The organism is Mycolicibacterium stellerae (genome assembly GCF_003719305.1).
In the GTDB taxonomy this organism is placed as follows: domain Bacteria; phylum Actinomycetota; class Actinomycetes; order Mycobacteriales; family Mycobacteriaceae; genus Mycobacterium; species Mycobacterium stellerae.
On record NZ_RARC01000002.1, the window covers coordinates 340913 to 521690 of the forward strand.

The 180778-nt window shown below is 65.7% G+C and carries 173 protein-coding genes and 1 pseudogene (1 of these 174 only partly in view); 80 read left to right on the forward strand and 94 right to left on the reverse strand.

Translation table 11 applies throughout. From position 1 onward, the window contains the following. The 4 genes from nrdI to D6M19_RS04480 form a co-directional block, all read right to left on the reverse strand. Positions 1-272, reverse strand: partial view of a class Ib ribonucleoside-diphosphate reductase assembly flavoprotein NrdI gene (gene nrdI, locus D6M19_RS04465; RefSeq protein ID WP_123023946.1) — the 5' portion only. The gene continues 178 nt to the left of window position 1, outside the view; the window shows 272 of its 450 coding nt (coding positions 1-272); its start codon is at positions 270-272; the stop codon falls past the left edge of the window. Positions 273-311: 39 nt separating this feature from the next. Continuing rightward, positions 312-554 (reverse strand): redoxin NrdH, encoded by a 243-nt coding sequence (locus D6M19_RS04470; RefSeq protein WP_123023947.1) that lies wholly within the window; start codon positions 552-554, stop codon positions 312-314. Between the two features lie 419 nt (positions 555-973). Next, the gene (locus D6M19_RS04475) at positions 974-2698 is read right to left on the reverse strand and encodes a GMC oxidoreductase (protein ID WP_123023948.1); all 1725 of its coding nucleotides are present in this window, start codon (positions 2696-2698) and stop codon (positions 974-976) included. Positions 2699-2713: 15 nt separating this feature from the next. Beyond that, complete coding sequence (locus D6M19_RS04480) at positions 2714-2905, reverse strand: rubredoxin (protein ID WP_123023949.1); 192 nt, start codon at positions 2903-2905, stop codon at positions 2714-2716. Between the two features lie 129 nt (positions 2906-3034). On the opposite strand from D6M19_RS04480, the gene D6M19_RS04485 reads away from it, so the two are divergent. Beyond that, on the forward strand, positions 3035-4231 hold the full coding sequence (locus tag D6M19_RS04485) for an alkane 1-monooxygenase (protein ID WP_123023950.1): 1197 nt from the start codon (positions 3035-3037) through the stop codon (positions 4229-4231). A gap of 2 nt (positions 4232-4233) precedes the next feature. Here D6M19_RS04485 and D6M19_RS04490 read toward each other — a convergent pair whose 3' ends face one another. Further along, entirely contained in the window at positions 4234-4776 is a 543-nt protein-coding gene (locus tag D6M19_RS04490; RefSeq protein WP_123023951.1) for an NADPH-dependent FMN reductase, read from the reverse strand. A 122-nt stretch (positions 4777-4898) separates the two neighbouring features. On the opposite strand from D6M19_RS04490, the gene D6M19_RS04495 reads away from it, so the two are divergent. The 3 genes from D6M19_RS04495 to D6M19_RS04505 are packed head-to-tail and all read left to right on the forward strand — an operon-like array spanning position 4899 to position 7786. Further along, on the forward strand, positions 4899-5498 hold the full coding sequence (locus tag D6M19_RS04495; protein ID WP_123023952.1) for a TetR/AcrR family transcriptional regulator: 600 nt from the start codon (positions 4899-4901) through the stop codon (positions 5496-5498). Then, positions 5495-6571 carry a DNA polymerase IV gene (locus D6M19_RS04500; protein WP_234834692.1) on the forward strand — a complete coding sequence of 359 codons (1077 nt, stop codon included), beginning with the start codon at positions 5495-5497 and terminating at the stop codon, positions 6569-6571. The genes D6M19_RS04495 and D6M19_RS04500 overlap by 4 nt, the downstream gene beginning before the upstream one ends. Positions 6572-6598: 27 nt before the next feature. Next, the gene (locus D6M19_RS04505) at positions 6599-7786 is read left to right on the forward strand and encodes an AAA family ATPase (RefSeq protein ID WP_123023954.1); all 1188 of its coding nucleotides are present in this window, start codon (positions 6599-6601) and stop codon (positions 7784-7786) included. Between the two features lie 33 nt (positions 7787-7819). Here D6M19_RS04505 and D6M19_RS04510 read toward each other — a convergent pair whose 3' ends face one another. Next, positions 7820-8674 (reverse strand): SDR family oxidoreductase, encoded by an 855-nt coding sequence (locus tag D6M19_RS04510; RefSeq protein ID WP_123023955.1) that lies wholly within the window; start codon positions 8672-8674, stop codon positions 7820-7822. 18 nt (positions 8675-8692) lie between these two features. Continuing rightward, complete coding sequence (locus tag D6M19_RS04515; protein WP_164478321.1) at positions 8693-9328, reverse strand: TetR/AcrR family transcriptional regulator; 636 nt, start codon at positions 9326-9328, stop codon at positions 8693-8695. Between the two features lie 121 nt (positions 9329-9449). Between D6M19_RS04515 and D6M19_RS04520 the strand changes: the two genes are divergently transcribed. Further along, a complete protein-coding gene (locus tag D6M19_RS04520) occupies positions 9450-10934 on the forward strand; it encodes a cytochrome P450 (protein ID WP_123023957.1) in 1485 nt (494 codons plus the stop codon). Here D6M19_RS04520 and D6M19_RS04525 read toward each other — a convergent pair. Together D6M19_RS04525 and D6M19_RS04530 are read right to left on the reverse strand one after the other, a co-directional pair. Then, positions 10931-11428 carry a 2-isopropylmalate synthase gene (locus D6M19_RS04525; RefSeq protein WP_123023958.1) on the reverse strand — a complete coding sequence of 166 codons (498 nt, stop codon included), beginning with the start codon at positions 11426-11428 and terminating at the stop codon, positions 10931-10933. The genes D6M19_RS04520 and D6M19_RS04525 overlap by 4 nt on opposite strands. Positions 11429-11599: 171 nt before the next feature. Continuing rightward, positions 11600-12412 carry a Fic/DOC family protein gene (locus D6M19_RS04530; RefSeq protein ID WP_123023959.1) on the reverse strand — a complete coding sequence of 271 codons (813 nt, stop codon included), beginning with the start codon at positions 12410-12412 and terminating at the stop codon, positions 11600-11602. A gap of 73 nt (positions 12413-12485) precedes the next feature. Between D6M19_RS04530 and D6M19_RS04535 the strand changes: the two genes are divergently transcribed. Beyond that, on the forward strand, positions 12486-13232 hold the full coding sequence (locus D6M19_RS04535) for a FadR/GntR family transcriptional regulator (RefSeq protein ID WP_123023960.1): 747 nt from the start codon (positions 12486-12488) through the stop codon (positions 13230-13232). On the opposite strand, the gene D6M19_RS04540 is transcribed toward D6M19_RS04535, so the two are convergent. From D6M19_RS04540 to D6M19_RS04555, 4 genes are read right to left on the reverse strand one after another with little or no spacing between them, the layout of a single operon-like run. Then, on the reverse strand, positions 13218-14081 hold the full coding sequence (locus D6M19_RS04540; RefSeq protein ID WP_123023961.1) for an alpha/beta hydrolase: 864 nt from the start codon (positions 14079-14081) through the stop codon (positions 13218-13220). The two genes, D6M19_RS04535 and D6M19_RS04540, sit on opposite strands and share 15 nt — an antisense overlap. Continuing rightward, a complete protein-coding gene (locus D6M19_RS04545) occupies positions 14078-14899 on the reverse strand; it encodes a 3-methyl-2-oxobutanoate hydroxymethyltransferase (protein WP_123023962.1) in 822 nt (273 codons plus the stop codon). The genes D6M19_RS04540 and D6M19_RS04545 overlap by 4 nt, the downstream gene beginning before the upstream one ends. A gap of 11 nt (positions 14900-14910) precedes the next feature. After that, the gene (locus D6M19_RS04550; RefSeq protein WP_234834693.1) at positions 14911-15429 is read right to left on the reverse strand and encodes a 3-methyl-2-oxobutanoate hydroxymethyltransferase; all 519 of its coding nucleotides are present in this window, start codon (positions 15427-15429) and stop codon (positions 14911-14913) included. Next, positions 15426-16712: an aromatic ring-hydroxylating dioxygenase subunit alpha gene (locus tag D6M19_RS04555; protein WP_123023963.1), complete on the reverse strand. Its 1287-nt coding sequence runs from the start codon at positions 16710-16712 to the stop codon at positions 15426-15428. The genes D6M19_RS04550 and D6M19_RS04555 overlap by 4 nt, the downstream gene beginning before the upstream one ends. Positions 16713-16826: 114 nt before the next feature. Here D6M19_RS04555 and D6M19_RS04560 point away from each other — a divergent pair, with 114 nt between their 5' ends. Beyond that, on the forward strand, positions 16827-17681 hold the full coding sequence (locus tag D6M19_RS04560) for an NAD(P)-dependent oxidoreductase (RefSeq protein WP_123023964.1): 855 nt from the start codon (positions 16827-16829) through the stop codon (positions 17679-17681). Here the strand turns inward: D6M19_RS04560 and D6M19_RS04565 are convergent. The 16 genes from D6M19_RS04565 to D6M19_RS04640 form a co-directional block, all read right to left on the reverse strand. Continuing rightward, a complete protein-coding gene (locus tag D6M19_RS04565; protein ID WP_123023965.1) occupies positions 17676-18392 on the reverse strand; it encodes a 3,4-dihydroxyphthalate decarboxylase in 717 nt (238 codons plus the stop codon). The genes D6M19_RS04560 and D6M19_RS04565 overlap by 6 nt on opposite strands. Further along, a complete protein-coding gene (locus D6M19_RS04570) occupies positions 18389-19939 on the reverse strand; it encodes an ethanolamine ammonia-lyase reactivating factor EutA (protein ID WP_123023966.1) in 1551 nt (516 codons plus the stop codon). Before D6M19_RS04570 ends, D6M19_RS04565 begins: the two co-directional genes overlap by 4 nt. Continuing rightward, positions 19936-21081, reverse strand: coding sequence for a cupin domain-containing protein (locus D6M19_RS04575; protein ID WP_206428443.1), 1146 nt, complete (start codon positions 21079-21081; stop codon positions 19936-19938). Before D6M19_RS04575 ends, D6M19_RS04570 begins: the two co-directional genes overlap by 4 nt. A 60-nt stretch (positions 21082-21141) precedes the next feature. Continuing rightward, the gene (locus tag D6M19_RS04580) at positions 21142-22383 is read right to left on the reverse strand and encodes an MFS transporter (RefSeq protein WP_123023968.1); all 1242 of its coding nucleotides are present in this window, start codon (positions 22381-22383) and stop codon (positions 21142-21144) included. An 8-nt stretch (positions 22384-22391) separates the two neighbouring features. Then, on the reverse strand, positions 22392-23552 hold the full coding sequence (locus D6M19_RS04585; RefSeq protein ID WP_123023969.1) for an ABC transporter ATP-binding protein: 1161 nt from the start codon (positions 23550-23552) through the stop codon (positions 22392-22394). A gap of 24 nt (positions 23553-23576) precedes the next feature. After that, on the reverse strand, positions 23577-25328 hold the full coding sequence (locus tag D6M19_RS04590; RefSeq protein ID WP_123023970.1) for an ABC transporter permease: 1752 nt from the start codon (positions 25326-25328) through the stop codon (positions 23577-23579). 46 nt (positions 25329-25374) lie between these two features. Further along, positions 25375-26481: an ABC transporter substrate-binding protein gene (locus D6M19_RS04595; RefSeq protein ID WP_123023971.1), complete on the reverse strand. Its 1107-nt coding sequence runs from the start codon at positions 26479-26481 to the stop codon at positions 25375-25377. 274 nt (positions 26482-26755) lie between these two features. Further along, positions 26756-27787, reverse strand: coding sequence for a cupin domain-containing protein (locus D6M19_RS04600; RefSeq protein ID WP_123023972.1), 1032 nt, complete (start codon positions 27785-27787; stop codon positions 26756-26758). Positions 27788-27877: 90 nt separating this feature from the next. Next, on the reverse strand, positions 27878-28525 hold the full coding sequence (locus tag D6M19_RS04605) for a cysteine hydrolase family protein (protein WP_123023973.1): 648 nt from the start codon (positions 28523-28525) through the stop codon (positions 27878-27880). Further along, positions 28518-29420, reverse strand: coding sequence for an AAA family ATPase (locus tag D6M19_RS04610; protein ID WP_123023974.1), 903 nt, complete (start codon positions 29418-29420; stop codon positions 28518-28520). Before D6M19_RS04610 ends, D6M19_RS04605 begins: the two co-directional genes overlap by 8 nt. Beyond that, positions 29411-30478, reverse strand: coding sequence for a cupin domain-containing protein (locus tag D6M19_RS04615; RefSeq protein WP_123023975.1), 1068 nt, complete (start codon positions 30476-30478; stop codon positions 29411-29413). The genes D6M19_RS04610 and D6M19_RS04615 overlap by 10 nt, the downstream gene beginning before the upstream one ends. Positions 30479-30530: 52 nt before the next feature. Then, positions 30531-31634: an extracellular solute-binding protein gene (locus tag D6M19_RS04620; RefSeq protein WP_164478322.1), complete on the reverse strand. Its 1104-nt coding sequence runs from the start codon at positions 31632-31634 to the stop codon at positions 30531-30533. 105 nt (positions 31635-31739) lie between these two features. Then, positions 31740-32726, reverse strand: a complete 987-nt coding sequence (locus D6M19_RS04625) for a substrate-binding domain-containing protein (RefSeq protein WP_123023977.1) — start codon at positions 32724-32726, stop codon at positions 31740-31742. Continuing rightward, positions 32692-33750: an amidohydrolase family protein gene (locus D6M19_RS04630; RefSeq protein ID WP_123023978.1), complete on the reverse strand. Its 1059-nt coding sequence runs from the start codon at positions 33748-33750 to the stop codon at positions 32692-32694. The genes D6M19_RS04625 and D6M19_RS04630 overlap by 35 nt, the downstream gene beginning before the upstream one ends. Continuing rightward, positions 33747-34439 (reverse strand): 4-carboxy-4-hydroxy-2-oxoadipate aldolase/oxaloacetate decarboxylase, encoded by a 693-nt coding sequence (locus D6M19_RS04635; RefSeq protein ID WP_123023979.1) that lies wholly within the window; start codon positions 34437-34439, stop codon positions 33747-33749. The genes D6M19_RS04630 and D6M19_RS04635 overlap by 4 nt, the downstream gene beginning before the upstream one ends. Before the next feature lie 2 nt (positions 34440-34441). Then, positions 34442-35566 (reverse strand): zinc-dependent alcohol dehydrogenase, encoded by a 1125-nt coding sequence (locus D6M19_RS04640; protein ID WP_123023980.1) that lies wholly within the window; start codon positions 35564-35566, stop codon positions 34442-34444. Between the two features lie 105 nt (positions 35567-35671). On the opposite strand from D6M19_RS04640, the gene D6M19_RS04645 reads away from it, so the two are divergent. Beyond that, positions 35672-36565, forward strand: a complete 894-nt coding sequence (locus tag D6M19_RS04645) for a substrate-binding domain-containing protein (RefSeq protein WP_234834694.1) — start codon at positions 35672-35674, stop codon at positions 36563-36565. Positions 36566-36685: 120 nt separating this feature from the next. On the opposite strand, the gene D6M19_RS04650 is transcribed toward D6M19_RS04645, so the two are convergent. Both D6M19_RS04650 and D6M19_RS04655 read right to left on the reverse strand, forming a co-directional pair. Then, positions 36686-37945 (reverse strand): NAD(P)/FAD-dependent oxidoreductase, encoded by a 1260-nt coding sequence (locus tag D6M19_RS04650; RefSeq protein WP_407665296.1) that lies wholly within the window; start codon positions 37943-37945, stop codon positions 36686-36688. Continuing rightward, a complete protein-coding gene (locus D6M19_RS04655; RefSeq protein WP_123023983.1) occupies positions 37942-38262 on the reverse strand; it encodes a 2Fe-2S iron-sulfur cluster-binding protein in 321 nt (106 codons plus the stop codon). The genes D6M19_RS04650 and D6M19_RS04655 overlap by 4 nt, the downstream gene beginning before the upstream one ends. Before the next feature lie 138 nt (positions 38263-38400). Between D6M19_RS04655 and D6M19_RS04660 the strand changes: the two genes are divergently transcribed. Further along, positions 38401-38856: an RpiB/LacA/LacB family sugar-phosphate isomerase gene (locus D6M19_RS04660; protein ID WP_123023984.1), complete on the forward strand. Its 456-nt coding sequence runs from the start codon at positions 38401-38403 to the stop codon at positions 38854-38856. Continuing rightward, positions 38844-39602, forward strand: a complete 759-nt coding sequence (locus tag D6M19_RS04665) for a 2,3-bisphosphoglycerate-dependent phosphoglycerate mutase (RefSeq protein WP_206428457.1) — start codon at positions 38844-38846, stop codon at positions 39600-39602. The genes D6M19_RS04660 and D6M19_RS04665 overlap by 13 nt, the downstream gene beginning before the upstream one ends. Here D6M19_RS04665 and D6M19_RS04670 read toward each other — a convergent pair. The 7 genes from D6M19_RS04670 to pcaH are packed head-to-tail and all read right to left on the reverse strand — an operon-like array spanning position 39513 to position 46007. Further along, on the reverse strand, positions 39513-41012 hold the full coding sequence (locus tag D6M19_RS04670) for an MFS transporter (protein WP_268812298.1): 1500 nt from the start codon (positions 41010-41012) through the stop codon (positions 39513-39515). The two genes, D6M19_RS04665 and D6M19_RS04670, sit on opposite strands and share 90 nt — an antisense overlap. 41 nt (positions 41013-41053) lie before the next feature. Next, entirely contained in the window at positions 41054-41698 is a 645-nt protein-coding gene (locus tag D6M19_RS04675; RefSeq protein WP_123023987.1) for a 3-oxoacid CoA-transferase subunit B, read from the reverse strand. Beyond that, the gene (locus D6M19_RS04680) at positions 41695-42363 is read right to left on the reverse strand and encodes a 3-oxoacid CoA-transferase subunit A (protein WP_123023988.1); all 669 of its coding nucleotides are present in this window, start codon (positions 42361-42363) and stop codon (positions 41695-41697) included. Before D6M19_RS04680 ends, D6M19_RS04675 begins: the two co-directional genes overlap by 4 nt. After that, positions 42360-43508, reverse strand: coding sequence for a bifunctional 3-oxoadipate enol-lactonase/4-carboxymuconolactone decarboxylase PcaDC (pcaDC, locus tag D6M19_RS04685; protein WP_123023989.1), 1149 nt, complete (start codon positions 43506-43508; stop codon positions 42360-42362). The genes D6M19_RS04680 and pcaDC overlap by 4 nt, the downstream gene beginning before the upstream one ends. Beyond that, positions 43505-44707, reverse strand: a complete 1203-nt coding sequence (locus D6M19_RS04690) for a lyase family protein (RefSeq protein WP_123023990.1) — start codon at positions 44705-44707, stop codon at positions 43505-43507. The genes pcaDC and D6M19_RS04690 overlap by 4 nt, the downstream gene beginning before the upstream one ends. After that, the gene (gene pcaG / locus D6M19_RS04695) at positions 44704-45261 is read right to left on the reverse strand and encodes a protocatechuate 3,4-dioxygenase subunit alpha (protein ID WP_123023991.1); all 558 of its coding nucleotides are present in this window, start codon (positions 45259-45261) and stop codon (positions 44704-44706) included. The genes D6M19_RS04690 and pcaG overlap by 4 nt, the downstream gene beginning before the upstream one ends. Next, positions 45261-46007, reverse strand: a complete 747-nt coding sequence (pcaH, locus tag D6M19_RS04700) for a protocatechuate 3,4-dioxygenase subunit beta (RefSeq protein WP_123023992.1) — start codon at positions 46005-46007, stop codon at positions 45261-45263. The genes pcaG and pcaH overlap by 1 nt, the downstream gene beginning before the upstream one ends. A gap of 70 nt (positions 46008-46077) precedes the next feature. On the opposite strand from pcaH, the gene D6M19_RS04705 reads away from it, so the two are divergent. Together D6M19_RS04705 and D6M19_RS04710 are read left to right on the forward strand one after the other, a co-directional pair. Further along, the gene (locus tag D6M19_RS04705) at positions 46078-46827 is read left to right on the forward strand and encodes an IclR family transcriptional regulator (RefSeq protein WP_123023993.1); all 750 of its coding nucleotides are present in this window, start codon (positions 46078-46080) and stop codon (positions 46825-46827) included. A gap of 78 nt (positions 46828-46905) precedes the next feature. Further along, positions 46906-47157: a hypothetical protein gene (locus D6M19_RS04710; protein ID WP_123023994.1), complete on the forward strand. Its 252-nt coding sequence runs from the start codon at positions 46906-46908 to the stop codon at positions 47155-47157. Between the two features lie 30 nt (positions 47158-47187). On the opposite strand, the gene D6M19_RS04715 is transcribed toward D6M19_RS04710, so the two are convergent. The 3 genes from D6M19_RS04715 to D6M19_RS04725 are packed head-to-tail and all read right to left on the reverse strand — an operon-like array spanning position 47188 to position 49269. Beyond that, a complete protein-coding gene (locus D6M19_RS04715) occupies positions 47188-48009 on the reverse strand; it encodes an ABC transporter permease (protein WP_123023995.1) in 822 nt (273 codons plus the stop codon). After that, positions 47999-48817: an ATP-binding cassette domain-containing protein gene (locus D6M19_RS04720; RefSeq protein ID WP_123023996.1), complete on the reverse strand. Its 819-nt coding sequence runs from the start codon at positions 48815-48817 to the stop codon at positions 47999-48001. Before D6M19_RS04720 ends, D6M19_RS04715 begins: the two co-directional genes overlap by 11 nt. Beyond that, positions 48814-49269, reverse strand: a complete 456-nt coding sequence (locus D6M19_RS04725) for a MarR family winged helix-turn-helix transcriptional regulator (protein WP_123023997.1) — start codon at positions 49267-49269, stop codon at positions 48814-48816. The genes D6M19_RS04720 and D6M19_RS04725 overlap by 4 nt, the downstream gene beginning before the upstream one ends. Positions 49270-49363: 94 nt before the next feature. Between D6M19_RS04725 and D6M19_RS04730 the strand changes: the two genes are divergently transcribed. Then, complete coding sequence (locus D6M19_RS04730) at positions 49364-50128, forward strand: sulfite exporter TauE/SafE family protein (RefSeq protein ID WP_123023998.1); 765 nt, start codon at positions 49364-49366, stop codon at positions 50126-50128. On the opposite strand, the gene D6M19_RS04735 is transcribed toward D6M19_RS04730, so the two are convergent. Together D6M19_RS04735 and D6M19_RS04740 are read right to left on the reverse strand one after the other, a co-directional pair. Beyond that, the gene (locus D6M19_RS04735) at positions 50125-51192 is read right to left on the reverse strand and encodes a phosphotransferase family protein (RefSeq protein WP_123023999.1); all 1068 of its coding nucleotides are present in this window, start codon (positions 51190-51192) and stop codon (positions 50125-50127) included. The two genes, D6M19_RS04730 and D6M19_RS04735, sit on opposite strands and share 4 nt — an antisense overlap. Before the next feature lie 12 nt (positions 51193-51204). Then, positions 51205-52029 (reverse strand): class I SAM-dependent methyltransferase, encoded by an 825-nt coding sequence (locus D6M19_RS04740; protein ID WP_123024000.1) that lies wholly within the window; start codon positions 52027-52029, stop codon positions 51205-51207. 358 nt (positions 52030-52387) lie between these two features. On the opposite strand from D6M19_RS04740, the gene D6M19_RS04745 reads away from it, so the two are divergent. Further along, positions 52388-53062 (forward strand): winged helix-turn-helix transcriptional regulator, encoded by a 675-nt coding sequence (locus D6M19_RS04745; protein WP_123024001.1) that lies wholly within the window; start codon positions 52388-52390, stop codon positions 53060-53062. A 1-nt stretch (position 53063) separates the two neighbouring features. Here D6M19_RS04745 and D6M19_RS04750 read toward each other — a convergent pair whose 3' ends face one another. Genes D6M19_RS04750 through D6M19_RS04760 form a run of 3 tightly spaced genes read right to left on the reverse strand, consistent with a single transcriptional unit; the run spans position 53064 to position 56999 of the window. Then, a complete protein-coding gene (locus tag D6M19_RS04750; RefSeq protein ID WP_123024002.1) occupies positions 53064-54416 on the reverse strand; it encodes a neutral zinc metallopeptidase in 1353 nt (450 codons plus the stop codon). 58 nt (positions 54417-54474) lie between these two features. Continuing rightward, positions 54475-56211: a ubiquinone-dependent pyruvate dehydrogenase gene (gene poxB / locus D6M19_RS04755; protein WP_123024003.1), complete on the reverse strand. Its 1737-nt coding sequence runs from the start codon at positions 56209-56211 to the stop codon at positions 54475-54477. A gap of 20 nt (positions 56212-56231) precedes the next feature. Beyond that, a complete protein-coding gene (locus D6M19_RS04760; RefSeq protein WP_123024004.1) occupies positions 56232-56999 on the reverse strand; it encodes an SDR family NAD(P)-dependent oxidoreductase in 768 nt (255 codons plus the stop codon). 98 nt (positions 57000-57097) lie between these two features. Here D6M19_RS04760 and D6M19_RS04765 point away from each other — a divergent pair, with 98 nt between their 5' ends. The 6 genes from D6M19_RS04765 (at position 57098) to D6M19_RS34130 (ending at position 64045) form a co-directional block, all read left to right on the forward strand. Beyond that, a complete protein-coding gene (locus tag D6M19_RS04765; protein WP_123024005.1) occupies positions 57098-58642 on the forward strand; it encodes a molybdopterin-dependent oxidoreductase in 1545 nt (514 codons plus the stop codon). 109 nt (positions 58643-58751) lie between these two features. Next, positions 58752-59126 (forward strand): GatB/YqeY domain-containing protein, encoded by a 375-nt coding sequence (locus D6M19_RS04770; RefSeq protein ID WP_234834695.1) that lies wholly within the window; start codon positions 58752-58754, stop codon positions 59124-59126. A 21-nt stretch (positions 59127-59147) separates the two neighbouring features. Further along, the gene (locus D6M19_RS04775) at positions 59148-60719 is read left to right on the forward strand and encodes an ATP-dependent DNA ligase (RefSeq protein ID WP_123024006.1); all 1572 of its coding nucleotides are present in this window, start codon (positions 59148-59150) and stop codon (positions 60717-60719) included. Between the two features lie 100 nt (positions 60720-60819). Beyond that, a complete protein-coding gene (locus tag D6M19_RS04780; RefSeq protein WP_123024007.1) occupies positions 60820-63111 on the forward strand; it encodes a carbon starvation CstA family protein in 2292 nt (763 codons plus the stop codon). After that, positions 63057-63248 (forward strand): YbdD/YjiX family protein, encoded by a 192-nt coding sequence (locus tag D6M19_RS04785; RefSeq protein WP_123024008.1) that lies wholly within the window; start codon positions 63057-63059, stop codon positions 63246-63248. Before D6M19_RS04780 ends, D6M19_RS04785 begins: the two co-directional genes overlap by 55 nt. Before the next feature lie 161 nt (positions 63249-63409). After that, positions 63410-64045: a chitin-binding protein gene (locus D6M19_RS34130; RefSeq protein ID WP_164478323.1), complete on the forward strand. Its 636-nt coding sequence runs from the start codon at positions 63410-63412 to the stop codon at positions 64043-64045. Between the two features lie 56 nt (positions 64046-64101). On the opposite strand, the gene D6M19_RS04795 is transcribed toward D6M19_RS34130, so the two are convergent. Continuing rightward, positions 64102-65322, reverse strand: a complete 1221-nt coding sequence (locus D6M19_RS04795) for a cytochrome P450 (protein ID WP_123024009.1) — start codon at positions 65320-65322, stop codon at positions 64102-64104. Positions 65323-65333: 11 nt separating this feature from the next. Further along, positions 65334-66365 carry an LLM class F420-dependent oxidoreductase gene (locus D6M19_RS04800; RefSeq protein WP_123024010.1) on the reverse strand — a complete coding sequence of 344 codons (1032 nt, stop codon included), beginning with the start codon at positions 66363-66365 and terminating at the stop codon, positions 65334-65336. An 85-nt stretch (positions 66366-66450) separates the two neighbouring features. On the opposite strand from D6M19_RS04800, the gene D6M19_RS04805 reads away from it, so the two are divergent. Next, entirely contained in the window at positions 66451-67947 is a 1497-nt protein-coding gene (locus D6M19_RS04805) for an acyl-CoA carboxylase subunit beta (RefSeq protein WP_123024011.1), read from the forward strand. A gap of 54 nt (positions 67948-68001) precedes the next feature. Here D6M19_RS04805 and D6M19_RS04810 read toward each other — a convergent pair whose 3' ends face one another. Genes D6M19_RS04810 through D6M19_RS04820 form a run of 3 tightly spaced genes read right to left on the reverse strand, consistent with a single transcriptional unit; the run spans position 68002 to position 70474 of the window. Then, a complete protein-coding gene (locus D6M19_RS04810) occupies positions 68002-69048 on the reverse strand; it encodes a TIGR03857 family LLM class F420-dependent oxidoreductase (RefSeq protein ID WP_123024012.1) in 1047 nt (348 codons plus the stop codon). Further along, positions 69045-69419, reverse strand: a complete 375-nt coding sequence (locus D6M19_RS04815) for a nuclear transport factor 2 family protein (protein ID WP_123024013.1) — start codon at positions 69417-69419, stop codon at positions 69045-69047. The genes D6M19_RS04810 and D6M19_RS04815 overlap by 4 nt, the downstream gene beginning before the upstream one ends. Next, positions 69416-70474, reverse strand: a complete 1059-nt coding sequence (locus D6M19_RS04820; protein WP_123024014.1) for a phosphotransferase — start codon at positions 70472-70474, stop codon at positions 69416-69418. The genes D6M19_RS04815 and D6M19_RS04820 overlap by 4 nt, the downstream gene beginning before the upstream one ends. Before the next feature lie 67 nt (positions 70475-70541). Here D6M19_RS04820 and D6M19_RS04825 point away from each other — a divergent pair, with 67 nt between their 5' ends. The 6 genes from D6M19_RS04825 to D6M19_RS04850 all read left to right on the forward strand — a co-directional run bounded on the left by D6M19_RS04825 (position 70542) and on the right by D6M19_RS04850 (position 76709). After that, positions 70542-71165, forward strand: coding sequence for a TetR/AcrR family transcriptional regulator (locus D6M19_RS04825; RefSeq protein WP_123024015.1), 624 nt, complete (start codon positions 70542-70544; stop codon positions 71163-71165). A 167-nt stretch (positions 71166-71332) separates the two neighbouring features. After that, positions 71333-72748 (forward strand): GntP family permease, encoded by a 1416-nt coding sequence (locus tag D6M19_RS04830; RefSeq protein WP_123024016.1) that lies wholly within the window; start codon positions 71333-71335, stop codon positions 72746-72748. Positions 72749-72774: 26 nt separating this feature from the next. Next, positions 72775-73983: a CaiB/BaiF CoA transferase family protein gene (locus tag D6M19_RS04835; protein WP_407665298.1), complete on the forward strand. Its 1209-nt coding sequence runs from the start codon at positions 72775-72777 to the stop codon at positions 73981-73983. After that, on the forward strand, positions 73980-74936 hold the full coding sequence (locus tag D6M19_RS04840; protein ID WP_123024018.1) for a hydroxymethylglutaryl-CoA lyase-like TIM-barrel protein: 957 nt from the start codon (positions 73980-73982) through the stop codon (positions 74934-74936). The genes D6M19_RS04835 and D6M19_RS04840 overlap by 4 nt, the downstream gene beginning before the upstream one ends. After that, entirely contained in the window at positions 74926-75924 is a 999-nt protein-coding gene (locus D6M19_RS04845; RefSeq protein ID WP_268812299.1) for a 2-hydroxyacid dehydrogenase, read from the forward strand. Before D6M19_RS04840 ends, D6M19_RS04845 begins: the two co-directional genes overlap by 11 nt. Beyond that, a complete protein-coding gene (locus tag D6M19_RS04850; protein ID WP_123024020.1) occupies positions 75921-76709 on the forward strand; it encodes an IclR family transcriptional regulator in 789 nt (262 codons plus the stop codon). Before D6M19_RS04845 ends, D6M19_RS04850 begins: the two co-directional genes overlap by 4 nt. On the opposite strand, the gene D6M19_RS04855 is transcribed toward D6M19_RS04850, so the two are convergent. Both D6M19_RS04855 and D6M19_RS04860 read right to left on the reverse strand, forming a co-directional pair. After that, entirely contained in the window at positions 76675-77802 is a 1128-nt protein-coding gene (locus D6M19_RS04855) for an alpha/beta hydrolase (RefSeq protein ID WP_123024021.1), read from the reverse strand. The genes D6M19_RS04850 and D6M19_RS04855 overlap by 35 nt on opposite strands. Beyond that, the gene (locus tag D6M19_RS04860; RefSeq protein ID WP_123024141.1) at positions 77802-79421 is read right to left on the reverse strand and encodes a flavin-containing monooxygenase; all 1620 of its coding nucleotides are present in this window, start codon (positions 79419-79421) and stop codon (positions 77802-77804) included. Before D6M19_RS04860 ends, D6M19_RS04855 begins: the two co-directional genes overlap by 1 nt. A gap of 93 nt (positions 79422-79514) precedes the next feature. Between D6M19_RS04860 and D6M19_RS04865 the strand changes: the two genes are divergently transcribed. The 6 genes from D6M19_RS04865 to D6M19_RS04890 all read left to right on the forward strand — a co-directional run bounded on the left by D6M19_RS04865 (position 79515) and on the right by D6M19_RS04890 (position 85963). Continuing rightward, complete coding sequence (locus D6M19_RS04865) at positions 79515-80513, forward strand: aromatic ring-hydroxylating oxygenase subunit alpha (RefSeq protein WP_123024022.1); 999 nt, start codon at positions 79515-79517, stop codon at positions 80511-80513. Next, positions 80510-81124, forward strand: a complete 615-nt coding sequence (locus D6M19_RS04870) for a cysteine hydrolase family protein (protein WP_123024023.1) — start codon at positions 80510-80512, stop codon at positions 81122-81124. Before D6M19_RS04865 ends, D6M19_RS04870 begins: the two co-directional genes overlap by 4 nt. Continuing rightward, the gene (locus tag D6M19_RS04875) at positions 81121-81735 is read left to right on the forward strand and encodes a PaaI family thioesterase (protein ID WP_123024143.1); all 615 of its coding nucleotides are present in this window, start codon (positions 81121-81123) and stop codon (positions 81733-81735) included. Before D6M19_RS04870 ends, D6M19_RS04875 begins: the two co-directional genes overlap by 4 nt. A gap of 7 nt (positions 81736-81742) precedes the next feature. Further along, positions 81743-83401 carry a medium-chain acyl-CoA ligase Mig gene (locus D6M19_RS04880; protein WP_123024024.1) on the forward strand — a complete coding sequence of 553 codons (1659 nt, stop codon included), beginning with the start codon at positions 81743-81745 and terminating at the stop codon, positions 83399-83401. A gap of 111 nt (positions 83402-83512) precedes the next feature. Beyond that, positions 83513-84724, forward strand: a complete 1212-nt coding sequence (locus D6M19_RS04885; protein WP_123024025.1) for a cytochrome P450 — start codon at positions 83513-83515, stop codon at positions 84722-84724. Positions 84725-84748: 24 nt separating this feature from the next. Further along, positions 84749-85963, forward strand: a complete 1215-nt coding sequence (locus tag D6M19_RS04890) for a CaiB/BaiF CoA transferase family protein (protein WP_164478334.1) — start codon at positions 84749-84751, stop codon at positions 85961-85963. Positions 85964-85985: 22 nt separating this feature from the next. Here D6M19_RS04890 and D6M19_RS04895 read toward each other — a convergent pair whose 3' ends face one another. Beyond that, positions 85986-88166: a molybdopterin-containing oxidoreductase family protein gene (locus D6M19_RS04895; protein WP_123024145.1), complete on the reverse strand. Its 2181-nt coding sequence runs from the start codon at positions 88164-88166 to the stop codon at positions 85986-85988. Between the two features lie 46 nt (positions 88167-88212). On the opposite strand from D6M19_RS04895, the gene D6M19_RS04900 reads away from it, so the two are divergent. Next, positions 88213-89358 (forward strand): thiolase family protein, encoded by a 1146-nt coding sequence (locus tag D6M19_RS04900; RefSeq protein ID WP_123024027.1) that lies wholly within the window; start codon positions 88213-88215, stop codon positions 89356-89358. Between the two features lie 9 nt (positions 89359-89367). Here D6M19_RS04900 and D6M19_RS04905 read toward each other — a convergent pair whose 3' ends face one another. From D6M19_RS04905 to D6M19_RS04950, 10 genes and pseudogenes are all read right to left on the reverse strand, one after another. Next, positions 89368-90333 carry an NAD-dependent epimerase/dehydratase family protein gene (locus D6M19_RS04905; protein ID WP_123024028.1) on the reverse strand — a complete coding sequence of 322 codons (966 nt, stop codon included), beginning with the start codon at positions 90331-90333 and terminating at the stop codon, positions 89368-89370. A 32-nt stretch (positions 90334-90365) separates the two neighbouring features. Continuing rightward, positions 90366-91562, reverse strand: coding sequence for an acyl-CoA dehydrogenase family protein (locus D6M19_RS04910; protein ID WP_123024029.1), 1197 nt, complete (start codon positions 91560-91562; stop codon positions 90366-90368). Next, complete coding sequence (locus D6M19_RS04915; protein WP_123024030.1) at positions 91563-92621, reverse strand: acyl-CoA dehydrogenase family protein; 1059 nt, start codon at positions 92619-92621, stop codon at positions 91563-91565. A gap of 2 nt (positions 92622-92623) precedes the next feature. After that, complete coding sequence (locus tag D6M19_RS04920) at positions 92624-93466, reverse strand: amidohydrolase family protein (protein WP_123024031.1); 843 nt, start codon at positions 93464-93466, stop codon at positions 92624-92626. Continuing rightward, the gene (locus D6M19_RS04925) at positions 93463-95082 is read right to left on the reverse strand and encodes an acyl-CoA synthetase (RefSeq protein WP_123024032.1); all 1620 of its coding nucleotides are present in this window, start codon (positions 95080-95082) and stop codon (positions 93463-93465) included. The genes D6M19_RS04920 and D6M19_RS04925 overlap by 4 nt, the downstream gene beginning before the upstream one ends. Before the next feature lie 26 nt (positions 95083-95108). Next, positions 95109-96311 (reverse strand): amidohydrolase family protein, encoded by a 1203-nt coding sequence (locus tag D6M19_RS04930; RefSeq protein ID WP_123024033.1) that lies wholly within the window; start codon positions 96309-96311, stop codon positions 95109-95111. Continuing rightward, positions 96308-97123: an enoyl-CoA hydratase gene (locus tag D6M19_RS04935; protein ID WP_123024034.1), complete on the reverse strand. Its 816-nt coding sequence runs from the start codon at positions 97121-97123 to the stop codon at positions 96308-96310. Before D6M19_RS04935 ends, D6M19_RS04930 begins: the two co-directional genes overlap by 4 nt. 50 nt (positions 97124-97173) lie before the next feature. Continuing rightward, positions 97174-98181 (reverse strand): dihydrodipicolinate synthase family protein, encoded by a 1008-nt coding sequence (locus tag D6M19_RS04940; RefSeq protein ID WP_123024035.1) that lies wholly within the window; start codon positions 98179-98181, stop codon positions 97174-97176. A gap of 12 nt (positions 98182-98193) precedes the next feature. Next, positions 98194-98992: pseudogene (locus tag D6M19_RS04945) on the reverse strand (SDR family NAD(P)-dependent oxidoreductase). A gap of 9 nt (positions 98993-99001) precedes the next feature. Next, positions 99002-99763 carry a crotonase/enoyl-CoA hydratase family protein gene (locus D6M19_RS04950; protein WP_123024037.1) on the reverse strand — a complete coding sequence of 254 codons (762 nt, stop codon included), beginning with the start codon at positions 99761-99763 and terminating at the stop codon, positions 99002-99004. A gap of 89 nt (positions 99764-99852) precedes the next feature. Between D6M19_RS04950 and D6M19_RS04955 the strand changes: the two genes are divergently transcribed. Next, positions 99853-100575: a TetR/AcrR family transcriptional regulator gene (locus D6M19_RS04955; RefSeq protein ID WP_123024146.1), complete on the forward strand. Its 723-nt coding sequence runs from the start codon at positions 99853-99855 to the stop codon at positions 100573-100575. Positions 100576-100627: 52 nt separating this feature from the next. Here the strand turns inward: D6M19_RS04955 and D6M19_RS04960 are convergent, their stop codons facing one another. The 4 genes from D6M19_RS04960 to D6M19_RS04975 form a co-directional block, all read right to left on the reverse strand. Continuing rightward, positions 100628-101803, reverse strand: a complete 1176-nt coding sequence (locus D6M19_RS04960) for a thiolase family protein (protein WP_123024038.1) — start codon at positions 101801-101803, stop codon at positions 100628-100630. 80 nt (positions 101804-101883) lie between these two features. Then, the gene (locus D6M19_RS04965; RefSeq protein ID WP_123024039.1) at positions 101884-102765 is read right to left on the reverse strand and encodes an enoyl-CoA hydratase/isomerase family protein; all 882 of its coding nucleotides are present in this window, start codon (positions 102763-102765) and stop codon (positions 101884-101886) included. After that, entirely contained in the window at positions 102762-103511 is a 750-nt protein-coding gene (locus D6M19_RS04970; protein WP_407665309.1) for a FadR/GntR family transcriptional regulator, read from the reverse strand. The genes D6M19_RS04965 and D6M19_RS04970 overlap by 4 nt, the downstream gene beginning before the upstream one ends. An 11-nt stretch (positions 103512-103522) precedes the next feature. Beyond that, entirely contained in the window at positions 103523-104170 is a 648-nt protein-coding gene (locus D6M19_RS04975) for a PaaI family thioesterase (RefSeq protein WP_123024041.1), read from the reverse strand. 89 nt (positions 104171-104259) lie between these two features. On the opposite strand from D6M19_RS04975, the gene D6M19_RS04980 reads away from it, so the two are divergent. The 6 genes from D6M19_RS04980 to D6M19_RS05005 are packed head-to-tail and all read left to right on the forward strand — an operon-like array spanning position 104260 to position 111132. Beyond that, a complete protein-coding gene (locus tag D6M19_RS04980; RefSeq protein WP_123024042.1) occupies positions 104260-105072 on the forward strand; it encodes an enoyl-CoA hydratase/isomerase family protein in 813 nt (270 codons plus the stop codon). Positions 105073-105102: 30 nt separating this feature from the next. Beyond that, positions 105103-105915 (forward strand): enoyl-CoA hydratase/isomerase family protein, encoded by an 813-nt coding sequence (locus D6M19_RS04985; RefSeq protein ID WP_123024043.1) that lies wholly within the window; start codon positions 105103-105105, stop codon positions 105913-105915. Beyond that, positions 105912-106700, forward strand: a complete 789-nt coding sequence (locus D6M19_RS04990; RefSeq protein WP_123024147.1) for an enoyl-CoA hydratase/isomerase family protein — start codon at positions 105912-105914, stop codon at positions 106698-106700. The genes D6M19_RS04985 and D6M19_RS04990 overlap by 4 nt, the downstream gene beginning before the upstream one ends. After that, a complete protein-coding gene (locus D6M19_RS04995; protein WP_123024044.1) occupies positions 106700-108142 on the forward strand; it encodes a class I adenylate-forming enzyme family protein in 1443 nt (480 codons plus the stop codon). The genes D6M19_RS04990 and D6M19_RS04995 overlap by 1 nt, the downstream gene beginning before the upstream one ends. After that, positions 108132-109613 (forward strand): class I adenylate-forming enzyme family protein, encoded by a 1482-nt coding sequence (locus tag D6M19_RS05000; RefSeq protein ID WP_123024045.1) that lies wholly within the window; start codon positions 108132-108134, stop codon positions 109611-109613. Before D6M19_RS04995 ends, D6M19_RS05000 begins: the two co-directional genes overlap by 11 nt. Further along, positions 109606-111132 carry a class I adenylate-forming enzyme family protein gene (locus D6M19_RS05005; RefSeq protein WP_123024046.1) on the forward strand — a complete coding sequence of 509 codons (1527 nt, stop codon included), beginning with the start codon at positions 109606-109608 and terminating at the stop codon, positions 111130-111132. The genes D6M19_RS05000 and D6M19_RS05005 overlap by 8 nt, the downstream gene beginning before the upstream one ends. Before the next feature lie 50 nt (positions 111133-111182). Here D6M19_RS05005 and D6M19_RS05010 read toward each other — a convergent pair whose 3' ends face one another. From D6M19_RS05010 to fabG, 4 genes are read right to left on the reverse strand one after another with little or no spacing between them, the layout of a single operon-like run. Further along, complete coding sequence (locus D6M19_RS05010) at positions 111183-111851, reverse strand: GntR family transcriptional regulator (RefSeq protein ID WP_123024047.1); 669 nt, start codon at positions 111849-111851, stop codon at positions 111183-111185. 1 nt (position 111852) lies between these two features. After that, positions 111853-113046 (reverse strand): acyl-CoA dehydrogenase family protein, encoded by a 1194-nt coding sequence (locus D6M19_RS05015; protein ID WP_123024048.1) that lies wholly within the window; start codon positions 113044-113046, stop codon positions 111853-111855. Further along, on the reverse strand, positions 113043-114263 hold the full coding sequence (locus D6M19_RS05020) for an acetyl-CoA C-acetyltransferase (protein WP_123024049.1): 1221 nt from the start codon (positions 114261-114263) through the stop codon (positions 113043-113045). The genes D6M19_RS05015 and D6M19_RS05020 overlap by 4 nt, the downstream gene beginning before the upstream one ends. After that, the gene (fabG, locus tag D6M19_RS05025) at positions 114260-114997 is read right to left on the reverse strand and encodes a 3-oxoacyl-ACP reductase FabG (protein ID WP_164478324.1); all 738 of its coding nucleotides are present in this window, start codon (positions 114995-114997) and stop codon (positions 114260-114262) included. The genes D6M19_RS05020 and fabG overlap by 4 nt, the downstream gene beginning before the upstream one ends. Before the next feature lie 121 nt (positions 114998-115118). Here fabG and D6M19_RS05030 point away from each other — a divergent pair, with 121 nt between their 5' ends. Both D6M19_RS05030 and D6M19_RS05035 read left to right on the forward strand, forming a co-directional pair. Further along, positions 115119-116291, forward strand: a complete 1173-nt coding sequence (locus D6M19_RS05030; RefSeq protein ID WP_123024050.1) for an acyl-CoA dehydrogenase family protein — start codon at positions 115119-115121, stop codon at positions 116289-116291. Continuing rightward, on the forward strand, positions 116288-117112 hold the full coding sequence (locus tag D6M19_RS05035; protein ID WP_123024051.1) for a mycofactocin-coupled SDR family oxidoreductase: 825 nt from the start codon (positions 116288-116290) through the stop codon (positions 117110-117112). The genes D6M19_RS05030 and D6M19_RS05035 overlap by 4 nt, the downstream gene beginning before the upstream one ends. 9 nt (positions 117113-117121) lie before the next feature. On the opposite strand, the gene purU is transcribed toward D6M19_RS05035, so the two are convergent. Further along, a complete protein-coding gene (gene purU, locus D6M19_RS05040; RefSeq protein ID WP_123024052.1) occupies positions 117122-117985 on the reverse strand; it encodes a formyltetrahydrofolate deformylase in 864 nt (287 codons plus the stop codon). 474 nt (positions 117986-118459) lie between these two features. On the opposite strand from purU, the gene D6M19_RS05045 reads away from it, so the two are divergent. From D6M19_RS05045 to D6M19_RS05110, 14 genes are all read left to right on the forward strand, one after another. Next, on the forward strand, positions 118460-119206 hold the full coding sequence (locus D6M19_RS05045) for a hypothetical protein (RefSeq protein ID WP_234834696.1): 747 nt from the start codon (positions 118460-118462) through the stop codon (positions 119204-119206). Continuing rightward, entirely contained in the window at positions 119203-121332 is a 2130-nt protein-coding gene (locus tag D6M19_RS05050; RefSeq protein ID WP_123024053.1) for an Rv1355c family protein, read from the forward strand. Before D6M19_RS05045 ends, D6M19_RS05050 begins: the two co-directional genes overlap by 4 nt. 68 nt (positions 121333-121400) lie before the next feature. Next, positions 121401-123200 carry a bifunctional diguanylate cyclase/phosphodiesterase gene (locus D6M19_RS05055; protein ID WP_327389779.1) on the forward strand — a complete coding sequence of 600 codons (1800 nt, stop codon included), beginning with the start codon at positions 121401-121403 and terminating at the stop codon, positions 123198-123200. Positions 123201-123611: 411 nt separating this feature from the next. After that, positions 123612-124844, forward strand: coding sequence for an acyl-CoA dehydrogenase family protein (locus tag D6M19_RS05060; protein ID WP_123024055.1), 1233 nt, complete (start codon positions 123612-123614; stop codon positions 124842-124844). After that, a complete protein-coding gene (locus D6M19_RS05065; protein WP_123024056.1) occupies positions 124845-125975 on the forward strand; it encodes an acyl-CoA dehydrogenase family protein in 1131 nt (376 codons plus the stop codon). Between the two features lie 92 nt (positions 125976-126067). After that, the gene (locus D6M19_RS05070) at positions 126068-126964 is read left to right on the forward strand and encodes a DMT family transporter (protein WP_164478325.1); all 897 of its coding nucleotides are present in this window, start codon (positions 126068-126070) and stop codon (positions 126962-126964) included. Positions 126965-127020: 56 nt separating this feature from the next. Further along, a complete protein-coding gene (locus tag D6M19_RS05075) occupies positions 127021-127956 on the forward strand; it encodes a thiamine pyrophosphate-dependent dehydrogenase E1 component subunit alpha (RefSeq protein ID WP_206428444.1) in 936 nt (311 codons plus the stop codon). Beyond that, positions 127953-128933, forward strand: a complete 981-nt coding sequence (locus D6M19_RS05080; RefSeq protein ID WP_268812300.1) for an alpha-ketoacid dehydrogenase subunit beta — start codon at positions 127953-127955, stop codon at positions 128931-128933. The genes D6M19_RS05075 and D6M19_RS05080 overlap by 4 nt, the downstream gene beginning before the upstream one ends. Then, the gene (locus D6M19_RS05085) at positions 128930-129178 is read left to right on the forward strand and encodes a lipoyl domain-containing protein (protein WP_206428445.1); all 249 of its coding nucleotides are present in this window, start codon (positions 128930-128932) and stop codon (positions 129176-129178) included. The genes D6M19_RS05080 and D6M19_RS05085 overlap by 4 nt, the downstream gene beginning before the upstream one ends. Positions 129179-129190: 12 nt before the next feature. Then, entirely contained in the window at positions 129191-129439 is a 249-nt protein-coding gene (locus tag D6M19_RS05090; protein ID WP_123024058.1) for an acyl carrier protein, read from the forward strand. Continuing rightward, positions 129436-130377, forward strand: a complete 942-nt coding sequence (locus D6M19_RS05095; protein ID WP_123024059.1) for a 3-oxoacyl-[acyl-carrier-protein] synthase III C-terminal domain-containing protein — start codon at positions 129436-129438, stop codon at positions 130375-130377. The genes D6M19_RS05090 and D6M19_RS05095 overlap by 4 nt, the downstream gene beginning before the upstream one ends. After that, a complete protein-coding gene (locus tag D6M19_RS05100) occupies positions 130374-131102 on the forward strand; it encodes an SDR family oxidoreductase (protein WP_234834698.1) in 729 nt (242 codons plus the stop codon). The genes D6M19_RS05095 and D6M19_RS05100 overlap by 4 nt, the downstream gene beginning before the upstream one ends. Before the next feature lie 149 nt (positions 131103-131251). Then, the gene (locus tag D6M19_RS05105) at positions 131252-132295 is read left to right on the forward strand and encodes a cupin domain-containing protein (RefSeq protein WP_123024060.1); all 1044 of its coding nucleotides are present in this window, start codon (positions 131252-131254) and stop codon (positions 132293-132295) included. A gap of 97 nt (positions 132296-132392) precedes the next feature. Further along, entirely contained in the window at positions 132393-133046 is a 654-nt protein-coding gene (locus tag D6M19_RS05110; protein WP_123024061.1) for a response regulator transcription factor, read from the forward strand. Here D6M19_RS05110 and D6M19_RS05115 read toward each other — a convergent pair. Next, complete coding sequence (locus D6M19_RS05115) at positions 133024-133395, reverse strand: response regulator transcription factor (RefSeq protein ID WP_123024062.1); 372 nt, start codon at positions 133393-133395, stop codon at positions 133024-133026. The genes D6M19_RS05110 and D6M19_RS05115 overlap by 23 nt on opposite strands. 89 nt (positions 133396-133484) lie before the next feature. Between D6M19_RS05115 and D6M19_RS05120 the strand changes: the two genes are divergently transcribed. The 10 genes from D6M19_RS05120 to D6M19_RS05165 all read left to right on the forward strand — a co-directional run bounded on the left by D6M19_RS05120 (position 133485) and on the right by D6M19_RS05165 (position 144899). After that, a complete protein-coding gene (locus D6M19_RS05120; protein ID WP_123024063.1) occupies positions 133485-134990 on the forward strand; it encodes a GAF domain-containing sensor histidine kinase in 1506 nt (501 codons plus the stop codon). A 152-nt stretch (positions 134991-135142) separates the two neighbouring features. Beyond that, positions 135143-136759 carry a benzoylformate decarboxylase gene (gene mdlC / locus D6M19_RS05125; protein ID WP_123024064.1) on the forward strand — a complete coding sequence of 539 codons (1617 nt, stop codon included), beginning with the start codon at positions 135143-135145 and terminating at the stop codon, positions 136757-136759. Between the two features lie 78 nt (positions 136760-136837). Continuing rightward, positions 136838-137239 carry a tautomerase family protein gene (locus D6M19_RS05130; RefSeq protein WP_123024065.1) on the forward strand — a complete coding sequence of 134 codons (402 nt, stop codon included), beginning with the start codon at positions 136838-136840 and terminating at the stop codon, positions 137237-137239. Between the two features lie 8 nt (positions 137240-137247). Then, positions 137248-138222, forward strand: a complete 975-nt coding sequence (locus D6M19_RS05135; protein WP_123024066.1) for a quinone oxidoreductase family protein — start codon at positions 137248-137250, stop codon at positions 138220-138222. Between the two features lie 47 nt (positions 138223-138269). Further along, positions 138270-139487 carry an NAD(P)/FAD-dependent oxidoreductase gene (locus tag D6M19_RS05140; RefSeq protein ID WP_123024157.1) on the forward strand — a complete coding sequence of 406 codons (1218 nt, stop codon included), beginning with the start codon at positions 138270-138272 and terminating at the stop codon, positions 139485-139487. Positions 139488-139642: 155 nt separating this feature from the next. Further along, positions 139643-140308, forward strand: a complete 666-nt coding sequence (locus D6M19_RS05145; RefSeq protein WP_164478326.1) for a hypothetical protein — start codon at positions 139643-139645, stop codon at positions 140306-140308. Further along, the gene (locus D6M19_RS05150; RefSeq protein WP_123024068.1) at positions 140305-141696 is read left to right on the forward strand and encodes an MFS transporter; all 1392 of its coding nucleotides are present in this window, start codon (positions 140305-140307) and stop codon (positions 141694-141696) included. Before D6M19_RS05145 ends, D6M19_RS05150 begins: the two co-directional genes overlap by 4 nt. A 76-nt stretch (positions 141697-141772) precedes the next feature. Beyond that, positions 141773-143461, forward strand: a complete 1689-nt coding sequence (locus D6M19_RS05155; RefSeq protein ID WP_206428446.1) for an ATP-binding protein — start codon at positions 141773-141775, stop codon at positions 143459-143461. After that, positions 143443-144129, forward strand: coding sequence for a response regulator (locus D6M19_RS05160; RefSeq protein WP_123024069.1), 687 nt, complete (start codon positions 143443-143445; stop codon positions 144127-144129). Before D6M19_RS05155 ends, D6M19_RS05160 begins: the two co-directional genes overlap by 19 nt. Before the next feature lie 155 nt (positions 144130-144284). Further along, positions 144285-144899, forward strand: a complete 615-nt coding sequence (locus D6M19_RS05165) for a dihydrofolate reductase family protein (RefSeq protein ID WP_123024070.1) — start codon at positions 144285-144287, stop codon at positions 144897-144899. On the opposite strand, the gene D6M19_RS05170 is transcribed toward D6M19_RS05165, so the two are convergent. The 7 genes from D6M19_RS05170 to D6M19_RS05200 form a co-directional block, all read right to left on the reverse strand. Then, complete coding sequence (locus D6M19_RS05170) at positions 144881-145984, reverse strand: AbrB family protein (RefSeq protein ID WP_164478327.1); 1104 nt, start codon at positions 145982-145984, stop codon at positions 144881-144883. The genes D6M19_RS05165 and D6M19_RS05170 overlap by 19 nt on opposite strands. Positions 145985-145989: 5 nt before the next feature. Further along, on the reverse strand, positions 145990-147060 hold the full coding sequence (locus tag D6M19_RS05175) for a PrpF domain-containing protein (RefSeq protein WP_123024072.1): 1071 nt from the start codon (positions 147058-147060) through the stop codon (positions 145990-145992). Positions 147061-147180: 120 nt separating this feature from the next. Next, positions 147181-148842 (reverse strand): serine/threonine-protein kinase, encoded by a 1662-nt coding sequence (locus tag D6M19_RS05180; protein ID WP_123024073.1) that lies wholly within the window; start codon positions 148840-148842, stop codon positions 147181-147183. A gap of 72 nt (positions 148843-148914) precedes the next feature. Next, entirely contained in the window at positions 148915-149922 is a 1008-nt protein-coding gene (locus tag D6M19_RS05185) for a DUF4331 family protein (protein ID WP_123024074.1), read from the reverse strand. A gap of 126 nt (positions 149923-150048) precedes the next feature. After that, positions 150049-151563, reverse strand: a complete 1515-nt coding sequence (locus D6M19_RS05190; protein ID WP_123024159.1) for an MFS transporter — start codon at positions 151561-151563, stop codon at positions 150049-150051. A 49-nt stretch (positions 151564-151612) separates the two neighbouring features. Further along, positions 151613-153757 (reverse strand): oxidoreductase, encoded by a 2145-nt coding sequence (locus tag D6M19_RS05195; RefSeq protein ID WP_234834699.1) that lies wholly within the window; start codon positions 153755-153757, stop codon positions 151613-151615. A gap of 66 nt (positions 153758-153823) precedes the next feature. Next, a complete protein-coding gene (locus D6M19_RS05200) occupies positions 153824-154348 on the reverse strand; it encodes a hemerythrin domain-containing protein (protein WP_123024075.1) in 525 nt (174 codons plus the stop codon). A 166-nt stretch (positions 154349-154514) separates the two neighbouring features. Here D6M19_RS05200 and D6M19_RS05205 point away from each other — a divergent pair, with 166 nt between their 5' ends. Further along, positions 154515-157373, forward strand: coding sequence for an MMPL/RND family transporter (locus D6M19_RS05205; protein ID WP_123024076.1), 2859 nt, complete (start codon positions 154515-154517; stop codon positions 157371-157373). A 17-nt stretch (positions 157374-157390) separates the two neighbouring features. On the opposite strand, the gene D6M19_RS05210 is transcribed toward D6M19_RS05205, so the two are convergent. Genes D6M19_RS05210 through D6M19_RS05230 form a run of 5 tightly spaced genes read right to left on the reverse strand, consistent with a single transcriptional unit; the run spans position 157391 to position 161655 of the window. Beyond that, positions 157391-157786 carry a DUF732 domain-containing protein gene (locus D6M19_RS05210; protein ID WP_123024077.1) on the reverse strand — a complete coding sequence of 132 codons (396 nt, stop codon included), beginning with the start codon at positions 157784-157786 and terminating at the stop codon, positions 157391-157393. Then, the gene (locus D6M19_RS05215) at positions 157783-158451 is read right to left on the reverse strand and encodes a GntR family transcriptional regulator (RefSeq protein WP_123024078.1); all 669 of its coding nucleotides are present in this window, start codon (positions 158449-158451) and stop codon (positions 157783-157785) included. The genes D6M19_RS05210 and D6M19_RS05215 overlap by 4 nt, the downstream gene beginning before the upstream one ends. 44 nt (positions 158452-158495) lie before the next feature. Continuing rightward, entirely contained in the window at positions 158496-159479 is a 984-nt protein-coding gene (locus tag D6M19_RS05220) for a transketolase family protein (RefSeq protein ID WP_123024079.1), read from the reverse strand. Next, complete coding sequence (locus D6M19_RS05225; RefSeq protein WP_123024080.1) at positions 159476-160312, reverse strand: transketolase; 837 nt, start codon at positions 160310-160312, stop codon at positions 159476-159478. Before D6M19_RS05225 ends, D6M19_RS05220 begins: the two co-directional genes overlap by 4 nt. Then, positions 160312-161655: an MFS transporter gene (locus D6M19_RS05230; RefSeq protein WP_123024161.1), complete on the reverse strand. Its 1344-nt coding sequence runs from the start codon at positions 161653-161655 to the stop codon at positions 160312-160314. Before D6M19_RS05230 ends, D6M19_RS05225 begins: the two co-directional genes overlap by 1 nt. 193 nt (positions 161656-161848) lie before the next feature. On the opposite strand from D6M19_RS05230, the gene D6M19_RS05235 reads away from it, so the two are divergent. The 4 genes from D6M19_RS05235 to D6M19_RS05250 all read left to right on the forward strand — a co-directional run bounded on the left by D6M19_RS05235 (position 161849) and on the right by D6M19_RS05250 (position 164271). Continuing rightward, positions 161849-162676 (forward strand): sugar phosphate isomerase/epimerase family protein, encoded by an 828-nt coding sequence (locus tag D6M19_RS05235; RefSeq protein ID WP_123024081.1) that lies wholly within the window; start codon positions 161849-161851, stop codon positions 162674-162676. 8 nt (positions 162677-162684) lie between these two features. Beyond that, on the forward strand, positions 162685-163455 hold the full coding sequence (locus D6M19_RS05240) for an SDR family NAD(P)-dependent oxidoreductase (protein ID WP_123024082.1): 771 nt from the start codon (positions 162685-162687) through the stop codon (positions 163453-163455). 130 nt (positions 163456-163585) lie between these two features. After that, entirely contained in the window at positions 163586-163885 is a 300-nt protein-coding gene (locus D6M19_RS05245) for a hypothetical protein (protein ID WP_123024083.1), read from the forward strand. A 68-nt stretch (positions 163886-163953) separates the two neighbouring features. Beyond that, complete coding sequence (locus D6M19_RS05250; protein ID WP_123024084.1) at positions 163954-164271, forward strand: muconolactone Delta-isomerase family protein; 318 nt, start codon at positions 163954-163956, stop codon at positions 164269-164271. A 32-nt stretch (positions 164272-164303) separates the two neighbouring features. Here the strand turns inward: D6M19_RS05250 and D6M19_RS05255 are convergent, their stop codons facing one another. From D6M19_RS05255 to D6M19_RS05265, 3 genes are all read right to left on the reverse strand, one after another. Further along, positions 164304-165998, reverse strand: a complete 1695-nt coding sequence (locus D6M19_RS05255; RefSeq protein ID WP_123024085.1) for a SulP family inorganic anion transporter — start codon at positions 165996-165998, stop codon at positions 164304-164306. A gap of 113 nt (positions 165999-166111) precedes the next feature. After that, on the reverse strand, positions 166112-167788 hold the full coding sequence (locus tag D6M19_RS05260; RefSeq protein WP_123024162.1) for a GAF domain-containing sensor histidine kinase: 1677 nt from the start codon (positions 167786-167788) through the stop codon (positions 166112-166114). A gap of 56 nt (positions 167789-167844) precedes the next feature. Further along, positions 167845-168582 carry a hypothetical protein gene (locus D6M19_RS05265; protein ID WP_234834700.1) on the reverse strand — a complete coding sequence of 246 codons (738 nt, stop codon included), beginning with the start codon at positions 168580-168582 and terminating at the stop codon, positions 167845-167847. Positions 168583-168689: 107 nt separating this feature from the next. Here D6M19_RS05265 and D6M19_RS05270 point away from each other — a divergent pair, with 107 nt between their 5' ends. Together D6M19_RS05270 and D6M19_RS05275 are read left to right on the forward strand one after the other, a co-directional pair. Beyond that, entirely contained in the window at positions 168690-169796 is a 1107-nt protein-coding gene (locus tag D6M19_RS05270) for a 3-oxoacyl-ACP synthase III family protein (protein ID WP_123024163.1), read from the forward strand. Next, positions 169780-170649: a 3-oxoacyl-[acyl-carrier-protein] synthase III C-terminal domain-containing protein gene (locus D6M19_RS05275; protein ID WP_123024086.1), complete on the forward strand. Its 870-nt coding sequence runs from the start codon at positions 169780-169782 to the stop codon at positions 170647-170649. Before D6M19_RS05270 ends, D6M19_RS05275 begins: the two co-directional genes overlap by 17 nt. Positions 170650-170651: 2 nt before the next feature. Here the strand turns inward: D6M19_RS05275 and D6M19_RS05280 are convergent, their stop codons facing one another. The 3 genes from D6M19_RS05280 to D6M19_RS05290 are packed head-to-tail and all read right to left on the reverse strand — an operon-like array spanning position 170652 to position 173940. After that, positions 170652-171632 carry a 1-phosphofructokinase family hexose kinase gene (locus tag D6M19_RS05280; protein WP_123024087.1) on the reverse strand — a complete coding sequence of 327 codons (981 nt, stop codon included), beginning with the start codon at positions 171630-171632 and terminating at the stop codon, positions 170652-170654. A 20-nt stretch (positions 171633-171652) separates the two neighbouring features. After that, positions 171653-173695, reverse strand: a complete 2043-nt coding sequence (locus tag D6M19_RS05285; protein WP_123024088.1) for an erythromycin esterase family protein — start codon at positions 173693-173695, stop codon at positions 171653-171655. Between the two features lie 17 nt (positions 173696-173712). Then, a complete protein-coding gene (locus D6M19_RS05290) occupies positions 173713-173940 on the reverse strand; it encodes a dsRBD fold-containing protein (protein WP_123024089.1) in 228 nt (75 codons plus the stop codon). Between the two features lie 160 nt (positions 173941-174100). Between D6M19_RS05290 and D6M19_RS05295 the strand changes: the two genes are divergently transcribed. After that, the gene (locus tag D6M19_RS05295) at positions 174101-174811 is read left to right on the forward strand and encodes an SRPBCC family protein (RefSeq protein ID WP_123024090.1); all 711 of its coding nucleotides are present in this window, start codon (positions 174101-174103) and stop codon (positions 174809-174811) included. On the opposite strand, the gene D6M19_RS05300 is transcribed toward D6M19_RS05295, so the two are convergent. Then, positions 174727-175161: a pyridoxamine 5'-phosphate oxidase family protein gene (locus D6M19_RS05300; protein ID WP_123024091.1), complete on the reverse strand. Its 435-nt coding sequence runs from the start codon at positions 175159-175161 to the stop codon at positions 174727-174729. The two genes, D6M19_RS05295 and D6M19_RS05300, sit on opposite strands and share 85 nt — an antisense overlap. A gap of 111 nt (positions 175162-175272) precedes the next feature. Between D6M19_RS05300 and D6M19_RS05305 the strand changes: the two genes are divergently transcribed. The 5 genes from D6M19_RS05305 to D6M19_RS05325 are packed head-to-tail and all read left to right on the forward strand — an operon-like array spanning position 175273 to position 179711. Further along, the gene (locus D6M19_RS05305; RefSeq protein WP_123024092.1) at positions 175273-176370 is read left to right on the forward strand and encodes a 4Fe-4S dicluster domain-containing protein; all 1098 of its coding nucleotides are present in this window, start codon (positions 175273-175275) and stop codon (positions 176368-176370) included. Next, on the forward strand, positions 176363-177217 hold the full coding sequence (locus D6M19_RS05310; RefSeq protein WP_123024093.1) for an FAD/NAD(P)-binding protein: 855 nt from the start codon (positions 176363-176365) through the stop codon (positions 177215-177217). Before D6M19_RS05305 ends, D6M19_RS05310 begins: the two co-directional genes overlap by 8 nt. Continuing rightward, entirely contained in the window at positions 177218-177976 is a 759-nt protein-coding gene (locus tag D6M19_RS05315) for an NADH-quinone oxidoreductase subunit B family protein (RefSeq protein ID WP_123024094.1), read from the forward strand. It abuts the gene before it with no gap. Next, positions 177973-179265 (forward strand): Ni/Fe hydrogenase subunit alpha, encoded by a 1293-nt coding sequence (locus D6M19_RS05320; protein ID WP_123024095.1) that lies wholly within the window; start codon positions 177973-177975, stop codon positions 179263-179265. The genes D6M19_RS05315 and D6M19_RS05320 overlap by 4 nt, the downstream gene beginning before the upstream one ends. Then, positions 179262-179711, forward strand: a complete 450-nt coding sequence (locus D6M19_RS05325; RefSeq protein ID WP_123024096.1) for a hydrogenase maturation protease — start codon at positions 179262-179264, stop codon at positions 179709-179711. Before D6M19_RS05320 ends, D6M19_RS05325 begins: the two co-directional genes overlap by 4 nt. A gap of 72 nt (positions 179712-179783) precedes the next feature. Here D6M19_RS05325 and D6M19_RS05330 read toward each other — a convergent pair. Next, positions 179784-180778 (reverse strand): HNH endonuclease signature motif containing protein (locus D6M19_RS05330; RefSeq protein WP_164478329.1); only part of this gene is annotated, 995 nt, incomplete at its 5' end.

Consider the following 180778-nt stretch of genomic DNA (forward strand, 5'->3'; position numbering starts at 1 on the left):
TTGTTGTTGCCTGCCGCGATGACGCCGCGGATCAGCGAGCGGTTGTGCTCGTTGTTGAGGAAGGCGATGACCTGCTTAGGGACATAGCCTCCGTCGTTGATGTTCGGTGTGGCGCGTCCACCGCCGTAGGTGGGCAGCACCAGCACGTACGGCTCGTCGACCTCGATGCGCCCGTGCAGCGGGATCCGGATGGCGGGCACACCGAGCTTTTCGACGAATCGGTGGGTGTTTTCCGACACGCTGGAGAAGTAGACGACGTTGCACCCTGTCATCTCGGCGGCCCTCCTTCCCCTCGACTGTCGGACGGGCGATTATGCGGTGAGTACCCCGGCGCCGTTCAAAGCCTTGATGCGATCGGGACGGAAGCCCGACCAGTGCTCGTTGCCCGCCACCACGACGGGTGCCTGCAGGTAGCCCAGCGCCATGACGTAGTCACGGGCCTCGGAGTCGATGGAGATGTCCACCTTGTCGAAGGCGATGCCCTGCTTCTCCAGCGCCTTGTAGGTGGCGTTGCACTGCACGCATGCCGGCTTGGTGTACACGGTGATGTTCATCTGCGGTACGGCTCCTCTGCGAACGGAACTAGACACTGACTGGCAACTGACCGGGTAAAGCTTCTCGCTCAGGTTCAGCGAGCCGTGGGCCCTCAAAATTCCGGTCGCCCGAGCTGCTTGGCCGACTGGTCGGGACACCGATTCCGCCGGGTTCTGCACTCCGGCCGGCCTCCGAACCGTGGGGGTCTGTCGGTTCGCCAAACACTACACCTAGTGTCGGACAATCCGAAGAGATACCACATCTTCTAAACAACATTTATGGAATTCCCTGGTCGTAAGCCCATCCGCGGCGACACCCCCGGCGTGTCACACATCACATCGAGGACGTGTCGCCCGTCGTTCACCGGTTTACCACCGGGCACCGACAACCAGCCAGGGCCGGATCGTCACGGTGACGTAACAGCAAAGCCGCCAGAAGGTTATGGACGCGACCCGTCGGCGGCGTCGCGACGGCCCTGCAGGATCCCCTCGATATTGCGCTCGGCGAGCGCGGTGATCGACATGAACGGGTTGCAGCCGAGGTAACCCGGGATCAGCGACGCATCATTGACGAAAAGGTTGTCGTATCCCTTGACCCGCCCGAAGCCGTCGGTGGCTCTACCCCGAACGGCGCCCCCAAGCGGGTGCACGGTGTGCGGTGCGAAGACCTTGCCGTCGAAGATGTCGTCGCGGTAGTCGACACCGTTGGCGGCGACCACCTTGTCGAATACGGCCTTCGCCCTGACGGTCAGATTCTCCGTATGGCCTTCCGGCCAGTTGATGCCGACGGCGTCGGCCGCCCTGTCATAGGTGATGTCCGCGCGGTCGCCGGTCCTCACCATCGCGTAGTAACCGAGCGCATGGGTTTCGACCGGAAGAGGGATCGAGAAGACGCTGGCATACACCGGGTTGTCAGGGTCACCGCGACCATCGAGGTTGATCATCCCCATCAGCGACTGTTGGGTCCCTGTCGGGTCGGCTTCGCTCGTCAGATGCGAAACCATGACGTCGCCGTTGTTGCCGTAACCGTGACCGATCTCCTCGCTGAGGTCCGGCAGCGCGCCGGTGTCACGGGCCCGCAGCAGGATCTGCGAGGTGCCGAGTACACCCGCGCTCAAATAAAGCTGATCGCATCCCAGCTCATCGCGCGCCACCTCTGTCCCCCATCGGTCGATTTCACGAATCGACACCACATACTCACCCGAGGGCTCGCGGCGGATCCCGGTTACTTCGGTCAACGGCCGCAGCTTGACGTTGCCGGTCGCCAACGCCGCCGCGATGTAGGTCTGGTCGACGCCGCCGAAGCGCCCGAAATTGTTGCCGTACTGCTGCTCGAAGTCGAGTGCAGAGCGCGGAACCCGGCCGGCCTCTTCCTGCTTCATGTAATCGAACGAATATGCGCTCGCGTTGTAGTCGACGCCGTATCCGGCGGCCTGCGCGTACTGACGCCCGACCCGGGCATATTGGAAGTACGGCGTCTCCTCGAACCAGTCCATGTCACGGTTATTGATCCGCAGCATGTCGGCCGCGCGACCGATGTAGGTGCCGAACTCTTCGGCAGCGATGTCGGGAAAGGCCGCACGAACCTGGTCGACAGTCGGCACCGCGGCGATCGCCGCGTTGATCATCGATCCGCCGCCGACGCCGATGCCGCGGAACACGGTGTGCGCACCGTGTTCCGACTTGTCACAGATACCAGCCTGGACCGGCTGGGGCGACGGGGCATTCTTGGCGACCTGCTCGACGGAGACGCCCATATACGACGGCACAAGGCTGGGCGGGACGTCTGAGAACCAGCCGGCACGGGTGTCGGCAGGCAGCATCCGGGTGAACCGCCTGCCGTCATCGTCGGGTGTATCCCAGTGCCTGCCCTTCTCCAGGATCAGGGTCTGCACGCTGGCCTGGCCAAGCCTCAACGCCGAAACGCCACCGCCGTAACCACTGCCCACCACGATCGCCGAATAGTGGCTTCGCGAGACCGGCGGGGACGGCCGACGACGCATTTCCACGAATCCGGCCCCGACGGCTGCGCCCACAGCAACGCCGAGGGAGGTGCACAGGAACCGTCTCCGGGACAGCGTCCTTTGGGTCAGCTGCTGAGGTGCACGGACCGGGTGTCCGATCGGCAACTTGTCGGTGATCTGCAAATCTGGCGAATATTGCATATTTAACCATAATCGCTAGGTATGGGCCCGGGGAGTCGAGGCACCGGTTCGAATGACGAAGTCGAGCTTGTCGCGTACACCACAGTCTGGACAGTTCCAGTCGTTCGGAACTTCGGACCACGGAGTCCCGGCCGGGAATCCGTCACGGGCGTTAGCTGTGGTTTCACGGTAGCGATATTCACATTCAGGGCATTGCGCCGATATCACAAGCGTCTCCCTTCGTCCGCGAGGCGAGTTTGTCCGCAGGCCACACCGCTACTTCTTTTGGCTACGGGTTGAATACATTAGCTTTCTTTTGTAGTTTGCGATAGTCATGTTGGCAACGAAACGGGAATCATGGCATCACCGTCGCGCACGCAGCAGCAGGAGCATCAGGAGCTCGGTGAGCCCTGCCGCAAAGCCGCAAAGGAAGCCGGGTGGCGGGACAGGAAACGATATTTCTGGCTACTGGCGCCGGTCGTGCCGTCGCTCGTCGCGGATTCGTGGTTCCTGGTGCAGGTGACAGGTCAGGACCTGTTCTGGTGGTTCGGGCCGATCTTGACGTTCCTCGTCATTCCGGTACTCGACCATCTGGTCGGAGCCGATGCCGAAAACCCTCCCGACAGCGCACTGGCATGGCTGGAGAACGACCGCTTCTATCGCTGGGTCAACTTTCTCTACCTGCCCGGCCAATATCTCTCGCTGATCTTCGCGTGCTGGATGTTGGCGGGCGGCGGTTGGGTCGCCATGTCGTTCGTGGACAAACTCGGGCTGATGTTCACCGTGGGGATCATCGGCGGAATCGCGATCAGTACCGCACATGAACTCGGACACCGGCGGGCGGGCCTGGAGCGCAGGTTGAGCAAGATCGCACTCGCACAGTCGGGTTACGGGCATTTCTTCGTCGAACACAACCGTGGACATCACGCCAGGGTCGCCACACCGGAGGACCCCGCGAGTTCACATCTCGGGGAAACCCTCTACGCGTTCATCGGCCGGTCGGTGACCGGCGGTGCGCTATCGGCCTGGCGAATCGAACGTGCCCGATTTGCCCGGATCGGGACGTCGCACTGGAGCCTTCGCAACGACGTGCTCAACGCCTGGATTCTGACGCTCGTGCTGTTCACGGTCCTCGTCGGTTGGTTCGGAGTCGTTGTGCTGCCATGGCTTATCGGCCAGGCGGTCATCGGCTTTTGCATGCTGGAGAGTGTCAACTACCTCGAGCACTACGGGCTGCGGCGGCAGAAGCGCGCCGACGGGCGCTACGAAAGGGTGAGCGCCTCACACAGTTGGAACAGCAACACCATCGTCGCCAACGTGTGCCTGTTCCATCTTCAACGCCACTCCGATCACCACGCCCATCCGCTGCGCCGCTACCAGACACTTCGTCACGCCGACGAGGCGCCGCAGCTGCCATCCGGTTACGCGACCATGATCCTGGTCGCCATGATCCCGCCGCTATGGCGCCACATCATGGACCGGCGCGTGATCGACCACTATGGCGGTCAGGTGCAGCTGGCCGCCCTGAGTCCGCGCTACGCGAAGTGCAGGTGAGGTCAGCCGACTTCGGCGGCGAGCTTGCCCACGATGCTGCGCAGCGTCTCAGCGACCTCAGCGTTCTCGCGCGGGTGCTTTCCGTCGAGCGACTTGAACCGCACCGAGAGCTTGAGGTCCTCGACGATCCGCGGGCCCGCGAACCCGAAGGACTTGCGGGTCTCGTCGTGCGCCCACACACCGCCGTATTGACCGAACGACCCGCCGATGACGGCTGCGGGCTTACCCTTCAGCGCGCCGTTGCCGAATGGGCGGGACAGCCAGTCGATGGCGTTCTTCAGCACGCCGGGAATGCTGCCGTTGTATTCAGGGGTGACGACGAGCGCGGCGTCGGCGTCGGCTGCGGCCTCGCGCAGCGCGACGACGGAGGCAGGCACGTTCTCGTTGTCGATGTCTTCGTTGTAGAACGGCAGGTCGCCCAGCCCCTCGACCACCGTCACTGTGACCCCGTCCGGTGCGGTCTCTGCGGCCAACTCGGCCAGCTGCCGATTGATCGACGCGGCACGCAGGCTTCCTACCAGCGCCAATATCTTGACGTCCGCCATTGCCAGTTCCCTTCGATGTGTTTGCGTTCGGCCAGCCGATCGCCGCGGACCCTCGTGGCCCATCCTCGCACGACCCAACCGGACCATGGTCCGTTTTATTCCGGCTGCGTTAAAGTGCACAAATGAGCATCACGCCGCTGGGCGGGCTGCCGGTGTCCACGCCGCAGGAGCGGGGCGACGCCGCGCGCAACCGGGTCCTGCTGCTCGACGCCGCCCGTCGGCTCATCGCCGAACGGGGCGCGGATGCGGTCTCGATGGACGACATCGCCGTGGCGGCAGGCGTCGGCAAGGGCACCGTGTTCCGCCGGTTCGGCAGCCGGGCCGGGCTGATGATGGTGCTGCTCGACGAGGACGAGCGGGCGATCCAGGAGGCGTTTCTGTTCGGCCCCCCGCCGCTGGGGCCGGACGCGCCGCCACTGGAACGCTTGCTGGCCTTCGGCCGCGCCCGGCTGTGCTTCGCCGACACCCATCACGAACTGCTCTCGGCGGCCAACCGGGATCCGCAGAGCCGCTATGGCGCCCCGGCCATGGTGCAGCACACGCACGTCCGGCTTCTTCTCGCCACCGCGGGCACCACCGGTGACCTCGACGCGCAGACCGACGCGCTGCTTGCGCTTCTCGACGCCGACTACGTCCATCACCAGCTCGCCGACCGCGGCGAAACGCTGGAATCCCTCGGTGACAAATGGGAGAGCTTGGCGCGCAAGCTCTGTGGCAATTGACTCAGTGGATCCTGCACGTCGACCTCGACCAGTTCCAGGCCGCGGTCGAAGTACGCCGCAACCCCGAACTCGATGGCCTGCCGATCATCGTCGGCGGCAACGGTGACCCTACCGAGCCGCGCAAGGTCGTAACCTGCGCGTCGTATCCGGCACGCGCGTTCGGTGTGCACGCAGGGATGCCGCTACGAACGGCGGCGCGCAGATGTCCCGACGCGGTATTCCTGCCGCTGGATACCGACGCCTACGATGCGGCCTCCGAGGAGGTGATGGGCCTGCTGCGCGATTTCGGCCACCCAGTCGAGGTCTGGGGCTGGGACGAGGCCTACGTCGGCGCCGAGCTGAACCGATCCGAGGACCCGATCAAGCTGGCGGAACAGATTCGCGAGGTCGTCGCGGCGGGAACCGGCCTAACGTGTTCGGTCGGCATCAGCGACAACAAGCAGCGCGCGAAGGTCGCCACCGGGTTCGGCAAGCCGGGGCGCACGTCAGGAGCAGATGAAGCACCGGGCATCTACCAGTTGACCGAGTCCAACTGGATGGCGGTGATGGGCGACCGCGAGGTCGACGCATTGTGGGGTGTGGGCCCCAAGACAGCCAAAAAGCTTGCCGGGCTGGGCATTACCACCGTCGCCGATCTCGCTGCCACCGATGCGACCCTGCTGACGTCGACATTCGGGCCGACCACCGGCCTCTGGATCCTGCTGCTGGCCAAGGGCGGCGGCGACGCGACGGTCAGCGCCCAACCGTGGGTGGCCCGGTCCCGAAGCCACGTCGTCACCTTCCCCGAGGACTTGACGCAGCGCGCCGAAATCGACGCGGCCGTGGTCGATCTCGCCAGGCAGACCCTCGCCGAGATCGTCGATCAGGGTCGCGTGGTCACCCGGGTCGGTGTGACGGTGCGCACCAAGACGTTTTTCACCAGGACGAAGATCCGCAAGCTCGCGACGGCAGGCACCGACGGTGACCTCATCACCCAGACGGCGCTGCAGCTGCTCGACCAGTTCGAGCTGGACCGTCCCGTCCGGCTGCTCGGTGTGCGGCTGGAGCTCGCGCCGCCGCCGGGCGGCTACTGAGTCAGACCCGGGCAATACCCTCGGCACATGTTGCACACGATCGCCATCCGGGGATACCGCTCGCTGCGCGAGGTCGTGCTGCCGCTTCGTCGCCTCACCGTGGTCACCGGCGCCAACGGTACCGGCAAGTCCTCCCTGTATCGAGCATTGCGACTGCTGGCCGACTGCGGTCGCGGCGAGGTGATCGGGTCGCTCGCACGCGAGGGCGGATTGGACTCGGTGCTGTGGGCCGGCCCCGAGCAGCTCGGCGGGGCGCGCAGAACCGGGCTCGTCGAGGGCACCACCCGCACGGGGCCCGTCGCACTCGAACTCGGTTTCGCCTCAGAGGATTTCGGCTATCTCGTCGACCTCGGGCTACCTCAGATGGCCGGTCATGGATCGTTGTTCACGCTCGACCCTGAGATCAAACGCGAGGTGGTGTTCGCGGGCGCGGTGATGCGCACCGCCTCGACTCTCGTGCGCCGCACCAGGGAGTACGTCGAGGTGAGCGCGGAGTCGGGACGAGGCTTCGACGAGGTGACCCGGTCGCTGCCGCCGTATCGCAGTGTGCTCGCCGAGTACGCACACCCCGGCGCCCATCCAGAACTGGCCGCGGTTCGCCACCGGCTACGCACCTGGCGCTTCTACGACGGCTTCCGCGTCGACGCGACCGCGCCGTCGCGGCTTCCCCAGGTCGGCACCCGCACACCGGTCCTTTCCGACGATGGGCACGACGTCGCGGGCGCGGTGCAGACGATCATCGAAGCCGGCTTCGACGACCTCTCGCGCGCGGTTGCCGAGGCGTTCGACGGTGCATCCGTCTCGGTGGCCGTGCACGACGGCCTGTTCGATCTCCAACTGCACCAGCGCGGCATGCTGCGTCCGCTGCGCGCCGCCGAACTGTCCGACGGCACGTTGCGATTCTTGCTGTGGGCCGCCGCGCTGTTGAGCCCGCAGCCTCCGTCTCTCATGGTGCTCAACGAGCCGGAGACCTCACTGCACCCAGATCTGCTGTCGCCGTTGGCTTCCCTGATCGCGACCGCGGCCAACTTGACACAGGTCGTCGTCGTCACCCACTCGAGGGCGATGCTGGATTTCCTCGCCACCACACCCGTCGCCGATGTGGACGACGACGCCGCCGCGGTGGAGATTCCGCTGTACAAGGAACTCGGAGAGACGCGTATCGACGGCCTTGGCATGCTCACCGTGCCGCCGTGGGACTGGGGTAAGCGCTAGACCAGAAGCGTCAAGCGCTGACGGCGGTCGCGATCACTTCATGCCAGGCCGCAGCGCGCGGCTGAACACCACGTTGGCCTGCCGCATCGCGACGCTGTAGGGCCACCACGCGACGCGCTTGAACATGTAGAGCGCGCGGATGTCGGGTGAGGTGTAGATGAGGAACCTGTTCCTGACGACGCCGCGCATGATTCGGTCGGCGACGTGTTCCGGCGAAACCGCATGGTTGGCGAACCGGTCCACCCACTGGCTCACGTTCGGATGGTCGCGGTCGACGCCGGCGATGTGAACCGTCTCCACCAGTGGGGTCTTCACCGCACCGGGCACCACCACCGAAACCCCGATGCGGTGGCGCGCCAGGTCGAATCGCAGCACCTCGGAGAGTCCGCGCAGGCCGTACTTGCTGGCGCTGTAGGCGGCGTGCCATGGCAACGCGACCACCCCGGCCGCCGAGGACACGTTGACCAGGTGGCCACCGCGGCGCGCCTCGATCATCGGCGGAACGAAGGCCTCGATGACGTGGATCGGCCCCATCAGGTTGATGTCGATCATCGACTTCCAGTGCTCGTGGCTGAGCCGATCGACCGTTCCCCACGCCGAGACGCCCGCGATGTTCATCACCACATCCATGGCCGGGTGGTTGGCGTGGATGTCGGCCGCGAACTGGGTGACGGCGTCGTAGTCGGAGATGTCGAGCGCGCGGTGCTCGGGCACCTTCGCGCCCAGCGCGAGGGCGTCTGCGACCGTCGTCGCCAAGCCCTCTTCGGCGCGGTCGGTGAGGTACAGCTCGGCGCCCTGTGCGGCCAGCTTCAGCGCAGTCGCACGGCCGATGCCGCTGGCGGCACCCGTCAAGAAGCAGCGTCTGCCGTCAAAGCCGTTGTGCGCCATTGCGACGACCTTACCGACCTAGGTCTTGCGAAGGTCGGTGCGACCCCAGATCGCAGCCACCCACAGCCGCTCGAGGGCATCGATTGCGCGGTTGGGATCTGCGTCACGGCCGACGAACGCGCTGTCCTCCGTCAGCGTCATCGTCGTCGTCGCCGCCAGCGTGCGGACCAGCGCGGGCAGGTCGTCGGAGATCGGTCTCGCCTCGGAATCCTGCTCAAGCAGGGCGATCAGCTTGTCGATGATGCCGTCGTAGAAGTCGTCCATCATCTCGCGGATCTGCGCGTCGGTGTTGCGGGCCACCGCGCAGGCCCTCAGAACAGGGTCGTCGTTGGCGTACACGGCCGCGGCGCTGCCGACCATCCGCTTGGCGAACGCCGCGGGCGTCTCCCCCTGTTCACGCGGGGCGAAATGGTGGGTGAGGCTGTCGAGCAATTCGTCGGCGTCAGCCAGAATCACCGCGAGCACTGCGTATTTCGAGTCGAAGTAAAAGTAGAAGCCGGATCTTGCGACGCCGGCCCGCTCGCTGATGGTGCTGACGGACAGGTCGGCGAAGGAACGCTCGTGGAGTAGTTCGCGGACGGCGGCGACGATGGCGTCGCGCTGACGATCGCCGCGGCTGCGACGAATCTCGTGCGGAGCAGATTCAGCGGACATCGCTGTAGACCTTTGCATTACTGTCCCCCACGTCAAAACTTGACATGCGTCAAGTCTGCCATCCAGTATGAACACAGGAGTGACAACGGCCACAGTCTTTTTGCCCCTCAGGAGCATTTGAATGCCGACGATCAGTACCACTGACTACCTACTCGACAAGGCCAAGCGACGGATCACCACGTCGCCGATGCTGACTGTGCCCGGCATGGGCCTGCTGGAGAAGCGGCTGCTGGCCCGCGACTGGCCCCAGCATGCGATGGCGGAACCGCCCGCAGGCAGCGACCTCAAGGCGGTGATGGGCGACTCCGGGCTGCCGATCATCGGCCACATGGTCGAGATGTTCCGCGGTGGCCCCGACTTCTGGCTGCACCACTACCGCAAGCGCGGCCCGGTCATGCTGCTCGATTCGCCGATCATTCCGACCGTCGCCGCGCTGGGCCCCGACGCGGCCCAGGTCATCTACTCCAACCGCAACAAGGACTACTCGCAACAGGGCTGGACCCCGATGATCGGCGCGTTCTTCAACCGCGGGCTGATGCTGCTCGATTTCGACGAGCACATGTACCACCGGCGGATCATGCAGGAGGCTTTCGTCCGCACCCGGCTGGCCGGCTACACCGAGCAGGTCGACAAGGTCGTCTCGCAGGTCATCTCCCACGACTGGGTTGCCAACGACGCGCGCTTCCTGCTGTATCCGGCGATGAAGGAGCTCACCCTCGACATCGCCTCGATGGTGTTCATGGGCCATGAACCCGGCACCGACAAGGAACTCGTCACGAAGGTGAACAGGGCCTTCACGGTCACGACGCGCGCAGGCAACGCGATCATCCGCACCGGCGTGCCGCCGTTCACGTGGTGGCGCGGACTGAAGGCGCGTGAGTATCTGGAGAACTACTTCGACCAGCGCGTCAAGGAGCGTCGCGGCAAGGACGGCAACGACCTGCTTACCGTGCTGTGCCACTCCGAGGACGAGGACGGCAACACCTTCTCCGACGAGGACATCGTCAACCACATGATCTTTTTGATGATGGCCGCGCACGACACGTCGACGTCCACGGCGACGACGATGTCGCACTACCTGGCCGCCAACCCCGAGTGGCAGGAGCGCTGCCGCGACGAATCCGACCGGCTCGGCGACGGCCCGCTCGACATCGAGGCGCTGGAGAAGCTCGAATCGCTCGACCTGGTGATGAACGAGTCGATTCGGCTGGTGTCACCGGTGCAGTGGGCGATGCGCCGCACCGTGCGCGACACCGAACTGCTCGGCCACTATCTGCCCGAGGGAACCAATGTCATCGCCTATCCGGGGATGACACACCGGCTCGAGGAGATCTACCCCGACCCGTACAAGTTCGACCCCGGCCGCTTCACCGAGCCCCGCAACGAGCACAAGAAGCACCGCTACGGCTTCACCCCGTTCGGCGGCGGTGCGCACAAGTGCATCGGCATGGTGTTCGGACAGCTCGAGATCAAGACGATCATGCACCGGCTGCTGCGCCGGTACCGCCTTGAACTCCCCCGGCCGGGCTACGAGCCGCGCTACGACTACGGCGGCATGCCGGTGCCGATGGACGGCATGCCGATCGTGTTGCGGCCTTTGCGCTAGCTCGCGGTCAGTAGACGGTTCGCACACGCGATGACGGCGCTCAGCGCGGACTGCGTCGCGTCTTCGTCCAGCCCCATCGCCCACTCGACGTGCGCGCCGTTGCTCCCCCGGATGAACGTCGCCGTTTCATCACCGCTCGCAAGCTGGTGAAACGCGGTCATCTCGACCGGGATGCCCTGCGCGTAGAGCATCTCGGTCAGCGCGCCGACCGGGCCCGACGCCGCCGCCGAGGCGACGCTGATCCGGTCTCCGATCGCCAGGGTGGCCTGGTAGTTGCGCGGCTGGGGACCCAGCCTGGTTGCCGGGCACTCGTCGTCAGTGCAGGCCCACTGCCCGAGCCTCAGCGGGCCAGAGGTGGGTGCATACGTGCTTCGGAACTGGTTCCAGTCCATCTGATCGGCCTCCTTGCGCAGGCCTTTGGGCACCCGTGCGGTAAATGATTCCGCCGCAGGGCGCGGCGCTGCGCTGGTTGCGGATTGTGGTGGAGATGTCATGTGCCGGTCTTCGCTCGCTAGAGGGATTGACCGACGATGTAGCAACGACCCACAGCGAGGGGTCGGTCAGGATCAGACCCCGCTGGGGATTGCTACTACGAGTCGCCTCGGCACGTCAGGGATGCTAGTCCTGTTGAAGGCCGGGGCGCAAAGCCTATTCACCAGTCGCCCCTAGACGAGGGCACGGACGAACAGCGGGATGAAGGGTCGGTGGTCGGTGCTGCCGCCCCGGCGAGGCGGCATGCTCTCGGATGAGGCCGCACACCACTCCTCGCGGGTGATCGTCGCCAGGTCGAGCAGGCGTCCGCGCAGCGTGGTCACGATGTGCAGCATCACCATGCCGGTTCGCCCGTTGCCTTCGCGGAACGGATGAGCGTAGTTGTAGTCGGCGTAGAGCCGGGCCAGTTGCGAGGCCAGCGCATCGTCGTGGTGTGAAGGGTCGGTCGCCACCAGCGCCCGCGCGGTCGCCTCGACCTGCCGCGTTCTCCTTTGCACCGACGATCGGCGGGCGAAGACATCGTCGCCGAGGCGCAGTTCGGTGACGCGAAAGTCGCCCGCCCACTCGTAGACGTCGGCGAACAACGCCCGGTGGATCGCCCGCACATCGAGATCGTCGACGCCGATGTCGCCGTCGGCGAGCCTGCGATGCCAACGCACCATCCTTCCCGCGGTGGACACAAACTCGAGGTCGGCGAGCTCTCGATGGGTAGCGGCTCCGAAGTTGTTGCGCAACAACGTTGTTCCCGGGATCAGGTAGGGGGTCCTGCGTCGGTATGGTCGCGGGGCGGTCTCCGGCGCCGACTGGACCAGGTGACGGGACCGGTACGCCGACAGATAGTCGCCGAAGGTGACATCGTCGTTGACCAGCGCCACCAGCGCGTCGAGATGGGCGGCGTCGGGCCGCCAGCCCTCCAACGCCTCGGCGGCGATGGTCTGGTCGACGCAGTGGCGCAGCCGCTGCGGCAGCCGGTCGTTGGCGGGCACGACGTTGATGTTTTCACACGCCCGGCAAACCGTAGGTTCCCTTTCGAAGGTCTGGTGGCATTATCATTGGTCCATGACAACAACCGACGGCCCGATAGCTGCGCCGAGGCCGACAGACGACATGTTCAGCCGCGTCGTTCCAGGTCGCGCCTCGGAGATGATCGTCGACCAGATCCGGCTCCTCATTCGAGACGGACAGTTGAAGCCGGGTGACCGGCTACCGGCAGAGCGTGAGCTCGGCGAACGGTTCGGAGTCAGCCGGGTCACCGTGCGCGAGGCATTGCGTGGGCTCGAGGCCAACGGGATGGTCACCATCAAGGTCGGAGCCCGTGGCGGGGCATTCGTCACCGCGCCGACGAGTGCCCGGATCGGCGAGGGCATCATCGACCTGCTGAGCCTGTCGGGGCTGACCGACAAGGAGGTCACCGAGGCGCGGCAGATCTTCGAGCTCGGCATCATCCCACTGGTGTGCGAGCGGGCCACCGAACAGGACATCGACGAGCTGTTGGCCATCTGCGACCGCGGCGACAAAGCCCTGGAGAACGGCTCATATCCCATGGAGCTCTCGGCTGAGTTCCACACCCGGGTCGCATGGGCAAGCCACAACACCGCGATCGCGTTGCTCGCCGAGTCCTTCCACGGTCCCACCCTGCGATCCATGATCCATGTGAAAGAAGCCCACCCCGAGATGGGCATCCGCGGCAACAAAGAGCATCGTCAGTTCGTGGCCGCGGTCAAAAAGGGCGATGTCGAGAAGGCCACCGCCGTGATGCGCGCCCACATCGGCCGCACCGCCAAGCACGTCTCAAAGGGCAAGTGACGTCAGGAAATCGATGACCCGCGGGGGCGCGGTGTCTGCGGTCTGCCCGGCGACGGGAACATCCCAGTACTGGCTCTTCGGTAGGCATTCGCGCAGATAGCGCGCGGCCGACGGCGCGTGAGAGGTGTCATCGCCCGGCACTATCAACGCCGGAATCTCGCATACCAATAGATCTTCGGGTTCCGGACCGGGCACTGTGTCGCGATCGAAAAGCCGCCTGCTCATGCCTGCGACGATGGTCTGATAGCGGTCGAGATCCAACCTGACGTAGCGGCTTCTGAACTCGGGATCGTGGCGCAGCACCGTCACCCACGGCCCGACTCTGCCGTCATCGGAAAAGCCGGCGTCGGAGGTGAAGGCCAGCTCGGCGACACCGGCGAGCCCATTGGCGCGTACAAAGGCCAGATGGTCGGCAAACCGGCCGTGCTGTTTCATTCGGTACTTCACGCCACCGGCCGGTGAGTAGAGCACCATGCCCGACACCCGCCCCGGGTGCGTCGTCGCCAAAAGCGCTGCGATCGAACAGCCTACGCACGCGCCCATGATGTGGGCCCGGTCGATGCCGAGGTGGTCGAGGAGTCCGATGCCCTGGTTGGCGTAGTCCGACCAGGTCACCTGCTCGACGCGACCGCCCGACTCGCCGGACTCCCGCTTGTCGAAGGTGATGGCGCTGAACTGTTCCTGCAGTTGCGCCAGCATGCGGGTGCGGTGATACAGCCCGTGCTTCTCCCAGGCGTCCATGCTCGCGCCGAATCCGCCTGGCGAGAACATCAACAACGGCGGGCCCGAACCTGCCACCTCATACCGGGTGGCAATGCCGTCGACAACTACCGTCCCCGAGACGCTCATCGCCGGAGTCCGCCCGCAATCTGGCGCGCCGACCGCACATCCTCGGCGTAGGCGGTGATGGCATCGAGGGCGATCTGCGCGACATTGGCGTAGGTATCCGGTGGCGAGTCGAGCGAATCTGCGCTGTATCCGATTGCCGCCGTTGCCATCCGCATCCGGCCATCGAGCCATGGTCCGCCACCGAATCCACCGACGACGGGGATGGACACCGCCTGCGCGACGGCGGGCCCGACGATCGGGCCGGAGTTGGTGAAGTTCAGCAGAGCGGCGCCCGCGTCTTCCAACCGCTTTGCCTCGCCGACCATTTCGTCGAGCAGCTCCTCGGGTATCGCGTCCCCCGCGGTGACCGTCGCACTATAGGTGACGCCGTACTTCAGCGAGGTCTGCGGGGTGATGCCGAACTGAGCGAACACCGGAATGCCTGCCCGGGTCACCGCGGACACCGCGTCCAGGTGATCTGAGGCGCCATCGAGCTTCACCATGTCGACGCCGGCCTCCTTGACGAACCGGATCGCCGCACGCACCGCAGCTTTCGAGCCCTCCTGCACGGGGCCGAAGGGGAAGTCGCAACTGAGCAGCGCCCGCCGCACGCCGCGTCGCACCGCTTGGCACACCACGATCATCTGGTCCATCGTCACCTCGAGGGGGTTCGGCTGGCCCCACAGGTTGATGCCGACGGTATCGCCGACCGACACCACGTCGACGCCGGCACGATCGACGATGCGCGCCATCTGGTAATCCCATGCGACGACGCCGACGATCTTGCGGCCGTCCCGCTTCATCGACTGCAGATCGGTCAATGTCACCTTGCCGCCCACGTCGGCTCCCTTCAGGCTCGCAGTGCGGTCAGCAGGTCGATGACATCGCGCTCGTCACCGGTGACCATCAGCACCCGCGCGTGCGGGCGAAGCGCGGCGACCGCGCCGTCGATTCGCGCCCGATCGCCGATGACCAGGCCCGCTGTCATGATGGCCCGGACCGTGCACGCCGCACCGATGATGGTGGCCGCCGCGGCGTCGGCGCCGGTGGTGGCGACCATCACCACCACGTCGGCGTCATCGAGTTCTGCAAGCAGGCTGGACATTCCGCCATCGGTGTCACGCAACGCCACCGAGTCAGACCCTCGGTCGCCGACATCGCCGACGGGTTCGGCGAGCGACAGAAAACGGGCGTGACCCCACGGGCGGCGCGATATCTGCTCGACGATCGCATCCCCGCCCGCGTCGAGCCCGATGATGCGCGCACCCCTTCGGCCGCGGATCGGGCGGTCGATGCGATAGCGCATCTCGGCGGCCGTTGTCGCTCGCGCGCAACTGCTTCCGAGGATCGGTCGCGACGGGGTGCTCATACCGACGTCTGCCGCACGCCCTCGCGCACCGACAGGTCCTCCCTGCAGGCCTCCACGAACGATGCGTCCCTTGGCAGCACGACGGCCGCGGAGCGGACCCGATGATGGGCGGGATCCACACCGGGAGGCGTTATGCCTTTGTCCCGCAGCGCCTCGACCGCCCTCTTCAGTTTCTGACGCGCCTTGATGATGCCGCTGTCGGCCGATACCAGCATCTCCTTGGTGCGATCGACGATCGGCCCCATACTTTCCTGCAGCGACGCGTCCTGCATGGCGATGCCCCTGACGCCGGAGTAGGTGTCGCCGCGCCGCTGCGCCTCCCGGTCGATCAGATAGTCGTTGTCCTTGTTGGCCTTCGGACGGAAGGTGCCGGGAATGTTCTCGCTGTGCACACCGTGGCCATCCTTCATCGCCTGTACCTCGGTTGCGGTCAGCGCGCGCACCGGATGGTAGTCGAACGAATATGCCCAGCAGTTCTCGTCGTCGATCGGGATCCAGAAGTGGCCGTGCACAGGATGATCGCCACGCGGCGGCACCATCGTGAAACACGGCATGACCCACGGGGTGATGCGCCAGTAGTAGGTGTCTTCTTCGGCGTTGCGACGGGCACCGACGAACAGCCCGCCCTCGGAGTCGGCGACTTCGAAGAAGGGCTTGAGGTCACCCATGTTGTAGTCGTTGCCCTTGGTGCCCTTGAAGAGCGGGTCGGACTTCAAGCCGCCGGCGTGCAGGAACGACACGTGGCTGGAGTCGATCCCGCCTTCGAAGGCCTGCAGCCAGTTGCACTCCTGCCACCGCTTGCTGGTGTAGGTCTGCTCGGGCGGCACGACCGCGAACTCGAATTCGGGCAGCGGCGGCTGCCTTTCGGGGTCCCCCATGTACGTCCAGAGCACATCGCCGATCTTGACCAGCGGGTAGGACGTCAGCTTCACATGCGCGCAGAACGTGCTGTTCTCGGGCTCCGACGGAACCTCGACAGCCTGGCCCGTCACGTCGTACTTCCAGCCGTGGTAGGGGCACCGCAGACCGGACCCCTCGTTGCGTCCGAACCACAGCGACGCCCCGCGATGCGCACAGAACTCGTCGATCAGCCCGTACCTGCCGTCGCTGTCCCGAAACGCGACCATCCGCTCGCTCAGCAGCTTGACCCGAACTGGAGGGCAGTCGTCCTCGGGAAGTTCCTCGGAAAGCAGCGCGGGCACCCAGTACTGCCGGAACAGTTCGCCCATCGGCGTGCCCGGCCCCGTCCTGGTCAACAGCTCATTGATCTCTGCCCGTAGCACTTTCCACCCTCTCAGCCGTCTCGCTCACCCGCGGTGAGACCTTGACCACAATCAAACTAATTGTAATACCATTAGCTCTTAGACACCAAGGGCTCCGGGCAAGAAAGGCAACAGATGATCGGGATCATCGGGGTCGGCGACATGGGGCTGCCCATGTCGGGACACATTGTCGCGGCCGGGTTCGACGTCACCGCGTTCGACGTGGACACCGACCGGCTGGCGGAAGCCGAGAGCGCGGGCGCGCGACCGGCATCGACGTTGTCCGACCTGGCGCGTGACGTCGACATCGCCGTCGCCTGCCTGCGCACCGACGATCAGATGGAAAGTGTCGCCGAAGAATTGGCGACGGTCGGTCGCGCTGGACAGCTGTTGGTCGTTGCGGGCACACACAGCCTGGATTTCATGGCGCGGCTGGCCGGAATCGTGAAGCGCGGCAACATGCGCCTCATCGACGCGCCAGTCGTCTTCGGTGCGCAGGGTGCGCGCGACGGAAACCTGCTGTCGCTGTGCGGCGGTGACACGGAAGACGTCGAACGGGCACGTCCGGTGATGATGAGTTACAGCCGCGGGGTCGAGCATGTCGGTCCGCTCGGTGCCGGTCAGGTCGCCAAGACGTGCAACAACCTCTTGCATTGGATTCACTGCGTCGCCAACTTCGAGGCCCTGGCCATCGCCAAGCGCTACGGCATAGACGCACAGCGAATGCGCGAGGTGCTGATGAAGTGCCCCGGGGACAACGGCACACTGCGGCGCTGGGACAACACGCGATTCACCTGGCAGGAAAAGGACATGGATTTCGTCATCGAGTTGGCCCAGAAGGGCGACCTGGTGCTGCCGCTGTCCGGACACGTCGACCAGCTCATCAAGACGTTGACGGCGGCCGACGTCGCAGCGCTGCTCTACGGGCCGGAATGCACCTACCTCGGGCGCCGGGTTGCACCGCTGGCCCAATCCGACGGCGGCCTATAACGCCAGCCCGGCGCCCTGCAAACGGCAGGTGTAGTGGCGCCAGCGCGACGAGTCGTTGAACGCGGAGCCCAGATCGGGCAGCTCCTGACGGTCGTCATCGGACACGGTGTGCGGTCGTGCACCAAGGCGCGTGAGCTGCGCCGAAATCCGGGACAGCTCAGCGAGATCGAGCGCCCGCATGGTGGCCTGCTCAACCGAATCCCCCACTGTCACAACGCCGTGTCCGCGCAGGATGCCGACACCCGCGTCGCCGATGGCGGCGGCGACCGCCCGGCCCAGCTGCGGCGTCCGGATGAGCACCGACCTGGGATACACCGGCACCCCTCGGTGCGCGAGCCGGGACGCCGGAATGTTGTAGGCCCCGAAGGTCTGTCGTAGCTCGACCCCGGCGAGGTCGGCGATGACCACGTCGCGCGGGTGCGCATGCACGACGGCCTTGATCTCCGGGTGCGCCCGAAACAGCTCCGTGTGGATATGGAATTCGTTGGGCACCGCATATCCGCCGTCGAGGTCGCCGCGACCGTCGAGGTCGATTTCGCGGATGTCGTCGGCGATGGTGAAAAGCAGTCCCCGGTCCTGAGGCCCGCGGCAGCGCAACAGGATCCGATCGGTGTCCAGCCGAACGCTGACATGTCCAAGGACGTCGGCGACGAGGTCCTGCTGGGCCAGGATCCGGCATGCGGTCGCGACGGTGGTGCGCAGGTCGCTCATGCCATTGCGACGGCCGGATTCTCGACCGACGAGAACACAAGGGACTTGATGGTCACCGGCACGGTGTTCGACGGATGGCGGATCCGGCCCAGGTCGACGAAGTCGAAGTCCCGCAGGTCGATTCCGTCGAGAATGACCAGATCATTGGCCACCGCGAGTTCGTCGCGCAGGATCGTGCCGAGTGTCATCGCGATATCGGAGTCGATCATCAGGTAGAGCGGCCTGCCGTCCGCCAGCCTCCGACGCATGCCCGCGACGACTCCTTCGGCGAAGCCGCGCAGCCGCCGATAGCTGGGTGCGCCTCTGAACTCCAACGCCACCGCGATGTCGCCTTGGCTGTCGTGCAGCCCGAACGCGGCCAGGTGGTTGTCGATCGCCGAGCCGATCGTCTCGGGATGTATGTCGTCGCCGATCACGTAGTGGGGCCGGACGACCTGCAGATTGCGTCGGGGCAGGGTCGTCAGCGGGGCGGGGATGAAGCTGGTGATCCCGCTGAGCTGGACGGTGTACTCGGATGCGCCGAGAACTGTCGCGCGGATCCGTTCCTGCGCGGGCAGCAGGGCGGCGGGTAGCAGGCCCGCGCCGATGCGGTCAGCCAACTGAGTCCCGAGCCGGCGGCCGAGGTCGCCGAAATCCCTTGTCTCATGGCCGTACACGAACTCCGCGACACCGCCGGAGAAGATCACGCCGCCCAACGTTCCAAACTCGGCGATGCGCTCGGTGAGAAAAGCATGGTGCGCCCCGGGCTCGCCGCGGATCGCCGCGATCACCAAATCCGCCATCCGCGAAGCGATGTTGTCCAGATCGACCGGCGACACCTGGCTGCCGATGGTGAGGTCGAGCCCCACCGCCGATGCGTGCATCCGGCCACCCGGCTCGATCCGCACCACGGTGTCGCCTTCGACGGCGATCAGCCGTCCACCCACGTGAAACGCGGCGGTCGCCAGCACTCGGCCGTTGTCGATGAGCGCGAGCTTCGTTGTACCACCGCCGATGTCGACGTTGAGTATCCGTGCTCCGGTTTCATGCGACCGCAGCGCCGCCCCGGAACCATACGCCGCCAGCATCGCCTCCATGTGGTGCCCGGCGGTCGCGCACACCAGATCCCCCGCGCGTTCGGCGACGACCGACGCGATCCGTTCGGCGTTCCTGCGGCGCAACGCCTCACCGGTGAGGATCACCACGCCGGTGTCCACGTCTTCCGGTCGCCGCCCAGCAGCGGCGTAGCACGCGTCGAGCATCTGACCAAGAGCGACCGCGTCGATTTGCAGATCGCCGGTGTAGGGGGTGAGCGCCACCTCGGACTCGAACAGCGTGTCCCTGGCCACCACGACGTAGCGACTGGTCAGATCCTCGCCCCGCCTGCGTAGGACGAGCCGGGAGAACGCCACCTGCGTCCCGGCACTGCCGATGTCAACCCCGACGCTGTGCAGCGTGACGTTGTCCTTCTGCCAGATCGGGTTGGCCTCGAGGGGAAGAACGTCCTCGGGGTGTTCGTGGTCGAGGTCGTAGGTCACGGCACCGATTCGCTCACTGGCTTCGCTCATGCCGGCGACGGCACGGGTGCCGCCTCGGCCGGTTTGGGCGGCAGGTCCGCCAGCTCGGCCTCGTATGCCTCGTCCATCTTGGGCACCAGCCCGTTCTCGGCGAGAGCTTTGGCGAAGGTGTCGCGGACTGTCGCCGATTCGTCGGCGTAGTCGATCTGATCACCGCCGATCCGCATGCTGATCCATGCCTTCGGCACGCCCTGCGCATTACGCACCGAGACCACCTCGTGCTTGAAGGCCAGATACCGCGCGGGATCGGCGCCGGTGTTGAAGTGCTGGTGAAACCACATGTTCGGGGGGACGATAAGCGTGCCCGGCTTCCAGTCGTAGCGTTTGGGCTCCTCGCCCTCCGGCCACATCAGCGAGAAGCCCTCGCCGGTCAGGATGATCACGTGGGCACCGGGGCCGTGCCGGTGACCCTTCTTGTAGGTCGCTGTCGCGAACTGCGAAATGTGGCTGTTCATCGAGCCTTTGGCCATCGAGAACCGGATGTGACCGCCGCCAGCGCCACGCTCCTTGGCCGAAATCAGCGGCAGGTCAACCGCATCGGCTACGAAGTTCGTCTTCAGCAGGAGCCCGTCCTGCTCATCCTTTGGCGCGAAGTAGTCGGGTTCGCCCGCGAACCGCCCGAGGAAGTCGTGGGCGGTACCGAACACGAAGTCGACGTCGTCGTAGAGGTTGATGACCGGCGGCATGTTGGTCGAGGACACGAACCGCGCGGCCTCGGTGCCGGAGCCGTTGAAGTGCTGGTGGGTCGCGTTGAGCGGGATGGCGAACAACGAATTCGGTCCCCACTCGAACGTAACCTTCTGCCCCGCGTCGTTCCACACCGACGTCGACCCGTGACCCGACAGCACCAGGATCATCTCCTCGAACAGCTGTCGCTGAGGGGCCAGCTCGCCACCAGCCGGGATCTCGCAGACGTAGCAGTCGTTGGACGTCCTTGATGCCTCGTGGTTGATGAAAACGCCGCGGCCACCGCGACGCGCCCACGGCTTCAACTCGACGGTGTTGAGATCGGGGACGTAGTGGGCGCTGATGATGTCGAGCCCTTCACCGCGCACCCACCGCACATATGGCGAGTCCTTCTCGGTGGCGAACTTCTTCGCCAGCTCATCGGAAACGATTGCGTCCTTGGCCACGAGCATCCTCCATCACATAATTTGAACTAATGGTATTACCAATAGGTGCGGTGTTCAAGCTCAGGTCGGCACGGCGGCTTCCTCCTCCTGCGACACCCCGAGATAGGACCGCACCGGATTCGGCCGGACCATGAACACCACGGCGTACAGCGCCGCAAGGCCACCGCCGATGGTCAGCGCGGTCACGGGCCCGACGGCACCCGCCACCGCCCCGACGAGCGTGTCGCCCAGCGCGGGTCCGCCGCGCGACGACATCTGGTAGATCGCCGACACCCTGCCCCGAAGCTCGTCTGGCGTCTCCAGTTGGACGGCGGCGTGCCGGATCGTCGTCGTCATCGCGTCGAACGCGCCGATGAGCAGTCCCGCACCGACGGCGATCACAAAGATGTGCGCCTGCGCCAGTCCGATATTCGCCAGCCCGTAAAGGACCGTCGACACCAAAAGCACCCGGCCGAGTCGGTGCGTCTGACCCACCGTCTTGAACACCGTGTACGTCGCAAGCAACGCGCCTGCCGAGGGAGCCGCCGACAACAGCCCGTAACCCTGCGGCCCGACGTGAAAGACCGTCGCGCACAGGGCGGGCAGCACAACGCGGTAGGCGCCGAAAAGCGTCGCCGAGAAATCCAGCGACATCAACATCCAGATGATGTTGCGGCCCTTGACGAACCGCGCGCCGTCGACAAGCTGACGCCAAACCGAGGTATGTGAACCGGCACCGTCGAGCTTGCCCAACCTCAGAACTTTCAAGATGACGACCAGGAGCGCATACGTGCAGGCGTCCACCGCATACATCAGGCCGGGTCCCGCGATGCCGATGAAGAGCCCGGCCAGCGCGGGCCCGAGCAGCACCGCGATCTCGCGCGAGGGGTTGAGCAATGCGAACGCCTGGGGCAGTTGCGCGCGTGGTACCAACGCAGGGATCAACGCCTGCCTGGCCGGCTGGTCGAAAGTGGCTGCCGCCGTGGTCAACACGACCGAGATCAGCACCTGCCAGGCCACGACGCGACCGGTCAGAGTCAGTGCCGCGAGCGCTGCGGCCACCACCATCGCCACCGCTTGCGACCACTGAAGCAGCCTGCGACGGTCCCAGCGGTCGGCGAGGACGCCGCCGAGCGGGCTCAATATCAGCAAGGCGACAGCCTGTGCCGCGCCGACCAGCCCGGTCTGGGTGATGGAGCCGGTCAGGTGGTAAACCTGATACAGGTTGGCCGCGACCGTCCCGCGAGTGCCGATCTGGGAGAAGACGACACCGGTCCAATAGAGATCGAAATCCCGGTTCTTCAGTACGGCCGCTACGCGCATCCCAGCGATCAGTCGACGGGTACGAGCGCAAGCTTGGCCGGGTCCATCTCCATATAGACCGTCGTGCCTGGCGCATGGGAGATGTGTGGCAGGCAGCGCGCCCTGATCTCGAGCTTGCCGACCGACACCACATGGTCGACGGCGTCACCCAAAAAGGCACGGTTGGTGACGTTGCCCTCCCACACATTCGCCGAGTCGCCGGGCCGTTCGGTCGTCAGCAGCACCGCCTCCGGGCGGATCGAGACGACGACCTCCGTTCCCGGCGGCACGTCGATTCCGGCATCGAGTGTCAGCCGGCCCTCATGGGTCTCGACGACGTAGCGGTCGCCGTTGCGCGCCTTCACCGTGCCGTCGATGAAGTTCGAGGTTCCGATGAATTCGGCGACGAACTTGTTTTGCGGGTTCTCGTAGATGTCGCGCGGCTTGCCCAGCTGCACTACCTCCCCCGCCCGCATCACCGCGATGGTCGACGACAGCGAAAGCGCCTCGATCTGATCATGCGTGACGTAGATCGACGTGATGCCTAATTCGCGCTGTAGACGTTTGAGCTCGAAGCGAAGTGATTCCCGGAGCTTGGCATCCAGATTGGAGAGCGGCTCGTCCAACAGCAGAAGAGGCGGCTCGATCACGATCGCCCGCGCCAGCGCGAGGCGTTGTTGTTGCCCGCCGGAGAGCTTGGTCGCGTGCCGGTCGGCGTACTGCAGCAGCTCCATCGTCTCCAGGACACGCTCCACCCGCTCGGTGATCTCGCGCTTGCCGGGCCGCTGACGACGCGATCGCACGCGAAGCGGGAAGGCGACGTTCTCGAACACGCTCATGTGTGGCCAGATCGCGTACGACTGAAAGACCATTCCGAGCCCGCGCTTGTTGGCGGGCACGTTCACCTTCCTCTGTGCATCACCGCCGGCGGCGAACAACACCTTGCCGCCCACCGAGACGACGCCCGCGTCGGGCTTCTCCAGGCCCGCGATGGACCGCAGCGTGGTCGACTTGCCGCAGCCCGATGGGCCCAACAGGGTGAACAGGTCCCCCGGCTTGACATCGAAGCTGACGTTGTTGACGGCGAAGACGCGCGCGTTGGCATCGCCGTTGGTCGACTGCTCCTTGCCAGCGCGCCGTTTCTTTCGCTCACCGTCGAAGGTCTTGACCAGGTTCTGGATTTCAAGCACGTCGGTAATTCCTTCCCTACCAGATCAATCCTGCTTGAGGCCGACCTTGGCCCCCAGCTTGTACGCGACGGTGACCAACACGACGAGCGTCAGCACCATGACCACACCGAGCGCCGCCAGCACGGTGAACTGTCCGTTCTCGAACTGTTCGAAAATCAAGATGGACAGCACCTCGTTGCCGGGGCTGTACAGCAGAATCGAACTCGACAACTCCCGGAACGAGACCACCAGGATGTAGATCCAGCCCGCGACCAGGCCGGGCATCAGCAGTGGCAGCAACACCCGGCGGAACGTCTGCCACCAGCTGGCGCCGTTCACCATTGCCGACTCCTCCAGCTCGTTGGAGATCTGCTGCATCGAAGTGACGGAGTAGCGCATCCCGTATGGCAGATAGCGGGTGCAATACGAGATGAGCAGGATGAACAACGTGCCGTAGATCGGTATCGGGCTGCGCAGATATACGAAGCTCAGCGCCAGGCCCATCACCAGGCCGGGCACGACCAGCGGCAGGAAAGCCAACCCGTCCAGTATCTTTCGGCCGCGGATATTGGATCGCACGACGATCCACGCGGCGACCGCCATGAACGCCATCACCAGCGTGGCCGAGGACAGGCCCAGGATCAGGGAGTTCTTCAATGCCGTGATGGCGTCCGAGGTGTGCGCCAGCGCCCGGTAGTTGTCCAGTGTCATGGACTTGAAGGTGTCTTTCGACGGCGGTGCATAGAACTTCACCAGCGAGGTGTACAGCAGCACCAGCAGCGGGGCGACGACTGTCAGCAGGAAGTACAGGATGATCAGCACGCCCGCCACGGGTCGCCACTTACCGAGTTCCATTGGGCGGGGGCGGAATCCCTTGCCGGTGACCGTCTGGTAGTTCTTGCTGGCACGCCCGGCGAAATTGGAGATCGCCACCCCGATTATCGCGATGACCAGCAGGCCGACCGCGAGCGCACCCGCCGCGGACAGGTCGGGGGGATACTGGCGGAGCACAAAATAGATGCGGCTGGTGAACACATAGATGCCGTTCTGCAGCCCCAAAAGCGCAGGGACCTCGAAGCTCTCGAGGCTGCGAACCACCATGATCAGGATCGCCGCCACGATCGCGGGCCGGACCAGCGGAATGGTGATCTTGCGGAACACCGTCCAGCGGCCCGCCCCCGACATCAGGGCCGACTCCTCCAACGACGGGTCCATCGAACGGAAGGCCGCGACCATCAGCAGGAAAACGATCGGCGACAGCTGCAGGCCCTCGACCCAGATCATCCCCCAGATGCTGAAGACATCGATGACCGCGCGCCCGAAGATCGGCTCCAGGTAGTGGTTGATCAGCCCGATGTCCGGGCTGCCCAACAGAATCCAGGCGATCGTGTAAAGGATCCCTGGAATCACCAGCGGGATGATCGACGCGGCGAAGAACAGCGCCTTGAACGGCACGTCGGTGCGCACGTTGAGGTACGCCAGAGCGGTACCGAGCACCAACGACACCGCCGCCGCGCCGACCGCGAACCACAGCGAGTTGCCGACCAGGCTGAAGACTTGATCGTTGCCGTATGCGCGGGTGAAGCCGGAGAAGGTCACCCCCTGCGCGTCGAAGAACGTGCCCCAGAGCAGGTAATACAGCGGCACGATCGCCAGATAGGCGATGACCAGGGCCACCACCCCGAGAGTGAGGAACTTCGGGGTCGGCAGGAACCGCCGCCATCGGCCGGGTTCCGGCGGTCCGGGTTCGGCTGACGGCGCGGGCTTAGCCGGCCGGGTCGGCGTGGCAGTTGTCATGCAATCACCTCATGGTCTTCGACTGGGTCGGGCCAGGACCTGCGGTTCAACCGCCGACCTTGTCACTGCGCGAGAGCAACGAGTCGTAGCGCTCGCTCCACTCCTTCTGCTTGTCCAGGAGCTGATTGACGTCGACCGGAATGACCTCGAGGCCTTCGAGCGGGTCCTTCAGGTTCGCCGGCTCGATCGACGGCGTCAGCCCCTCGTCGACGAACACCTGCTGACCCTCGGTCAGCAGCCAGTCCTGGAACAGCAGCGCGGCGGCGGGATGCGGCGCCGACTTCAGCGGCGCAGCGCCCTGAGCACGGGCGATCACCGGCTGCACGAACGGCTGGTAGTTCACCGGTGCCCCCTTGTTGATGGCCTTCTGGACGATGTAGCTGTAATTGGACGCGGCCACCGAATATTGTCCGGCCGAGAGCATTTCACCCATCACGGTGTGACCCTTGACGACTTTGGCGCCGTTGGCCATGTCGGCGAAGAGCTTGTCGATATCGGCCGTGCTCTTACCTTGCTTCTGCCAGTACTCGTACAGCGTCAGATACCAGTCGTAGTCGTTGAGTTCCATCGCCAGCGCACCGTCCCACTTGGGATCGGCCAGGCTTTCCCATGATGTGGGCGCGGCGCTGGCAGGCACCTTGGTGGTGTTCCAGCTCGGGGCGAACAGGTTGTAGCGATCCGCGGTCCAGTTCTCGAACTTGCCCTGCTCGCCGACCAGGTCCCGGCGCTCGCCGGTGTAGGGCGCGACAAGCTGCTCCTTGCCCAGCGACGCCATCTCCAGCGCATCGGTCTCGACGACGTCGGCGCCCGCGTGGTTGGCGCTGGCTTCCTGGAGGATGCGTTGCAGCACGGTTTCGGAGTCCGCGCGGTACAGGTTGACCTTGATGCCGGTCTGGTCGGTGAAGGCCTTCGTCACGGCGCCGGCGACGTCGCTTGTCATCGACGTGTACAGCGAGACTTCACCTTCGGCTTTGGCGTCCTTGAGAAGGGTGTCGCGGCGCTCCTGGCCCTTCAGCGACTCGTATTGCTGAAATTTCGCCGACGCGTCGCCGGGCCCCGATCCCGAGTTCGATGCGGTCGGCGAGCCTCCGCAGGATGCCAGTGCGAGGGATAGGCCGATAGCGGCGGCGAGTCGGCCGAGTCTGCGTGACATGTGCCTTCAGTCCCATCTGTTCGGGTTGTGACCGTCGGTCCGCGGTGGGCTGCACGTCCCTCTGGATCTCTGGACTATTTGTAAGACCATTGGTGTGATGTCTATCATGTTTTCCCGTTGATGTGAAGATCAGCGGCTGATTTTATTGTCTGTCTTGCGGAGAGATAATGCCAGCTTTTTCTGGACAGCAGAACCCCACACACGTCGCGAAACTGCAGACATCGCTGGTGGTCCGGTCCGGCGACCGCGTGGGCAGGCCGCCGGACCGGAAGTCTTATCGGGCTGACGCGTCGGCCAGCTCGCCCGCAGACTTGGCTGCGCCGGACGCCGGCTCGAAGTAGTGCACGGTGTCGTAGCCGAGGTGTTTGAACACCCGGTTCTGCGCGTTGAACAGCCGCAGCGGGGTGCCGTCGGCCGCGAAGATCTGGCAGACGTGGTTCTGCGGAACGTAGAGCGTGTCGCCTTGCTTGATCTCGAACCGCTTGGGCTCGAGGGCAATCCGCGCGTAGTACTTCTCGGCGATTTCGGCCTCGACCTCCCATTGCAGCGCGTAACCCTCGCCGGAAAGCACGTAGTAGACCTCGTCGGCCATCTTCCAGTACTTGCCCGAGTGGCCACCGGCCTCGATCTCGAGTTCGAACGCGTCGATGCTAAATATCCTGCCGTCGGTGCGCTCCGGCGACGCGATTACGCGCTGCCGCCCCAGCGGCGTCTGTTCCCACACGGTGTCCGACGGGCTGATGACCTTCTTGCGGTCCAGCACGCCCGGCGTCCAGATCTTCGACCAGTCTTCGCGCGGGCCGAACGCCTCCTCGTTCTCGACCGGTCCGCTGCGGCCCTGCTGAATCAGGCCCATGAACATCCACGTGCACTTGGCCTTGACGACCAAGGCAAGGGCCTTTTCGTCGTAAGGGTTGAAGTGGCGGTGCACCGAATCGGTGTGCACGTAGACCAGGTCGTCCTTCGACCAGTCGTAGCGCTGGTCGTCGTGGATCTCATAGCCGCGGCCCTCGAGGATGTAGAAGGCGGCCTCGTTCTGGTGCCCGTGGCCATGGTTCGACGACTGCCCGGGCAGCTCGACGAAATGGACCTGGACGGTCTGGGTGAGGAAGTCTTCGTCGCCGGGGCCGATGCGCCACCACGTGCGTGACTTCTCGCTGTCCCCGGAGTGGGCCACCTTGGCGTCGTCGACGACGAATTCGTCGTCGCGAACCCGCTCGACCTCGAGCTGTTGGCGCCGGAACTCACCGAGGCCGTACGTCTGTGAGGTGAGCCCGCGGACGAATACCCGGCCCTTCTTGCCCATGCTGTCTCCTTCGGACTGGTTTTAACTCCGTTATGTACAATGGTTTTACCATTAGACATGGTAAGCCGCGTCACATCCGATGTCCAGCCGCTACCGCGCCCTGGCCACTGCGACCTGCGGCGTCAGCCCCTCGATCACGTCGTCGAGCGTACGCACGTTGCACATCCGCGGGAAAACCTTCTCCATGAAGAACGCGCGCTGCTCGCGCAAGCCGTGGCAGCACTGCGGGACGATGGTGATCTGGAAATCCCTGTCCCTGGCGTCGTAGGCGGTCGCCGCGATGCCAACGTGCACCGAACCGCCGACGAGCAGGATGGTGTCGATGTCGCGGCTGCGCAACGACAACTCGAGATGCGTGCCGCGGAACGCCGACCAACGGTGCTTGGGCACGTCGTAGTCGCCCGGTTGCGGCGCGAGTTCGGCGAGCACCGACAGCTCCGGTGAGCCCGAGGCGTGATGCGGCATCGGGCGGTACGGGTTGCCCGGTCCCCACGGGCGGAAATGGCTGTCGGTATCGGCAATGGTTCGCGCGAAGTCTGCGCCGTCGCCTCGGTGGTCCGCGCGCGCATAGAAGATCGGAACGCCTGCTCTGCGACAGACCTCGATCAGCTCGCGGGTCGGGCCGATCGTGCCCGCGGCCTCCATCTGGTCGCGGTATGCCTCGAGCATGTCGAACACAACAAGGCCGGTGGCGCGGAAATCGTAGTTGAGAGTTGGCAATTGGGCTCGGTCAATCATTTTCTGCTCCCGGTGTCAGGTAGTCCACCGCGGCGACCAGATCGTCGGCGGTCAATGCGTTGGGGTCGCGGGTGACCTCCTGCCGCAACGCCAGCGCCGACAGCACGAGCTTGCGCACCCGTCGGCCGTCCATCCCCGCGCACGCGTCGGCGAGCTTGGCGTGCAGCCCGTCGTCGTGGGCCAGCGCCGCGGTGCCCGACCACAGCACGGCCAGCTCGAGCAGGCTGTGCCGGATGATCCTGGCGATCGTCGCCTTGTCGGGCAGCGGGAGCGTGAGCACCAGATCCGCACGGGACACGAACGCCTCGTCGACCGCGTCGGCGAAATTGGTCGTCGCCAGGAACAGCACGCGCGGCAGATCGGTGGCCACGGCGTCGATGCCCGCAAGGAGCGCATCCGTGGCCCGGTGGACGTCGACGGGATTGGCGCCGAACGAGGCGGCCGACCGGCTCACCGCGAAGCTTTCCACCTCGTCGACGAGCACGACGGTGTGTGGCCTGCGCGCGGCGAGTTCGGGAATCGTGTCGGTCATCAACCGGGTGATGTTGCGCTGACTTTCGCCGAGGAGCTCCGAAGGAAATGCATGCGGGTCGATCTCCACATACGTCGTCGCGCCGCGTTTTGCCACCGCGCGCGCCGCGGTCTGTGCCAGACCGCGGGCCAGTGAGGTCTTGCCGGTCCCCGGCGGCCCCGACAGGATGATCAGACCGTGCGGAAGGCCGGCCATCGTGGCCAACGCGGGCCCGTGCAGCAACGTGAGAAGGGCGTGGTTGAGCAGCCGCTCCTTCACTCCTGGCGGCGTGACGATGTGATCCCACGGCCCGTCGTGATGATCGGCGGGCAACGCGTGAACCGACAGCACGCCGGGCGGTAGCGCAACGGGCGTCACGGCCATGTCGGCCTGGTGACCTCCGGCCAGTCGACGGTCGCCGGGTCGCCGGCCTGAGCGTCACGGATGTGGTCGGGCGGCTCCTCGAACAGCACCAGCGGATCCAGCAACACGCGCATCGTGTCGAGCAGGCTGTCGAACATGTGGATCCGCACCACTTTCGCGGTCTTCTCCGGGTCATCGTTGAAATGCTGGTGCCACAGGAAGTGGTCGACGACGATGAGGTCGCCCTTCTTCCACGGATGGTCGGTGCCACCTTCGGGCTCGGTGCCAAGGTAGCTGTGCCCGGTGCCCTCGAGCACATAGAGCCATGCCTCGCCTGCATGGCGGTGCATCGACTGCCCCCTGCCGGGCCCGATCTCGAACATCGCCATCGAGATGCCCGACGCCTGGTACCCGATGGCCCGGTCCAGCAGGAAGGTGGTCCGGGTGCCGCGCGGTGTCGGCAGCAACTCGAGCTCGTCCCAGTTCGTATGCAGCCGACCGGATCTGCGGGCACGCTGATCGCGGGCCAGTCGGCGCAATCGCCGTGCGTATGGGTCGTCGCCGGTGACCTCGGGGGTGAACGCCGGCCGCGGGGACAATTCAGCGACGGGCCGGTGGCCCGCGTCCTCGATGACCGACATGCCCATCGTCTCCAACAGCGGCTCGCTGGAGAAGGTGACATATCGCGCCACCGCGTCGCAGTCGTTGCCCGACCTGTGCCACGCCCACGCGGGAAGATGCACCGAATCGCCTGGGCCCCAGTCGATTCGCTCTCCGTCGATCTCGGTCCAGCCGTGGCCCGCGACGACGAGCACCATCGCGTCCCATGAATGCCGATGGATGGTGGACACCACCCCAGGATCGATCTCGTGGACCAGGGCGTCCATCGAACGGGTGGGCCGATCGCCGTCGACACCCACATACACACCGACACGCGTGCCACGCGCGGTCGGCACAAGGGTCACGTCCTCGAGGGCGACCACGGTCTTCTGGTATCCGCGCCACTCATCGATGAACTCAGCACGGCGCCTCTTCTGCACGTGGTAGTGGGTGACCTTGGTCGTCGTACGCGAGGCCATATCCTCCCTCTCTCGGTTTGCCGTCCTTGACGAATTCGCAGGCCCGCAGGACCTAAGCCTTTCCGCCTGAGTCGGTCACGTTCTTGTAGGCGTCGTTCCACTTGTCGGGGTTGTTGAGCAGCTCCTCCTCCGGCACGGTCACCGTCGCAACGCCTGCAAGCGGGTCCTGCGCTGTCGGGATCGCGCCGATCCGGTTCGCGCCGGCAATCGCGTCCTGGCCCTCGGTCAACAGGAAGTCCAGGAACAGCATCGCCGCCGCCGGGTGCTTGGCCGACTTCATCAGGCCTGCGCCGTTGGGCCGCAGCACAACCGGCTCCACCGGCTTTCCGTCGGCCTTCCACGTCACCGGTGCGCCTTTTTCCGCCGCGTTGGAGACAGTGTGCGAATAGATCGACGGCGCGACGTCGAACTGGCCCGCCGCGAGCAGCTCACCCATCACCGTGTGACCCTTGGCGATCTTGGAGTTCGCGGCGAGCTTGTGAAAGAAGTCGTCGACCTCTTGGTCGGACATCCCCTGCGCCTTGTAGTACTCGACCATCGCGGCATACCAGTCGACGTCACCGATCTCCAGCCCGACGCGACCCTTCCACTGCGGCTCAACGAGATCCTTCAGGCTCTTCGGCGCAGTGCCTGCCGGGACCTTGTTGGTGTTCCAGCCGACCACGAATGCGTTGAAGCGATCGGCGGTCCAGCCGTCCTTCTGTCCCTCGGGGCGCACCTTGTCGCGCAGCGCGCCCTTATACGGGTAGAGCAGCTGTTGCTGCTGCATGGCGTTGAGCTCACCCGCGTTGGTCTCGATCAGGTCGGCGCCCTGATACCTTGCGCTGGACTCCTGCAGCACGCGTTGCAGGACCGTCTCGGAGTTGGCGCGGTAGGTGTTGACCTTGATCGGATACTTGGCCTCGAACGCCTTGACGACGTCGTCCATGTCGGTGTTGGAGGTGTAGAGCGACAGCTCACCCTCCTTCTTGGCGAGGTCGAGCACGGTGTTAGTGCGCTCCTCGCCCGACAGTCCGTTGATCTGGTCATAAACCTGCTGTGCGTCCGACGCGGCAGGCGCGGAGGAGCCCGGGCCCGCGGTAGGACTTCCGCCACAGGCAGCCGTGACGACCAACGCCACGCACGCCAACAGGTACCACGCCCAATGTTTTCTCACGGGTCACTCCTCACCGGTCGGGATGTGAATGGACTGACACTCAGACCATTAGTGTGATTTGTACCATGCCCGCCCCGCGTTGGGAAGTCCCTGTTGTCGCAGGCGTCAGATGACGAATGCTTCCGATGTCTCCGGCGCGAAAAGGTCGGCGGCCACGTACCGCGTTCGGGACAGCCCCTGCTCGTGGTGGTAGCGCAGGAACACATCGAGGGTCTTCTCGTTCGCGGCCAGGCCGTACGACCAGTAGTCATGCCCCAGTAGCCGTTTGGACTCCTCGAGGTGCTGGATCAGCCACGGCTCCATGAACCGCAGCGCAGACGAGTCGTAGATGCGGGTGTACGCGTCGTCCCGCGCGAGCCTGCATGCCTTGTACAGCGACTGCGCCACCCACCGGTGGCGCTCGTAGAGTTCTCGGCGCACCACCACGACATGCATGATCGGGAAGATGCCGGTCGCCGCAAAGTACTCCTTCTCGACAGCCACGACGTCGTCGAACAGGCGGCCGACCCTGGCGTCCCCGTCGCGAAACGGGCTCGGCACGCGCGGGGTGTAGAGCGCGTCGATCTCACCGTCGGCGAGCATCCGCGACAGCGTGGCACCGGCCGGTATCGGGCGGATGTCGAGTCCGGTGTCGACCTTGCCTTTCTCGATTCGCCCCGCTGTCTCCTGACCGCCGGTGTAGTACGTCACCGAATCGACTGGCACACCGTGGTGTTCGGCCATTATCCCTCTGATCCACACGCACGCGGTCAACTGGAACTCCGGGGAACCGACCCGCTTGCCGCACAGATCCGACGGCGCCTCGATGCCCGCCTGCGCGTTGAGGTAGATGCCGCCGTGGCGGAACATCCTCGAGGTGAACACCGGAAGAGCGACGAATGGCCGCGGCGACTGGTCCAGTGTCGCGACGTACGTCGACAGCGACATCTCGGCGACGTCGAATTCGCGATGCCGCAGCATCCGGAAGAACGTCTCCTCCACCGGTAGGCGCAGGTAGGTCAGGTCGATCCCGTCCGGGCGCACGCTTCCGTCCTCGAGCGCGCGCGTCCGGTCGTAGTCACCGCAGGCGAACGTGAGATGCAGGCGCGACACTGGTCACCCTTTCTCCGGCCGTCAACCGACGGTCCAGTCGCGGATACACCCGGCGGGCGTTGAGTTCCACCACCGCGCGTCTGTCTTCGTCACTCAGGTCGAGGTTGTCGACGTAGACGAGCGTGTCATCCCAGGCAACGCCGGTCTGCGGGTCGGCGCCGCGGACCGCGCCGAGCATCTCCGAGGCGAACAGCAGGTTATTCGCGCCGATCACCTTGCACAGCAGGTCGATTCCGGCCTGGTGATATACGCAGGTATCGAAGTAGACGTTGCGCAAAAGCTCGGCGGGGTCCGGCCTGCCCAGCCGGGCGGCGAGGCCGCGGAAGCGCCCCCAGTGGTAGGGCACCGCGCCTCCACCGTGCGGAATGACAAACGTCAACGACGGGAACCGCTCGAAGAGGTCGGCCTGCAGGAACTGCATGAACACGCTCGTGTCGGCGTTGAGGTAATGCGCGCCGAGCGTGTGGAAGTTCGGGTTACACGACGTCGAGACATGCACCATCGCGGGTACTTCGAGCTCGACCATGGCCTCGTACAGGGGGTACCAGTACTCGTCGGTCATCGGAAGGGCGGTCCAATAGCCTGCGGTGGGATCCGGATTGAGATTGCAGCCGACGAAACCGAGTTCGTCGACGCAGCGCCGCAATTCGCCGATCACCGGGCCCAGGTCTCCGCTTGGCGTCTGCGGCAGCTGGGCGACAGGCGCAAAGGCGTCGGGAAACAACTCCGTGACGCGGTGGACCAGATCGTTGGAGGCCCGCGCCCATGCCGTCGCCGTCGGCTGGTCGGCGATGTGGTGTTCCATCCCCGACGCCTTCGGCGAGAACAGCATCAGGTCAGCGCCCCGCTCGTGCAGCACTCGAAGCTGGTTGGGCTCCACGCTGTCCCGGATCTCGTCGTCGCTGATCGACGCCAGCGCGGGGTTGCGCCCCGTTCCGTGCTCGAGCGCCGATAGCTGCGCGCGGCGAAAGACCGCTAGTGCATCCGGTGCGGTTGTGTAGTGGCCGTGGATGTCAATGATCACCGGTCGGCGTCCTCGTAGTCGACGTAGCGCAGCCCGAGGCGCTCCAGTTCGCCCCTCATGTCGTACATGTCGAGGAAGAGCTCGCCTCGCCGATAGCGCTCGCGCGAGCGGGCCCCCTTCTCCTCTCTGGCCTCGGCGGCCGCCAGCACTGCCGCCGCATCGGCGCGGGCCACGATCACCACGCCGTCGTCGTCGCCGACCACCACGTCGCCTGGCTGCACTGCGGCGCCTGCGCATGTGACGGGCACGTTGACAGACCCGAGCCGTTTCTTCACCGTGCCTTGGGCCGAAACGCATTTCGACCACACAGGAAACTGCATCGCGGTCAGCTCGGCGATGTCGCGGCAGCCGGCGTCGATCACCAGCCCGCGCACCCCGCGAGCGACCAGTGACGTGGCGAGAAGCTCACCGAAATAGCCGTATTCCGAGGGAGATTCGGGGGCTACCACCAGCACGTCACCATCTCGGCACTGCTCGACGGCGACGTGGATCGTCCAGTTGTCGTCAGGTGGCAGGCTCACGGTCACCGCCGTTCCGCAGACCCTGGCGCCCCGGTAGATCGGCGTCATATACGGCGCAACGAGACCGGTGCGACCCTGCGCTTCGTGGATCGTGGCGACGCCGTAGGTACCGAGCCCATCGCGGACCTCCGCGTCGGCCCGGGGCGGATTGCGCACGACAACCGTCATCGTCAGGAGTCCTTTCCCAGCCATGGCATCAGGGAGATGTGAATGACATCGGCGTCCTCGGTGTCACCGGCAAGCGCACGGATCGCGCGGTCGACCTGGTCAAGACCGAACTTGTGCGTGGAGAGCCGCTCCAGTGGAAACCGGCCGGACGCAAGCTGCGCCAGCGCAAGCTCGCACGCGCGGTAGCTGTGCCCGCGGGCACTCTTGATCGTGATCGCCTTCTCGGTGAGCCGCTTGATCGGGAAGTCGGGGAACGCGGCCAGCTCGCCTTGAATCAGCAGCGTGCCCTCGCGGCGCTTGAGCACGTCGATGCCGAGCAGCACCGGCCCGACACCCGCCCGCGACGTGCAGTCGAGCACGAAGTCCACTCCCCTGCCGCCGGTGTGGTCCATGACCTGTTCATACGGGCTGACCTGGTCGATTTCGATCGCCTCGTCCGCACCGAGGTCGAGCGCAAGCTCGAGGCGCGCCTTGTCTTTGGCGGTGCCGCTGACGAGGATCTTCGACGCCCCCGCCTGCTTGCACGCCACGACCTGGGACAGGCCCTGCTGCCCGGGCCCCTGGATCAAAACGGTGTCGGCGTAGCCGACGCCCGCGGCGATCAGCGCCCACTCGATGCCGTTCGACAGCGGGGTGACCAGCCCCGCGAGCTCAGCGGTGACGCCGTCGGGCACCTTGTGCAACACCGCGTTCCACGGCAGGTACATGTACTCGGAGAAGCCACCCCACAGCGTGCCGAAGTTCTCCGCCGACGTGTATCCGTACCGCCGCGCGTCGGGGTTGGTGCGCCAGTCGGTGGCCTCGCAGTGCCGGTATTCGCCGATACGACACCATTCGCAGTTGTAGCAACCGACGTAGTGTTCGACGAAGACGCGGTCGCCCTCGGTGACGCCGTGCAGCTGCTTGAATCTCTCACCCGCGACGGCGACGGTGCCGACGTTCTCGTGCCCCATGATCACCGGGTCCCCGAACGGCGGCGTGGCATACATCTTGACGTCGGTCCCACAGATGCCGGCCACCTCGACCTTCAGCAGCGCTGCGTCATCTGACAGCTCCGGCATGTCGAGCTCGCGGAGCTCGGTGGTGCTTGGCGCCGTCCGGACAGCGGCGAGGACACGGTCGACCATCGATCACCTCAAATGTTATGGCATTATGGTCATGCCAATGTACCATCGCCGTGTCCGGGGCCACCAGAGGCGGGAGGCGAAATGTCCGATCACGCACTTACAACGATGACTCGAACGCAGGGTGCCAACCAAGCCCTCAAGGACGGCACTGTGACGCCCGCGGGTTACTCGCTGCAGTTCGCCGAAATTCCGGTGCTCGTCAAGGGGTTTCGCAGAATGGTGCGCGACCTGGAGTTCGACGTCAGCGAGATGGCGCTCACCACGTATCTGACCGCGCGCGAGCACGGTGTCGCGTTCACAGCCCTGCCGGTCTTTCTCGTGCGCGGATTTCACCACGGCGCGATCCGCTACAACGTGCGCTCGTCGATCCGCGAGCCGAAGGACCTGGAGGGCAGGCGGGTCGGCGTGAACCGCGGATACACCGTCACCACCGGGGTCTGGGCACGCGGGATCCTCGCGTCCGAGTACGGCGTCGACCTGGAGAAGGTGACGTGGGTGCTCTCGGGCGACGAACACGTCGCGTCGTACGTGCCGCCGGTAAACGTCGAGCCCGCAGGCCAGGGCGCCGATCTCGGCGAGATGCTGATCCGTGGTGAGATCGACGCGGTCGTCGGCGTCGACGTGGACCACCCCGACGTCGCCCCACTGATCCCCGACCCAGAACAGGCGGCGGTCGCCGCGCTGCGAGAACGTTCCTTCTATCCGATCAACCATCTGGTCGTGGTGAAAGACAGCGTCCTGCAGCAGTATCCAGACGCCGGCTCGGCGTTGTTCAATGCGTTCAACGATGCCAAACAACTTTATGTGTCGCGGCTGCGCGACGGTGACGCGTCCACCGACATCGATCGGATGTACGCGAGGGTGTTGCAGACGACCGGCACCGATCCCCTTCCCTACGGCGTCGAGCCGAACCGGCCGATGCTCGAGACGCTGATGGAGTTCGCGTTTGCGCAGCGGATCTTGACCAAGCCGGTCGCCATCGATGAGGTATTCGCCTAAGCCGCAGCTGTCACAGCGATCGACGTTTTGCGGACAAAGTTCGAGACAAACTGTGAACAACGTCGATTGATGTGTCGCGAGTGGTCGGTGTGAACTCCACACGCATGCACATCCAGCCGCCTAGGCCCCGACCGGCTGGGGCACGATCAGCCGCTTCAGTGCCACCGCGCTGTCGGCGGCAGCTTCGGCCGAGATCGTCGAGCCTTGCGTCAGCGCCTTGCGAACCGCCATGTAGTCGCCGGGCGCATTGACGGCGTCCACGGCCAGCAGTGCGCCGTCGCGGTAGTACAGCACGGAGAACGACTCGCCGCCGATGTCACCCCGCACCACGTAGTGGTCGTGTCCGGTTGAAAGGCCGGCAATCTGGAGCTTGAGGTTGTACTGGTCAGACCAGAACCACGGCACGGCGTCGTTGGGCTCGCTTCTTCCCGCCAGTGTCGCGGCGGCTGTCTTGGCCTGGCTGATGGCGTTCTGCACCGATTCCAACCGAACCAGCCCGTGGCCGGTGAGCGGATTGGGCTGCACGGTGCAGTCGCCCGCGGCCACCACGGACGGGTTGCTGGTCCGTGCGAAGCGGTCGACCACGATGCCGTTGTCGTAATCCAGGTGCAGCTGCCTGGCCAGCTTGCTTCGCGGCACCACCCCGATGCCAACGATCACCAGATCAGCGGAAACCCATGTGCCGTCGGACAGCTCGACGGCCTGCACCCGGTCGCCCTCTCCCGCCAACCGCGTCACCCGCGTACCCAGCCGGACGTCGACGCCGCGACGGGTGTGGGCGGCACGGTAGAAGTCCGATACCACCGGCGCCACCGCGCGGCCGATCAAGCGGTCGACGGCTTCGACGACCGTCACCGACTTACCCTGCGCGCGAGCGACTGCGGCGGCTTCGAGGCCGATGAACCCGCCGCCGATCACCACGACAGACTCCGCGTCGGACTGCAGTTCGCGCAGCACGGTCGCGTCGTCGGCCGTACGCAGGTACGTCACGCCTGCCAGCTCGGCACCTGGCGCGTCGAGGCGACGCGGGCGCGCGCCGACGGTCAGCGCCAGCCTGTCGAAATTCAGCACGTTGCCGCTGCGGGTGCGCGCCGAACCGGACGGCCCACCGTCGTCGAGCTCGATGGTCTCGATCCGTTCGGCCGTCACGAGCGAAATATCATTGCCTGCAAGAAATTCCGGAGCACGAAGCCATAGCTGCTCGAGTTCGGTGCTGCCCTGAAGGTAGGCCTTGGACAGCGGCGGCCGCTGGTATGGAGCGTGGGGCTCCTCGCCGATCAACGTGACCGGGCCGGTCTCACCCGCATCGCGCAGCGAGACCGCCAGCTGCAGGCCTGCCTGGCTGGCGCCGACGATCAACGTCCCGGCGTCCACCGTCACTGCTCCTCGGGGATGTGCACCGTGAGCCCATCGCGGTCGTCGGTCACCTGGATCTGACAGGACAGCCTGCTGGTCTCGCGACGGTCAGCGACCCCGAGGTCGAGAAGATCGTCCTCCATGTCCCCCGCCCCCCCGACCTCGGCGGCGTAGTCGTCGGCGACGTAGACATGGCAGGTGGCGCAGCTGCAGTTGCCGCCGCACTCGCCGATGATGCCGGGGATACCGTTGCGCACGGCGACCGCCATGACGGATTCGCCGACGTTGGCGTCGACGACGCGTTGGCCACCGTCGAGGGTGATGAAGACGACCTTCGGCATGTGGGACTCCCGGAAATTGATGGTCTTACCATTCTACCTTAACCGAGTCGGCCGCCCCGCTCAAGAGGTCCGTCCGCGGCTCTATGGTGTTACCATAAGGCCACTATTGCCCCGTTGGCGAGTCATAGGAACCTCCAAATGCGCATAGCGATCGCAGCCGACCACAACGCCGTTTCGATGAAGCGCCGCCTGTCGGCGTGGCTGGCCGAGCGGGGTCACCATATCGACGACCGCGGCGTTCACGATGCGGGTGAGGTCGCCGACTACCCGACGCTGTGTGCAGACATCGGCCACCGGGTGGTCGACCGCGAGGACGACTTCGGCGTCATCCTCGGCGGCAGCGGCTGCGGAGAGCAGATCGCGGCCAACAAAGTCAGGGGCGTGCGGGCGACGTTGTGCCACTGCGTGTTCACCGCTGAGATCGCACGCGCGCACAACGACGCCAACGTCCTGGTGATGGGGGCCAAGGTGGTCGCGCCCGACCTTGCCGAGCGGATTCTCACGGTATGGCTGGGTACCGGGTTCAAGGGCGGCCGCCATCAACTGCGGGTCGATCAGATCAGCGCCATCGAACGCGGCGAATCGCCGGCATGACCCGGGTCCTGCTCCTGCTCCGGCACGGCGAAAGCACGGCCAACGCCGACGATGTGTTCGGCGGCTGGCTCGACTACCCGCTGACCAACCGCGGTCGCGACCAGGCCGCTGCCGCGGGCAGGGTGATCCGCAATGCCGGCCTGACACCGGCCGCGCTGCACACATCGCTGCTCACGCGCGCCATCGACACGGCGAAGATCGCCGTGGCCGAGGCTCATTCGCACGGATTCACCGCACGGCGCAGCTGGCGGCTCAACGAGCGCCACTACGGCGCACTGCAGGGCCGCACCCGCTCGGCGGTGCGCAAGGAGTTCGGTGCCGAGTTGTTCGGCGAATGGCGTCGCTCCTATCACCTCGCCCCGCCTGCCGTCGGCCCAGGCGATCCCATGCATCCGCGCCACGATGCCCGTTATGCCGAGCTGCCCCCGAATGATCTGCCCGCATCCGAGTCGCTGGCGGCCGTGCGTAGACGTCTCATGCCGTACTGGCAGGATGCGATCGCCGCCGACCTTGTCCGGCGGCGAATCACCCTCGTTGTCGCGCACGGCAACTCGCTTCGGGCGTTGTGCATGATCCTCGACGGCCTGACCCCGGAGCGGGTACGCACGCTGGACATCCCCACCGGGGTGCCCCTGCGCTACGACCTCGACGACGCGCTAACGCCGGTTGTGCCCGGCGGTGTCTACCTCGATCCTGCCGGTGCGAACGCCGGTATCGCCGAGGTCGCCGCCAAGGGTGGTCGCTGACTCGTCCTCACCGAACAGATGCGCGACGCGAGCCGTCGACCGGCGTGCCCACCCGGTTGTCGTGACGGCTCCGACGCCCGCCACCGCCAATCCCAGTCCTGCGATCAGGAAGAGTGCCGGGCGGCTGGCGAGCACGAAGCCGTCGGCCAGCGAGCCCGAAATGTGCGAGTTCAGAATCGATCCCACGATCGCGACGCCGAGGCTGGTGCCGATTTGTCGACTGGCCGTGGCGACCGCGGCGGCCACCCCCGCATGGCTGCGCGGCATTCCCGACACCGTGGTGTTGGTGATCGGCGCATTGACCACGCCCTGCCCGATACCGAAGGCGATGTAGCACACCAGCACGTACACCAGCGCCGTGCCTGCGTCGATCCGCACCGCCATCAGTGCGGCGAGGCAGATCATGGCGCCCGCCAGCAGCAACGACGGCCGTGGGCCACGGGTACCGACGACACGACCGGAGATCGGGGACCACAGCAGCACCATCAGGCCGAGCGGAAGCGTGCACAAGCCGGCTGCCATCGGCGAAAGACCGCGAACCATCTGGAGATAAAGCGTGTTGAGAAACAGGAAACCGGCAAACGACGCGAACGAACAGATCGCGATCAGGACGGCACCGCAGAACGGCACGCTGCAGAAGAATCGGAGCTCGATCAGCGGATCGGTACGTCGCGGCTCGTAGATCAACAGCACGGCCAGCGCCGCGGCGGCGAGCGCGAACAACGAAAGCGTTTGCGCGGAAAGCCATCCCGCGTGCGGCGCCTCGATGACGGCGTAGACGCAGCTGGCCAGCAACGCCACCATGGCCAGCTGACCGACCGGGTCGATGCGACGGGGACGCGGCGAGCGCGACTCCGGCACGAACGCACCGGCGGCGACCACGGCGACGATGACGATCGGCACATTGACCCAGAAGATGGACCGCCACCCGACGAGTTCGACAAGAACACCACCGACCAACGGCCCCAGCCCGATGCCGAGGCCGGACACCCCGCCCCAGACACCGATCGCGCGCGCCCGGTCCCGCGGTTCGGTGAAGACGTTGGTGATGATCGACATCGCGACGGGGTTGAGCATGGAGCCGCCGAACGCCTGGATCATCCGGAACGCGATCAGCCATCCCACCGACGGCGCGACGCTGCACAGCAGCGACCCGCAGCCGAACAGCACGAGGCCGGTCTGGAAGGTGCGGCGCCGCCCGATCCGGTCGGCTGTTGACCCCGACAACAGCAGGAAGCTGGCCAGCACGACGATGTAGGCGTCAATCGTCCACTGCAGAGCGGAGATCGGCGCGCCGAAGGCCTGCCCGATCGACGGCAGGGCCACGTTGACGACCGTGGTGTCCATGCTCACGATGAACAGGCTCATGCAGCAGACACCGAGAACGAGAAAGCGCCTGCGAGTCGCCACGAAGGCGACGTTAGCCCGCTAGCGACCTAATTGCCATACCATCATGCCAATTCGATGGGCACCCGCGATCGCAGCTCGCTCATGGTGATGCCGAACGTGTCACGAACCGTTACGACGCCCTCGGCCGGATCGATGTCGAAGATCGCGTGGTGGGTGTAAACCCGGCTCACGCAGCGGAGGCCGGTCAGCGGGCACGTGCACTCCGGCACGAGTTTGGCGGTGCCGTCCTTGGTGAACAGGCTCATCATCACGTAGACGTTCTTGGCGCCGATGGCCAGATCCATCGCGCCGCCGACCGCGGGAATCGCGTCGGGAGCACCGGTGTGCCAGTTGGCCAGGTCCCCAGATCTGCTCACTTGGAACGCGCCGAGCACACAGACGTCCAGATGGCCGCCGCGCATCATGGCGAACGAATCCGCGTGGTGAAAGTAGGACGCTCCCGGCAATTCAGTGACCGGGATCTTGCCTGCGTTGATCAGGTCCTCGTCGACATCGGTGCCAGTCGCCGCCGCGCCCATTCCGAGCATGCCGTTCTCCGTGTGCAGCACCACCTCGGCTTCGGGCTTCAGGTGATCGGCGACCAGGGTCGGTTGGCCGATGCCGAGGTTGACGTACGAGCCTGCAGGGATGTCGCGCGCGATGACGGCGGCGAGCTCGTCACGGTCCAGCGGGGTGTCGATGGTCATCCGTTCACCTCCAGAATGCGGTCGACATAGATGCCGGGTGTCACGACTACTTCGGGATCGATGTCGCCGAGGTCGACGACGCGCGACACCTCGGCGACGGTGAGCGCGGCGGCGGTCGCCATCACCGGGCCGAAGTTGCGGGCGGTCTTGCGGTACACCAGGTTTCCCGCCCGATCCCCCAGGTAGGCTCCGATCAGCGCGACATCGCCGCGAATCGGGTACTCCAGCACGTAGTCACGGCCGTCGATGGTGCGCAGCTCCTTGCCCTCGGCGAGCGGCGTCCCGACACCGGTCGGGCAGAAGAACGCCCCGATGCCCGCACCCGCGGCGCGCATGCGTTCGGCGAGGTTGCCCTGCGGCACCACCTCAAGGTCGATCTCGCCGGCGCGGTAGAGCCCGTCGAACACGTGCGAATCCGATTGGCGCGGAAACGAACAGATAACCTTGCGCACCCGGCCTGCGCCCAGCAGCGCGGCCAGCCCGGTGTCGCCGTTGCCCGCGTTGTTGCTCACGATCGTCAAGTCGGTGGCGCCCTGCTCGATCAGCGCGTCGATCAGATGGATGGGCATGCCCGCCATGCCGAATCCGCCGACCAACACCGTGGCCCCGTCCCCGATCCCGGCGACGGCCGCAGCGGCCGATTCGCAGATGGCTGTGCGGCTCACTGGTCAGCCTCGTTCGCGTCGTAGTCGGCGAGCACCTCGTTGGCGATGCGGAAGGCCGTATTGGCATCGGGTACGCCGCAGTAAATCGCGGTCTGCAACAGCAGCTCCTTGATCTCCTCGTTGGACAACCCGTTGCGGCGGGCTGCCCGCAGATGCATCGCCAGCTCCTCATGATGGCCGCGCGCCACCAGCGCGGTCAGCGTGATCAGCGACCGGCTGCGGCGATCCAGCCCCGGCCGCGTCCAGATGGAGCCCCAGGCGTATTTCGTGATGAAGTCCTGGAAATCGGCGGTTAATTCGGTGGTGGCGGCGACGGCACGGTCCACATGGACGTCGCCGAGCACCTCGCGTCGCACCGCCATACCCGCGGAGTACGCGTCGGGTTGCACGTGTCCGCCGATCAGCTCGGCGACGCGGGGCGGCGCCTCGACGGGGGCCAGGTGCGCGACGCCGCCGAGCACCACCAGCCTGCCGTCCTTGACCTCGGAGGCAATCCTGGCCAGCCCCTCCTGCGGCGTCGCGATGTCCTCGGCGCCCGCGATCGCCAGCACCGGCGTGGTGATCTCGGTCAGCCGCTCGGTGACGTCGAACCCGGCAAGCGCGTCGCAGGCCTGCGCGTAGGACTCGTCGTCGACGTCACGCAACGCATCCAGAAGTGCGGAGGCCTCGTCGGGTCGGCGGTCGGTGAACCTTGTGCCGAACCACCGCTTCGCGGCGAGATCGACCACGGCGCCGGTGCCGGACTCCCGCACCGTCGCTGCCCGCGTCGCCCAGTCCTGTGCCGTGCCGATGACGGCGCCTGTGCACAGCAGCGTCGCCGACTTCACCCGGCCGGGCGCGTCGAGCAGCAGCTGCAGCCCGACCGCCCCGCCGATTGAATCGCCCGCGTAGTGAAACGCGACTCCTGGCGCGATCTCATCGGCCAGCGCCAGCACGGCCGCGGCCAACTCGGCCATTCCGAACGCTTCGGACGCGGGCGAGCGGCCGTGCCCTGGCAGGTCCCAGCCGACCACGTGGACGCGCCGTGCGAGGCGTTCCGCTGCGGCCGACCACAGCGCTTGCGCCGACGTGCCGACCGACGGGCCGACGAGCAGGAGTTCCCCGTCACCGCCGAAGTCGGTGCCGACGATCCGTGGAATGCTCACGTCGTCTCCTCGAGGTGGTGGCGCGCGCGTTGCAGGACGGCTCGCACGATCTCCTCCGTCGCGCCAAGGTACTCCGAACGCGGTGCAAGCCCGGTCAATTCGGTCATCGCTTTTTGCTCGCCCCGTAGGTCTCCCGCGGCGGCCATGTTGGCCGCGGCCCTCTCGACGTCGATTCGCAATCCGGTCAGCAGGTCGGTGGTCTGTGCTGCTGCCACGACCGTACGCCGCGCCAGGGTGCGCAGGGTGGCCCATTCGGCCTGCCACCCACCGTCGGAGCGCTCGTCGACGCTGGCCGCCGACGCCGTGTGCAGGGCCGCACCAAGCGCGGGGGCGGTCATCGCGGCCCGGCGGATCAGCACGGACAACACCGGGTTGCTCTTGTGTGGCATGGTCGACGATCCACCGCCGCGGCCTTCCGACAGCTCACCGATTTCGGGCCTGCTTGCAGTCGCGACGTCGGTCGCGATGTGCGCGAAGGCATCACAGCACCCGACGAGCGCGTCGCCCGCGCGGGTGATCACCGACCGGGTCGTGTGCCACGGCAGCGCGGGCGCGAGATCCAGTGCGCAGGCCAGCGCATCCGACACGGCCAGCGCGTCGACGGGCGATCCGGTCAATTCGGTTGTCGCGGCCAGGGTTCCAGCCGCACCGCCGGCCTGGGCAGGCAATGCCGGCAGGGCATCGAGCGTGTCGGCGGCGTCGAGAACACCGGAGAGCCAGTTCCCGATCTTCACCCCGATCGTGCTTGGCAGCGCGGGCTGCGTCAACGTGCGGGCCGTCATCGCGCTGCTGTGGTGTGTTTCTGCGAGGCCCGTCAGCGTGCGGACCTGCGCGGACAACTCACCGCGAAGCCGAGTCAGCGCGTCACGAAGACACAGGATCAGCGCGGTGTCGACTACGTCCTGGCTGGTGAGTCCGCGGTGCAACCACGTGGCCGCCTCGCCGCCCGCGCGGCCGCGCAACAGCGCGACCAATGCCTTCACGGGGCTGCCGTCAGCTTCGGCCGCTTCCGCGAGTTGCTCGACGTCGACGGACGACACCATCGCCGCGAAGTCCATCCGTGCGGACGGGGGCGCAACCCCGACATCGACCAGCGCACCGACCCAGGCGCTTTCGACGCCTGCCATCGCTGCGAGAAACGCAGCGTCGCTCAGCAGATCACCTGCGCGATGATCGCCGGGCCAGAACAGATCCGTCATGGACGGTGCCCCGGAAAGCGAAGGAACACGGTCTCGCGGTCGCCCTGCAGCCGGATGTCGAACCGCAGGCCCAGCTCGTCGGCCTCGGCGATCAGCGTGTCTCGCCGCTCGTCGTCCAGCGCGGCGAGCAGCGGGTCGGAGGCCGGCTGCACCCCCGGCAGGTACGCACGCGTGAACAGCCGGTTCAACAGGCCACGCGCGAACACCGTCACGGCAAAAAACGGTGCCGAACCAGCCTGCGACACACCAGGTTCGACTGTTGTGAAGCTGTATCGTCCTTCGCGGTCAGTGCTGGCGCGGCCCCATCCAGTGAAGGTCCAGCCGTCACGATGAAGCGAGCCGGTCGCGGTCGGAATGGCCCCTTCGGCGTCTGCCTGCCAGATCTCGAGCAAGGCATCGGGCACGGCGACACCCGCCCCGTCGGTCACAGTGCCGTGCAGTCGAACGGCGCCCGGCGAGCCGGGAGGCACGAGCTCGCTGTCGCGATCGAACGGCAGCGCGTAGCCGAAGAACGGGCCGATGGTCTGACCGGGGGTCGGTGTCAGCGTGCTCATCAAGACTCCATCGGGGTTTCGCGACCGCCGGTGAGCACGATGTCCCACCGATAACCGGTGGCCCACTCGTGGGTGGTCAGGTCGTGGTCGTAGGCGGCGACCAGCCGGTCGCGGGCCTTCTGGTCGGTGATCGACTGGTAGATCGGATCGAACGCGAACAGCGGATCACCCGGAAAGTACATCTGCGTGATCATCCGCTGCGTGAAATCCGTTCCGAACAGCGAGAAGTGAATGTGCGCGGGCCGCCAGGCGTTGTGATGGTTGCGCCACGGGTAGGGCCCTGGCTTGATCGTGGTGAAGCGGTAGGTGCCGTCGTCGTCGGTCAGGCAGCGCCCGGCCCCGGTGAAGTTCGGATCGAGCGGTGCTGGATGCTGATCGCGCTTGTGCGTGTACCGCCCACCGGCGTTGGCCTGCCAGATCTCGACGAGCTGGCGGCGCACGGGGCGGCCGTGCCCGTCAGTGATGCGACCGGTGACCACCATGCGCTCGCCGATCGGAGTCCCGCCGTGGGCGATCGTCAGATCCGACTCGAGTGGGTCGACGTCACGCTCACCGAAACACGGCGCGCCGAGTTCGACCGCCTCGGGGTCGGCGTGGTGCAGGACCTTGGTGGGATGGCGCAGCAGGCTGCTGCGGTAGGGCGGGTAGTCCAGCCGCGGCTGGGTCTCCTCGAGTCCCGCGCGGTGATAGTCGTCCTCGATGCGTTTGATCTCGGCACTGATGTCGTGCTGCGTCACCGTCGTCATGAGCGGACCGTACCTCTGCCCGCAGGCCGCAGTGGAGACACGTCTTCCACTGAGTGGAAGAATAGCGCGAATGGCAGGAAATACCTCGACGCCGGGGGCCACCGTCGCGTCCCGGCTACTGGCGGTGATCGGGGCCTTCGACGAACGGCATCGATGCCTCACGCTGTCGCAGCTCGCGCGCCGCGCGGACATCCCTTTGCCGACCGCGCACCGATTGGTCGGCGACCTCGTCGACGGCGGCGCCCTGCACCGACAGGAGGACGGCCGGTACGTCATCGGCAGGCTGGTATGGGAAGCGGGCCTGCTCGCGCCGGTACAGGGCAGGCTGCGCCAGGTCGCCGAGCCGTTCCTGCACGACGTGTACGCGGCGACGATGGCCACCGTGCACCTTGCGGTCCGCGACGGCGACGAGGTCCTCTACCTGCACCGGATGCAGGGCCGCATATCGGTCCCGATCGTCAGCACGGTCGGCTCGCGGCTGCCGATGCACTGCACCGGTGTCGGCAAAGTGCTTCTGGCACATGCGCCGTCGGATGTCATCGAGCGCGTGCTCACCCGGCTGACGCGGATCACCCCGTACACGATCACCCGGCCGGACATCTTGGGAACCCAGTTGAACCGCATCCGCCGCGACGGCGTGGCGACCACGAGCGAGGAGATGTCGCTGGGCGCATGCTCGTTGGCCGTGCCGGTGGTGCAGGCGTCGGACGGCAGTGTCGTTTCCGCGATCGGTGTGGTGGTCGCGACGCTCAAACGCGACCGTCAGCGGCTACTGGGCGCACTCCAGGTTGCCGCGCGGGGCATCGGCCGGCTGCTCTGACCCGAAGTCGCCACTCACGCCGGCGGGATGTGCTCTAATTTACGTTCAGGTAAACGCTTGGGGAGGAAGCGAACAGCAATGACGCAATCACGGGGTGAAGCCGAGGTCGGCAGCGCGGGTCGGAAGGTCGCGGTTGACACAGCGGTGCGGGTCTATCCGAGGACTCCCAACGAGACCCATGGAGTTGTCATCGAGGACTTCGGGTCCTTATCCGGCCACGCGGTGGACATCGGCAACCACCATATTGCCGATGCGGCTCGCAGGTGGGCTGTGCAACTCGCCGACGGCAACTTGGTATTCGTCGACGATGCAGACGTAGCTCCGTACTGACTCTTCGTGAGTCGATACCCGCTCTGACCTCTAGCGCACCAGCCGCCGCATCAGTGAGGACGCCATCGCGATGCCCGCGACGGCGGCGGCTACCAGCACCGCGACGTCGAGCACCGGATTCGTCGGGGTGCCGATGAGCAGCCCGCGCAACGCATTGACCTCGTAGCTGAGCGGGTTGACCGCCGACAGCCAGCGCAACCAAACCGGCATGACGTCGACCGGATACAGCGCATTGGAAGCGAAGAACAGCGGCATCGTGATGGCCTGCCCGATGCCCATCATGCGGTCGCGGTTGCGCACCAGACCCGCCAACGTCATCGACAGGCAGGCGAAGAACGCCGACCCCAGCACCACAATGCCCATCGCACCGAGGATTTTCAGGGGGTTGACGGTCAGGTGCACTCCGAGCAGATACGCCAGCGCGACCACGCCGATCACCTGCACCACCGAGCGCACACCAGCCGCGAATGCCTTCCCTGTGACCACCGCCGATGCAGGGGCAGGCGTCACCAGCAACTTCGCCAGGATCCCCGCGTCGCGGTCCCAGATGATCTGGATCCCGTAAAAGATCGAGATGAACAAGGCGGACTGCGCGATGATCCCCGGCGCCAGGAACGCGAGATACGGAACGCCCCCGGTGTCGATGACATGCAGCCGCGTGAACGTCTGCCCGAAGATCAACAGCCAGAGTGCGGGCTGCACCATGCGCGTGAACAGCTCGGTGCGGTCGTGACGCAACTTCTGCAGCTCGACGAGTGCGAAGGCGCCGACGCGGACGGCCGACCCGCGGAGCCGACGCCAGCCGCGCGGCGCACGAACGAGCCGTGACTCGGGGCGAGATTCAACTGACACGGCGCGCCGTCCTTCTGGTGGAGCGCATCGTCCGGAAGCTGGCTTGAGAGCTGTCCTCGGCCAAATCGGTTCCGGCGTAATGCCGGAACACGTCCTCCAGGCTCGCGTCGGGCGAGACTTTGCGCTTCAACTCCGCCGGCGACCCAACGGCCTGCAATCGGCCATGGTGCATGAGCGCGACGCGATCACACAGTGCATCGGCCTCCTGCATGTAGTGGGTCGTGAGCAGCACCGTCATGCCGAAGTCCTGCTGCATGCGCTGAACCTGAGCCCAGACGCTGTCGCGCGCAATGGGGTCCAGGCCAACGGTCGGCTCGTCGAGGATCAACAGAGACGGTCGGTTGACGAGCGCCTGAGCCAGCTCGAGCCGCCGTACCATCCCACCGGAGTACGTACCCGCGACCTCATCGGCGACATCGGCGAGCTGCATCGCATCGAGAGCCTCCCCGACCCGATGACCGCGTTCGGAGCGCGGTACGTCGTAGAGCCGCGCGAACAGCTCGACGTTCTGCCTGCCCGTCAACGCGGACTCAATCGAAAGCTGTTGGGGCACATAGCCGATGTTGCGGCGGATATCCATTGTCTGGCGCCGCGAGTCCAGACCGAAGATCTTCACCTCGCCGCGCTGGACGGGAGTCAGCGTGGTCAGCACGCGTACGACGGTCGTCTTGCCCGCACCGTTGGGCCCGAGCAACCCCACTGTCTCACCTGGCCGGACAGCCAGGCTGACGTCGTCGACGGCCGTGAAGTCGCCGTAGCGGTGGACAAGGTGGCGGCAGTCGATTGCGAGCACCTCAGAATCGGTCACGTTTGGGTCCCCTCTTGCAGCTTTCGCGTCATGTCAGCGAGTACCCGCAGGCCTTGCCTCAAGTGCTCGGCTTGCTCGGCGTCGAGTTCGTCGACGACTACGCCAAGCGCGGCCCTGCGCGCGGCCCGCGACTCGTCGGCAATGCGTTGAGCGGGCCTGGTCAGCCTCAGCCGGCCGACCCGCCTGTCGTCAGCGTCGACCGACCGAATCAGCAGGCCGTCGGCCGCGAGCTTGGAGACCAGCGTCGAGGCGGTGTTGGGCACGAGTCCGAGTTCGGCCGCCGCCTGGCGTACCGAGATTCCGGGCTGCCTGCCGACCAGCCGAAGCAGTTCGGCCTGCGACTGGGTGAGGCCGGTGGCGTCGAAGCCTCGCCGGGTCGAGCGGCGCAGCTGACGTCGGAACCGTCCGACCACGTCGAACAGCTCGCCGGTGAGGTCCGCACGCGTCTCCACAACAACCAGGATACCTCTGCTTCAGAGGTATTATCCTCCGCGCGCACGCCCCGCCTCGCGCCCACGAACGTCGGCCAGGCACCATTACCCCGCGATGACTTGGTCCGACGCCGCCTTCCTTCTTGCAGCCGGTGTCATCGGAGGGCTGACCGGCAGCATCGCCGGTTTGGCGTCGATCGCCACCTACCCGGCCCTTCTGCTGGTGGGTCTACCGCCGGTCACCGCGAACGTGACGAACACGGTGGCGATGGTGTTCAACGCGATCGGCTCTGTGTGGGGCTCCCGGCCCGAGCTGACGGGCCTGGGTCCCTGGCTCAAGCGGATCCTTCCGGTCGCCGCGGTCGCAGGCGCGATAGGTGCCGCGTTGCTGTTGTCCACACCGGCGGAGGGCTTCGAGAAGATCGTGCCGATCCTGCTCGGCGGCGCGTCGTTGGCGATCGCGATCCCCCGTAGAGGCAACGCCGCCGCCAGGGTCTCGAGCCACCGGAGGCACACCGCAACGATTCTGCTCGAGTCAGCGGCGATCTTCCTGATCTGTATCTACGGTGGGTACTTCGGCGCCGCAGCGGGCGTGTTGTTGATCGCGCTGCTGCTCCATGTCGGCCATGCCACGCTGGCGCACGCCAACGCCTCCAAGAACGTCATCTCCGGTGTCGCGAATACCGTTGCGGCCCTGATATTTTCGTTCTTCGCTCCGGTGCACTGGCCCGCCGTCTTCGCACTCGGGCTCGGCTGTCTGATCGGGTCGAGGTTGGGCCCCATCGTGGTGCGGCACGCGCCTGCCGGCCCACTGAAGGTCCTGATCAGCGCCGCGGGCCTGGCACTTGCGGTCAAGCTCGGGATCGACGCGTACAGCTAGCCCAGCGCAAAGGGGCTGTCGCCCTTGGCGACCCGGGTCCCCATGTCGATCAGGTTCTGGGCGTTGAAATGCAGCGCCTCGCCCGCGTCTCGGCTCGCCTTTCCCATCAGGTAGCGCGACCAGGTGCCTTCGATGACGACGCCGAGCTTGAAGCATGCCATCGCCGTGTACCAATCCAGTCGCGAAGTCTCGCGGCCGCCTGCGGCCCAGTACGCGTCGAGCAGTTCGCGCCGGGTCGCGAGCCCGCCGAGTGCGCCAAGCTGCGCACCCGCGGTGATGGCGTTGGTGTCCAGTGGCCAGCAGATCAGCATCCAGCCGAGATCGAGCAGCGGGTCGCCGATGGTGCACATCTCCCAATCGACGAACGCCGCCAGCTCCGGCCTGTCGCGCCGGAGCAGCACATTGCTCAGGTGCGGGTCGCCATGCAGGATTCCCGGCTCACCGTCGGGCGGACGGTTGGTTTGCAGCCACTCCGCGAGGTCGGCGACCGCAAGCGACTCAGGATCGTAGTGCTCGTGCCGATAGCTCTCGAGCAGCCGCTGAAACTGCGGAACCTGACGCTCGAGAAAGGATCCCGGCCGTTTTAGCTCTGCGAGCGGCTTGCCCTCCCATGCCACGTTGCCCAGCTGTGCCAGGCTCGCGGCATAGGACAGCCCCACGTCGTGCCGCATCCCGGCATCGCGGACGTACGCCTCGGACATGTCGCTGCCCGGGTTGAAGCCGTCGATCTCCTCCATCAGGTAGAAGACCACCCCGAGCACGTCGAGGTCCTCACAGCCGGCGATGAAGCCGGGGTGTGGAACGGTTGTGCCCGCCAGCGTGCGCAACGCCGCCATCTCACGCAGCATCGTCTTGTCACTGGTGGGCCGCGGATGAAGGGGCGGCCGCCGCAGCACCATCGGACGCCCGTCGACATGGACCCGCACCACGATGTTCTGGGTACCGCCGGTCAGCGGCTCGACGTCGGCGACGGTCGTGCCAAGGCCCTGCCGCCGCACCCAAACCTGCAGGGCGGCTTGGTCCGCCTCACTCAGTGTCGGCAGCAGATACGCGTCATCGGGCATGCAGACATCGTGTCAGGCCTTGCGCGCGGTCAGCAGCAGGTACTCCCACTTCATGGTGTCTTCGCCGTCGAAGAAACCGTCGCCGATCCGCGCGATGTCGGCGTCCAGCGCGGCGACCAGGTCCGCATCGCCCTCGATGTTGCGGTAGGCCGCAATCGTCGGCCCGTACACGTTCTTGAAGTAGTCCCGGAACTGCGCTCCGTCGGCAAAGCGGTCGACCGCCAGCGTGCGAGACACGGCTGTCACGTCGTTGACTCGATCCCCGAAGAGTGCGCGGACGTGGTCTTCGCGTCCCCACAGCGGCGGGGGCTGCGCACCCGGCGGCGGGGGTGGCATATAGGGCTTCATCGTTGCGAAGAGCTGACCGATGTGACCCTCCGGTGTCCAACTGAGCACACCGATCCGACCACCCGTCTTACAAACCCGGATCAACTCGTCGGCGGCGTGCTGATGGAAGGGCGCGAACATCACACCGATACACGACATGACGACGTCGAACTCGTTGTCGGCGAAGGGTAGTGCGTGAGCATCGGCTTCCCGCCACTGCAGTTCGACGCCTCGTTGCGCGGCACTGGCGGCTCCGGCCTGCAACAGCTCGGGGCACAGGTCGCTGGCGGTGACAGAGGCTCCGGCCTGTGCGGCACGGATGGCCGCGTTTCCGGTGCCGGCGGCAACGTCGAGCACCCGGTCCCCGGCACCGATGCCGAGGGCTTCGACCAGTACGGGACCAAGCGGGGCCACCAATTCGACGGCGAGTTTGGGGTAATCGCCCGTGGCCCACATGGCGCGATGCTTAGCGATCACCGCCTGATCGACTGTCGTTGTTTCGGCATTCATAGTGATCTCCTCGGGATCGACTTCTGTTCTGTGAATCGTGCGTCCAGTGGCGCGGGGTATCTAGTTACGGATCTGTACTTCGCCGGTCAGAAGGCAATGGCCAGGACGCAGCTCTCGATCTTGTGCTCGGTCCCGTTGCGGATGTCGGTACGGCGGATGTCGGTACGGCGGATGCCGACTCAATTTGATGTTCAAGGTGTCTCCTTTCGTTCGCGGTCCGTGCAATAAGCGTCGACCCGGCCTGCTTGGCTTGGTAGTCACAGATCTGAACTGGCCGTGATACTGAATCTGTACTAGTCAATTGCCGCGCCATACGATGTACCCATCACGTTTGCTACGCGCCGAAGGAGGTCGGGGCATGCCTGGTTATGGTCAGTTCTGTCCCGTCGCGAAGGCCATGGAATTGCTGGATGAGCGCTGGACGGTGCTCGTGGTCCGCGAGTTGCTTTCGGGCAGTACACACTTCAACGATCTGCGACGCGGAGTGCCGAAGATGTCGCCGGCGTTGCTGTCCAAGCGGTTGCAGACGCTTACTCGCGCCGGCGTCGTGAACCGCTCGGAAACCGATGGCCGCACATCGTATACGCTGACGCCCTGCGGCAAGGAACTCGTCGAGGTCGTCGAGGCGCTAGGCGCATGGAGTGTCCGCTGGATCGGCGAACTCGGCGATGGAGATCTCGATCCCCACCTGCTGATGTGGGACATCCGGCGGACCATTGCGATCGAGGCGTGGCCGCGGTCCCGCACCACCTTGGCGTTTCACCTCGACGGCGTTGCGCCCAAAGCTTCACGCTGGTGGCTGGTGGTGTCGGAAGGCCAGGCCGACGTCTGCGATTTTGATCCCGGTTTCGAAGTGGCGGGCTCGATTCAGACCAGCCTGCGCATTCTGACTCGCATTTGGCGTGGTGACCTCAGCTGGCAGCGCGCACTGGTCGACGAAGCCGTTACGGTGTCGGGTCCGTCAGAAGTGCGCCGCAGGATCCCGACGTGGCTCGGACAATCAACGTTGGCGACGGTGCCGCGCCCCGCGTGACCTAACCCTGGTATTGCAGGCAGGACTCGGCACCGTCCATCACGCCTTGGCGGAAGGCGCGCACCCGCGCGAAGCCGGCTCCCTGCCGCTCGGTGTCGCCGTCGCCGCGGAACACCAACAGCGCCTTGATTCCTTCGTCGAGGTCGCCCGGCGAGATGTGATAGGTGCTGGTGTCGGGGCGGTTGTAGATGATGACGCTCGCCGTGTACCCACCGGCGAGGCAGTCACCGCGCAGGGTCGACGTCTTCTCGTCGGACTCGTCACCAAGGCGCGTCAATGCCGCGAGCCCGTACTGCGTGGCCAGCAGCGTGGCGACGGCGTAATCGCCGCCCTGCCGGTACACCTCGGGCATCGCGGCGACGTTGTCCCATCCGACGTAATCATCTGGTACGCAATAGAACAGCGCAAAACCCTCCGCGGATTGATCGCCGCACATCGGCGGGTTGTCCGGGCTGTACGCCTCGATCCCGGCCACCGGTGGCCAGGCCTGGCCACCGGTCAGCTCCGGGTAGACATGGGTCCAGTAGTCCTCGAGGTCGTAGGGCACGCCGTTGACGATCGAGTCGTAGGGTGCGTCGCCACCTGCGGCCGCGTCCTCTTCGGAGCTGAACGGCAACTCGAGCACCATCGGTTCGTCGTCGCGGTAGTCCTTGCACCGGCTCAGCCCGTTGTCATAGCCGTCCTGGAAGGCGCCGACCCGGTCGAAGCCACTGCCGTGGGCGTTCGGGTCGATGTTGGACGTGCCGGGCGTATCGCGAAGATCGAGGATGCCTGCGAGTGCGGCGTCCAGATCGCCGCTCGTCACATCGAACACCCCACCGTCCTGTGCATGCTTAGACCAGGCGCCCGCGAAGCAGTCGGCCTGCAGTTCCTTGGTCACCGTGCGCGCCATGAAGTTGGAGCGCGCCTGTACCGCGTGCCCCCACTCGTGCGCCAACACGACCGGGATGACGAAATCGCCGTACTTGTCCTTCAATTCGGGAAGGAGGTTTTCGGCGTCCCATGCGACGACGTCCTCCGTCGAGCAGTAGAACGCGTTGCCTGCGACGTCGGCGGCATCGGTCGCGCAGGGCGGAAGCTCGCCCGAGGACGGAACTACAGCAAAGAAGCCGCCCGTGACCGGTTCGTAGTCGCCGTCGTAGACGTTGGAATATTGCTCCGACCAGTACTGCTGAAGGTCGGCGATCGCCTCGATGGCCAGCTTGTTCACCGGATCCGAGGCGTCCCCGACGATCTCGATGTCGCTGGTGTCGGACTTGGAGACGGCATTCTTTTCCGGCAGCTCCGGCTTCGGGCTGCTACAGGCCGCCAAGAGCAAAACCACGGCCATCGCCGACCACACTCGGATGCGCATGGGCAAACATTAGCGGCCAAGATCGGAATTGGCTCGAAAAGCGCACAGCGGGTTGCTGTCAGTCCAAGATCCGCCGGGCGACGTTCGTTGTGACGAGGTCGAGCAGTTCCTCACCCCGGCCGGCGAGGATCGTCCGGATGGCATATAGCGAGAATCCCTTGGCCTGCTCGACGGTGATCGCGGGCGGAATCGACAGCTCTTGGCGGGCGGTCACGACGTCGATCAGGGCGGGGCCGTCGTGAGCGAACGCATCGACGATCGCCTGCTCGAGCTCGGCGGGATGCTCGACGCGGCGGCCGAAGATGCCCATCGCGTTGGCGACGTCGGCGAAGTTGGGGTTGTGCAGATCGGTGCCGTAGTTGACGATCCCGGCCGCCTTCATCTCCAGCTCGACGAAGTTGAGCGATGAGTTGTTGAACACAATCACCTTGACCGGCAACCGATTCTGGGTCAACGTGATCAACTCGCCGAAGAGCATCGTCAGTCCGCCGTCGCCCGCCAGGGCGACCACCTGCCGGTCCCGATAGGCGGTCTGCGCCCCGATCGCATGCGGCAGCGCACAGGCCATGGTGCCGTGGTTGAACGAGCCGACGAGCCGACGACTGCCGTTCATGCCCACATAGCGGGCCGCCCACACCACGGGAGATCCGACGTCGACGGTGAACACCGCGTCGTCGGCGGCCAGCCGGTTCACAAGCCCGGCAACGTATTCGGGGCGGATCGGGGTGCGGTCGCGGTCGTTGACCGCCAGCTCGTCGAGCCGCTTGCGGGTCTTGCGGTAGTGGTTGAGCGACTTGTCGAGATGGTCGCGTTGCTGTTTCCGGCGCAGTAACGGCTGCAGGGCGGCCAATGTGTCGCGCACGCTGCCGACCAGGCCCAGTTCGACCGGCGTGCGGCGGCCCAGGTTTCGGCCGCGGATATCGACCTGAATGATCTTCGCGTTGTCGGGATAGAACTGCTGATATGGAAAGTCGGTGCCGAGCATGAGCAGGGCATCGGCTTCCTTGATGGCCTTGTAGCCGGAGGCGAAGCCGAGCAGACCGGTCATCCCGACGTCGTACGGGTTGTCGTATTCGATGAACTCCTTGCCGCGCAACGCATGCACGATGGGGGCGTTCAACGTCGCCGCCGCGGTGATCACCGCGTCATGGCTGCCCTCGACACCGGCACCCGCGAGGATCGTGACGGCCGAGGCGTCGTTGAGAATCGCCGCCGCCCGCTGCAGCGACTCGTCGTCGGGACGCACCACCGAACGAGCAGCGACGATCGGCCGACTCGTCCACGCGGAGTCGTCAGCGCGTTGCAGGAACACCTCACCGGGGATCACCACCACGGCGACGCCGCGCTCTTCGACGGCCGCGCGCATCGCCATCTCGAGGATCCGCGGCATCATCTCGGGCGTGCTGACGAGCTCGCAGTAGACGCTGCACTCCCGAAACAACTCCTGCGGATGGGTCTCCTGGAAATACTCGGAGCCGATCTCCGAGCGCGGGATGTGCGCTGCGATCGCCAGCACCGGCACACGGCTGCGTTGCGCGTCGAAGAGCCCGTTGATCAGGTGCAGGTTGCCGGGGCCGCAGCTGCCCGCGCAGACGGCGAGCTGTCCGCTCAGCGCGGCGTCGGCGGCCGCCGCGAAGGCGGCGGTCTCCTCGTGACGCACGTGCTCCCAGGAGATCTCGGAAGCCCGGCGGATCGCATCGGTGAAGCCATTGAGGCTGTCGCCGGGCAACCCGTAGACGCGGCGAACACCGCTGAGCGCGAGCGCGGAGATGACATGGTCGGCAACGGTCGCCACCCGGTCACCCTATGCGGCGATTACTTGGGTGCGAAGCGCTGGCCGGCGTCCAGTCGCAGGCACTGGCCGTTGAGCATCGCGTTCTCCACGATCGCGACCGCCAGCTTGGCGTACTCCTCTGGCTTGCCCAGCCGCTTGGGAAACGCGGCATCCTTGGTGAGAACCTCGGCGAACTCGTCGGGAATGCCTTCTGTCAAACCGGTGGCGAACAGGCTCGGCGCGATGGCCAGGACCCGGATCCCCATGCTGCCGAGATCGCGGGCCATGGTCAGGCACATGCCGGCGATGGCCGCCTTTGACGCCGTGTAGGCGACCTGTCCGATCTGCCCCTCGAACGCTGCGATCGATGCGGTGTTGATGATGACGCCACGCTCCTCGGCCTCATCGTCGACCGGATCGTTCTGGCTCATCTGCCAGGCCGCCAAGCGGCTGATGTTGAAGGTGCCGATGAGGTTGAGATCGACCGAGCGCCGGAATGAGTCGAGGCTGTGCGGACCCTTCTTGCTGATGGTGCGTTCACCGATGCCGCCGCCCGCAGTGGTGACCGCGATGTGCAATCCGCCAAGGGCCTCGACCGCCTGGCCAAGGACCTGCTCGGTGCCTTCGAAGTCGGTGACGTCCACCTCGTGGAATGTTCCGCCGAGGGCATCGGCGACTTCCTTGCCCTTCGACTGCGGCCGGTCCAGGATGGCCACACCGGCGCCACGCTGGGCCAACGCCTCGGCGGTTGCCTTGCCGAACCCCGACGCCCCGCCGACGATTACGGCCCTTTTCCCCGCGATCTCCATCTGGCTCCCTTTCCAAAAAGTGCTCAATTCGTAAAGCAACCTATCCGACGTCACTTATCGGTAAGCCTTTCGGGTAGCCGGATCGGTAGCTTGGCGGCATGGCGTCAAGCGGGTCACGGGCGATGGCAGGCATCGCGGCGGCCGCCATCGCGCTCGGCGTCACCCAGCTGGTGGCCGCGTTCGTGGGGCCACAATCCGATTCCCGCACGGCGATCGGGTCGTCGGTCATCGACCTCACCCCCGGTCCGGTGAAGGAATGGGCGATCACCACGTTCGGCACGGCCGACAAGCTGGTGCTGTCGGTGCTCGTGCTGGCCGTCATCGCCATCATCGCCGCGGTAGCCGGTTCGATGGAGAGGCCCCGCGTCCCGATCGGCAGCGCGGCGATCGTCGCCGCGGGGGTGGCCGGATGCGCGGCGGTGCTGTCCCGCGGCGGGCAGCTGCCCGTCGATATCGTGCCCACCGTCGTCGGCACCGTGTGCGGGGTCGTCGTGCTGCGCCTGCTGACGTCGGGACGATTCACCGACGGGCCTGCCGACCCCGACACATCCGATGAGCCCGACCACGGCAGGCGGCTGTCCCTGATAACGATGGGCCTGCTCACCGCAGGTGCGGTCAGCGGCGTTGTCGGCGTCGTGCTGTCGCGGGCGAGAACGTCGGTGGCCGGTGATCGCGACGCGTTCGCCCTGCCCGCGGTGGACGTCGCCGCACCGCCTATCCCGCCGACGGTGCAGCCCAAAGGCGTTGCGCTGCCGTCATTCGTCACAAGCAACGACGACTTCTACCGGATCGACACCGCGTTGACCGTGCCACAGCTGAGTCGCGCCGAGTGGCAACTGAAGATCCACGGCATGGTCGACCGTGAGATCACCTACCGGTTCGAGGATCTGGACCGGTTCGAGGTCGTCGAAAAGGTTGTGACGCTGACGTGTGTGTCCAATCCTGTTGGCGGAGATCTCATCTCGAATGCGAGCTGGACAGGCTATCGGGTCCGCGACCTGCTGGCCGACGCGGGTGTGCACGCCGACGCCGATATGGTTTTGTCCATGTCGAGCGACGGGTTCACGGCTGGGACTCCGGTCGAGGCCCTCACCGACGGCAGGGACGCGCTGCTGGCCGTCGGGATGAACGGCCAGCCGCTGCCCACCAACCACGGCTACCCCGCACGGCTCGTCGTCCCCGGCCTGTACGGGTATGTGTCGGCCACCAAATGGGTTGTCGACCTCGAACTCACGCGGTTCGACAAGGCCGAGGCGTACTGGACGCGGCTGGGCTGGTCCCCGCGCGGACCGATCAAGACCGAGTCCCGCATCGACGTGCCGAGCAGCGGCCAGGACGTCGCCCGTGGGCCGGTGACGTTCGGCGGGGTGGCGTGGGCGCAGAACCGTGGTGTGAAGGCAGTCGAGGTGCGCATCGACAGTCCGAATAAGCAGGGCACCTGGCAGCAGGCGCAGCTGGGTGCGGGCTACTCCAACGACGCATGGCGGTTGTGGAGCTTTCCCTGGCAGGCCGAAGAATCTGGCCTGCACACGATTTCGGTGCGAGCCACCGACAACACCGGCGCGACGCAGACCCAGCAGTGGGCCGACCCGGTGCCCGACGGGGCCTCCGGCTGGCACTCGGTCGACTTCGCCGTCAAGTAGCCGTCAAGTAGCCGTCTTGGTCCCCTTGCACCGCGAGCGTGCGCGTTTGCACACGACACGCCGGAAAACCAGGTGCAACTGTGCACGCTCGCGAGTACTTTGGCGGCCCGTGTCCCCCCTGCCCGCCGAGACCTGGCGCACACTTGTTCGCGCATCGCTGCTTGCTGCCCGCAAGAAGCGTGACTCGACGCGTGCCACCGCCCTGCGCTCTGTGCTGAGCGCCATCGACAACGCCGAGACCCCCGAAACCGTCGTCCCCCCGGGCCGGGCGAGCGGAGCGATCGCAGGCGCCGTCGCGGGCCTCGGCTCCACCGAGGTAACGCGTCGGGAACTGTCGGAAGAGCAGATCCGCGACCTCGTGCGGTCCGAGATCGCCGAGCGGCGCAGCGCCGCGGATCAGTTCACCGCGGGCGGCCACGCCGAACGGGCCGCCGCTCTTCGCGCCGAGATGGCTGTCCTCGCTGACCTGTTGGGAGATGTCTGACCCTCGTGCCAGGGTGAGAATGTGCAGCTGATCGACGTCGCCACCGCATCGGCAGAGGTCGGCGCCTCCTCGTCGCGGCTGGCCAAGATCGCCCGCATCGCCGATCTGCTCACCAGGGCAGGCGTAGACGGCGACGCGCGGCTGGTCGCCGTCGTCGTGTCGTGGTTGTCGGGTGACCTGCCACTGCGCCAGATCGGCGTCGGGTGGGCGGCGTTGCGGTCGCTGCCCGAGCCCGCCGAGGAACCGACGCTGGCGGTCGACGCCGTCGATGCCGCCTTCACTGAGATCGGTGCCGTCGCAGGCAAAGGGTCGCAGTCCATTAGGGCGGCACTCGTCGCGGATCTGTTCTCCGCGGCGACGGACGTCGAGCAGACGTTCCTTCGCCGGCTCCTCGGCGGCGAGCTGCGCCAGGGTGCGCTTGCCGGGGTGATGGCCGACGCCGTCGCAAAGGCCGCGGGCATGCCGGCCCCCACTGTCCGCAGGGCCGCGATGCTTGGCGGCGATCTGCCTGCCGTCGCAGCCGCCGCACTGACCGGCGGTGAGGCCGCCTTGTCGGAGTTCACGTTGCGGGTCGGTCAGCCCGTCGGCCCGATGCTTGCCCAGACCGCGACCGGTGTCGGCGAAGCACTCGATCGACTCGGCGGCGACGCCGTTTTCGAAGCCAAGCTTGACGGGGCCCGGGTCCAGATCCACCGGTCCGGCGACGACGTGTCGATCTACACCCGCAGCCTCGACGACGTCACGGCCCGGCTGCCCGAGGTCGTCGAGGCGACGCTCGCACTACCGGTGACGGATCTGATCGCCGACGGTGAGGCGATCGCCTTGCGAGCTGACGGACGGCCGCACCGGTTCCAGGTCACCGCGTCGCGATTCGGTCGCGGCGGAGGCCGGGGCGGCAAGGACCGAAGCGTCGACGTCGCCGCGGCCCGCGCCGCCCAGCCGTTGTCGGTGTTCTTCTTCGACGTCCTGCATCTCGACGGTGTCGACCTGCTCGACGAACCCACGAGGGACAGGCTGTCGGCCCTCGACGCGATCGTGCCGTCAGATCAGCGCGTTGACCGGTTGTCCACATCGGATACCCAAGCGGCCCAACGGTTCCTGGACGCCACGCTGGCCGCGGGCCATGAAGGTCTGATGGCGAAGTCGCCGTCCGCGCCGTATGAAGCAGGCCGACGCGGCACGGGCTGGCTGAAGGTGAAGCCGGTGCACACCCTCGACTTGGTGGTGCTGGCCGTCGAATGGGGTTCCGGCCGACGCACCGGCAAGCTTTCCAACATCCACCTCGGCGCCCGCGATCCGGCGACGGGCGAGTTCGTGATGCTGGGCAAGACGTTCAAGGGCATGACCGACGCGATGCTCGACTGGCAGACCGCCAGGTTCACCGAGCTGGCCGACGGACCCACCGACGGGTGGGTGGTCAAGCTCAGCCCCGAGCAGGTGGTGGAAATCGCCTTCGACGGGGTACAGACATCGTCGCGGTATCCAGGCGGCATGGCGCTGCGTTTCGCGCGGGTGCTGCGCTACCGGGACGATAAAAGCCCCGGCGAGGCCGACACCGTCGACACCGTCCGGGCATTCTACGAGCGCGAATAGCAGGAATTCGGCCATCTTCGGCAATCCTCTTCAGGCCCGGCGCCGCCTTTGACAGGATCATCTCAGGCGCGAGAACTCCACGCGATTGAGGGAGGAACCAGTGGCTTCACCCACCGCAGAGTCGACGGACCGCTTCGAAGAGCACGACGGCGACATTACCTACGTCCGTACCGAGAAGGATCTGCCGCCGGTCGCGATCATTGATCGATCGCCGATCACCACCCGCCACAAGATCATCTTTGGGATCATCGCGGTGTTGGGCGCCCTCGCGTGGGCGGTGATCGCCTTTTTCCGCGGCGAGACGGTGAACGCGGTGTGGTTCGTCATTGCCGCCGTTTGCACCTACGTGATCGGGTATCGGTTCTACGCCCGGCTGATCGAGATGAAGATCGTCCGCCCGCGTGACGATAATGCTACTCCGGCAGAGCTTTTCGAGAACGCCACTGACTACATGCCGACCGACCGGCGAGTGCTGTTCGGGCACCACTTCGCCGCGATCGCAGGTGCGGGCCCGCTCGTCGGCCCAGTGCTGGCCATGCAGATGGGTTATCTGCCCGGGACCATCTGGATCATCATCGGCGCGGTGTTCGCCGGTTGCGTTCAGGACTATCTGGTGTTGTCCATCTCCACTCGGCGTCGCGGGCGCTCGCTGGGGCAGATGGCTCGCGACGAACTCGGCGCGATCGGCGGGGTGGCGGCCATCGTCGGTGTGCTCGTCATCATGGTGATCCTGCTCGCGGTGCTGGCGCTGGTGGTGGTGGGCGCGCTGGCCGAGAGCCCGTGGGGCGTCTTCTCGATCGCCATGACCATCCCCATCGCTATCTTCATGGGTCTGTACCTGAGGTTCCTGCGCCCCGGCCGCGTGTCCGAAGTGTCGCTGATCGGTGTCGTCCTTTTGCTGCTCGCGGTGGTATCGGGCGGGTGGGTCGCCGAAACATCCTGGGGTGCTGACTGGTTCACCCTGTCGAAGGTGACGTTGTCGTGGTGCATCATCATCTACGGTTTCGCCGCGTCGGTGTTGCCGGTGTGGTTGTTGCTGGCCCCGCGCGATTACCTGTCGACGTTCATGAAGGTCGGCACCATCGCCTTGCTGGCACTGGGGATCCTGCTGGCCCGTCCCATCATGGAAGCCCCGGCGATCTCCTCGTTCGCCGGCAGCGGGACCGGCCCGGTGTTCGCGGGCTCGTTGTTCCCGTTCCTGTTCATCACGATCGCCTGCGGCGCCCTGTCGGGATTCCACGCGCTTATCTCCTCGGGCACCACACCCAAGCTGCTGGAAAAGGAAAGCCAGATGCGGCTGATCGGCTACGGCGGCATGCTCACCGAGTCGTTCGTCGGCATCATGGCGCTGATCACCGCGGCGATCCTCAACCAGCACCTCTACTTCGCCATCAATGCGCCCACCGCCCAGACGGGCACCACCGCGGCGACGGCGGCGGAGTACGTCAACGGCCTGGGGCTGTCCGGCGCGCCGATCACCCCCGAGCAGATCACCCAGGCCGCCACCGACGTCGGCGAGGATTCCATCGTGTCGCGCACCGGCGGTGCACCCACACTGGCGATCGGCATATCCGAGGTGTTGCACCAGGTGTTCGGCGGCACAGGCCTCAAGGCCTTCTGGTATCACTTCGCGATCATGTTCGAGGCGCTGTTCATCCTCACCACCGTCGATGCCGGAACCAGGGTGGCGCGCTTCATGCTGTCCGACGGCCTGAGCAATCTCGGCGGCCCGCTTCGCAAGCTGAAGGACCCCAGTTGGCGTGTCGGCGCGTGGATTTGCAGCGTCGTCGTGGTCGCGGCCTGGGGCGGCATCCTGCTGATGGGTGTGACGGATCCGCTCGGCGGTATCAACACATTGTTCCCGTTGTTCGGCATCGCCAACCAACTGCTGGCGGCCATCGCACTGACAGTCGTCACCGTCGTGGTGATCAAACGCGGATTGCTGAAATGGGCCTGGATTCCCGCGGTTCCGTTGTTGTGGGATCTCGTTGTGACGATGACGGCGTCATGGCAGAAGATCTTCTCCGCCGATCCCAAGCTCGGTTACTGGAAACAGCACAGCATCTGCCAGGCCGCCAAAGAGGCCGGCAAGACATGCCTGACTGCCAAGACGCCCGGCGATGTCGACAAAATCGTGCGCAACACCTTCATCCAGGGCTCGCTGTCGATCCTGTTCGCGGTGCTTGTCGTCGTCGTGGTCGTGGCAGGAGTCATCGTCGCGATACGGGCGATACGCGGCCAAGGGAGTCCACTGACCGAAGACGAGCCAGTGCCATCGCGCCTGTTCGCGCCCTCCGGGCTGATCCCGACCAAGGCGGAACGGGAGGTGCAAAAACAATGGGACGCGCTACCGAACTCGCCCGCCAAATCAGTTGGTACTGGGCCACATTGATGGGCGACAACCACTACCGGCGCTACGTCGAACATCGCCGCCGCTCGCACCCCGATGAACCGGTCGTTTCCGAACGCGAGTACTGGCGGATGCGACACATTGCGACGGAGAGCAATCCCGGCAGCCGCTGCTGCTGACGCCTAGGTAAACGCTGCTGATCGCCTTGCCGTTCACCGGCACCGCCGATCGGCCTTTGCGTCCTGCTAGCGCTTTCAAAGCGGCCACATAGCTCGCTCTTACGAAGCCTCCCTACCGTCGCAAATGGGTCGGGGCGTCTATCGACGTGGAAAGGCCTGTAATGAAAGTTAGTCAGCTATTAGCGGGGGCGGCGATCGGCTGCATGCTCGGCACCGCAGGCATCAGCCTGGGGTCCGGCGCTGCCAACGCCGCGCCGCAATGCCCTCCGGGTGTGCAGTGCCCCGGTGGCGGACCGGGCGGACCGGGCGGACCTCCTCCCGGTGGTCCTCCCGGCGAACGCGGACCCGGTGGTCCTCCTCCTGGTGGCCCTCCCGGCGGTCCCCCTGGCGACCGTGGACCCGGCGGCTTCCCTGGTGGGCCTCCCGGCGGTCCTGGCGGCCCTGGACCGGGCGGCTTCCCCGGCGGCCCTGGCGGCCCTGGACCGGGCGGCTTCCCCGGCGGCCCACCGCCGGGCGACTTCAACCGCCCCGGCGGCCACGATTGGCGGCCACCGTGGGGTCCTCAGGACAACGACTGGCGCGGCCGGTTCCGCGGCGCCCCGTGGGGCGACGGACTGCCGCCGTGGGGCTGGGGCGCACCCCCGCCGCCGCCCTGGATCGGACCGCTGCCGCCGGCATGGGGCCCGCCGCCGCCGCCGATCAACTACTTCGGCTTCAACGAGCAGCCGATCTGGGACCCCGGCTATAACCAGTGGGGCTTCTGGTTCTTCGGGATCTGGATTCCACTCCCGATCTGACAGGCAACCCGGCGAGACGGCCGCCTCGGATAATTTCCGGGGCGGTCGTCAACGCTTCAGCGCAGCGAATAACGGATCGGCAGATGCTTGAGCCCGCCGACGAATGTGGTCGCCACGTGCTGCGGGTCGCCTGCAAGCTCGACGGACTCGAGTCGCGGTAGCAGCTCGGAGAAGAAGCTGCTCACCTCCATTCGGGCCAGCGCGGCGCCGAGGCAGAAGTGCACACCGTAGCCGAAGGCGATGTGCTTGTTGGGATCTCGCGTGACGTCAAAGTGGAAGGGGTCGTCGAAGACGTCCTCATCGCGGTTACCGGAAACATAGGAAAGCAGAACCGATTCTCCTGCTGCGATCGGCACCCCGCGAACAGTGGCGTCCTGGGTGGCGGTCCGCATGAATGCCTTGACGGGGGTGACCCAGCGGATCATCTCCTCCGTCGCAAGTGGTATCAGGTTCAGGTCGGCGGCCAGCCGTCGATGCTGGTCGGGATTCTCGATCAGTGCCAGCATGCCGCCCGAGATGATCGCGCTGGTGGTGTCGTGGCCGGCGGCTGCGATGATCGCGTAGTAGGAGATGGTGTCGATATCGGACAACGGCTCGCCGTCGATGGTGGCGTTGGCGATCGCGGAAGCCAGGTCCTCCGTTGGGTTTTCCCGCCGCGACGCGATCAACGCGGTGAAGTACTCGAACATCTCCAGCAGCGCCGACATCTGATCTTCCCCCTCGACCCCGCGCTTGAACTCGTCGTCATCGCTGCCGAACAACTCCTGGGTGAGCTTCAGCATCAGCGGGAAGTCCGATTCGGGCACGCCGAGGAGCGACATGATCATGTACAGCGGGTAGTTCACGGCGATCTGCTGGGCGAAGTCGCATTCGGGTCCGATCGTGGCCATCTTGTCGACGTAGACCTTGGCGAGTTCGTCCGCACGGTTCCTCAACGCCCGCATGGCCTTCGGCCGGAACCAGTCTGCGCCGATCGCCCGCACGCCGCGATGCTGAGGATCGTCCATGTGGATCAAGGTGCGGACCCCGACGGCCGCCTGTCGCTCGTCGTTCTCGGCGGTGACGAGGACCGGCCGGGGGTAGTTGGTGAACACGTCGTTCGCCCGTTCGATGTCCATGATGTCGGCGTGCTTGGTGATCGCCCAAAAGGGTTTGTAGGACGGCACTTCGACCCATGACACCGGCGCGTTGGCTCGCAGATGGGTCAGCGCGGCATGCAGTCTCGCCTCATCGGCGTACGCCTTCGGCGTCGCGAACACCCTGCCTGCCTCATCCATGATCGGGGTACTCAAGCTCGACTCCTCATCTCGTGCAGCACGTCGGTGACGGTGGCGTCGTCGACCGAGGCCGGAAAGCCCACCATGACGCGGTCGATGACGCCGTCGCAGCGATCACGAACCGCCCGAGCGACGTCGCTCAACGGCGCCACCACCGCGAATTCGTTGAGGATCTCGTCGTCGATGAGCGAACCCATCGCATCCCACTGCCCCTCCTTCGACATCCGGTGTAGGTCGGTTTGCAGGTCTCCCCAGCCGTGCAGTTCGAGAACCTTGCGGTAGGCGGGCGTGGAGGCGTAGAACGCGATCTGCTTGCGCGTGCCGATGGCATTGGTCGCCAATTCGGCTTCGTCGTTGCCCGTCACGACGAACAGCGGGCAGGACAGCTGAAACTCGCTGCGCCTGCGGCCGGACCGCGCCATGCCGCGCATCAGGGCAGGCGTGGTCACCTCTTCGAAGTAGCGCTTGGTCGTGAACGCGTGCGCGAGAAGGCCGTCGGCGACCTCTCCGCACATCTCGGTCATTGCCTCGCCGACCGCGGCGACGAACACCTTCGGGAAGGCGTGCGCGAGCGGTTCGGGGGTGAACATCGGCGTCATCAGCTTGTGGGTGTAGAAGTCGCCCTCGAATGCGAGCCTGGATCCCGTCCGCCAGCACGACCAGATCTCGCGCATTGCCAGGACGAACTCGCGCATGCGTTGCACGGGCCTGCTCCACGGCATGGAAAACCGGTTCTCGATGTGCGGCTTGATCTGCGAGCCGAGACCAAGGATGAAGCGGCCGTCGGAGTACGCCTGCAGATCCCAGCCCACGTTGGCCACCGTCATCGGATTGCGGGCGAACGCCACCGCGATGCTGGTGCCCAACTCGATGGTCGTGGTGTGTTCGGCGGCGAGCACCAGCGGCAAGAACGGGTCGTGGTTGATCTCGGCGGTCCAGCAGCAGTCGTAGCCCCGCTTCTGCAGCCGATTCGCCGCGTCGGCGACGTTCCTAAGTTGGCTCGAGACGGCCCCGTCTACCTTGAGACCGTCGCGGTCAGCCATACACGTGGACGCTACAGTAAGCAATTCAGTATGGTCAACGTGAGCACGCCGGTGCGACGATCGCCTTCAACGACGGGAATTGCGCATGACGAACGAGCAGGGCTGGAAGGAAACGCTGGAAGATCTCGATCTTCGGCGTCAGCGCTCGCGGTCGATGGGCGGCGACGAGCGGGTGGCCAAACACCGCGGTAAGGGCAAGCTCGACGCCCGCGCTCGGCTGGAGCACCTTCTCGACAAGGGCACGTTCCGAGAGTTCGGCACGCTCGTCGGCGGCGACATCGCGGCCGACGGAATTGTTGCGGGCTCCGGAATGATTGACGGCTCACCGGTGATGGTCGGTGCGGAGGACTTCACCACGCTCGCGGGCAGTATCGGACCGGGCGGCAACGCGAAGCGCTACCGGCTGGCCGAGTTGGCGTTGCGCGACAAGGTTCCGCTGGTGATGCTGCTCGAGGGCGCCGGATTCCGGCCCAGCGGAGAGCATTACGGCCGCACCCCCACGGACCTGCTCGCACAGGCTCAGTGCTCCGGCAAGGTGCCGACCGTGGCGGGCCTGCTCGGCCCGTCGGCCGGGCACGGGGCGCTGGTCGCCCCGGTGTGCGACTTCACCATCATGAGCCGTCAGGGTGCGATCTTCACCGCGGGTCCGCCGGTCGTCAAAGAGTCCACCGGCGAGGAGATTTCGAAGGAGGACCTCGGCGGGCCTGGCGTCGCGCTGGCCAGCGGAGTGATCCACAACCTCGCCGAAGACGACGAGGCGGTGCTCGATGACATCCGCCGCTACCTGTCGTACTTCCCGTCCAGCGCATGGTCGTATCCACCCTCGCTGCCCGCCGACGAGGCGAGCGAGCCGCGGCCCACACCCGAGCTGCTCGACATCGTGCCTCGCACCAACCGACGGATCTACGACATGAAGACGGTGCTCGACGTCGTTTTCGACCGGCAGGACTGGTTCGAGGTGCAGCCGAAGTTCGGGCCCTCGATGATCTGCGCGCTCGCGCACCTCGGCGGTCACCCCGTCGCTGTCGTCGCGAACCAGCCGAAGGTCCTTGCGGGCTCTATCGATGCCGACGCCGCCGACAAGGCAGCACATTTCATCACGGTCGCCGACTCGTTCCACCTCCCGATCGTGTTCCTCGCGGACAACCCGGGCATGCTGCCGGGAAGCCGGTCAGAGAAGAGCGGTGTGCTGCGCAGCGGTGCACGGATGTTCGCCGCACAGACCGCCGCGACGACGATCAAGCTGCATGTGACGCTGCGCAAGGCCTACGGATTCGGCTCGATGGTGATGTCGCTGCTGGGATTCGACAGCCAGAGTGCGACGTTCGCGTATCCCGGAGCCACGATGGGAGCGATGAGCGCGGCCGCGCTCAGCCGTGCGTCGCACGCCGCGGAGGACGTCGAGGCAAAGCTTCGCAAGGCGGAGGTGGAGGCGTCCTTCCGGTCGGCGGGCACCCTCGGGTTCGACGATCTCATTCATCCGGAGGAGACCCGCGACGCGCTGTTGTCGGCGCTTCAGCGAGCGATCTACGGCAGGCAGGCCGCAGCAGAACCGGTGAGCCGCACCGTCATCACGCCGTAACTCCGGCGATTTCGGCGCGCTAGCGTGCGCTGACCGTCGGTCAGCGCGCCGAAATCACAACTTGGCCGCGCGGTACGCGTCCACGATCGGTTCGAGTTCGTCGGGCGTCGCACCGTGCATGATCAGCGCGTCGGCGCCGTAGTCGAATTCCTTGCGGATGCGCTCGACGCACTGCTGGGCCGAACCGGTGGCCGAGGGCTCCAGCCATTCGTCGGGGATCAGCGTCGCGATGTGTTCGATCTGCTCGGCGGTGGCCTTATGGTCGATACCGCCGGGTATCGAGGTGACGACGGAATCCTCCCGGAAGCGTTGCAGCACTGCCGGATCCCAATTGTTGGTGGTCACCATCAAATCGCCGTAGCCCTGCAGATAGGTGGCCAACCGGGCGACGGTCTTCTTCAGCCGCAGTTCTTCGGGCAGATGATCGCCGACGGTCGCAAAGCACGACCAGACGCGTACGCTGTCGGGGTCGCGGCCCGCCTTCTCGGCGGCGTCTTTCACCGTCTTCACGCTTCGCTGCAGGGTGTCCGGCGTGAAGTAGGTGTGCAGAACGACGTCGTCGAACACGCGCCCGCCCAGCGCGAGCGTCTTCGGGCCGAACGCCACCAACCCCAACCTGATGTCCTCCTTGAATTCCGGGTCGAGGAACAACACCTGGTACTTCCCGATCGGACCGTCGTGGTTGAAGATGACCTCGCCATTCCAGAGACGACGCATGACTTGTGCGAAGTCCTCCATTTGGGCGGTCGTCACCGATGGGATGCCGAATGCCGCGTACATCGCCGCCACTCCGCGACCAAGACCGAGAGTGAACCGACCGCCTGAGAGGCGATGCATGGTGGTCGCCCACGAGGCAGTTATCAATGGGTGACGGGTGTTGTGATTGGTTGCGGCCGTTGCGATCTGCATGCGGTCGGTAACCGCGCAGGCCGCGCCGACGAGCGAAGACGCTTCCTTGACGTTCCACCGTTCGGAGATGAATGCCGTCCCGAAGCCCATCGCCTCACCGCGCCGGGCCTCCGCCGTCAACGCCGACGGGCCTTCCCCGCCCGCGCCTGCAAGCAGGTAGTAGCCGAGTTCATCGAGAACGCGTTCTGTCACTCCCACACTCCCTGCTTGTAGCCGCAATTCCACACTTCGGTGATCCTGCCGTCGACGACACGGAAGATCTCCATGCTGCCGACGTCGGTCCTGGTGCCGTCCTTGAGCTCCATCGGCGACTGGTACACGATCGCGACGTGTTCACCGTCGTCGCCCGCGACGACGAGGTTCAGGTCGAACCGGATCGTGTTGAACATCTCCCAGTGGTCCACGATCCGCGCGACGGCCTGCTCGTGGGTCAACGTGGTGGCCTCACCCACTTCGTGCCGAATGACGTTATCGCCCATCAGTTCGTCCGCGAGTTCGAAGTTCCGCTGATTCCAGACCACAAGGTTGTAGAGCTCGACCACTTCGCGGGCGGTCCGGGTCACGCGAACACCTCCAGTGCGTCGATCTCGCCAATGGTCGCCACCGCTCTATCGGTCAGCGTCAAGCAGAGCGCCCGGGACCGTTCCGGCAGTGCGTCCCAACCATTCAGCGTGATGACGGGAAGAACCATCAGGTAGGCGACTGCGTAACGGTAATGCCGCCACGCCTCGTCGAAGGGGTATTCGCCGACACCGTACTCGGCCAGCCGCCCGAGGTAGTCGCGGACCAGTTGCTCGTCGTGGCCGCGACGGACGTCGGTTGGCAGCCCCTGGCTGACTAGGTAGGCGATGTCCGCCGCGCCCGCACCACGCGCAGCGAACTGAAAGTCGACCACCTTGACCCGGTCTCCGTCGAAGAACAGGTTGTCTGCCCTGATGTCGCCATGCAGGAGCATGGACCGCTCGGACAGTGCCGTCAGCGCGTCGCCGGCATGTTCTGCGAACTGCTCTGCGAACGCGGCTACCGCCGGAGGCACCTGCGCCGACGATTTCTCGACATAGACCCGCCACCCGGGCTCGAACGCGGGCACGAGCAGATCACGGGCTATCGGGGTGTCGATGCTCGGGAAGCCCTCCAGCGCACGCACATCGGCGTCACGGATCGACCAGGCATGCAATCCAGCCAGCGCATCGATGCAGACCCGAGCCTGATTGATCGACAATCCGGCGAGGTGATCCGCGTTGTCCCAATGCTGCAGATCCTCCAGCAGCAACACGAAATCAGCTGTGCCCGCCACCATCCTCGCGGTGTAGACCTGAGGCGTCTCCATGGGTGCGTGCCCGGCGACCTCTTGGTAGAACGCCAGCTCCCGCCGGTAACCGCCGAGCATCTCCATCGCTCCGCGCGCCTCGGACTGCGCGGGCAGTTTGGCGATCAACGTCGGCGGAACACCGTCGCCGGTCAGGTGGAGTCGGTACAGCAGAGACGAGAACCCGCTGTCCTGCGCGATCTGCTCGGCTTCCACTTCGATGACCGGCGCCCCAAGCGCCGCGGTCAGCCACTGCACGGTCAGGCCGTCGATGCCCGACGGGACCTCCGCCGCGGCTGAAGTCACCATCGACCTCCCGCGCAAGAAATTTGACAGTGCGCAACTAAGTTAGTTGTCGAGCGTCTACTATGCAAGAGTGCCAGCCCGTGCACGCGGCCTCACGCAACCGCAACGCGTTGAGATCTCCAACCGACGATTGATTGAGGCGGCGGCGGCGCTCATTGCCGAAAAGGGTTGGGAGGCAACGACCGCTGCAGAAATCGGCCGACGAGCCGGCTACAGCCGGGCGATGGTTCATGCCCGATACGGGAGTAAGGACGCGATACTCGACGCGTTTTTTCTCGACGATCAGATCAAGCGCCTCAGCCCCGAGCCAGACCCCACCGCATTCGGGCTGGCTGAGGCGATGGGCCACTTCGACCGGGTTCAAGAGCTGTACAACGAAGACCGCGATTTCTTGCGTGCCCTCTTCGTCGCCACCTTCGAAGCAGTCAAGACTACGTCGGCGCTTCGCGGACGCGTACAAGCTCTGCTCGAGCACGGGATCGACAGAGTCGCGGCCGGCCTCCGGCGGGGTGTCGACGACCGGTCGGTGCGCTCCGACATCGACATCGCCCGAGCGACCAACGACATCAGTTCGGCGATCTTCGGTGCCGCATATCTGTGGACGGTGCTCGGCGATGACTACGACCTCGGCCGGGAGCTGAGTTATATCCGGGGCCGGTTCATGGACGACTACGGCGTCCAGTCGTCGAGCTGATCGAGTTCCTCCTCACCACCAAAAGCACAGTTCGCAGCCATACATGCCAACAATCTTGCTTGTATCGTGAGTTTGTGCTCATAATATGAATGCGGTGCACGTCACATCCTCACAAATACTGTGCCGTGTATCACCGAATTCGAGGGGCCGTACGAAGGGGTTTGCCCATGTCAGATACCGCAGTCGTCATCAATACAGCGGTCGCGATCATCGCGGTGGTCGTGATGATCGTGCGGTTCAAGTTCAATCCCGTCGTGTCGTTGGTGGTCGGGTCCGCCTACCTCGGCCTCGCGGTCGGAATCGGCGTTCAAGAGACGGTCGACGCGATCATGACGGGGTTCGGCGACATCATGGCCGAGGTCGGCCTGCTGATCGCGTTCGGCGTCTTGATGGGCGCCATATTGCAGCAGACCGGGGCCATCCAACGTTTGGTGGAGACGCTGCTGAAAGTATTCGGGGCCAAGCGAATGCCCTATGCGATGTCGCTGACGATCGCCACCCTGCTCCAGTCGATCTTCCTCGATGTGCTGCTCGTCATCTCGGCACCTCTTGCCCGCAGCCTGGCGAAGAAGATCGGCAAGAACGGGACCGCCCGGATGGCGGCCGCGATGGCGATCGGTCTCGAGTGCGGGATCGTTCTGACCATTCCCGGTGTGGGCGCGCTGGCACTGGCAGGTCTGCTGGGTGTGCCCCTGGGCAAGATGCTGCTCTTCGGCGTGATCCTTGTGATTCCGACGGTAGCGATATCCGTCGCCGTCATGTCCTTCCTGTTCAACCACGGCTGGTGGAACCCCGACAGCGACGAGCAGGAGTTCCTCGGCGCCGATCCCGACCCCCTCGATGACGAGGACCGCGGAGTCACCGGCCCCACTGACGATTCCGATGACGACGCGTCTGGCGGCGGCGTTGCCACCAAGGCAGTCACCGTCACCCGGGCGCAAAAACCGCTGATCGCGTTGTTCGCACCGATGCTGGTTTCACTGATTTTGATCGCCACCGGAGCGATTCTGGATGCCGCCGATATCCAAAACCCCATCGTGAAATTCGTTTCCTCCCCCGTCATCGCCCTGCTGATCGGCCTGATCGGCACGAGCTTCGTTGGGCGATACACGATGGGCGCCGAGCCGATTCAGCGTGCGATCGCGACCGGCTTCAAGGAGAGCGGACAAATTCTCATTCTGACCGGAGTGGGTGGGTCGCTGGCCGCCACAATCAAGGCCGCGGGTCTCGGCGACATCCTCGGCGAATACTTCACCGCAAGCACCGCAGCACCGCTGCTCGTCGTCTGGGCCATCGCGGCCGCGCTGCACGTCGCGGTCGGGTCGGTGACCATCTCGGCCATCACCTCTGCGGGTATTCTCGCGCCGGTTGCACCCGTCATCGGCCTCGACCCAGTGCTCATCGCACTGGCTGCGGGCGCCGGATCGCTGTTCGCGGTACACGTCACGAGCAATACGTTCTGGCTGCTGCAATCGCTTCTGGGCCAGTCGACGCGAGGCACGTTGAAAACCGTCACGGTGGGCGTCTCCGTCGCGTCTGTCGTCGCAATTCTGCTCATCCTGCCGTTGAGCGCCTTGTTCTGATAGAGCTGATTGATTAAGGAACCATTGTGACCACCAACGACATTCGTCCACTCGCCGGTGTGCGCGTGCTGGAGCTTGGCAACTACATCGCCGCCCCGACGGCCGGTCGTATGTTGGCCGACTTCGGCGCAGAGGTCATCAAGGTCGAGCGCCCCGTCACCGGGGACGAGCTGCGCACCTGGCGGCTCTACTCCGGCGACACGTCGATGCTGTATCGGACGATCAACCGCAACAAGAAGTCGATCGTCGTGGACCTGAAGACCCAACGAGGCCGGCAGATCATCCTCGACCTCGTCGGGCATTGCGATGTGGTTCTGGAGAACTTCCGGCCCGGCACCCTGGAGAAGTGGGGACTCGGGCCCAACGACCTCGATCAGGTGAACCCCGACCTCGTCATCACCCGGATCTCCGCATTCGGCCAGACGGGCCCGATGTCAGCACGGCCCGGCTTCGCGGCAGTCGCCGAGGCGTTCGGCGGCCTGCGCGAACTGGTCGGCGATCCCGACCGGCCGCCGGTGCGCACCGGTGTATCCATCGGCGACTCCATAGCCGGGATCTACGCGGCATTCGGCACCGTGATGGCGCTGTTTCAGCGCGAGCGCGTGAAAGTGCCGCTGTCGCAGCGGGTCATCGACGTCGCGCTCAACGAATCGGTGTTGTCGGTGATGGAATCGCTGGTGCCGGACTACCAGGCCTACGGCGTGACGCGGGAACGCGTCGGCGGACGGATGGAGGGCATCGCGCCGAGCAACGCCTATCCGTGTGCCGACGGCTCCAGCATCATCGTCGCGGGCAACGGGAACGCGATCTTCCAGCGCTATATGCAGATGATCGGCAGACCGGACCTCGCGACGGATCCGGAGTTGCAGACCAATGCGGGCCGATGGCGACGACGTGAGGAACTCGACGCCGCGATCGGCGAATGGACGATCCAATACGGCCGCGACGACGCGCTCAAGCTCCTCGACGAGGCAGGCGTGCCGTCCGGCCCCATCTATACCGCCGCCGATATTTGTTCCGACCCACAGTATGCGGCGCGAAACATGGTTCAGGACTTCGAAGTTGATACCGGCGGGCTGGAGAAGCAGGTGGTCGGATTCCCCGGCATCGTTCCGGTGATCGGGCCCGCCTCCCTGCCGATCCGCAGCGTGGGACCCGACCTCGGTGCGCACACGAGCGAGATCTTCTCCTCGTTGCTGGGCCTCAGCGACGACGAGATCGGAGCACTGACATGACCCGGCCATTCACCCCACCGGCCGACATCCGCGACGTGACCTTGCGCGACGGACTTCAGCTCACCTCCAAGAGCCTGCCCACCGAGCGCAAGGTGCAGATCATCCGCGAGCTGCTGGCACTCGGCATGCCCGCGCTGGAGATCGGTTCGATGGCGCGCCCGGACCTCGTCCCCCCGCTCGCCGACACACTCGACGTCGTCGCCGCGCTGCAACCCGACGAACTGGCCCGGTGCTGGATATGGGTGGCCACCCCGATGCACATCGAAAAGGCCGCGGCCGCAGGCGCACGCAACTTCCAATACTGCTTCTCGGCTTCGGATTCGCACAACAAGGCCAACATCGGCCGATCGACCGAGGACAGCGTCGCGGCGATGCCCGACGCAGTGCGCATCAGCGAGGAAGTCGGCGGCGCGATCCAGCTGTGCATCGCCACCGCGTTCACCTGCCCCTTCGAGGGAGTGACCGATCCGGAGCGCGTCATCGCCATCGCGGCGGACCCACGCACCGAGGGCGCAGCGGACATAGTCGTCTGCGACACCATCGGCCAGGCGATACCAACGCAGGTCACCGACCTGGTCCACGGGATTCGGGAGCGAACTCCGCAGCGCCGCATCGTCTTCCACGGCCACGACACCTGGGGACTCGGAGTGGCGAACACCCTGGCCGCGATCGCGGCCGGCGCCAGGATGGTCGACGGGTCACTCGGCGGCCTCGGTGGCTGCCCCTTCGCCCCTGGCGCAAGCGGCAACACCTCGACCGAGGATCTTCTGTTCGCAACCCGTCCCGCGTGGTTCACGCCGTCTACGCTGGCGTCGATGATCGAGATCACCGACAAGCTGCTGGCGGAACTGGATGAGCCGAACCGCTCCCGATCCGCACAGGGCGCGCGGTCAAAATCGTCGGCATTCGAGTGGGTCATCGGTGACGGCCAGCAGGCATGCGGTGACGGATAGGCCCAACTTTTTCGTGACCTACCCCATCCCCGAACCGGGGATGGGGTCGCTGCGCGCCGCGGGTCTGGTGCATGTGCCCGAAGAGCAGCCGTCGGCCGAGGAACTGCGCGACGCCTGCGCGTCCGGCGACTTCGACGTCGTGGTCGCCCAACTGTCCGACCGTTTCGACGCCGATCTGCTCGGCGCGGCGAAGCTGGCCGGAATCTCCAACTACGCGGTCGGCTACGACAACATCGACGTGCCCGCCGCGACCGGGCACGGCATCCTCGTCGGCAACACACCTGGTGTGCTCACCGACGCGACGGCCGATCTGGCGATGCTGCTGATCCTTGCCACCGCACGGCGCGCAATCGAAGCCGACCAGTTCACCCGGTCGGGTCAGTTCACCGGGTGGAAGCCCGAACTGCTTCTCGGTCAAGATGTTTCGGGGGCGACGCTCGGCCTCGCCGGATTCGGGCGGATAGCGCGCGCCACCGCGCAACGCGCTGTCGCGTTCGGCATGGAGGTGACGTTCTGCTCGCATCCACCCGCGGGGCGAACAGTCACCGATGCGGAACTGGCGGACCTGCCCTACCCGGTCCGCCAGGTCGGCTGGGCCGAACTCGTCGAACGCAGCGACTTCCTGTCGGTCCACATTCCTCTTGCCCCGTCCACCAGGCATCTGATCGGCGCGAGAGCCCTTGCGGCGATGAAGCCGACCGCGATTCTCGTGAACACCGCACGCGGGCCGATCGTCGACGAGAACGCCCTCGTCGACACGCTGCGCAACGGCCACCTCGCAGGCGCCGGACTCGACGTGTACGAACACGAGCCTCTCCTCGCCCCCGGCCTCGCCGACCTGCCCAACGTCGTGCTCTTGCCGCACCTCGGAAGCGCGACGACGAAGGTGCGGGCGCGGATGGCAGAATTGTGCGCCGGCAACGCCGTTGCCATCGCACACGGCCAGGTTCCCCCGCACTGTGTGAACCCGGAGGCGGTAACAAAATGACCGAGGCTGAGGGGCCCGCGGCGTCGTCGAAACAGCAACCGCTGCTGGTGCTCGGCAAGATCACCGAGATTCTCGATGCGTTTACGCTGACGCGGCCCGACATGAGCCTTGGCGAGATACAGCAGGCGACCGGCCTGCCCACGTCAACCGTCCAGCGACTCGTGAGCAACATGGTCACCCAAGGTCTACTAGACCGCCAGGGGGACCGGATTCGCATCGGCGTGCGCATGTCGTACTGGGCAGCGACAGCGCTGAAGGATCTCGACGTGCTGGCCGTGGTGAACCCGGTCCTCAAGAAGATCCGCGACGAGACCGGAGAGACGGCGTGCTTCTTCAAGGTCGAGCAGACCTACCGGGTCTGCGTCGCGGTTGCCGAAACCCACCATGCGCTGCGCCGAGACATGTACGTGGGCAAGGTCATCCCCCTGCACGTCGGCTCGGCATCCCGGGTGCTTCTGGCGTGGAACCCCGAACTCGCCGAGCAGGTGCTTGCCGCGCCTCTGCAACCGATGACCGACTTCACGGTCACCAGCCCCGAAGAACTGCGCGCGCTCATCGCGCAGGCGAAGGCCGACGGTTATGCCATCACTACCGGCGAACGGGAGGATTCGGCGTCGGGGCTGTCCGCGCCGGTGTTCGACGCGGCCGGCGACATTCTGGGCGCGATCACCATCAGCGGACCGACGATTCGGATGCCGCATTCGCAATGCGAGGCGTGGATCGACCTTGCGGTCGGTCACGCCGAGCAGGTCACTCGGACCATCGGCGGCCGCCTTCCGCACTGAGTGCGCCTAGAAACCTCTCGGAGGCGGTCTGCACGCCCCTGGCAAAGAGATGGCCGACATGGCTTCCCTTATGCCAGAACAGCTCTCCTCCCCATCGCTCGTGCAGCTGTTGGGCGGGTTCACGCATCGCCATCCTGTCGTGCCACGCGCCGACGATGAGGCGTCCGCGCGGAGGTGCTGTCGGTGCGACGACGGTGTGGTCGACCGCGGACGCGATGGCCGCCACCGTATCCGAGCCCAGCAGGTCGATGGTGTCGTTCACCGACGGGCCCCACCGACCGAGATGTTGGGAGATCATCGCGTTCAGGCCGAGGATCGGCGTGTACACCGCGACGCCGTCGACATCCTCGAAGTGCGAAACCAGTGCCGCCACCGGGCTTCCCATGGAAACGCCGGACACCGCCATCACGGTCGACTGCGGTCGCAGCCAAGCCACAAGCGCGCGGACCTCGGAGACGGCGCGCATCATCCCGGCGACATTGGTCAGCGGGTCCATGTTCGGATAGGGCGGCCACGCCGTGCGCCGTGATCCGTGGCCCGGCTGAATCGGCAGGGCGATGTTGAAGCCGAGTTCGTCGCGGATTCGCCGGGCCCTGGAGAACAGCAGGTCTATCGGCTGGCCCTGACCGGCACCGTGCACCCACACCAGCCACGGCCTGCGGTCGTCTCCCGTCCGGTACAGGTGCGCGACCGCGGTTGCGGGCCCGCCGAGGCCGGCTGCGGCAAGCGAGTCCGGCAGCACGGGAACGTGTTCGAACTTCAGCTTCTCGTACGTCAGCCGGCCAAGCCGTTGCGACCGAATCGACTTCACGTTCAAGGGTTCCGGGACCGGATGGGCCCGCTCGACGCCCAGTGCGGAGAGCTCCTCGGCGGCGGCCTCGCACGATTCCAGCGACCGCTCCAGCTTGGGTGGCGGCGCCGTCAGCGTCATCCCGGACAGCGCCAGTTCGTCGAGCATCACCTCGCCGAGCTGGCGTGTACCGGTCGGCGACAACGGCTTCCAGTCTCCGGAGCTTCTCAGCGCGGCGTGTGCACGCGGCAACACGCCGGCGAAATCCCGACCGATCCGATAAGCGCGTTCCGAAGCCTTCATCACGCGAGCTTGAATCCCGTGTAGCCGGCCTCGGCGACCTCGTCACACCGTCGGCGATACTCCGGAATTCCTCCCGTGTAGCCCATGTACATCCGTTGCTTGCCTGGCACGTTTCCGCCGTTGTACCAGGAGTTGCAGGACGGGTGGACGAGCACGGTGGGCGCGACGAGGGACGTGATGTGCTCGATCCATTCCCGCTGCGCATCGGGCAGCGCTTCGATGGTCTGATAGTCGTTGGTGCGCAGATGGCTGATGCAGTCACCGATCCACTCGACGTGCTGTTCCAGTGCGGCGACGAAATTGCTTGCAGGCGCGGGGCTTCCTGGGGCCTGGACGATGAAGAGGTTGGGGAAGCCCGCGACCGCCAGCCCGAGGTAACACAGTGGACCGTCGGTCGCCCAGAAGTCCTTGAGCGACATGCCGTCACGGCCGCGGATGTCGATGCGGCTGAGCGCCCCTGTCATCGCGTCGAAGCCGGTGGCGTAGATGATGACGTCGAGATCATAGGAGCCCTGCTCGGTCTCGATGCCGGTCGGCGCCACCGCACGAATCGGACCCTTGCGAAGGTCGACGAGGGTGACGTTGTCCCGGTTGAAGGTCTCGTAGTAGCCCTGATCGATGATCGGGCGCTTGCATCCGAAGGGATGAGTAGACGACAGCGACGCCGCGGTGTCGGGGTCGCTGACGATCCGTCCCACCGCCTCGCCGTAGAGCTTGGCCGCCATCTCGCTGGACTCGATGTCGAAGAACACGTCGCCCCAGCTGAGGGCGCCCATGATGCCGTTCTGTTCGACGGCTCGTACCTGGTCTTCCCGCGACGCGGTCTTAAGCGGCGGATTGGCCATCATCTGGAACATCACCGAGAAGGCCGACAGCCGAGCCGCCCCGATCGGATGTTCTCGTTGCGCGGCGCGGATCTCGCCGTAGTTGGCCTTCATCTCGTCAAACTCGCCCGGCTCGAACGCGCGGACCTGCCACGGCAGGGTGTAGGCGGGTGAGCGCTGAAACACGGTGAGGTGCTCGACGTCCTTGGCGACCGCCGGGATCAGCTGCACGCCGGTCGAGCCGGTGCCGATGACGCCGACGCGCTTGCCGGCGAGGTCGACGTCATGCCTGGGCCAGCGACTGGTGAACAACGAGGTGCCCGCGAATGTGTCCATGCCGGGGATGTCGGGTTCCAGCGGCGCGGAGAGAATGCCTGAGGCGGCGACCACGAACGGCGCGCTGAACTCCTCCCCCGCTTCGGTTTTCACCGTCCATGTCGCCGTGTGTTCATCGAAGGTCATCGAGGTGACCGCGGTGTTGAACCTGATGTCGCGGCGGAGGTCGAGTCGGTCGGCGACGAAGTTGAGGTACGCCTCGATCTCGGGCTGGGCGGCCATCGTCTCCGTCCACACCCACTCCTGCTGGATCTCGTCGGAGAAGCTGTAGGAGTATTCGATGCTCTCGATGTCGCAGCGCGCGCCGGGATACCGGTTGAACAACCATGTTCCGCCGACCTTGTCGGCCCGCTCGACGACCACCGGCCGCAGCCCAAGCTCTCGAAGCCGATGCAAGGCGTACAGGCCGGAGAACCCGGCACCGATGACGATCGCGTCGAAGCGACCTCGAAAAACCACCACGCCTCCTTGCGCCGCCGTTCCTCCGCGAAACTGCCGAAAACTATACTGTAATATCTTCCGTTGGCTAGGTTGACGACCCAGGAGGCCCGTGTGAAAGTCCCCTTCACCTGGAAGGTCACCGGCTGGTTCATGGTCGGCTGGTCGGCCGAATTCACGGCAGGCGAGACGCGACCGCTGCGGTATTTCGGTGAGGACCTGGTCGCCTATCGCGACGAGGCCGGTGAACTGCACGTGCTGTCGGGGCACTGCCGCCACCTCGGCGCTCACATCGGACACGGCGGCAAAGTGGTCGGCGACTGCGTCGAATGCCCGTTCCATGGCTGGCGATGGGGCCCGGACGGCACCAACCGCTACATCCCCTATCAGCCCGACCGCCCGAACAAGGCGCTACGGCTGCACGTGTATCCCGTGCGCGAACAGTACGGCTGCGTGTTCGTCTGGCACCAACCCGACGGCAAGGAGCCGCAATGGGAGATGCCCGACCTCTTTCACAAGTTCCCGCAATTCCCGACGGAACCGGACGCGTATTACCGTCCGTACCCAGAGTTTTCGCGCCGCGCCGAGCACGAACCCGTACATCCGCAGATCGTGGCCGAGAACGGACCCGACAGCGCCCACTTTCGCTACGTGCACGGTGCGACGGTGACGCCGGTGTGCCTCACCTGGGAGGCCGTCGACGAGGAATGGCGCTTCCTCACCGGCTGGCCCGACGCCCGCAGCGACGACCCGGACAAGATGGCGCTCTACATTCACAGCCACTTCTCCGGGCTCGGCTTCGCGATCAGTGCGTTCGAGGGGTCGTCCAACCACCGGCTGATCTTCGCCTGCACCCCCGTCGAGGACGGGTACTCGGACATGTTCTATTCGGTTTGGTGGCCGCGGCTTCCTGGCGACATCTCCGACGTGCCGCCAGACTCGGTGCGCGAGAAGGTCGAGCGCCAGTTCCTCGGGACCGTGTGGGACGACCTCAACATCTGGCGCTACCAGGAGTACGTCGAACACCCCGCGCTGTCCAAGGTGGACGCGAAACCCTATATGGCCATGCGGAAGTGGGCCACGCAGTTCTACGAGGCGCCCGCATCGGTATGAGAGTCGACCTCGCCGAAATCGCGGCGCCCGGCCACACGGCGATCGTCACGCAGGAGCTCCAGGGCGCCGTCGTCGGGCCCAACGCGGGCCTTGCAGTGCTCGCCAAGGAGGCGCAGAGGCAGGCGCTGCCCAACATCGGACGACTGCTCCCCGCAGCGCGCGACGCGGGTGTGCGCGTCGTGCACTGTCTGGTCCAGCGGCGACCCGACGGGCTGGGCGCAAACCACAATGCGCCGATCTTCACGATGGGACGAAAGCAGGTCGACATCAGCCCCGGCAGTGAGGGTGCCACGCTGCTCCCCGAATTCGGCCCTGCCCCAGACGATGTCGTGCTGCACAGGTGGCATGGTGTTGGCCCGATGGGCGGCACCGACCTCGACGTGATCCTGCGCAACCTCGGGGTGACGACGATCGTCGCCGTCGGCGTATCGGTCAACATCGCGATCACCAACCTCGTCATGGACGCGGTGAACGCCGCCTACCGCGTCGTCGTCCCGCGTGACGCCGTCGCGGGTATCCCCGCCGACTACGCCGACGCGATCATCGACAACACCATCTCGCTGTTGGCGACCGTCACCACAACCGCAGATCTCCTGGCGGCGTGGACGTGACGGACACCGGCCACGAGACCCGCGGCTTTCCGCCGATCGAACCCGTCGACGCGCCACCGGAGATGGCCCGATTCATGACGGCGATGCGCAGGCTGCAGGACATCGCGGTGTCCACCGCGCCCGACGGCGATCTGTGGACCGACGGCGCGCGGCGCATCGAGGAGTTGTGCGAGCAGCTCGAGGTGCATCGGGCCCCGCAGGGCGTCGCCCCGGCAGGCAGGGCACTGCATCTGCCCGGGCTGGGTCATCCTCTGGTGCCGCCGTGGACCCTCGCCGAGTACGGGCCCGACGGCGTGATCATGCACGGACACTTCAGCCGTTTTCACGTCGGCGGGAACAACGCCGTCCACGGCGGAGTCATCCCGCTGTTCTTCGACTGGCACTTCGGCATGATCGTGTCCGCCGCGGACCGGCCCATCAGCCGGACCGCCTACCTTCACGTCGACTACAAGTTGGTGACCCCTATCGACAAACCGCTCGTGTCACACGGCCGGATCGACAGAGTCGATGGGCGCAAGGCGTTCCTCACCGCGACGATGACCGACGGCGACGGCACCGTACTATCCGAGGCAAGCGGCCTGATGATCAAGCTGTTGCCGCACCAACCCTGAGGACCCGATGACCGCCCCCTCGACGCAGTTCACCGTCCCCGCCACCGCCGCCGCCGTCGCGGGCGCCATCGGCGACCGGGAGTTCATCATCCAGGGCGACCGACGCTACACCTTCGCCCAGATCGTCGAGCGGTCCAACCGGCTGGCGGCCTATCTGCACGCCCGCGGGCTTGGCTGCAAAACCGAGCGGTCGGAGCTGGCCGGCCATGAGGTCGGCCAAGATCTGCTTGGCATGTACGCCTACAACGGCCCCGAGTACGTCGAGGGGATGCTCGGCGCCTGGCGGGCGAGGGTGGCCCCGTTCAACGTCAACTACCGGTATGTGAAGAACGAGCTGCAGTACCTGCTCGCGGACTCCGGTGCAACCGCGTTGCTCTACCACGCGACGTTCGCGCCCCGCGTCGGCGAGGTGCTCCCCTACCTGCCCAGGCTGCGGGTGCTGATCCAGATCGCCGACGACTCCGGCCACGACCTGGTACACGGCGCCGTCGACTATGAGTCGATCGTCGCGTCGGGCGCGACAACGCCGCCGCCCGTCGAGCCGTCGCCCGACGACCTGTATGTGCTCTACACCGGCGGCACCACCGGGATGCCGAAGGGCGTGCTGTGGCGTCAGCACGACATCTTCATGACGTCGTTCGGCGGCAGGAACATGTACACCGGCGAGGTCACCGCGTCCTACGACGAGATCGCCAAGCGGGTAGCCGAGAATCCCGGAACCAAGATCTTCACGCTGCCGCCACTCATGCACGGCGCCGCGCAATGGGCCGTAATGACCGCGCTCACCACCGGACAGACGGTCGTATTTCCACGCACACAAGGCAAATTCGACGCCGACGAAGTCGTGCGCACGATCGAGCAGGAGAAGATACTGACGGTTCAGGTCGTGGGCGACGCCATGGCACGGCCGATCGCCGATGCCATCGAACGTGGTACCGCCGACGTATCGTCGCTCGCGGTCGTCGCCAACGGCGGGGCCGCGCTCAGCCCGACCGCCAAACAGCGCCTCATCGACATCAAACCGGGCCTGATCGTCATGGACGGCGTCGGATCATCGGAGACCGGTATTCAGATGAGCCACATGTCCATGTCGGGCGCGGTGTCGACGGGCAAATTCAATGCAGGACCCGACACCAGCGTCGCGGCAGAAGACCTCGGCTCGATCCTGGAACCCGGCCATGAGGGCATGGGCTGGCTCGCGCAGCGCGGTTACGTTCCCCTCGGTTACAAGGGCGACGCGGCCAAGACGGCCAAGACGTTCCCGGTCATCGAGGGCGTGCGTTACTCGATTCCCGGCGACCGCGCGCGTCATCTCGCCGAAGGCGGCATCGAACTTCTCGGCCGCGATTCGGTGACCATCAACTCCGGTGGCGAGAAGATCTTCGCCGAGGAGGTCGAAGGCGCCCTGCTGTCGCACCCGGCGGTGGCCGACGTCGTGGTGTCCGGGCGGCCCAGCGAGCGGTGGGGCCAGGAGGTCGTCGCGATCGTCGCCCTCGTCGAGGGCGCGACCGCCGACGCCCAGGAGCTGATCGACCACGCGGCCGGCGTCATCGCAGGCTACAAGCTGCCGAAGGCGGTGGTTTTCCGGCCGGTCATCGAACGCAGCCCCGCAGGCAAGGCGGACTATCGATGGGCGCGCGAACAGGCGCTCAGCGAGGGCACCTGAGCCGTTGAGGGGTGAAATCGCCCGCGACGTATCGTTCGGTACTCCTATACTGTAATCTTTACAGTACCCATAGCAGGATGTCTGTCCGTACGAGGATGCTGGAGACCAGACGTGGATACGCCAGTGCTGGACGTCACGCCCGACGAAGCGGCCGACCTTCTTCGCAACCCCTACCCGATCTTCCAGCGCAGGCGAACTGAAACCGGCGGCGTATTCTGCGGCAGCGTCATGGACTGGACTAAGGCCGCCGAAGACTTCCGGCCCGAGAATCTCTATGCCGCAGTGTCGTTCGACGCGGTGAACCGTGTCTTCCGCGACGGCAAGGCGTTCAACTCCCACATCTACGACTCGACCATCGGCCTGTTCATCGGACCCACCATCCTTGCGATGGAGGGCAAGACCCACTGGGAACACCGCAATCTCGTGTCGGCGGCGTTCAAGTCGCGCTCGCTGCTGCGGTGGGAACCCGAGATCGTCCGGCCGGTCGTCAACGGGTTGATCGACGAGTTCGTCGACGCGGGCGAGACGGATCTTGTCCGCGCCTTCACCCTCGAGTTCCCGACCAGGGTGATCTCGAAATTGCTTGGCCTGCCCGAGGAAGACCTGCCGTGGTTCCGAACGCAGGCCGTCGACCTGATCAGCTATCACGTCAAGTACAAGCGGGCGTTCGAGGCGTCGGCCGCGCTGAAGGACTACTTCCTCGGCCACATCGAAAAGCGCAGGTCGCAGCCGACCGAGGACATCATCGGCGATCTGGTCACCGCCGAGATCGATGGCGAGAAGCTCAGCGACGAAGCCATCTACTCCTTCCTGCGGCTCCTGCTGCCCGCGGGCCTCGAGACGACCTACCGCTCATCGGGCAACCTGCTCTTCCTCCTGCTCACACACCCCGACCAGTTCCGAGCCGTGCAGGCAGATCGTGAGCTCATCGGTCCCGCCATCGAGGAGGGGCTGCGCTTCGAGACGCCGCTGACGACGGTTCAGCGGTATGCGAGCGAGGAGACCGAGCTCGAAGGCGTCACGCTCCCGCAGGGGGCGGTGATCGACGTCTGCATCGGGTCGGCAAACCGCGACGAGAACCGGTGGGAGCGCTCGGAAGAGTTCGACATCTTTCGGAAACGGCTGCCGCACATCTCCTTTGCCGCCGGTGAGCACACCTGCATGGGGCTGCACCTGGCGCGAATGGAGACCAGGGTGGCTCTCGAATGCCTGCTCGACAGGCTGACCGACATCGAGCTCGTCACCGACAACAACCCGCACATCTACGGGCAGCCGTTCCGTTCACCGACGGCACTGCCCGTCACCTTCGCCGCAGCGGGGTGATAGGACCATTACATGATCAAGGTGATGGAGGGCGTGCGGGTCCTCGAGGTTGCGCAGTTCACTTTCGTCCCCGCGGCCGGAGGCATTCTCGCCGACTGGGGCGCCGACGTCATCAAGGTGGAGCACCCGGTGCGCGGCGACACCCAGCGCGGGTTCATCAACATGGGTGGCTTCCAGCTGAACCCGGAGCGGCATCCGCTGATCGAGCATCCAAATCGCGGCAAGCGCAGCGTCGGGATCGACGTTTCCACCGAGGACGGCCAGCAGGTGCTCTACGAGATCGCCAAGACCTCCGACGTGTTCCTCACCAATTACATGCCCGCTCAGCGGCAGAGGAACAAGTTCGACGTCGAGCACATTCGCGCGGTCAACCCCGACATCATCTACGCCCGCGGAAGCGCATACGGCGACAAGGGTCCCGAGCGTGACACCGGCGGTTTCGACGGTACGGCGTTCTGGACGCGTAGCGGCGTTGGCCACGCGCTGACGCCCGAGGAACTGGGCGGCGCCCTGTCGCAGGGCATTCCGGCGTTCGGCGACTCCATCGGTGGCATGAACATCGCAGGCGGAATATCGGCGGCCCTGTTTCATCGCGAGCGAACGGGTGAGGCCGTCGAACTCGACGTGTCGCTGCTGAGCACGGCGTGGTGGGCGGCGGGCGCCAGCGTGACGCAGGGTATGGAGACCGGTGAGACGATGCGCTCGCTCATGCCCGACTCGATCGGCCCGACCGTCAATCCATTCCTCGGCAACTACCTGACGTCCGATGGCGGCACGATCAACCTGTGCATCGTCAGCCCCACCGGTTATATCCGGGACGCGTTCGAACACCTCGGCCTATCGGAACTGGCCGACGATCCGCGCTTCTGCGATGTGATGCCGCTCATTGAAAACGCCGCGCAGGCAGCCGAACTCATTACTGCGGCGATCCGCAGCAAGCCGTTCGCCTACTGGCGTCAGCATCTGAAGACGATGAAGGGGCAGTGGGCGCCGTTTCAGAGCCTCATCGAGCTCGCCGACGACGAGCAGGCGATCGCCAACGACATGATCGTCGAGGTCGAGGCGGCCGACGGCGGGCAGCCGTTCAAGGTGGTTCGCGGCCCGATCCAGTTCAACCACGAGCCGGTGGAGACGACGCGTGCGCCGCAGGCGTCCGAGCACACCGAGATCGTGCTGATGGAGCTCGGGATGGGGTGGGACCGCATCGAGGAGCTCAAGAACTCCGGCGCGATCGCCTAGGCACGTTCCACCGCGAAACGGGTCAGGCGCGTTCCACCCGCACTGGGACTCCGGTCAGCCATGCCATGCCCGACAGCGACTCGACATCTTGTGGCTCACTGGACGTCAGCTGGTTGACGTTTGCGCCGCCGGCCTCGTTGGCCAGCCGCCACGTCCCGGTGCCCTTGTGGCCCCAGCCGTGCGGCACGGCGATCACGCCGGCCATCAGATCCTTTGTCGGGGTGACCCCGATGGTGATCTCGCCGTACGGAGACGACACCCGCACCAAGTCGCCTTCGGACACCTGTAAATCGGCAGCGTCGTCGAGGTGGATCAGCGCGCGCTGCACCCGCTCGCCACGCATCAGCAACGGGGAGTTGTGCATCCACGAGTTCTCCGAGCGCGGCTCCCGCATGCCGATCATCCGCAGCGGATAGCCTGCGGGATGCGTGTCGCGGGTGAGCTTGTCGACCTCCGCGGCGATGGCGGGATGCACCAACCGGACCCGCCGCGACAGGTAGGCCACCGCATCCCTCAGAACGCCGGTGCGGATGTGTGTTGCCACGACGGCGCCGTGCGGATGCTCGTCGGTCAGCCGACGCAGCGACAAGCCGCCGCGGCGCAGTCCGAACCGGTCTCCACCCTGCGACATCCGAATGAGCCCGTCGATCAACATCCTCGGCGTCAATCGAACACCGAAGACGCCCAGGCTCTTTCGCGCCGCGCTCAGTGCCCGGAAGGCAGGCGCGACACCGGTCAACCGCGCGGCCAGGTCCTCGACGATGTCCCACTCGCCGCGCGCCTGCCCCGCCGGAGCGACGACGGCACCGGTCGCCTGCCGGAACGGCGTGGCCTGAAACGCCTGAAACGTGAACGGGAAATCGTCACGCTCGTACATCGTGGTGACCGGAAGGATGTAGTCGCACCGGGCGGTCGTCTCGGTGACGTAGAAGTCGAGCGCCACCGACAGGTCCAGCTGCTCGAACGCGGCCTCGAGCTCTTCGCCGTTGGGCACCGAAAGGACGGGGTTGCCCGCCGAAACGAACATCGCCTTGATCTGGCGATCACCCGGCGTGGTGATCTCCTTTGCCATCAGGGCGGCCGGCTCGGAAGTGATCGCGTTGGGAATGCCGCCGACGCGGGAGCGACGACGATACGAGCGCCGCAGCGCAAACCCCATCACCGTGTTCTGCCATCGCTGGCCGATGGTGTGCATCAGGCCGAAGACCGAGCCGCCGGGGACATCGAGGTTTCCCGCGACGAGGTTGACCGCGTCGATCAGGTAGGCGGTGAGCGTGCCGTATCTGCCGACGCAGGTGCCGAGTCTGCCGTAGACGGCGGCGCGCGGCGTGCGCGCCAGTTCGTGCGCGAGCGACCGCACACTGTCGGGGTCGACGCCGGTGTGCTCGGCTGTCGTCTCCGGGGTGAACGGTTCGCACAGCGCGCGCAGCCATTCCGTCCCGTCGGCCTGCCTGCTCACCTGCGCGTAGTCGACGAGGCCGTCGGCGAACATCACCTGCAACAGCGAAAGCAGCAGGTAGGCGTCTGTGTCCGGGACCAGACCCAGCCATTCGAACGCCGCGGCCGTCTCGGTGCGCCGTGGATCGACGACCACGACCCGTCCGCCACGCTTGACGATGTCTTGCATGCGATCCTTGATCCGTGGTGCGGTAAGGAAACTCCCATGCGAGACAACGGGATTAGCGCCCATCATCACCAACAGATCGGTACGGTTCAGATCGGGTATCGGCGTCGACGTCGGCACACCGTAGAGCAGTTGGCTCGCGATGAGCCTGCTGTTGGTGTCTTGTGAGGATGCGGTGAAGTAATGGCTGTCTCGGCCGATGCCCTTGATGAACATCAGCGCCGCGAAAGTGTGCGCATAGCTGAAGGCGGCGGGATTACCCATGTACCAGCCGACCGCGCCGGAGCCGTGAGCGTGCAGTATCCCGGTCAGTCGCTGCGCGATATCCGTCAGCGCCTCGTCCCATGACACCGGTTCGAATCCGGTCGGCGTTCGGCGCAGCGGTGCGGTGACGCGATCGGGGTCGTTGTGCACCTCGGTGAACGCGATCCCCTTCTGGCAGGCGAAGCCCGATGAGAGCGGATGGTCCTTGTCGGGGCGCAGCGATACCAGTCGGCCGTCCTCGACGGTCGCGACCATGCCGCACAGCGGCTCGCAGATCCGGCAGAACGTGGTCTTGTGCTCGGTTACCGATGCCACCCAGACCACGATACTGTAAGAGTTACAGTTGCGATACACTCACCGCATGAACGACGTCGCCATCATCGGTGTTGGCCTGCACCCGTTCGGCCGGTTCGAAGGCAAGACCGCAATGGAGATGGGCGTCGACGCGATCTTCGCCGCGGTTGCCGACGCAGGCGTCGAGTGGAAGGACGTCCAGTTCGCCACCGGCGGCAGCTGGACAGTGGCCAACCCCGACGCGATCGTCGGCATGGTGGGGCTTTCCGGCATCCCGTTCACCAACGTCTTCAACGCCTGCGCCACAGCCGCGAGCGCCGCCAAGGCGTGCGCGGACGGTATCCGGCTCGGCGACTACGACATCGGCATTGCGATCGGCTTGGACAAGCACCCACGCGGCGCCTTCACCGAGGACCCCGCACTGGTCGGCATGCCGAGCTGGTACGCAGAGAACGGCCAGTACCTCACCACGCAGTTCTTCGGCATGAAGGCCAACCGCTACCTGCACGACAACGGCATCTCGCAGGCGACCCTGGCGAAGGTCGCCGCCAAGAACTTCCGCAACGGCGCGTTGAACCCGAACGCGTTCCGGCGCAAGCCGATCGCCGAGGAAGACATCCTCAACTCGACGATGCTCAACTATCCGCTGACCCAGTACATGTTCTGCGCCCCCGACGAAGGGGCCGCCGCGGTCGTCATGTGTCGCGCCGACATCGCGCACCGCTACACATCGAAGCCGGTGTATCTGCGCGCCGTCGAGGTTCGCACCCGCCGCTACGGCGCGTACGAGGTGAACACGACGTTCGCACCGGTCGAGGAGGATGTGGCACCGACGGTTTACGCCGCACGCGCAGCGTTCGAAAAGGCAGGCGTTGCACCCGATGACGTCGATGTCATCCAGCTGCAGGACACCGATGCGGGCGCCGAGATCATCCACATGGCCGAGTGCGGGTTCTGCGAACACGGCGACCAGGAGAAACTGCTGGCCGACGGCGCCACCGAGATCGGTGGCCCGATGCCCGTCAACACCGACGGCGGGCTGATCGCCAACGGCGAGCCGATCGGGGCATCGGGCCTGCGCCAGATCCACGAGCTGGTGCGGCAGCTGCGCGGTGAGGCGGGCGACCGCCAGGTGGCAGGGCAACCGCGCGTCGGTTTCGCCCAGCTCTACGGCGCTCCTGGCACCGCGGCGGCGACGATCGTCACGCTGTGACGCCGACGTTCACCGATTCTCGACGTAGAACTTCGCCGCCCGCTTGATCGACTCGGCCGTCGGCCGGGGTTCCCATCCGAGTTCGCGTGTCGCCTTGCTGTGATCGGCGGCCGACATCATGTGCAGGAGCTTTACTCCGGTGACGTTCATCGAGAGATCTCGCCGCAGCACCCGGCTCGCCGTGCTCATGATCCAGCCGACGACGTAGAGCATCGCCAGCGGCACACCGAACCGCGGCGGCTTCGCGCCGACCGCCGACGCCGCCGTCTCGAACATCGCCCGCATGGGCATGAAGCTTTCGGAGATGATGTAGCGCTCACCGTTGCGGCCGCGCTCCGCGGCGAGCAGGAATGCGTCCGCCACGTCTTCGATGCCGACGACTTCGGTTGACACCCCGTTGACGTACACCGGCATCTTCCCCAGCGCCGCCGCCTTGACCATCATGCCTTGATGTGGCTGCCAGTCGAGGGGTCCGTACGGGTTGGATACACACATCGCAACGGCGGGCAGGTTTTTGGTGCGGGCGTACTGCAGCACCAGGTCTTCTGCCTGGCGGCGCGATTCGATATAGGCACCGCCGACACCCTCCCAGTTGAACGGCATGTCCTCCGTTGCGGATTCGCCGTTCCCGGCGATGGCGATCGTTCCGATCGTGCTGCAGAACACGAACCGTTCCAGGTCCGCGTGGACCGCGATGTCAAGTACGCGACGCAGGCTTTCAACGTTCGTCGCGAACAGTGGTGCCGGGTCTCGCAGATAGAAGCGGGTATCGACGATGCAGTAGAACACCGCGTCGCGGTCGGCCATCGCTGCGCGCAACGCGTCGTCGTCGCGGAGATCGCCGTACGCGCGCTGGACATCGAGGTCGTCGATCGCCACCGTCAGGCTGGACTTGCGCAGATACACCCGCACGTCGTCACCGCGCTCGACCAGCTTTCTCGTGACGTGTGAGCCGACGAAGCCGCTGGCGCCCATCACCAGTACTCGCCGCCGCGCCGGTCGGGTGGTCACGAAGCCTGCTTCTGCACCGGTGGCGAGTAGTTGGGCTTACCGAGGCCGAGGACATATTGGGCGATCATGTTGCGGAACACCTCGAGCGTCCCGCCGTAGATGCCGACGAGCGGCGCGAAACGGTAGACGTATTCGGCGGCACCGTCATCCGCGGCGCCGTCGGTTCCGATCGGCAACGACGCAGCAGTACCGAGGATGTCCATCAGGTCCGGTGAGATGTCACGCATCGTCTGCGCGAGCGCCACCCGCCCGAAGATGCTCGTGGCCGAGAGCGACGCCTCCATCCGAGCGATGCTGCGGCCCAGGCGGTATGCCACCGAGCCGTCGTCGATCAGCTTGCGGCCGTCGGGGCCCGTCTCGGCGACCTTGGCGGCCGCCTTGTCGGCCGCGGTGGCCATGAACCCGGCCTGGTGCATCATGATCGAGACGTCCGCCAAGCCGTCCGGTGCGGCCTCGACGGCCCCGTGCTCGACGTTGAGCGGTTCGCGAACCACGGTCCAGCCATTGTTCACCTCGCCGAGCCGGTACTTGTCGTCGACGCGGACGTCGCTGTAGTAGACGATGTTCGTCCGGTCGCCGTCGACGGTCCGGATGCCCTGGATTTCGATTCCCGGCGAGTCAAGCGGCACCAGGAACATGGTGAGGCTCTTGTGCTTCGGCGCATCCGGGTCGGTGTTGGTGATGAGGAAGACGTACTGGCAGTTGTGGGCACCGGTGGTGAACATCTTGGACCCGTTGATGACCCAGGAGTCGCCGTCGCGCACCGCGCGTGTCTTGCAGGTGGCGACGTCGGAGCCGCCCTCGGGCTCGGTGTATCCGAGGCACAGCCGCACCTGGCCGTTGAACACCCTCGGCATCACCTCGGCCTTGAGTTCGGGTGAACCGAACTTCTCGACCGACCGGGCGATCATCGCGGTGGTGCCGAAGGTCACCCACGGCACATGTGCCCTGCGCTTCTCCAGCTGCCAGATGCGGTTCCTGACCCGGCTGAATCCGCCCTCGCTTTCCGGCTTCCATTCGCGCACAAGGTATCCGTCGGCCCCAAGCGCCAGATGCACGTCCTCGTTGAAGTTGTCGCCGGTCTCGCGGTCGCGGCGGATGACCTCGTCTGTGACGAGCTCGCGCAGGTATGCGCGTGACTCATGGAGGAACGCTTCGTCCTCATCGGACAGCTCGACCCGTGAGAAATCCATCTACTTCACTCCCCCGCTCTCGCGCGCCGCGACGATCTCGGCGATGTACTTCGCACTGGCGCCGGGATCGCCGCCCGCCAACGCCCATCCGCGGGCGCGAACCAGATACGCGGTGGCCGCCGCCTCCGCGCTCACACCGAGACCGCCCTGCACCTGCACTGCCATGGTGGCGGCCTTGGAGGCCTCCTCGGCCATGAACACGAACGCCGACGGCGCCAGCTCCCGCCGTTCGTCGGGCTCGTTGTCGAGGAACCACGCCGCGCGACGCGCCAGGTTGCGTCCGCCCGCAACGGTGATCGCGATGTTGGCGAGCGGATGCGAGATGGCCTGCAGCGTGGAGATCGGCACCCCAAGCGTGTAGCGGTTCTTGGCGAACTCGGCCGCGATCGTCATCGTCTCCTCGACAAGGCCGACGAGGGCCGCCGCCGACAACACCCGCCATTCATCCAGCGCCCGTTGGTATTCCGCCAACGCCTCGGCTCCGCTCGCGACGACGGTCTTGCTGTCAGCCGCCTCCGGGTCCACCCACGCCATCGGCAGCTTGCCGATGTTGTCGACCTTGACCGGGCGCGTACCGAATGTCAGGACCACGACATCGGGGCTTTCGGGGCTGCCGTCGCGCACCAGGATCTGGTCGGCGATCGACCCGGTGGGGATCAGCCGAACCCCCGACACGCGCGCGTGCTGCGGATCGAATGCGGCGAGTTGCTTGCCGGTGACGAGATCGGCGTCCAGCGCACCCAACCGCGCCAGCAGTCGCGCCGCAACGACGTGGTCGATCCACGGGACAGGCGCCAGCGACCGGCCGATCTCCTCGGCCACCAGCGTCAGGTCGACGAGCGTCGCCCCGTCGCCGCCCGCGGACTCGGGCAGCGCCATGGTGGTGGCGCCCATCGCGCACAGTCGCTCCCACAGGCTCTTGTCGAACCCGGATTCCTGTGCGGCGCGCACGGTTTCGATCGGGCAGTGCGTCTTGAAGAACTGCTTGTACGCCTCCTGGATCGCCTTGTGATCCTCGGAAAGGCTGTAATCCAGCCTGCGCAGTTCGTATCGGTCCATCCTCAGTGATCCTGTTCTCCGAAGAAGAATTCGTTGGCGTTGTTGTAGAGGTAGTTGTCCAGCACGTCTGCAGGCAGATCTAGTGCGAGCGCTTCGGGTACCACGCGCCGCATTCGCAGCACCGGCCAGTCCGACGCGTAGATCACCTTGTTCTTGCCGCGGGTGCGCATGTAGTGCAGCAGGCTGTCCGGCAGCCGTTTGGGCGACCAGGCCGACGTCATCAACCGAAGGTTCTCGTACTTGATCATCAGCCGGATCGCGACGTCCCACCACGGGTCAGCGCCGTGGATCATGCACAGCTTCAGCTCGGGAAAGCGGACGCACACCCGGTCGAGGTGGATCGGGTTCTGCACCTCGCCGGGAATCGGCGGCCCCGGCAAACCCGTGTTGATGCACAGCGGCAGCCCCACCTCGGCGCACTTGGTGTAGAGCGGGTAGTAGACCGCGTCGCTGGGCGGATACTGGCCGTCACCCCAGAAGCTCGGCCCGACAACGGCATACGCGACAGGAAGGTCGTTGACGACGGCGGTCAGCTCGCGCAGCGACGGCATCGGCTTGAGCAGGTTCACGCCACCCATCGCCAGGCTGAACCGGTCGGGTCGCGACTCGACGAACTTGCGGGCGGTGACCGACGGCTTGGCGAGGTTGTCCATCAGGATCGCCTTCGCCACACCCTGCTCGTCCATTTCGTCGAGCAGTTCGGACTCCTCGACGGGGGCGAACATCGAGTCGGGACCCTTGAAGTAGTCGTCGCGCACCTTGAGCATCCAGGTCGGTTGCTGGTCGGTTTCGCCGAAGTGCACGTTCACCAGACAGTCAATGGCCCGGCTTGCTTTGTGTGTCATGTCGTCACCCGCTGTGTCGCTTGACTTTTCGCCCACCGATAGTCGGCCTTTCCGTTGCCGAGGCGGCGCACCTTGTCGACGAAGATGAACTCCTTGGGCGCCTTGAAGCGGGCGAGGTCCGCCACGCACGCGGCATGCAGTGCCTCCGCGTCGGCCGTCGTCTCCGAACTGGTTTCCACCAGCGCGACGATCTCCTGGCCCCACCTGTCGCTCTCGCGCCCGACCACCAGCGCGTCGACCACGCCTGGGCATGCCCGCAGGACCGCCTCGACCTCCTCGACGAAGACCTTCTCCCCGCCGGTGTTGACCACAAGCGAGTCGCGGCCGTACAGGCGCAGCGTGCCGTCCGCCTCGAGCGACGCGCGGTCGCCCGACACCACCACGCGCCTGCCGTCGACGACCGGGAAGGTCTTGCGGGTGGCGTCGGCATCGTCGAAGTAGCCCAACGGTATCCGGCCCGTGCGCACCACCCAGCCGACCTCCGGTTCGCCGGGTTCGACGAATCGTGTCATGTCGTCGGACACCACGGTGCCACCCTCGCGCAGATCGAAGGTGTCGCGGTGTGACCCGCGTTGGTTGCGCCCGAATCCCATGTTGCCGGTCTCCGACGAGCCGTAGCCGTTGATGATCGTGAGCTTGGGCAGCTTCTCCAGGAGCGCGCTGACATGTTTGGGATTGGTTGCGGCACCGCCCGTTCCGATGGCGTACAACGACGACAGGTCATAGCTGTTTCGATTGAGCTCCTCGATCAGCGGGGCCGCGTAGGCGTCGCCCACCATCGTCATCATGCCGACCCTCTGCCGCTCGGCGGTCCGCCAGACCAGGGGTGGGTTGAATTTGGTCCGGTCGTCGTAGAGCACCACCGGCAGCCCGGCCAGCGTCCCGGAGAACACCGTCCACAGGCCGGCCGCGTGCATCAGCGGCGATACCGCGAACCACGGGGCGCCCTGGTTGCGGCGCACCTTGTCGTGGATCACGGTCGCAGACTCGTGGTCGGCGCCCACCATCGAGGACACGTAGGTGTCGCCCTGCCGCCACAGCACGCCCTTCGGTCTGCCCGTCGTGCCGCCTGTGCAGTACATGATGGCGTCGTCCGGCGACCCCGCGATGCGAAGTTCCGGATCACCTTGTGCCACAGCGTCGTCCACGCCGACAGATCCCGGGATGCCGAGGCCGTCGGTGCCGTCGTCGACGTCGATCAGGAGGTCGGCGCCCACCGATCCCAGCACGTCGGCGAATTTCGCACCCAATGCGCGGTGGTAGATGACGGCGCGCGGTTTGACGTAGTCGAGGAGGTCGGCGACCTCGCCGGGGGTGTAGTGGTGGTTGACGTTCACCGGGACGGTGCGGGCCTTCAGGCAGCCGATCACCATCTCGGGATAGCGGTCGTTGTGCATGATCAACGCGACCCGGTCCTGGCCGCACTCCCAGTTGTCCAGCTCGTCGCGCTCGCGGTGGGTGCCGAACCCCCTTTCCGCCAGGAAGTTCGCCAGCCGGCGCGTGCGCTGCGCCATTTCTCCGTAGCTGGTGCGGCGGTCACCACATACCGTCATGGGGCGGTCCGGAATGACGTCGGCGATGGCGTCGACGACATCGCCGATGGTCCACTCAGGCACCCTGTGCGCTCCTCACGTCCGCGGTCTCATGCCGACACGTTCACGCCAAGCAGCTGGAGGGCGTTATCCCGCATGACTTTCCTGGTGTCCTCGTCGCTGAACTCCGGGAACTGCGGAATGTCGGCGGTGAACGACATCGGGTCGGCGAGTCCCTCACCGTGCGGCCAGTCCGAGCCGAACAGGATCTTGTCCACGCCGATGGTCTCGGCCAGCAGCTTCACGTCGTCCTCGTAGTACGGCGCGATCCAGACATTGTTGCGAAGCTGCGCGACCGGGTCTTCCTTGAAGTGATAGGGCGCCGTGTTGGCGGCCTTCTTGAGCCGCTTGATCAAGCGGTAGACGAAGTAGGAGCCGTTCTCGATGCTGGCGACCTTCAGAGTCGGGTGCCGGGTGAAGACCTGGTGGACGATCATCGACGCCATCGAGTCGTGAATGGCGCGGTCGTCGAGCAGCACCTGATCCAGCGGATCCTTCTTTCCGAATCCCTCGAACGTCGCCTTGCCGCCCCACAGCGCCGCTATCGCGAGGTACCCGCTGTCGGAAAGATGGAAGACGACGGGAACACCCGCTTCGGCCAGCCGGGCCCACACCGGGTCGTGCAATGGGTCACCAAGCGAACGCGGCTTCACGATGCCGGGCACCGGCGCGGGGCGCACACACACGATCTTGGCGCCGCGCGCCAGCACGAACTCGACTTCCTCGACGGCCCTTTCGGGGTCGGCGAGCGAGATGATCGGCGCCGACAGGAATCGGTGATCGGGGCGGTCGAAGCCCCAGTCGTCGTCGAGCCACTCGTTGAAGGCGTGCACCGACACCATCGTCGCCTCGATGTCGTGCTTGAGGGCCTCCTCGACCCCGCACGCGAACGTGGGCAGCATGAACACCGTCTCGAGGTTCTGCTTGTCCAGGATCTTTGCCCGGGCGTCGCGGTTCTGGTACTCGGGATGGTCGGCAAGGCGGTCGACCTTCATCAGCGACGCCGGGTCGACGCCATCGGGAATCTCACCGCGGAACAACAGATCTAGACAGCCCGGCTCGATGATCGGGTCGAACGTCGGGTTCGGGATGAACTGGTTGACCACACCACCCATGACGGCGAACGTGCGCTTGCCCTCGGTGAGCATCTGCACACCGCGGCGCTTGAACTCCTTGGGTAGGTATCGGGTGAAGGAGTCGACGGGCTCGTAGTAGTGGTTGTCGACGTCGATCGCCTGATAGTCCAGCGTCATAAGGTGACCTCCTTGCGCGGCGGGAAGTTCGGTGTGCGCTTCTCGAAGAATGCCGTGATGCCCTCGATGAAGTCGGGACGTTGCATGGATTCGTGCATCAATTTCTCGGCGTGGTCGCTGGCCTCGAACACGTCGCGCATCGCGTCTGCGTACACCTGTTGTTTGATCACCGACAGCGAACTCGGCGCGCAGTTGGCGGCGATGTCCTCGGCGTAGGCGATCGCCCGAGGCAGCAGCTCCTCCGGCGCGACGACGTCGTTGACAAGGCCGAGCACCTTCGCCTCCTCGGCCAGAAACACCCGGCCGGAAAGGAGCAGGTCCATCGCGACGCCCCAGCCGACGACTCGCGGGAGTATCCAGCTGATGCCGTATTCGGCGATCAGGCCGCGGCGCGCGAACGAGGTGGTGAACTTCGCCCCGGCGGCCGCGAACCGGACGTCACACATCAGCGCCTGGGTCAGCCCGATGCCCGCGCAGGCGCCGTTGATCGCGGCGATGACCGGCTTGCGCAGTGTCGCCACGAAATGCGGATGACGTTCGCCGACCAACGTGGAGATGTCGGTCTCGCCGTTGGTGTTCGCCGTCTCGATCGACGACAGGTCGCCCATGTCGGCGCCGACGCAGAACGCCCGGCCCGCCCCGGTGACGACGATTGCCCGCACATCCGGGTCGGCCTCGGCCTCGTCGAGCAGGGTGTAGAACTTGGCCGCCAGCCCGCCGCCCCACCCGTTCATCCGCTCTGGCCGGTTGAGGGTCAGCACGGCAACACCGCTGCTTCGTAGCTCGTAGAGGACCGGGTCGTCAGCACTCACGGCACTTACTGTACACCTTTCGGTAGCGCCTTCCGCACCTGTCGCCTTCCTCAGCTGGAGACCAGCCCGTACCGTCGATACGCTGCATCGATCTGCGACTTACCCTCGGCGGGAAACGTGGCTTGCGGCGGTCGCGAGTGCGGATAATCGCCGATCGGCAGACCGAGCACCGACGCGGCGTACTTGAACGCGCCGCCCCAGTGGGTGAAGTACTCCGGTCGGCCGGGATAACAGGTGAACCAGGACGCCATGTCGACGCCGAATTGGTCCAGCCCGGATTTCTCGGCATAGTCCATTGCGTCGATCAACTTGTCGTTCCAGACAAGCTCCCAGTACTCGGAGATGATCGGCCGCTCCGGCGTCTCGTACAGATAGCCCGCGGTGCCGAGTTGTGCGGCACCGACGATGCCGGCCCGCAGCCAGCCCGCCCGGTAGACGGTCAGGTCGCACTCCCAGATCGTCAGATTGGGCGCCAGCTCGTGCAGCAGCCGACTGCTCGCGGGCCGGAACGCCCCCTCTTTCGTCGCGCAGACGGCCGGGATCTCGGTATAGATCCGCGCACCCTCGGCGGGAGTCAGCACGTAGCCCGACGACGGCGAGTTGAACATGCCGAGCGCGATGTCGGTGCGATCGGCGATGTAGCGGAAGAAGTTCAGCACGCCTTCACCGCCGTGCGCCTCCATCATCGGCGTCTGGATGTAGGCGATGTCGGCACCCGCCTGCTGGGCGTGCTGCGTCAGCTCGACGCAGTCCTTGGCGCACGTGGCGGCGGTGCAGGCCTGAATGACGACATCGGGATCGGCCCTGCGGCCTTCCTCGATTGCTATCTCCAGCAACTGCTTTCGCTCGGCGAGCGTCAGCGACCAGAACTCCGCGATTCCGCTGGTGCACCACAGCATCGGGTGTTTGAGCTCGCCTACGCAGTAACGCACCAGGGTCCGGTAGGCGTTCCAGTCGATGTCGTCACCGTCGGTACCACAGAACGGCGTGTAGAGGCTGTTGCCGATTCCGCGCAGGCCCGTGCGTGCCCATTCGCGCGCATCGCGTGCTGTTGCCATGTCGCCTCCTTCTCAGGTGAAGTCGCTACCCGCCGTCGACGTTGATGTTGGCGCCGGTCATGTAGGAGTTGCGTCGCGAGACCAGGAACGCGACGACGGGACCGATCTCGCTGGGCCGGCCTGCGCGCGGCAGATGCGCGGGGTGCCCGAAATGCTTGTCGATGCCTGCCATCACCGCGTAGGGATCGCTCCCGTCGATGCCGACCGAATCAGCCCAGCCCGCAAGCGATTCCGACAGGATGCTGCCGGGCGAAACCACGTTGACCATGATCTCGTCGGGGGCCAGCGCCAGTGAAAGGTTCTTCGAGATGCTGGTGACCATCGCCTTGGCCGCCGTGTAAGCGGGCAGGATGACGCTCTGGCGCTGTGTCGAATGCGCCGAGAAATTGACGATGCGTGCCCACTGCGCCTTGCGCAGCAGCGGCAGTGCGGAGCGGACGCAGTGCACCATGCCCATCACGCCTTCGTCGACGGCCTGCCGCCACTGTTCGTCGGTGAGGTCGGTGAAGGCGCCCACCGCACCGGGACCCGCGACGTTGACGAGGATGTTGAGCTCACCGTCCCACCGATGCGCGACTTCGTCGAAAACGCGTTGGGCCGCTTCGGCATCGGTGACGTCGGCCACCAGAGCAAGCGCGTCGGGGCTGCCGCGGCTCGACAGGTCGGCGACCGCGTCGTCGAGCACGGACTGGGTTCGGCCGACGACCGCGACGCGCGCTCCGTCATCGGCAAGGCAGCGGGCGGTGGCCAACCCCATGCCGCGGCCGCCGCCGACGACTACCGCGGTGGCGTTCTCCAGGCCGAGATCCATCTGCCGCTCTTAAGTGCCGGTCCAGTTGGGCGCGCGCTTCTCGGCGAATGCGATCGCGCCTTCCTTTGCATCGTTGGAGGTGAAGATCGGCAGGATGTGTTCGAGTTGCTTCTTCCACATCTCTTCTTCGGACCACTCCGCGGACTTCGTGATGATCTCCTTGGTGGTCGCGACTGCCAGCGGACCGTTGGCAGTGATGCGCTCAGCCAGCTCGACCGCGCCGCCCAGCGCCTCCCCTGGCTCGGTGACAGCATTGACGAAACCCCACTGCTCGCCCTGCTCGGCGGTGAAACTCTCTCCGGTCAAAGCCAATTCGAGCGCCTTCTGGTACGGGATGCGCCGTGGCAGCCGCAGCAGTCCGCCACCGGCGGCGACCAATCCGCGCTTGACTTCCGGGATGCCGAACTTCGCGGACCGCGACGCCACCACCAGGTCGGTGGCGAGCACCACCTCCGTGCCGCCCGCCAACGCGTACCCCTCGACTGCGGAGATCAGCGGCTTTCTCGGCGGCCGCTCGGTGAACCCGATGCCTCGGCCGGGTATCGCGACGACCTCACCGGCGGCGAACGCCTTGAGGTCCATGCCCGCGCAGAAGTTTCCGCCTGCCCCGGTGATGATCCCGACGGACAGGTCGGCGCTGTCGTCGAGTTCGTCGACGGCGTCCGCCAAACCCTGACTGACCGCGAGGTTCACCGCGTTGCGCTGATCCGGCCGGTTGATGGTGATGATGAGAACGCGTCCGCGGCGCTCCCGTAGAACCTCTTCAGACACACGTAGCCCTTCGCCTGCGCACCAACTCTGCTAGAAAAGCTTACTATAGGTCTTACAGTAGTTGAGCGAAACAGATGGAGGTGCCCGTCGTGGCCAAGCAGGCAACCGCGGAGAAGCGTCAGCGACGCGAACGCGGGTCCATCAACCCCGACGACATCATCAAGGGCGCATTCGAGCTCGCGGAGGATGTTGGCATCGACAACCTCAGCATGCCGTTGTTGGGCAAGCACCTCGGCGTCGGAGTGACAAGCATCTACTGGTACTTCCGCAAGAAGGACGACCTGCTCAACGCGATGACGGACCGCGCGCTCAAGCAATACGTGTTCGCCACACCCTATGTGGAGGCCGAGGACTGGCGTGAGACGCTCGCCAATCACGCACGCACGATGCGAAAGACGTTCCTCGGCAACCCGATTCTGTCCGATCTGATTCTCATCCGGTCAGCATTGAGCCCACGTGCGGCCAAGCTGGGGGTGGCCGCCGTCGAAAAGGCGATCGAAAGCCTCGCCGAGGCCGGGTTGTCACCGGAGGACGCCTTCGACACCTACTCCGCGGTGTCGGTACATGTGCGCGGATCGGTTGTGCTGCAGCGGCTCTACGACAAGAACCGGTCCACAGACGGCGGGCCCGGCGACTTCGAGGAGGCGATGATCGTCGACCCCGCGACGGCGCCTCTGCTCGCACAGGCGACGGCAAAGGGCCACCGCATCGGCGCGGCAGACGATTTCAACTTCGACTACGGCCTCGAGTGCATCCTCGACCACGCCGAGCGACTGATCGAGGCGTCGAAAAAGCCAGCCCGCAAAAAGTGATTTGGGCGCGCTCGCGTGCGCTCAGCGTATGTGAGCGCGCCGAAATCGCTAGCTAGACCTCGATGACGACGGCGCCGCCCTGGCCGCCGCCTGCGCACATCGCCGCGACGCCGATGCCACCGCCGCGCCGCTGCAGCTCGTAGACGAGCGTCGTCACCATCCGCGCACCCGATGCGGCGATGGGATGGCCAAGGCTGCAGCCGCTTCCGGAGAAGTTCACCAGCTCCTCGTCAAGACCGTATTCGCGGCAAGCGGCGATCGGCACAGAGGCGAAGGCCTCGTTGATCTCCCACAGCGCGACGTCCGACGGCGTCAGGCCGGCCCGGTCGAGCACCTTGCCGATCACCTTCACCGCGCCCAGCCCGCAGTCGCGCGGCGCCACACCGGCTGCCGCCCACGCCCTCACGGTGGCCATCTTCGTCAGCTTCTCGGCGTCGGCGTAGTCACTGTCGACCAGGGCCACCGCCGCCGCGGCGTCGTTGGTGCCGCTGCTGTTGCCCGCGGTGATGGAGAAGCCCTCGATCTCGGGATGTAGCACCTTCAGCCCGGCGAGCTTCTCGACGGTGGTGTCGCGACGCGGGAACTCGTCGACGCTGAAGTCGATGACGGATCCGTCGAACTGCTGGACTTTCAGCGGGATGATCTCGTCGAGGAATTTGCCCGCGTCGATCGCGGCGATCGCACGCTGGTGAGACCGCGCCGCCCACGCGTCCATCTCCTCGCGGGTGATGCCGACCGACTGCGCGGTGTTCCAGCCGACGGTGATCGACATGTCCTTGGCGGGCGCGTCCGGCGTCTCGACGTGCGTCGGCGGCATCCAGCGCTCCTCGAACTTCAGCTCGGGACCGGGGATGCGCCAGTTCGTCAGCGGCGTCATCGACAGCGACTGCACTCCGCCTGCGACCAACGCTCGCTCCATGCCGGAGCCGATCTGCGCCGCCGCATTGCCGATCGCGGTCAGGCTGCCCGCGCAGTGCCGGTTCACCGACTGACCGGGAACACCGTCCATTCCGGTCGCGGTCGCCGCATAGCGGGCGAGATCGCCGCCGCCGTAGTGCGATTCGGCGATGATGATGTCGTCGAAGGCGGCCGGGTCGACACCTGACCGACGGACGACCTCGGGAAGCACCGTGGTGATCAGTGTTTCCGGGCTGGTGTTGACCAGCGTCCCCTTGAAGGACCGGCCGATCGCTGTCCTGGCGGCGCCGACGATGACGGGTGTGCCCATGTTGTTTTGACCTCAGCTTTTGGCGGTAACGACTTTACAAAAGTAGCAGATACTGTATTGCTCTCAGCATGTGACCGCGCTCACTCCGGCTCGGGCACGTGGAAATGCTCGTCACGCAGGCGGAACGCCTCCTTGGTGCCGTGCGCCGCCCGCGTCTTGACGAAGTTGAACTCGCCAGGCGCGAACTGCAGGTTCGTCCCGTATGCGTGGAACAGGTAGCTCGCCACCTCCTCGCCTTGGTAGGCCTGGCTCTGCTCGACGAGGCGGAAGGCTTCCTTGGCGATGACGACCCCATCGGCGGGCATCTTGGCCGCCTTCTCCGCCCAGTATCTGGCCCTGGCGGTGACCTTCGACGGCTCGCAGGTGTCGGTGAAGACGCCAAGGTGCTCCACGGCGCCGGCCTCGATGATGTCGCCGGTTAGCAGCATCCGACGGGCCAGTACCGGGCCGAGGCGGTGGAAGAACATGTGCAGGCTGCCAAGCGCGGGTCCGAGGAAGCGGGTGGCGGGCATGCCGATCTTCGTGTCACGGGCGATCACGGAGATGTCGGTCATCAGCGCCATCTCGAACCCGCCGCCGAGCGCGTAGCCGCTGATCTCGCCGACGGTGATCTTCGGGAAGCCCATCAGGTTGTGGTAGAAGCCAAAGGACTTGCGGTCGACGGTGAGCCGCCGACGTTGGCTTGGCCTGCTCTTCTTGCCGTCCTCACGCTCGTCACGCTCGCCGTACCAACCGTAGGCGTTGTTCATGTCCGCACCGGTGCTGAACACCCCGTCGGCCCCGCGCAGCAGCACCACGGTGATGTCGTCGTCTTCGGCGACCCGGTCCAGGCAGCGGGCGACGGCCTCGCGCATCGCCGCGTCGTATGAGTTGCGCTGCTTGGGGTTGTTCAACGTGATCGTCGCGATCCGCTTGTCCGCATCGACGTCGAACAGCACGCGCTCGTCGGTTGAAGCAGTCATTGTCCCGAACTCCTCGAAATCAGTTTCGCCTCAATGGTTTTGTCCGCACCGACGGCCAGCGTGTTGCGCCTGGCCGCGGCGAGATGGTCCTGAGCCAGCCGGACCGCACGGGCCGCGTTGCCGTCACGGATGGCGTCCAGCAGCCGTTGGTGGTCGCGCAGTGCGGCGCGCATCGTCTTGTGGTTCACGTCGTCGTCGCTCCACACCGAGGACTCGTGGGCCGACCAGACCAATTCGAGCGAGCCGATCAGCAGGATCATCGGTTCGTTGCCGCAGCGGGACACCAGCGCTTCGTGAAAGCGCCTTGCGTTCGGCACGTAGGCCGATACCTCGTCGAATTGCTCTGTCTGAAGCTCGATTTCGGCCTGCAGGTGCGGCACGACCTCGGTCATCCGATCCTCGCGCGACGCACACATCCCGGCGCAGATCGGCTCGAGGTGCAGCAGCGCCTCGCTGACGTCCGCGGGTGTGGAGCCGCGGGTCTGCAGCACCATGCTGATCATGTGTGCCGTTCGGGTCGCCGATGGTAGGTGCACCACCGCTCCCCCGACGTTGCCGCGCCGCACAGAGATCAGACCGTCGGTCTCCAGGATGTGGATGGCTTCGCGCAGCGCGGGCGGGCTCACCCCGAACTGCTGAAACAGGCTCTCCTGCGACGGCAACTCCTTCAGGCGACCGGACAGAATCTCCTCGCGCAGCCGCGCTGCCACGATCTCTGCGACGCGCGGCTGGCGGATGCCCTTCAACTCCACCGGGGTCAGCCTCGTCGCTTGCCGAAGTTGAAGCCCGTGAGCTTGTCCGGCGACAGCGCGAGCGTGGTGGCCTCGCCGATGCACAGCACCTCGTCGTCGAGCAGCAGCCGCGCCGTCGACGTGACGCCTCGGTCCTCCTGCGTGCGGGTGACGTCGAAGCGGAGGTCGGTGAGGATGGGTGTGGGCCTGCGGAATTTCACACTCAGCGACCGGGTCTTGCCCGACAGCTCGGTGGCGCAGTTCTGGTGTTGGATCACGCAGTCGAAGAACACCGCGAGGAAGCCGCCGTGCACAAGACCGGGCGGCCCCTCGTAGACGACGGGGAAGGCGACCCGTCCCTGCGCCGCCTCGGCGTCGATGCGGTCGAATTCGTATTCCGGAAAGCATGGGTTGAAGGCGCCGATGTCGAACGCGTGGGACAGGTAGACGCGCTGGGTGTCGGCGCCGTCATCGCCGATCCGCGGTGTCGGGTCGGGCGGAACGGCGTGGGCCAGTTCGGCTTCCCATTGGGCGACCTGCTCGATCATCGCCTCGACGGTGGGGTGGGGTTGCTCGAGCGACAGCAACTGGCCGGCGAGGCGCCGGAGCGCGCCCGCGGCGGCCACGGTCTGGGCGAGCGGCCGCTCACCGAACCGAGGGGTGTCATCCGCCATTCGGGCCTTTCCTTTCTATTTTGTATAGGATAGTAATGGTTTAGCCTACTGTATGGGTATCCGTATACAGCTCAGGAAGGGACCCGACAGTGAGTCAAGAGGCCGGCTCCGCTGACGGCGCGGTGACTGTGCGCCGGGACGGCGCGCTGCTGCGGCTGACCCTCGACCGCCCGGCCATGCGCAACTCGCTGAGCCATTCGATGGTCGACGAACTCGTGAGTGCGCTGATCGAGGCCGCGAGCGATGACTCGTTGCGGGCCATTCACATTCGCGGCGACGGTGACGACTTCTGCGCGGGAGCCGACTGGGTCGCCGCGAATTCCGGCGGGCACCGGCCGCGCACCGGCGATCTGGTCCGACGCATCCCGCACACCTCGCACCGGCTGATCGAACTGGTTTACACCATCCACCTGCCCGTGGTGTGCACCGTGCGGGGTTGGGCCGTCGGCCTCGGCTGCAACCTCGCACTGGCCGCAGACTTCACCGTGGCGGCCGCCGACGCGGTGTTCTGGGAGCCGTTCGTGACCCGCGGCTTCAGCCCCGACTCGGGCTCGACATGGCTACTGCCGCGGCTGGTGGGGCTGGCGCGGGCCAGGCGGATGCTGTTGCTCGGAGAGAAGGTCACGGGCTCCGATGCCGCCGAATGGGGGCTGATCCACGATGCCGTCGACTCCTCCGACGTCGACGCCACCGCCGAAGAGCTGTTGTCGCAGCTGGCTTCGGCTCCGACGGTCGCGATCGGGTTGGCCAAGCAGGCCATTCATTACGGCCAGCACGCCACCCTGCCGCAGACGATGAACCAGGAGCTATTCAACCTCGAACTTTCCTGTCGAACAGCCGATTTCAAAGAAGGCCTGGCCGCGTTCCGGGAACGACGCACACCGGAGTTCCACGGCCGATGACCGACGAACGACTCGACGAAGGGACCACCGATGGCCACTAAGTCCTACGACACCATCAAATACGAGGTCAACGGGCACACGGCCACCATCACGCTGAACCGGCCGGATGCGCTCAACGCGCTCAGCCCCTTCATGATCACCGAGCTGCGCGCCGCCTACGACGAAGCCGAGAGCGACGACACCGTCTGGCTTCTCATCGTCACAGGTGAAGGCCGTGCGTTCTGCACGGGTGCGGACGCCAAGCAGATCCCCGAGGACGGCAAGGTCATCGACGAACGCCCCTACCTGTCGACCTACGACCAGTGGGAGGCGCCGCAGGAGGGCACCCCGCCGTTTCGCCGGATGGCCAAGCCGGTGCTTGCGGCGATCAACGGCATCTGCTGCGGCGCGGGCCTTGACTGGGTCACCACCGGCGACATCGTCATCGCATCCGATAAGGCCACCTTCTTCGACCCGCACGTCAGCATCGGCCTTGTCGCCGGTCGGGAGATGGTCCGGCTGGCGCGAGTCCTGCCCCGCAATGTCGCCCTGCGAATGGCGCTGACGGGTAAGCACGAGCGGATGGACGCGCAACGCGCCTATGAGCTGGGGATGATCAGCGAAATCGTCCCCCACGAGCGCCTGCTCGAGCGGGCACACGAAATCGGCGACATCGTGAACTCGAATGCGCCGCTGGCGGTTCGGGGCACCCGACTGGCCATTCACAAGACGCTGGACCTGCCGCTGCACGAGGGCGAGATCCTCGCCGAGGCCTTCAGGGAACGGAACCTGCACACCGAGGACTCACTCGAAGGGCCCCGGGCGTTCGTCGAGAAGCGTGCACCGAATTGGCGGTGCCGATGACCGAGGGCTTCGAAACCATCCTTCTCGACGTCGATGCCGACGACCACGTCGCCACCATCACGCTGAACCGGCCCGACGCGCTCAACGCGTTCAACCGGACGATGTGCGAGGAGATGGCTCGCGCCTGGCGCATCGTGAAACTCGACGACGCGGTGCACGCCGTGGTTCTGCGCGCCGCGGGCGACAGGGCCTTCAGCGCAGGCCTCGACATCAAGTCGTCCTACGGACAACCCGACAACGTATGGAACCACGAGGACCCCGGCGAGGCGCTTAGCCCCAAATGGCAGAAGGTGTGGAAGCCGGTCGTCTGCGCGGTCCACGGCATGTGCACCGCAGGTGCGTTCTACTTCGTCAACGAGTCCGATGTCGTGATCTGTTCGGAGGACGCCACGTTCTTCGACTCCCACGTCTCCGCCGGCCTGGTCTGCGCGCTCGAACCGATCGGCCTGATGCGACGCATCGGCCTGGCCGAGACCCTGCGAATCGCCTTGATGGGCAACGACGAACGGGTCGGCGCCGACACCGCCCTACGGATCGGGCTGGTGTCCGAGATCGTGTCACAGGACCAGCTCTGGGTCCGCGCCCACGCCATCGCGGCGACGATCGCCGCCAAGCCGCCTGCGGCGACACAGGGCACCGTGAAGGCGATCTGGGAGTCGCTCGACAAGCCCTACCGGGCCGCGCTCGAGCAGAACCTGATCTACACGCGGTTGGGAAACGCGATCGGGACCGCCGAACTCGCGGCGCGGGGCGGGCCGGTGAAGTCCGAACCGCGGATCCGGTGATGACCGCTCACCCGTTGCGCCGTCGGATCGCCGCCGTGCTCGACATCGCGCCGGACGCGTCCGCGATCGAGTACGACGCGCAGTGGTCCACCTATGGTCAGGTCGGCGCCCTGGCCCGCCAGGTCGAAGCACGGGTCGACGGCCGCGGACAGGTCGGCATGCTCCTGCGGAACACGCCCGCCCACGTCGCCGCGTTCCTCGGGGTGCTGCTGGCAGGCGCGACGGTGGTCGTGATCAACCCGTCCCGCGGTGACGCCCGAACCAAGGCCGACATCGCCGCGCTCGATCTGCCGGTGATCGTCGGCGATCGCGACGATCTGGCGAGGCTCGTCGAGCCGACCTCCGCATCGACGGTGCTATCGATTTCGGCGCTCGACGCCGAACCAGAGCTGGAGTCGGTGGGCAAGGGACGTGATGCGGCCAGACCCGGTGTCGCGGTGCGGATGTTGACCAGCGGCACCACCGGTCCGCCGAAGCGGATCGATCTCACCTACGACATGCTGGCGCACAGCGTGATGGGCCCCGAGCCGGAGGAGTCGCAGCCGCCGACAGAGGTACGTCGCGGCGTGGCGATCGTGAACGCACCGCTTGTGCACATCGGCGGGGTGTTCCGGGTGCTGCAGTGCATCGTCGAGGCCAGACCGTTCGCGCTGCTGTCGCGATTCGATCTCGACGCGTGGGCCGACGCCGTGCGCAGGCATCGGCCTCGTGCGGTGTCTCTCGTACCTGCGGCACTGCGGATGGTCTTGCACTCCTCCCTGCGCCGTGAGGACCTCGACGGCGTTCGCGCCGTCACCTCTGGCACCGCTCCCCTCTCGGCCGACGACGCCGACGCCTTTCAGGCGAAGTTCGGCATTCCCGTGCTGACGTCCTACGCCGCAACGGAATTCGGTGGCGGGGTGGCAGGCTGGACACTGACCGACCATCAGAAGTACTGGCAAGCCAAACGTGGCAGCGTCGGTCGCGCCAACGCCGGCGCCCAGCTGCGGGTGATCGACGACGACGGCCACCCGCTCGGCCCCGATGAGCCGGGACTGCTCGAGGTCAAACCTGGTCAGTTGGGTGCGTCGGCGGACTGGTTGCGGACCACGGATATGGCCCGCATCGACAAGGACGGCTTCCTGTGGATCCTGGGTCGCGCCGATCAGGCGATCATTCGCGGCGGCTTCAAGGTGATGCCCGACGATGTGCGCGCCGCACTGGAGAGCCATCCCGCCGTGGCGGGCGCGGCCGTTGTCGGTCGGCCCGACGAGCGACTCGGCGAGACGCCCGTCGCCGTAGTTGAGTTGAGGGAGACCGCCTCCGCCGACGTCGCCGAGCTACTGGAGTTTCTGCGAAACCGGCTGGCCCGCTACGAGATTCCCACCGAGATCACAATCGTCGACGCCATCCCCCGGACGCCGTCCGGCAAGCCGGATCTGAGCGCCATCCGTGGCGGCTGAGCCCGACACCGTCGCCGGAGTGCTGCGACGGCAGGCAGCCGCGAGGGGCTCGCACCCGCTGTTGGTGTGTGACGGCGACCGGCTCAGCTACGCCGACGCCGATCACCGGTCGGCTGACCTCGCCCGCGGTCTGATCGCACTCGGCGCAGGCAAGGGCACTCACATCGGACTGCTCTATCCGAACGGCGCGGACTTCGTGATCGGAATGCTGGCGGCGGCCCGGATCGGGGCTGTAGTGGTCCCGTTCACCACGTTCGCCACCGCGCCCGAACTCCGGGCGCAACTCGTGCACAGCGATGTGACGATCCTGCTCGCCACATCGTCCTACCGCGGCAACGACTTCGGCGCGCGGCTGGGCGACATCCGTGACTCGGTCCCCCTGCTGCGCCATGTGCTGGTCGACGGCTATCCGGAACCCGAAGCCGAGGAGGCATCCCTTGGCGCACTGGAAGCCGACGTAGACGGATCCGATCCGCTGGCGATCATCTACACGTCGGGTTCGACCGCGGCGCCCAAGGGTGTGGTGCACACCCACGCCGCCCTGCTCGAACACCAGCAGAACCTCAACGTGATCCGCGGACTGACCGCCGACGACACGCTGTTCTGCAACTCGCCCTTCTTTTGGATCGGCGGGTTCGCCTTCGGTCTGCTTGCCACCTTGGTCGCCGGATCGACGCTGCTGTGCTCCAACGCCACCGACGCCGCCAAGACGCTCGACCTCCTCGAGGCCGAGCGACCCAACGTGACCAACGGTTTCGTCGCGGGCATCGCCCATCTGGCCAGGCATCCCAGCATCGGCACGCGCGACCTGTCGTCGATGCGACGGGGCAATCTGTATCCGATCATGGCGCCCGATGCGCGGCCGGCCGACCCCGAACTGCGGCACAACATGCTCGGCCTGACCGAGGCGGGCAGTGTCCTTCTGCTCAGCGGCGACGAGTCCGATCAACCCGAACACCGGCGCGGATCCTTCGGTGTGCCTGCGCCGGGATTCGACACCAGGGTCGACGAGCACGGCGAGTTGTGCATCCGTGGGCCATATGTCATGCAGCGCTACTACAAGCGCAGCCGCGAAGAATGCTTCGATGCCGACGCCTGGTTTCACACAGGCGATCTCGTCCGAACCGACGGCGACGGCTTTCACTACTTCGTCGGCAGGCGAGGCTCGATGATCAAGAGTGCGGGCGCCAACGTCGCCCCCGCGGAAGTGGAGAGGGCAATCGCCCGGATAAGCGATGGCTTGACGGCGTATGTGTTCGGCGTGCCCGATCCCGACCGCGGACAAGCGGTGGTGGCCGTCATCGCCACCGACGGGGAGGTTGACGAGTCGGCCCTTCGGCACGGACTCAAGCGGGAGCTCTCCGCGTACAAGATCCCGAAGCGGATCGTCGCCGTGGCGCCTGCACGGATACCCGTGCTGTCCAGCGGCAAGGTGGACATGACTCGGCTGGCGAGGGTGTTGGATGACTGAGTCACCGTCCACCGTCGATGAACTGGTCAGGCACCGCAGCGCCCAATACCCGACGAAGCCCATGGTGATCGACACGGTCAACCGCATCACCTTCGGCGAACTCGATGAGAACACCCACGCGATGGCCGCGGCATTCCTGGAGGCCGGGGTGACCAAGGGCACCCGCGTCGGGCTGATCATGCCCAACGGCACCGGCTGGGTGCAGACCGCAATCGCGCTGACGCGTATCGGCGCCGTGCTCGTCCCGCTCAGCACCCTGCTTGCGCCGCGAGAACTCGTCACACAACTTCGGGTCGCGTCCGTGCAGTTTCTGGTGGCCGTCGAGGAGTTCCGCGGGCACCGCTATCTCGACGAGCTGAAGTCCGAATGCCTTTCACCGACGGATCTGCCCGCACTGCGCGGTGTTCGGACGCCTGAGGGGCTTCCGCAGGCCACCGCCGCGACGACCGCCACCGTCGACGCCGTCACCGCAACCGTCACCGCGGCCGACACTTTGGTCATCATGTTCACGTCGGGAAGCAGTGGGCCGCCGAAAGGTGTCATCCATTCGCACGGCAATGCGTTGAGCGCCGTGCGGTCCGGCCTTGCGGCACGGTGCATCGACGCCGATACCCGCCTGTACCTGCCGATGCCGTTCTTCTGGGTCGGCGGCTTCGGCAGCGGCATCCTTTCGGCGCTGCTGGCCGGTGCGACGTTGGTGACCGAGGAGATCCCGCGGCCGGAAACCACGCTTCGGCTGCTGGAGCGCGAGCGGGTGACGTTGTTTCGCGGCTGGCCCGACCAGGCCGAAGCCCTTGCCCGGCAGTCGGAGTCGATAGGTGCCGACCTCTCCTCACTTCGGCAGGGCAGCCTGGAGGCGTTGCTGCCCGCCGACCAGCGGGCGGCGCCAGGCGCTCGGGCCAAGTTGTTCGGGATGACGGAGGCATTCGGGCCCTACTGCGGCTACCCCGCCGACACCGACATGCCGCGATCGGCATGGGGCAGTTGCGGTAAACCGTTCGCTGGCACCGAGGTCCGCATCGTCGACCCCGACACCGGCGAACCTGTGCCTGCGGGGACGATCGGCATGATCCAGATCCGCGGGCGCAACACGCTGCGCGGCATCTGCCGTCGCAGTCGCGAGGACGTGTTCACCGTCGACGGCTACTACCCCACAGGCGATCTCGGTCACCTCGACGGCGACGGGTTCATGTTCTATCACGGCAGATCCGATGACATGTTCAAGGTCAGCGGTGCCACCGTCTACCCGAGCGAGGTCGAGGAGGCCCTCCGCGGCATCGACGGCGTCCAAAACGCGTTCGTCACCGACGTGTCCGGTGCCGTCGGCGCCGTCGTGATAGCCGAGGGTCCGGTCGATCTGCTCCAGGTGACCGCGCGAAAACTGCTGAGTTCGTTCAAGGTTCCGACCGTGTGGCTGCTGGTCGGCTCCGACGAGGACATTCCCCGCGGCGGCACAGGCAAGGTCGACGTCGCGGCGCTGAAACAGATGCTGGCCAGGTCATCTGCCGAGCAGACGTAAACTCGCATAATTTGAGCCGGAACTGTGCGAGTTCGCGCCTGCTCGCCAGGTCAGGTGACCACGCCTCGTTGCTTGAGGTGGTTGATCAGCGGCACCGCGCCCGCCGACAGGTGTTCGGACATCGCGGCACGGGCCTGATCGGCGTCACGCTTGGCCAGCGCATCGACCACCCGGCGGTGATCCCTCATCGACCGCTTCGGCCAGCCGTCGACGACCGGAAACACCGATTCTGGCGCATAACGGGTGATCTGGGACATCAGCTGGGACAGCTTCGGCGAGTCGGCGGCGACGTTGATGGCACGGTGGAAATCGTGGTTGAGCCGGACCGCCCGCTCGTGGTCATCGGCGGCGTAGGCGGATTCCAGCCGTGCCTGAATCGATTCCAGTTCACGCACCTCGTCGTCGGTGATGTTCGCGGCTGCCCTGGCGGCGAGCTCTCCCCCGATGTGCGCCTGCACGTCGGAGACGTCGGTGATATCCCGGCGCGTCACCGGTAGCACCACGAACCCGCGGTGCAGCTTCTGGTCGAGCAGCCCTTCGGCGCGCAACTGGAAAAGGGCCTCCCGCACCGGCGTCACACTGATTCCCAGCTCGGCGGCCAACTGGTCGAGCCGCACATACTGGCCCGCCGCGTAGGACCCGTCGAAGATGCGGTTGCGGACATACCGCGCCACTTCCTCGGAAAGCTGTGGCCGCGTGGCGAACTCACCCACAGACACGTCAGATCCGATAGTCGGCGAGCAGTCGCTTGCTGATGATGTTCTTCTGTATCTCGCTGGTGCCCTCACCGATCAACAGGAACGGGGCGTCGCGCATCAGCCGTTCGATCTCGTATTCCTTGGAGTATCCGTAGCCGCCGTGGATGCGGAAGCTCTGCTGGGTGACCTCCGAACAGAACTCGCTCGCCAAATACTTGGCCATCCCCGCGGCGACGTCATTGCGTTCACCGGAATCCTTTAACCGGGCCGCGTTGACCATCATCAGGTGCGCCGCCTCCACTTTGGTCGCCATCTCGGCCAGCTGGAACGCGATGGCCTGGTGTTCGGCGATCGGCTTGCCGAAGGTCTGACGCTGTTGGGCGTACCTGACGGCCAGCTCGAACGCGCGGATGCCGACGCCACATGCTCGCGCCGACACATTGACCCTGCCGACCTCGATGCCGTCCATCATCTGGAAGAACCCCTGGCCCGGCGCCTCACCGAGGATGTCGTCGGCTTTGGCGACGTAGCCGTCGAAGATCAACTCCGTAGTGTCGATGCCCTTGTACCCGAGCTTGTCGATCTTGCCGGGGATCAGCAGCCCCGGCGCGACTTCCCCGAAACCGGTTGGCTTTTCGACCAGGAAGGCCGTCAGGTTGCGGTGCGGCTTATCGGCGCCCTCGTCGGTTCGCACCAGCACCGCAACCAGCGTCGAGCTTCCGCCGTTGGTGAGCCACATCTTCTGGCCGTCGATGGTGTACGTGCCGTCGTCATTGCGCTTGGCGCGCGTTCGGATTGCCGCGACATCGGAGCCGAGTTCGGGCTCCGACATCGAGAACGCGCCGCGGGTCTCCCCGGTGGCCATCCTCGGCAGGAACCGCTGCTTCTGTTCCTCTGTTCCGTGCTGACGCAACATGTACGCCACGATGAAGTGGGTATTGATCACCCCGGACACGCTCATCCAGCCGCGCGCCAGCTCCTCGACACACAGCGCGTAGGTCAGCAGCGACTCGCCGAGGCCCCCGTAGTCCTGCGGGATCATCAACCCGAACAGACCCATCTCGCGCATTTGGTCGACGATGTCCTGCGGGTAGGTGTCGGCGTGCTCGAGTTGCTGCGCGTTGGGGATTATCTCCTTGTCGACGAACTGCCGCACGTTGGCGACGATCTCGGTCTGGAACTCCGTCAACCCCAGTGTCTGAGCGAGTTTCGTCATGCCGGCACCCTTTCAAACACCGCGGCCAGGCCCTGCCCGCCGCCGATGCACATGGTTTCCAGCCCGTAGCGTGCGCCGCGCCGATTCAGCTCCCGGGCCAGCGTGGCGAGGATCCGCCCGCCGGTTGCGCCAACCGGGTGGCCGAGCGAGATCCCCGACCCGTGCACGTTCGTCCGCTCGCGGTCGGCGTCGGTGAATCCCCACTCCCGCATCACCGCGAGCGCCTGAGCGGCGAATGCCTCGTTCAACTCGATGAGGTCGATGTCGCTTAGCTGCAGACCGGCCTTGCCGAGCGCCACCTCGGTGGCGGGGACCGGGCCGATGCCCATGATGTTCGGTGCAACCCCGGCCGACCCCCACGAGACCAGCCGGACCAGCGGATTCAGCCCGAGCTCGGCGGCCTTCTCCGACGTCGTGACGATGCACATGGATGCGGCGTCGTTCTGCCCGCTGGCATTTCCAGCCGTCACGGTTGCATCCGGATCATCCTTTCCGAGAACGGGTTTCAGCTTGGCCAACGACTCGACAGAGGTGTCGGCCCGGGGATGCTCGTCGGTGTCGATCAGCTGCTCGCCTTGCCGCGTGCGCACCGTGACAGGGATGATCTCCTCGGCGAAGATGCCGTCCTTCTGCGCGGCGACCGCTCGCTGATGCGATGCCACCGCCAGCTCGTCCTGTTCACGTCGCGAGATGCCATATTGGCGGCGCAGGTTCTCGGCGGTCTCGAGCATGCCGCCCGGCACCGGGTAGTGCGCTCCGCCAGCCGTGGTTCGCCCGCGCGCCAGCCCGTCGTGCACCTTGACGCCGGATCTCCCTCCGCCCCATCGCATATCCGTCGAATAGAAGGCGACGTTGCTCATGCTCTCCGCGCCGCCTGCCACGACGAGATCGTTGTTTCCGCTGCTCACCTGCATACTTGCCTGGATCACCGCCTGCAGACCCGATCCGCACCGCCGGTCGACCTGCATACCGGGCACGGTCACCGGCAGGCCGGCGTCCAGTGCGACGACACGACCGATCGCGGGCGCCTCGCTGTTCGGATAGCAGTGCCCGAGAATGACATCGCCCACCGCATCGGGCGCGATCCCGGTCCGGTCCAGCAGACCCTTCAGCGCCGTCACCCCGAGCTCGACCGCCGTCAGCGACGCAAACATGCCGCCGTAGCGGCCGATCGGTGTGCGCACCGGCTCGCAGATCACCGCGTCGCGTGTCGTCACACGTGCCTCCCGCCGGTGACCTCGAGAACGGTCCCGGTCATGTACGACGACAGATCGCTCGCCAGGAACAGCGCGACCTTGGCCACCTCGGCGGGCTCGCCGGCCCGACCCATCGGCACCTCGGCGAGCTTCTGGTCCCAAATGTGTTGGGGCATAGCCTCGGTCATCGCAGACCTGATCAAACCCGGCTGAATCGCGTTCACCCGCACCCCGAGGTGCGCCAGTTCCTTGGCGGCGGCCTTGGTCAGGCCGACGATGCCTGCCTTGGCCGCCGAATAGTTCGTCTGACCGATCAGACCGACCTTGCCCGAGATCGACGACATGTTCACGATCGCTCCGCGCTTGTTCTCGCGCATGATCGCGGCGGCGGCCTTCGTCCCGTTCCAGGTGCCCTTCAGGTGCACGGCGATGACCTGATCGAACTGCTCCTCGGTCATCTTGCGAATCGTGGCGTCGCGGGTGATGCCCGCGTTGTTGACCATGATGTCGAGGCCACCGAAATGCTCGACGGCCGCGGCGACCAACGCGTCGACCTCGTCGGCCTTGGTCACGTCGCATCGGACGGCCAATGCGGAGTCAGACCCGAGCTGCTTGGCAGCTGCTTCCGTGGCCGCGAGGTCGAGGTCACCGAGTACCACCTGGGCGCCCTCGGCGATGAACAGCTCGGCGATCGCATAACCCAAGCCCTGCGCACCCCCGGTGACCACTGCTGTCTGATCTGTCAGCAATGACACCCGATCACCATCCTCACCCTTGTTCTCGTTCTCGGACCACGACGGCCCCGGCAAATGGACATCATATTTCATATATGATTTCTCCCGCTATCCGGGATAGCCGAACAGGAGCAGCTCTGTCATGACCACCGCTGAAGTCAGCGACGAGGATTTCCGGGAAATCCTGGCCCAGACCCGTCATTTCGTTCGCAGTGCAGTCGTGCCGCGCGAACAGGAGATCCTTGCCAACGACCGGGTCCCCGATGACCTGCGCGAGCAGGCCGCGAAGATGGGACTGTTCGGCTATGCGATCCCCCAGGAGTTCGGTGGTCTCGGCCTGAACCTGGCCCAGGATGTCGAGATGGCGATGGAGCTGGGCTACACCTCGCTGGCCCTGCGGTCGATGTTCGGCACGAACAACGGCATCGCGGGTCAGGTGCTCGTCGGGTTCGGCACCGACGAACAGAAGACGCAGTGGCTCGAGCGGTTGGCCACCGGTGAAGTCGCCTCGTTCGCCCTGACAGAGCCCGGCGCCGGATCGAACCCATCGGGTCTGCGCACGAAGGCGGTTCGCGATGGCTCGCGGGAGGACGCGGACTGGATTATCAACGGGGACAAGCGATTCATCACAAATGCCCCCATCGCCGATCTCTTCGTCGTCTTTGCGCGCAGCCGCCCCGCCGACGACAACGGCGCCGGCATCGCGGTCTTCCTTGTGCCCGCCGACGCGGCGGGGGTCCAGGTCGGTGTGAAGGACGACAAGATGGGCCAGGAGGGTGCGTGGACGTCGGACGTCAGCTTCACCGACGTCCGGGTGCCTGCGGGCGCGCTGATCGGCGGCAGCGAGGACATCGGCTACCGGGCGGCGATGACCTCGCTTGCGCGTGGCCGAGTTCACATCGCCGCGCTGGCCGTTGGCATTGCCCAACGAGCCCTCGACGAATCCGTCGGCTATGCCGCGACCGCAACCCAGGGCGGCAAACCGATCGGCAGCTTTCAGCTGGTGCAGGCCATGCTTGCCGATCAGCAGACCGGCGTGCTGGCCGGGCGCGCGCTCGTCCGTGACACCGCGCAGCGCTGGCTCTCCGGCGAGGACCGCAGGATCGCACCGTCGGCGGCGAAGCTGTTCTGCACCGAGATGGCAGGCAACGTGGCCGATCTCGCGGTCCAGGTGCACGGCGGCAGCGGCTACATGCGCGAGGTTCCGGTGGAGAGGATCTATCGCGATGTCCGGCTGCTGCGGTTGTACGAGGGCACCAGCGAGATCCAGCGGCTGATCATCGGAGGCAATCTGGTGAAGGCGGCACAGGCATGACGAGGCTGATGGACAGGGTGGCATTCATCACCGGGGCCGCCCGCGGCCAGGGCCGCGCCCATGCCGTCCGGATGGCAAAAGAGGGCGCCGACATCATCGCCGTCGACGTGGCGGGCGAGCTGCCTGCATTCGTCCCCTACGAGCCGGCAACGCCAGAGGATCTGGAGGAGACGGCGCGGCTCGTCGAGGAGACCGGTCGGCGGGTCATCACCGCTGTCGTCGACACCCGCGACCATGACGGGCTGAGCAAGGCCGTCGACCACGCTGTCGCGGAACTGGGACGGCTCGACATCATCGTCGCGAATGCCGGCATCTCGTCGCCTCGAGCTTGGAACGCAATCACGCCCGGGGAGTTTCGGGACGTGATGGACGTCAATGTCACCGGCACATGGAACACGGTCATGGCCGGTGCGCAGAAGATCATCGACGGCGGCCGCGGCGGGTCGATCATCCTGATCAGCTCCGCCGCCGGAGTCAAGATGCAGCCGTTCATGATTCACTACACCGCCAGCAAGCATGCGGTCACCGGGATGGCCCGCGCATTCGCCGCCGAACTCGGCAAGCATTCGGTTCGCGTCAACAGCGTCCATCCGGGTCCCGTCGTCACCCCGATGGGCTCTGCTGAAATGGTCGAAGCCATGGGCAAGGCCGCCGACGCCGACGGCCTGCACGGCCTCATGAACGTACTGACGCCGTTTCTGCCGACCTGGGTCGCCCAACCGGAAGACATCGCCGACGCCGTCTGCTGGTTGGCCAGTGATGAATCGAAGCTCGTTACCGCACAGGCGATTTCGATTGACCAGGGCTCGACGCAGTACTGAACCGACGCGCTAGAACACCACAGTCTGGTTGCCGTACCGGATGATTCGGTCCTGACAATGCCAGAGCACCGCCCTCGACAGGACTACGCGCTCGACGTCGGCACCTAGACGTGTCAGGTCAGCGACGGAGTGCCGGTGGTCGACCCGTACCACGTCCTGCTCGATGATCGGTCCGTCGTCGAGTTCCTCGGTGACATAGTGTGCGGTCGCCCCCACCAGCTTCACGCCGCGCTCCTTGGCGCGCCGGTACGGCGCCGCCCCGATGAACGCAGGCAGGAACGAGTGGTGGATGTTGATCAACGGGCAGCCGACGTGCGACAGGAAGTCCTGGGTGAGGATCTGCATGTAGCGCGCGAGAACAACCAGGTCGGCGTTGCCGCGAACCAGATCGAGCAGGCGCTGTTCGGCTTCTGCGCGGTTGTCTTTCGTCGCGGCGACATGAAGGAAAGGCACCCCGAAGGGCCGAACCTGGTCGGCGAGGTCGGGGTGGTTGGAGATCACCATCGACACCGACATGTCCAGCTCCCCGCGACGGTTGCGCCACAGCAGGTCCAAAAGGCAGTGATCCTCTTTGGACGCCAGAATCACGACACGCTTTGGCTTGGCCGCCTCGGTCAGCCGGAATTCCATTTCGAAGGGCTTGGCAACCTGCTCGACGAAGGCGCTTTCCAGCGCGTCGCGGGCAGCTGTCAGCCCCGGCAGGTGGAAGATAGTGCGCTGCATGAAGGTACCGCCGGACTGTTCGGTTGCATGCTGGTCCAGCGAAACGATATTGGCGCCGGACTGAGCCAAAAAGCTGCTTACCGCCGCAACCAAGCCGGGACGGTCCGCGCACCGCAGAAGGAGCCGGCCGACATCCTTGGTCGTGGACATCCCCTTAGCCCTCCCTCGTTAGGTCGATCCGCGTTCAGAGTCTCATTGCGGCGATCGGCGGGCTGCCGACTGCGACGGAAAAGCCACCCGAAGGCGGCTCGACCGATGAGACAACGCTCGCTGCCACGCAACCGAGGCAACCGGCGATTACCGCGGCCTAGGTTTACGGCAACGTAAAGCGCCGACGTCAGTTTCGTAGGTTCGTTCGCCGCCTGGATTCAGGATATACATTTATCTGGACTTATTAACGCGCGTGCTAGTAGCCCAGCAATTTCGATTCCCATGGCTCGCAAACAACATAGCTGACCAAGGGAATCTTTGCCGGACAAGTTCGGCTCGCTAGCTGGAATAACGGCCGTTGTAGGGGCAATACTCGATACCTGGGTATTCATATAAACCGCATGTGAATGCCTCACCGGTGACCGCGATTAATCGATGAATCTTGATCGCCGCTGCCCGAAGGATGGGACGAAAATGACCGTTTCTCAGCTGAGCATCGACCGTCAGGTTTTTGCCTCTCCGCTCGACGCTGGAATCAGTTGGTTCGATTCCGACACAAGCTGCACGGTAGTCGTGTCGACGCCTGCTGCCGACCCCGCCCTATGGGCGGATTTCGTCGACGGCGCAGCGCGCAGCTACCACAGGCACGGGATCGAACACGCGCTGGACATGGGCTCGCTCACCGACGAAGCCAATACTCAGCTGTTCCACGTCGTGGTGAACGATGCCGGGGCGATCATGGCCGGAATCCGCGCCAAGGGTCCGCTGGAGTCGCCAGAGGAATCGCATGCCATCGTCGAATGGGCAGGCCAGCCGGGCCTCGACACGGTACACAAGATGCTGTCCGACCGACTGCCCTTCGGCGTGGTGGAGATGAAAACCGCCTGGATGTCCGATGATCCGAACCGGAGTCGAGGCATCAGCAACACGCTGGCACGATCGCCGTTCACCACCATGGCGCTGCTCGACGCGCAGTTCGTGGTGGCCACAGCCGGCTCACATGTCCTGAACAGATGGCGCACGTCGGGCGGTGTCGTGGCGAAGGTTCCCGCGACGCCGTATCCCGACGACCGATACCGTACGAAGATGATGTGGTGGGATCGCAGCACCTTCGCCAACAACGCCGACGCTGAGCAGGTTTCGAAGATCTTCAACGAATTGGCCGTCGTCGCAGGTCAGCTCGACCATGTGGGTGCTCGGGCACTCGGAACCGGCCTGTGAACCAAGGTTTTGGTGAGGATCATTGCAGTGCAACGCTCCTAGATGAGGGGCAACCGCAAAATGATCGACTGCTTTCGCAGTTGAGGGCAGACCCCAGAATCGAATTCATCGACACGTGGGACGAGCAGCACGCTGAGCTGAACCGGCTGCGCCCACCGCCCGACCAAGAAGTCGTTGCCGAACCCAAGCGCTGGGCCTACTACCCATGGCGGCGAACCGTCGCGAGCGTTCTGGGACCACGGGCGTTTCGCGCCGTACGGCTCAATCGCAACCGCAATCTGATCACCGCCGAAGAACAGGCGCGGCTTGGTCGACTCCGGGTGGGCGTCGTCGGGCTCAGCGTCGGCCATGCCATCGCCCACATCCTGGCGCAGGAGGGGTTGTGCGGTCAGCTGCGGCTGGCTGACTTCGATGAGCTGGAGTTGTCCAACCTCAATCGCGTGCCCGCCACCGTGTTCGACCTGGGATCCAACAAGGCACAACTGGCCGCCAGGCGGATAGCCGAGCTCGATCCCTACCTACCGGTTGAGGTGTTCGACCAGGGCATCACCCCCGAATCGGTCGACGGCTTCCTCGACGGTCTCGACATTCTGGTGGAGGAGTGCGACTCGCTCGACACCAAGGTCCTCATCCGCCAGGCGGCGCGTGCACGACACATCCCGGTCCTGATGGCCACCGGTGACCGCGGCACCCTCGACGTCGAACGGTTCGATCTGGACCCACAACGGCAGGTCCTGCACGGCCTCCTTGGCGACGTGGAGTTCGCAGAGCTTGCCGGGTTGCCCAGTGAGGACAAGGTTCCCTACGCCCTTCGCATGATGGACGGCGCCGCGCTGTCGCCACGGATGGCCGCATCTCTTGTCGAGGTCGGAACCACCTTGGCCACATGGCCCCAAGTGGTCGCCGAGGTCGCCAATAGCGCGGCGCTGGTGGCCGAAGCGGTCAGGCGAATCGGCCTCGGCGAAGAATTGGCATCCGGCAGGGTGCGCATCGATGTCGCGCGCGACCTCGACGAGATCCACGACACCGCGGCATCGAATCCCACACACGACTCTGCGCAGCACAGCGAGTTTGCACCGACACACGCCGTCGAGCGGGTGGTGGCCGCCGCAGTTCGCGCACCGTCGGGCGGGAACGTCCAGCCCTGGCACATATCGACGCGCGACAACACGGTCACCATTGCGCTCGCCCCCGAGTACTCCTCAACGATGGACGTCGGCTTTCGCGCCAGCGCTGTCGCGGTGGGAGCCGCGGCCTTCAACGCCCGGGTCGCGGCCGCAGCCGACAGCATCCTCGGACCGGTACGCATGGAGTCCGGCGACGATTCTTGTCCCGTGCGGGCAGTTCTACACCTGGCCGGCGAATCCGACCCCGACCTCGCCGCGCTCTACGAACCGATGCTCGCCCGAGAGACCAACCGCCACCACGGCAAGCAGGTGTCGCCACCCGACGATGTCGTCGAACGTCTCCATGCCGTGGCCCACCGCGAAGGCGCGCGACTGCGCCTGCTGACCGCACCGACCGACATCGCCGCAGCGGCGGACATCCTGGCCGAAAGCGATCGCATCCGGTACCTGACACACCGGCTCCACACCGAGATGATCTCCGAGGTCCGTTTCCCCGGGGATCCGTCCCAGGACTCCGGAATCGACGTCGTCAGCCTGGAGCTGATCCCGGCCGACATGGTCAAGCTGGACGTTTTGCGCCGCCCCGACGTGATGGCCTACCTCGATGAATGGAACCTTGGCGCAGCGCTTGGCTCCGACACAAGGGAGCGCGTGATGACCAGTTCCTGTCTCGCCGTGGTGTCGATGGCCGGTCAGGCGCTTACCGACTACGTGCGCGCCGGTTCTGCCGTGGAAGCGGTCTGGATCGTCGCCCAGCAGCACGGTCTCGCGGTGCAGCCCATCTCGCCGGTGTTCCTTTACGCGCACAACGACGCGGATCTGGAGGAGCTTTCACCGAAGCGCGCGTCCGCGCTCGCGCGGTTGCGAAGCGGTTTCCGCGAACTCTCAGCTATTGAGCCCGACGAATCAGTTGCGCTCGTGCTCAGATTCGCCGACGCGCCCGCCACGTCGGTCAGGAGCCAGCGTCGGGCCGTTGTTGCCAGTAGTCTCTTGGCATAGCAATCGACACCGGAGCAAACGTGGCTCGTACCCTCGACGAAGTTGTCACCGCCGTCGCAACCGAACTGATGGCGGTGAGCGCGGCTACCTCTGCCGCCGTGAGTCAGCGCGTGCTTGCTGACCTCGTCGGCCATTTCGGGGTTGACTTCAGCTTCCTTCGGCACAATGACCACGACATCCGCGCAACCAAGCTGATCGCAGAGTGGCCGGCCCGGCCCGATATCCCTGACCCCGATCCCATTGGCCTGGTGTACTTCGCCGATGCCGACCCCGTCTTCGCCGCCGCCGAGACCGCAAAAGAAATCCTCGTCTTCCGCCCGGAACCCGCGACCGATGACTATCAGAAGACCATCGAAGAAGCCAGCAACATCCCCCAGACGTCGATGGCAGTGGTACCCATGCTGTCCGGCGAGGTCACGACCGGCTGCCTTGGATTCGTCAAGATCGGCGACCGCGAATGGACACCCGCGGAGCTGAACGCCCTCAAGGCGATCGCATCGCTGTTCTCGCAGCTACAGGCCCGCATCGTCGCCGAGGACCAGCTGCGCTTCCTGGCCGAACACGACGACCTGACGGGGCTCAACAACCGTCGCGCCCTGATCGCTCACCTCGACCAGCGATTGGCTGCGGGACAACCGGGCCCGGTCTTGGCCCTGTTCCTCGACCTGGACCGGCTCAAGGCCATCAACGACTACCTGGGCCATACGGCAGGCGACTGGTTCATCCGGGTCTTCTCCAAACGCCTGCGGGAAGGCGCGGAAGGCCCCAACCTGATCGCCCGCCTCGGCGGTGACGAGTTCGTCGTCGTCCCGATGGCGCCGATGAGCGCTGCCGAAGCCGAGACCCTCGCCGCTGAGCTGCAGGCGACGCTCCGTGAGCGGGTGTCCATCGACGGCGAAATGCTGACCCGCACGGTCAGCATCGGCGTCGCGCTCGGCGTCCCAGGCCGCGACTCCACGTCGGATCTGCTGCGCCGCGCCGACCAGGCGCTTCTCGCCGCCAAGAGCGGAGGCGGCAACAAGATCGCGGTGTTCTCCGACGACATGTCGCTCAAGGGCGAGTTCCGCAACGACATCGAGCTGCATCTTGCGAGCGCAATCGAAAACGGCGCGCTTGTCCTGCACTATCTACCGGAAGTCGACATGCGCACCGGCGAGATCCTCGCGTTCGAGGCCCTGGTGCGCTGGCAGCACCCGACACGCGGCCTGCTCTCCCCCAACGCGTTCATCGGGGTAGCCGAATCCATCAACTTCGCCGGTGAGCTCGGCCGCTGGGTGATGCGCGCCGGCTGTGCGGAGTTCCGCAAGTGGCGGTCGAAGGGAATCGGCATCGACGCCGTGCTCCGGCTCAACGTCTCACCGGTGCAGTTGGTGACGGAGGGCTTCGTCGAGACGGTCGCGAGCATCATCGACGAGTTCGGTCTCGACGGCGGCTCCGTATGTCTGGAGATCACGGAAAGCGTGGTCGTGCAGGACATCGAAACCACCCGGATCACGCTCGCGGGTCTCAAAGAGGTCGGCGTGCAGATCGCCATCGACGACTTCGGCACCGGCTACAGCGTGCTGTCACATCTGAAGTCGCTACCGGTAGACACGCTAAAGATCGACAAGAGCTTCGTGCGCGAGCTGGGGACGAACCCCGGCGATCTCGCGATCGTGCGCGCCGTCATCGCGCTGGCCGAGTCATTCGGCCTGGAACTGGTCGCCGAGGGTGTCGAGACCGAGGAGGCCGCGCTCACCCTGCTGCGGCACGGCTGCCACCGGGCTCAGGGCTTCCTGCTGTCACGCCCCGTTGCCGGCGATGCGATGGAAGCGCTACTTGCCCAGCGGCGGATACCGCTGCAGTTCTCCGCAGCGCCAGTGCGCTGACCGGCGCTACCGCGCCGGTAGCCCAGCCGCACCGTGCCCGCGAGTCCCGCAAGCCTCAGATCGTGCAAACAATGCCCGCCTCCTCGGTCACTACTTAGCAATTCATCAATCAATTGCCAGCACTGCACAATTATGACAAAAGGCCATTCCCAATGGGTAATTGCTCGTGCAATGAATTGCTTATGCGAGTTGGGCAACAACAGGGGCGGCGGATGGGTCATCAATTTGCTCTGCGAGCAAATCCGCTCGCGCGAAGCCCGCGACAGGAAAGGCATGCGCCGCGCGGAGCGGTTGGCTCACCGATGCGGTGGCGCCGCCGCTGTCGAGCCCCAGTCGATCGCCGCCCCCCGGCCTTTGGACTCCAGTTGAGTAACTAGGTTTACTATGTAGCTACCTAGCAGAGGGGAACCCATGGACCTGAAGTGGTCGGCGGCCGACTCCGCCTTTCGCGACGAGGTGCGCAGCTTCCTCGACGAGAAGCTGACACCGGAGCTGCGCACGGCGGGCCGGCTCATGACAAGCGTCTATGCCGACCACGACGCGAGCATGGAATGGCAGGCGATCCTGCACGAACGCGGCTGGGCCGCGCCGGCATGGCCAGTCGAACACGGCGGCTGCGACTGGAGCCTGACCCAGCACTACATCTTCAGCAGGGAATCGACACTTGCGGGCGCACCCTCCCTGTCCCCCATGGGAATTCGCATGGTGGCGCACGCGATCATCGCCTTCGGCACCGACGCGCAGAAGGACTTCTTCCTGCCCCGGATTCTGACCGGCGAGGTGTTCTTCTGTCAGGGGTACTCCGAACCCGAGGCCGGATCGGACCTGGCATCGCTGTCGATGTCGGCAGTCGACGACGGTGACGACCTGGTGTGCACCGGAAGCAAGATCTGGACGACGCACGCCCGCGAGGCCAACTGGATGTTCGGCCTGGTGCGAACATCACGCGGTGGGAAGAAGCAGCAGGGCATCACATTCGTCCTGATCGACATGTGCTCGCCGGGTATCCAGATCCGCCCGTTGGTGATGACCTCGGGCGAAGAAGTGCAGAACCAGGTCTTCTTCGACGACGTTCGGGTACCGAAGACCAATGTCCTCGGCACGATCGATGACGGCTGGACGGTCGCCAAGTATCTGCTGGAGTTCGAACGCGGCGGCGGTGCGTCCTCACCCGCGCTGCAGGTGATGGCCGAAGAGATCTCGACGGCGGCCGCCGACATGCCCGGCCCCGACGGCGGCCGCCTGATCGACGATCCGGCGTTTGCGCGAAAACTGGCCGATGCGCGGATACGCACGGAGGTGCTCGAGATCCTCGAGTACCGCGTGCTCGCGGCGGTGTCCGAGGGCAAGAACCCCGGCACGGCGTCGTCGATGCTCAAGGTGGTGGCCACCGAACTCAGCCAGACGCTGACCGAGATGGCCATGGAGGCGGCTGGACCGCGCGGACGTGCATATCAACCGCACGCGACCCGCCCCGGCGGACCCGTCGCCGAGTTCGAACCGCCGCCGGACGGGTACGTCAGCGGTGAGCCGTGGCAGGCGGTCGCGCCGCTGCGCTACTTCAACGATCGCGCCGGCTCGATTTACGCCGGTAGCAACGAGATTCAGCGAAACATCCTCGCCAAGGCAGGATTGGGGCTCTAGATGGACTTCAACCTGAGCAAGGAACAACAGCTTCTCCGTGACGGCCTCACGAAGTTCCTGTCCACCCGTTACGACCTCGAGAAGAGCCGGGCCGCGGCCAAGACCGGGGCCGGCTGGCAGCCAGACATCTGGCGGGCGTTCGCCGATGAACTCGGAATACTCGGCGCCACCTTCGGTGAGGATATGGGCGGAATCGGCGGCGGCCCAGTCGAACTCATGGTCATCACCGAAGCGCTCGGTCATGCGCTCGTTGTCGAACCGTACGTCGACGCCGTAGTGGTGGCCGGTGGGCTTCTGGAGCGGGCGGGCGGCGAGCACGCCTCGTCGCTGCTGGAGAAGGTCGTTGCGGGTACTGCGATCGTCGCGCTGGCCGCAGCCGAGTCCGAATCCGGCGAGCGCTGGCAAGAGGTCGCCACCACCGCGCAGCGCGAGGGCGACGGCTGGATACTCCACGGAAGCAAGGCCGTAGCGGTGACCGCTCCACTGGCCACCCATCTGTTGATCACCGCGAAAACCTCGGCGGGCCTGTCCCTTTTCGTCGTCGATCTCGAGTCGGTGGAAAGTGGTCTTTCGCTGACCGGCTATCGGACGATCGACGATCGCCGCGCCGCCGACCTGGTCGTCGACGGTCTGCGGCTACCCGCCGGAGCGCTGCTCGGGGAGGACGGGCAGGCATGGCCGTCACTGGAGCAGGCGCGCGACGAAGGTGCCACCGCGATCTGTTCGGAAGCCGTCGGGTGCATGCGCAAGGTGTTGGCGGACACCGTCGAGTACTGCAAACAACGCCAGCAGTTCGGCGTACCGATCGGCAGTTTCCAGGTGTTGCAGCACCGGATGGTCGATATGTACATCGAGTTGGAACAGGCCAGCGCCGCCGTCCTGCTCGCCGTGTTGCACCTCACCGATGACGCTGGCGCGCGGGCGCGGTCGGTGTCGGCCGCCAAGGCGACTGTGGGCCGTGCGGCTCGCTTCATAGGCCAGCAGGCCGTGCAGTTGCACGGCGGTATGGGCATGACCGAGGAACTGGCGATCGGCCACTACTTCAAGCGACTGACGGCGATGCAGTACGAGTACGGCACCACCGATCACCACATCGGCCGGTACGCCGCGCTGACCCGTCCGACGCGGTAGGTCAGTAGCGCGGTAGCACCGACCAGCAGTCTCGACGTCCGTCGGAGCCGCCCCGCAATCGCCCGTCGGAGCCGCCTCGTAATGTGGTCAAGGTGAGCTCGCGCGGTTGGCTGTTGTTCGTCGCGATGAGCATCATCTGGGGCATTCCCTATCTGATGATCAAGGTCGCCGTCGAAGGTGTGTCGGTTCCCGTCCTGGTTTTCGCGAGGACGGCCGTCGGTGCGGCGGTGCTGCTGCCGCTCGCGCTGTCGAGCGGCATTCCGACGATGGTTCGCCAACACTGGAAGGCGCTGCTCGGCTTCTCATTCTTCGAGATCATCGCCGCCTGGTTTCTGCTCTCAGATGCCGAACGCCATCTGACGAGTTCGATGACCGGCCTGCTGATCGCCGCCTCGCCCATCATCGCGGCGATCCTCGATCGCTTCACCGGCGGTGATCAGCGGCTCGGATTCCGGCGGGTATCGGGGCTTGGCATCGGCCTGGCGGGCGTGGCGGTGCTCGCCGGCCCGCACCTCACCGGCGCAACCGCCTGGCCGGTCATCGAGGTGCTCATGGTGGCCACCTGCTACGCGATCGCGCCGCTGATCGCCGCGCGGCATCTCGCCGACGTGCCCGCGCTGCCGATGACGGCTACGTGTCTGGGATTCGCCGCCTTGGTGTACGCCGCCCCTGCCGCGGCCACCTGGCCGACCGAGATGCCTTCAACGCGAGTCTTATTGGCGCTTGGCGGATTGGCGGTGATCTGCACCGCCCTCGCATTCATCGTTTTCTTCGCCCTCATCCGTGAGGTCGGTGCCGCACGCGCCCTGGTCTTCACATACGTGAACCCCGCGGTCGCACTGCTGGCCGGGGTGGTCGTGCTGAACGAGCCGCTCACCGCGTGGAACGTGGCTGCTCTGGTGTTGATCCTTGCCGGCTGCGTGCTGGCCACACATCGGCCGGACGAACCGGTAGCCGACCCGCAGTGCGACGAACATGTCGCCAGATAGTCAGCATCACGAAGGTAAATACCGGCAGAACCCCTCCCTTGCATTAGCGTAGTTATGTGGAGGTCACCGGGCACGATGGTCCAGGCCCAGGCCTTGTCGATGTCCGCACGCCTGTCGACGCGGAAACACAGCGCGCGATGCTGCGTCACATGCTGATCGCCCGTGGCATCGACGAGGAGGCGGGGCTGCTGGAGAATCACGGCGCGCTCGACCTCTGGCTGTCATGCCGGGGCCAGGAGGCGGCGCAGGTCGGTTCGGCGATGGCGATCGGCGATGAAGCGGTCATCTTCCCCAGCTATCGGGAACATGCAGTCGCCGTGGTACGCGGCATCGACGCTGTTTCGTTAACGGCGCAGTGGGCCGGCCGCACGTTCTGCGGCTGGAATCCCCGCGTGCACCGGTTCTTTCCCTACACCTTGGTGCTGGCGGCACAGGCTCTACACGCCGTGGGATACGCCATCGGACAAGGGCTGCAGAACACCGCCGAAACGGTGGTCGTCTATGTCGGCGACGGCGCCACCAGCGAAGGCGACATGTCTGAGGCGCTGAATTTGGCCGCCGTCGAGTCCGCTCGGGTGCTGTTCATCTGCCAGAACAACGGGTGGGCGATCTCGAAGCCGAGCCATGAGCAAATGCTGACGTCGATTGCCGATCGCGCCAACGGATTCGGAATTCGATCCTGGTCGATGTCAGCCGACGATCCCGACAGCACCCTTCTGGGTTGTCTCGAAGCGAGGCGTTACGTCGAGACGTCCGCATCGCCCGGCCTCATCGAGCTGCGGACCACCCGCATCGGGGGGCACACCACTACCGATCCTCATGCCACCTACCGCGAACCCGGCGAACTCGCCGCGGCGATCGCGAACGATCCCGTCGTGAAGTACCGCGAGAGGCTGGTTGCCGCAGGCGTAGTCGACGACGAATGGCTCGGCGCTGTCGACGCCGATGTCGCCAAGGCTCGACAGGAACTACTGAGAGCCTTCGCCCCGTGACCGACACCAAGCCGAGTTGCCTGGCCGAATCGCTCAACGGCGCGCTGCATGAACTGATGGACGCCGACGACTCCATCGTGATCGTCGGTCAGGACATCGGCCGACTGGGGGGCGTGTTCCGGGTGACGAAGGGCCTACAGGAACGGTTCGGGCAAGGCCGAGTCCGCGACGCGATCCTCGCGGAGTCCTCCATCGTGGGACAGGCGATCGGCATGTCGCTCAGTGGACTCAAGCCGGTCTGCGAGATTCAGTTCGAGGGCTTCATCTATCCGGCGATGAACCAGATCATCACACAGGCAGCGAAGATGATGACGCGCTGGAACGACGGCTTCGCGCTCAACCTCGTGATCCGGGTGCCGGTCGGCGGGGGCATCCGGGCCGTCGAGCATCACAGCGAATCGAACGAGGCGTACTTCGCGCACACGCCGGGCCTGCACGTCGCCTTTCCATCCTCTCCCACCGACGCCGCCGCGATGCTGAAGCACTCGGCGTCGCTTGGCTCACCGGTCATCTTTTACGAGCCGAAACGCTTGTACTGGAAGCGAAGACAGCAGCCGCGTGAGCTCGTTGAACCGGCTAGCCCCCTGAGCGCACGCATTGTCCGACGCGGGTCCGATATCACCGTCGTTTGCTTCGGCGCCATTGTCGAGGAAGTTCTCGCGGCGGCAGACCGGGTCGCGTCCACTGCCGACGTCGAGGTCGTTGATCTGCGCTGGGTCGCCCCGATGGACATCGACACCGTGCTGGAGTCGGTCGCCAGGACCGGTCGTCTGCTTGTCGTGCACGAAGCGGTCGGATTCGCCGGCGTCGGGGCCGAGGTCGTTGCGACGGTGGCCGAACACGGTTCCCACCATTTGAAGGCCCCGATGCGGCGGCTGGGCGCGCCACGCCGGATTTACCCGCCCGCCGACTATGAAAAGCATTATCTGATAGGCATACCCGAGATTGTCGGCGCGATCGAGGAGATGTGCGCTTGAGCGACCCCATCGACATCCTGGTGCCGGAGTTCGGCCATGGAATGACAGAAGCCCTTGTCATCGAATGGCTGGTGTCGGTCGGGGAAAGCGTCGAACGCGGCGATGTGATCGCGGTGCTGGAAACCGACAAGAGCAGTGTCGATCTGCTGGCCGAGAGGCCGGGCACCATCGTGGAGATCGTTGCTGCCGCACGTACGATCACCACCTCTGGTGCCGTCCTGTACAAGCTCGACGAAAGACGATGAAAGGCAAACACAATGGCGTCCACAGACGAACGAATGAACTCGGTGATGCTTTCGGTCATTCGACGGCGGACTCCGTCGGCGGATGTCACCGATTTCGACAAGCAGATCTATGACCTCGACATGGACTCCCTCGATGTCGTGGACCTCAGTCAGGCGCTCGAGAAGGAGTTCGGCGTCGAGGCCGACCTGGAACGAGTCGCCGACTGCCTGACGCCGCTGGAAATCGGTTCCTACTTCCGAGAACTGATCGGCTCGCCATGACGGGGGGAATCGTCGATATCGCCACGGCGACCCCTGGAGAGCACATTGACAACAGCTATTTCGATTCGATCGGCCTGACCGACGAATGGATTCGGCGACGCACGGGAGTCGGTGCGCGCTGGTGGATGGACCCTGACGAACCGCTCGAAGGTGTCGGTGCGCGGGTATGCGCGCCGCTGGTCGCACGCCATCGCGAGCGCGTCAACATCACCGCGTTGATCGTCGTCAGTTGCTCGACCGGCGGGAAGGTGCCCGGTATCGCGCAGCGGGTGGCAAAACAATCGGGACTGCCGACCGAGGTCCTGGCATTCGACTTGAACGCGGCCTGCAGCGGCTTCGTGTACGGCGTGATCTCCGGGCTGTCGCTCTGCCCGTCAGGGGGCGCGGTGATCGTGTGCGCGATCGAAGCGATGTCACGGCTGATCGACAAAACCGACCGAAACACCGGCCCCCTGTTCGGTGACGGCGCCAGCGCAGTGCTGATCGAGTCGCGCCCGGAATTTCGCGAGCACCGATGGCACGCAGGCTGCGACGGCGACCGTGTCGATCTCATGCGGGGCGAGATCGGCGGCGGCATACAGCTGGACGGCATGGCTGTGTATGACCGGGCGGTGCGGATGATGACCGACACCGTGAATCGACTGCACGACAACGATATTGAGCCGACGGTTGTCATCGGCCACCAGGCCAACTCGCGGATACTGCAGAAGATTCGAGACGAGGTCGACCTGGGCGACGTGGAATTCGTCGACTCCGTACAGGGGTTCGGCAATACGTCGGCGGCATCGATTCCGCTGGCACTGGGAGCCTGCGTCGCCATGCAATCGATTCCGCCGACCGGGCGGATGACGCTGGTGGCGTACGGCGCCGGTGAAGCGTGGGGTGGAGTGTCGGTCGACTATGACCTCACCGACGCGTTGGCCCGTCGCGGGTCGTGAGCAAGGTCGTCCTGGTCACCGGCGCCTCTCGCGGTGTCGGAGCCGAGGTCGCCACGCAGCTCGCCGGGCCACACCATCACGTGGTGGTGAACTTCCGGGAGAAGGCCAAGCGCGCCGACGCCGTCGTCGACGCGGTTCGGGCGGCTGGCGGCTACGCCAGTGCTATCCAAACCGACGTATCCGACGAGCAGGCCGTTGCCGCAATGCTGGCTGAGATCGCTGAGCGGTTCGGTGGGCTGGATGTGCTGGTGCTCAACGCATCCGGCGGATTGGAACCAGGCGCCGACGAGGACTATCCGATGCGACTCAACCGCGACGCGCAGGTGCGGCTGGCTCGCTTGGCGCTGCCATTGATGGCCGCCGGCGGTCGAATCGTCTTCGTCACCAGCCATTTGGCACACTTTCACGGTCGCAAACCGGTTCCCGCCGACTACCTCCCCATCGCCACCAGCAAGCAGGCAGGCGAGGAAGCGCTGCGCGGCATGCACCAAGAATTCGAGGCGGCTGGCATCACGTTCGTCGTGGTGTCCGGCGACATGATCGAGGGAAGCACCATGGTGCGCCTTTTCGAGCGGCGCGATCCCGACGCCGTTGCGGCGCGCCGCCACGCGGGCGACGGATTGCCGAGCGCTAAAGAGTTCGCCTGCGCTATCGTCCGCGCCACCCATGAACCCCACCGCAACGGCGACACGGTCTACGTCGGCGGACCGGACTACCTGTCATAGCGTCGCCGAGGTCCCTATTGCAGGTAGCCGGAAGACCTGGGTCGGGCGTCCCAGCACCCGCAATGGCAGCCAGCGTCGTCGACACTGGCTTTCCCGATGAGAAAAGTGAACCGTAACAACCGCACCGCTATCGATCAGGAGGCGAACTGATGTCCACGTCACTCACCCGCACCAGCCATTCGATGTCGCTCCTCGACGGGGAGATCGTCGAGGAGAACGACTTCGGTTCGATGCGACGCATCACGGCCGACAACCTGCCGATCCTCAACCGGCTGTCGATCAAGCGGGTGCTGCTCAATCCGGGCGCGATGCGCACGCCGCACTGGCATGCGAACGCCAACGAACTCACCTACTGCGTATCCGGCACCGCGCTGGTGTCCGTGCTCGACGACGGCAGCAAGTTCTCCAGCTTCATCGTCAAGGCCGGCCAGATGTTCCACATCGACTCGGGCTCGCTTCACCACATCGAGAACATCGGCGCCGACGTCGCCGAGTTCATCATCGCCTTCCGCAGCGAACGCCCGGAGGACTTCGGGTTCGGTGCGACGTTGGGCGCCTTCACCGACGCCGTCCTCGGCAACACCTACGACCTGCCCTCATCCGACATGGCGAAGATCCGTCGCAGCACCACCGACCACAAGCTGGCCGGCCGCGTCGGCAACCCAGATGTTCCAGCGTCTGCCTACTTCAACGATCCGCACAAGTTCGACATCGAGGGTCAGCCCGCCGGACTGACCTACGCGTACGGCAACGCGCGGTTTGCCCGTGACCAGTTCTGGCCTGCGCTGAAGAACATCTCGATGTACTCACTGCGCATCGCGGACGACGGCATGCGCGAACCGCACTGGCACCCGGTCACCGCCGAGATGGGCTACGTGCAACACGGAGACGCCCGCATGACGATCATGAGCCCCGACGGCTCGCTGGACACCTGGAACCTCACCACAGGCGACATGTACTTCATTCCGCGCGCCTACCCGCACCACATCGAGAACATCGGAACAGACGAATGGCACTTCCTGATCTTCTTCGATCAGCCGTTCCCGGCCGATATCGGCTATCGCGCCTCGGCCAGCGCCTACTCCCGCGAGGTTCTCGCCGCCTCGTTCAACACCCACATCGACGATCTGCCGACCTTCCCCTTCACGCCGGCCGACCCGCTGATCGTCAGCCGCAACAACCCCGTCGACTGACTCCCCAACGCCGGTCTCCCCGGCGCTCCTGAAGGACCGACCTCACGCTTCGTGGAACAATGTCGTCGGACGCGACGCCGGCGCTGGGAGGCCATGAGTGAGTGCCGTTCAGACAGTCGTCGCCGATGACGACGTACTGCTTCGCGAAGGCGTGGCCAGTCTGCTCAACCGATCGGGCTTCGAGGTGGTCGGGCAGGCCGGAGACTCGGAAAGCCTGCTTGCGCTGGTGCGCGAGAAGCAGCCTCAGCTCGTGGTGACCGACATTCGAATGCCGCCGACGAACACCACCGAGGGCCTCGACGCGGCGCAGACGATTCGGGCCGAGCTGCCAGACACCGCCATCCTCGTATTGTCGGCCCACGTCGACGTCGACCATGCGATGGACCTACTCGCCGGCGGGCGTGCTGTCGGTTACCTGCTCAAGAGCCGCGTCACCGACGTCAACGAGTTCGTCGACACGGTGGGGCGAATCGCCAACGGCGCATCCGTCGTCGATCCGGCTCTCGTGCAGGAGCTCGTGTCGGCGCGCCGTCGCGACGACCCGCTGGCGGCGCTCAGCGACCGGGAGCGGGAGGTTCTGACGCTGATGGCCGAAGGACTGTCCAACGCAGGCATCGCCCGGCGAATCTGGGTTACCGAGGGCACCGTCGAAAAGCACGTCCGCAGCATCCTGACCAAGCTCGACCTACACGAGACCGGTGACGATCACCGGCGGGTGCGGGCCGTCATCATGTATCTCGAGGCGCGCTGAGTCCGACGAGCTGGCGGATCGAGTCCGGGGAGAGCGCGAACTTCGGAAGGAATCCCACGGCCGGGCTGTCGGCGATGAGGTCGACGAAATCCTGCTCGGAGTGCGTCGAGATCAGGATCACCGGCGGCTCGGGTGAGCCGGCCCGGTGAATCGCCTCGGCCACGTCGAATCCGTTCTCGGTGCCGAGGTCGATGTCGACGAGGACGACGTCCGGATGTAGCTCGTCGGCGCGTTGGAGCGCTTCGGCCGCGTTGCACGCCATTCCCACGACGCTGACCCCCGCTCGCTCGAGCATGGCGGTCGCGGCGTCGCGGAAGGCGGCGCTGTCGTCGACGATCAGACAGCGCACAGGATCACATCGCTGTCGCACATATATCGAGGGTGTCAGAACGAGCGCGCTGCGGCATTACCGCTACCTGGAAGATCTACGATCACCGAATGCTTCGCGACCGCCTGCTGGCGCTGGTGCTGCGGCCCACCGCACCGCCGGTCAAGTGGGGCGTGGTCACCGCCGCGGTGCTGATCGCCGCCGAGGTGCTGCTGGTGCATCTGCTCAAACGGGTGGCACCCGACAACGCGTTCGGGGCGGTCTTCCTGCTCGGTGTGCTGGTGGTTTCGGCCGGCTGGGGTTTCGCGCTGGCCCTGGCGATGTCGCTGGCCAGCACGTTGGCGTACACGTGGTTCCACGTAGTGGAAGGAAGCGGCAGCCTGGCGCCCGCGGTCACCGTGTTCCTGACGCTGGCCCTGCTGACCAACGTTCTGGTCGGTCAAGCCCGTCTGCGCGCTGCGGAAGCGACCCAGCGTCGCCGAGAGGCCGACTCACTCGCCAAGCAGCAGACGGCGCTGCGGCGGGTGGCCACACTTGTGGCCCGGCAGGCGGATCCCGACGCCATCTACCCGGTGGCAGTCACCGAACTCGCCCGTGGGCTCGAGGTCGAACACGTCACGCTGCTGCGCTACGAATCCGACCACGAGCTCGTCGTCGTCGCGTGCACCGACATCGACCCGAACCGGGAACTGCGAGTGGGCGAACAACTTTCGCTCTCCGGCGACAACGTCGCCGCGAGGGTCTACAGGTCCGGCGCACCTGCCAGGGTCGCCGACTATCGCGATGCAACCGGCACGACGGCCGCGCGTCTGCGTTCACTCGGACTGCAGTCAGGGGTGGGCGGACCGATCTCGGTCGACGGCCGCACATGGGGCGCCCTCGTCGTCGCCTCGGCTCAGTCGGCACCCATACCTCCCGAAACCGAGTCCCGTGTGATGGATTTCGCCGATCTGGTGGCCACCGCGATCTTCAACGCCGAGACCCGCGCCGAACTCAAGGCGTCCCGCACCCGGATCGTCACCGCCGCCGATCAAGCCCGGCGGCGATTCGAACGCGATCTGCATGACGGCGCCCAGCAGCGCATCGTGACGCTGGGGCTCGAGCTCCGCGCCATCGAGGCGTCGGCCCCCGCCGACGATGCCGGCCTGCATGCCCAACTGGGCGACGTGATCAACGGCTTGTCGGGCCTGTATGCCGATCTGCAGGAGCTGTCGCGGGGAATCCATCCGGCCATCCTGTCGCGCGGCGGATTGGGTCCCGCCATCAAGACATTGGCCCGCCGCTCCCCCGTTCCGGTCACCCTCGAGCTCGACCTGGACGGACACCTTTCCGAATCGGTGGAAGTAGCGGCTTATTACGTGATCGCCGAGGCGCTGACGAACACCGCGAAGTACGCCGAGGCGGCCGAGGTGGCCGTGCACGCGGCGATGCAGGACGGCGCCTTGCACCTGACCATTGCCGACGACGGAATCGGCGGTGCGCACACAAGCGGAGGATCGGGTTTGGTCGGCCTCAAGGACCGTGTCGACGCATTGTCCGGCACGCTCGAGGTGTCGAGTCCCGCGGGCGGTGGCACCACTATCACCGCTGAGATTCCGTACGGCACTACCCGCTAGCGGTAATCGCCCGCACGCGCCAGCACCACCACCAGATGCCGGTCAGCGTCGATGTCCTATTTCCCAGCTGGAACGAAGGTAATCAGCAGCGCCGACGAGTAAACCGCTCGTAGGACGAAGTTATTCCAAACTACGAAAGCTGGTGATCCCCAATGGCCGAGAACAAGACGGTTCACGACGTGACCTACGACCTACTTCGAGAGCTGGGTCTGACAACGGTGTTCGGAAACCCGGGTTCCACCGAGCAGACGTTCCTACAGGACTTCCCCGAAGACTTCACCTACGTGCTGGCGCTGCAGGAAGCTTCGGCGCTGGCGATGGCCGACGGCTTCGCCCAGTCGACCGGCAAGCCGGCTCTTGTCAACCTGCACACCGCCGCGGGCACCGGCAACGCGATGGGCAGCCTGGTGGCCGCGTATCGGGCCAACACCCCGTTGATCGTCACCGCCGGTCAGCAGACCCGTGAGATGTCCATCATCGACCCCTATCTGAACAACCCCGACGCCACCGAGTTTCCCAAGCCGTGGGTCAAGTGGTCCTACGAGCCGGCGCGCGCCGAAGACGTGCCCGCGGCGTTCATGCAGGCCTACGCGGTCGCCATGCAGGAGCCCAAGGGTCCGGTGTACCTGTCGATCCCGCTCGACGACTGGCACAAGCCGGCACTCGGCCCCGCGGTGGTGAGGACCGTCAGCCAGCGCACCGCGCCGGACGGCGAGCGGCTGCGTGAGTTCGCCGATCGGATTAACCGGGCGCAACGACCGCTTCTGGTGCTGGGGCCCGAGGTCGACCGTGCCGGCGGCTGGGACGCGGGCATCGCCTTCGCCGAGAAGCTGGGGGCACCCGTCCGCGGCAGCGCGCTGGCCGATCGGGTCTCGTTCCCCGAGACCCATGCGTTGTACGCGGGCCCGATGCCGATGACGATCGCCGAAGTGAACCAGGTGCTTCAAGGCCACGACCTCGTCATCGTGATCGGCGCTCAGGTCTTCCGCTACTACCCCTACGTGGCAGGCGACTACCTGCCGCAGGGTACCGAGCTCATCCAGATGACCGTCGATCCCCATCTCGCGTCGGCCGCACCGGTGGGCGACAGCCTGCTCGGCGATGTCCGGATCGGGCTGGAACAACTGGTCGACCTCATCGACACGCCTGTCGGGCGGCAGGCGCCTACCCCATTGGATCGGGACCGCGCCGTGCGGACCTCGGCGACTTCGGAGCCGCTGACCGCCGACGAGGTGTACGCCACCCTGGCAACCGTCAAGCCCGACGACTCACCGGTGGTGATGGAGTCCACGTCCACGATGGCCGAACTCTTCCAGTGGCTTCCGACCACGCGGTCCGGCAGCTTCTTCGCGACAGGAAGCGGTGGCATCGGCTGGGGCGTTCCCGGCGCCGTCGGGCTGGCGCTCGGTGACCGTGAGCGCGGGGTCGACCGGCACATCGTCGCCACCATCGGCGACGGCTCGTTCCAGTACTCCATCCAGGCGATCTGGACGGCCGCCCAGCACAAGCTGCCGATCGTCTTCGTGGTGCTGCGTAACGAGGCGTACGAGGTGCTCAAGTCGTTCGCACTGCTGGAGCAGACGCCCAACGTGCCCGCGTTGGACCTGCCCGGGCTCGACATCCCCTCGCTGGCAACCGGATTCGGATGTCATACGGCCGATGTGAAGACCACCGACGACCTCGCGAGCGAGTTCAAGCTGGCGTTGGACGCCGACGGGCCCACCGTCATCGTCGTGCACACCCAACCGGAACTGCCACATCTCGGCTGAGATCCAGCACGAACTGTGACAGCACAGCTCGGCGGGGGCCACGAACCCCCGCCGGGCCCCGTTAATGAGGAGAAAGAAATGCCCATCTATACCTGCACCACTGTCGAGTCGGCGCTCACCAGCGAAGTGAAAGCGGCTCTGGCCATGGAGATCTCACATATTCATTCGGCGATCAACCACGTTCCCAGCACATACGTGAATGTCGTGTTCCACGAGCTGCCGTCCGACTGCGTGTACACCGACGGAGTGCCGGCATGTCCACTGCTCGTCACCGGCTGGGTCCGCGACGGACATCCCGAGAATGAAACGACCCGGCTCGCAGTCACTATCGCCGATGCCGCGACGAGGATCACCGGCATTCCCGCCGACCGCGTGCTTGTCGTGTTCGAAAGCAGCCCAGCTCATTACGCGGTCGAAGGTGGCCGCGTCCTACCCGAGCCCGGCGAAGAAGCCGCCTGGCTCGCCGCCGCAACCCGATAGGAGCCACCGTGTACGCCATCGAAGTCAAACAACTGGGTGGTCCCGACGTGTTGACATACGTCGAGGCGCCGAAGCCCGCTCCCGGTCCTCAGGAGGTGCTGATCAAGGCCGAGAGCATCGGCGTGAACTTCATCGACACGTACTTCCGCACGGGGCTCTACCCACGCGAGCTGCCGTTCATCGTCGGAAGCGAGGTGTGCGGCACCGTCACCGCTGTCGGGGACGGAGCCACCTCACTACGGGTCGGTGACCGGGTCGCCAGCGCCGACGCCGTTGGTGCATATGCTGAATACTGCATTGCGCCAGTGGATCTGACGGCGCGGGTGCCCGATGACATTTCCTCCCAGACTGCCGCCTCGGCCCTGTTGAAGGGACTGACCGCACACTTTCTGATCAAGTCCGTGTACCCGGTCAAGCCCGGCGACACCGTTCTCGTGCATGCCGGCGCAGGCGGGGTGGGATCGATTCTGACCCAGTGGGCCACCAGCATGGGTGCCCGCGTCCTGACAACGGCGTCGACCCAGTCGAAGGCGGACCTGGCACGCCGCGCCGGCGCGGTCGAGGTCTTGGACTATCCAGACGACCCGCAGGATTTCGGCGCGGCGGTGCGTGCGCTCACCGACGGAAACGGTGTCGCCGCAGTCTTCGACGGCGTTGGCAAGTCGACGTTCGACGCGAGCCTGGCCAGCCTGGCCATCCGCGGCACCTTGGCGCTGTACGGCGCCGCAAGCGGACCGGTCCCTCCTGTCGATCCGCAGCGGCTCAACACCGCCGGTTCGGTGTACCTCACGCGACCGATGCGGACCCATTTCAACCGCACGCACGACGAGTTCACATGGCGCGCGGGCGAGCTGTTCGCGGCCATCTCTGCTGGGACCGTGACCGTGACGACGGGTGAGCGCTACCACCTCAAAGACGCCGCCCAGGCGCACCGCGATCTCGAGGCCCGCAAGACGCACGGTTCGACGGTGCTGACGCCGTAGCCGCGCCCGCGCTTGTCTTCGGATCGGCGACGCGTCACGATGTGGCGATGCCGCCTGTCAAACGCGTCCTCATCCTCGGATCCGGCTTCGCCGGGCTGTGGGCCGCTCTCGGCGCTGCCCGGCGGCTCGACGAGCTGGGTGTCGCGCAGAGCGATGTCGATATCACCGTCATCAGCTCGCAGCCATACCATGACATCCGGGTCCGCAACTACGAGGCCGACCTCAGCCCGTGTCGAATCCCATTGCGGGAGTTGCTCGATCCGGCAGGGATCGGCCACATCACCGCCGACGTGACGGGAATCGACGCTTCGACCGCGACGGTGAGTACGGCCGGCGGCGCGACTCTCGGGTATGACCGGTTGGTGCTCGCGGTCGGCAGCAAGGTGGCCAAACCGGACCTTCCCGGGCTGGCCGAGTTCGGCTACGACGTCGACACCTACGACGGTGCGATGACGCTGCAGGCGCACATTCGCAGCCTGGCCGGTAGCAAGTCAGATCCCGCCAGCGCGACAGCGGTCGTCGTCGGTGCGGGCCTCACCGGCATCGAAACCGCATGTGAGCTACCGCAGATGCTGGCCGACGCGTTGGGCCCGGGCGTTACGCCGCGGGTCATCCTGGTCGACCACAACCCACACGTCGGCTCGGACATGGGTGACTCGGCCCGGCCGGTGATCGAGGATGCGTTGGCAGACAACAAGGTTGACACCATGACCGGAGAAGGCGTCGCCGCCGTCGACGAGCGACGCGTGACGTTGTCGTCCGGTGAGGTGATTCCGGCTGCGACGCTGGTGTGGTGTGCAGGCATGCGGGCCAACCGGTTGACGGCGCAGTTCGGCGTGCCGTGCGACCGGCTGGGCCGGCTGCCGGTCGACGACTATCTGAGGGTCGAAGGCATCAACCACGTGTTCGCCGCGGGCGATGTGGCGGCGGCGAAGATGGACGACGAACACCAGTCGGTGATGTCGTGTCAGCACGGCAGGCCGATGGGCCGCTATGCGGGCTACAACGTGATCAGCGACCTGCTTGGCGCTCCCATGCTGTCGCTGCGCATCCCCTGGTATGTCACCGTTCTCGATCTCGGCCCGGCAGGCGCGGTGTACACCGAGGGCTGGGACCGCAAGGTCGTCAGCCGCGGCGAAGAGGCCAAGGCGACCAAGCGGGTCATCAACGGCGAACGCATCTATCCCCCACTCACCGGCGTCCGTGCCGAGCTGCTCGCCGCGGCCGCGCCGAACCTTCAGGCCCCTCCCGCATACGGGCAGTAAGCGCAACCCCCAACCCGTGAGCACAATGCGCAAAAGGTGCGAATCGCCTGTTAGCGCGCCTTGTGCGCACAACCGAGCCACGGCCTGAACAGCTCCCTAACTTCGAGTGCGGACGTGCAGAAGTGCACCGGAACACACGAAACAAGGAGCACGAAATGACCACCTTTCCTTCGAATCAGAACCAGGATTGGACCGCGACGCAGGCGGCGTCGTGGCGGACCCCGTCCCCCGACGCCCCGACCATGGCGGCGTACTTCGCGCCGCAGCTTGCCTGGTCGGCCGAGCAGCCGGAGTTCAACTCGACTCCGGCGGCCTATGCCAAGCAGTCCCGGTATCCCCGTCCCGTGCTTGCCTTCGCAGTCGCAGGACTCGTCGCCGCCGCTGCGGCCGGCTTCTTCGGTGCGCTGCACGCCTCGTCCAGCAGCGCACAGAACACCGCCGCCCAGACCGCACCTGCATCCGCACCTGCACCAGCACCCATGCCTGCCGCTAAGCCGACGGCACCCGTGCACCGGACGCCGCCGCACTCGGCGAGGTCGGATGCCGGATACTCCGCGCCGGTGAGCCATCGGGCACCGCCGCAGACCCCACCCGCTCCGCAACCACAGCCCAGCGGTGATCAGTCCGGGCAGACGTATCACGACAGCGGATCTGATCCCTCGCAGTGGAACAACAACGGCAACTTCTGGTGGATGCACTGGCGCGATCACGACAGCCGTTGGCGCAGCGACCATGACAGCCGCTGGACCTTCTTCAACCACGACCACGACCACGACAGCGACAGCCACTCGACCGGTTCGAGCGACGGAGATTCGAAGTGACCGCCACTCTGGCGCAGCCCGACCAGACCGTTGGGCGCCACGACATCGGGTGCCGCCTTGACCGCCTTCCGGTCGGACGCATCCACCGCAAGATCGTCGTCGCGATCGGGCTTGGCCTGTTCTTCGAGGTCTACGAGATCTTCCTGTCCAGCACCATCGCCACCGCCCTCAAGACCGAATACGGCCTCGACGGTACGGCGCTGCAACTGCTGATGGCTTCGTCGTTCCTCGGAATGTTCATCGGCGCGGCGGCTTTCGGCCGGATCGCCGACCGCATCGGGCGCAGGAGGGCGTTTCTCATCAACCTGGTGTGGTTCTCTGTGTGGAGCATCATCGGCGCCATCGCGCCGAATCCTTTGATGCTCGTCGGAGCCCGCTTCATGGCAGGCGTCGGCGTCGGCGCGGAATACCCGGTCGCCGATTCATACCTGTCCGATGTGCTGCCGAAGGCCCATCGTGGGCGCCTGGCGGCATGGGCCTACACCTGCTCCTTCCTCGCCGTTCCGGTGCTGGGATTCTTGTCGCTGTTCCTCAACGGCCGCAGCTTGTTTGATTTCGACGGTTGGCGAGTCCTGATGGTGATCGGCGCGATCGGTGCGTTGTTCGTCATCCTGCTGCGACGCGGGCTGCCGGAGTCGCCGAGATGGCTGGCCGGTGTCGGCCGGACCGATGAGGCTCAAGCCGCGTTGCGGGCATTCGAATCCGGTACGGGTCCGGCGACCGACGACACCGATGCAAGCAACGGGGACGTACCCGCGGCGCAACCGGCACGGCCCGCGACTGCTGTTGGGCGGCTGAGGCTTTCGCCCTACCGGCAGCGACTGATGATGCTCGCCGTCTTCCACCTGTTCCAGCCCTTCGGCTATTACGGGTTCGGCACGCTGGCGGCGCTGGTGTTGGTCAGCCGTGGATACGACGTGACGTCGTCGCTGTTGTTCACGGCGGTGTCGTTCATCGGCTACCCGCTCGGATCGCTCATCTCGATTCCGCTGCTGAAGAGGTTCGAACGCAAGTACCTGATCATGGCCACGGTCGCCGTGATGGCGGCATGCGGAGTGCTCTTCGCAACCGTGAGTGCTCCCGCGCTCATCGTGGTGTTCGGACTGCTGACCACGGCGGCGAGCAACGTCTTCTCGAACATCTACCACGTGTACCAGGCGGAGATCTTCCCCAGCGATGTCCGGGCCACCGCGGTCGGATTGACCTACTCGGTGTCCCGGCTCTCCAGCGCCGCGCTTCCGTTCATCCTCATCCCGGTGCTCGACCACTACGGCGCCGCAACGATGTTCGCCGTCGTGCTCGTCGCACTCGCCGCCGCGGTCGCCGTGCTCGCGCCGATCGGACCGCGCACCACAGGAAGGAGCTCGGACGACGTCAACCCCACCTGATCGGGCACATCCGCGACGGCCGGCGATCTCGCCGGCTTTTGCGCATTCTGCTCAGGGTGCCGCGTACCCTCTTTCCATGGCGCGGATTCGGCGCGTGGATGTGCGGCTTGCCACCCAGATTCTGGTGTTGCAAGTCGCCGTCGTGACGCTCACCCTTGGCATCGCAGGCGGGATGCTCGCCTTCTTCAGCCATCAACGCCTCGCTGCCCAATATGAGGATCAGTCACTGGACGTGGCCCGCGCGATCGCCTTCGCGCCCGCGGTGCGCGCCGACGTTGCGAGCTACGACGCCGTCCCGTTGACGCCGAGTCCAGCGCTCACCGACAAGCTGGCCACCGGGCAGTTGCAGACGCTGGCCACGGAGGTTCAGAGGCACGCGAGCCTGTTGTTTGTGGTGATCACCAACGATCAGGGCATCAGGCTGTCCCATCCCGACAGGAACGAACTCGGTCAGCACGTCAGCACCGACCCCTCCGAGGCGTTGGCGGGCCACGAGGTGGTGGACCGCGAGCAGGGAACTCTCGGAAGATCAGTTCGGGCGAAAGTACCTGTCTACGCGCCGAATTCGGATCGGGTGGTGGGAGAAGTCAGCGTCGGGATCTCGACGGCGGCGGTCCACCATCAGTTGTGGTCGGATGTGCGAAGGGCGGCCGTTCTGGTCGGCGTCGCGTTGATCATCGGCATCGTCGGCTCCGTGCTGCTGGCCCGGCGCTGGCGAGGACTGACGTTGGGATTGCAGCCATCCGAGATGGCCGAGTTGATCCGCGGCCAGGCAGCGGTGCTGCACGGTATCGACGAGGGAGTGTTGGCCGTCGATACCGACTGGAAGATCACGTTCGTCAACGACGAGGCGTGTCGACTCCTCGAGGTGGGCAACGAGGCGGGCAGACCGGTCGACGAGATCGGCCTGACGCCGCGCGTGCTCGACGTCCTCAGGTCGACGGATTCGACGCCCGCACTCGCCACCGTCGGCGACCGGATCGTCGTGGTATCGGCCCGGCACGTGGCGCGGTATGGACGCGATCTGGGCACGGTCCTCGTTGTGCGTGACCGCACCGACGTCGAAGCGCTGACCCGCCAACTGGACGCCGTGCAGTTGATGAGCACCGTCCTTCGCGCCCAACGCCACGAGTTCGCCAACCGGCTGCATCTGCTCAACGGCCTTCTGCATGGCGGCCACATCGAAGAAGCGGCGCACTACGTGGAAGAGCTGCTCGGGTCGGGCCCCCTCGGCTCGGCGATTCCCGGCATCGACGCCGTCCGCGATGCATTCCTTCAGGCGTTCTTGGCCGCCAAGGCCGCGTCCGCCAGGGAATCGGGGGTCACCCTGACGATCGGTGAGAACACCTGGGTGCCGGGCCGGCTCGCATTGCCGGTAGATGTGACGACCGTGCTGGGCAATCTGCTCGACAATGCGATCTACGCTGCGCGCACCGGGGCCACCGAGGCCAAGGTGGTGGACATCGAACTGCTGCAGGATGATTCGACGCTGCACATCACGGTCGTCGACACCGGAGACGGAATCGCACCCGACTTCGTCGACGATGTCTTCACCGAAGGCAGGTCGACGAAGCCGGACTCCGGGATACCCGGCGGACGCGGCATCGGCATGGCGTTGTCCCGACAGATCGCCCGCGCCCTTGGTGGCGACATCAGGCTGTCGAGCCAGGGCAACCCCGACGCACAGTTGTGCGGCGCAGAGTTCATCGCCCGGCTGCCGGGTGTGATGGTGGAGGAGGAAGCCCAATGGGCGGCTCAGAACTGACCGTGCTCGTGGTCGACGACGACTTCCGGGTTGCCAACATGCACGCGGGCATCGTCAACGCGCTACCGGGCTTCACCGTGACGACGACGGCGACGACACTCGCGGCGGCCCGCAAGGCAGCCCCCGTCGACCTCGCCCTTGTCGACGTCTATCTGCCCGACGGGTCAGGCGTCGATCTGGTCCGGGAGTTACGCTGCGACAGCATGGTTTTGAGTGCTGCCACCGACTCCCCCACGATCCGCGCCGCTATCGCCGCCGGTGCATTGAGCTACATCGTGAAGCCTTTCGCCCCCGCCGACCTGGCGGCCAGGCTCGGAGGTTACGCGCGCTACCGCAAGATCCTGGCCGGCACCAACCTCGGCGGCAAGGAGGTGGATGCCGCGCTGGATGCCCTCCGGCCGCGCATCGCGCCGACCCAGTCCCCTACCGCGGTGACCTCCCCGACGAAGGACCTTGTGCTGCAGGCGCTTCACGCATCGGGCCTGCCGATGTCATCGGCCGAGGTGTCTGCGGAGATCGGTGTTTCGCGGGCCACCGCGCAGCGGTATCTGTCGACGCTCGCCAACTCCGGCGATGTCAAGGTCCAGCTCCGCTACGGCACGACCGGTCGGCCCGAACAGGAGTTCGTGGCCGTCGAGAAGGCGCCGCCGAGGCCGCAGCGACCCTGACCGCGAGTTCGGTCTGCGCACAGGGCGCAGAAATTCGAGTGGCGCCCACCCTCACCGCAGATTCAACGGTGTCAGGACACCGGTCACGATGAGTTTCTCGGGCCACTTCAGTCTTCTTAGATGCAACGAGGCGAGCGCAGCCGGACGGAGGCCATGTGTCCAGAACCAATCTTTCGATGTCGATCTCTGCCGACGGCTATGTTGCCGGGCCCGGCCAGAGCGAGGAGTATCCGCTCGGCGTCGGCGGCATAAGGCTTCACGATTGGCACATCGGGCCCACCAAGGACCATCCCGTCAACCAGCAGGTGGTCTCCGAAATGATGGACGGCATGGGAGCGACGATCATGGGCCGCAACATGTTCGGCCCAGTTCGTGGCGAATGGGGGGACTCGGACTGGAAGGGCTGGTGGGGCGACGTCCCGCCCTACCACTGCCCGGTTTTCGTCCTGACTCACTACCCACACGACCCGATCGAGATGGAGGGTGGGACCACCTTTCATTTCGTCACCGATGGGATCGCATCGGCCTACGCCCAGGCCGAGTCGGCTGCGGGTGGCCGTCCCATCTCAATTGCCGGAGGAGCCTCGTGCGCCCGGCAGGCGATCGCAGCAGGACTCGTCGACGAGATCGATCTTCAGGTCGCCCCGGTGATACTCGGTTCGGGTGAGCGCCTGTTCGACGGCTTCGAGGCGGATACGCCCGCACTCGAGCTGGCCCGGGTGCTCGAAGCCCCGGGCGTGGCCCACCTGCGCTACCTTGTCGTCCGATGACCCCGGTGCGTCAGGACACCCTGACGGCGACTCAGCCAGCCGATGATCTTGGGGATCATTCCCGCTGCGAGAACCATCGTCACCAGCCGCAGCACCTGCAAGGTGACCACGATCGGGCCTGAGTGGACCTCGTTGGCGATGGCGAGCACACCGTAGATGCCGCCGGGAGTTGTCGCGAGGTACGCGTCCGCCAGTGAGACGCCTGCCCAGTGGCTCACCGCAACGGCAACCAGAAAGCAGCTCGCGATCGTCATGGCGATGAACAGCAGCGTCAGCGGGATGAGCTTGACGAACCGGCGCAACACGTCGACCGCGAAGCCGCCACCCGCCTGCCAACCGATGACCACGTAGGCGACGTTGGTGACCACGGTCGCCGGGTTCATCAGCAGGTCCAGCGACGGGTGTGCGATCGCGACCACCATGGCGACCACCAACGGCCCCAACAGATATGGCGCGGGCATCCGGACCCGTTTGGCCAGCTTGCCCCCGGCGAACACGAGCGCTGCAAGCGCCAGCAGACCGGAGACGTGCCAGTGGTCATGGGCACCAACGAGCCTCGGCGTCGGGTCGCTGTCGCCGAGATGACTCAGCACGATCGGCATGGTCAGCACCACGATCGTCAGCCGCAGATACTGCGAAAGGGCGACGTAGCGTTCGTCGGCGCCGAGCTCGCGGGCCATGCTGGAGATCGTGCTGGCGCCGCCCGCGATCAGCGAAAGGTTGGCGGTGGCCACGCCGAGGTAGGGGGCGAACCGCGCGAGCAGGATGCCGAACACGACGCTGAGCCCGAGCGTGATGCTGATCGAGAACGCCGCGCAACCGGCGAAGTGCATCAGGTCCGATCCAGTCAACTTCGTCAGCGGCTCGACGGCCACCACACCGATGACACCCTGCGCTGCGGCCATCGCCTTGGCGGGCGGATTGAGTTGCCGCCGAAACAGGATGGCGGTCACGGCTGCGCCGACCATTCCCGCGATCAGCCATCCCGCGGGCAGCTTGACCGCGGTGAAAACCACGCCAAGCGCGGCGACCGTCGCCGCGGCGAAAACCCAGCGGCCGTAACGGGCAACGAAGCGTGTCGTCATCGGGATCACTTCTTTTCGGCGGTCTGGTCGTAGTTGAAGAACACGGTTCCGTCGCTGAGCTTGCGAGCGGTCGAGGTGAGTCGCGCGCCGACGGGGGCATCACCGTGCAGCGTCACCGCCAACTCGATGACACCGCCAGGGTGCTCGATCGTGACCGTGTCGGTCGCAGAGGCCATTCCACGGAGAGCGTCGGCGACGGTGCCCGGAATCGACACTGTGGACGCGAGATTGATCGCGCCCGACACGGCATGGGCGGGGTGGCAAGACGTCGGAACCAGGTAGCGGGACCGGACGTCGGCGCCGTCGGTGTCGGAGATGAGCATGACCTTGGGCACGACCTTGCCAGCCACGTCGCCCATGCCCATCAGTTCCCCTGCCTTGAGCCGAATCCGCTCCACCCTGTTCAGTAGGTCGGGGTTCGCGTTGATCTCTGCGGGCGCCTCCGCTCCGGTCAGGCCAAGATCGGCGGCCCTCATCAGCACGGCGCAGACGCCGGCATCCACGCAGCTGACCTCGATGCCATCGATGAAGTCGGCCCGGTGTCCGGTCGGGAAGAGCGATCCCGTTGTGCCGCCTGCAAAGTCGGTGAAGGTCATGTGCACGGGTGCGGCGCTGCCGGCGACACCGGCGATCGTCTGCTCACCGTCGTAGCAGACCTCGCCATTGGGGGTCTTGATCGTCTCGACCACGCGGGCGCCGGTGTTCACCAGGCGAATTCGCACGGTGGTCGTTTCTCCGGCGACCGGGACCAGGCCGCGCTCGATGGCGAACGGTCCGACACCCGCGAGGATGTTGCCGCAGGTTGGGGTCCGGTCCACTGTGCCGGTTCCGGGATCGACCTGGGCGAAGAGGTAGTCGACGTCGATGTCGTCCTCAGCCGACGGGCCGACGATCGCCACCTTGCTCGTCGTGGAGGCGTTGCCGCCGAGCCCGTCGATCTGCCGCGGCGCGGAACCCATCAACGCCGATAACACCGCATCGACGTCATCGCCATAGGGCTCGAGGTCTTCGCGCAGCAGATAGACACCCTTGGAGGTTCCGCCGCGAAACTGCATGGCGCGCAATGGATTAAGCATTTTATCTCCGCATCTTTCGGATCTGTCATCCCGAAAGTTACGGCTGCGCATGCGCAAAGCCACGGTTGTGCACGCAACCGCCATTTAGCGGCGAAATTCAGCTTTTGCGCATTGTGCTCATCACGGCGGGAACACCTTCTTGATGGTCCCGTCGGAGTTGACTTGCATGAAGCCGGTCCCCGGCGCCATGGAATGTACTGCCAGCTCGACGCCGCCGCCTTCGGCGCCCATCACGAGCATGTAGATCTCAGAGTTGTCGGGCGCACCCAGGGTTGGGCGCGCACCCGCCAGCGTGGCGGCCACTGCGGGCACATCGAATGCACCGAGATCGGCGAGATAGTCGAGCGGAGTGGTCGTCGTGTCCGCGCCCCAGTTCTGCCACTGGCCGTTTCGGTAGGTGAAGTCCTGTTCGACGTGGCTGTTGTCGGGGGCGACGCGCTGAATTATCGCGTAGTCGGTGTACACGTTCAGTTGGAATCCCATGGTGTCCCCGAACCGGTTTCGAATGCTGTCCAGCAGACCGTTCAGCCCGTCCACGGTCTGCAGCTGCGAGGGTCCTGCCGGTGGGGACGCGGTTGGGGGCGGCGCGGTAGGGATGGTGAACGGAAGCGAAGGAAATGCGGTCGGGAAGGTCGGAACCTGTTGGGTGCGTGGCGCAGCGGTGGCAGTCGGGCGAGTGCTGGGCCTGTCGTCAGGCCAGACGATGACGACGACGACCGCGGCGACGACGATGACGACGGCCACCAGGGCCGCCAGAACAAGGACGGCAGGTTGGCGCCACCACGGCGTCGAAGCCTGGCCCCGTGGGGGGTGAGGCGTCGGGTGCCATGGCGCGTGTCCCGGTGTGCTGTATTGGGTGGGGGCGGCGGCCGACGGCGCGTTCGGCGAGGTGTGCGGATACTGCACCGGCGCTGGCCAACTGGGCGCGGGCGGCCCCCAGGCAGGGGCGGGCTGACCGTGTGGCGCAGGCGGTGAGAGGGCGGCGCGAGCGGCAGCCGCCAGATCCCGTGTCGTCGCATAGCGCTGGCCGGGGTTCTTGGCCATTCCGGTTGCGATGACCTGGTCCATCTGCGGCGACAACCCGGGCACGATCGTCGATGGCCGCGGCGGCGGCTCGGTCAGGTGGCTGGTGATCTGGCGTTCCATGCTGTCGCCAGGAAACGGCTGTCCCCCGGTCAGGCACTCGTACAGCACGCATGTCAGCGCGTAGATGTCGGCCGTTGGCGCGTCGACTTTGTCGGCGGTGAATCGCTCGGGGGCCATGTAGGCGAAAGTGCCGATCGTGGTGCCGGTGCTGGTCAGCTTTGTCGCCCCGGCCGCGCGGGCGATGCCGAAATCGATGAGGTAGGCGAAGTCGTCCTCGGTCACCAGGATGTTCGACGGTTTGACGTCGCGGTGCACGAGCCCGACGCGGTGCGCCGCGTTGAGGGCGGCGGCTATCTGTTCGACGATCGAGACGCCGCGTTGCGGCGCAAGCGGACCGTTGGCGAGGAGTTCGGTGATGGTCTTTCCGTCGATCAGCCGCATCGTCACGTACAGCCGGTCGTCGATCTCGCCGAAATCATGGATGGGGACGACGTGGGGTTCGTCCAAGCCGGCGGCCATCTGGGCCTCCCGACGAAATCGCGCCTGATACTGCTCGTCGTCGGCGAGGTTCGCGGGCAGCACCTTCAAGGCGACGACCCGGTTCATGGCGGTGTCGAATGCCTTCCACACTTCACCCATGCCGCCGCGGCCCAGCAGCTCGATCAGCCGGTACCGGCCGAACGGTGTCCCATCCACCGGCTAACAATAAGAGGCAGCCGCCTCAACCGCCCTCGTTTGTGGACGCGTCAGCGATTTGGTGAGGAGAACCTACTGGTGCGGCGGCCCCAGATACGGAAAGTCGGTGAGCGTGTCCGTGTGCGGGCTCAGACCCGACGGCGGACACTCACCCTTGGTCAGGAACGCCAGCCGGTAGTCGATCACGTCGTCGGTGAAGACCCGTCCGTTCGGATACTTCGCCGGCTTCGACGGGTCGAAGGTCAACATGTCGGGCAGGGTGCCTTCATTGTCGATCGCCTCGATGGCTTCTTCGCGCGAGTACCCTCCGGTGTGTCCCAGCTGGTGGATGAACATGTCGATCCACCGCTCGCGATCACCCACCGGCTCGCTGGCGTTGTACTCCTCTTTGGTGTCGTCGGTGTTGAAGAAGCTGCTGACCGACGGATGCCCGGCGCGGTCGACATGGACGAGTTCGCCGTCGCGGCGAAGGCTGCATCGGCCCCAGATCTTGATGTCAGCGGCCGCACCCAGGAAGTCAGTGGGCATCTCGATGGCGGTGGAGAAGACATTGGCCTCGGTGTTCGAATCCACGCCCGTCCACGGTGACTCGCCGGGCAGGGTGAGGTCGGTGAAATTGCGTTTACCCGAGGTGTCGAAGAGTTCCTTGACGCCGTCGAAGTCGAAAAAGAACGCGTCGCTGCGGGCGCCCGCGAAGAACGAGAAATCCCCGGACGTGGCGATGTGGGGCTCATCGCCGACGAAAGACACCGGAACCGCCGAAAAGATCTGCTCGCCGACCGCTTCTGGCGACTCCGCGTCGTCGTCGGTCGCCAGGTACACGTCGACTGTTTGCCTGCCGTCGACAGGCTCGGAGAAGACATAGCTGAAAGCGATGTCGTTCAATAGATCCCCGTCGTTGTCGACCGCGACACGGTAAATCGCGTCGGGATGAAGGGGTCCGGCGAGCGGGTTGGCGTTGAGGATGATGACCGTCCGTGACGGATCCGACGGCGACACGAATGCATAGAGATCGCACAGATCCAGTCGCTGGTCTCCAAGCGGCGGCCCGAGGCTGAGGCCGGTGAAGTGGTTGGACATTCGCGGATGTCCCTTTCGCTCGATGGGCAGACGGCTACCGCAAGCTACCGCCGCCCGATTGCGGCGTCGAGTCGAACCGGCGAATTCGTGTTCGGCTGGTCGCGGTCACTCGCTTGGCGGGCCGCCTTAGGGCGAATAAGGCCGGGTTGCCCCTTCGGCACGCACTGAACCGGTGCGGCCCCGCGCGCCTGCGACCGAAAGTGGGGTCGCGATGTCTTCCAGCGATTTACCTTCGGCATCGACGGCGAGGAACCAGGCCACCAGTCCCCCGGCCATCATCACTGCCGCCCCGAGTAAGTAGCCGAGGAACAACATGAACGGGTCGGAGCCGTCGCCGATGAGCGCGCCGTAGATGACCGGACCGAGGGCCCCGAAGCACTGGGCGATGGCGAAGAACACGGCGATCGCCTTCGCCCGGACCTCCAGCGGAAAGATCTCGCTCACCGTGAGGTAGGCCGCGCTGGCCCCGGCTGACGCGAAATAGAAGATGACGCACCACGCAATGGTCTGGGTGATGGCGCTGAGCAGGCCGGCGTTGAACAGGACTGCGCTCACAGCCAGAAGCAGACCCGAAAGCAGGTAGGTGCCCGCGATCATCTTCTTGCGGCCGATGGTGTCGAAGAAGTGCCCAATCGTCAACGGGCCCAGAAGGTTTCCAACTGCGAATGCAATCAGGTAGAGCGGCGTCGCCTCAGAAGCCACCCCGTAGAACTTGCCGAGCACCAGGGTGTAGGTGAAGAAGATCGCGTTGTACAGGAACGACTGGCTGATCATCAGCGATGCGCCAAGAATCGATCGGCTCGGGTACTCGCGGAAGAGCACTCGGGTCAGCGCCAGGTAGCCGATCTTCTCGGTTGGCTGCAGGTCGATGGCCTTGCTTTCGTCAACCGCGGGCAGCTCGACACCGGTGGCCTCCACCTCGTGCTCGATTCGCGAGATCGAGCTCTCGGCGTCCTCTACGCGACCGTTCATCACCTGCCAGCGCGGGCTTTCCGGCAGATTCCGCCGGACCAGCAGGATCACCAGACCCAGGACCGGGCCGATCAGGAAGGCCAGCCGCCAGCCCAGGCTCAGGTCCATCTGCTTCAGGAAGATGAATGTGCCGAGTGTGCCGAGGATCGCACCGGCCCAGTACGTGCCGTTGACCGCGATATCGACCCTGCCCCGGTATCGCGCCGGGATCAGTTCGTCGATCGCCGAGTTGATGGCGGCGTATTCGCCGCCGATGCCCATGCCGGCGATGAACCGGGTCACGTAGAGGAAGGCGATCCAACCGCCGCTGTTGCCCAAGGTGAACGCGGTGAGACCGCTGCCCACCAGGTACACGCCCAAGGTGATCAAGAACAGGTTCCGTCGACCGAGCTTGTCGGACAGACGCCCGAAGAACAGCGCGCCGACCACCTCGCCGGCCAGGTACACGGTGGCGAGGAGGCCGACCGCCGCGGAGGACAGGCCGAGGGTCTCGGGCTGGGTCAGCGTCTCGGCCACAGCGCTCGCGATGGTGATCTCCAGGCCATCGAGGATCCAGGCCACCCCCAGCGCGACCACCATCCGCGTATGAAATGACGACCACGGCAGACGGTCGATTCGGGCCGGAATGAGACTGCGGATCACGCTCTGGGTCTCAGCGGACGTCGCCATGGTCGCCTCCTTGCGAACGAGCACAACCGGCGTTCCCCTCACCGGCTGTCTACAAACCTCCCTTTTGCATGCGCGACCGGCCACGGATGGGGAAGTCGTCCGACAACCCCGTGACCTCGCGCCGGATCGCCAGGGCCTGGTCGGCGTCAGCACGTTCGAACTCGCGCCCGGCTTTGTGGCCGGCGTAGACCGCGGCAGCGATGGTCGACGGTGCATCGGCATCGCCGATCCTGCGAACGGAATGCACTCCTGCGCTGTGCCACTCACCGACTCGGGCTTGCAGCCCTCGGTAGAGGTCGTCATTCGGTTGGCGGGCGGTGACCAGCACGACGGAATCTTCGGCAAGCACCGACTCGGCGCCGGTATAGGCACACCTCACCGTCACCGCGTCGCCATCGACGGCGACGAGCGCCTGATTTGTGTGCAGCGCGACACCGGCGTTGATCAACCTGGCTTGGATGCGATCGACCTCCAGCGTGTTCGAGGTCCAGGCCGACACCTGCGGTTTAGGGCAGACGACGGTGACCGCGAATCCTTCGGATGCGAGCAGTTCAGCCAGCACCCCCGCCATGTAGTAGTGGTCATCGTCGAAGATCACCACCCGAGATCCGGATGGGCGCGCACCCGCCATGATGTCGTCGGGCGTCAGCACATTCGCGTGGTCTGCGATGGGGATGGGGTGATGATTCCACCGGCCGACACCGTCGGCGCGCCACGTCGCTCCGGTCGAGATGACGACGTGGGCGAACCCGAAGTCCAGCACATCATCGACGCTGACCGGGCTTTGCCGGTGGACCTCGACGCTATCCAGCTTGCCGAGTTGTTGTTCGCGGTAATCCACAACCCGGATCCATGCCGACAGGCCGGGCAGTGCCGATTCCCGACGAACCCGGCCGCCGAGTTCTCGCCCGGCCTCCAGCAGCGTGACGCTGCAGTCTCGGTGCCCAAGGGTCCTTGCGACTTCCAGGCCTGCGGGGCCGGCGCCGACCACCAACACCGAGTCCGGCTGCTGGGCAGGTGCCGCGAATTCGGGGTGCCAGCCCCGGCGCCACTCCTCACCCATGGTGGGGTTCTGCGTGCAGCGAATCGGGGACGTCGTGTAATCGCCGGAGACGCAGATGTTGCAACCGATGCATTCCCTTATGTCGTCGATCAGGCCCGACTCGATCTTGGTGGGAAGAAACGGGTCCGCGATCGAGGGACGCGCCGCCCCAATGAAATCCATAGTGCCGGAGCGGATCTGGTCGACCATCATGTCGGGGCTGGTGAACCTGCCCACGCCGACAACCGGCTTGGTGGTGAGCTGTTTGAGACCCCGCAGGTGCTCGCTGTGCGATCCCTCCATCGCGAAGCGCGACGGCGACGAGTCGTCAGCCCAGTCACCCACCATGAAGTCCCATAGGTCGGGCAGCTCGGCGAGTTCACCGACTACCTCATCGATGTCATCGCGAGTGAGACCGGGCGAGCCGACCATCTCATCGACGCAGAGTCGCACCGCGACCGCGGCGCGGCCCTGGCATTCCTCGGCGGTGTCCTCGATGAGTTCACGCAGCAACCGCATGCGGTTTCGTAGCGATCCGCCGTATTCGTCGGTCCGGTGGTTGTACCGCGGCGACAGGAAGTGTTGTGCCACACCGAGGTTGTGTGCGGCGTAGACGTACACCAGGTCGTAGCCGGCCTGCAGAGACCGGCGCACTGCCGCGCGATGCCAATCACGCAGTGTCGCGATGTCGGCCTTCGACATGCCGCGCGCTTGAACTGGATGAGCCGAAAGCACCGGTAGGTCACAAGGCCCCATCGGGACCTCTCGCGTGCCCAGATTGGCCACCGCGATTCCGCTGTGGATGAGTTCGATACCGGCCAGGGCGCCGCCGTCGTGGATCGCTTCGGCGACCCGTGCGTGAGCCGGAATATCGAGGTCATGCCAAAGACGTCCTTCGACGTAGGGCGTCACGTCGGTAGTGGGATGAATCTCGACCTCTTCGCTGCACACCACAGCCCAGCCGCCCTCGGCCTTGACCTGCCGCATCGCCGCGAGGGCGGAGATATCCCGGTAGCCCATGCCGTTGCAGTGCGGTACCTGAAAGAAGCGGTTCTTCGCGGTGACCGGACCGATTTTCACCGGTTCGAACAGCACATCGAACCGCGGCTCGCGAGGGCGGCCGTGTTTGCGCACCCATGCGTCCCAGTTCACGATCCTGAGGTTATGCCCCGAACTGTTTCCGCCGCAGCCGCCTTGCACGACGGACGGACGCGCCCGTCAGGAGTTCTGTTCGATGTAGACGCCGGCGTCCTTGTCCCCGATGTCGATCCCCACGCTGGACTCGTGTTCGGCATAGAACCGCAGCCACTGCATGCCCAATTCGTGACGCAACTCCAGTGACGCGCTCTTGATGAAGTCCGGCATGGCTTCACGCTCTTCCTCATCGAGATGCTCACCGTTTTCCTTGCGCGCCGCAATCACGGCCTCGAACCACTCGTCGGAGCCCGGCTCGTGCCCACGCGACGCGCGCACCGCTTCTCGGATCGCGTTGTGATCGGTGATCGCATCTTCGGTTTCGTCCTCCGGATCGCCCTCGGGATTACCGGGGTCGTCTCGCCCGCCGTGCTTCAGCAATGCCGGATAGAAGACCGTCTCCTCGGCGTCGGCATGCGCGTCGAGACGCATACTGAGGACATCCCAGACCGCCGCGAGCTCGTCTGTTGACCTGGCGTCGTCGAGTCGGAAAAACTGGCGACGCAGCCATTCGTGGTCGGCGTATATGAGATCGATGATGTCAGCCATGGGGAAGTATTAGCCGTAAAACAGCTGATCAAACCCGTTCGGTGGACGGCACCGGCGCCAGCGTTGGACCCGAAATGCGTCGCCCGGTCGGCCCGCCGTCGGCTTTTATAGAGAGGGTCTAACATCCTTGAATGAGCAACCGTCGAGGTGAGCGGATGATCGCCTGGTGAGCGCCCCAACCGTCGAGCCCGTCACCCGCGCCGAGCAGCCGCGCAGGAGCGGTATAGCCAAGTGGATACGGCGGTTGGCGGTCCCCATCATCATCGGCTGGATAGCGCTCATCGCGGTGCTGAACGTCTCGGTGCCGCAGCTCGAAGAGGTCGGCAAGATGCAGGCCGTCTCGATGTCGCCCAAAGAGGCGCCGTCGGTCGCGGCGATGATGCGCATCGGCAAGGACTTCGAGGAGTTCGATTCCGACAGCTCGGCCATGATCGTCCTGGAGGGCGACGCGCCCCTCGGTGAGGACGCCCACCGGTTCTACGACGACATGATCGCCAAGCTCCGCGCCGACACCAAGCACGTCCAGCACATTCAGGACTTCTGGGGTGACCCGCTGACAAGAGTCGGGGCCCAAAGCGAGGACGGCAAAGCCGCCTACGTGCAGGTGTACCTCGCAGGCAATATGGGTGAAGCACTTGGCAACGAGTCGGTCATCGCGGCTCAGAAGATCGTCGACGGATTGACTCCGCCGCCGGGGGTCAAGGTCTATGTCACCGGCGGGCCCGCGCTACAGGCCGACCAGGAGAACGCAGGCAACGCGAGCGTCAGGATCATCGAATACGTGACGGTGGGCGTCATCGTCTTCATGCTGCTGTTCTTCTACCGGTCGATCGTCACCGTCCTGCTCGTGTTGACGATCATGGTGTTGAGCCTGTCGGCGACCCGCGGTGTCGTGGCCTTTCTCGGCTATCACGATCTCATCGGGCTATCGACGTTCGCGACCCAGCTCTTGGTGACCCTCGCGATCGCCGCAACAACCGACTACGCGATCTTCCTGATCGGGCGCTACCAGGAGGCCCGCTCGATCGGGCAGGACCGGGAGTCCGCGTATTACACGATGTTTCACGGCACAGCCCACGTCGTTCTCGGCTCAGGGATGACGATCGCAGGCGCCACCTTCTGCCTTTCGTTCACTCGATTGCCCTGGTTTCAAACGCTTGGCATCCCGCTTTTTGTCGGCATGATGGTCGCGGTGCTCGTGGCGCTGACACTCGGGCCGGCGATCATCACCGTCGCGAGCCGTTTCGGACTGCTAGAGCCCAAGCGCGCCATGCGGATTCGATTCTGGCGGCGCATTGGTGCCGCCATCGTCCGGTGGCCGGGCGCGATTCTGACCATGACCATCCTTCTCGCTTTGGTCGGCTTGCTCACCCTCCCGGGTTACCGGCCCAGTTACAACGACCGCAAATACCTACCCTCCGACCTGCCTTCGCAACAGGGATTCGCGGCGGCCGAGCGACATTTCCCCGTCTCCCGGATGAACCCCGAAATGTTGCTCGTCGAAACGGACAAGGATCTTCGCAATTCGGCGGACTTCCTGGTGATCGAGCGGATCACCAAAGCGGTGACGAAGGTGCCGGGTATCGGGAGAGTGCAGTCAATCACGCGCCCCGAGGGTAAACCGTTGAAATTCAGCACGATTCCGGCACAGATGAGCATGAGCGGCACCTTTCAGGAGATGAACCGCTCGTACATGCAGAAGACCATGGACAACATGTTGGTGCAGGCCAACGAGATGCAGACGACCATCGACGCGATGACGAAGATGAGCGCGTTGATGGGACAGATGACCACCATCACGCATTCCCTGGTGGAGCGGATCCGCGACACGACGATCGACACCATGGAATTGCGGGATAACATCGCCGATTTCGACGACTTCTTCCGCCCGCTTCGCAACTATCTGTACTGGGAGCCGCACTGCTATGACATCCCGGTGTGCCACACGGCGCGGGCGATCTTCGACGCGCTCGACGGCACCGACGCCTTGACCGATGACATCCAGGCGCTGCTTCCTGACTTGGAACGGCTCGACACACTGATGCCGCAGCTGCAGGCGATGCTGCCGCCGCAGATCGAGACGATGAAGAAAATGCAGAGGATGATGCTGGAGATGCACTCGACTCAGTCGAGCCAGCAGGATCAGCAGCACGTCATGAACGAGAATCAATCCGCCATGGGTGATGCGTTCAACGACTCCCACAACGACGACACCTTCTACCTGCCGCCGGAGATCTTCAACAACGCAGACTTCAAGCGCGGCATGGACAACTTCATCTCCCCGGACGGCCACGCGGTCCGATTCATCATCTCCCACGAGAACGACCCGCTCGACGCCGACGGCATCGAGCGCATCGACGACATCAAGAACGCTGCATTCGCCGCCATCAAGGGAACACCGCTGGAGGGATCGCGGGTCTACCTCGCCGGCACCGCGTCCACCTTCAAGGACATGCGGGACGGCAACAACTATGACCTGCTGATCGCCGGGGTCGCCGCACTCACGCTGATCTTCGTCGTCATGTTGATCATCACGCGCAGCGTCGTCGCGGCGGGCGTGATCGTCGGCACCGTGGTGATGTCGCTCGGCGCGTCCTTCGGACTGTCGGTTCTGTTCTGGCAGCACCTGATGGGCTTGGACCTGGAGTTCATGGTGATGGCGATGGCCGTCATCATCCTGTTGGCGGTCGGCGCGGACTACAACCTGCTGTTGGTGGCGCGGATGAAGGAGGAGATACCGGCCGGGATCAACACCGGGATCATCCGCGCCATGGGTGGCAGCGGATCCGTCGTGACCGCGGCGGGCCTGGTGTTCGCGTTCACGATGATGTCGATGTCGGTCAGCGCCATGGTCGTCGTCGCCCAGATGGGCACGACCATCGGGATGGGTCTGTTGTTCGACACGTTGGTGATCCGGGCATTCATGACCCCTTCCATCGCGGCGCTCCTCGGCCGATGGTTCTGGTGGCCACAGCTCGTGCGTCCTCGACCTGTACGGGCGAAGTGGCCAAGCGTTTCAGCGTGACGGCGTAGCCCCGTCGGTCAGCAGAGAAAGGCGTCGGCAGCGTCGTAGATGACCGGGGCGTTGTAGGAGCTCGGCATCAGCCCCTCGCCGTGGCTCAGCTCATAGACGATGGAGTCCCGCGAGCGTCCCTGCTCGATCTGTCCGCAGACCCACGTTCCGGTGGGGATCGACGACGGGCCGTCATCGAATTGGCCGTGGCACAAACCATTTACCATGTTGCAGAGGTCGCCGTCATGATCGATCAACCCTGCGAGCTCCAGCATGGCGACGTAGCCTGCGGTGTCGCCGGATGCCGGATCGGCGGACGCAGAGGCTGCCACACCGACGCCAAGCGCTGCCAGGAGAACTGCTCCGATGATGTGTGTGATGGTGGTGATCCTACCGGCGCAACCACCCCGCCAGGTGTCGGTCATGCGGCGCCGGAAACCAAAGTTTCTGCGGCGCCTGCCATGTGGTCGAGCACGGCCGCGGCGGCCTTGGCGCCGTCGCCCGACTCGATGGCGTCCACAATGTCATGGTGCCGTTTGGCGTTCATGTTCTTGATCGCCCGGTCGACGCCGGCGAACATGATCGACATCCGGATGCTGCCTTCGAGCGAGGACCACTGGTGAAGCAGCGTTTCATTGCCGCTGATTTGGCACATGATGCGGTGGAATCGAAGATCGGCTTCGATGCGGTCCTCCAGGTTGGACGCCGTAGAGCGGTCCATATCGTCGACCGCACGCCGCAACGCGGCCACGGCCTCAGCGCGGTCGGGCAGTGCCGCCAACTCGCGGGCCGCCAACGACTCGAGGGCAGCGCGAACGTTGAAGATGTCGCGGATTTCCTTGGTATCGAGATGACGCACCGACAGCCGGCCCCGCGCACCCGCTGAGATCAGACCCTCCTGCTGCAGTTGGCGCATCGCCTCCCGCAGCGTGCCGCGGCTGATCTGCAACGCTTCTGACAATTCGGTTTCGACCAGGTGCGTACTCGGCGCCAGCTGCCCGCTGGTGATGGCCTTGCGCAGCGCGGTCAGCGCCTGCTCGCGCAGGCTGGTCTTCTCCAGCCGCAGCAGCGGATTCGCGTCGACCGACATCCGGCTCCCCTCGATTGTCAACATTTGGTTGTCAACAACCAACCTTACAGCTGCGCGAGCACGGTCGCGACGATCCGCGCCGTCGAGAGGCCGTACCTGTCGTGCAGCGTCGGCAGGGCACCCGCGGCGAGGAACTCGTCCGGCAGCCCGATTGGGGTGATCTGCTTGGCGACTCCGCGACGCACGGCGGCCGACGCCACCGTCTCGAACAGCCCGCCGACGACCGTGTGGTTTTCACACGTCAGCACCAGCCGGTCCGAATCCAACTGCGCCAGCACTGTTTCGGCGTCGAAGGGCTTGATGGTCGGGGTATGGACGACGGCGACGTCCACGTTGTGACTGCTCAACTTGTCGGCTGCCTGCAGTGCCCTCATGGTCATCAGGCCCGAGGAAATCAGCACCACGTCGGCACCGTCACGCAGCACCTTGGCCTTACCGAGCTCGAATGTGTAGTCGTATTCGTCGAGAACAGTTGGCACGTTGCCACGCAGCAGACGCAGGTAGGTCGGCGCGGGATGCTCGGCCAGCTGCGGCACGGCCTGTTCGATGTCTACCGAGTCGCACGGGTCGACGATCGTCAGGTTGGGCATCCCGCGAAAAATTGCGAGATCTTCGGTCGCCTGGTGCGACGGACCGTATCCCGTGGTGAGCCCGGGAAGGCCGCCGATGACGTTCACGTTGAGGTTCGGCTCGGCGATGTCGAGGCAGATGAAGTCGTATGCGCGTCGTGCGGCGAACACCGAGTAGGTCGACGCGAAGGGAATCAGACCGGTTTCGGCCATGCCCGCCGCCGCACCGAACAGGAGCTGCTCGGCCATGCCCATCTGGAAAAACCGATCGGGAAACTCGCGGGCGAAGATGTGCATGTCGGTGTACTTGCCGAGATCGGCGGTCAGCCCGACGATGCGTTCGTCGGCCCGCGCAGCCTTCACAAGCGCGTGCCCGAACGGTGCAGGCGCGGTCTTCTGCCCGGGATCGGCGAACGAAGCGATCATCGCCGACGTCTTCAGTGGGGCAACGGAAGTCATACGAGTACTCCTTCGTGGCCGGCCGTCAGCTGGTCGCGACAGATCTGCCACTCGTCTGCGTCGATGCGCATGAAGTGCGCCTTCTCGCGGTTCTCCAGCAATGGGACGCCGCGGCCGACCCGCGTGTCGCACAGGATCACCGACGGCACGCCGACGGGTTGGCAAACCACGTTGTCGAAAGCGTCGAGCAACGCGTGGACGTCGTTTCCGTCAACACGCTGGGCATGCCATCCGCACGCTACCCACTTGTCGGCGACCGGTTCGGTGCGCAGCACGCCGACGGTGGGACCATCGGCTTGCAGCGCGTTGATGTCCACCATCGCGGTCAGGTTTCCCAATCCATGGTGGGAGGCACCCATCGCGGCCTCCCACGTCGAACCCTCATCGAGTTCTCCGTCGGACAAGAAGTTGATGACCCGCGCGCCGGAACCCTGGTGGCGCAGTCCGAGCGCCATCCCGACCGCAACGGTGAGCCCATGGCCAAGAGATCCACCGGAGATCTCCATTCCCGGTGTGTAGCTCGCCATCCCCGACATCGGCAACCGGGACCCGTCGGAGCCGTAACTCTCGAGCTCAGCGACGTCGATGAGGCCCGCCTCGGCCAGCGCGGCATATAACCCGATGGCGTAGTGACCGGTTGATAGCAAGAACCTGTCTCGGTCGGCCCAGTGCGGATCGTCGGCACGGTATCGCAGTTGGTCGGCATAGACCACGGCCAGCATGTCGGCCGCGCCGAGGGCCTGACCAACGTAGCCCTGGCCTTGGGCCTCCCCCATGTTCAGGGCATGGTGGCGCATGCGATAGGCGGCTTGTCGCACTTTCTCGTGACGCATCAGGCGACCAGCGCATGCGGGTCGGCGGTCTGCGCGGCGGCCTTCTCGGCCAACTGACGCTCGCGTGATCCCCACGTCTCGCGGGTGAGAATCGCGGCCACCAGGCCGATGGCCATGTACCCGCTGAACAGCAGCGCCGGGCCCCACCAGCCGTAGGCCTCGAACAGCAGCGTGGTGATGAAGGGCGTGAAACCCGATGCGATCGCCGAGATCTGGTAGGCCAGCGACGCACCCGAGGAGCGGGTGTTCGCGTTGAACAGTTCGGGGAACCATCCGCCCTGGGAGCCTGCGAGCGCGTTCTGGAACACGCAGTAGGCGATGACGAATGTCGCGATGATGAGGACGAAGATCCCGGTGTTCACCATGACGAACATCAGTACGCCGAACGGGATGCCCAGTGAGCACACCCATAGGTACAGCGGGCGGCGACCGATCCTGTCGGTCAGCTTGGCCCACCCGAAGGTGGCGAAGATGCCGATCCCGGCCGCAACGCACAGCGCGCCGATGGTCTGCGACCTGGTCGCCAACTCGGCGCCCTTCAGGTAGGACAACATGTAGGTGATGGACACTGCGTAGCCGGCCGTCTCGGCGATCCGAAGACCGATGCCGCGCAGAATGTTTCGCCAATCCTTCTTGACCACCTCGACAACCGGCGACTTGACGATGTTGCCCTGTTCCTTGACGTCTTCGAAAACCGGCGACTCCGGCACCTTCGCCCGGATGATCAGGCCCACGATGACGAGGATGATGCTGGCCAGGAACGGCACCCGCCAGGCCCAGTCGCCGCCGAGGTGGATGCTGACGAAGAACACCAGGTTGGCGATGAGCAGACCGACGGGGAAGCCCGCCTGGACGATGCCCGTGTAGCGGCCCTTCTTCCGCCACGGGGCGTGCTCGTAGCTCATCAGGATTGCGCCACCCCACTCGGCGCCGAACGCCAAGCCCTGAATGATGCGCACAGTCACCAGCAGGATCGGTGCCAACACACCGACGGCCGCGTAGGTCGGCAGCAGGCCGATCGCGAACGTGGCCACGCCCATCAGGATCAACGACGCGACCAGCACAGGCTTGCGGCCGACCTTGTCACCGAGGTGTCCGCCGATGACGCCACCGAGTGGCCTTGCGACGAACCCGACGCCCAGCGTCGCGAACGACAGCAGGGTGCCCGCCAGCGGGCTGGAGTTCGGGAAGAACGCGGTACCGAAGTAGAGCGCGGCGGCAGTGCCGAACCCGATGAAGTCATACGTCTCGATCACGGCTCCGACTCCGGAACCGATTGCTACCCGCTTGGCGTCCTTGGTGCCGTGCACCGGACCCCTCATCCTCAGAGCGTCGTCGCTCATGACGGTCATCCTTTCAATCCTGATCTGGCTGGGCAATCAACTTCACTGTCAACGGTCAACAGTGCGCTGCAAATCCAGTGTGACTCCGGGCACAATCAATATCAACAGTCAACAACAATCACGTCATCCGTTGACTGTTAACAGTCGACCACCTAATGTGGTTGTCATCACAAGACCAACAGAGGATCCGCAGATGCCGCCTTTCGACAGCAGACTGGGCTGCTCAACCATCAGCTTCAGGCACCAGCCGTTAGCCGAGGCCCTGGCGACCATCGCCGGCCTCGGGTTCTCCGAGATCGACCTCGGAGCATTGCCCGGCGTCTGCGACCATGTCCCCTACGTCCTCGACATGTCCGCCGTCGAGAACGTCGCACGCTCCGTGATCGCCTCCGGCCTGCAGGTCCGCTCGATCAATGGCGACATCGGTGACCTCAACGTTCCGCTCGCGGACGGGCCGCGGGCCCGCCGCCGGGGCCACCTCGACATGCTCGTGGCGCTCGCCGTCGCCACCGATGCCCGCGCGCTCGTGCTGCCCTGCGGCGCGATCGACCACACCCCTGTCGAATCGCTCGAGACCGACGTCGCACGGGTCGCCGACGAACTCGCCTCGGCAGCCGAGGTCGCCGCCTCCCGGGGCGTACATCTATGGACCGAGTCGCTACACCTTCATCGGCTGTGCTGGAACCTCGAACGTGCGCAGCTGCTCACCGATCGCCTGCCCGCAGGCGTCGGAATCGTCATGGATTTCAGCCATGTCGTCGCATCCGGTGGAGACCCGGTCGAGTTCGTGGCGCGCTTCGGCCCCCGCATCGAGCACGTCCACATCCGCGACGCCGCCCCAGGCAACATCAATCTCTCGGTCGGCCGCGGCACAGTCGACTTCGGCGGCGGGCTGAAGGCGCTCGCGGACGCCGGGTTCGCGGGCCACTTCTCGCTGGAACTCGAAACGCGCGACATCAGCCATGACGAACGACCCTCGGCCGCTGCTGGCGCCGGACACCTGATTTCAGAACTCATCTAAGGAGAACCATGACCACCGAACGCACTGCCGTCATCACCGGCGCGACGTCCGACCGCGGCATCGGCATGACCGTCGCCCAACGCTATGCCCGCGAAGGCTGGGCGGTCGTCATCCTCGACCTCGACGGCGAGAAGTCAGCGAAGGTCGCCGCCGACATCGGTAACCAGTTCGCCGTTCCGGCTTTCGGCCACACCATCGACGTCACCTCTGAGGACTCGGTGACCGCCGCGTACGACGCCGTCGCCGCCGAGGTCGCGGCCGGAAGCCTGCCTCCGGTCGGGGCGCTGGCCAACATCGCGGGCATCACCTCGCCGGTGCCGTTCCTGGAGACCACACTCGAACTTTGGAACACGGTGATGGCCGTCAACGCCACCGGCACGTATTTGGTAACCAAGGCCTTCCTTCCGGACATGATCGAGCACGGCTGGGGCCGCATCGTCAACATGTCGTCGGTGTCCGCGCAGCGCGGCGGCGGTGTGTTCGGCAAGGTTCCGTATTCGTCGGCGAAGGCCGCCATCCTCGGCTTCACCAAGGCCCTTGCCCGCGAGATCGCCGACACGGGAGTCACGGTCAACGCCGTCACACCGGGCGCGGTCGACACCAACATCCGCGTCGGCTCAACGCCGGAGAAGGAAGCCAAGCTGGCCGCCGACATCCCGATCGGCCGTGTCGCCTCCACGGAGGAGATCGCCGCCGTCATCACCTTCCTGTCCAGCCAAGACGCCGGCTACCTCACCGGAACCACCGTTGACATCAACGGCGGCAGCCACATTCACTGAGCCCCGATAACCGCGAGTGGCGGCTAGCACTACCACCGGTTTGGGGGCTGGCCATGGCGACTGCAGCCATCCCGATCGACAGGATCGAAGGTGTCCAAACGACACGACGAACTGAAACCGGGAGAACGCCATGAAGATCAAGAGCCTCGCTGCACCGTTACTGACGGTAGGTCTATTCGGCGGGTTGATCGCCGGCACAGCTGTCTTAACCTCGACCACGGTTCTCGCCGACGGTCCCACATCGACGGCGGTGGATCCCACCTACCCCATCTCAGGAGAAACGGGTGCGCCGGCTGGCGACGCCAAGTACGGCGCGGACCCCTTGGTGCCCTACGGCACCGAGCCACAGGTCCCGATCACACCGGGCTACATCGACCGCAATCACGACGAGGGCGTCACCTCCAACGGCGAAGTCGACTTGCCGTTCTAGGCACACCACGCAGGCCGCGCGGCCGTGGGAAGCTACTCCCGCCTGACAACGAAGTTAAGGAGGAGACGGTGCAGTATTTCGTCCAGTTCGATGTCCACCAGCCGGTCGACATGAGCCGTGAAGAGCTATTCACGATCTGGCTCGAGGAAGCCCGCGCGGCACAGGGTGCGGTCGATGCCGGGGCGGTGACCAACTTGTGGAAAGTCGTCGGCCAGCGCAGCGTCTTCGCCGTGCTCGACGTACCAGACCACACCTCGCTCGACCAAGCCCTCGAGTCGCTACCGATCATCCAGAAGCTCGGCAGCTCCGTGGACACGCGCGCTTACGCGATCCGGCCCTACAGCGAGTGGGCCGAAGAGCTGCGCGTCGCGGTTGAAGGCGAGTAGCGACAAGCGAGCGACTTCGACGGCGTTGACGACTAGGTCGGCGGGCTGGGACGGTTGCGGAAGGCCTCGACCGCGGTTGGCAGCGTCGGGAAGAACCGATCCTCGCCGATCTTGGCAACCAGCCCGGCCGCCGCGAGTGCATCGCGCAGATCCTGTTTGACCCTGGCCATCGCGAACGTCACATTCCGTCGAGACATCTCCTCGCGCAGTTGATCAAGCGCGTCAAGGGCAGTCAGATCGACTTCCACATTCGCCTCGGCGTTGAGGACAAACCACTCCACTTGCTCACCGTTCTGATCGACGGCAGTCATGGCGCGCCGCCGGAAATCCTGGGCGTTCGCGAAGCACAGCGGTGCGTCGTAGCGGTAGACGACGAGCCCGGGAAGCGCGGTGGCTTGCGGATAGTCCTCCATGTCGTGCATGCCGGCCAGCCCGGGAACGAAACCCAGCACGCTGTCATGCGCATGCGCGAGTCGTCGCAGCAGATCCAGGATCGACAAGCCGACCGCTGCCAGCACACCCAAAAGCACGCCGAGCGCCAGCACCGCGACTGCGGTGGCCACCGCCAAGACCAGCTCACTGCGGCGGAACCGAGCCAGCCGTCGATACTCGCCGACGTCGATCAGCCGGAGCGCGGCATACACGACGAGTGCACCCAATGCCGCTGTCGGGAAGTGCGCCAGCACATTACGTCCCCACAGCACCACCACCAGCACGAGCACGATGACCACGATCGAATACAACTGGGTGCGGCTGCCGACGGCATTGCCCAGTGCCGTCCGTGATCCGCTCGAGCTGACCGGGAACCCGTGCGCCAGTCCAGCACCGATGTTCGCGGCGCCGAGGGCTCGTAGTTCTGCATTCGCGTCGATTTCGCCGTCGCCGCGCGCCGAGAAGGCTCGCGCCGTCAGGACATTGTCCGAGAACGCCACAATCGAGATGCCTAGCGCAGGAAGGATGAGCGCCGCGATATCGCTGAGAGCCACGGCAGGCAGGCCCACGGTGGTCCAGCCGGCCGGGATGCTGCCGACGACGCCGATCCCTTTGGCGTTCAACGACAGCCCGAATACGACGGCGGTCGCTAGCAGCACCGCGATCAACGGGCCGGGCACCCTTGGTGTCCAGCGATCACACGCCAGCAGCAGCGCAAGAACTGAGGCGGCCAGGATGATCGTCGGCCAGTGACACTGATCGCTGTTGGCGATGAATGTTCGTACCAGGTCCACGAATTCGTCGCCCGACACCGGCGCCCCGGTGATCTTGCCGAGCTGACTCGCGATCATCAGGATCGCAATGCCGGTCATGTAGCCAATCAGCACGGGCCGGGAGAGCATGTTGGCCAGGAAGCCCAACCGCGCAAGCGCGCCCAATAGACACAACAAACCCACCACGATGGCAAGGGCCGCGGCAAGGGCGATGTAACGCGACGTCTCGCCAACTGCCATCGGCGCCAGCACAGCGGCGGTCATCAACGCGGTCGTCGACTCCGGTCCAACTGACAGCTGCCGAGACGAGCCCAACAGCGCATAAACGGCGAGTGGCACGACGGCCGCCCACAAGCCGGCGACAGCCGGAAGCCCAGCCAGGGTGGCATAGGCCATCACTTGTGGCACAAGGTAAGCCGTGACCGTGAAGCCCGCGGTCACGTCACCGCGCAGCCAACTACGTGGGTAGCTGCGAAACTGCGCGACACCCGGGAACCAGGTGCTCACCGTCGGCGCGGTCATGGGGTTATCGAAGCATTGATTCACACCTGCGCACGCGGCTTGCCGTCGGCGAGTGCAAACTTCGGTTCAATCGGCGGGTCGCGCGCGGCAATCCGGGGTCGATACGGCCATGGTCACGGCAGAGGAGCCAACCATCTCAACTTGGTCCCGCCGGTCGGCCGAGGCTCGACGGCGAAGGAACCACCGACATCCTCGGCGCGCCGTTGAAGGTTGGTCAGCCCACTGCCGGTGATTTCGTCTTCCATTCCGCAGCCGTCGTCAACGACCTCGATACGCAGGTCGTCGTCGACGGTCACGCTGATCGCGAGGGTCGTCGCGCTCGCGTGGCGAACGGCGTTGCTGACTGCCTCCCGCACAACGGCTTCGGCGTGGTCGGCCAGTCCCGCGTCGATGACGGAGAGTGGTCCCGAGAATTGGACCGTCGTGCGCATCTTCGGATCTGCGAACTGCGCGATGGCCTCATCCAGGCGCTGTCGCAGCCGGGTGACGCCCGATTGCGCGCCGTGCAGGTCGAAGATCGCAGTCCGGATCTCCTGGATGACCTCCTGGAGATCGTCCACACAGCCGGTGAGCCTTTCCTGCACCTCCGGCGCTCGTGCCCGCGGAATTGTGCCCTGCAGTGCCAGACCAACGGCGAACAACCGCTGAATGACGTGGTCGTGCAGGTCTCTGGCGATGCGATCGCGGTCGGTCAGCACGTCGAGCTCGCGCATCTGGCGCTGCGTGCTGGCCAGCTGCCACGCCAGCGCAGCCTGGTCTGCAAAGGCTGCCATCATGTCGAACTGCTCGGCGCTGAATTCTGCCGATCCGAGCTGCCGGAATGCCACCAAGACGCCGGCGACGGCGTCTTGAGCACGCAGCGGGAGAACCAGCGCAGGACCGGTCGCGCCGATTCCCGGCAGGTCGATGCTGTCGAACCTTCCTGGCGTGCGATCGCGAAAAGCTTGACCGACAACCGTGCCTGCGACTGAAAGCGTGTGCAGCATCGAAGCCGGGCCGTCGCCGGCGGTCGCCGCAACGACAAGCTCATCCGCGTCCGCCGACGGCACTTCGGGATCTGCAGGCACGGCGACCAGGGTGAACTCGGCCCCGCTGAGGTGACGCGACTCATCGGCCACCAGTCGAAACACCCGGGCCGGATCGGTGCCGGACAGCAATTCGGTGCCGATGTCTCGGGTGGCCTCGATCCACGACTGCCTGGCCTTGGATTGCTCATACAAGCGGGCGTTCTCGATGGCGATGCCCGCCGCTGCCGCCAGCGCCTGCACCAACACCTCGTCGTCTTCGCTGAACGGCTGTCCGCCGGCCTTCTCGGTCAGGTAGAGGTTGCCGAAGACCTCGTCACGGATCCGGACAGGCACCCCGAGGAACGTCAGCATTGGCGGATGGTTGGCGGGGAAACCGACAGACGCTGCGTGATGGGAGATGTTGTCCAGCCGGATCGGCTTCGGATCATCGATCAGGACGCCGAGAACGCCTCGTCCCTCCGGCAAGTGGCCAATTCGCTGCCGCATCGCCTCGTCGATGCCTTCGTAGATGAACTCGACCAGTTCGTGGTCATGGCCGCGGACGCCCAATGCGCCGTACTGCGCATCGACGAGCTCGATGGCAGTGTGGACGATTGTGCGCAAGGTCTCATCGAGTTCAAGCCCAGAGGTGACAACCAGCATGGCATCCAGCAGCCCGTCGAGTCGGTCTCGTCCTTCGACGATCTGCTCGAGTCGGTCTTGGACTTCCTTGAGGAGCTCACGGAGCCGCAGCTGGGACAGCGTATCCCGCAGCGGACGCATGCTGGGTTCAACGCCCGACTCGACCTCGTGGGTCACACCTCTATAGTCCCACCGGATCAATCCCGCAGCGCGGTTTCGGCCGCTTTTTTACGCAAGCGGTGTTTACTGTTCACTACGCTCTCGCCGCCGTCACGATTTGCCATGAAGTCCTTGGCCCGGCGCCGATACGTCTCTTGGGCTCGATCGCGGATGCCGCGCATCATTTTCTGTTCCATCACAAAGTGAGGAATGTCGAAGAGGACGTGCCCAACCGCGCCGCCGCTGCCGCGGGCGAGCAGGCGGGTCCACCCGTGCTCGCGGCGTAGGTAGAAGCCCCACGCCCCCGATGCTCTCTCGCCGCGCCGAACCCGCTCGTAGTCCTGCGGTGACATCAGGACCAGGTGCGAGTCCGGCTTGATGGCGGCCACCACCTGCCGCGCCCTCTGTCCATAGCGGCGCGCCAGCCACACCGTGTCACCCACTTCAAGGCGTTGCCATTCGGGGTGAATGGCGTCTGCGTTGTGGATCTGGGCACCGACCGCCCGTTCGAGCCACGAATAGCTGTAGAACCCGCCACGATCCTCCCCGATCTGGGCGAGCCAGGGCCAGACCGCCTCGACGGGTGCGTCGACGGTCACCGCGCGGGTCGTACGGGGCACACCGGCCATGACCAGCTCATCGCCGGGCAGCGGACACGATACTTCGTCGTCCCCTGCACCCCAGACGTACATCCGCGGCTTCACCTCGGCCCGGTACAGCGCCGCGGCCCCGATCCCCGCCATCAGCCCGCTCACCAGCGGATGTTGCTTGCCCATGGCACAAGGTTATGAGCGGGGACCTGACGTGATGAAGGGCCCAAAGTCCTCGCCGATGCCGCCCAATGATCCTACTGACTGTGACGGCGGCCACACACGATTACACGATGGCGGACAAGCGTTGGTTGATGATGGAGCCCTCGAGCAGGAATCCGAAAGCGCCGTACGGCACTCGGGTTGCGGGCGCTGGTCGGCACTTGCCCTTCACACACCTCACCTCTGATGCGTTGATGTCAAGCACCCGTCATCACACGCATATCGACCTCGAACGGCTCACGGGTATTCGTGAGCGTCGCGTCTCGGTCGGCGATGAGGATTCCTACAGCCTCGCGACCGGGGCCGCGCTGGACTGTCTCGACAAGGCGCAGCGTGAAGCCCGGTCGCTTGACGCGGTGATCAGCTGCAGCATTACGAAGTTTCGCGGCGGTCTGACCCAATGGGTGGAGCCGACGATGAGCGGCGCGGTGGCGCGAGCCATCGGGGCCGATAAGGCGATGACGTTCGACCTGTCGAATGCCTGTGCGGGAATGTTGTCCGGGGTCACGGTCGCAAACAACTGGATCCGCCAGGGCTCCATTGAGCGCGCGTTGATCGTCAGTGGCGAGTACATCTCGCAACTCGGCCAGAACGCGGCCCAGCACATCCGCACCATCATGAGCAAAGAGCTCGCATCGCTGACCCTCGGCGATGCCGGCGCTGCGCTCCTCCTCGAGCGGGCACCGGCCGGAAGCGCGGGCATCACGCTGGCGGGCTTCACCACAGTCGCCGACTACAGCCGACTGTGTATGGGATACCCCAAGGGGTCTGACCCCGGTGCGCGAATGTTCACCGACGCCAGGGGAATTCACCGGGCGGCAATGTCGAACACTCCGATGCTGCTACACGAGGTGCTTGATGAGGCCGGAATCTCGATACACGACATCGACCATGTCATCACCCATCAGACCTCTGCAAGGGCAATCAGAAAGGGGATGGCGCGCATGTCGGAAGTCTTCGGCGACAGCCCGCGCCACGACGCTGTGATCACAGTTGACCACTACGGCAATACCGCGTCCACGACCCACACCGTTGCCCTCATCGAGGAGCTCGAAGCCCGGCACATTCGACCGGGCGAGACGGTCGCTCTGATCGCACTGGCGTCCGGGCTCGAGATCGGAGTAGTGCTGTTGACGTTGGATGAGGAACTGGTGGATCGCTATGGGCACGATAATTGAACGGATCGAGCTGGCCGAGGGAGGATGGCGAAATCGGCACAGCGCACTTCGGCTGGCGGTCAGGGCCGCTCAGGATTGCCTCCACAACGCGGGTCGCAATCCGCACGACATCGACCTGCTGATCAACGCGGGCGTATACCGCGATCGGAACCTGGGTGAGCCTGCGCTGGCCGCGATGATTCAACAAGACATCGGTGCGAACCCTGAAGAGCCCCACGGCGACTCGCACGGAACCTTCTCCTTCGACGTGGTCAACGGCTCGTGCGGCATGCTCACCGCGTTGCAGATCGTCGATGGCTTCCTCAGATCGAAGGCCATCGACTGTGCGCTGATCGTCGCGAGCGATGCCGATCCCGGGCACGGCATGAGCGAGCGGTTCCCGTTCTCCCCCAGCGGCGCTGCAGCGCTGTGCACTTGGACAGACGAGGACCGTGGGCTTGGGCATCTCAATTGGACGAACCATCCCGGTGCTAGCGAGTCCTTCAGCGCCTCAATCGGATTGCTCGACCACCGCAACGTGCTGCGCTTCAAGGTGTCGGCGTCAGCCGACGAGAGTTATGCCGACGCCAGCGCCGAGGCGGTCGACGACTGCCTCACGGCGTCATCAACAGACATCGAAAGCGTGGCCGCGATCGTCGCTGCGCCATCCGGTCGCCGCTACCGTGATGCGCTCGCGGCCCGGCTCGGGATCCCTTCCGAGCTGATCACCGTCGCCGACGACGCGAGAATGCATACCGCTTCTCTGGCATCGGCATTCAAGACCGCGGTCGCGAACCTGGACACTGGCGCGCACATCCTGCTCGTCGCGGCGGGTGCCGGGGTCACCGCAGGCGCCGCCATGTATCGGCTGTGACGTCAGGGCAGGAGCGCGCTGTCGTCTATTGGCTCGGAGACCAATTCGAAGAAGCGGTCGACATCCGCACGAGTGCATGCCGAGGTGCCCGGTGTCAATAATTTCGCTGTCGCGGCGGCAATGCCGAACCGCACGGCCTTCGACAGCGGCCAGGCGTTGGACAGACCCACCGTCATCGCGGCGACCATCGCATCGCCCGCCCCGACCCCGCTGACCGCGTGGACCGGAATGGCCGGGATCCGCATGCTGTCGCGGGACGTGGCCACCAGCGCACCCTCGGAGCCCAGCGACACGACGACAGCCTGCGTGACGCCGCGGTCAATCAGGCCGTGTGCGGCCGCCAGCTGCTCGGATTCCGTTTCGAGTGGACTGCCGACGCACTCACGCAGTTCGCGCACGCTCGGCTTCAACAGGAAGACACCCGCCTTGACGTGGTTGAGCCCTCCGCCGGAGGTGTCGAGAATCAGCGGCACACCCAACTCACCGCAGATGTCGGCCACGCGCTGATAGAAGTCAGCAGGAACACCCGGCGGCAGACTTCCACTGGCAACGACGAATTGGGCGGATGCGGCCGCCCTGCGCAGCGTATCGAGGCACTGTGCCTGCTCGGCCGGGGTGAGCTGCGGTCCGGGTAGCACGAACCGGTACTGCTTGCCAGTGCTGCGCTCGTTCACAGTGAAGCTCTCACGGGTCGGGTTCCCGATGATGACCCGCGCAACGGGCACGTCGGATTCGCCGACGAGGTCGGTGACCAATGCGCCTGTCGGTCCCCCCGCGGGGTACACCGCTGTCACCGAAGCGTCGAGTACCCGCGCGAACCGAGCGACGTTGATGCCGCCGCCGCCGGCGTCGTATCGGGCTCCATCGCAACGAATCTTGTCCGTATGCCTTACGACGTCGGCGTTTGTCGTGATGTCTAGGGCCGGGTTCATCGTCAAGGTCACGATTGACATTCGTGCGTCGGACTTCGGTGACTCTTTCATGCGGTCTCGCTTCCCCTCGCTCACAAACCCGTTGGGTAGGTTTCGGGCGTCTCACCGGTGACCCAGACCCCGGTCACTTCGAGCGGTTGAAGCGCCGTCGTCTTCTCGATGTGAATGAACGCGTCGAACTGCGCAGCCGGCCGAACGTGGTAGTAATGGCTCTGCCTTTCGGTGGCAGGCAGATAGATGACGCCGATCGCACGGCCAAGACGAACCGCGTCCAGCGGTGCTGCGGCGGCACGATCGATCATCGGCGACACCAGGAATTCCGGGTTTTCGGCCTCGTGGAACAGTTCCTCCACGCTGCCGTTGAGCGCAGGCCTGACGAATTTCCGTTCGGCCGGTCCACCCCATTCGCTGGCCGCGGTGACGGTCCCGGTGTAGGTGGTCAACCCGATCAACCGGGAGTCGTCACCGTAGCGCTCACGAACGAGTTGGCCCAGTGTCAGCTGGCCGTCCGAGCCGACCTCGGTAGCTCTCGCATCGCCGACGTGAGAGTTGTGTGCCCACACCACAATCCGGGCCGGCGGCCCGTCGTGGCGATCCAGGTGGGTCAATAGCGCCTGCAGTGTTTGCATCATGTGCTTATCCCGCAGGTTCCACGAGGTGACACGCCCACCGAACATCGCCCGGTAGTAGACCTCGGCGTTGCGCACCGTCATTGCGTTCTGCTGCGCGTAGAACAGTTCGTCCTCGGCGAGCAGTCCGTCGCGGCGCGCATATTCCAGCGCCTTGCGCTGCATCTCGACCAGCTGGTCGACAGCCTGCCGTTCGCAGGACAGCCCGGCGCCGAACGCGGCGGCAAACCCGTACGCCTGACCGTCGTCGGCGGCGGCGTGGTCGAAACACGCGTAACGCTCCCGCGCCCGCGCTGCCGCCGCAGGATCGACATTTTCCAGGTAGTCGATGACCTCTCTCATCGATCGGTGCAGGCTGTAGAGATCCAGTCCGTAAAAGCCCGTTTGCCGTTCGCCGTCGGCTCCTCGTCGTTCATTGTGCGCATGTAGCCAATCCACGAAGTCCCGGACCACGGTGTTTCTCCACATCCACGCCGGGAACCGCTCGAAGCCACTGAGCGCCTCGTCGGCGGACGCGTCTTGACCTAACCCACGCACGAAGCGGTTCACCCGGTAGGCGTCGGGCCAATCCGCTTCTGCTGCAACGGCACAGAAGCCCTTCTCTTCGATCAGCCACTTCGTGATCTCCGCCCGCGCTTGATAGAACTCGTGGGTTCCGTGCGAGCTCTCGCCGATGAGCACGACGCGCGCGTCGCCGACAATCTCTTCGAGCGCCTCTCGCGGAGGAACACCCGACGGCGCATCCACCGCGCAACGGGCGATCACGTCACCGGGCATCTCGGCAATGCGTAGGTCTGCCGTCGCGAGTCCCGTGGTCGGCGTCGCGAGAAGCGCTCGCACCTCGTCGTCGGTGACCTGGTGAAAATCCCAGAACGACTCCCCCACCGCCAGGAAAGGTGTCGGCATCGATGCGCACACGACATCGTCGACCATGCCTGCGAATTCGCGGCTGGTCGACTCGGGCGCAGCAGGCACCGCAATGACGATTTCGGCGGGGTCCATCTCGCGTAAAGCCTGTATCGCGGCGAACATGCTCGCCCCGGTGGCGAGCCCGTCGTCGACGAGGATCACGGTCTTGCCCGCGAAATCGAGCGGCGGGCGGCCACCCCGGTATGCGGCTTCGCGGCGGATCAGTTCGCGCCCTTCGCGTTCGGCAACATCGCGGAGTTGTTGCGGCGTGACGCGCAAGGCCCTCATCACGTCGTCATTGACCACCACGCGTCCACCGCTGGCCAGCGCACCCATCGCGAATTCCTCGTGTCCGGGTGCGCCGAGTTTGCGCACGACGAACGCGTCGAGGGGCGCCCCCAATGACGCGGCGACTTCCCATGCGACGGGGATACCGCCCCGGGGCAGTCCCAGCACAATGACGTTCTTCCGGCCCCGGTAATGGCCTAGTAAACCCGCCAGGACACGTCCTGCTTCTCGGCGATCGCGGAAGACTCGCCTTGGCGCGTTTCTGATTGGTCCTTGCGTGCGCGTCATGGTCTCGATCCGTTCAGCTAGCCGCTGGCCGCGATGTTGTCGTGCACGCTGACGGTCATGGTCCGTCGCGCCAGATCGGAAAGTGCCCGCGAGACCGCAAGCTCGTCACTCGTCGCCAAACCGACGCCGACCACATCGCGACCGCGCCATGGCATGCTCGCCCTGGCGCACACCTGGCCATCGCGAGGGCCGAGGGAGATCGTCACAGACCAGTCGTTATCAAGGTCGGCACACGGCGTGTTCATGGGGGCTCCTCAGACGTCGGAAACTTCCACTTCGATCCGACCACCTCCCCGCCGCCGTCCATAGGGGCCGAAGTCCCCCGCATCGGGGCCGTTCGTCGACCAGTGAGAAAAGGGACTCCCGGCCCTAGTCGGTACGCGTAGGCCGACTCATGGTTGGTACATGACAACGAAACTGGCGCGCACCGCCGCGGCGGCAGGCGTGCTGTACGCGGCACGGCGCTACTACCGCAACTGGGGCACCACGAAAGGCGAGTGCGAGGCCGCGCTTGCTGGTGACGAACTGATCAAGCAACCGGCCATCCGGACGACGGAGGGCATAACGATTCACGCACCAGCGGAGGCCGTGTGGCAGTGGCTGGTGCAGATCGGCCAGGATCGCGGCGGCCTCTACAGCTACCAGGCCTTTGAGGATCTGGTCGGGCTCGATTACCGCAATGCCGAACGAATTCATCCGGAGTGGCAGATGCTGGCGCCCGGTGACCACATCCGGCTGGCGCCCCAAGGCTGGCTCGGATTGCGGCGAGGCATGGCCTTGGTGGTCGAGCACGTCGCAGAGAACAGCACGCTGATTCTTCGCGGAGCGCCACCGGAATTTCCGTGGCAGACAGTGATGTCTTTTCACGTCCTGCCTCGGCTGGAGGACCGGTGCCGTCTGCTCATCCGGACCCGAACGGCCCTTCGGCATCCCGGCGAAGCGCTGCTGGTCGAGTTGGCAGGTCCTGCGATGTCTCTGTTGACACGCGGCATGCTGCTCGGCATCAAGCACAGGGCCGAGGGCCAAGCGGTTCAGACCGCGGTGAACTCGCGATCGGGTTCTGAGCCGAACATGAACCGCCTGCCGCTGACGCTGAACGGCCGAATTCGCACGTAGTGCGGCTTGACCGTCGCAATCCACGGGAGCAGTTGTGCCTTCTCGGCCTCGGCGATCTCCTCGTCGCTGCGCATTGAGCGCGCCAGGCCTTTGACGATCACGCTCCAGCCCTCGGCCACGTTGTGGTCGTCCGCCTCGAACAGCACGTTGTGGTTGATCGCGGTGCTGACCAGCTTCGTACCCTCGCCTGTGCGGAACAAGATCGTGCGGCGCTGGACCACGAAGTTCACGGGGAAAATCTCTGGTTGGCCATCGACGCTCGTCACCAGTCGCCCCAGTGTGCGACTCGACAGCAGATCCCAGCACTCGGTCTGCGACAGTATCGAGACAGGTTGAAAGTCTTCAGACATGAGGGCGACGTTAACGGGTGCAGGTGGCACAGCGATGCGGCACAAAGTCCCTAGATTCGAGATCCGAAGGACACCGACAAACACCCCTTGACGGGCGCAGAATTAGTCCCCATGAACAGTGCGGTAATCGACGCCGCGGGGCTAGGCGAACTGGTGTCGGTACTGATCGACCGCGGCTACCGCGTGGTGGGGCCGACGAAGTCGGATAACGCCATCGTGCTCGCCGAGCTCGACAGCGCCGACGATCTGCCGAGCGGGTGGGGTGTCGATGTCGGGCCGGGGCACTACCGGCTACGCCGTCGCGACGACGACGCAGTGTTCGGCCATTCGGCGGGCCCGCAGTCATGGAAGCAGTTCCTGCACCCTCCTCGGCAGAAGCTGTGGTCCTCCGACGACGCTGAATCCGAGGAGCAGCCGCGCTATGCGTTTCTTGGCGTGCGCGGCTGCGACCTGGCCGCGATCGCCATTTTGAATGGCGTGCTCGGAAACGCCGCCCATCCGGATGAAGGGTTCACCGGACGCCTGCGCCAGATCTTCGTTGTTGCGGTGAACTGCACTGAGCCGGGCGGTCTGTGTTTCTGCGCGTCGATGGGGACCGGACCCGCCGTCGGCCCAGGATATGACCTGGCACTGACCGAACGCGTCGGATCAGATGGCCGTCGGTACGTGGTCGACGTCGGTACCGACGACGGTGCCGAGGTGCTGGCGAGCATTACCCACAGACAGGCCGAACAACCTGAAATCGACTCCGCCCAAGCCGATGTCACCGGGGCCGCAGCCAAGATGGGCAGGCAGATGCCGGAAGGCGACCTGCGCAATCTGCTGGTGGAGTCCCGTGAATCGCCGCACTGGGAAGAGGTCGCCAGCCGGTGCCTGACCTGTGGAAACTGCACCATGGTGTGCCCCACCTGCTTCTGCACCAACGTCGAGGACGTCACCGACCTCACCGGTGAACATGCCGAGCGCTGGATGGAGTGGGCGTCGTGCTTCGAGTTCGACTTCACCTTCGTTCATGAAGGCAGCGTTCGCCAATCCGGCCCGTCGCGGTATCGGCACTGGCTGACCCACAAGCTGGGCACGTGGCACGACCAGTTCGGCACGTCGGGATGCGTCGGTTGCGGACGGTGCATCGCGTGGTGCCCCACCGGGATCGACATCACCGAGGAAATGACGACGTTGTCGGAGCTTGCCGAGGCTGACGATGACTGAGACGGCAACTCGGCCCGCCGGCCGTTCTGCGATGCACCCGGTGCCTTACCGGGTGGTCAGCCGCATCGCCGAGAACCGCGACTCGGCGACGTTGGTTCTCACGCCCGTCGGCGAGTCGCTGCCCGCGCCGCAGCCCGGGGAATTCATGATGATGTACGCGTTCGGGATCGGAGAGGTCGCGATCTCGGTCAGCGGTGTGCCCGCCGCCTCCGATGACACGATCACGCACACCGTTCGCGCGGTCGGCGCGGTCAGCCGAGCGCTGCACGATGCGCCGCCCGGCGCCCAGATCGGACTGCGCGGACCGTTTGGCACCAGTTGGGGTTTGGACACCGCGGTCGGCCGCGATCTGGTGATCGTGGCGGGCGGTGTCGGGCTGGCCCCGCTGCGTCCGGTCGTGCTGGCCGCACTGCGCGACCGCGACCGCTACGGCCGGGTCACGCTCATCGCAGGCGCGCGTTCCCGCGACGAGTTCCTGTTTCGTTCCGAACTCGACGATTGGGCGAATGGCGGCGCAATCGACGTGCACATGACCATCGATGTCCCGGTGCAGGGCTGGCCAGGCGAAGTCGGATTCGTCACCGCGCCACTGCGACGGTTGCCGGTGCGTCCGGACAACACCACCGGATTCCTCTGCGGCCCAGAGGTGATGATGCGCAACGGAGCAAAAGAGTTGTCGCGCAAGGGTGTCGCTCTTTCGGACATCCGCGTTTCACTCGAGCGCAACATGGAGTGTGGGATCGGCTGGTGCGGACACTGTCAGTTGGGCCCGCTGCTGCTGTGCCGTGACGGCCCCGTCGTCGGGTACGACGCCGCAGAACCGCTGCTTCGAGTGAAGGAACTCTAGATGACCACACCAACGCTGGCCGTATGGAAGTTCGCGTCCTGCGACGGCTGCCAGCTCACCCTGTTGGACTGCGAAGACGAACTGCTCACCATCGCAGAGCAGGTGAAGATCGCCACCTTCCTCGAAGCATCCAGCGCAATCGAACCGGGCCCCTACGACGTATCGCTCGTCGAGGGCTCGATCACCACTGCCGCCGACGAGCGACGGATCAGGGAAATCCGGGAGCAGTCAAGGATTTTGGTGACGATCGGCGCATGCGCCACCGGCGGCGGAATTCAAGCGCTGCGCAACTTCGCCGACGTCGAGGAATTCGCCTCTGTCGTCTATGCCAAACCCGAATACATCGACACGCTGGCCACATCCACTCCCGCCTCAGAGCACGTTACGGTCGACTATCAGCTCCAAGGATGTCCCATCGACCGTGGACAGCTGCTCGACACCCTGGCCGCCCTGCTGGTCGGGCGTAAGCCGCGGCTACCCGCAAAGACCGTCTGCACGGAATGCAAGAACCGCGGCGTCACCTGCGTTGTGGTCGCCGACGGCATCCCGTGCCTCGGGCCGGTCACACATGCCGGCTGCGGCGCCTTGTGCCCGTCGTTCCACCGCGGCTGCTACGGCTGCTTCGGCCCGGCCGCGACACCAAACACGGCGGCGCTGATCCCGCTTCTGCGCCGGGACGGGATGTCCGGCGACGGCGTCGAGCGGGTGTTCTCGACGTTCAACGTGACACCCTTCGCCGGTGAGCGGAACGACACGTGAACGAAGAGACTCGGACGCTCACCGTCGGTGCGCTGACACGGGTCGAGGGTGAGGGCGCTCTGAACGTCACGCTGATCGACGGAGCGGTCGACACGGTAGAGCTGAACATCTACGAAGCGCCACGGTTTTTCGAGGCGTTCCTGCGTGGCCGGTCCTACACCGAGCCGCCCGACATCACCGCGAGGGTATGCGGCATCTGCCCAGTCGCCTACCAGGTGAGCGCGTGCAACGCCATCGAAGACGCGTGCGGTGTGGCGATCGACCCCGAGCTGGTTGCGCTGCGCCGACTGCTGTACTGCGGCGAATGGATTCACAGTCACGCGCTTCACATCTTTCTGCTGCACATGCCCGACTTCCTCGGCTACCCGGACGCGATCGCCCTCGCCAAGGACCAACGCGAGCTTGTCGAGCGCGGCCTGGCCTTGAAGAAGGCGGGCAACCGGTTGATGGAGCAGATCGGTGGCCGCGCGATCCATCCCGTCAACGTCAGGCTGGGCGGCTTCTATTCGACTCCGTCGCGCGCCGATCTGAAGCCGTTGACCGAGACGCTGCGCCGCGCGTTGGACGACGCGCTCTACACCGTGCAACGGGTTGCCGAATTCGACTTCCCCGATTCGGAATTCGACCACGAGTTCCTGTCGCTGACCGATCCCCTTCGGTATCCGATCGAAAACGGAACCATCGCACGCAGCGCAGGGCAACCGTTTCCGGTCGAGGATTTCACCACTCACGTCGTCGAAGCACAGGTGCCGCACTCGACCGCATTGCAGGCCACCCTTGACGGTGGCCGCTACCTCACCGGCCCGTTGGCGCGGTATTCGTTGAACTCGGCCAAGCTGTCGCCCATCGCAGCGCAATCGGCGGCCGGTGCCGGGCTCGGCGTCGTGTGCCGCAATCCGTTCCGCAGCATCGTCGTTCGAGCCGTCGAGGTGGTATATGCGGTCGAGGAGGCTCTGCGGATCATCGCCGAGTACGAACGGCCATCGCGTCCGTTCGTCGAGGTGCCCGCGCGGGCAGCCGTTGGGCACGGGGTCAGCGAGGCTCCCCGCGGCCTCCTCTACCACCGTTACCAAATCGGCGAAGACGGTCTCATCCGCGCCGCAACGATGGTGCCGCCGACGTCACAGAACCAGGCAGCGATCGAACACGAGATGGGCCAGCTGGTTGCCGCGAACGCCGCGCTGGACGACGCATCGCTCACGTCGCTGTGTGAGAAGTCGATCCGCAATCACGATCCGTGCATCTCGTGCTCGGCGCACTTCCTGACGCTGACGGTGCAACGCGGTTGAGCCAGCTTGTGATCGGGATCGGCAATAGCTTTCGTTGCGACGACGGCGTCGGGTTGGCCGTCGCCTCCGAGGTCGCCGGGCTCCGCCTTCCTGGAGTCCAGGTGCTGACCGCGACGGGCGAGCCAGGAGAGGTCCTCGACGCGTGGGCCGACGTGCCGCTGACGGTGGTGGTCGATGCCGCTTTCGGCGCAGGCGCGACTCCCGGCCGGATTCGACGCTGGACACCGGGAACTGAGACTCCAGCCGCGGCGGTGAGCTCGCATGCACTCGGCCTGCCCGCGACCTATGCGCTCGGCCAGGCTCTTGGCCAAGTTCCCAGGGAGCTCGTCGTTTTCACTGTCGACGCGGCCGAGGTCGGATACGGCGTTGCGCTGACACCTCAGGTGGCCGACGCGGTGCCAGAGGCGGTCGCCGCGATCTTGGCCGAGCTCAGCCGCGCATCGTGAACGAATTTCTTGATGCCCCAGCCTGTTTGAGCTTCGATATGGTGCCGGCAACTACCGGCGCCGCAAACCATCTCAATTGTTGGTTGGTGGTGGTTGTGGTTGGAAGGGGTCGTACCACCACCAGTCGGCGCGTTCGCCGGTGGGTCCTCGATAGGGCGGCACGACCGGCGGGGGTTTCGTCGGTGGATGGGCGAGCGACCCTGCGCTGAGTATCCGGCCGGCGCTGTCGGTGACGACGAGCTTGTCGGCGGGTCCGGTGATGGTGATGACGCCGCGGTGGTGCAGCCGATGATGGTACGGGCAGACCAGGACCAGGTTGTCCAGTTCGGTGGGGCCGCCGTCCTCCCAGTGCCGAATGTGGTGGGCGTGCAGTCCGCGGGTAGCGCCGCAACCAGGCACCGCACACGTGGGGTGGCGATGCTCGAGGGCACGGCGCAGCCGACGGTTGATCACCCGAGTGGTCCGGCCGGCGCCGATGGGTTGCCCGTCGCGTTCGAACCAGACTTCACAGGTGGCGTCACAAGTCAGGTAACGGCGCTCGGACTCGGTGAGCAGCGGACCCAGATGCAGGGCGGCGATGCGGTCTTTCACATCCAGATGCATCACCACCGTGCTGCGGTGCCCGTGCGGCCGGCGGGCGGCCTCGGTGTCCCAGCCGGCCTCCACCAGCCGCATAAAGGCGTCCATCGTGGTTGGCAACGGGGGCCTGTTGCCTGATTCTCCGGTGCTGTCGTGGTCGCGTTTCCACTCGGCGATCAACGCGTCGTGGTGCGACGCCAGCGCCGTGTCGAATTTCGCCGCGTCGAGTTTGGGCAGCGTGATCTTCCAGGTGGTGGATTGCCCGTCGGTGGTCTTGGTGATCGAGCGCTGTGGTTCAGGCCGCGGATCGGGCTCGGGTCGCGGTTCGAGCTTGATCGCGGTGCGCAGCTGGGCGACGGTAGCGACCTCGGCCAGCGCCGCATAATGCTCGTCAGAACCGTCAGCGGCCCGCTCGGCGATCGCGCCGACCTGATCCAGCGACAGCCGACCCTCGCGCAAGCCCGCAACGCAACGGGGAAACTGCTCGA

What these genes read in the sequence shown, in the direction of transcription:
- D6M19_RS04470 (WP_123023947.1), bottom strand. Translation starts at nt 554, where the DNA reads ATGAACATCACCGTGTACACCAAGCCGGCATGCGTGCAGTGCAACGCC.
- D6M19_RS04475 (WP_123023948.1), bottom strand. Translation starts at nt 2,698, where the DNA reads ATGCAATATTCGCCAGATTTGCAGATCACCGACAAGTTGCCGATCGGA.
- D6M19_RS04485 (WP_123023950.1), top strand. Translation starts at nt 3,035, where the DNA reads ATGGCATCACCGTCGCGCACGCAGCAGCAGGAGCATCAGGAGCTCGGT.
- D6M19_RS04490 (WP_123023951.1), bottom strand. Translation starts at nt 4,776, where the DNA reads ATGGCGGACGTCAAGATATTGGCGCTGGTAGGAAGCCTGCGTGCCGCG.
- D6M19_RS04495 (WP_123023952.1), top strand. Translation starts at nt 4,899, where the DNA reads ATGAGCATCACGCCGCTGGGCGGGCTGCCGGTGTCCACGCCGCAGGAG.
- D6M19_RS04505 (WP_123023954.1), top strand. Translation starts at nt 6,599, where the DNA reads ATGTTGCACACGATCGCCATCCGGGGATACCGCTCGCTGCGCGAGGTC.
- D6M19_RS04510 (WP_123023955.1), bottom strand. Translation starts at nt 8,674, where the DNA reads ATGGCGCACAACGGCTTTGACGGCAGACGCTGCTTCTTGACGGGTGCC.
- D6M19_RS04515 (WP_164478321.1), bottom strand. Translation starts at nt 9,328, where the DNA reads ATGTCCGCTGAATCTGCTCCGCACGAGATTCGTCGCAGCCGCGGCGAT.
- D6M19_RS04520 (WP_123023957.1), top strand. Translation starts at nt 9,450, where the DNA reads ATGCCGACGATCAGTACCACTGACTACCTACTCGACAAGGCCAAGCGA.
- D6M19_RS04525 (WP_123023958.1), bottom strand. Translation starts at nt 11,428, where the DNA reads ATGACATCTCCACCACAATCCGCAACCAGCGCAGCGCCGCGCCCTGCG.
- D6M19_RS04535 (WP_123023960.1), top strand. Translation starts at nt 12,486, where the DNA reads ATGACAACAACCGACGGCCCGATAGCTGCGCCGAGGCCGACAGACGAC.
- D6M19_RS04540 (WP_123023961.1), bottom strand. Translation starts at nt 14,081, where the DNA reads ATGAGCGTCTCGGGGACGGTAGTTGTCGACGGCATTGCCACCCGGTAT.
- D6M19_RS04550 (WP_234834693.1), bottom strand. Translation starts at nt 15,429, where the DNA reads ATGAGCACCCCGTCGCGACCGATCCTCGGAAGCAGTTGCGCGCGAGCG.
- D6M19_RS04560 (WP_123023964.1), top strand. Translation starts at nt 16,827, where the DNA reads ATGATCGGGATCATCGGGGTCGGCGACATGGGGCTGCCCATGTCGGGA.
- D6M19_RS04565 (WP_123023965.1), bottom strand. Translation starts at nt 18,392, where the DNA reads ATGAGCGACCTGCGCACCACCGTCGCGACCGCATGCCGGATCCTGGCC.
- D6M19_RS04570 (WP_123023966.1), bottom strand. Translation starts at nt 19,939, where the DNA reads ATGAGCGAAGCCAGTGAGCGAATCGGTGCCGTGACCTACGACCTCGAC.
- D6M19_RS04580 (WP_123023968.1), bottom strand. Translation starts at nt 22,383, where the DNA reads ATGCGCGTAGCGGCCGTACTGAAGAACCGGGATTTCGATCTCTATTGG.
- D6M19_RS04590 (WP_123023970.1), bottom strand. Translation starts at nt 25,328, where the DNA reads ATGACAACTGCCACGCCGACCCGGCCGGCTAAGCCCGCGCCGTCAGCC.
- D6M19_RS04595 (WP_123023971.1), bottom strand. Translation starts at nt 26,481, where the DNA reads ATGTCACGCAGACTCGGCCGACTCGCCGCCGCTATCGGCCTATCCCTC.
- D6M19_RS04600 (WP_123023972.1), bottom strand. Translation starts at nt 27,787, where the DNA reads ATGGGCAAGAAGGGCCGGGTATTCGTCCGCGGGCTCACCTCACAGACG.
- D6M19_RS04605 (WP_123023973.1), bottom strand. Translation starts at nt 28,525, where the DNA reads ATGATTGACCGAGCCCAATTGCCAACTCTCAACTACGATTTCCGCGCC.
- D6M19_RS04610 (WP_123023974.1), bottom strand. Translation starts at nt 29,420, where the DNA reads ATGGCCGTGACGCCCGTTGCGCTACCGCCCGGCGTGCTGTCGGTTCAC.
- D6M19_RS04615 (WP_123023975.1), bottom strand. Translation starts at nt 30,478, where the DNA reads ATGGCCTCGCGTACGACGACCAAGGTCACCCACTACCACGTGCAGAAG.
- D6M19_RS04635 (WP_123023979.1), bottom strand. Translation starts at nt 34,439, where the DNA reads ATGACGGTTGTCGTGCGCAATCCGCCCCGGGCCGACGCGGAGGTCCGC.
- D6M19_RS04640 (WP_123023980.1), bottom strand. Translation starts at nt 35,566, where the DNA reads ATGGTCGACCGTGTCCTCGCCGCTGTCCGGACGGCGCCAAGCACCACC.
- D6M19_RS04645 (WP_234834694.1), top strand. Translation starts at nt 35,672, where the DNA reads ATGACTCGAACGCAGGGTGCCAACCAAGCCCTCAAGGACGGCACTGTG.
- D6M19_RS04655 (WP_123023983.1), bottom strand. Translation starts at nt 38,262, where the DNA reads ATGCCGAAGGTCGTCTTCATCACCCTCGACGGTGGCCAACGCGTCGTC.
- D6M19_RS04660 (WP_123023984.1), top strand. Translation starts at nt 38,401, where the DNA reads ATGCGCATAGCGATCGCAGCCGACCACAACGCCGTTTCGATGAAGCGC.
- D6M19_RS04675 (WP_123023987.1), bottom strand. Translation starts at nt 41,698, where the DNA reads ATGACCATCGACACCCCGCTGGACCGTGACGAGCTCGCCGCCGTCATC.
- D6M19_RS04690 (WP_123023990.1), bottom strand. Translation starts at nt 44,707, where the DNA reads ATGACGGATCTGTTCTGGCCCGGCGATCATCGCGCAGGTGATCTGCTG.
- pcaG (WP_123023991.1), bottom strand. Translation starts at nt 45,261, where the DNA reads ATGAGCACGCTGACACCGACCCCCGGTCAGACCATCGGCCCGTTCTTC.
- pcaH (WP_123023992.1), bottom strand. Translation starts at nt 46,007, where the DNA reads ATGACGACGGTGACGCAGCACGACATCAGTGCCGAGATCAAACGCATC.
- D6M19_RS04705 (WP_123023993.1), top strand. Translation starts at nt 46,078, where the DNA reads ATGGCAGGAAATACCTCGACGCCGGGGGCCACCGTCGCGTCCCGGCTA.
- D6M19_RS04710 (WP_123023994.1), top strand. Translation starts at nt 46,906, where the DNA reads ATGACGCAATCACGGGGTGAAGCCGAGGTCGGCAGCGCGGGTCGGAAG.
- D6M19_RS04730 (WP_123023998.1), top strand. Translation starts at nt 49,364, where the DNA reads ATGACTTGGTCCGACGCCGCCTTCCTTCTTGCAGCCGGTGTCATCGGA.
- D6M19_RS04735 (WP_123023999.1), bottom strand. Translation starts at nt 51,192, where the DNA reads ATGCCCGATGACGCGTATCTGCTGCCGACACTGAGTGAGGCGGACCAA.
- D6M19_RS04740 (WP_123024000.1), bottom strand. Translation starts at nt 52,029, where the DNA reads ATGAATGCCGAAACAACGACAGTCGATCAGGCGGTGATCGCTAAGCAT.
- D6M19_RS04745 (WP_123024001.1), top strand. Translation starts at nt 52,388, where the DNA reads ATGCCTGGTTATGGTCAGTTCTGTCCCGTCGCGAAGGCCATGGAATTG.
- D6M19_RS04750 (WP_123024002.1), bottom strand. Translation starts at nt 54,416, where the DNA reads ATGCGCATCCGAGTGTGGTCGGCGATGGCCGTGGTTTTGCTCTTGGCG.
- D6M19_RS04760 (WP_123024004.1), bottom strand. Translation starts at nt 56,999, where the DNA reads ATGGAGATCGCGGGGAAAAGGGCCGTAATCGTCGGCGGGGCGTCGGGG.
- D6M19_RS04765 (WP_123024005.1), top strand. Translation starts at nt 57,098, where the DNA reads ATGGCGTCAAGCGGGTCACGGGCGATGGCAGGCATCGCGGCGGCCGCC.
- D6M19_RS04785 (WP_123024008.1), top strand. Translation starts at nt 63,057, where the DNA reads ATGGGACGCGCTACCGAACTCGCCCGCCAAATCAGTTGGTACTGGGCC.
- D6M19_RS34130 (WP_164478323.1), top strand. Translation starts at nt 63,410, where the DNA reads ATGAAAGTTAGTCAGCTATTAGCGGGGGCGGCGATCGGCTGCATGCTC.
- D6M19_RS04795 (WP_123024009.1), bottom strand. Translation starts at nt 65,322, where the DNA reads ATGGATGAGGCAGGCAGGGTGTTCGCGACGCCGAAGGCGTACGCCGAT.
- D6M19_RS04800 (WP_123024010.1), bottom strand. Translation starts at nt 66,365, where the DNA reads ATGGCTGACCGCGACGGTCTCAAGGTAGACGGGGCCGTCTCGAGCCAA.
- D6M19_RS04805 (WP_123024011.1), top strand. Translation starts at nt 66,451, where the DNA reads ATGACGAACGAGCAGGGCTGGAAGGAAACGCTGGAAGATCTCGATCTT.
- D6M19_RS04820 (WP_123024014.1), bottom strand. Translation starts at nt 70,474, where the DNA reads ATGGTGACTTCAGCCGCGGCGGAGGTCCCGTCGGGCATCGACGGCCTG.
- D6M19_RS04830 (WP_123024016.1), top strand. Translation starts at nt 71,333, where the DNA reads ATGTCAGATACCGCAGTCGTCATCAATACAGCGGTCGCGATCATCGCG.
- D6M19_RS04840 (WP_123024018.1), top strand. Translation starts at nt 73,980, where the DNA reads ATGACCCGGCCATTCACCCCACCGGCCGACATCCGCGACGTGACCTTG.
- D6M19_RS04850 (WP_123024020.1), top strand. Translation starts at nt 75,921, where the DNA reads ATGACCGAGGCTGAGGGGCCCGCGGCGTCGTCGAAACAGCAACCGCTG.
- D6M19_RS04855 (WP_123024021.1), bottom strand. Translation starts at nt 77,802, where the DNA reads ATGAAGGCTTCGGAACGCGCTTATCGGATCGGTCGGGATTTCGCCGGC.
- D6M19_RS04870 (WP_123024023.1), top strand. Translation starts at nt 80,510, where the DNA reads ATGAGAGTCGACCTCGCCGAAATCGCGGCGCCCGGCCACACGGCGATC.
- D6M19_RS04880 (WP_123024024.1), top strand. Translation starts at nt 81,743, where the DNA reads ATGACCGCCCCCTCGACGCAGTTCACCGTCCCCGCCACCGCCGCCGCC.
- D6M19_RS04890 (WP_164478334.1), top strand. Translation starts at nt 84,749, where the DNA reads ATGGAGGGCGTGCGGGTCCTCGAGGTTGCGCAGTTCACTTTCGTCCCC.
- D6M19_RS04900 (WP_123024027.1), top strand. Translation starts at nt 88,213, where the DNA reads ATGAACGACGTCGCCATCATCGGTGTTGGCCTGCACCCGTTCGGCCGG.
- D6M19_RS04905 (WP_123024028.1), bottom strand. Translation starts at nt 90,333, where the DNA reads ATGGGCGCCAGCGGCTTCGTCGGCTCACACGTCACGAGAAAGCTGGTC.
- D6M19_RS04910 (WP_123024029.1), bottom strand. Translation starts at nt 91,562, where the DNA reads ATGGATTTCTCACGGGTCGAGCTGTCCGATGAGGACGAAGCGTTCCTC.
- D6M19_RS04915 (WP_123024030.1), bottom strand. Translation starts at nt 92,621, where the DNA reads ATGGACCGATACGAACTGCGCAGGCTGGATTACAGCCTTTCCGAGGAT.
- D6M19_RS04920 (WP_123024031.1), bottom strand. Translation starts at nt 93,466, where the DNA reads ATGACACACAAAGCAAGCCGGGCCATTGACTGTCTGGTGAACGTGCAC.
- D6M19_RS04930 (WP_123024033.1), bottom strand. Translation starts at nt 96,311, where the DNA reads ATGACGCTGGACTATCAGGCGATCGACGTCGACAACCACTACTACGAG.
- D6M19_RS04940 (WP_123024035.1), bottom strand. Translation starts at nt 98,181, where the DNA reads ATGGCAACAGCACGCGATGCGCGCGAATGGGCACGCACGGGCCTGCGC.
- D6M19_RS04960 (WP_123024038.1), bottom strand. Translation starts at nt 101,803, where the DNA reads ATGGGCACACCCGTCATCGTCGGCGCCGCCAGGACAGCGATCGGCCGG.
- D6M19_RS04965 (WP_123024039.1), bottom strand. Translation starts at nt 102,765, where the DNA reads ATGACTGCTTCAACCGACGAGCGCGTGCTGTTCGACGTCGATGCGGAC.
- D6M19_RS04975 (WP_123024041.1), bottom strand. Translation starts at nt 104,170, where the DNA reads ATGGCGGATGACACCCCTCGGTTCGGTGAGCGGCCGCTCGCCCAGACC.
- D6M19_RS04985 (WP_123024043.1), top strand. Translation starts at nt 105,103, where the DNA reads ATGGCCACTAAGTCCTACGACACCATCAAATACGAGGTCAACGGGCAC.
- D6M19_RS04990 (WP_123024147.1), top strand. Translation starts at nt 105,912, where the DNA reads ATGACCGAGGGCTTCGAAACCATCCTTCTCGACGTCGATGCCGACGAC.
- D6M19_RS04995 (WP_123024044.1), top strand. Translation starts at nt 106,700, where the DNA reads ATGACCGCTCACCCGTTGCGCCGTCGGATCGCCGCCGTGCTCGACATC.
- D6M19_RS05005 (WP_123024046.1), top strand. Translation starts at nt 109,606, where the DNA reads ATGACTGAGTCACCGTCCACCGTCGATGAACTGGTCAGGCACCGCAGC.
- D6M19_RS05015 (WP_123024048.1), bottom strand. Translation starts at nt 113,046, where the DNA reads ATGACGAAACTCGCTCAGACACTGGGGTTGACGGAGTTCCAGACCGAG.
- D6M19_RS05030 (WP_123024050.1), top strand. Translation starts at nt 115,119, where the DNA reads ATGACCACCGCTGAAGTCAGCGACGAGGATTTCCGGGAAATCCTGGCC.
- D6M19_RS05035 (WP_123024051.1), top strand. Translation starts at nt 116,288, where the DNA reads ATGACGAGGCTGATGGACAGGGTGGCATTCATCACCGGGGCCGCCCGC.
- purU (WP_123024052.1), bottom strand. Translation starts at nt 117,985, where the DNA reads ATGTCCACGACCAAGGATGTCGGCCGGCTCCTTCTGCGGTGCGCGGAC.
- D6M19_RS05045 (WP_234834696.1), top strand. Translation starts at nt 118,460, where the DNA reads ATGACCGTTTCTCAGCTGAGCATCGACCGTCAGGTTTTTGCCTCTCCG.
- D6M19_RS05055 (WP_327389779.1), top strand. Translation starts at nt 121,401, where the DNA reads ATGGCGGTGAGCGCGGCTACCTCTGCCGCCGTGAGTCAGCGCGTGCTT.
- D6M19_RS05060 (WP_123024055.1), top strand. Translation starts at nt 123,612, where the DNA reads ATGGACCTGAAGTGGTCGGCGGCCGACTCCGCCTTTCGCGACGAGGTG.
- D6M19_RS05065 (WP_123024056.1), top strand. Translation starts at nt 124,845, where the DNA reads ATGGACTTCAACCTGAGCAAGGAACAACAGCTTCTCCGTGACGGCCTC.
- D6M19_RS05090 (WP_123024058.1), top strand. Translation starts at nt 129,191, where the DNA reads ATGGCGTCCACAGACGAACGAATGAACTCGGTGATGCTTTCGGTCATT.
- D6M19_RS05095 (WP_123024059.1), top strand. Translation starts at nt 129,436, where the DNA reads ATGACGGGGGGAATCGTCGATATCGCCACGGCGACCCCTGGAGAGCAC.
- D6M19_RS05105 (WP_123024060.1), top strand. Translation starts at nt 131,252, where the DNA reads ATGTCCACGTCACTCACCCGCACCAGCCATTCGATGTCGCTCCTCGAC.
- D6M19_RS05120 (WP_123024063.1), top strand. Translation starts at nt 133,485, where the DNA reads ATGCTTCGCGACCGCCTGCTGGCGCTGGTGCTGCGGCCCACCGCACCG.
- mdlC (WP_123024064.1), top strand. Translation starts at nt 135,143, where the DNA reads ATGGCCGAGAACAAGACGGTTCACGACGTGACCTACGACCTACTTCGA.
- D6M19_RS05130 (WP_123024065.1), top strand. Translation starts at nt 136,838, where the DNA reads ATGCCCATCTATACCTGCACCACTGTCGAGTCGGCGCTCACCAGCGAA.
- D6M19_RS05140 (WP_123024157.1), top strand. Translation starts at nt 138,270, where the DNA reads ATGCCGCCTGTCAAACGCGTCCTCATCCTCGGATCCGGCTTCGCCGGG.
- D6M19_RS05145 (WP_164478326.1), top strand. Translation starts at nt 139,643, where the DNA reads ATGACCACCTTTCCTTCGAATCAGAACCAGGATTGGACCGCGACGCAG.
- D6M19_RS05155 (WP_206428446.1), top strand. Translation starts at nt 141,773, where the DNA reads ATGGCGCGGATTCGGCGCGTGGATGTGCGGCTTGCCACCCAGATTCTG.
- D6M19_RS05160 (WP_123024069.1), top strand. Translation starts at nt 143,443, where the DNA reads ATGGGCGGCTCAGAACTGACCGTGCTCGTGGTCGACGACGACTTCCGG.
- D6M19_RS05170 (WP_164478327.1), bottom strand. Translation starts at nt 145,984, where the DNA reads ATGACGACACGCTTCGTTGCCCGTTACGGCCGCTGGGTTTTCGCCGCG.
- D6M19_RS05175 (WP_123024072.1), bottom strand. Translation starts at nt 147,060, where the DNA reads ATGCTTAATCCATTGCGCGCCATGCAGTTTCGCGGCGGAACCTCCAAG.
- D6M19_RS05185 (WP_123024074.1), bottom strand. Translation starts at nt 149,922, where the DNA reads ATGTCCAACCACTTCACCGGCCTCAGCCTCGGGCCGCCGCTTGGAGAC.
- D6M19_RS05190 (WP_123024159.1), bottom strand. Translation starts at nt 151,563, where the DNA reads ATGGCGACGTCCGCTGAGACCCAGAGCGTGATCCGCAGTCTCATTCCG.
- D6M19_RS05200 (WP_123024075.1), bottom strand. Translation starts at nt 154,348, where the DNA reads ATGGCTGACATCATCGATCTCATATACGCCGACCACGAATGGCTGCGT.
- D6M19_RS05210 (WP_123024077.1), bottom strand. Translation starts at nt 157,786, where the DNA reads ATGACCGACACCTGGCGGGGTGGTTGCGCCGGTAGGATCACCACCATC.
- D6M19_RS05215 (WP_123024078.1), bottom strand. Translation starts at nt 158,451, where the DNA reads ATGTCGGTCGACGCGAATCCGCTGCTGCGGCTGGAGAAGACCAGCCTG.
- D6M19_RS05220 (WP_123024079.1), bottom strand. Translation starts at nt 159,479, where the DNA reads ATGACTTCCGTTGCCCCACTGAAGACGTCGGCGATGATCGCTTCGTTC.
- D6M19_RS05225 (WP_123024080.1), bottom strand. Translation starts at nt 160,312, where the DNA reads ATGCGTCACGAGAAAGTGCGACAAGCCGCCTATCGCATGCGCCACCAT.
- D6M19_RS05230 (WP_123024161.1), bottom strand. Translation starts at nt 161,655, where the DNA reads ATGAGCGACGACGCTCTGAGGATGAGGGGTCCGGTGCACGGCACCAAG.
- D6M19_RS05235 (WP_123024081.1), top strand. Translation starts at nt 161,849, where the DNA reads ATGCCGCCTTTCGACAGCAGACTGGGCTGCTCAACCATCAGCTTCAGG.
- D6M19_RS05240 (WP_123024082.1), top strand. Translation starts at nt 162,685, where the DNA reads ATGACCACCGAACGCACTGCCGTCATCACCGGCGCGACGTCCGACCGC.
- D6M19_RS05245 (WP_123024083.1), top strand. Translation starts at nt 163,586, where the DNA reads ATGAAGATCAAGAGCCTCGCTGCACCGTTACTGACGGTAGGTCTATTC.
- D6M19_RS05255 (WP_123024085.1), bottom strand. Translation starts at nt 165,998, where the DNA reads ATGACCGCGCCGACGGTGAGCACCTGGTTCCCGGGTGTCGCGCAGTTT.
- D6M19_RS05260 (WP_123024162.1), bottom strand. Translation starts at nt 167,788, where the DNA reads ATGCGTCCGCTGCGGGATACGCTGTCCCAGCTGCGGCTCCGTGAGCTC.
- D6M19_RS05265 (WP_234834700.1), bottom strand. Translation starts at nt 168,582, where the DNA reads ATGGGCAAGCAACATCCGCTGGTGAGCGGGCTGATGGCGGGGATCGGG.
- D6M19_RS05270 (WP_123024163.1), top strand. Translation starts at nt 168,690, where the DNA reads ATGGCGGACAAGCGTTGGTTGATGATGGAGCCCTCGAGCAGGAATCCG.
- D6M19_RS05275 (WP_123024086.1), top strand. Translation starts at nt 169,780, where the DNA reads ATGGGCACGATAATTGAACGGATCGAGCTGGCCGAGGGAGGATGGCGA.
- D6M19_RS05280 (WP_123024087.1), bottom strand. Translation starts at nt 171,632, where the DNA reads ATGAAAGAGTCACCGAAGTCCGACGCACGAATGTCAATCGTGACCTTG.
- D6M19_RS05285 (WP_123024088.1), bottom strand. Translation starts at nt 173,695, where the DNA reads ATGACGCGCACGCAAGGACCAATCAGAAACGCGCCAAGGCGAGTCTTC.
- D6M19_RS05290 (WP_123024089.1), bottom strand. Translation starts at nt 173,940, where the DNA reads ATGAACACGCCGTGTGCCGACCTTGATAACGACTGGTCTGTGACGATC.
- D6M19_RS05295 (WP_123024090.1), top strand. Translation starts at nt 174,101, where the DNA reads ATGACAACGAAACTGGCGCGCACCGCCGCGGCGGCAGGCGTGCTGTAC.
- D6M19_RS05300 (WP_123024091.1), bottom strand. Translation starts at nt 175,161, where the DNA reads ATGTCTGAAGACTTTCAACCTGTCTCGATACTGTCGCAGACCGAGTGC.
- D6M19_RS05305 (WP_123024092.1), top strand. Translation starts at nt 175,273, where the DNA reads ATGAACAGTGCGGTAATCGACGCCGCGGGGCTAGGCGAACTGGTGTCG.
- D6M19_RS05310 (WP_123024093.1), top strand. Translation starts at nt 176,363, where the DNA reads ATGACTGAGACGGCAACTCGGCCCGCCGGCCGTTCTGCGATGCACCCG.
- D6M19_RS05315 (WP_123024094.1), top strand. Translation starts at nt 177,218, where the DNA reads ATGACCACACCAACGCTGGCCGTATGGAAGTTCGCGTCCTGCGACGGC.